This window comes from Mesorhizobium sp. LNHC252B00, from assembly GCF_000502955.1.
Taxonomy (GTDB): Bacteria; Pseudomonadota; Alphaproteobacteria; order Rhizobiales; family Rhizobiaceae; genus Mesorhizobium.
Genome location: NZ_AYWO01000004.1, coordinates 1 through 230,686, shown reverse-complemented (window position 1 = coordinate 230,686; position 230,686 = coordinate 1). Strand labels below are relative to the sequence as shown.

The 230,686-nt window shown below is 62.7% G+C and carries 196 protein-coding genes, 2 tRNA genes, 1 other RNA gene, 10 pseudogenes and 1 riboswitch (1 of these 210 cut by a window edge); of the genes and pseudogenes, 113 read left to right on the top strand and 96 right to left on the bottom strand.

Annotation, left to right across the window (positions count from 1 at the left end; genetic code table 11):
* From X744_RS161635 to X744_RS161685, 11 genes are all read right to left on the bottom strand, one after another.
* Window positions 1–919, bottom strand: the 5' portion of a protein-coding gene (locus X744_RS161635) for an acyl-CoA dehydrogenase family protein (RefSeq protein ID WP_023758191.1). 230 nt of this gene lie to the left of the window's left edge; only the first 919 of its 1,149 coding nucleotides appear in the window; it begins with the start codon at window positions 917–919; its stop codon lies beyond the left edge, outside the window.
* An 82-nt stretch (window positions 920–1,001) separates the two neighbouring features.
* Window positions 1,002–1,814 carry an enoyl-CoA hydratase family protein gene (locus tag X744_RS161640; protein ID WP_023758190.1) on the bottom strand — a complete coding sequence of 271 codons (813 nt, stop codon included), beginning with the start codon at window positions 1,812–1,814 and terminating at the stop codon, window positions 1,002–1,004.
* Window positions 1,811–2,281 carry a MarR family transcriptional regulator gene (locus X744_RS161645; RefSeq protein ID WP_023758189.1) on the bottom strand — a complete coding sequence of 157 codons (471 nt, stop codon included), beginning with the start codon at window positions 2,279–2,281 and terminating at the stop codon, window positions 1,811–1,813. Before X744_RS161645 ends, X744_RS161640 begins: the two co-directional genes overlap by 4 nt.
* The gene (locus X744_RS161650) at window positions 2,275–3,033 is read right to left on the bottom strand and encodes an SDR family NAD(P)-dependent oxidoreductase (RefSeq protein WP_023758188.1); all 759 of its coding nucleotides are present in this window, start codon (window positions 3,031–3,033) and stop codon (window positions 2,275–2,277) included. The genes X744_RS161645 and X744_RS161650 overlap by 7 nt, the downstream gene beginning before the upstream one ends.
* Before the next feature lie 199 nt (window positions 3,034–3,232).
* Window positions 3,233–5,521, bottom strand: coding sequence for a bifunctional salicylyl-CoA 5-hydroxylase/oxidoreductase (locus X744_RS161655; RefSeq protein ID WP_023758187.1), 2,289 nt, complete (start codon window positions 5,519–5,521; stop codon window positions 3,233–3,235).
* A 162-nt stretch (window positions 5,522–5,683) separates the two neighbouring features.
* Window positions 5,684–6,520 (bottom strand): ATP-binding cassette domain-containing protein, encoded by an 837-nt coding sequence (locus X744_RS161660; protein WP_023758186.1) that lies wholly within the window; start codon window positions 6,518–6,520, stop codon window positions 5,684–5,686.
* Window positions 6,513–7,391 (bottom strand): ABC transporter ATP-binding protein, encoded by an 879-nt coding sequence (locus X744_RS161665; protein WP_023758185.1) that lies wholly within the window; start codon window positions 7,389–7,391, stop codon window positions 6,513–6,515. The genes X744_RS161660 and X744_RS161665 overlap by 8 nt, the downstream gene beginning before the upstream one ends.
* The gene (locus X744_RS161670; protein WP_023758184.1) at window positions 7,388–8,236 is read right to left on the bottom strand and encodes an ABC transporter permease; all 849 of its coding nucleotides are present in this window, start codon (window positions 8,234–8,236) and stop codon (window positions 7,388–7,390) included. Before X744_RS161670 ends, X744_RS161665 begins: the two co-directional genes overlap by 4 nt.
* On the bottom strand, window positions 8,229–9,236 hold the full coding sequence (locus X744_RS161675; RefSeq protein ID WP_023758183.1) for an ABC transporter permease: 1,008 nt from the start codon (window positions 9,234–9,236) through the stop codon (window positions 8,229–8,231). The genes X744_RS161670 and X744_RS161675 overlap by 8 nt, the downstream gene beginning before the upstream one ends.
* Window positions 9,237–9,453: 217 nt before the next feature.
* Window positions 9,454–10,980 (bottom strand): ABC transporter substrate-binding protein, encoded by a 1,527-nt coding sequence (locus X744_RS161680; protein ID WP_023758182.1) that lies wholly within the window; start codon window positions 10,978–10,980, stop codon window positions 9,454–9,456.
* A gap of 113 nt (window positions 10,981–11,093) precedes the next feature.
* Complete coding sequence (locus X744_RS161685; RefSeq protein ID WP_023758181.1) at window positions 11,094–12,668, bottom strand: NAD(P)/FAD-dependent oxidoreductase; 1,575 nt, start codon at window positions 12,666–12,668, stop codon at window positions 11,094–11,096.
* A 118-nt stretch (window positions 12,669–12,786) separates the two neighbouring features.
* On the opposite strand from X744_RS161685, the gene X744_RS161690 reads away from it, so the two are divergent.
* The 5 genes from X744_RS161690 (at window position 12,787) to X744_RS161710 (ending at window position 19,707) form a co-directional block, all read left to right on the top strand.
* Entirely contained in the window at window positions 12,787–13,578 is a 792-nt protein-coding gene (locus X744_RS161690) for a cyclase family protein (RefSeq protein ID WP_023758180.1), read from the top strand.
* A 305-nt stretch (window positions 13,579–13,883) separates the two neighbouring features.
* Window positions 13,884–15,455, top strand: coding sequence for an NAD(P)/FAD-dependent oxidoreductase (locus X744_RS161695; protein ID WP_023758179.1), 1,572 nt, complete (start codon window positions 13,884–13,886; stop codon window positions 15,453–15,455).
* Window positions 15,455–15,937, top strand: a complete 483-nt coding sequence (locus tag X744_RS161700; RefSeq protein ID WP_023758178.1) for a MarR family transcriptional regulator — start codon at window positions 15,455–15,457, stop codon at window positions 15,935–15,937. Before X744_RS161695 ends, X744_RS161700 begins: the two co-directional genes overlap by 1 nt.
* A 43-nt stretch (window positions 15,938–15,980) precedes the next feature.
* Window positions 15,981–18,134, top strand: coding sequence for an indolepyruvate ferredoxin oxidoreductase subunit alpha (locus X744_RS161705; RefSeq protein ID WP_023758177.1), 2,154 nt, complete (start codon window positions 15,981–15,983; stop codon window positions 18,132–18,134).
* Window positions 18,127–19,707 carry an indolepyruvate oxidoreductase subunit beta family protein gene (locus X744_RS161710; RefSeq protein ID WP_023758176.1) on the top strand — a complete coding sequence of 527 codons (1,581 nt, stop codon included), beginning with the start codon at window positions 18,127–18,129 and terminating at the stop codon, window positions 19,705–19,707. The genes X744_RS161705 and X744_RS161710 overlap by 8 nt, the downstream gene beginning before the upstream one ends.
* Window positions 19,708–19,829: 122 nt before the next feature.
* Here X744_RS161710 and X744_RS161715 read toward each other — a convergent pair whose 3' ends face one another.
* Together X744_RS161715 and X744_RS161720 are read right to left on the bottom strand one after the other, a co-directional pair.
* Complete coding sequence (locus X744_RS161715; RefSeq protein WP_023758175.1) at window positions 19,830–20,018, bottom strand: DUF2158 domain-containing protein; 189 nt, start codon at window positions 20,016–20,018, stop codon at window positions 19,830–19,832.
* 494 nt (window positions 20,019–20,512) lie between these two features.
* A tRNA-Thr gene (locus X744_RS161720) sits at window positions 20,513–20,588 on the bottom strand.
* 312 nt (window positions 20,589–20,900) lie between these two features.
* On the opposite strand from X744_RS161720, the gene X744_RS161725 reads away from it, so the two are divergent.
* Window positions 20,901–22,055, top strand: a complete 1,155-nt coding sequence (locus X744_RS161725; protein WP_023758174.1) for a hypothetical protein — start codon at window positions 20,901–20,903, stop codon at window positions 22,053–22,055.
* A 24-nt stretch (window positions 22,056–22,079) separates the two neighbouring features.
* Here the strand turns inward: X744_RS161725 and X744_RS161730 are convergent, their stop codons facing one another.
* On the bottom strand, window positions 22,080–23,681 hold the full coding sequence (locus X744_RS161730) for a cisplatin damage response ATP-dependent DNA ligase (RefSeq protein ID WP_023758173.1): 1,602 nt from the start codon (window positions 23,679–23,681) through the stop codon (window positions 22,080–22,082).
* 4 nt (window positions 23,682–23,685) lie between these two features.
* Window positions 23,686–24,696 carry a ligase-associated DNA damage response exonuclease gene (locus X744_RS161735; protein ID WP_023758172.1) on the bottom strand — a complete coding sequence of 337 codons (1,011 nt, stop codon included), beginning with the start codon at window positions 24,694–24,696 and terminating at the stop codon, window positions 23,686–23,688.
* A gap of 105 nt (window positions 24,697–24,801) precedes the next feature.
* Between X744_RS161735 and X744_RS161740 the strand changes: the two genes are divergently transcribed.
* Window positions 24,802–25,719: a methyltransferase domain-containing protein gene (locus X744_RS161740; RefSeq protein ID WP_023758171.1), complete on the top strand. Its 918-nt coding sequence runs from the start codon at window positions 24,802–24,804 to the stop codon at window positions 25,717–25,719.
* Window positions 25,720–25,808: 89 nt separating this feature from the next.
* Window positions 25,809–26,198 carry a hypothetical protein gene (locus X744_RS161745; protein WP_245266478.1) on the top strand — a complete coding sequence of 130 codons (390 nt, stop codon included), beginning with the start codon at window positions 25,809–25,811 and terminating at the stop codon, window positions 26,196–26,198.
* Here the strand turns inward: X744_RS161745 and X744_RS161750 are convergent.
* The 9 genes and pseudogenes from X744_RS161750 to X744_RS22565 all read right to left on the bottom strand — a co-directional run bounded on the left by X744_RS161750 (window position 26,195) and on the right by X744_RS22565 (window position 36,738).
* Window positions 26,195–27,136 (bottom strand): glyoxylate/hydroxypyruvate reductase A, encoded by a 942-nt coding sequence (locus X744_RS161750; RefSeq protein WP_023758169.1) that lies wholly within the window; start codon window positions 27,134–27,136, stop codon window positions 26,195–26,197. The genes X744_RS161745 and X744_RS161750 overlap by 4 nt on opposite strands.
* 29 nt (window positions 27,137–27,165) lie before the next feature.
* Window positions 27,166–28,794, bottom strand: a complete 1,629-nt coding sequence (locus tag X744_RS161755; RefSeq protein ID WP_023758168.1) for an ABC transporter ATP-binding protein — start codon at window positions 28,792–28,794, stop codon at window positions 27,166–27,168.
* Complete coding sequence (locus X744_RS161760; protein WP_023758167.1) at window positions 28,791–29,291, bottom strand: PIN domain-containing protein; 501 nt, start codon at window positions 29,289–29,291, stop codon at window positions 28,791–28,793. Before X744_RS161760 ends, X744_RS161755 begins: the two co-directional genes overlap by 4 nt.
* Window positions 29,291–29,524, bottom strand: coding sequence for a hypothetical protein (locus tag X744_RS22545; RefSeq protein ID WP_023758166.1), 234 nt, complete (start codon window positions 29,522–29,524; stop codon window positions 29,291–29,293). Before X744_RS22545 ends, X744_RS161760 begins: the two co-directional genes overlap by 1 nt.
* A 159-nt stretch (window positions 29,525–29,683) precedes the next feature.
* Window positions 29,684–30,829 (bottom strand): ABC transporter permease, encoded by a 1,146-nt coding sequence (locus tag X744_RS161765; protein ID WP_023758164.1) that lies wholly within the window; start codon window positions 30,827–30,829, stop codon window positions 29,684–29,686.
* Window positions 30,830–31,213: 384 nt separating this feature from the next.
* A pseudogene (locus tag X744_RS1000000171670) lies at window positions 31,214–32,053 on the bottom strand (ABC transporter permease subunit); the annotation flags it as partial.
* A gap of 30 nt (window positions 32,054–32,083) precedes the next feature.
* Window positions 32,084–33,952: an extracellular solute-binding protein gene (locus X744_RS161770; protein ID WP_023758163.1), complete on the bottom strand. Its 1,869-nt coding sequence runs from the start codon at window positions 33,950–33,952 to the stop codon at window positions 32,084–32,086.
* Complete coding sequence (locus X744_RS161775; protein WP_023758162.1) at window positions 33,952–35,829, bottom strand: extracellular solute-binding protein; 1,878 nt, start codon at window positions 35,827–35,829, stop codon at window positions 33,952–33,954. Before X744_RS161775 ends, X744_RS161770 begins: the two co-directional genes overlap by 1 nt.
* 157 nt (window positions 35,830–35,986) lie before the next feature.
* Window positions 35,987–36,738: pseudogene (locus tag X744_RS22565) on the bottom strand (cytochrome c family protein).
* 191 nt (window positions 36,739–36,929) lie between these two features.
* Here X744_RS22565 and X744_RS161780 point away from each other — a divergent pair.
* Both X744_RS161780 and X744_RS161785 read left to right on the top strand, forming a co-directional pair.
* Window positions 36,930–37,676, top strand: a complete 747-nt coding sequence (locus X744_RS161780) for a 3-deoxy-manno-octulosonate cytidylyltransferase (RefSeq protein WP_023758160.1) — start codon at window positions 36,930–36,932, stop codon at window positions 37,674–37,676.
* A gap of 44 nt (window positions 37,677–37,720) precedes the next feature.
* Window positions 37,721–38,584 (top strand): prephenate dehydratase, encoded by an 864-nt coding sequence (locus X744_RS161785; protein WP_023758159.1) that lies wholly within the window; start codon window positions 37,721–37,723, stop codon window positions 38,582–38,584.
* Here the strand turns inward: X744_RS161785 and X744_RS161790 are convergent.
* The 3 genes from X744_RS161790 to X744_RS161800 are packed head-to-tail and all read right to left on the bottom strand — an operon-like array spanning window position 38,581 to window position 40,324.
* Window positions 38,581–38,886 carry a Dabb family protein gene (locus X744_RS161790; RefSeq protein WP_023758158.1) on the bottom strand — a complete coding sequence of 102 codons (306 nt, stop codon included), beginning with the start codon at window positions 38,884–38,886 and terminating at the stop codon, window positions 38,581–38,583. The genes X744_RS161785 and X744_RS161790 overlap by 4 nt on opposite strands.
* Window positions 38,887–38,923: 37 nt before the next feature.
* A complete protein-coding gene (gene nudC, locus X744_RS161795; protein ID WP_023758157.1) occupies window positions 38,924–39,868 on the bottom strand; it encodes an NAD(+) diphosphatase in 945 nt (314 codons plus the stop codon).
* Window positions 39,869–39,904: 36 nt separating this feature from the next.
* On the bottom strand, window positions 39,905–40,324 hold the full coding sequence (locus X744_RS161800) for an HIT family protein (RefSeq protein ID WP_023758156.1): 420 nt from the start codon (window positions 40,322–40,324) through the stop codon (window positions 39,905–39,907).
* 306 nt (window positions 40,325–40,630) lie between these two features.
* On the opposite strand from X744_RS161800, the gene ffs reads away from it, so the two are divergent.
* The 13 genes from ffs (at window position 40,631) to X744_RS1000000171655 (ending at window position 52,730) form a co-directional block, all read left to right on the top strand.
* Window positions 40,631–40,727, top strand: an RNA gene (ffs, locus tag X744_RS1000000171665) — signal recognition particle sRNA small type.
* A gap of 104 nt (window positions 40,728–40,831) precedes the next feature.
* Window positions 40,832–42,649: a DNA polymerase III subunit gamma/tau gene (locus X744_RS161805; protein WP_023758155.1), complete on the top strand. Its 1,818-nt coding sequence runs from the start codon at window positions 40,832–40,834 to the stop codon at window positions 42,647–42,649.
* Window positions 42,650–42,679: 30 nt separating this feature from the next.
* A complete protein-coding gene (locus tag X744_RS161810; RefSeq protein WP_023758154.1) occupies window positions 42,680–43,003 on the top strand; it encodes a YbaB/EbfC family nucleoid-associated protein in 324 nt (107 codons plus the stop codon).
* 24 nt (window positions 43,004–43,027) lie between these two features.
* Window positions 43,028–43,435 (top strand): hypothetical protein, encoded by a 408-nt coding sequence (locus X744_RS161815; protein ID WP_023758153.1) that lies wholly within the window; start codon window positions 43,028–43,030, stop codon window positions 43,433–43,435.
* A 134-nt stretch (window positions 43,436–43,569) separates the two neighbouring features.
* Window positions 43,570–44,499 (top strand): cell wall hydrolase, encoded by a 930-nt coding sequence (locus tag X744_RS161820; RefSeq protein ID WP_023758152.1) that lies wholly within the window; start codon window positions 43,570–43,572, stop codon window positions 44,497–44,499.
* A 267-nt stretch (window positions 44,500–44,766) separates the two neighbouring features.
* On the top strand, window positions 44,767–45,372 hold the full coding sequence (gene recR, locus X744_RS161825; protein ID WP_023758151.1) for a recombination mediator RecR: 606 nt from the start codon (window positions 44,767–44,769) through the stop codon (window positions 45,370–45,372).
* Window positions 45,373–45,567: 195 nt separating this feature from the next.
* On the top strand, window positions 45,568–46,845 hold the full coding sequence (locus X744_RS161830) for a lytic murein transglycosylase (protein ID WP_023758150.1): 1,278 nt from the start codon (window positions 45,568–45,570) through the stop codon (window positions 46,843–46,845).
* Between the two features lie 264 nt (window positions 46,846–47,109).
* Window positions 47,110–48,747: an ABC transporter substrate-binding protein gene (locus tag X744_RS161835; protein WP_031259794.1), complete on the top strand. Its 1,638-nt coding sequence runs from the start codon at window positions 47,110–47,112 to the stop codon at window positions 48,745–48,747.
* Between the two features lie 15 nt (window positions 48,748–48,762).
* Window positions 48,763–49,824 (top strand): ABC transporter permease, encoded by a 1,062-nt coding sequence (locus tag X744_RS161840; RefSeq protein WP_023758148.1) that lies wholly within the window; start codon window positions 48,763–48,765, stop codon window positions 49,822–49,824.
* Window positions 49,821–50,741, top strand: a complete 921-nt coding sequence (gene nikC / locus X744_RS161845; RefSeq protein ID WP_023758147.1) for a nickel transporter permease — start codon at window positions 49,821–49,823, stop codon at window positions 50,739–50,741. The genes X744_RS161840 and nikC overlap by 4 nt, the downstream gene beginning before the upstream one ends.
* Window positions 50,738–51,601, top strand: coding sequence for an ABC transporter ATP-binding protein (locus X744_RS161850; RefSeq protein ID WP_031259793.1), 864 nt, complete (start codon window positions 50,738–50,740; stop codon window positions 51,599–51,601). Before nikC ends, X744_RS161850 begins: the two co-directional genes overlap by 4 nt.
* Window positions 51,598–52,347 carry an ABC transporter ATP-binding protein gene (locus X744_RS161855; protein ID WP_023758145.1) on the top strand — a complete coding sequence of 250 codons (750 nt, stop codon included), beginning with the start codon at window positions 51,598–51,600 and terminating at the stop codon, window positions 52,345–52,347. The genes X744_RS161850 and X744_RS161855 overlap by 4 nt, the downstream gene beginning before the upstream one ends.
* A gap of 44 nt (window positions 52,348–52,391) precedes the next feature.
* Window positions 52,392–52,730: a hypothetical protein gene (locus X744_RS1000000171655; RefSeq protein WP_023758144.1), complete on the top strand. Its 339-nt coding sequence runs from the start codon at window positions 52,392–52,394 to the stop codon at window positions 52,728–52,730.
* 12 nt (window positions 52,731–52,742) lie between these two features.
* Here X744_RS1000000171655 and X744_RS161860 read toward each other — a convergent pair whose 3' ends face one another.
* Genes X744_RS161860 through X744_RS161870 form a run of 3 tightly spaced genes read right to left on the bottom strand, consistent with a single transcriptional unit; the run spans window position 52,743 to window position 57,978 of the window.
* Window positions 52,743–55,841, bottom strand: a complete 3,099-nt coding sequence (locus X744_RS161860) for an efflux RND transporter permease subunit (protein WP_023758143.1) — start codon at window positions 55,839–55,841, stop codon at window positions 52,743–52,745.
* Window positions 55,838–56,911 (bottom strand): efflux RND transporter periplasmic adaptor subunit, encoded by a 1,074-nt coding sequence (locus X744_RS161865; RefSeq protein WP_023758142.1) that lies wholly within the window; start codon window positions 56,909–56,911, stop codon window positions 55,838–55,840. Before X744_RS161865 ends, X744_RS161860 begins: the two co-directional genes overlap by 4 nt.
* Window positions 56,908–57,978 (bottom strand): efflux RND transporter periplasmic adaptor subunit, encoded by a 1,071-nt coding sequence (locus X744_RS161870; RefSeq protein ID WP_245266477.1) that lies wholly within the window; start codon window positions 57,976–57,978, stop codon window positions 56,908–56,910. Before X744_RS161870 ends, X744_RS161865 begins: the two co-directional genes overlap by 4 nt.
* A gap of 309 nt (window positions 57,979–58,287) precedes the next feature.
* On the opposite strand from X744_RS161870, the gene X744_RS161875 reads away from it, so the two are divergent.
* Window positions 58,288–59,565 carry a 4-aminobutyrate--2-oxoglutarate transaminase gene (locus X744_RS161875; protein ID WP_023758140.1) on the top strand — a complete coding sequence of 426 codons (1,278 nt, stop codon included), beginning with the start codon at window positions 58,288–58,290 and terminating at the stop codon, window positions 59,563–59,565.
* A 70-nt stretch (window positions 59,566–59,635) separates the two neighbouring features.
* On the opposite strand, the gene X744_RS1000000171650 is transcribed toward X744_RS161875, so the two are convergent.
* Together X744_RS1000000171650 and X744_RS161885 are read right to left on the bottom strand one after the other, a co-directional pair.
* Window positions 59,636–60,238 carry a sulfotransferase family protein gene (locus X744_RS1000000171650; protein ID WP_084025241.1) on the bottom strand — a complete coding sequence of 201 codons (603 nt, stop codon included), beginning with the start codon at window positions 60,236–60,238 and terminating at the stop codon, window positions 59,636–59,638.
* Window positions 60,239–60,358: 120 nt separating this feature from the next.
* On the bottom strand, window positions 60,359–61,612 hold the full coding sequence (locus tag X744_RS161885) for an FAD-dependent oxidoreductase (protein ID WP_023758138.1): 1,254 nt from the start codon (window positions 61,610–61,612) through the stop codon (window positions 60,359–60,361).
* Between the two features lie 433 nt (window positions 61,613–62,045).
* Between X744_RS161885 and X744_RS161890 the strand changes: the two genes are divergently transcribed.
* The 18 genes from X744_RS161890 to X744_RS161975 all read left to right on the top strand — a co-directional run bounded on the left by X744_RS161890 (window position 62,046) and on the right by X744_RS161975 (window position 79,204).
* On the top strand, window positions 62,046–63,335 hold the full coding sequence (locus X744_RS161890; protein WP_023758137.1) for an imelysin family protein: 1,290 nt from the start codon (window positions 62,046–62,048) through the stop codon (window positions 63,333–63,335).
* Window positions 63,336–63,446: 111 nt separating this feature from the next.
* The gene (locus X744_RS161895) at window positions 63,447–63,758 is read left to right on the top strand and encodes a hypothetical protein (RefSeq protein ID WP_023758136.1); all 312 of its coding nucleotides are present in this window, start codon (window positions 63,447–63,449) and stop codon (window positions 63,756–63,758) included.
* Window positions 63,724–64,209: a bacterioferritin gene (bfr, locus tag X744_RS161900; protein WP_023758135.1), complete on the top strand. Its 486-nt coding sequence runs from the start codon at window positions 63,724–63,726 to the stop codon at window positions 64,207–64,209. The genes X744_RS161895 and bfr overlap by 35 nt, the downstream gene beginning before the upstream one ends.
* 12 nt (window positions 64,210–64,221) lie before the next feature.
* Window positions 64,222–65,823 carry a di-heme oxidoredictase family protein gene (locus X744_RS161905; protein WP_023758134.1) on the top strand — a complete coding sequence of 534 codons (1,602 nt, stop codon included), beginning with the start codon at window positions 64,222–64,224 and terminating at the stop codon, window positions 65,821–65,823.
* Window positions 65,823–66,902 carry an imelysin family protein gene (locus X744_RS161910; protein WP_023758133.1) on the top strand — a complete coding sequence of 360 codons (1,080 nt, stop codon included), beginning with the start codon at window positions 65,823–65,825 and terminating at the stop codon, window positions 66,900–66,902. Before X744_RS161905 ends, X744_RS161910 begins: the two co-directional genes overlap by 1 nt.
* A gap of 1 nt (window position 66,903) precedes the next feature.
* Entirely contained in the window at window positions 66,904–68,010 is a 1,107-nt protein-coding gene (locus tag X744_RS161915; RefSeq protein ID WP_023758132.1) for a DUF1513 domain-containing protein, read from the top strand.
* A 106-nt stretch (window positions 68,011–68,116) separates the two neighbouring features.
* Window positions 68,117–68,794 (top strand): tRNA (adenosine(37)-N6)-threonylcarbamoyltransferase complex dimerization subunit type 1 TsaB, encoded by a 678-nt coding sequence (gene tsaB / locus X744_RS161920; RefSeq protein ID WP_023758131.1) that lies wholly within the window; start codon window positions 68,117–68,119, stop codon window positions 68,792–68,794.
* Window positions 68,794–69,288 carry a ribosomal protein S18-alanine N-acetyltransferase gene (rimI, locus tag X744_RS161925; protein WP_023758130.1) on the top strand — a complete coding sequence of 165 codons (495 nt, stop codon included), beginning with the start codon at window positions 68,794–68,796 and terminating at the stop codon, window positions 69,286–69,288. Before tsaB ends, rimI begins: the two co-directional genes overlap by 1 nt.
* 20 nt (window positions 69,289–69,308) lie before the next feature.
* A complete protein-coding gene (locus X744_RS161930) occupies window positions 69,309–70,109 on the top strand; it encodes a 1-acyl-sn-glycerol-3-phosphate acyltransferase (protein WP_023758129.1) in 801 nt (266 codons plus the stop codon).
* Window positions 70,110–70,185: 76 nt separating this feature from the next.
* On the top strand, window positions 70,186–71,595 hold the full coding sequence (miaB, locus tag X744_RS161935) for a tRNA (N6-isopentenyl adenosine(37)-C2)-methylthiotransferase MiaB (RefSeq protein ID WP_023758128.1): 1,410 nt from the start codon (window positions 70,186–70,188) through the stop codon (window positions 71,593–71,595).
* 83 nt (window positions 71,596–71,678) lie between these two features.
* Complete coding sequence (locus X744_RS161940; RefSeq protein WP_023758127.1) at window positions 71,679–72,671, top strand: PhoH family protein; 993 nt, start codon at window positions 71,679–71,681, stop codon at window positions 72,669–72,671.
* An 18-nt stretch (window positions 72,672–72,689) separates the two neighbouring features.
* Window positions 72,690–73,190 carry an rRNA maturation RNase YbeY gene (gene ybeY / locus X744_RS161945; RefSeq protein WP_023758126.1) on the top strand — a complete coding sequence of 167 codons (501 nt, stop codon included), beginning with the start codon at window positions 72,690–72,692 and terminating at the stop codon, window positions 73,188–73,190.
* Between the two features lie 28 nt (window positions 73,191–73,218).
* Window positions 73,219–74,313 (top strand): hemolysin family protein, encoded by a 1,095-nt coding sequence (locus X744_RS161950; RefSeq protein ID WP_023758125.1) that lies wholly within the window; start codon window positions 73,219–73,221, stop codon window positions 74,311–74,313.
* A gap of 16 nt (window positions 74,314–74,329) precedes the next feature.
* On the top strand, window positions 74,330–74,800 hold the full coding sequence (locus X744_RS161955) for a VOC family protein (protein ID WP_023758124.1): 471 nt from the start codon (window positions 74,330–74,332) through the stop codon (window positions 74,798–74,800).
* A 93-nt stretch (window positions 74,801–74,893) separates the two neighbouring features.
* A complete protein-coding gene (gene lnt / locus X744_RS161960) occupies window positions 74,894–76,486 on the top strand; it encodes an apolipoprotein N-acyltransferase (protein ID WP_023758123.1) in 1,593 nt (530 codons plus the stop codon).
* A 138-nt stretch (window positions 76,487–76,624) separates the two neighbouring features.
* Window positions 76,625–77,044 (top strand): helix-turn-helix transcriptional regulator, encoded by a 420-nt coding sequence (locus tag X744_RS161965; protein ID WP_023758122.1) that lies wholly within the window; start codon window positions 76,625–76,627, stop codon window positions 77,042–77,044.
* A 169-nt stretch (window positions 77,045–77,213) separates the two neighbouring features.
* A complete protein-coding gene (gene metK, locus X744_RS161970; protein ID WP_023758121.1) occupies window positions 77,214–78,479 on the top strand; it encodes a methionine adenosyltransferase in 1,266 nt (421 codons plus the stop codon).
* 23 nt (window positions 78,480–78,502) lie between these two features.
* On the top strand, window positions 78,503–79,204 hold the full coding sequence (locus X744_RS161975; protein WP_023758120.1) for a tRNA (guanosine(46)-N(7))-methyltransferase TrmB: 702 nt from the start codon (window positions 78,503–78,505) through the stop codon (window positions 79,202–79,204).
* Between the two features lie 58 nt (window positions 79,205–79,262).
* Here the strand turns inward: X744_RS161975 and X744_RS1000000171645 are convergent, their stop codons facing one another.
* Window positions 79,263–79,427: a hypothetical protein gene (locus X744_RS1000000171645; RefSeq protein WP_023758119.1), complete on the bottom strand. Its 165-nt coding sequence runs from the start codon at window positions 79,425–79,427 to the stop codon at window positions 79,263–79,265.
* Between the two features lie 356 nt (window positions 79,428–79,783).
* On the opposite strand from X744_RS1000000171645, the gene rimP reads away from it, so the two are divergent.
* The 11 genes and pseudogenes from rimP (at window position 79,784) to X744_RS01000000169370 (ending at window position 92,672) form a co-directional block, all read left to right on the top strand.
* Window positions 79,784–80,428: a ribosome maturation factor RimP gene (gene rimP / locus X744_RS161980; protein ID WP_023758118.1), complete on the top strand. Its 645-nt coding sequence runs from the start codon at window positions 79,784–79,786 to the stop codon at window positions 80,426–80,428.
* 49 nt (window positions 80,429–80,477) lie between these two features.
* A complete protein-coding gene (nusA, locus tag X744_RS161985; protein WP_023758117.1) occupies window positions 80,478–82,073 on the top strand; it encodes a transcription termination factor NusA in 1,596 nt (531 codons plus the stop codon).
* 38 nt (window positions 82,074–82,111) lie between these two features.
* On the top strand, window positions 82,112–82,762 hold the full coding sequence (locus X744_RS161990) for an RNA-binding protein (protein ID WP_023758116.1): 651 nt from the start codon (window positions 82,112–82,114) through the stop codon (window positions 82,760–82,762).
* Window positions 82,759–85,332, top strand: coding sequence for a translation initiation factor IF-2 (gene infB / locus X744_RS161995; RefSeq protein WP_023758115.1), 2,574 nt, complete (start codon window positions 82,759–82,761; stop codon window positions 85,330–85,332). The genes X744_RS161990 and infB overlap by 4 nt, the downstream gene beginning before the upstream one ends.
* Window positions 85,333–85,546: 214 nt before the next feature.
* Window positions 85,547–85,897: a hypothetical protein gene (locus X744_RS1000000173460; RefSeq protein WP_156938492.1), complete on the top strand. Its 351-nt coding sequence runs from the start codon at window positions 85,547–85,549 to the stop codon at window positions 85,895–85,897.
* Window positions 85,898–86,001: 104 nt separating this feature from the next.
* Window positions 86,002–86,427: a 30S ribosome-binding factor RbfA gene (gene rbfA, locus X744_RS162000; RefSeq protein WP_023758113.1), complete on the top strand. Its 426-nt coding sequence runs from the start codon at window positions 86,002–86,004 to the stop codon at window positions 86,425–86,427.
* Entirely contained in the window at window positions 86,427–87,440 is a 1,014-nt protein-coding gene (gene truB, locus X744_RS162005; protein WP_023758112.1) for a tRNA pseudouridine(55) synthase TruB, read from the top strand. Before rbfA ends, truB begins: the two co-directional genes overlap by 1 nt.
* Before the next feature lie 45 nt (window positions 87,441–87,485).
* On the top strand, window positions 87,486–88,580 hold the full coding sequence (gene corA, locus X744_RS162010; RefSeq protein ID WP_023758111.1) for a magnesium/cobalt transporter CorA: 1,095 nt from the start codon (window positions 87,486–87,488) through the stop codon (window positions 88,578–88,580).
* Between the two features lie 140 nt (window positions 88,581–88,720).
* On the top strand, window positions 88,721–89,032 hold the full coding sequence (gene rpsO, locus X744_RS162015) for a 30S ribosomal protein S15 (RefSeq protein WP_269470859.1): 312 nt from the start codon (window positions 88,721–88,723) through the stop codon (window positions 89,030–89,032).
* Between the two features lie 279 nt (window positions 89,033–89,311).
* Entirely contained in the window at window positions 89,312–91,459 is a 2,148-nt protein-coding gene (gene pnp / locus X744_RS162020) for a polyribonucleotide nucleotidyltransferase (RefSeq protein WP_023758110.1), read from the top strand.
* 114 nt (window positions 91,460–91,573) lie between these two features.
* Window positions 91,574–92,672 (top strand): annotated as a pseudogene (locus tag X744_RS01000000169370) (class I SAM-dependent methyltransferase).
* Between the two features lie 15 nt (window positions 92,673–92,687).
* Here the strand turns inward: X744_RS01000000169370 and X744_RS162025 are convergent.
* The 4 genes from X744_RS162025 to fabA form a co-directional block, all read right to left on the bottom strand.
* Window positions 92,688–94,232 (bottom strand): bifunctional diguanylate cyclase/phosphodiesterase, encoded by a 1,545-nt coding sequence (locus X744_RS162025; RefSeq protein WP_023758109.1) that lies wholly within the window; start codon window positions 94,230–94,232, stop codon window positions 92,688–92,690.
* Between the two features lie 206 nt (window positions 94,233–94,438).
* Window positions 94,439–95,251 carry an enoyl-ACP reductase FabI gene (fabI, locus tag X744_RS162030; protein ID WP_023758108.1) on the bottom strand — a complete coding sequence of 271 codons (813 nt, stop codon included), beginning with the start codon at window positions 95,249–95,251 and terminating at the stop codon, window positions 94,439–94,441.
* Between the two features lie 13 nt (window positions 95,252–95,264).
* The gene (gene fabB / locus X744_RS162035; protein WP_023758107.1) at window positions 95,265–96,485 is read right to left on the bottom strand and encodes a beta-ketoacyl-ACP synthase I; all 1,221 of its coding nucleotides are present in this window, start codon (window positions 96,483–96,485) and stop codon (window positions 95,265–95,267) included.
* Between the two features lie 49 nt (window positions 96,486–96,534).
* On the bottom strand, window positions 96,535–97,050 hold the full coding sequence (gene fabA / locus X744_RS162040) for a 3-hydroxyacyl-[acyl-carrier-protein] dehydratase FabA (RefSeq protein ID WP_023758106.1): 516 nt from the start codon (window positions 97,048–97,050) through the stop codon (window positions 96,535–96,537).
* 242 nt (window positions 97,051–97,292) lie between these two features.
* On the opposite strand from fabA, the gene irrA reads away from it, so the two are divergent.
* The gene (gene irrA / locus X744_RS162045; RefSeq protein WP_031259787.1) at window positions 97,293–97,739 is read left to right on the top strand and encodes an iron response transcriptional regulator IrrA; all 447 of its coding nucleotides are present in this window, start codon (window positions 97,293–97,295) and stop codon (window positions 97,737–97,739) included.
* A complete protein-coding gene (locus X744_RS162050) occupies window positions 97,736–98,110 on the top strand; it encodes a DUF4260 domain-containing protein (protein WP_023758104.1) in 375 nt (124 codons plus the stop codon). The genes irrA and X744_RS162050 overlap by 4 nt, the downstream gene beginning before the upstream one ends.
* Before the next feature lie 151 nt (window positions 98,111–98,261).
* Here the strand turns inward: X744_RS162050 and X744_RS162055 are convergent, their stop codons facing one another.
* The gene (locus X744_RS162055; protein ID WP_023758103.1) at window positions 98,262–98,822 is read right to left on the bottom strand and encodes an SH3 domain-containing protein; all 561 of its coding nucleotides are present in this window, start codon (window positions 98,820–98,822) and stop codon (window positions 98,262–98,264) included.
* Between the two features lie 159 nt (window positions 98,823–98,981).
* On the opposite strand from X744_RS162055, the gene X744_RS162060 reads away from it, so the two are divergent.
* Window positions 98,982–99,983: a D-glycerate dehydrogenase gene (locus tag X744_RS162060; protein WP_023758102.1), complete on the top strand. Its 1,002-nt coding sequence runs from the start codon at window positions 98,982–98,984 to the stop codon at window positions 99,981–99,983.
* A 31-nt stretch (window positions 99,984–100,014) separates the two neighbouring features.
* Here the strand turns inward: X744_RS162060 and X744_RS162065 are convergent, their stop codons facing one another.
* The 9 genes and pseudogenes from X744_RS162065 to X744_RS01000000169365 all read right to left on the bottom strand — a co-directional run bounded on the left by X744_RS162065 (window position 100,015) and on the right by X744_RS01000000169365 (window position 109,929).
* The gene (locus X744_RS162065; protein ID WP_023758101.1) at window positions 100,015–100,503 is read right to left on the bottom strand and encodes a GNAT family N-acetyltransferase; all 489 of its coding nucleotides are present in this window, start codon (window positions 100,501–100,503) and stop codon (window positions 100,015–100,017) included.
* A gap of 4 nt (window positions 100,504–100,507) precedes the next feature.
* A complete protein-coding gene (locus X744_RS162070) occupies window positions 100,508–101,263 on the bottom strand; it encodes a molybdopterin-synthase adenylyltransferase MoeB (RefSeq protein WP_023758100.1) in 756 nt (251 codons plus the stop codon).
* 138 nt (window positions 101,264–101,401) lie between these two features.
* A complete protein-coding gene (gene recF, locus X744_RS162075; RefSeq protein WP_023758099.1) occupies window positions 101,402–102,541 on the bottom strand; it encodes a DNA replication/repair protein RecF in 1,140 nt (379 codons plus the stop codon).
* 186 nt (window positions 102,542–102,727) lie between these two features.
* The gene (gene dnaN, locus X744_RS162080) at window positions 102,728–103,846 is read right to left on the bottom strand and encodes a DNA polymerase III subunit beta (RefSeq protein WP_023758098.1); all 1,119 of its coding nucleotides are present in this window, start codon (window positions 103,844–103,846) and stop codon (window positions 102,728–102,730) included.
* A gap of 300 nt (window positions 103,847–104,146) precedes the next feature.
* On the bottom strand, window positions 104,147–105,619 hold the full coding sequence (gene dnaA, locus X744_RS162085) for a chromosomal replication initiator protein DnaA (protein ID WP_023758097.1): 1,473 nt from the start codon (window positions 105,617–105,619) through the stop codon (window positions 104,147–104,149).
* 924 nt (window positions 105,620–106,543) lie between these two features.
* Entirely contained in the window at window positions 106,544–106,810 is a 267-nt protein-coding gene (rpsT, locus tag X744_RS162090) for a 30S ribosomal protein S20 (protein ID WP_013533694.1), read from the bottom strand.
* A 182-nt stretch (window positions 106,811–106,992) separates the two neighbouring features.
* Window positions 106,993–107,766 carry an enoyl-CoA hydratase gene (locus tag X744_RS162095; RefSeq protein WP_023758096.1) on the bottom strand — a complete coding sequence of 258 codons (774 nt, stop codon included), beginning with the start codon at window positions 107,764–107,766 and terminating at the stop codon, window positions 106,993–106,995.
* A gap of 31 nt (window positions 107,767–107,797) precedes the next feature.
* Window positions 107,798–108,688: a bifunctional DNA-formamidopyrimidine glycosylase/DNA-(apurinic or apyrimidinic site) lyase gene (gene mutM, locus X744_RS162100; protein ID WP_023758095.1), complete on the bottom strand. Its 891-nt coding sequence runs from the start codon at window positions 108,686–108,688 to the stop codon at window positions 107,798–107,800.
* A pseudogene (locus tag X744_RS01000000169365) lies at window positions 108,681–109,929 on the bottom strand (phosphopentomutase). The gene mutM and the pseudogene X744_RS01000000169365 overlap by 8 nt, the downstream one beginning before the upstream one ends.
* A 210-nt stretch (window positions 109,930–110,139) precedes the next feature.
* On the opposite strand from X744_RS01000000169365, the gene X744_RS162105 reads away from it, so the two are divergent.
* Entirely contained in the window at window positions 110,140–111,060 is a 921-nt protein-coding gene (locus X744_RS162105) for a phosphate/phosphite/phosphonate ABC transporter substrate-binding protein (RefSeq protein WP_023758094.1), read from the top strand.
* A 99-nt stretch (window positions 111,061–111,159) separates the two neighbouring features.
* Here the strand turns inward: X744_RS162105 and X744_RS162110 are convergent, their stop codons facing one another.
* From X744_RS162110 to X744_RS162120, 4 genes and pseudogenes are all read right to left on the bottom strand, one after another.
* A complete protein-coding gene (locus X744_RS162110) occupies window positions 111,160–111,777 on the bottom strand; it encodes a TadE/TadG family type IV pilus assembly protein (protein WP_023758093.1) in 618 nt (205 codons plus the stop codon).
* A gap of 46 nt (window positions 111,778–111,823) precedes the next feature.
* The gene (locus X744_RS162115; protein WP_348626150.1) at window positions 111,824–112,225 is read right to left on the bottom strand and encodes a pilus assembly protein; all 402 of its coding nucleotides are present in this window, start codon (window positions 112,223–112,225) and stop codon (window positions 111,824–111,826) included.
* A 30-nt stretch (window positions 112,226–112,255) separates the two neighbouring features.
* Window positions 112,256–112,399, bottom strand: a pseudogene (locus tag X744_RS1000000176195) (pilus assembly protein); the annotation flags it as partial.
* Window positions 112,400–112,543: 144 nt separating this feature from the next.
* Window positions 112,544–112,966, bottom strand: coding sequence for a pilus assembly protein N-terminal domain-containing protein (locus tag X744_RS162120; protein WP_023758091.1), 423 nt, complete (start codon window positions 112,964–112,966; stop codon window positions 112,544–112,546).
* Window positions 112,967–113,299: 333 nt separating this feature from the next.
* Between X744_RS162120 and X744_RS162125 the strand changes: the two genes are divergently transcribed.
* The 9 genes from X744_RS162125 (at window position 113,300) to X744_RS162165 (ending at window position 122,402) form a co-directional block, all read left to right on the top strand.
* Window positions 113,300–113,482 (top strand): Flp family type IVb pilin, encoded by a 183-nt coding sequence (locus X744_RS162125; RefSeq protein ID WP_023758090.1) that lies wholly within the window; start codon window positions 113,300–113,302, stop codon window positions 113,480–113,482.
* Window positions 113,483–113,658: 176 nt separating this feature from the next.
* Window positions 113,659–114,177 (top strand): prepilin peptidase, encoded by a 519-nt coding sequence (locus X744_RS162130; protein WP_023758089.1) that lies wholly within the window; start codon window positions 113,659–113,661, stop codon window positions 114,175–114,177.
* A gap of 211 nt (window positions 114,178–114,388) precedes the next feature.
* Window positions 114,389–115,201 carry a Flp pilus assembly protein CpaB gene (gene cpaB, locus X744_RS162135; protein WP_023758088.1) on the top strand — a complete coding sequence of 271 codons (813 nt, stop codon included), beginning with the start codon at window positions 114,389–114,391 and terminating at the stop codon, window positions 115,199–115,201.
* Window positions 115,198–116,718, top strand: coding sequence for a type II and III secretion system protein family protein (locus X744_RS162140; protein WP_023758087.1), 1,521 nt, complete (start codon window positions 115,198–115,200; stop codon window positions 116,716–116,718). The genes cpaB and X744_RS162140 overlap by 4 nt, the downstream gene beginning before the upstream one ends.
* Before the next feature lie 14 nt (window positions 116,719–116,732).
* Window positions 116,733–117,470: a CpaD family pilus assembly protein gene (locus X744_RS162145; RefSeq protein ID WP_023758086.1), complete on the top strand. Its 738-nt coding sequence runs from the start codon at window positions 116,733–116,735 to the stop codon at window positions 117,468–117,470.
* Window positions 117,471–117,508: 38 nt separating this feature from the next.
* Entirely contained in the window at window positions 117,509–118,798 is a 1,290-nt protein-coding gene (locus X744_RS162150; RefSeq protein WP_032907103.1) for a CpaE family protein, read from the top strand.
* A 29-nt stretch (window positions 118,799–118,827) separates the two neighbouring features.
* Window positions 118,828–120,330 carry a CpaF family protein gene (locus X744_RS162155; RefSeq protein ID WP_023758084.1) on the top strand — a complete coding sequence of 501 codons (1,503 nt, stop codon included), beginning with the start codon at window positions 118,828–118,830 and terminating at the stop codon, window positions 120,328–120,330.
* Window positions 120,331–120,359: 29 nt separating this feature from the next.
* Window positions 120,360–121,373 carry a type II secretion system F family protein gene (locus X744_RS162160; protein ID WP_023758083.1) on the top strand — a complete coding sequence of 338 codons (1,014 nt, stop codon included), beginning with the start codon at window positions 120,360–120,362 and terminating at the stop codon, window positions 121,371–121,373.
* Window positions 121,374–121,382: 9 nt separating this feature from the next.
* On the top strand, window positions 121,383–122,402 hold the full coding sequence (locus tag X744_RS162165; RefSeq protein ID WP_023758082.1) for a type II secretion system F family protein: 1,020 nt from the start codon (window positions 121,383–121,385) through the stop codon (window positions 122,400–122,402).
* An 89-nt stretch (window positions 122,403–122,491) separates the two neighbouring features.
* On the opposite strand, the gene X744_RS162170 is transcribed toward X744_RS162165, so the two are convergent.
* Window positions 122,492–123,313, bottom strand: a complete 822-nt coding sequence (locus X744_RS162170) for a tetratricopeptide repeat protein (RefSeq protein ID WP_023758081.1) — start codon at window positions 123,311–123,313, stop codon at window positions 122,492–122,494.
* 128 nt (window positions 123,314–123,441) lie between these two features.
* Between X744_RS162170 and X744_RS162175 the strand changes: the two genes are divergently transcribed.
* The 5 genes from X744_RS162175 to pdeM all read left to right on the top strand — a co-directional run bounded on the left by X744_RS162175 (window position 123,442) and on the right by pdeM (window position 129,436).
* Complete coding sequence (locus X744_RS162175; RefSeq protein ID WP_023758080.1) at window positions 123,442–124,806, top strand: leucyl aminopeptidase family protein; 1,365 nt, start codon at window positions 123,442–123,444, stop codon at window positions 124,804–124,806.
* A 72-nt stretch (window positions 124,807–124,878) separates the two neighbouring features.
* Window positions 124,879–125,229, top strand: a complete 351-nt coding sequence (locus tag X744_RS162180) for a MarR family winged helix-turn-helix transcriptional regulator (RefSeq protein WP_023758079.1) — start codon at window positions 124,879–124,881, stop codon at window positions 125,227–125,229.
* Window positions 125,213–126,106: an NlpC/P60 family protein gene (locus X744_RS162185; RefSeq protein WP_084025239.1), complete on the top strand. Its 894-nt coding sequence runs from the start codon at window positions 125,213–125,215 to the stop codon at window positions 126,104–126,106. Before X744_RS162180 ends, X744_RS162185 begins: the two co-directional genes overlap by 17 nt.
* Before the next feature lie 67 nt (window positions 126,107–126,173).
* Window positions 126,174–128,723, top strand: a complete 2,550-nt coding sequence (locus X744_RS162190; protein ID WP_023758077.1) for a ligase-associated DNA damage response DEXH box helicase — start codon at window positions 126,174–126,176, stop codon at window positions 128,721–128,723.
* Window positions 128,720–129,436 (top strand): ligase-associated DNA damage response endonuclease PdeM, encoded by a 717-nt coding sequence (pdeM, locus tag X744_RS162195; RefSeq protein ID WP_023758076.1) that lies wholly within the window; start codon window positions 128,720–128,722, stop codon window positions 129,434–129,436. The genes X744_RS162190 and pdeM overlap by 4 nt, the downstream gene beginning before the upstream one ends.
* A gap of 2 nt (window positions 129,437–129,438) precedes the next feature.
* Here the strand turns inward: pdeM and X744_RS162200 are convergent, their stop codons facing one another.
* Genes X744_RS162200 through X744_RS162210 form a run of 3 tightly spaced genes read right to left on the bottom strand, consistent with a single transcriptional unit; the run spans window position 129,439 to window position 134,038 of the window.
* Window positions 129,439–130,374 carry a DmsC/YnfH family molybdoenzyme membrane anchor subunit gene (locus X744_RS162200; RefSeq protein WP_023758075.1) on the bottom strand — a complete coding sequence of 312 codons (936 nt, stop codon included), beginning with the start codon at window positions 130,372–130,374 and terminating at the stop codon, window positions 129,439–129,441.
* Window positions 130,375–130,376: 2 nt separating this feature from the next.
* Window positions 130,377–131,111 carry a 4Fe-4S dicluster domain-containing protein gene (locus tag X744_RS162205; RefSeq protein ID WP_023758074.1) on the bottom strand — a complete coding sequence of 245 codons (735 nt, stop codon included), beginning with the start codon at window positions 131,109–131,111 and terminating at the stop codon, window positions 130,377–130,379.
* Window positions 131,108–134,038 (bottom strand): molybdopterin oxidoreductase family protein, encoded by a 2,931-nt coding sequence (locus X744_RS162210; protein ID WP_031259781.1) that lies wholly within the window; start codon window positions 134,036–134,038, stop codon window positions 131,108–131,110. The genes X744_RS162205 and X744_RS162210 overlap by 4 nt, the downstream gene beginning before the upstream one ends.
* A 278-nt stretch (window positions 134,039–134,316) precedes the next feature.
* Here X744_RS162210 and X744_RS162215 point away from each other — a divergent pair, with 278 nt between their 5' ends.
* Window positions 134,317–135,234 (top strand): LysR family transcriptional regulator, encoded by a 918-nt coding sequence (locus X744_RS162215; RefSeq protein WP_023758072.1) that lies wholly within the window; start codon window positions 134,317–134,319, stop codon window positions 135,232–135,234.
* Window positions 135,235–135,280: 46 nt separating this feature from the next.
* Here X744_RS162215 and X744_RS162220 read toward each other — a convergent pair whose 3' ends face one another.
* Complete coding sequence (locus X744_RS162220; protein WP_023758071.1) at window positions 135,281–136,831, bottom strand: winged helix-turn-helix domain-containing protein; 1,551 nt, start codon at window positions 136,829–136,831, stop codon at window positions 135,281–135,283.
* Between the two features lie 109 nt (window positions 136,832–136,940).
* Between X744_RS162220 and X744_RS162225 the strand changes: the two genes are divergently transcribed.
* On the top strand, window positions 136,941–137,402 hold the full coding sequence (locus tag X744_RS162225; RefSeq protein WP_023758070.1) for a cupin domain-containing protein: 462 nt from the start codon (window positions 136,941–136,943) through the stop codon (window positions 137,400–137,402).
* Between the two features lie 99 nt (window positions 137,403–137,501).
* Here X744_RS162225 and X744_RS162230 read toward each other — a convergent pair whose 3' ends face one another.
* From X744_RS162230 to X744_RS162245, 4 genes are all read right to left on the bottom strand, one after another.
* Window positions 137,502–138,758, bottom strand: a complete 1,257-nt coding sequence (locus X744_RS162230) for an Hsp70 family protein (protein ID WP_023758069.1) — start codon at window positions 138,756–138,758, stop codon at window positions 137,502–137,504.
* A gap of 271 nt (window positions 138,759–139,029) precedes the next feature.
* Complete coding sequence (locus X744_RS162235) at window positions 139,030–139,821, bottom strand: TIGR02186 family protein (protein ID WP_023758068.1); 792 nt, start codon at window positions 139,819–139,821, stop codon at window positions 139,030–139,032.
* Window positions 139,821–140,744, bottom strand: coding sequence for a sulfite exporter TauE/SafE family protein (locus tag X744_RS162240; protein ID WP_023758067.1), 924 nt, complete (start codon window positions 140,742–140,744; stop codon window positions 139,821–139,823). The genes X744_RS162235 and X744_RS162240 overlap by 1 nt, the downstream gene beginning before the upstream one ends.
* 192 nt (window positions 140,745–140,936) lie before the next feature.
* Window positions 140,937–144,953: a peptidoglycan-binding protein gene (locus X744_RS162245; RefSeq protein WP_023758066.1), complete on the bottom strand. Its 4,017-nt coding sequence runs from the start codon at window positions 144,951–144,953 to the stop codon at window positions 140,937–140,939.
* 460 nt (window positions 144,954–145,413) lie between these two features.
* On the opposite strand from X744_RS162245, the gene X744_RS162250 reads away from it, so the two are divergent.
* From X744_RS162250 to X744_RS162280, 7 genes are all read left to right on the top strand, one after another.
* Window positions 145,414–145,872, top strand: a complete 459-nt coding sequence (locus tag X744_RS162250; protein WP_023758065.1) for a MerR family DNA-binding transcriptional regulator — start codon at window positions 145,414–145,416, stop codon at window positions 145,870–145,872.
* Between the two features lie 338 nt (window positions 145,873–146,210).
* Window positions 146,211–148,001 carry an acyl-CoA dehydrogenase gene (locus X744_RS162255; protein WP_023758064.1) on the top strand — a complete coding sequence of 597 codons (1,791 nt, stop codon included), beginning with the start codon at window positions 146,211–146,213 and terminating at the stop codon, window positions 147,999–148,001.
* Window positions 148,002–148,114: 113 nt separating this feature from the next.
* Window positions 148,115–149,284 carry an acyl-CoA dehydrogenase family protein gene (locus X744_RS162260; protein ID WP_023758063.1) on the top strand — a complete coding sequence of 390 codons (1,170 nt, stop codon included), beginning with the start codon at window positions 148,115–148,117 and terminating at the stop codon, window positions 149,282–149,284.
* Between the two features lie 83 nt (window positions 149,285–149,367).
* The gene (locus tag X744_RS162265) at window positions 149,368–150,576 is read left to right on the top strand and encodes an acetyl-CoA C-acetyltransferase (RefSeq protein ID WP_023758062.1); all 1,209 of its coding nucleotides are present in this window, start codon (window positions 149,368–149,370) and stop codon (window positions 150,574–150,576) included.
* 14 nt (window positions 150,577–150,590) lie between these two features.
* Window positions 150,591–152,810 (top strand): 3-hydroxyacyl-CoA dehydrogenase NAD-binding domain-containing protein, encoded by a 2,220-nt coding sequence (locus X744_RS162270; RefSeq protein ID WP_023758061.1) that lies wholly within the window; start codon window positions 150,591–150,593, stop codon window positions 152,808–152,810.
* Between the two features lie 82 nt (window positions 152,811–152,892).
* Window positions 152,893–153,543 carry a helix-turn-helix transcriptional regulator gene (locus tag X744_RS162275; protein WP_023758060.1) on the top strand — a complete coding sequence of 217 codons (651 nt, stop codon included), beginning with the start codon at window positions 152,893–152,895 and terminating at the stop codon, window positions 153,541–153,543.
* Between the two features lie 8 nt (window positions 153,544–153,551).
* Window positions 153,552–154,403 (top strand): hypothetical protein, encoded by an 852-nt coding sequence (locus tag X744_RS162280; protein ID WP_031259779.1) that lies wholly within the window; start codon window positions 153,552–153,554, stop codon window positions 154,401–154,403.
* Here X744_RS162280 and X744_RS162285 read toward each other — a convergent pair.
* The gene (locus tag X744_RS162285; RefSeq protein WP_023758058.1) at window positions 154,369–156,015 is read right to left on the bottom strand and encodes a lysine--tRNA ligase; all 1,647 of its coding nucleotides are present in this window, start codon (window positions 156,013–156,015) and stop codon (window positions 154,369–154,371) included. The genes X744_RS162280 and X744_RS162285 overlap by 35 nt on opposite strands.
* 175 nt (window positions 156,016–156,190) lie before the next feature.
* Here X744_RS162285 and X744_RS162290 point away from each other — a divergent pair, with 175 nt between their 5' ends.
* The gene (locus tag X744_RS162290) at window positions 156,191–156,598 is read left to right on the top strand and encodes a tellurite resistance TerB family protein (protein ID WP_023758057.1); all 408 of its coding nucleotides are present in this window, start codon (window positions 156,191–156,193) and stop codon (window positions 156,596–156,598) included.
* 39 nt (window positions 156,599–156,637) lie between these two features.
* Here X744_RS162290 and X744_RS162295 read toward each other — a convergent pair whose 3' ends face one another.
* Window positions 156,638–157,486, bottom strand: a complete 849-nt coding sequence (locus X744_RS162295) for a transporter substrate-binding domain-containing protein (RefSeq protein WP_023758056.1) — start codon at window positions 157,484–157,486, stop codon at window positions 156,638–156,640.
* Between the two features lie 259 nt (window positions 157,487–157,745).
* On the opposite strand from X744_RS162295, the gene X744_RS162300 reads away from it, so the two are divergent.
* The 3 genes from X744_RS162300 (at window position 157,746) to X744_RS162310 (ending at window position 159,978) form a co-directional block, all read left to right on the top strand.
* Window positions 157,746–158,477, top strand: coding sequence for a LuxR family transcriptional regulator (locus X744_RS162300; protein WP_023758055.1), 732 nt, complete (start codon window positions 157,746–157,748; stop codon window positions 158,475–158,477).
* A 98-nt stretch (window positions 158,478–158,575) separates the two neighbouring features.
* Window positions 158,576–159,214 (top strand): acyl-homoserine-lactone synthase, encoded by a 639-nt coding sequence (locus X744_RS162305; RefSeq protein WP_023758054.1) that lies wholly within the window; start codon window positions 158,576–158,578, stop codon window positions 159,212–159,214.
* Window positions 159,215–159,228: 14 nt separating this feature from the next.
* On the top strand, window positions 159,229–159,978 hold the full coding sequence (locus X744_RS162310; protein WP_023758053.1) for an enoyl-CoA hydratase-related protein: 750 nt from the start codon (window positions 159,229–159,231) through the stop codon (window positions 159,976–159,978).
* A gap of 157 nt (window positions 159,979–160,135) precedes the next feature.
* Here the strand turns inward: X744_RS162310 and ppk2 are convergent, their stop codons facing one another.
* A complete protein-coding gene (gene ppk2 / locus X744_RS162315) occupies window positions 160,136–161,044 on the bottom strand; it encodes a polyphosphate kinase 2 (RefSeq protein WP_023758052.1) in 909 nt (302 codons plus the stop codon).
* Window positions 161,045–161,263: 219 nt separating this feature from the next.
* Between ppk2 and X744_RS162320 the strand changes: the two genes are divergently transcribed.
* The 3 genes from X744_RS162320 (at window position 161,264) to X744_RS162330 (ending at window position 164,468) form a co-directional block, all read left to right on the top strand.
* Complete coding sequence (locus X744_RS162320) at window positions 161,264–162,529, top strand: ATP-binding protein (RefSeq protein ID WP_023758051.1); 1,266 nt, start codon at window positions 161,264–161,266, stop codon at window positions 162,527–162,529.
* A gap of 111 nt (window positions 162,530–162,640) precedes the next feature.
* Complete coding sequence (gene phoU / locus X744_RS162325; protein WP_023758050.1) at window positions 162,641–163,366, top strand: phosphate signaling complex protein PhoU; 726 nt, start codon at window positions 162,641–162,643, stop codon at window positions 163,364–163,366.
* Between the two features lie 91 nt (window positions 163,367–163,457).
* Entirely contained in the window at window positions 163,458–164,468 is a 1,011-nt protein-coding gene (locus X744_RS162330) for a magnesium and cobalt transport protein CorA (RefSeq protein ID WP_023758049.1), read from the top strand.
* Between the two features lie 182 nt (window positions 164,469–164,650).
* Here the strand turns inward: X744_RS162330 and X744_RS162335 are convergent, their stop codons facing one another.
* A complete protein-coding gene (locus X744_RS162335) occupies window positions 164,651–165,169 on the bottom strand; it encodes a GcrA family cell cycle regulator (protein WP_023758048.1) in 519 nt (172 codons plus the stop codon).
* A 358-nt stretch (window positions 165,170–165,527) separates the two neighbouring features.
* On the opposite strand from X744_RS162335, the gene X744_RS162340 reads away from it, so the two are divergent.
* The 3 genes from X744_RS162340 to X744_RS162350 all read left to right on the top strand — a co-directional run bounded on the left by X744_RS162340 (window position 165,528) and on the right by X744_RS162350 (window position 168,796).
* Entirely contained in the window at window positions 165,528–166,727 is a 1,200-nt protein-coding gene (locus X744_RS162340; RefSeq protein ID WP_023758047.1) for an aspartate aminotransferase family protein, read from the top strand.
* Window positions 166,728–166,744: 17 nt separating this feature from the next.
* Window positions 166,745–167,656, top strand: coding sequence for an ornithine carbamoyltransferase (gene argF, locus X744_RS162345; RefSeq protein ID WP_031259776.1), 912 nt, complete (start codon window positions 166,745–166,747; stop codon window positions 167,654–167,656).
* A 108-nt stretch (window positions 167,657–167,764) separates the two neighbouring features.
* Window positions 167,765–168,796, top strand: coding sequence for an Hsp33 family molecular chaperone (locus X744_RS162350; RefSeq protein WP_031259774.1), 1,032 nt, complete (start codon window positions 167,765–167,767; stop codon window positions 168,794–168,796).
* A gap of 41 nt (window positions 168,797–168,837) precedes the next feature.
* On the opposite strand, the gene apaG is transcribed toward X744_RS162350, so the two are convergent.
* Entirely contained in the window at window positions 168,838–169,230 is a 393-nt protein-coding gene (gene apaG / locus X744_RS162355) for a Co2+/Mg2+ efflux protein ApaG (protein WP_023758044.1), read from the bottom strand.
* A gap of 252 nt (window positions 169,231–169,482) precedes the next feature.
* Here apaG and X744_RS162360 point away from each other — a divergent pair, with 252 nt between their 5' ends.
* Window positions 169,483–170,634: a ceramide glucosyltransferase gene (locus X744_RS162360; RefSeq protein WP_023758043.1), complete on the top strand. Its 1,152-nt coding sequence runs from the start codon at window positions 169,483–169,485 to the stop codon at window positions 170,632–170,634.
* A 14-nt stretch (window positions 170,635–170,648) separates the two neighbouring features.
* Here the strand turns inward: X744_RS162360 and X744_RS162365 are convergent, their stop codons facing one another.
* The gene (locus tag X744_RS162365) at window positions 170,649–171,836 is read right to left on the bottom strand and encodes an O-succinylhomoserine sulfhydrylase (protein WP_023758042.1); all 1,188 of its coding nucleotides are present in this window, start codon (window positions 171,834–171,836) and stop codon (window positions 170,649–170,651) included.
* A 57-nt stretch (window positions 171,837–171,893) separates the two neighbouring features.
* Window positions 171,894–171,971: riboswitch (SAM riboswitch) on the bottom strand.
* An 82-nt stretch (window positions 171,972–172,053) separates the two neighbouring features.
* Between X744_RS162365 and X744_RS162370 the strand changes: the two genes are divergently transcribed.
* Window positions 172,054–173,148, top strand: a complete 1,095-nt coding sequence (locus tag X744_RS162370) for a 2'-deoxycytidine 5'-triphosphate deaminase (protein ID WP_023758041.1) — start codon at window positions 172,054–172,056, stop codon at window positions 173,146–173,148.
* A 141-nt stretch (window positions 173,149–173,289) separates the two neighbouring features.
* On the top strand, window positions 173,290–174,021 hold the full coding sequence (locus X744_RS162375) for an ABC transporter substrate-binding protein (protein WP_050589492.1): 732 nt from the start codon (window positions 173,290–173,292) through the stop codon (window positions 174,019–174,021).
* A 158-nt stretch (window positions 174,022–174,179) separates the two neighbouring features.
* On the opposite strand, the gene araD1 is transcribed toward X744_RS162375, so the two are convergent.
* The 4 genes from araD1 to chvE all read right to left on the bottom strand — a co-directional run bounded on the left by araD1 (window position 174,180) and on the right by chvE (window position 179,391).
* Window positions 174,180–175,172, bottom strand: a complete 993-nt coding sequence (gene araD1 / locus X744_RS162380) for an AraD1 family protein (protein WP_023758039.1) — start codon at window positions 175,170–175,172, stop codon at window positions 174,180–174,182.
* Between the two features lie 203 nt (window positions 175,173–175,375).
* Window positions 175,376–176,668 carry a multiple monosaccharide ABC transporter permease gene (gene mmsB, locus X744_RS162385; protein WP_023758038.1) on the bottom strand — a complete coding sequence of 431 codons (1,293 nt, stop codon included), beginning with the start codon at window positions 176,666–176,668 and terminating at the stop codon, window positions 175,376–175,378.
* Window positions 176,665–178,197, bottom strand: coding sequence for a multiple monosaccharide ABC transporter ATP-binding protein (mmsA, locus tag X744_RS162390; RefSeq protein ID WP_023758037.1), 1,533 nt, complete (start codon window positions 178,195–178,197; stop codon window positions 176,665–176,667). Before mmsA ends, mmsB begins: the two co-directional genes overlap by 4 nt.
* A 123-nt stretch (window positions 178,198–178,320) precedes the next feature.
* Window positions 178,321–179,391: a multiple monosaccharide ABC transporter substrate-binding protein gene (gene chvE / locus X744_RS162395; RefSeq protein ID WP_023758036.1), complete on the bottom strand. Its 1,071-nt coding sequence runs from the start codon at window positions 179,389–179,391 to the stop codon at window positions 178,321–178,323.
* A 312-nt stretch (window positions 179,392–179,703) separates the two neighbouring features.
* Between chvE and X744_RS162400 the strand changes: the two genes are divergently transcribed.
* A complete protein-coding gene (locus tag X744_RS162400) occupies window positions 179,704–180,693 on the top strand; it encodes a LysR family transcriptional regulator (protein WP_023758035.1) in 990 nt (329 codons plus the stop codon).
* A gap of 7 nt (window positions 180,694–180,700) precedes the next feature.
* On the opposite strand, the gene X744_RS162405 is transcribed toward X744_RS162400, so the two are convergent.
* The 6 genes from X744_RS162405 to X744_RS162430 all read right to left on the bottom strand — a co-directional run bounded on the left by X744_RS162405 (window position 180,701) and on the right by X744_RS162430 (window position 185,685).
* Window positions 180,701–180,774 (bottom strand) — tRNA-Gly (locus tag X744_RS162405).
* A gap of 183 nt (window positions 180,775–180,957) precedes the next feature.
* Window positions 180,958–181,842, bottom strand: coding sequence for a PDZ domain-containing protein (locus X744_RS162410; protein ID WP_023758034.1), 885 nt, complete (start codon window positions 181,840–181,842; stop codon window positions 180,958–180,960).
* 194 nt (window positions 181,843–182,036) lie between these two features.
* Window positions 182,037–183,518 carry a hypothetical protein gene (locus X744_RS162415; RefSeq protein WP_023758033.1) on the bottom strand — a complete coding sequence of 494 codons (1,482 nt, stop codon included), beginning with the start codon at window positions 183,516–183,518 and terminating at the stop codon, window positions 182,037–182,039.
* A gap of 38 nt (window positions 183,519–183,556) precedes the next feature.
* Window positions 183,557–183,991: a GtrA family protein gene (locus X744_RS162420; RefSeq protein WP_245266474.1), complete on the bottom strand. Its 435-nt coding sequence runs from the start codon at window positions 183,989–183,991 to the stop codon at window positions 183,557–183,559.
* 10 nt (window positions 183,992–184,001) lie between these two features.
* On the bottom strand, window positions 184,002–184,703 hold the full coding sequence (locus X744_RS162425) for a class I SAM-dependent methyltransferase (RefSeq protein WP_023758031.1): 702 nt from the start codon (window positions 184,701–184,703) through the stop codon (window positions 184,002–184,004).
* Window positions 184,696–185,685, bottom strand: coding sequence for a glycosyltransferase family 2 protein (locus tag X744_RS162430; RefSeq protein WP_198032193.1), 990 nt, complete (start codon window positions 185,683–185,685; stop codon window positions 184,696–184,698). Before X744_RS162430 ends, X744_RS162425 begins: the two co-directional genes overlap by 8 nt.
* A gap of 276 nt (window positions 185,686–185,961) precedes the next feature.
* Between X744_RS162430 and X744_RS162435 the strand changes: the two genes are divergently transcribed.
* Entirely contained in the window at window positions 185,962–186,225 is a 264-nt protein-coding gene (locus X744_RS162435; RefSeq protein WP_023758028.1) for a DUF6460 domain-containing protein, read from the top strand.
* Here X744_RS162435 and X744_RS162440 read toward each other — a convergent pair whose 3' ends face one another.
* Complete coding sequence (locus tag X744_RS162440) at window positions 186,226–187,131, bottom strand: histone deacetylase (protein WP_023758027.1); 906 nt, start codon at window positions 187,129–187,131, stop codon at window positions 186,226–186,228. It abuts the gene before it with no gap.
* Between the two features lie 132 nt (window positions 187,132–187,263).
* Here X744_RS162440 and X744_RS162445 point away from each other — a divergent pair, with 132 nt between their 5' ends.
* Complete coding sequence (locus tag X744_RS162445; protein WP_023758026.1) at window positions 187,264–188,601, top strand: MATE family efflux transporter; 1,338 nt, start codon at window positions 187,264–187,266, stop codon at window positions 188,599–188,601.
* A gap of 540 nt (window positions 188,602–189,141) precedes the next feature.
* On the opposite strand, the gene X744_RS162450 is transcribed toward X744_RS162445, so the two are convergent.
* Both X744_RS162450 and X744_RS162455 read right to left on the bottom strand, forming a co-directional pair.
* Window positions 189,142–190,218, bottom strand: coding sequence for a quinone-dependent dihydroorotate dehydrogenase (locus X744_RS162450; protein ID WP_023758024.1), 1,077 nt, complete (start codon window positions 190,216–190,218; stop codon window positions 189,142–189,144).
* The gene (locus X744_RS162455) at window positions 190,215–190,565 is read right to left on the bottom strand and encodes a DUF952 domain-containing protein (RefSeq protein ID WP_023758023.1); all 351 of its coding nucleotides are present in this window, start codon (window positions 190,563–190,565) and stop codon (window positions 190,215–190,217) included. Before X744_RS162455 ends, X744_RS162450 begins: the two co-directional genes overlap by 4 nt.
* A gap of 107 nt (window positions 190,566–190,672) precedes the next feature.
* On the opposite strand from X744_RS162455, the gene X744_RS162460 reads away from it, so the two are divergent.
* Both X744_RS162460 and X744_RS162465 read left to right on the top strand, forming a co-directional pair.
* On the top strand, window positions 190,673–191,101 hold the full coding sequence (locus tag X744_RS162460; RefSeq protein ID WP_023758022.1) for a hypothetical protein: 429 nt from the start codon (window positions 190,673–190,675) through the stop codon (window positions 191,099–191,101).
* Between the two features lie 142 nt (window positions 191,102–191,243).
* Window positions 191,244–191,903 carry a response regulator transcription factor gene (locus tag X744_RS162465; protein WP_023758021.1) on the top strand — a complete coding sequence of 220 codons (660 nt, stop codon included), beginning with the start codon at window positions 191,244–191,246 and terminating at the stop codon, window positions 191,901–191,903.
* A gap of 115 nt (window positions 191,904–192,018) precedes the next feature.
* On the opposite strand, the gene X744_RS162470 is transcribed toward X744_RS162465, so the two are convergent.
* Window positions 192,019–195,528 (bottom strand): NahK/ErcS family hybrid sensor histidine kinase/response regulator, encoded by a 3,510-nt coding sequence (locus X744_RS162470; RefSeq protein WP_023758020.1) that lies wholly within the window; start codon window positions 195,526–195,528, stop codon window positions 192,019–192,021.
* A 339-nt stretch (window positions 195,529–195,867) separates the two neighbouring features.
* Between X744_RS162470 and mscL the strand changes: the two genes are divergently transcribed.
* Together mscL and X744_RS162480 are read left to right on the top strand one after the other, a co-directional pair.
* Entirely contained in the window at window positions 195,868–196,290 is a 423-nt protein-coding gene (gene mscL / locus X744_RS162475) for a large conductance mechanosensitive channel protein MscL (RefSeq protein ID WP_023758019.1), read from the top strand.
* 111 nt (window positions 196,291–196,401) lie between these two features.
* The gene (locus X744_RS162480) at window positions 196,402–197,568 is read left to right on the top strand and encodes a pyridoxal phosphate-dependent aminotransferase (RefSeq protein ID WP_023758018.1); all 1,167 of its coding nucleotides are present in this window, start codon (window positions 196,402–196,404) and stop codon (window positions 197,566–197,568) included.
* A gap of 48 nt (window positions 197,569–197,616) precedes the next feature.
* On the opposite strand, the gene hemA is transcribed toward X744_RS162480, so the two are convergent.
* Window positions 197,617–198,894 (bottom strand): 5-aminolevulinate synthase, encoded by a 1,278-nt coding sequence (hemA, locus tag X744_RS162485; protein ID WP_023758017.1) that lies wholly within the window; start codon window positions 198,892–198,894, stop codon window positions 197,617–197,619.
* A 267-nt stretch (window positions 198,895–199,161) separates the two neighbouring features.
* Between hemA and galE the strand changes: the two genes are divergently transcribed.
* The 4 genes and pseudogenes from galE (at window position 199,162) to X744_RS162495 (ending at window position 203,469) form a co-directional block, all read left to right on the top strand.
* Window positions 199,162–200,157: a UDP-glucose 4-epimerase GalE gene (gene galE, locus X744_RS162490; protein ID WP_023758016.1), complete on the top strand. Its 996-nt coding sequence runs from the start codon at window positions 199,162–199,164 to the stop codon at window positions 200,155–200,157.
* A 105-nt stretch (window positions 200,158–200,262) separates the two neighbouring features.
* Window positions 200,263–200,598, top strand: a pseudogene (locus tag X744_RS1000000173455) (FAD-dependent oxidoreductase); the annotation flags it as partial.
* Window positions 200,599–200,600: 2 nt separating this feature from the next.
* Window positions 200,601–201,641: pseudogene (locus X744_RS0136130) on the top strand (FAD-dependent oxidoreductase); the annotation flags it as partial.
* A 1-nt stretch (window position 201,642) separates the two neighbouring features.
* On the top strand, window positions 201,643–203,469 hold the full coding sequence (locus tag X744_RS162495) for an alanine racemase (RefSeq protein WP_023758015.1): 1,827 nt from the start codon (window positions 201,643–201,645) through the stop codon (window positions 203,467–203,469).
* On the opposite strand, the gene X744_RS162500 is transcribed toward X744_RS162495, so the two are convergent.
* The 7 genes and pseudogenes from X744_RS162500 to X744_RS162525 all read right to left on the bottom strand — a co-directional run bounded on the left by X744_RS162500 (window position 203,470) and on the right by X744_RS162525 (window position 210,877).
* Window positions 203,470–204,846, bottom strand: coding sequence for an FGGY-family carbohydrate kinase (locus X744_RS162500; protein ID WP_023758014.1), 1,377 nt, complete (start codon window positions 204,844–204,846; stop codon window positions 203,470–203,472).
* Window positions 204,843–205,160 (bottom strand): L-rhamnose mutarotase, encoded by a 318-nt coding sequence (gene rhaM, locus X744_RS162505; protein WP_023758013.1) that lies wholly within the window; start codon window positions 205,158–205,160, stop codon window positions 204,843–204,845. Before rhaM ends, X744_RS162500 begins: the two co-directional genes overlap by 4 nt.
* On the bottom strand, window positions 205,160–206,155 hold the full coding sequence (locus X744_RS162510) for an ABC transporter permease (RefSeq protein ID WP_023758012.1): 996 nt from the start codon (window positions 206,153–206,155) through the stop codon (window positions 205,160–205,162). The genes rhaM and X744_RS162510 overlap by 1 nt, the downstream gene beginning before the upstream one ends.
* Window positions 206,152–207,129: an ABC transporter permease gene (locus tag X744_RS162515; RefSeq protein ID WP_023758011.1), complete on the bottom strand. Its 978-nt coding sequence runs from the start codon at window positions 207,127–207,129 to the stop codon at window positions 206,152–206,154. Before X744_RS162515 ends, X744_RS162510 begins: the two co-directional genes overlap by 4 nt.
* A 74-nt stretch (window positions 207,130–207,203) precedes the next feature.
* A pseudogene (locus X744_RS0136120) lies at window positions 207,204–208,936 on the bottom strand (ATP-binding cassette domain-containing protein); the annotation flags it as partial.
* Window positions 208,937–209,022: 86 nt separating this feature from the next.
* A complete protein-coding gene (gene rhaS / locus X744_RS162520; RefSeq protein ID WP_023758010.1) occupies window positions 209,023–210,018 on the bottom strand; it encodes a rhamnose ABC transporter substrate-binding protein in 996 nt (331 codons plus the stop codon).
* Between the two features lie 55 nt (window positions 210,019–210,073).
* Window positions 210,074–210,877, bottom strand: coding sequence for a DeoR/GlpR family DNA-binding transcription regulator (locus X744_RS162525; protein WP_023758009.1), 804 nt, complete (start codon window positions 210,875–210,877; stop codon window positions 210,074–210,076).
* Window positions 210,878–211,062: 185 nt separating this feature from the next.
* Between X744_RS162525 and X744_RS162530 the strand changes: the two genes are divergently transcribed.
* The 3 genes from X744_RS162530 to ggt all read left to right on the top strand — a co-directional run bounded on the left by X744_RS162530 (window position 211,063) and on the right by ggt (window position 216,415).
* Window positions 211,063–213,165 (top strand): bifunctional rhamnulose-1-phosphate aldolase/short-chain dehydrogenase, encoded by a 2,103-nt coding sequence (locus X744_RS162530; RefSeq protein WP_023758008.1) that lies wholly within the window; start codon window positions 211,063–211,065, stop codon window positions 213,163–213,165.
* A gap of 90 nt (window positions 213,166–213,255) precedes the next feature.
* The gene (gene rhaI / locus X744_RS162535) at window positions 213,256–214,557 is read left to right on the top strand and encodes an L-rhamnose catabolism isomerase (protein ID WP_023758007.1); all 1,302 of its coding nucleotides are present in this window, start codon (window positions 213,256–213,258) and stop codon (window positions 214,555–214,557) included.
* A 118-nt stretch (window positions 214,558–214,675) separates the two neighbouring features.
* On the top strand, window positions 214,676–216,415 hold the full coding sequence (gene ggt / locus X744_RS162540) for a gamma-glutamyltransferase (protein ID WP_023758006.1): 1,740 nt from the start codon (window positions 214,676–214,678) through the stop codon (window positions 216,413–216,415).
* Between the two features lie 93 nt (window positions 216,416–216,508).
* Here ggt and X744_RS23340 read toward each other — a convergent pair whose 3' ends face one another.
* On the bottom strand, window positions 216,509–216,856 hold the full coding sequence (locus X744_RS23340) for a hypothetical protein (protein WP_032907080.1): 348 nt from the start codon (window positions 216,854–216,856) through the stop codon (window positions 216,509–216,511).
* Between the two features lie 479 nt (window positions 216,857–217,335).
* Between X744_RS23340 and X744_RS162545 the strand changes: the two genes are divergently transcribed.
* On the top strand, window positions 217,336–218,211 hold the full coding sequence (locus X744_RS162545; protein ID WP_023758003.1) for an ABC transporter substrate-binding protein: 876 nt from the start codon (window positions 217,336–217,338) through the stop codon (window positions 218,209–218,211).
* Window positions 218,204–220,252 (top strand): Fe(3+)-hydroxamate ABC transporter permease FhuB, encoded by a 2,049-nt coding sequence (gene fhuB, locus X744_RS162550; RefSeq protein WP_023758002.1) that lies wholly within the window; start codon window positions 218,204–218,206, stop codon window positions 220,250–220,252. The genes X744_RS162545 and fhuB overlap by 8 nt, the downstream gene beginning before the upstream one ends.
* Window positions 220,253–220,394: 142 nt before the next feature.
* Here the strand turns inward: fhuB and X744_RS162555 are convergent, their stop codons facing one another.
* Window positions 220,395–221,534, bottom strand: a complete 1,140-nt coding sequence (locus tag X744_RS162555; RefSeq protein ID WP_023758001.1) for a DUF4432 family protein — start codon at window positions 221,532–221,534, stop codon at window positions 220,395–220,397.
* 143 nt (window positions 221,535–221,677) lie between these two features.
* Complete coding sequence (locus X744_RS162560; RefSeq protein ID WP_023758000.1) at window positions 221,678–222,118, bottom strand: hypothetical protein; 441 nt, start codon at window positions 222,116–222,118, stop codon at window positions 221,678–221,680.
* 294 nt (window positions 222,119–222,412) lie between these two features.
* Between X744_RS162560 and X744_RS0136105 the strand changes: the two genes are divergently transcribed.
* Together X744_RS0136105 and X744_RS1000000174975 are read left to right on the top strand one after the other, a co-directional pair.
* The gene (locus X744_RS0136105; protein ID WP_023757999.1) at window positions 222,413–222,736 is read left to right on the top strand and encodes a DUF982 domain-containing protein; all 324 of its coding nucleotides are present in this window, start codon (window positions 222,413–222,415) and stop codon (window positions 222,734–222,736) included.
* 676 nt (window positions 222,737–223,412) lie between these two features.
* Window positions 223,413–223,606 (top strand): annotated as a pseudogene (locus X744_RS1000000174975) (nucleotidyl transferase AbiEii/AbiGii toxin family protein); the annotation flags it as partial.
* Between the two features lie 55 nt (window positions 223,607–223,661).
* On the opposite strand, the gene X744_RS162565 reads toward X744_RS1000000174975, so the two are convergent.
* The 3 genes from X744_RS162565 to X744_RS162575 form a co-directional block, all read right to left on the bottom strand.
* Window positions 223,662–224,162, bottom strand: coding sequence for a DUF6496 domain-containing protein (locus X744_RS162565; RefSeq protein ID WP_023757997.1), 501 nt, complete (start codon window positions 224,160–224,162; stop codon window positions 223,662–223,664).
* 128 nt (window positions 224,163–224,290) lie between these two features.
* Window positions 224,291–224,968: a dienelactone hydrolase family protein gene (locus tag X744_RS162570; RefSeq protein WP_023757996.1), complete on the bottom strand. Its 678-nt coding sequence runs from the start codon at window positions 224,966–224,968 to the stop codon at window positions 224,291–224,293.
* 11 nt (window positions 224,969–224,979) lie between these two features.
* Window positions 224,980–225,714, bottom strand: a complete 735-nt coding sequence (locus tag X744_RS162575) for a phosphoribosyltransferase (protein WP_023757995.1) — start codon at window positions 225,712–225,714, stop codon at window positions 224,980–224,982.
* 336 nt (window positions 225,715–226,050) lie between these two features.
* On the opposite strand from X744_RS162575, the gene X744_RS0136090 reads away from it, so the two are divergent.
* Window positions 226,051–226,341 carry a CBS domain-containing protein gene (locus tag X744_RS0136090; protein WP_032907131.1) on the top strand — a complete coding sequence of 97 codons (291 nt, stop codon included), beginning with the start codon at window positions 226,051–226,053 and terminating at the stop codon, window positions 226,339–226,341.
* Between the two features lie 198 nt (window positions 226,342–226,539).
* Complete coding sequence (locus X744_RS162580) at window positions 226,540–227,025, top strand: DUF2267 domain-containing protein (protein ID WP_023757993.1); 486 nt, start codon at window positions 226,540–226,542, stop codon at window positions 227,023–227,025.
* A gap of 181 nt (window positions 227,026–227,206) precedes the next feature.
* Here the strand turns inward: X744_RS162580 and ftsH are convergent, their stop codons facing one another.
* A complete protein-coding gene (gene ftsH / locus X744_RS162585) occupies window positions 227,207–229,123 on the bottom strand; it encodes an ATP-dependent zinc metalloprotease FtsH (protein WP_023757992.1) in 1,917 nt (638 codons plus the stop codon).
* A gap of 1,076 nt (window positions 229,124–230,199) precedes the next feature.
* Window positions 230,200–230,686, bottom strand: a pseudogene (locus tag X744_RS162590) (ornithine cyclodeaminase); the annotation flags it as partial.

The window sequence follows — 230,686 nt, the reverse complement described above, 5'->3', positions numbered from 1 at the left end:
CCTTGGTCCAGGCGGCGCGGTAGACCAGCAGGGCGGCAGCATCGACGTCGAGCGCCATGTCGGCGATATGGCCCTGCACCATTTGCAGTTCGGCCATCGGCGCGCCGAACAGTTTGCGCTCGGCGACCCTTTTGATGCTCTCGTCCAGCGCACGGCGGGCAAAGCCGAGGGCTGCCGCACCGACAGTCGAGCGGAACACGTCGAGCACCGACATGGCGATGCGGAACCCGTCGCCCGGTTTGCCGATCAGCGCCGAGGCGGGAAGGCGGACTTGATCGAACGACAGCCGCGCCAGCGGATGCGGCGCCATCACTTCCAGCCGTTCGGCGATTCCAAGTCCCTTGGCGTCGCCAGGCACGAGGAAGGCGGAGAGCCCCTTGGCGCCCGGCGCCTCGCCGGTACGGGCAAAGACGACATAGAGATCGGCGATGCCGCCATTGGAGATCCAGGTCTTTTCGCCGGACAGCACATAACTGTCGCCGTCGCGGGTCGCCGTCATTTCGGTGTTGGCAACATCCGATCCCGAGCGCGGCTCCGACAGGGCGAAGGCGGAAATCGCCTTGCCGGCACGTGTCTTCGAAAGCGATCGCTGCTGTTGCGGCGTGCCGAACAGGCTGAGCGCGCCGGTACCGAGCCCTTGCATGGCGAAGGCAAAGTCGGCGAGCCCGTCATGGCGGGCGAGCGTCTCGCGCGTAATGCACAGGGTGCGCACGTCGAGTGGTCTCGGATTGTCGGTGTCGATTGCCGTCGGCTTCAGCCAGCCGTCCCGGCCGAGGTTCGCCACCAGCTCGCGGCAGGCGGCATCGACGTCATGGTGATCGACGGGCAGGTTTTTCGCGCACCACGCCTCCAGTTGGTCGGCCAGCGCGCGATGGTGGTCTTCGAAGAACGGCCAGGAGAGGAAAGACCGGTCAGGCATGTTTGCCTCCGCAGTGCTTGGAGCCTTGCGCTCTACGGCGCCCCCCTCTGTCCTGCTAACGTCTCCACGAAAAGCACCATACTCAATCCCCTTCGAACACCGGCTTTTCCTTAGCCACGAAAGCCCTGTAGGCGCGCTCGAAGTCGCGGGTCTGCATGCAGATCGCTTGCGCCTGAGCTTCCGCTTCGATCGCCTGGTCGAGGCCCATCGACCATTCCTGGTTGAGCTGCGTCTTGGTGATGCCGTGGGCGAAGGTAGGGCCGGAGACGATGCGCGCCGCCATGTCGAGCGCGTCGGCCTCCAGCGATGCGGCATCGACCAGCCGGTTGTAAAACCCCCAGCGCTCGCCTTCATCAGCGGTCATGGTGCGGCCGGTGTAGAGCAGTTCGGCGGCGCGGCCCTGGCCGATGATGCGCGGCAGGATCGCGCAAGCGCCCATGTCGCAGCCGGCAAGTCCGACGCGGGTGAACAGGAACGCGGTCTTGGCTTCCGGCGTGGCGATGCGGATATCGGAACTCATCGCGATGATGGCGCCGGCGCCGACCGCGACACCATCGACCGCCGCAATGATCGGCTTGCCGCAATTCAGCATCGCCTTGACGAAATCGCCGGTCATGCGGGTGAAGGCGAGAAGCTGCTTCATGTCCATCTTGACCAGCGGGCCGATGATGTCGTGGACATCGCCGCCGGAGCAGAAATTGCCGCCATTGGACAGGAACACCACGGCGTCGACGTCGTCGGCATAGACGAGGTCGCGGAACGTGTCGCGCAGCTCGGCATAGCTGTCGAAGGTCAGCGGGTTCTTGCGCTCCGGCCGATCGAGCCGGACCTTGGCGATCCTGCCCTCGACCTCCCACAGGAAATGCTTTGGCTTGCGCCCGGCCATCTCGGTCATTCGCGTCCCTCCCAGTTGCTGCGGAACGAGGTCAGCATGCCGGTCAGCCGGCGCGCGTCGTCCTCGCTGACCTTGCCCAGCAGTTCGCCGATCCAGCCTTCATGCGCCGCGGCGATAGTGGCAAAGGCCTGCGTGCCTTCGTCGGTCAGCCTCACCATCGAGGTGCGGCGGTCGCCATTGCGCCTCGCACGCGCCACTAGTCCTTCCGAAACCAGCCGGTCGACGATCCCGGTGACATTGCCGTTGGACACCAGCAGGAAGCGCGACAGGTCGCTCATCAGCATGCCTTCCGGCACCCGATAAAGGGCTGCCATCACGTCGAAGCGCGGCAGCGTCGTGTTGAACTCCTTCTTCAGCCGCTCGCGCAGCTCGGCCTCGATCGTGCGCGAGGCACGCAGCAGCCTGATCCACAGACGCAAGCGGTCCTTGCCGGGTCCCGATGGCGCGGGCAGGGGGCCGGCTACCATGTTTCGCCTCCTGAGATGGAAATCGCCTGTCCGGTGATCGATTGGGCGGCGTCGCCACACAGCCACAGCACGGCGGCGGCGACCTCTTGCGGCTGGATGAAGCGGCCTTGCGGATTGGTCGAGGCTAGGCCCGACCGCGCCTGTTCGACCGAACGGCCGGTCTTATCGATGATGCGCTGGATGGATTCCTCCAGCATTTCGGTCTCGACAAAGCCGGGGCACACGGCATTGACGGTGACACCGGACTTCGCCGTCTCGGCAGCCAGCGCCCGCATCAGGCCTATGACGCCATGCTTGGCGGCGACGTAGGGCGCGACATAGGCATAGCCTTTCAGCCCTGCCGTCGAGGCGATGAAGACGATCCGTCCGGCCTTGCGCGCGGCCATCCCGGCCAGCGCCGGCTTCACCGTCAGGAAGGCGCCGGTCAGATTGACGTCGAGTGTCCGCTGCCAGTCGTCGAGTGTGGTCTTGTGCGCCGGCGTGCTGCCGCCCATGCCGGCATTGGCGACGACGATGTCGAACGGCCCGCGTGCGCCTTGCGCCCTCTCGTAAAGCGAGGCCATCGCCGCCTCATTGGTCACATCGCCGGCGATACCGAAGATGCGGCCGTTCTCGCTGGCGACTTTGGCGAGCTCCGCTTCGCGGCGGCCGCAGATGGTGACGTCGATGCCGGCACCCGCCAGCGCCAGCGCGATGGCCCGGCCAACACCGGAGCCGCCGCCGGTGACCAGCGCATGCTTACCGGCGATCATGCGCCAATCCTCGAAACTTGGCTCCAAGTACCCCCACCCCTAACCCTCCCCACAAGGGGGAGGGAGAAGGCAGCGGCAGCACCTATTGATCGCAAACCTAAGCGGTTTCCGCTGGGTCGAACGCAACATGGTCCCCCTCCCCCTTGGGGGGAGGGGCTAGGGTTGGGGGTGAAGCGCTGACGTAGCAAGCGAAAAGCACTCATACTTTCAGCCCCGCCGCTGCGTCGCGCTCGGCCAGCCGGTAGATCTGGTCGCGTCCCGGCAGATAGGGATCCGGCCATTTGACGCCGCGGTCGCCGAGCGTGACCGCGGCATGCAGCGTCCAGTAGGGATCGGCGAGATGCGGCCGTGCCAGCGCCACCAGGTCGGCGCGGCCGGCCATCAGGATCGAGTTGACATGGTCCGGCTCGTAAATGTTGCCGACCGCCATCGTCGCCATGCCGACCTCGTTGCGGATGCGGTCGGAAAACGGCGTCTGGAACATGCGGCCATAGACAGGCTTTGCCAGTGCCGATGTCTGGCCGGCCGAGACGTCGCAGATGTCGATGCCGGCCTCACGCAGCAGCCGCGCGATCTCGACCGCGTCGGCCGGCGTTACGCCTTCGATGCCGACCCAGTCATTGGCCGAAATGCGCATCGAGATCGGCTTCTCCGCCGGCCAGGCGGCACGCACCGCACGGAAGATTTCCAGGGGATAGCGCATGCGGTTTTCCAGCGAACCGCCATAGGCATCCGTGCGCCTATTGGTGACCGGCGTGATGAAAGACGACAAGAGATAACCGTGCGCGGCGTGGATCTCGAGCATGTCGAAGCCGCAACGGTCGGCCATTTCGGCGGAGGCCACGAATTCGTCGCGCACTTTGTCCATGTCGGCGCGGTCCATCGCCTTCGGCACTTGGTTCTGCGGAGACCACGCCACGGCCGATGCCGCCATGACAGGCCAGTTGCCCGAGGTCAGCGGCACGTCGGTGCCCTCCCAGCCAAGCCGGGTCGAACCCTTGGCGCCGGAATGGCCGATCTGGGCGCAGATCTTGGCTTCGGTCTCAACGTGGACGAAATCGACCAGCCGCTTCCACGCCACCTCATGTTCGGGCGCATAGAAGCCGGGGCAGCCGGGCGTGATGCGGCCTTCAGGACTGACGCAGGTCATCTCGATGTAGATGAGGCCGGCGCCGCCCTTGGCCCGTTCGGCATAATGGGTGAAATGCCAATCGGTCGGGCAGCCGTCGACAGCCTTGTATTGCGCCATCGGCGAAACGACGATGCGGTTCATGAGCCTCATGTCGCGCAGCTTGAACGGCGCGAACATCGGCGCGCGGCGCATGCCGCCGGCGCCCGCCTGGCGCTGGAACCACTCCTCCGCGCCGCCTAGCCATTCCGCATCGCGCAGCCGCAAATTCTCGTGGCTGATGCGCTGCGAACGGGTCAGCAGCGAATAGTTGAACTGCACCGGATCTAGGCCGAGATAGCGCTCGACCTCCTCGAACCATTCGAGCGAATTGCGCGCGGCCGATTGCAGCTTCAGCACCTCGGTGCGGCGGGCATCCTCATATCTGCGGAACGCAGCATCGAGGTCCGGCTCGGACTCGACATACTCGGCCAGCGCTGCCGCGCTTTCCAATGCGAGTTTAGTGCCCGAGCCGATCGAGAAATGCGCCGATGCCGCCGCATCGCCCATAAGCGCAAGGTTCTTGTAGGACCAGCGCTCGCACAGCACGCGCGGGAAATTGATCCAGGCCGAGCCCCTGATATGGTTGGCATTGGTCATCAGCGCGTGGCCACCTAGATGCTTGGCGAAGATGCGCTCGCAAACGGCGATCGATTCCTGCTGCGACATCATACCGAAGCCGAAGGCAGCCCAGGTCTGTTCGCTGCACTCGACGATGAACGTCGCGGTATCGCTGTCGAACTGGTAGGCATGCGCCCACACCCAACCATGTTCGGTTTTTTCGAAGATGAAGGTGAAGGCATCGTCGAATTTCTGGTTGGTGCCGAGCCAGACGAATTTGCATTTGCGAGTGTCGATGTCGGGCTTGAAGATGTCGACGAAAGTGTTGCGCGCCCTGGAGTTCAACCCATCGGCGGCGACGACCAGATCATGCGTTTCCATGTAGGGTCGGGGATCGGCAATTTCGGTCTCGAACAGGAGCTTGACGCCGAGTTCTCGGGCGCGTCGCTGCAACAGGATGAGCAGCCGCTTGCGGCCAATGCCGCAAAAGCCATGCCCGGTCGAAACCGTGCGCACGCCGTCATGGATGACGGCGATATCGTCCCAGTAAGCAAAGTGCTTCTTGATCCAGACGGCGCTGACCGGATCGTTTTTCGATAGATTGTCGAGCGTCTCGGCCGACAGCACGACGCCCCAGCCGAACGTGTCGTCAGCGCGGTTGCGCTCGAACACCGTCACATCGTGCGCGGCGTCCCTGAGCTTCATCGAGATGGCAAAGTAGAGGCCGGCTGGTCCACCGCCGAGAACCGCAACCTTCATGTCTGCGATCTCCTCTTCGCTTGCTGGTTTAGTATCGCGCCGGCGGCAAATTATTTCAAGCTTAAAGTTTCATATCAAAACGAATTCCAGCCGTCTGGATGTAGAAGATGGTCTGGCCGGCGGTCGCATGTCCGAGGCTCGCTTTTCGGCGTGCGTGTGCATTCATGTCGGGGCCTTGGCGGCGGCAGGGATGTCCAGCCAACCCGGGTCGATTTCCGGCAGCGGAATGGCTGCGATGAGATCGCGCGTGTAGGCCTGCCGAGGATTGTCGAACAAGGCGTCGGTGGCACTGGCTTCGACGATCACGCCTTCGCGCATGACGATCACTTGCCGGCACAGCCGCCGAATGACAGACAAATCGTGGCTGATGAAGGCGACGGTCAGGCCCATCTCGGCCGCAAGCTTCTCCAGCAGGGTCAGGATCTGCGCCTGCGTCGACACGTCGAGGCCGGAGACGATCTCGTCGGCCAGCACGAATTTCGGCGACAGCGCCAGGGCGCGGGCAATGCCGACACGCTGGCGCTGGCCGCCCGACAGTTCGTGGCGGTAGCGGCTGGCAAAGCTTTGCGGCAGGCCGACGCGCTGCAACGCCTCGGCGATGCGCGCCTTCAGATTGTCGCCGAGGCCGTTCTGCTTCAGCGGTGCTGCGATGATGCTGGCGATCGTGCGGCGCGGGTTGAGCGACGACATCGGATCCTGGAAGATCATCTGCAGGTCACGGCGCAGCGGCCTGAGTTCCGCCTCAGGCAGATGGGTGATGTCGCGGCCCTCGAAACTGATGCTGCCGGCGCTCGGTTCCAGGAGGCGCACCAGGGCGCGGCCGAGCGTCGATTTCCCCGACCCGGATTCGCCGACGATCCCAGTCACCGACCCCTTGGGCAGGTCGAAATCCAGCCTTTTCAGGATCTCGGCCAGCGGCGCGCGGCCAAACAGCGGCTTGCGCGTCATGTCGGGTAGGACCACCTTCAGCCCACGTACGGAAAACAGCGGCTCAGCCATGCGGGCGCCTCCAGGCCTGGTCGGCGGCCGCAATCTCGGCGGCAAGCCCGGCCAGCACCGCCTCGTCCACGGGCTTCAGCGAAGCGTATGGGTCGGTGTAGCGCGGCGTGGCCGCCATCAGCGCCCGTGTGTAGGGGTGCTGCGGCGCGGCGAAGAGAGCAGCCGTCTCGGCCTCTTCGACCACCTTGCCGGCATAGAGCACCGACACCTTCTGGCTGATCTTGGCGACGACGCCGAGATCGTGGGTGACGAACAGGATTGCCGTGCCATGCTCGCGCTGCAATTGCGCGATCAGCCGCAGGATCTGCTTCTGCACGGTGACGTCGAGCGCCGTCGTCGGCTCGTCGGCGACGATCAGCCTTGGTTCGGCGGCGAAGGCCGCGGCGATCAGCACGCGCTGGCGCATGCCGCCGGAAAGCTCGTGCGGATAGCTTTTCAGCACACGGTCGGGGTCGCGGATCTGCACCTCGTCCAGCAACTGGCGAATGCGCCGATCAGCCTTATCGCCACCCCAGCCGAGGATGCGCACCAGCCGGTCCGTCATCTGCGAACCGATGCGACGTGACGGGTTGAGCGCGGTCAGCGGATCTTGGGGGATCAGCGCCGTGCGGGCACCGATCAGCGTGCGCCGTGCCTTGGGCTGAAGCCGGCCGAGGTCCTCGCCCTCAAGCAGCATATCGCCTTCGACGATGCGCACGCTCGGCGGCAGCACGCCTAGCACTGCCTTGCCGATCATCGTCTTGCCGGCACCGCTCTCGCCGACCAGCGCGCGGACTTCGCCGGGCTGCACGGCAAGCGACACCGAGCGCAGCACGCGCTGGCCGTTGGGCAGCACGGCGCTTAGATTCCTGATTTCGAGACAGGCGCTCATCGCAGCACCGGGTCGAAGCGCGTCTTCAGCGCCTCGCCGAACTGGCTGAACGACAGCACGGTCAGGATCAGCGTGATCAGCGGGAACACCAGCACCCACCAGGCCTGGTGGATCGACAACCGGCCCTCGGCGATGATGCCGCCCCAGGTCGGATCGTCGGTCGAGATCGACAGATTGACGAAGGACAGGATCGCCTCGACGATGACGGCGATGCCCATTTCCAGCGACAGCAGCGCCACGATCGACGGCACCACATTGGGCAGCACTTCGCGCAGCATGATGCCGATGCGGCCATGGCCGGCGATACGGGCATTCTCGACATAATCCATGCGCGACTGGCCCATCGTCTCGGCGCGGATCACCCGGCAAAAGCGCGTCCAGTCGATGATGGCGATGGCGAGGATGACGGAGCTCAAGCCGGTGCCGAGCACGGCCACCAGAAGGATGGCAAACAGCACCGGCGGAAACGCCATCCAGACGTCGACGATGCGCGAGATGACGAGGTCGGCCCAGCCGCCGAAATAGCCGGCGACCAGACCGAGCATCGAGCCGACCAGACACGCGGCGATGGCGGCGGCGAAGGCGACGATGAAAGCGATGCGGCCTCCGAAGATCAGCCTGGACAACAGATCGCGGCCGAGGCTGTCGGTGCCCAGCCAATAGCCGGGTTCCGCACCGCTGATCCAGAACGGCGGCAGCCGTTCCAGCATCAAATCCTGCGCCAGCGGATCTTGCGGCGCCACCAGCGGCGCGAAAATCGCCGCCAGCAGCGCCAGCAGCAGCCAGCCGCCGGCAAGCCACAAGCGCGGCGACACACCACGCCTTCGAGCACGGCCCTCATCCATGGCGCAGCCTCGGGTTGAGCAGGGCGTACATCATGTCGACGGCAAGGTTGATCAGCACGAACAGCAACGCGAAGACCAGCACGATGCCCTGGATCAGCGGCAGGTCGCGGTTGATGACCGCATCGATCGCCATGTTGCCGAGGCCTTCATAGGAGAACAGCCGCTCGACGATGACCGTGCCGCCGATGAGGAAAGTGAACTGCACGCCGACCAGCGTCAGCGTCGGCAAAGCGGCGTTCTTCAGCGCCTCGCGCAGGATGACCTGCGTTTCCGAAAACCCTTTCACCCGCGCCAGCACGACATAGTCGAGGTCGAGCACTTCCTTCAGCGACTGTTTCAACAGCTGCGAGATGATTGCGGCGAGCGGCAGCGCCAAAGCCACGGCCGGCATGAGCATGTGCTTCAGGAGATCCCAGGTGAGGTCGAAGCGCAGCCGCAGGATACTCTCGAACAGATAGAACTGGGTGACGAAGGGCAGGTCGAGCTGCGGCGACACCCGGCCGGAAATGTCGAAGATCGGCACCAGCACGCCGAACAGCAGGATCAGCACCAGGCCCCACAGGAAGTCAGGAATGGAGAGCGCCGCGCCGCTGGCGATGTCGATGCCGGCTTCCACCGCGGTGCCGCGCTCGCGTGCGCCGAGGATCGCCGTCGTGCCGCCGAGTGCCACCGCCATAAGGAGCGCAACGATGGCGAGCTCCAGCGTCGCCGGCAGCCGGTTGAAGACGAGGCCGAGCACGTCTTGCCGCAGCGAAATCGAAGTGCCGAAGTCGCCCCTGACGACGCCGGACAGCCAGATGAAGAACTGCTGCACGATGGTCTTGTCGAGGCCGTAGAGCGCGCGCAGCCGGGCAATGTCTGCATCTGTCGCGCCGGGCGGCACCATCATGGCGATCGGATCGCCGGGCGCTACGCGGATCACGATGAAGACGACGACGGCCACGCCGAACAGCGTGATCAGCATCGTCAGGAGACGGATCAGGAATCTTTGCAGGAGCATTCTGGCATAGGCCTAATGCGTTTCAGTGACTGATGAACGAACAGCCCCCTCATCCGGCCGCTTCGCGGCCACCTTCTCCCCGAGGGGAGAAGAGGTCGCAGATGGCTGAGCCAGTCTCTTCTCCCCAGCGGGGAGAAGGTGGCCCGAAGGGCCGGATGAGGGGGCCTGCGCAGTTGGAAAAGACACGCCGTATCGCGGCAGCGTCTCTTCGCCGATATCAGGCCGGGGTCATCAAGGCCGGCAGCAGCGCGCCGGACACATGCTGGACCACGTTGACGCCCTTGGCATGCACGATCGGCTGCGCATACTGCATCAGCGGCAGCACATAGGCCTGCTCAGCGATGTATTTGTCGACTGCCTTCCAGCCGGCGATGCGCTTGGCCTCGTCCTTCTCGCCCCACAGCGGGTTGATCATGTCGATCAGGTCCTGGCTGTCCCATACCGAATGCGGGCTCGGGCCATACATGGCAAAGCCGGTCGAGGTGGTTGGATCGCCGATGGCGTTGCCCCAATTGTAGAAGGCGGCCGGTGCCAGCTTGTCTGCGGCGCGCAACTCGTAGTGCTTGGCGATCTCGTAGACCTCGATCGACGCCTCGATGCCGACCTTGCGCCACATGCCGACGATCGCCTGGATCATCTCATAGTCCTTGGGCTTGAAGCCCTTGGTCGTCTGGATGGTGAACTTGACCGGCTTTTCCGGTGAATAGCCGGAGGCGGCGAGCAGCTCCTTGGCCTTCGCCGGATTGTGCTCGACCTTGATCGACGCATCGTAGGCCGTGTATTCCGGCGTCTCCAGCGTGTCGATCGGCTGGCCGTAGCCGCGCAGCAGGCGGTCGACCAACAGCTTCTTGTCGATCGACATGACGGCCGCCTGGCGCACGTTCTTGTCCAGCATCGCATCGATGTCGTTGAAGAAGATCATGCCGATGTCGGAGACGTTTTTGCACGAGCCGGCCAGCCCGTCCTTGGCGATCAGGCGGTCATATTCCTCGTAGGGAATTTCAAGCGTCACCTGCGAGGAACCGGACTCGATCTCGGCGACGCGGCTCGCCGCGTCAGTGACGAACTTGATCGTCACATTCTCGAAGGCCGGCTTGCCGCCCCAATAGTTCGGGTTGGCCTTCAGCCGCAGGAAGGCGTTGCGCTCGAATTTTTCGACCATGTAGGGGCCGGTGCCGATCGGCGCCTTCTCGAAACCTTCGGCGCCCACCTTCTCGTAATAGGCCTTCGGCATGATGTAGCCGGTCAGGAACGACATCCATTTGAAATATACAGGGTCGAACTGCACCACGTCGCCGGTGATCTTGTTGCCGTCGATCTTGAAATTGTTGACGTTCTTCCACACGAACTGGATCGGGTTGCCGGTCTTTTCGTCGCCCGCGCGCTGCAGTGACCAGACGACATCCTCGGGCGTGAAGGGCGAGCCGTCATGCCATTTCACGCCTTCTCGCACCGTCATCATGATCTTGGTGCGGTCGTCGTTCCAGCCCCATTCGGTGAGCAGTCCCGGCGCGAAGGACAGGTCTGGCTTCTGCGGGATGAATTGGTCGAACACCGACTGGTAGAGCCCCTGGATCGTCGGGTTGACGGCCGAGGGGCCGGTGGTCGGATCCCAGGATGGCAGGTTGACGTTATAGGCGATGGTCAGTTCACCGGCCGCCTTGGCGATCTGCGGCAGGCCGACGGCGGCGACCCCGAGTGCCGCGGCACTGTATCCCAGCAATTCGCGTCTGTTGATTGTCATGGTCGTTCCCCTTGTTGGTTTTCTGTTTTCGTCGCGCGGCAATGTCAGTTCATTGGTTCAGTCTTCGTGGGCAGCGGCGCCTTGCCTCTCGTGGCCTCTATCGATCGGCGCTCCTACCTCCCGCCAAGCTGTTGCGCGAGCATGTAGCCCGAGGCCGCACCGGTGCCGGCACCGGGCCATGTCGCGGCACCGGTGAGATGCAGATTGCCGATCGGCGTGTTCCAGCCGGCGTAACCGCGCGCTGGGCGAAACAGGAAATTCTGCGCCAGATGATGGCTGCCGCAAACCTGGTCGCCGCCGACGAGGTTCGGGTTTTCACGCTCGAGATCGATGGGCGAGAAGGCGGCGCGGCCGAGGATCTTGTTTCGCAAGCCAGGCGCGTAGGTCTCGATCATGTCGAGGACGCGCTCGGCGTAGACCTCCTTGACCTGGTCCCAATGCGCCGGCGTGATCTTGCCGGCCGCATCGCCTGTGATTTCGGCGGGCAGCATGCGCACCTGCACCCACAGCACATGTTTGCCCTCAGGCGCCCGCGACGGATCGATCGCGGTCGGCTGGCCGACAACCAGCACCGGCTCGTCCGGCAACATGCCCGCCATCGCCTGTTGATAGGTGCGCGACATGGCGTCGAGCGACGGTGACAGATGCACATAGGCGAATTGCCGAAGCTCGGGTCCGGCGCGCCAGTCCGGCAAATTGTCCAGCGCCAGATGGATCATCATTGTACCCGGCGCATGGCGGAATTTCTGCATCGCCGTGTCGAAACCAGTGTCGCCCGAACCATTGGGCAACAGCTTGCCAGTCAGCGCCTTCGGCGCGACGCCGGCGATCACAGCCTTGGTGGCGGTGTGAGTCTCACCGGAAGCGAGCCTCACACCGGTCGCCCTGCCGGCGGAAACCGTGATCTCGGCCACTTCGGCGCCAGTCACGATCTTGCCGCCGGCTGATGTGACGATGCCCGACAATGCCCGGATGATGGTGTCGGCGCCGCCCTTGCCCAGCACCATGCCAAAGCTCTGGTTGGCCATCGATTCCAGATAGGGGAACACGGCACCGCCGGCGATGTCGGGAGCAAAGTCGAGATGCATGCCCCAGGTGGCGAGCGTTGCCCTGATATGAGGCGATTCGAAGGTCGCCTCCAGCCAGGCGCGCGGTGAGGACAGCAGCAGGCGCCCGGTATCGAGCGCCCCGGACATGCCCTTCTTGCGCCACAGGTTCCACGCGGTACCCGCCAGCGCGCGGGCGCTCATCGGCGAGCCCAGCAGCCGGAACAGATGCTCGGCCTCCGACGGAAACGCGGCAACCAGTCTGCGCCATGTTGCGGCGTCAGTGGCGGAGAAGGCGGCCATGCGCGCGGTGGTCTTTTCCAGATCGTTGCTGACGCCGAACCAGCGACCGTCCGGAAAGGCACTGGCGAAACAATCGGCGACCGGGGCGAACTCGAGCCCCTGTACTTTCAATTCATTTGCATATTTCCGGTGAAAGGCCGAGCCGGCAAACAGGCTCAGGTTCATTGCGCCGAAGTCGTGGCGGAAGCCGGGAAGGGTGAATTCGCGGGTCTGGACGGCGCCGCCGATTGTTGCACTGCGCTCGAAAATCCCGGTTTTCCAGCCTTTGAGCGCCAGATGCGCGGCGCATGCCAGAGTGTTGTGGCCGGCCCCGACAAAGATGGCGTCAAATTCGCTCACGCCCCGGTCCCATTTCCTTTATGCTTAAAGATAATTGCAGATGCATATGTTTTCGTCTAGTAGGATATTAAGGGCCGAGACGAGCCTTGATCATCACATGAAAGAGGGAACAGAGACCATGGACACCCAAAAACTCCTCGGCGAAGTCGCCGGCCAGCTTCTTTCAGGCGCCATCAAGGTGGTCGACCTGACGGCGCCGCTCGGACCCGACACGCCGCTGATCAAGCTGCCGCCGGAACTCGCCGTCGACACACCCAAGATCGAGATCCACTCGATCTCCCGCTATGACAAGAAAGGCCCGTGGTGGGCCTGGAACTGGCTGAAGCTCGGCGAGCATTCGGGCACGCATTTCGATGCGCCGCAGCACTGGATTTCCGGCAAGGACTATGCCGACGGCGCCACCGACACCATCCCGGCGCAGAATTTCGTCGGCCCGGTCAATGTCATCGACTGTTCGAAGGAAGCCGCCGCCGACCCTGATTTCCTGCTCACCGTCGACCACATCAAGGCCTGGGAAGCCAGGCATGGCGCCATCAATGCCGGCGAATGGGTGGTGATGCGCACCGACTGGTACAAGCGCAACGGCTCGGAAGCCGAGTTCCTCAACGCCAACGAGACCGGCCCGCATACGCCTGGCCCGACAGCCGAAGCCATCCAGTTCCTGATCAGCAAGAACATCAAGGGCTGGGGCTCAGAGACGATCGGCACCGATGCCGGCAAGGCAGGGGGAATGGAGCCGCCATTCCCGGCGCACACGCTGATGCACAAGGCCAACCGTTACGGCCTCGCCAGCCTTTGCAACCTCGACCAGCTGCCGCCGAAGGGCGCCATCCTGATCGCCGCACCGCTCAAGATCGAACACGGCACCGGCAGCCCGATCCGCGCGCTGGCGCTGGTTTCGAAGCAATAGGTGAGATTGGGTCTTCGGGAGAAGATCATGTGTGTAGGCGAAACCGGGTTGGTGGTGTGGCAACCGTGCAGCGCTAGCGCTCTACGGCGCCCCCCTCTGTCCTGCCGGACATCTCCCCCTCAAGGGGGGAGATTGGCAGCTTCGGCACCCCGTTCGTTCCTGCAGCGTTACAGATTGGCGAAAGCAGTTGTGACAGCCGATCTCCCCCCAAGAGGGGGAGATGTCCGGCAGGACAGAGGGGGGCGCGAAGGAACGCGACCTCGTTCGATTGAATCGCATCTCCCGGAGATGGCGAGCAAGTGTCGATGAAGGCGCCCGATCACATCATCGTCGGCAGCGGCATCAACGCGCTGGTCTGCGCGGCGATGCTTGGCGGCAAGGGTGCCAAGGTGCTCGTGCTGGAGCGCAATGACCGCATTGGCGGCTGCATGCGCACAGAGGAGATCACTGCGCCCGGCTTCATCCATGACGTGATGGCGACGACCTTCGTGCTGTTCATCACCTCGCCGGCCTTTGCGGCACTCGGCGCCGATCTTGCCCGGCACGGGCTGGAATTCTGCCATACCGGCACGCCGACCGGCGTGCTGCGGCCGGACGGCAGCCATGCCGTGCTCACCACCGATCGCGCCGCCAATGTCGCCGCCCTCAATGCGATCTCGGCAGGCGACGGCGACCGGCACGCGGAGGATGTCGGCGGAATCGAGCGCAATGCGGGCCTGCTGTTCGGCCTGCTCGGTGGCAGCCTGTGGTCCTATCCGACCGCCAAGCTGCTGGCCGGTGATGCCTGGCGGCGTGGCCCACGCGGCCTTGCCGCCTTTCTCGGCGAGGCGCTTGTGCCGGCACGGAGCTGGCTGGAAAGCACCTACAAGTCCGAAATCATCCACGCACTGTGGGCACCTTGGGTGCTGCATGCCGGGCTTGGTCCCGAAGATGCGTTCTCCGGCCAGATCGCCAAGGTCATTGCCTTCGCGCTGGAAGCGGCCGGAGCGCCGATCGTCAAGGGTGGGGCGAAGAACCTGCTGTCGGCCTTCGAGGCGCTCATTACCGAACGCGGCGGCGTCATCTCCACAGAAGCGGACGTCGCCTCAATCATCGTGACCGGGGGCCGCGCCACCGGTGTGCGGCTGGCCTCGGGCGAAACCGTCCATGCCAAGAAGAGCGTCATCTGCTCGGTCACGCCGACGCAGCTTTACGGCCGGCTGCTCGGCGCGGATGCGCCCAAAGCCGATGTCGAGGCGACGCAGAAATACCGCTACGGCAAAGGCAATTTCCAGATCCACTACGCGCTGGACAGAGCGCCGGCATGGCGCGGCGAAGGCCTGGACAAGGTCGCCCTGCTGCACCTGACGCCGGGACTGGATGGCGTGTCGAAAGCCTGCAACGAAGCGGCGCGCGGCGTGCTGCCGGAGGTGCCGACCATCTGTGTCGGCCAGCCGCACGCGCTCGACCCGTCACGCTGCCCGGAGGGCAAGGCGATCCTGTGGCTGCAACTGCCCGAGGCGCCGCGTCACATCAAGGGCGACGCCGCCGGCGAGCTGCAGGCACCCGCCGACGGGCAGTGGACCGACGCGCTGCGAGAGGCCTATGCCGATCGCGCGGAAGCCATCCTCGCCCGCCATATCGAGGGCTTCAAGGCCAGTGTCATCGCGCGCCACGCCTATTCGCCTGTCGATCTCGAGGCGATGAACATCAATCTGGTCGGCGGCGACCCCTATGGCGGCTCCTCGACCATCGACCAGTCGTTCCTGTGGCGGCCGTTCAAGACCAGCCGCAACCATCAGACCGGCATCAAGAACCTCTACCATATCGGCGCCTCGACCCATCCGGGTGCGGGCCTTGGTGGCGGCTCCGGCTTTCTCCTGGCGGGGAGGCTGTGATGGAAGAGAAGGTTGCGCAAAAGCGCCAGCGCATCTCGACCCTTGGGCAGATCGGCCTGCAGCAATTCGCGCCCTATCTGATGAACCGCATCATGGGCCGCTACAATGCCACCCTGCGCGACAATTTCCGCAAGCAGGGGCTAACCATTCCGCAGGTCCGCACGCTCGCCGTGCTGTCGGTCACGGACGGCATCACTGTCAACGACCTCTCGGTCTATACCGTCATCGAGCAGTCGACCTTGAGCCGGACGCTCGACTCGCTGGAGGGCCAGGGCCTGGTGCGGCGCGAGCAGGGCGTCACCGACAGCCGCATCCGCCACGTGTTCCTGACAGATGAGGGCCGCGCCGAGTTCACCCGCGCCTGGCCGGCCATGCATGACGCGTTCGAGGCGATGTTCGACGACGTCGACGATGCGGAATACTCTGCAATGATCGCGACGCTGCAGAAGATGCTGAAGAACATTCGCAAGCACGATATCTAGACCTATGCCGCCGGCCTCGGGCGGCAACGGAAGGATTGAAAAAATGGCCGAACGGTCTTTTGCCAAGGAAGTCGAAAAGCTTCGGCTCGGCGCCGGCGAGGAATTTGCCGGCGAAGGCATCCTCGCCATCACCAAGGCGCTGCTGCAATGCGGCGTCGGTTATGTCGGCGGCTACCAGGGTGCGCCGATCAGCCACCTGATGGACGTGCTGGCCGACGCACAGGACATTCTGGGCGAGCTCGGCGTGCATTTCGAGGCCAGCGCTTCGGAAGCCACAGCCACCGCCATGCTGGCCGCCTCGGTGCACTACCCGATCCGTGGTGCGGCGACCTTCAAGTCTACCGTCGGCACCAATGTCGCCTCCGACGCGCTCGCCAATCTCGCCTCCGGCGGAGTCACTGGCGGCGCGCTGATCATCGTCGGCGAGGATTACGGCGAGGGCTCCTCGATCATGCAGGAGCGCAGCCATGCCTTCGCTATGAAGAGCCAGGTCTGGCTGCTCGATCCGCGCCCCAATCTGCCGTCGATCGTCAAGGCGGTGGAGGACGGCTTCGAGCTGTCCGAGATTTCCAACACGCCGGTCATGCTGCAGGTCCGGATCCGCTGCTGCCATGTCCATGGCCATTTCATCGCCAAGGACAACAAGCGGCCGCCGATGACGGTCGCCGATGCGCTCGACGCACCGCGTAGAGACACCGGCCGCATCGTGCTGCCGCCCGCTTCCTTCCTGCATGAGAAGGAGAAGGTGCAGAAGCGCTGGCCGGCGGCGGTGGATTTCATCGCCAAGAATAGGATCAACGAATTCTTCGGGTCCGATCATGGTTCGGTCGGCATCGTCATGCAGGGCGGCATGTACAATTCGGTCATTCGCGCGTTGCAACGTCTCGGCCTTGCCGACACCTATGGCGACACCGATGTGCCGCTCTACGTGCTCAACGCCGTCTACCCTTTGATCGACGACGAGTTCCTGTCCTTTTGCGAAGGCAAGCAGTCGGTGCTGGTCGTCGAGGAGGGCCAGCCCAATTACATCGAACAGGCCTTCGCCGCGATGCTGCACAAGGCCGGGCGAGGCACCAGGCTGGTCGGCAAGGAGCATCTGCCGATGGCCGGCGAATACACCGGCCAGGTCATGCTCGACGGCATCGGCGCCTTCCTGCGCGCCGAGGCGCCGCATCTGCTGCCGGGCGAGGTACGCGCCCCCAACAAGGTCGGCGACGGCGTCGATACAGCCGACCTGATCAATGTCGTTCCAGGACGACCGCCCGGTTTCTGCATCGGCTGCCCGGAGCGGCCGATCTTTGCCGCGACCAAGCTGGTCGAGCAGGAACTCGGCAAGCACCACATCGCCTCCGACATCGGCTGCCATCTGTTTTCGATCATGCCGCCTTTCGAACTCGGCGCCACTACCATGGGCTATGGGCTAGGGCCGGCTTCGGCTTCGGCGTTCAATTCGCCCGACGCCAAGCGCCGCTCGATCTCCTTCGTCGGCGATGGCGGATTCTGGCACAACGGCCTGACCTCCTCGATCGGCAATGCGGTGTTCAACAAGAACGACGGCGTCATCGTCATCGTCGACAATTTTTATTCGGCCGCCACCGGTGGGCAGGACATCTTGTCGTCCCGCGCGGGCAACAAGACCAAGTCGACGAAGCATCCGATCACTGAGGCGGTGAAAGGGATGGGCGTCAAATGGCTGCGCCATGTCGACCGCACCTATGACGTGACCAAGATGCAGGACACGTTGCGTGAGGCGCTGACGACGGACGAGAAGGGGCCGAAGGTCATCGTCGCCTCGTCCGAATGCATGCTCAACCGCCAGCGCCGCGAAAAGCCGCTGGTCGACAAGGCAATCAAGGGCGGCGAGCGGGTGATAAAACCGAAGTTCGGCGTCGACGAGGACGTCTGCACCGGCGACCATGCCTGCATGCGGCTGTCGGGCTGTCCGTCGCTGTCGGTCAAGTCGCTCGACGATCCACTGCGCGACGATCCGGTGGCGCATATCGACCAGAGCTGCGTCGGCTGCGGCAATTGCGGCCAGGTCGCCGATGCGGCGGTGTTGTGCCCATCCTTCTACCGTGCCGACGTCGTGCACAATCCGAGCCGTTGGGACCGCGCCCTCGAAGCGGTGCGCCGCGCCATCATCAGCCTGTTGCAGCGCCGCCGCGAAAGCCGGCGCCTGACCTTCGCCGATGCTTGACGCTGTCCCGCCATTTCGCGCCCGGCCCGGCGCCCAGGACGGCGAGCGCGTCATCAAGCTTGCCGTGCTGGCGGTCGGTGGCCAGGGCGGCGGCGTGCTGGCCGACTGGATCACCGATGTCGCCGAGCGCAGCGGCTACGTTGCGCAATCGACTTCGGTCGCCGGCGTCGCCCAGCGCACCGGCGCCACCATCTACTATGTCGAGATGGCCCGCGACACCGGCCGGCTGCCGGTCTTCGCGCTGTCGCCCTCGCAAGGTGACGTCGACATCCTGATCGCGGCGGAACTGATGGAAGCCGGCCGCGCCATCATCCGCGGCTTCGTCACGCCCGAGCGTACCACGCTGATCGCCTCGTCGCATCGCATCGCTGCCGTGTCGGAAAAGATCGAACCGGGCGATGGCCGCGCCTCGTCCTCCAAAGTGCATGCGACGGCGGAAGCCGCCGCGAAGCGCTTCATCGCTTTCGACATGGAAAAGATCGCCGCCGACAATGGCTCGATGATCTCGGCCAGCCTGCTTGGCGCGCTGGCGGGGTCCGACGCCCTGCCGTTCTCTCGCGAGAGCTACGAACAGGCGATCGGTGCCGGTGGCCGGGGCGTCAAGGCCAGCCTCGCCGCCTTCGGTGCTGCGTTCGATCGCACGCGCGGTACGGCAGCGCCGGCGCAGAAGCAAGCTGAGCCCGCGCTTGTCGAATCTGTCCTGGGCGCCGGGCGCGTCAGCGGTCCGCAAAACCTGCTGCAAGGCTGGCAGGCCTTGGCCGCCCGTATCGATCTGATGCCCGTGGCAGTGTGCGACATGGCGCTTCGGGGCCTGAGAAAGGTCGTCGACTATCAGGACATCGCCTACGGGCGCGAGTATCTCGACCGGCTGGACAAGGCGGTCGCGCTGGACGGGCCGGATCGCGGATATGGCTTGTCCATCGCTGCCGCGAAGCATCTGGCCAATGCGCTGTGTTACGACGATATGATCCGCGTCGCCGATCTGAAGACACGCTCCACACGCAACAGGCGCGTGCGCCACGAGGTCGGCGTCAAGGACGGCTCGATCCTGCAGGTGACCGAGTATTTCCATCCGCGCATCGAGGAATTCTGCGGCACCCTGCCAGCGGGTCTGGGCAGCTACATCGAGGACCGGCCGAAGCTGGCCGACTTTCTCGACCGCCGCATCAACCATGGCCGCCGCATCCGCACCGACAGTTTCGCCGGCTTTGCAGCACTCTGGTTCATCGGCGGCCTGCGCCGCTGGCGCCGCCGCCTGCTGCGTCACAAGGTCGAGATCGCGCATCTCGATCGTTGGTACGCTCTGGCACTCGACCATGTGCCCCGGGATTACGCGCTGGCTGTCGAGATCCTTAATTGCCGCCGGCTGATCAAGGGCTACAGCGACACCCATGTCCGCGCCCAGTCGAAATTCGACCGCGTACTGTCCGCGCTCGATCTGCTCAAGGGCCGAGCGGACGCCGCCGATTGGATCCGTCGCTTGCGCGAGATGGCGCTGAAGGACGAGAAGGGCGACATGCTCGACGGTGCGTTGAAGACGGTGGCGACGCTGGGGCCGGATCCAGTCAGTTGAAATAGCTGGCAGGCGCCCATCGGGGCCGGCCGCCCTTCGGATGGCGGCGACACAGTCGAAGGGCGAGCGCATCTTCGCCAAAGGCGTCGACCACGCCTCCGGCACATTGCGTCAGCCTGGCTCTAGTCCGACTGTTCGACCGCAATCAGTTGTTCAGGCTTGAACCCGGCATGTTGCGGGGTCCACACTTCGCCCTCGCGATTGAACCAGTGGCACAGATACATGCCCGAGGCAGCGCTATCGCTCACCGTCATCCTGGGGCCCCCGGATTTCAGCCTGACGACGTCTCCAGTCTTGAAAGTATTGGGCATTTTGACCTCCCATGCTGAGGCCACGAGTTTCACACCAAACCAGGGCCTCGACAATGGCAGATGTGTTTCGCCGGCGCCGCCTTCCTTTGCGCCAGCAGCGCGATGACGGCGAGGAGGTCATGAGTACGAACAGGTGCGAAGGCGATGCATCGCGGGTGAGTTTCGGTGAAGTCGAGAGGGTCGCCGGCCGTTCTGGTCGGTAGAGGTCGCGGTGGTTCGCTCGATCTGCTCGGTCTTAACCTTTCCGTAAACATTTGACCGCTACTTGGATGGTGATGGCCTCGTGGCGGAGCGGCTACGCTGGAGACGGCAAATCTCTGAAGCCTCGGTTCGATCCCGAGGCGAGGCCTCCACCTTTCCAAGCTGCTGTCGGACCCTCAGCGGATGCCAATCCGTCCGGCAAGCATTCAGGGACACAATCACCAAAGAAATGATAGGCCGGACGCAAGGGGCTTAGCGCCAGTGGGGCGCCATCAATAGTTCTTTTGGGGGGATGGTGCCGCTTGCGTGACTCGAACACGCGACCCCCGCATTACGAATGCGGTGCTCTACCAACTGAGCTAAAGCGGCCCGGGAGGCCAAGGCCTCCAAGATGCGGGGGTTGATAGACGCAACCGGCCGCGAATTCAAGATGCGACTTGGCGATTCATGCGAGCGTGTCATGCAGTCGTCGAAAGCCGGCCGCCGCGTTGTTCGCAAATCGGTCGCTGCGTGCCTCCGGCGCGTGCAAATCGATGAAACATGCTGATTTCGTTGCCGGAACAGCGCCGCAATGGACTTTGCATACCTCTCCAAGGCAGAATGCGCCGTTCGCCCGTTGATTGATTGGCCGCCTGCGGCTAACGATCACGGCAAGGTTGGCGAACGGACAGAGGGACCCGCTTGGACGCGATCGAAAAAGCGATCCGGAACGCCTTGGAGAAAGGCAATGCCGAGGACCGCGCGTTCCGCGAAAGGGTCTATCGTGCGGCTTTTTCCGCGCTCGATCGCGCGCTAAAGGCCAATCCGGACGTGACCGTGGAACTCGCCATCAAGCGCCGTAAGGCGATCCAGGCGAAAATCACCGAGATCGAATCCGAGTTCCTGCCGGCGGTGCCGGATGTCGGCCCGCAGGGCGATGCCCCGGCGGTCGAGCTTGGTGCGGACTCCGCTCCAGCGGCCGAGGCCGGCCAACATCCATCGGCACCCGCTGTCGTCGACGGGCCTGTGCAACCCGCCTCGGATGCGCCGCGCTCTGCCTCAGATGCGCCGCGCTCGCGCGTGCTGCCCGTCGTTCCCGATATCATGCCGGACGCTGCCCTTCCCGACGCCCCGTCCATCGACATGTCGGCTCCGGGCTCGGCCGGTGCCGCCGCGGAAGTGGCGCCCGATCGCGATGAACGGCGCATAAGGGGACGTCGCCTTCCGCTGACCGCCATCTTCCTGACCGTGACGCTGCTTGCCGCTGTTGGCATCGGCCTGTTCTTCGCTGTACAGACCGGCGTCTTCAAGACACAGGCGCAACTCGATACCGCCCCGCCGCAGGCGCCGCCGACCGTCAACGACGACGATTTCACACCGCCCGGCGGACCGGCAAAGCCCGGTGCCGCGGATCAGGCACACGACTGGATCAACGTGTTTTCGCCGACCGACGCGTCGCATGTCAGCGCCCCGTCGGACGCCAAGGCCGAGGTGATGAAGGACGATACCGGGTCGTTCCTGCGCATACGCTCCGGGGCGTCCGGTTCGGCGATCAGCTTCGATGTCGGGCAAGGCGTGCTGGAGAAGCTCGCCGGCAAACATGCCGTGTTCGACATCATTGCCCGCTCCGAGGAAGGCAAGGAGACGCAAGTTTCCGTCGACTGCAATTTCGGCGAACTGGGCGATTGCGGGCGCAAGCGCTATGCGGTCGGCCAGCAGCAGAACGAATATCTGTTCGACGTGAAATTTCCCGACAAGCGTCCCGGTTCTGCGGGCACCATCGCCATCAATTCCGACTTCGACAAGCAGGGCAAGGCCGCCGACATCTACGAAATCCGTGTTTCGGTCGAGCCGTAAAGCATCAGGCGCTGAAAAGGCCGGTTAGCGGTCGAGCAGCGCCTGCAGTGTCTCGATGCGATCGGCCTCGTTGGCCGGCTTGTCCCAGCGCAATCGTGATACGCGAGGAAAGCGCATGGCGACGCCGGATTTGTGCCGGGTCGAGCGGTTGAGTCCCTCGAAGGCGACTTCCAGCACCAGGCCGTTGTCGCGGTCGGCCCGCACCGAGCGCACCGGGCCGAAACGCTCGACCGTGTTGTCGCGTACATATTTGTCGATCTGCCTCAACTCCTCGTCGGTGAAGCCGAAATAGGCCTTGCCGACCGGCACCAGCTCCTCCTCGCCTTCGGGACCGGACCAGACACCGAACGTATAATCCGAATAGAAGCTCGAGCGCTTGCCATGACCGCGCTGCGCATACATCAGCACCGCGTCCACAGTGTGCGGATCGCGCTTCCACTTGAACCAAGGGCCTTTCGGCCGGCCGGCGACATAGGCTGAGTCCCAGCGCTTCAGCATGACACCTTCGATGATTGGATGCAGCGCTACCCGCCGCAGTTCTTCCAGCGCATGCCAGTCCGAGAATTCGACGAACGGCGACAGATCGAACCGGCTTGGGTCGAGCGTCTTCACGAAGATTTCGAGGCGGCCGCGGCGCTCGCGAAACGGCAGTGCGCGCAAATCCTCGTCGCCGATCTGCAGCACATCATAGCAGCGCATGAAGGCCGGGTACTGCTGCTGCATCTTTGCGGTAACCGTCTTGCGGTTCAGCCGTTGCTGCAGATCCGAGAATGTCCCTGTCGCCTCTCGGGGATCGCCGACCAGCAGCTCGCCGTCCAGCGTCGCTGAAAAATGCATGGCGTCGGCGAGGTCGGGAAAGGCACCCGAAACATCGTCTCCGGTGCGCGAATAGAGCCGGCGGACGCCGCCTTCGGCCACCGCCTGGACACGGATGCCGTCCCATTTCCACTCGGCCGCATAATCCGCCGGATCGAGCTTTTCGAGATCGCCGTCACCCACCGGGTTCGACAGCATTACCGGGCGAAACAACGCCATCGCCGTGCTCCGGGGCTTTTCGGCCTTGCCTTCCAGCCAGGCGAACAGTGCTGTGTAGGGCGGCGACAGCCCGTGCCAAAGCTCTTCGATCTCGGTGACATCGACCTTGCCGAAACCCGCCAGCGCCTGCTTGGCCAGCCGCGCCGACACGCCGATGCGCAGGCCGCCGGTGACCAGCTTGATGATGGCAAAGCGGGCCGAGATGCCGGCGCTATCGAGCAGCCCCGCCAGCACCTTCGGTCCGTCGGAACGGCTTGCCGCCTGCAGTTTGGCGACGACCTCGCTCAGCGTCGGCTCGCGGTTCGGGATGTTTCCGGGCGTTTGCGGCCAGACCAGCGACACCGTTTCGGCAAGATCGCCGACATAGTCGTAGGAATAGCCGAACAGCACCGGATCCATGCGCTCGGTGACCAGCGTGCGCAGCATCGCCGGCTTGACCGCCGCGATGTGGAGGTCGCCGGTGATGGCCGCCAGCGCCAAACCGCGATCGGGATCCTCCACGGTGCGGAAATAGTCGGTCAGCAAGGTCAGCTTGCCGTTGCGCGACGGCGTCAGCACCAGGCGATCGAGAAGTTCGGCGAAGCGGTTCATGCCATCAATCGCCCTCGTCCTCGTACCCCACCAGGTGCAGTGGCCGCGCCGCGATGCCTTCGAGTTCGCACCAGCGTACCAGCGCCTCCTCGCGGCCATGCGTCACCCAGATTTCCTCGGCTCCGGTCTGCTTGATGGTGGCGGTCAGTTCGTCCCAGTCGGCATGGTCCGAGATGATAAGCGGCAGTTCGACGCCGCCTTGCTTGGCGCGCTGGCGGATGCGCATCCAGCCTGAGGCAAAGCACGAGATCGGATCGGGAAAGCGCCTTGCCCAGCGGTCTGCGAAGGCCGATGGCGGGCCGACGACGATGGCGCTGGCGAAATCATCCCTGCCGCCGCTTTCGACGGTTGCCGGCTCCAGCTGCCCAAGGTCGATGCCCTGGCTCTGGTAGTATTCACTGAGTTTGGCCAATGCGCCATGGATGTAGAGCGGCTTGTCGTAGCCAGCGTCGCGCAACAGCCGCATCACCCGCTGCGCTTTTCCGAGCGCATAGGCGCCGACCAGATGCGAGCGTTCGGGAAACTGTGCCGCCGATTTAAGCAGGCGAGCGATCTCCTCGGTGTCGGGTGGATGACGGAATACCGGCAGGCCGAAGGTCGCTTCGGTGATGAACACATCGCACCGGATCGGCTCGAATGGCGCGCAGGTGGCGTCCTTCTGCCGCTTGTAATCGCCGGAGGCGACGATGCGCGTGCCCTGATGCTCAACTGATATCTGCGCCGAGCCCAGCACATGGCCCGCTGGATGGAAGCTGACGCTGACGCCGTCGAGGTCGATCGTCTCGCCGAGCCGGGCTGCTTGCGTCGTTCCCGCAAAATCTTCGCCATAGCGCAGCCCCATGATGTCGAGCGTCTGCTGCGTCGCCAGCACCGAGCGGTGGCCGGAACGCGCGTGGTCGGAATGGCCATGCGTGACCAACGCCCGGTTGACCGGCCGCACCGGGTCGATGAAGAAATCGCCTGGCGGGCAATAAAGGCCCTCGGGCCGGGGATGAAGCAAGTCGCTGGCGCGCATGGTCGCAAGATAGGATATAATTCCGCCGCGGGAAGCCTGTTGTAAGTGACTGCTGACTCTCGCATACAGCACCGCTGGCTCGATCCGCCGACAGGACCAACCGTCATGAAACCGCTTCAGGCCTCGTCCGGCGACTTGAACGCCGATCGCCGTGCCGAATATGCCGAGATGCTCCATGCGGATGGCGCTCACGCGGCAGCGGCGGAATTGCTGCTCGGCGCGCTGGAAATGACACCGCAATGGGCGATGGGCTGGTTTCGCCTCGGCGAAATGCAGCAGGCGGCGGGCGCGCCGGATCTGGCAGCACGGGCCTGGACGATGTCGCTGCAACTCGATCCATCGGATCGACAAGGCGCTGCCCTGAACCTGCAATTGATCGGCAAGGCGCCGGCGGTCGACGCGCTGCCCAGCGCCTTCGTCGAGACTTTGTTCGACCACTATGCCGACAGCTTCGATGAATCGCTGGTCGACAAACTGGGCTACCGGCTGCCTGAGGTGCTCGACCAGGCCATTCGCACGGCGAGGCCGGGCCGCTTCCCACTGGCGCTCGATCTCGGCTGCGGCACCGGCTTGATGGGGCAGAGGCTGCGGCCGATCGTCGATCGGCTCGAGGGTTACGACATTTCGGGCAGGATGCTGAGAAAGGCGCGGACGAAGGGCGTCTACGATGTCCTGGGCAAGGCCGATCTGCGGGATTTTGTCCATGCCGGCCCGACGGCCGATCTGGTGACTGTCGCCGATGTCTTCATCTATGTCGGTGCGCTCGACGGCGTGGTGAGGACGATTGCCGGCTTGCTGGCCAAGGATGGCCTGTTTGCGTTTTCCGTCGAGGAACTGGCCGGAAATGGCGATTTTGCCTTGCAGCCGTCGCGCCGCTACGCACATGCGGAACACTATGTGCGTGACGTCCTGGCTGCCAACGGATTTTCGGTCCTGTCGCTGGAAACGACCGTGATCAGGCAAGACCGGCGCGAACCCGTCAACGGGCTGGTCGTTGTGGCGGGCAAGTTGCCGGCCGCTTGAGGGTACTGTCTCGCCGGCCTCACGAATATCCGTGCTGCGAAAAAAGTCCGATTTGCATGCGCGACTGATATTTGCGATCTGGACGGATCATGCGCGATATCAGGAGGAGCATCTCGATGCGCTGGAACATGATGATCTTGGCATCTTGCGTGCTGACCGCCGGCTGCGTTGGCGGCACCTCGATGTCGGAACGCCAGGACGCCAACATCCAGTCGTCCCTGCAGTATGACAGCGTGCCGTGCGATCAGTTGCTGGCGCAGCGCAACGGGTTGGCGCAGCAATACAAACTTCCGACGACGGCCAAGCCGACATTCTCCAATCCGGCGATGGGCTTCGGCCCGTTCACGCCGGACATGCGCTCCAAGGTCAAGCGCGATACCGACCAGGCGAGCGGCGAGATCGATGCCATGAACCGGTCGATCAATCGCCGCCAGTGCGGCCAACCGGACAAGCAGAAGAAATTGGCGTTGCCTGGCTAATACCCCGCCTTGCGGTCCACCAGATTGTCGAGCTTTTCGCCGCGCTCGAAGGCGTCCATCTGGCGCAGCATGATCGGCGCCAGATGGACGGGGTCGGAAGTCGCTGCCGCGTGCGGCGTGACGAACACTTTTGGATGTCCCCACATCGGACTGGTCTTCGGCAGCGGCTCGACTTCGAACACGTCAAGGCTCGCCTCCTTCAGCGTGCCGTCATCCAGCGCCCGCAAAATGTCGGCGTCCTTTTGCAGGCGGCCGCGTCCGGCATTGATCAGCACCGAGCCGCCGAGGCCGTTGCGCTTCCGCAATTCCTTCAGCACGCCATAGTTGATGATGCCCTTGGTGTCCGGCGTCAGCGGCAAAAGTACGACAAGGATGTCAGTCGCCTTGAGGAAGGGGATCAATCCGGCCTCGCCGGAATAGGTCGCCACGCCTTCCATAGCCTTGTCGCTGCGCGACCAGCCATTCACGGCAAAGCCGAGCGATAGCAGCACCGAGGCCGCCGCGCGGCCGAGGCTGCCGAGGCCCATGATGCCGACGGAAATGTCGCCGGCCGGCCTTTGCTGCGGCTCGTGCCAGATCTTCTTCGACTGCTGCGACCGGTAAAGCAGGCCTTGGCGGTGATGGTCGAGAACCCGCCAGACGACGTATTCGGTCATGTACTGGGTGAGGTTGCCGGCCACGACCTTGACGATCGGAACATCGGGCAGCCCGGGGTCGGCGAAGATGTGATCGACACCCGCTCCGATCGAGAAGATGGCGCGCAGATTGGGCAGCGAGGCCAGCAGGTTCGGCTTCTGCTTCCACACCACCGCATAGGTGATCGAAGGATCGCTGGCGCCGTCCGGTTCCAGCACCACCTCGCGTTCGGCCGACAGGAGTTCGCGCCAGCGCTGCGGATTGAAGCCGGTGACGGCAAGCAGGATGCGGCCTTTTTCCATTCCGATCTTTTAGTCCCTCTGCACGCAAATTACTCGCTGACGATGCCGACCGGCGCCGTTTCTATCTTGAAGGCGGCCGAGATCAGTGCCTGAGTATAGTCGGTTTGCGGATTTTCAAAAATCTGCTGGGAAGGGCCGGCTTCGACGATCCTGCCATTGCGCATGACGATGACGTCGTTGGCGAGCGCGCGGATGACTTTCAAATCGTGGCTGATGAAGAGATAGGCCAGGTCGTGCTTGGCCTGCAGGCTGCGCAACAGGTCGACGACCTGCGCCTGCACGCTCATGTCGAGCGCCGATGTCGGTTCGTCCAGCATGACGAAGCGCGGGTTGAGCACCATGGCGCGCGCGATGGCGACGCGCTGGCGCTGGCCGCCGGAGAATTCGTGCGGGTAGCGGTTGCGTGTCGCCGGATCGAGGCCGACCTCCTTCAGCACCGCCGCCACCTTGTCGTCGCGCTGGTCCGGCGACAGCTTCGGCTCGTGGATCTTCAGGCCTTCCTCGATGATCTCGGCGATCGACATGCGCGGGCTGAGCGAGCCGAATGGATCCTGGAAGACGATCTGCAACTCGCGCCTGAGCGGCCGCATGGCGTTGAAGGTGAGCTGGTTGATGTCGCGCCCGTTGAACCGGATGGTTCCGGTCGAGGAGATCATGCGCGCCAGCGCCAGGCCGAGCGTCGTCTTGCCGGACCCCGATTCGCCGACCACGCCGAGCGTCTGGCCGGCCCGCACGGTGACATCGATGCCGTCGACCGCCTTCACATTGTCGACGGTGCGGCGGAAGAAGCCCTGCTTGATCGGGAACCAGACCTTTATGTCCTTGCCCATCATCACCGGTTTGGCGGCGGCATTGGCCGCCGGCGGCTTGCCCTTCGGCTCAGCCGCCAGCAGATGTTTTGTATAGGCATGCTGCGGATTGACGAAAATCTCCCTGGTCGGACCGGTCTCGACGATCTTGCCCTTGGTCATCACGCAGACCCGGTCGGCAATCTTGCGCACGATGCCGAGATCGTGGGTGATGAACAGCATCGACATGCCTTTGCGGCTCTTCAAGCCGGCCAGCAGCTCGAGGATCTGCGCCTGCACGGTGACGTCGAGCGCCGTCGTCGGCTCGTCGGCGATCAGCAATTCGGGTTCGTTGGCCAGCGCCATGGCGATCATGACGCGCTGACGCTGACCGCCGGACAGCTGGTGCGGATAGGCATCGAGGCGTTTTTGCGGATCGCGGATGCCGACCTCGTTGAGCAAGGCCAGCGTGCGCGCCTTGGCAGGGCGGTCAGCCATACCCTGATGCAGCTTCAGGATCTCGACGATCTGCTGCTCGATCGTGTGCAGCGGATTGAGCGAGGTCATCGGCTCCTGGAAGATCATGGTGATCTTGTTGCCGCGCACCTGCCGCAACTGCTTCTCGCTCATCGCAAGCAGGTCGGCGCCCTGGAACAGGATCTTGCCCGAGGGGTGGCTGGCACTGGGATAGGGCAACAGCTTCAGCACCGACAGCGCTGACACCGATTTGCCGGAGCCGGATTCGCCGACCAGTGCCACCGTCTCGCCCTTGGCGATGTCGAACGAGATGTGGTCGACCGCCGTCGACTGGCCGTCGCCCTGGCCAAAGGCGACGCTGAGGTCTTGTACGCTGAGCAGGGAAGCAGTCATGTATCAACTTCCGCCATAACTTTATCGAGGGCAGAAATCTCCGGTCGTATGATCGAAATTTGCGCTGTCAATTGGGGAGGGACAAGCCGATTTGGCGCGATCGAATACGCGTCCTTCAATCTGGTATCGGCAGTCAGAAATTGCGTGCATCCGAAATGCATCGCCGTCGAAAGATGAATGGCATCCGGTAGCCTGAGAGAAATGAATTGCGAGCGAAGCTGCGCCGCGTGCCAGAGAACCTCGCGAGTTACCGTCCCAATCGAGACAAAAGCGTTGCCAATCGAAACATTGTCGTAGAGCTCGACAAGCGGCTCGTTGCTCTTTTTCAGAGGATCAACCATCAACTCTGCCAGCACGAGTTCGCTTGTCGCGAGGAAAGGCTGCTTTCTGCCCTCGTTCACTGAAATGAGCTGAAGCAGCTTTTTTGCCAGAGCATCGTTATTTTCGAAAGCGTAGATGAAAATGTTCGTGTCGACGTAAAGCCGGAAGGCGGCCATCAATCCTCCCACTCATCGCGGAGGGCACGAACACGCGCAACAGCCTCGTCGAGACTTGTCCCCACCGCGTTGGCCTGCGCATTCCGCATAAGCTCAAGCAATTGTTTACGGCCGAGAGGCTGTTTGGCTTCCTCTTCTATCGTCACCTTAACCGAGGCGCTCAAAGCTATACCCTCTCGCAGTTCATCCGGGAGTTTGGATGCAGGGTAATGCTCAAGGATGATCTTATTCATACCTCTGTCCTTCCGTGGGCTTCGATATGAGGAACTGCAGCTTGTGGTCCGTCATTGACCCATCGCCATCAGTCATCTCGACAACAATGCACACGCTCATTTTCGTTCGAACTGCCCTCACTGGGAATATATCATGCTGATTGCCGATCCGCATCGTTGTCATCTGAACGTCTTGCGCGGATCGAAGGCATCGCGCGTCGCCTCACCGACGAAGACCAGCAGCGACAGCATCAGCGAGATGACGATGAAGCCCGAAATGCCGAGCCACGGCGCGTTGAGGTTGCGCTGCGCCTGCTTGAGCAGTTCGCCGAGCGACGCGGAGCCGGGCGGCAGGCCGAAGCCGAGATAATCGAGCGAAGTCAGCGTTGAGATCGAACCTGAGAGCAGGAAGGGCATGAAGGTCAATGTCGCCACCATTGCGTTGGGCAACAGGTGCCGGAACATGATGGTGCGGTTGGGCACGCCGAGCGCTCGCGCCGCGTTGACATATTCGAAGTTGCGGGCGCGCAGGAACTCGGCCCGCACCACGCCGACCAGCGCTACCCAGGAGAACAGGAGCATCAGGCCGAGCAGGATGAAGAAGCCCGGCGGCAGGATGGCGGCTATGATGAGCAGGAGATAGAGCACCGGGATCGCCGACCAGATTTCGATGAAACGCTGGAACAGCAGATCCGTCCAGCCGCCGAAATAGCCTTGCACGGCGCCGGCCGCGACGCCGATCAGTGCCGAGCCGGCAGTCAGGATCAGGCCGAACAGCACCGAAATGCGAAAGCCGTAGATGACACGCGCCAGCACGTCGCGCGCCTGATCGTCGGTGCCGAGCCAGTTCCAGTTGCCGACGATGCAGGCCGGATCGGCCGGACCTTGCGGATACTGGTTGCATCGCATCTTGGCGTCGTACTCCCAGGACGGCTTGGCAGGGGCCGCTTCAGGAATGGCGTTGTTGACGGTCTGGTAGGAGTACCGCACCGGCGGCCAGATCATCCAGCCATTGGCGTTGATCTCGTCCTGTATGACAGGGTCGCGATAGTCGGTGACGGCATAGAAGCCGCCGAACTTTTCCTCGGGGTAGGCGACCAGCACCGGAAACAGGATTTCGCCCTTGTAGGAAGCGATGATCGGCTTGTCGTTGGCGATGAACTCGGCAAATAGCGACAGCACGAACAGGACGAGGAATATCCATAGCGACCAGTAGCCGCGCCGGTTGGCTTTGAAATTCTGCAGGCGGCGCTTGTTGAGCGGCGACAGCCAGGGCCGCGCGATCCGCTCCGGCGTCGCTCCCGCGGGGGCAGTAGCATCCGACATCAGACGTCTCTCCGCTCGAAATCGATGCGCGGATCGACCCAGGTGTAGATCAGGTCGGACAGCAGCCCAACGAACAGCCCGAGCAGCGAGAAGATGTAGAGATTGGCGAACACCACCGGATAGTCGCGCTCGACCACCGACCTGAAGCCGAGCAGGCCAAGGCCGTCGAGGGAAAAGATGTTCTCGATCAGCAGCGAGCCGGTGAAAAAGGCCGAGATGAAGGCGCCGGGAAAACCGGCGATGACGATCAGCATGGCGTTGCGGAAAACGTGGCCATAGAGCACCTGCCGCTCCGACAGGCCCTTGGCCCGCGCCGTCACCACATACTGCTTGCGGATTTCCTCCAGGAACGAGTTCTTGGTCAACAGCGTCGTGGTGGCGAANGCGGAAAACGTGGCCATAGAGCCCCTGCCGCTCCGACAGGCCCTTGGCCCGCGCCGTCACCACATACTGCTTGCGGATTTCCTCCAGGAACGAGTTCTTGGTCAACAGCGTCGTGGTGGCGAAGGCCGACAGCACCAGCGCCGTCAGCGGCAAGGTCATGTGCCAGAAATAATCGACGATCTTGCCCCACCAGGACAGCTGATCCCAATTGTCCGAAGTGAGGCCGCGCAGCGGAAACCAGTCCCAGAACGACCCGCCGGCAAACAGCACCATCAGCATGATGCCGAACAGGAACCCTGGGATGGCATAGCCGACGATGACGACGCCGCTGGTCCAGACGTCGAACGGAGAGCCGTCCTTGACCGCCTTGCGGATGCCGAGCGGGATAGAGATCAGGTAGGATAGAAGCGTGATCCACAGGCCGATCGAAATCGACACCGGCATTTTTTCGAGGATCAGGTCGAGCACCGAAATGTCGCGGAAATAGCTGTCCCCGAAATCGAACCTGATATAGTTCCACAACATCATGCCGAAGCGCTCGAGCGGCGGCTTGTCGAAGCCGAACTGCTTTTCCAGCTTCTTGATGAATTCCGGATCGAGGCCCTGCGCGCCGCGATATTTCGAGCTGACGTCGCCGGCAACGTCGAAATTGGCGCTGCCGCCTGCGTCGCCACCGCCACCACCGCCGAGGCGGTCGCTGCCGCCCTGGTTGGTCAACCTGGCGATGACCTGCTCGACCGGCCCGCCGGGCGCGAACTGGATGACGGCGAAGGATATCGCCATGATGCCGAACAGCGTCGGGATCATCAACAGGATGCGGCGCAGGATATAGGCGCCCATCAGGCTTTCTGTCCTCGTTGGACTGATATCTCAGGCTTTGCCAATTTTTGCCGCCTTGCCCTTGTCGAACCACCACAGCGCCTCGACCGGAAAGCCGAAATCGGGCTTCTGCTCGGGAAAGCCGAACATGTCCCAAAAGGCGCTTCGGTGATTCGCCAGGAACCAACTTGGAATCCAATCGCGCCGTGCGCGCAAGGCCCGATCGAGCGCCCGCATCGCAACGGTCAGGCTCTCCCGATCCTTGGCCGCGCCGACGGCGTCGATCAGTTTGTCGATCGCAGGATCTGCGATGCCTGGCAGATTGCGCGAGCCGGACACTTTTGCCGTGCTTGAATGAAAGAAGGTTTCGAGGTCGTCGCGAGTCGGCGTAGCGTTGAACGAGAAAGCGGCCGACAGCAGATCGAAATCGAACGTCGCCTGTCTGGCTTGGTATTGCGCCGAATCGACCAGCCGGATCGTGGCGTCGATGCCGATCGCCTTCATATTGGCGACCCAGGGCGAATAGACCTGGACGAAGGTATCGTCGTCGACCATAAACTCGGCCGAAAGCCGGCCGCCCTTGTCGTTGACAACGAAATCGCCCGACCTTTTCCAGCCGGCCGCGGCCAGAAGCTTCGCTGCCTGGCCAAGCAGCTTGCGGTCACGGCCGGAGCCGTCGGACGGGGGTTGGCTTACCGCCTCGCCAAAGACCTCCGCTGGGAGCTGTGCGCGCAACGGCTCAAGCAGAGCCAGTTCCTGTGTCGACGGCGGTCCTTCTGAGCGAAAGTCCGACTTCTCGAAACAGGACTGCGAGCGCTCATAGGAGCCGTAGAAGAAGTTGCGCCGCGTCCATTCAAAATCGAAGCAGAGAGCGATCGCCTGGCGCACGCGCGCGTCGCGAAATTGCTCGCGTCGCTGGTTGACGGCGGTTCCCTGCATCGTCGGCCGTTTCTCGGCGGGAAATTCGTGCTTGACCACCTTGCCAGCGGTCAGGGCCGGAAAGTCGTAGGCGGTCGCCCAAACGCGCGACGTGAATTCCTCGCGATAGGTGATTTCGCCTTTTTTGAACGCTTCGAAGCCGGCCATGCGGTTCTGGTAGAACTCGATGCGGATAGTGTCGAAATTGTTCATGCCGCGATTGACCGGAAGGTCGCGGCCCCAATAATCGGCCACCCGGTCGTATTCGATCCACGCGCCGGCCGAGAAGCGACCAACCTTGTAGGCGCCGGAGCCGAGCGGCGGATTCAGTTGCGAGGAATCGAACGGGTTGGCCGTGTAGAAGGCCTTCGACAGGATAGGGAACTCCACGACATTGAGCACCGTGCGGGCGGACTGCTTGCCGGAAAAATTGAGCTTGAGCGTGTGCTGATCGACGGCGACCGCCTCGTCGAGGTGGATCAAGGACAGCGAAAAGTCGGGATGGCCCTTTTCCTTGAACAGCTTGAAGGTGAAGGCGGCGTCCTCTGCCGTCAGCGGCGTGCCGTCGTGGAAGCGCGCCTGCGGCCTCAGCGAGAACTCGAAGCTGTTGCGGTCGTCGGAAACCGTCACGCCGTCGGCGAGCTGCCCATAGAGGGCGTCCGGCTCGTCCAGGGCCCTGACCATCAGCGCGTCGAAACACATCTCCATGCGCGGCGGCGCATCGCCCTTCTGGGTGAAGGAGTTCAGCGTGTTGAAGGTCAGCGTGTTCTGGTTGTAGCCCCAGTTCGGCGGCGAGAAGTTGAAGGTGCCGCCCTTCGGCGCATCGACATTCACATAGTCGAAATGGGTGAAATCCGGGCTGTATTTGAGATCACCGAAGGCGGACAAGCCGTGCAGCTTCACGCCGGTCGCAATGGTGGCGAAGGCCTTGCCCGGCAGCATGGCGGCGGCAGCGGCGGCAGTGCCCAGGACGAGAAAATCACGGCGGGGCAGGACCGCCATCAATTGCTGCCCCTGTATTTGGCGGCCAGCGCCTTTTCCTTGTCGAGGTCGATCCACCAGGAGTCGGGATCATAGCCGGAATAGGCAGGCTGCTTGTCGGGGATGCCGAATTTGTTCCAGTAGGCCACCCATATTGCCGAGCGATGATATTGCGGCACGACATAGAAATTCCACAGCAGCACGCGGTCGAGCGCATGAGTGGCGGCGACGAGATCCTCGCGGTCGGTGGCGAAGATGACGCGGTCGACCAATGCGTCGACGGTCGGATCCTTGATGCCCATCAGATTTCGCGAACCGGGTGTGTCGGCGGCCTTCGAGCTCCAGAAATCGCGCTGCTCATTGCCGGCCGAATCCGACTGGCCGAACAGGCCGGTGACGACATCGAATTCGAAGTGGTTGACGCGGTTGATGTATTGCGTCTGGTCGATGATGCGCAACGTGGCATCAACGCCGATCTTGCGCAGATTGGCGATATAGGGGCTGGCGATCACCTGGTCGGTGTCGTTCCAGCCCAGGATCTCGAATTTGAACGGAGCGCCGGTCTTGGCATTGACCATCTTGCCGCCCTTGATCACCCAGCCGGCCTTGGCGAAGAGGTCGACGGCCTGTTTGAGGTACTTTCGTTCCGCTTGCGGTGAATCGTAGACTGGCAGCTTGAACTGCTGGGTGAAGAGTTCAGGCGGCAGCTTGTCGCGGTACTTTTCCAGGATTTCCAGTTCCTTGCCTTGCGGCAAACCGCTCGACGCCAGGTCGGTGCCCTGGAAATAGCTTGAAGTACGGGTGTTGGAACCGAAGAACAGCGTTCGGTTCATCGACTCGAAATCGAACGGATAGGTCAGCGCCTCGCGCACCAGGCGATCCTGGAACAGCGGCCGCCGTTGATTGAGCACGAATGCCTGCATCGGCTGCGGCGAGTGGCTCTCGAAGACCTTCTTGATGACGTCGCCGGCCTTGATCGCCGGGAAATCATAAGCTGTCGCCCATTTGCGCGAGCTGAATTCGCGGTTGAGGTCTTCCAGCCCGCCCTTGGTGAAGGCCAACCAGGCCGCATTGTCATCGAGTATATAGGTGAAACGCCGCGTATCGAAATTCTCGCGGCCGATCTTCACCGGCAGCTTCGCCGCCCAATAGTCCGGCACGCGCTGCCAGATGACTTCCGAGCCCTGTTTGAAGCTGGCGATCTTGTAGGCGGCCGAGCCGAGCGGAATCTCCAGCGTCGGCTTGGTGATGTCACGCTTCTTGCCATTGGCATCGGTGCCTTCCCACCAATGTTTCGGCAGCACTGCAAGATCGCCGATGATCTTGGGCAGTTCGCGGTTGCCCTTCTGGTTGAAATGGAACTCGACCTCGTGGTCCGAAATCGCCACCGCATCGGTGACATTTTCGAAGTAGCGGCTGTATTGCGCACTGTTCGCCTTGAGCACCTGGAACGACCAGATCACGTCGTCGACGGTGATCGGCTGGCCGTCATGCCATTTGGCACGCGGGTCCAGCCGGTAGGTCGCCGAGGAATAGTCGGGGGGATATTTGTACGCGTCGGCGATCAGCGGGTGGCTGGTGCTGCCTTCGTCGGTCGCCTGTTCCATCAGCGTATCGTAGAGCAGGCCACCGCCGAACCCGACCAGGCCGGCGGCCGGTGATCCCTGTACGATGTAGGGATTGAAACTGTCGAAGGTGCCGAGCACCACCGAATTCAACGTGCCGCCCTTGGGCGCGTTTGGGTTGACGTAGTCGTAGTGCTGGAAGTTGTCGCCGTATTTGGACTCGCCGATCAGCGATGAGGCGGTGCGCCATTCGTCCGCTCGGCTCGTCTGCAATCCGGCCGCCAGAAGGGCTGCCGCCAGCATCGACTTGAGAAGCGTTCGGCCAACCGTCATGCACTATCCTCTTCGCAATGCCCGTTCATGGACAATCTAGACGATTTGGCGCTCGTGAAAACCGCCATGCGCGGCTTTGTCGCCGCATATGCGGTTTTCCTAACGAAAAAGCCGGGCTGAACCCGGCTTTTTCAAGGTCGTCGAGATGGATATCCGGTTATTGAGCGGGCGCCGGTGCGGGTACGGCCGGAGCCGGAGCGGCCGGCTTGGCCGGCGCGGCACCTTCAGCCGGCTTCGCCGGGGCAGCACCTTCAGCCGGCTTGGCGGGCGCGGTTGCGTCGGCGGCAGCGCCTGGCGNGGCTTCGCCGGGGCAGCACCTTCAGCCGGCTTGGAGGGCGCGGTTGCGTCGGCGGCAGCGCCTGGCGCCGGCAGCGGCTTCGGATTGTCGGACAGCGTGCGTAGATAGGCGATGACGTTGGCGCGATCCTCGTCCTTCGGCAGGCCGGCGAAGCCCATGGCGGTGCCCTTAACGAATTTCTTCGGCGAGGTGATGAAGTGGTTGATGTTGTCGTAGGTCCACTTCTCGGTGCCGCCCTTGGAAAATTCCTTCATGCCGGCCGAATAGGCAAAGCCTTCATGCTCGGCCACAGGGCGGTCGACGAGATCCCACAGATCGGGGCCGACCTTGTTGGGGCCGCCCTTTTCGCCGGAATGGCAGGCTTGGCATTTCTTGAAGACGGCAGCGCCTTGCTCGACATTGGCGGTGGCCAGCAGCTCGGCGATTGGCTTGGCTTCGGCGGCAGGCGCGGCCGGACCGCCTTCGGCAGGCTCAGCGGCCTCGATGGCGAAACCGGGCTTTTCCGGCGCCGGCGAGGCAAACAGCGCGTCCGACACAATGCCGACCGAGAAGACGACGAAAACGGTTCCGAGCAATCCGGCGAGCAGTTTGTTGACTTCGTTGGAATCCATACGCCCCTTGCTCCCTTTTCCGGCGGACCGAACCGTCCACTCCGTCCGTCGGTATCGTGATCACCCTGCCAGGGCGGTCAAATCGGGCGGAAACTAGGTCTTTTGCTGCGGCGTTGCAACACCTATAAGGGCGCTTCCAGTGAGACCTTTTGCCACTTTCCCTGTCCTCTTCGAGACGCCTTGCACCGCGCATGTCCACACTGATTCTGATCCCGGCCCGCATGGCCTCGACACGCCTGCCAGGCAAGCCGCTGGCCGACATCGCCGGCGCGCCGATGATCGTCCATGTCGCCCGCCGCGCCACGGAGTCCGGCCTCGGCCGGGTCGTGGTGGCGACCGACACGCAAAGCGTGGCCGAAGCGGTGCGTGCGCATGGTTTCGAGGCCGTGATGACGCGCATGGACCACCAATCCGGCTCCGACCGCATTCACGAGGCTCTGGTCGCGCTCGATCCCGAGCGCAAGGTCGAAACGATCGTCAATGTGCAGGGCGACCTGCCGACCATCGATCCCGGCATCATCGTCGCCTCGCTCAGGCCGTTCGATGACGGCGCGGTGGACATCGCCACCCTCGGCGTCGAGATCGTCCGCGATGAGGAAAAGACCAATCCCAACGTCGTCAAGATCGTCGGGTCGCCGCTCTCCGGCACCAGGCTGAGGGCGCTCTATTTCACGCGCGCCACGGCACCTTGGGGCGAGGGGCCGCTCTATCATCATGTCGGCCTCTATGCCTATCGTCGCGCCGCGCTAGAGCGTTTCGTCGCGTTGAAGCCGTCGCCTCTGGAGCGGCGAGAACGGCTGGAACAGCTACGGGCGCTCGAAGCCGGCATGCGCATCGATGCCGAGATCGTCCAGTCGCTGCCGCTTGGCGTCGACACGCCGGAAGATCTCGAACGCGCCAGAACCATTCTTGCAACCAGAGCCATCCTTGCAAACTGAGAAATCCCTTCGAAGCTGAGACCCCCTTGAATCGAGAATTGGCCATGCCTGAAAAGACCAACAGAATATCCTTCCAGGGCGAGCCGGGTGCCAATTCCGACACCGCTTCCCGCAACGTCTATCCATCGATGGAGCCGTTGCCGTGCCCGACCTTCGAGGACGCGTTCAACGCGGTCGAGACCGGGAAGGCCGATCTCGCCATGATTCCGATCGAGAACACAATTGCCGGGCGGGTCGCCGATATCCACCATCTGTTGCCGGAATCGAAGCTCCACATCATCGGCGAATACTTCCTGCCCATCCATTTCCAGCTGATGGTGCTGCCCGGAGTCAAACGCGACGAGATCAAGACCGTGCACAGCCACATCCACGCGCTTGGCCAGTGCCGCAAATACATCCGCAAGAACGGCTGGAAGGCGATCGTCGCCGGTGACACGGCTGGCGCCGCCAAGATGGTCTCCGAGGGCAAGGACCGCACCATGGCGGCGCTGTCGCCGACGCTGGCCGCGACGCTCTATGGGCTCGACATCCTCGAGCGAAATGTCGAGGACACCGATAGCAACGTCACCCGCTTTGTCGTCCTCACCAAGAACAAGCAATGGGCTGACCGCCCGTCACCGGACGTCAAGATGATGACGACCTTCATCTTCCGAGTCCGCAATGTGCCGGCCGCGCTCTACAAGGCGATGGGCGGTTTCGCCACCAACGGCATCAACATGACCAAGCTGGAGAGCTACCAGCTGGGGGCTTTCACCGCGACGCTGTTTTACGCCGACATAGAGGGTCATCCCGAAGATCCGCTGGTCAAGCTGGCGCTGGACGAGCTTCGCTTCTTCTCACGCGAAGTGCGAATTCTGGGCGTATATCCGGCCAGCGCGTCGCGTGAGCAGTGGAAGGTCGCTGACTAGATCACCGCGCCCAGCGGCACGTAGTCGATTTCCATGAACGTCTCGACCTCCGGCACCCAGCGGTCGCGTACGAAAGCGACGTGGTCGGGATGATCGTTGTACCTGGTATAGGCAGCCTGATCGGCGAACTCCATCGAGAAGCCGAAACGATAGTCGTTCTTGGGGCTGATCTGCCGCAATTGCTCGAAATGCGTGACGCCCCTGATCGCGGTGAGGATTTTCTTGGCGTCGACCAGGAACCTCCGTTCCTCCAGCGAATGTGGCGGATGCTTCAGCGTGAAGACGACGGTGTGACGGATCATTTGCTGCTCCTGAATGGTCTTTCGATAGTCGCTGCCATCACTCCGAGTCGACCCAGGCGCGGATGAGGTGGTGAGCAATGGCGCCTTTCGGTGGCGTGACCAAATTGCCGGGATGCTCCCTGGTCAGCATCGAACGCACCTCGTCGCGGGCAAACCAACGGCAGTCCTCCAGCTCGTTCAAATCGGCCTGGATATCGTCGTTGAGCGGCTCGCCGAAGCAGCCGATCATCAGCGAATAAGGAAACGGCCAGGGCTGGCTGGCGTGATAGACGACGCGGCCAAGCCGGATGCCAGCCTCCTCCAGCGTCTCGCGGCGCACCGCCGCTTCGATCGTCTCTCCCGGCTCGATGAAGCCGGCAAGGGCGGAGTACATGCCCGGCGCGAAATGCCGGCCGCGCCCGAGCAGGCACTTCTCCCGCGTCGCCGTCAGCATGATAGCCACCGGGTCGGTACGCGGAAAATGCTCGGTGCCGCAATTCGGGCAGTGGCGCTTGTAGCCGCCGGCCCGCATCTGCGATTGCGTGCCGCATTTGCTGCAGAAACGATGGCTTGCATGCCAGGCCAGCAGGGCCGCACCTTGCGCCATCGCGCCGGCAGCCGCCTCATCGATCAGCCCCTGCATGTAGACGGAGCGGTAGTCGATGGCCTTGATGGTTTCCGGAAGCCGTTCCGGATCGACGCCGCCGGGCACGGCCAGCACGGGTCCCTGTTCGGAAAAACCGAGCAGGACACCCTGTTCGAGAAATGGTTCGAAAGGCTCGCTCTCGGAGGCGCCAAACCAGGGGTCGAGACCACTGCCATCCCCGAGCTTCAGATAGAGCCGCCCCCCATGCATCAACAGCAGCCGTGTCGCCGGGTCGGCGAGCGCCTTGTCGACCGAATCGTCGGCGCGGTTTTCGGACTGCCGGTCGATGATGTTGCCGGCAAAGCCGACGAACTGACTCGGCTCGCGCAAGGGCGCGTCAAACAGGCGGAAGCTCATGGAAACTCTGCGTTGCGGGATGGACACGGGGAACGCTTATAGCGCCGCCTTGATCGTTTCGGCAAACCGCCGCAGGTCGGAGCCTTTATAGGGCTCGCGCAGGCCGTATCCCCACACCGGGCCCGGCCAGCCGGGATCGCCTTCCGAACGCGCAATGATATGGATGTGCAGCTGGCGCACGATGTTGCCGAGCGCGCCGGTGTTGATCTTGGTGCAGCCTGTCGCTTTCTTCAGCGCCTGCGCCACCATATTGGTCTCGAAGGTCAGCATTGCCTGGTCGAGCGGCGTCATCTCGTGGATCTCCTCCGCGCCTGGCCGCTGCGGCACCAGGAGCAGCCATGGCCAGCGGCGGTCGTTCATCACCCGCAACTCGCACAGCCCCAGCCACATCAACTGCTCGCTATCCGCCTCCAGCCGGGAGTCCAGCGTGAATCCGGCCTTCAGGCCCGTCATCATCGGCGTTTCCCTTGCTTTTCTTGGTTTCCTCAAGGGCATGAACGCTAGAGCGGCGGCAAGGGGGCTGCAAGCGAATCATTGCGCCCTCGCGATCGGCAGCTCTTCACGATAGGAATTTTTTCTTGATTCGTGACCTCAGCTATGGTACATATTTGTTCATGGTGCTGATTTGCGCCAGTGACCCGCCGCGCAGGCGGGTTTTCGTTTGATGCTCCGTCAGCCGACGCGCCGGCGAAGGCTGCAAAGGAATCCGGGATTTCTTCTGCGCACTTGCATTTCATCGAACAATTGCCGATATGGACGACGGGAGGTTGGTGGTGGACGATCCACTCGCCAACCGGGTCAGGTCCGGAAGGAAGCAGCCCTAACGAGCCCGGAACGGGTCATTGTTCCAGCCTCCCACCTCACCGGCCCTTCTCGCGACATTGACGACGCATTGCAGCGCGGGCGAGACTATGCGCAGGAATCGGCCGCTTTCGGGCGCGGCCATTTGGAGCTTATGGGCGAATGAGCGAAGCCGGAAATTCGGGACCAAAAAGCCTGGAGAATGGCAAGGCGGCCGCCTATCGCGTGCTGGCGCGCAAGTACCGTCCCTCGAACTTCTCGGAACTGGTCGGCCAGGAACCGACGGTGCGCACCCTCACCAATGCCTTTGCCACCGGCCGTATCGCCCAGGCCTGGATGCTGACCGGCGTGCGTGGCGTCGGCAAGACCACGACGGCACGCATACTCGCTCGTGCCCTGAACTACAAAACCGCTGATATCGACCAGCCGTCGGTCGACCTTGCCGAGCTCGGAGAACATTGCCAGGCGATCATGGAAGGCCGCCATGTCGACGTCATCGAGATGGACGCCGCCTCGCACACCGGCATCGACGACATCAGGGACATCATCGAGCGCGTGCGCTATGCGCCGGTCTCGGCGCGCTACAAGGTCTACATCATCGACGAAGTGCACATGCTGTCGACGCAGGCCTTCAACGGCCTGTTGAAGACGCTGGAAGAGCCGCCGCCGCACGTCAAATTCATCTTTGCCACCACCGAGATCCGCAAGGTTCCGATCACCGTCCTGTCGCGCTGCCAGCGCTTTGACTTGAGGCGCATCGACGCCGGTGCGCTGGTTGCGCATCTCGCGTCGATATCGGCCAAGGAGGGCATTTCGGTCGACGACGACGCGCTGGCGATGATCGCGCGCGCCGCCGAAGGCTCGGCCCGCGATTCGCTCTCCATCCTCGATCAGGCGATTGCCCATGGCGCCGGCTCGGTCAGCGCCGCTGCGGTTCGGGCGATGCTGGGGCTCGCCGACCGCGCCCGCATCGTCGACCTGTTCGAACATGTAATGAAGGGTGATGTAGCGGCCGCTCTTGCCGAATTCCGCGCGCAGTACGACACTGGTGCTGATCCGGCCGCCGTACTGACCGATCTTGCCGAGTTCAACCATCTCGTCACGCGGCTGCGTTTCGTGCCGACGGCCATCGAGGATGCCTCGCTATCCGAGGACGAGCGGCAGCGCGGCGCGGATTTCGCCAGGACGCTGTCGGTCAGAGTGTTGTCGAGGACATGGCAGATGCTGCTCAAGGGCATTCCCGAGGTCCAGTCCTCCAACCGGCCGGTGAGTGCCGCCGAAATGGTGCTGATCCGGCTAGCGCATGCCGCCGACCTGCCGACGCTGGACGAGGCGTTGAGATCGCTTGAGGGCGCAACGCCGGTACAAAATGGCACCCCACGCCCGAATGGTACACCCGCGGGGTCGGGCAATGGTGGCGGCGCCAGTGCTGTGGCGCAGACGCGCATGCCGGCCGGGCCGGGTGGTGCACAGACCATGCGGCTTGTGGAGAGCACGCCTGCCCCTGTTGCTTTCGTCGCTCCGCCGGAGCCGGTCGTCGAGACGCAATCGGTGCCGCTGAAATCGCTCGCCGACATCATTGCCCTGGCTGACGCGCAGCGTGACATCGCCTTCAAGGTGCAGGTCAAGAGCTATATCCGCCTGGTTCGTATCGAGCCCGGCCGTATCGACGTCGGCCTGATCAGCGACGCGCCCAAGATGCTGCTCAACGACCTGACGACGAAGTTGCGCGCCTGGACCGGCCGCAGCTGGCTGGTTTCGCTGTCGAAGGAAGAGGGTGGCCAGACGCTCTCCGAGATGGAATCGGCCAAGCGCGAGAACGCCTTCCTCGATGCCAAGAGCGATCCGACGGTGGCCGCTATCCTGGCGCGCTTTCCCGGGGCCAAGATCATCGACGTGCGCATTCCAGACGCGCCGGAAGCCGAAACGGCCGAGGCCGAAGTGCCGGTCGAGCCGCCGGCTGACGACGACGAAACCTGACCACAGAACGAATCCGCAAAGGACCAGACCATGAAAGATCTTCTCGGCCTGATGGGCAAGGCGAAGGAAATGCAGGCCAAGTTCCAGGCCATGCAGGACGAGATCGCCATTCTGGAAGCGTCGGGCCAGGCCGGCGGCGGCCTGGTCAGCGTGACGCTGACCGGAAAATTCGAAATGAAGTCGCTGAAGATCGATCCATCCTTGTTCAAGGAGGACGATGTCGAGATCCTGGAAGACCTGGTGCTCGCCGCCCACAATGACGCCAAGACCAAGGTCGAGCAGATCATGCAGGAAAAGACCAAGGCGCTGACCGCCGGTCTGCCGATCCCGCCGGGAATGAAACTGCCCTTCTAGCGTTCGGCGCGCCCCATGGTCGACATGACCGAAGAGCCCACCGAAAGATTGATCGAGCAACGTATCCGCAACAGGATCTACGAGATCCTGGAAATTCTGGCCGACTGCGACGACGGCGTCGATCTCGTCGGTATCAAGGGCTACTTCAATTTGTTCGAGGACTTTGTCCATCGCCCGTCGATCGAGGCCGGCACATCTGCGCTTTCGAAAGACGAGCGCGCGATCGTGCTGGAGATCGCCGAGTTCCTGGAGGCGGCCAGCGAGACAAATCCGGACTTCACCAAGGCCGAGTTCGTTGAAAGCGGCTGGCCGGCAAGGATCGCGCCGACGGCCAGGGACGCGCGAGCGCTGTTCCTCCGGCGCGGCCTGTTCTCGGAGAAGATCGAAGAGGCTGAACCTGGCCAGCCGGTGGCGATTGCAGCCGGGAGGTAGCCCGCATAAAGCCATGCAACCGTGCCAATTTGGCAACAGTGCCCCAGTAATAACGTTTTGGCCATCTTTTTGCCTGAAAGTGTCTCATTCTTGCCGCAGCCTGGGGGCGGGCATGGACGTGAGAGGGTTACCTGTTGATTGCCACGCGATGGAAGGCGCCGCTGTTGCTCGGCGCCGTCATTTCACCCCTGTTTTTGGCTGCATGCAGCCAAACCACTTCGCACGGTATGTCCGTGGCCAGCCTCACCGACGCCATCACGCCGAGTTTCCTGAGCTCCCGGGCCTACAGCCATACGCCCAAGGACAAGGAATGCCTGGAACGGGCGATGTTCTTTGAATCCAATCGCTCAAGCCGCGACGGCATGATCGCCGTCGGCACGGTGGTGATGAACCGGCTCCGCTCCGGCAACCACGGAAGCACCATCTGCGAGGTGGTGGGCGAGGGTGGGCAGTTCGCGCCTGGCGTCATGACGAGACCGATGAATTCGCGAGCGATGCCCGAAGTCGAGGAAGCCGCCGATGCCGTGCTCAAGGGCGAGCGCAAGGCCAAGCTGAAGAACACGATGTATTTCCACACCGCTGGGCTGCGCTTCCCTTACAAGAACATGCACTACACGATGGTTGCCGGCGGCAATGCCTTCTATGAGAAGCGCGGCCGCAATTGGCAGCCGTTGCCGGATGAGCCGCAGGTCGCAATTGCTTCGGCGGCGCCCGAGAAGCCGGCCGCAGCAGCGATAATGGTCGCTTCCACCGAGCCCGCACCTCCGGCCAGGACGGCAACCATTCGATCCGCCCCTGCCCAACAGACCTATGTGACGGCGGCGGCTGCGCCGTCCGCGAAATCCGCGCGTGTCTCGGTTCAGCCGACGGTGGTGGCGATGCAGGAACCCATGGAAGAGCCGGATGCCGCCCGTTTTGGCGGAACCCTGAACACAAGGGTCATCTCCTCGGTTCAAAACGCGCCACAGGAGGCGACGATGGTGGGGTTCCAGTCCACGCCTGAGAACACCGACGCCATCGGCGCGATGATTGCCAGCCAGGACCGGCCACTCGAGACCAATTGATCCGGCTCCATGATCCAAGATCGGAAGAGCGTCGTGTAGGGNTTGCCAGCCAGGACCGGCCACTCGAGACCAATTGATCCGGCTCCATGATCCACCTAGCCAATATGGCGGTTGATGCGGACGTGGGATGTTCCAAAGCGCTCTGAAAAATCCTGGAGCGGTTCACCGTTTCGCGGAAACGGTGAACCGCTCCAGCTTTTCGTTTTGACGCAACTCCGGACGGAAAACCGCTTCGCACTTTTCCTGGAATTGCTCTAGATCAGAGCGATGTCGAAGCGAATCGCCGGTCCCGAGATCGAACGCCTGATCCAGCTCCTGGCCAAGATGCCAGGGCTGGGACCCCGTTCGGCCAGGCGTGCGGCACTCCATCTGATCAAGAAGAAGGAGCAGCTGCTGTCGCCGCTCGCCGCCGCCATGGCCGAGGCGGCAGACAAGGTGCGCATCTGCTCGACCTGCGGCAATGTCGATACATCCGACCCTTGCATGATCTGCACCGATCCGCGCCGTGACGCCGGCACCATCATCGTCGTCGAGGACGTCTCCGACCTGTGGGCGCTGGAGCGCGCGGCGGCGATGAATGTGCGTTATCACGTGCTCGGCGGCACGCTGTCGCCGCTCGACGGCATCGGGCCCGACCAGCTCAACATGCGCTCGCTGGTCGACCGTGTCGCCGGTGGCGAGGTCAAGGAGATCATCCTCGCCGTCAACGCGACGGTCGAGGGCCAGACCACCGCGCATTACCTCACCGACCAGCTGTCCGGCTTCGACATCAAGGTGACGCGCCTGGCACATGGCGTGCCGGTCGGTGGCGAACTCGACTATCTCGACGAAGGCACGCTGGCCGCTGCACTGCGCTCGCGGACGGCGTTTTGACGAAGTTGGCGGGAGAGGGTGCGGATCATGATCGTTGCGCGTCCTTCGAGGCTGGTGCCAAGCACCCCCCTCTGTCCTACCGGACATCTCCCCCTCAAGGGGGGAGATTGGCCGCTTCATTGGCGGTGCTCTTCCTGCAACGTCGGCGATTGGCGAAAGCAAAGACAACAGCCGATCTCCCTCCTTGAGGGGGAGATGGCCGGCAGGCCAGAGGGGGGCGCCAAGGAACGCAGACTTCGCCAGTCTTGTCTCGCATTTTTCCTGGCTGCGCTTGCCTTCCTCTTCATTTCCGCTCCCGCCTCCGCTGCAACGATCAACGACCAGTTTCGCGCCTGGCTGCAGGACGACCTGTGGCCGCAGGCCAAGGCGAAAGGCATTTCCAGGCACACCTTCGATGCCGCCTTCGACGGCATCAATCCCAATCTGAAGCTGCCCGATTTGGTCAAACCGGGCGAGAAGGCGACCACGCCGCAGAAACAACACCAGGCCGAATTCGGCTCGCCCGGCGCCTATTTCGCCGAGAAGACGGTTCTTGCGGTGACGGCAGGCGGACGTGCGCGTGAAGCCACCAATGCCAGGACGCTTGCGGCCATCGAGAAGCGCTACGGCGTGCCGGGAGAAGTGCTTTTGGCGATCTGGGGCCGCGAGACCGGCTTCGGTGCGGCGAAAATGCCTTATGACGCCTTCGAGGTGCTTGGCACCAAGGCGTTCATGTCGACTAAGAAGGACTTTTTCCGCACCGAGCTCCTGGCGGCACTCGAAATCGTCGAGCGCGGGCTGGCCCCGGTCGGCGCGATGAAATCGTCCTGGGCCGGGGCGCTCGGCCAGCCGCAATTCATGCCGACCTCTTTCCTGAAGCATGCCGTCGATTTCGATGGCGACGGCCGCGTCGACATCTGGAACTCGACGCCGGATGTATTGGCTTCGATTGCCAATTATCTCGTCCATTATGGTTGGGTGAAGGGCCGCGGCTGGGGCTTCGAGGTGACTGTGCCGGATCAGGTTTCCTGCGCGCTGGAAGGCCCGGACCAGGGCAAGAAGATTGCCGAGTGGGCGGCAATGGGCATTAAGCGCGTTGGCGGCAAACCGTTTCCGACGAGCGAGCTTAAATCCGAGGGTTTCCTGCTGATGCCGGCCGGGCGCAGCGGCCCGGCCTTTATCGCCACGCCCAATTTCTACGTGCTGAAGGAATACAACACCAGCGACCTCTACGCGCTGTTCATCGGTCATGGCGCCGATCGCATAGCCCATGGCGACTCGAATTTCGCAGGCAGCTGGGGCGCGGTTGGCGGGCTCCACCGTTCCGACATCGCCGCCCTGCAGCGCGCGCTGCAAGCCAAGGGCTATGATGTCGGCAGCGTCGACGGACTGCCCGGCTTCAAGACCCGCCGTTCGATCGGCACGTGGCAGGCCAAGAACGGCCAGGCTGCAACCTGCTTCCCCGATGCGGAGTTGGTGACAGCGCTGAAGTAGCCCTGAATTAGCAGTTTTTTCTCATTTGGCAGCCTCGATTAGCCGCCAAATGCATCGACTTCCAACAGCTCCTTCTGGTCCAATGTATCGTCTTACAAAACCCCGTTGCCGAGTTGGGGGCCGCCGGATTAGGGTGTTGACCAACTGGACAAAAAACACGACGGTAGCGGGTCAGAGGCCGTCTTCCGGCCCCGAAAGAATTTTCTGCATCCCTGAGCCGGGAACTCAGGTCGCCAAACAACAAAACAGGGAACAATCACGATGATGATGGAAAAGTTTGCTCTCCGCTCCCGCATCTTGCTCGCGGGTGCGGCCATGTCCGCGCTGCTTCTGGCCGGCGCGCCTGCCGGTGCGGTCACGCCCGCCGACACGCTGGTCGAAGGTTTCGCGATCGACGACATCATCACCATGGATCCGAACGAGGCATTCGAGCTATCTACTGCCGAGGTCACCGGCAACACCTATGATCTGCTGGTCCGTCTCGACCTCAACGACACCTCCAAGGTCAAGGGCGACCTCGCCGAAAGCTGGACCGTCTCCGACGATGGCCTGACCTACACGTTCAAACTGAAGCCCGGTCTCAAATTTGCTTCTGGCAATCCGATCACGGCGGCAGACGTTGCCTATTCATTCGAGCGTGCCATCAAGCTCGACAAGAGCCCGGCCTTCATCATCGGACAGTTCGGCATCAGCGGCGACAACGTCACCGAAAAGGCCAAGGCGGTCGACGACAGCACTTTCCAGTTCACCGTCGACAAGGCCTATGCGCCGAGCTTCGTGCTGAACTGCCTGTCGGCAACGGTCGCCTCGGTCGTCGATGCCAAGCTGGTCAAGGAACATGTCGTCACCGCGGCACCCACCGCCGACTACAAATGGGACAATGATTTCGGCAATGCCTGGCTGAAGACCGGCTATGCCGGCTCCGGCGTCTTCAAGCTGCGCGAATGGCGCGCCAACGAGGCTGTCGTTCTCGAGCGCAACGACAATTACTACGGCGAAAAGGCCAAACTAGCCCGCGTCATTTATCGCAACATGAAGGAAAGCTCGGCCCAGCGCCTGGCGCTCGAAGCCGGCGACATCGACGTCGCCCGTAATCTCGAGCCGAACGACCTCGACGCCATCGCCAAGAACGCCGACCTCACCACCACCAGCGCGCCGAAGGGCACGGTCTTCTATATCAGCCTCAACCAGAAGAACGCGAAACTCGCCAAGCCCGAGGTTCGCCAAGCGTTCAAGTATCTGGTCGACTATGATGCCTTGAGCTCGACCATTCTCAAGGGCATCGGTGAGATCCACCAGACCTTCCTGCCCAAGGGCGTGCTCGGCGAACTCGACGAGAATCCGTTCAAGCTCGACGTCGCCAAGGCCAAGGAATTGCTGGCCAAGGCAGGTCTGGCTGACGGTTTCAGCGTAACCATGGACGTTCGCACCGGCCAGCCGACGACGGGCATGGCGGAATCGATCCAGCAGACCCTCGGACAGGCTGGCATCAAGCTGGAGATCATTCCCGGCGACGGCAAGCAGACGCTGACCAAATATCGCGCCCGCAATCACGACATCTATATCGGCCAGTGGGGCCAGGACTATTTCGATCCGAATTCCAATGCCCAGACCTTTGCCTCGAACCCGGACAATTCGGATGCCGGCAAGTCCCACACGCTTGCCTGGCGGAACTCCTGGGACATTCCGGACCTGACCAAGGAAACGGAAGCGGCTTTGCTCGAGAAGGACGCCGGCAAGCGCGCCGATATGTACAAGGATCTCCAGAAGAAGATCCTCGACACCAGTCCCTTCGTCGTCATCCACCAGCAGCTGGAAGTGGCTGGCCTGCGCAAGAACCTCAAGGGCTTCGCACTCGGCCCGAGCTTCGACAGCAACTTCGTCGGGCCGGTCTCGAAATAACGCCGCGGGCGCCGCATGAGCGCGGTTGAAAATGGGAGCGGGCGCGGCAGCGCCCGCGCCGTCGCCATTGCATCATCGCTCGGCCGCTTCCTGGTCATCGCGATCACGACCTATCTCGGTCTGCTCGCGGTGACCTTCTTCATCGGTCGTGTCATCCCGATCGACCCGGTGCTGGCGGTGCTCGGCGACCGGGCGCCGGCCAATGTCGTCGAGCGCACGCGCCGCGAGATGGGCCTCGACCTGCCGTTGATCGAGCAGTTCTATATCTATGTGAAAAATGCCCTGAACGGCAATTTCGGCGTCTCCGTGCTGACCACGAACCCCGTCATGACCGACATTCGCCGAGCGCTTCCGGCGACCACGGAGCTGGCGACGCTGGGAACGCTGATCGGCGCGCTATTCGGCGTGCCGCTTGGTGTGCTGGCTGCGGTCAGGCGCGGCAGTCTCATCGACCAGATCGTGCGCATCATCGGCCTGATCGGCTATTCCGTGCCGATCTTCTGGCTCGGACTGCTGGCGCTGGTGCTGTTTTACGCCAAGCTGCAATGGGTCGCTTTTCCAGCCCGACTCGACGTCGTCTACGAATACACCTTCACGCCGATCACCGGTTTCTACCTGCTGGATTCCCTGTGGCAGCGGCAGTGGGACGTCTTCCACGATGCCTTCCGCCACATCATCCTGCCGGCTTCGCTGCTCGGCTATTTCTCCCTCGCCTATATCAGCCGCATGACGCGCTCGTTCATGCTCAACGAGCTGTCGCAGGAATACATCGTCGCGGCGCGCGCCAAGGGCCTGTCTGAAACCCGCATCATTTGGGGCCACGCATTGCGCAACGCCGCCGTGCCGATGGTGACGGTGATCGCACTGTCCTATGCCGGCCTGCTTGAAGGTTCGGTGCTGACCGAGACTGTCTTTTCGTGGCCAGGCATCGGTCTCTACATCACCAATTCGCTGCAGAACGCCGACATGAATGCCGTGCTCGGCGGCACCATTGTCATCGGCTCGGTGTTCATCGCCATCAATCTGCTCTCCGACCTGCTCTACCGCGTGCTCGATCCGAGGACGAAGTCCGCATGAGCGTCGATACCATCCAGAGCCGTCGCGACTGGCTGCTCAGCGAGCGGCCGGCCTCGCGCATGCAGGCAAGACTCGGCCGCGCCTACGTGGCGTGGCGGCGCTTTTCCGCCAACCGGCTGGCGTTTCTCGGCCTGCTCATCATCATCGCCTTGCTGGTCGTTGCCGCCCTTGCCGGCGTGCTGGCGCCGTATTCGCCGACGTTTGGCGACCTGAAGAACGCGCGTCTGCTGGCGCCGAGCGCCGAGCACTGGTTCGGCACCGACGACCTCGGCCGCGATATCCTTTCGCGCATCCTCTACGGCTCGCGCTGGACGCTTTATGTGGTCATCCTGGTTGCGATCATCGCCGCACCGATCGGCCTGCTGGTCGGCACCGTCGCCGGCTATGCCGGCGGCTGGACCGATGCCATCCTGATGCGCATCACCGATATTTTCCTCGCCTTCCCCAAGCTGATCCTGGCGCTGGCTTTTGTCGCAGCCCTTGGGCCAGGCATCGAGAACGCGGTGCTGGCCATCGCCATCACCTCCTGGCCGCCTTACGCACGCATTGCGCGCGCGGAGACGCTGACGGTGCGCAATTCCGATTACATCAAGGCGGTGCAACTGATGGGTGCCTCGCCCTTCCGTATCGTGCTGCGCCACATCATGCCGCTCTGTATCTCCTCGCTGATCATCCGGGTGACGCTCGACATGGCCGGCATCATCCTGACCGCCGCCGGCCTCGGTTTCCTCGGCCTTGGCGCACAGCCGCCGCTGCCGGAATGGGGCACGATGATCGCTTCGGGGCGTCGCTTCGTGCTCGATCAATGGTGGGTAGCCGGCGCGCCAGGCTTCGCTATCCTGATCGTCAGCCTCGGCTTCAACCTGCTCGGCGACGGCCTGCGCGACGCGCTCGATCCGCGGAGCGGCGACCAATGAGCCACGATCCCAATCAGCAGCGATCAACGAGCGCGCTGCTCGACGTCGAGGATCTCCGCGTCACCTTCCCGACCCGCACCGGGCTGATCGAAGCGGTTCGCGGTGTCTCCTTTTCGCTCGGCCGCGAGCGGCTCGGCATCGTCGGCGAGTCCGGCTCGGGCAAATCGCAGACCGGCCGCGCCATCATGGGCCTGACGCCGCCGCAGGCGCGAATATCGGCCAACAAGCTGGCTTTCGACGGCATCGACCTGCTCAGCGTGTCGCCACGCGAACGCCGGTCGCTGCGGGGAAAGCGCATCGCCATGATCCTGCAGGATCCGAAATATTCGCTCGATCCGGTTATGAGTATCGGCCGCCAGATCGTCGAGACGCTGCGCACGCACGAGAAGGTCGGCAAGGCCGAGGCGCGCGACCGCGCACTGGCAATGCTGGAGGCGGTGCAGATTCGTGACCCCGCCCGCGTCTTCGACCTGCATCCGCACGAAGTGTCCGGCGGCATGGGCCAGCGCGCCATGATCGCCATGATGCTGATCGCCGGGCCGGAAATGATGATCGCCGACGAGCCGACCTCGGCGCTCGACGTCACCGTGCAGCTCGACGTGCTCGGCATTCTCGACAGGCTGGTCGGCGAACGCGGCATGGGGCTGATCTTCATCTCGCACGATTTGCGCCTGGTCTCGTCCTTCTGCGACCGCGTCATCGTCATGTATGCAGGCAAGGTGGTCGAGCAGCTCAAGGCGTCCGAGCTCGGTCGCGCCCAGCATCCCTACACGCGCGGCCTGCTCAACTGCATGCCCAAGATCGGCGCCGACCGTCATCCGCTGCCGGTGCTCGACCGCAAGCCGGAGTGGGCGGCATGACTTCTGCCATTTCCGTCGACGGGCTGGAAGTGATCTTCGACCGTTTTCGCGCGCTGAAGGGCGTCAGGCTTGACGTGCAGCCGGGCGAGTCCTTTGGCCTGGTCGGCGAATCCGGTTCCGGCAAGTCGACGCTGCTGCGGGCCATCGCCGGCCTTGCGCCGGTCGCCTCGGGCAGCATCGCCGTCAACGGCAAGACGCTCGGCGCGCGCCGCGACAAAGCCTTTTATCGCGAAGTCCAGATGGTCTTCCAGGATCCCTATGGCTCGCTGCACCCGCGCCAGACCGTCGACCGCCTGCTGCAGGAGCCGCTTGCCATCCATGGCTTTGCCGACGGCGAAAAGCGCATTCAGCGAGCACTCGACGAGGTCGGTCTCGGCAACGGCTTTCGCTTCCGCTACTCCCATCAATTGTCGGGCGGCCAGCGCCAGCGCGTGGCGATTGCCCGGGCGCTCATCCTCGAACCGTCGATCCTGCTGCTCGACGAGCCGACCTCGGCGCTAGATGCGTCGGTGCAGGCGGAAGTGCTCAACCTTCTGGAAGAAGTCCGCCGGCGGCGCAAGCTGACCTTCCTGATGGTCAGCCACGACTTGGCCATCATCACCCACATGTGCGAACGGCTGATGGTGATGCAAAGCGGCGAAGCGGTTGAGAATCTGGCGGCCAACGATCTTGTCGAGCGCCGCGTCTCGAAGGACTATACGCGCAACCTGCTGAGAGCGAGCGACGGGTTTGTGAGAACCGCCTGAATTCGTTCTTCCTGTGTACAGAACAACCGTCTTGGGGGACTACCATGGAGGAATGGAAGTTTGCTGACCCACCCAATGTCGCGGTGTTATCGGACAAGAGCATATTTAAACGTGGCGACTGGATCGCATACGTTGTGCATGAAGATGACGACGACGACAGCTACAACGATGACGGTGGCAGTTGGCAATTCCACAACAGCGAACCCGGACCTGTGGATGACGGCGATATAATGCTCGTCGGCCTGCAAGAGGTGGTTCAACTGGATGAAAGCATCCTGGCATTGGCCGATTTGCCAAAAGGTTGGTATGCTTGGCGAAGTTCCAAATCGTCGCGGTGGCAGCGCGCCAAATCACTCCCTGTACCCTCCAACGATAACGAGTGATCCAGCAGGATCTTAAGTCGACCTTTGCGCCAGTTCGGCCCCATCCAGAACGGGTGGCTCTTCCCGGCCTTTCGGCTCCTTGATCCTGAACCAGGCCACATAGAGCGCCGGCAGGAACAGCAGCGTGATCGCCGTGCCGGCAATGATGCCGCCCATCATGGCGAACGCCATCGGTGCCCAGAACACCTCCCGTGCGATCGGGATCAGCGCCAGGCTGGCAGCGGCGGCCGTCAGCGCGATCGGTCGCATGCGATGTTCGGTGGCTTCGATCACCGCCGCCCAGCGGTCCTTGCCTTCGGCGACCAGATCCTCGATCTGCACGATCAGGATGACCGAGTTGCGGATCAGGATGCCGATCAACGCCAGCACGCCGAGGATGGCGACGAAGCCGAGCGGGGCGCCGCTTGGCAACAGTGCAGCAACCACGCCGATCAACCCAAGCGGTGCGACGGCAACGACCAGGAACAGGCGCTGGAAGCTTTGCAACTGGATCATCAGGATCGTCGCCATGATGAACAGCATCAGAGGCACGACCGCCGCGATCGGCCCCTGGCTGTTGGCGCTTTCCTCGACCGAGCCGGCCGTGGCGATGGCATAGCCGACCGGCAGCTTGCCGATGAAGGCATCGACCGAGGGTTTCAGCTCGTCGACCACGGTCGCCGGCAGCGCATCGCCCACGAGTCCGGCGCCCACGGTGATCGTCGGCACGCGGCTGCGCCGCCAGACTGTCGGCTGCTCCAACTCGTAGTGGAAGTTGGCGACGGCGGCCAGCGGGATGGATTCGCCGGCACCGGTCGGCAATTGCATGTTGCGCAGCGTCTCGATCGAGCCGCGTTCGGCATCGCGCGAACGGACCACGACGTTGATCAGGTAGGTGGCGTCGCGCACCTGGGTTATAGTGACGCCGCCGACGATGCTGTTCAGCGTATTGGAGATGTCCGACGAGGTGACGCCAAGCTGGCGCGCCTTGTCCTGCAACACATCCACTTTCAGCACCCGCGACGGTTCATTCCAGTCGAAGATCGGTGCGCCAAGCTTGGGATTGGCCGAGATGACGCCTGCCAGTTGCTGGGACAGCGTCCTCACCGTCTGGATGTCGGGACCGCTGACGCGGTATTGCACCGGCCGGCCGACGGGCGGACCGAGTTCGAGTGTTTTGACGAAGGCATCGGTGCCGACGAAGTCGTCGCGCAGCATTTTTTCTATTGCCGCCTTTACCCTGTCACGCGCCTCGACGTTCTTGGTGACGATGACGGTCTGGCCGAAATAGGGATTGGCCGGCTGCACGTCATAGGCAAGCACGAAGCGTACCGCGCCCTGGCCGATATAGGAGCTCCAGTGATCGATGTCGGGATTGCCGGCAAGGGCTGCCTCCTCGAAGCGCTCCATCTGGTCCCGCGTCTCGGCGATCGATGAATTCTGCGGCAGGTTCCAATCGACGATAAGTTCCGGCCGGTCGGAGGACGGGAAGAACTGCTGCTGGACAAAACCCATGCCGACGACCGAGGCGGCGAACAACAGCACCGTCGCGATGATCGTCAGCCAGTGGCGGCGCACCGACCCGACCAGCACTCTGCGGAACAGCGAGGTGAAACGGCCGGGCTTGTCATGGTGCTTCTGCTTCATCACCGCAGGCAGGATGGTGATGCCGAGCAGCGGCGCAAACAGCACCGCCACGATCCAGGACACCAGAAGCGAAACGGCAATGACGACGAACAGCGTGTAGGTGTATTCGCCAGCCGCGCTGTTGTTGAGGCCGATTGGAATGAAGCCGGTGACCGTCACCAGCGTTCCGGTCAGCATCGGGAACGCGGTCGAGGTGTAGACATAGGTCGCCGCCTTGCGCAGATTGTCGCCTGCCTCCAGCCTCGCCACCATCATCTCCACGGCAATCATCGCGTCGTCGACCAGCAGGCCGAGTGCGATGATCAGCGCGCCCAGCGAAATGCGCTGCAGCGAGATGCCGAGATAGTCCATGAACAGGAAGGTGATGGCGAGCACCAGCGGGATCGACAGCGTCACGACGAAGCCGGCGCGCATGCCGAGGCTGATGAACGAGACGGCAAGCACGATGGCGACAGCCTCGAACAGCGCGCGGGTGAAGCCCGAGACCGCTTCCTCGACAATGACAGGCTGGTCTGCGACCAGATGCACGCCGACGCCGACAGGCAGGTCGGCGACGATCTTGTCCATCTCGACCTTCAGCGCCTTGCCGAATTCGAGCAGGTTGGCGTTGGGCTTCATGCCGATGGCGAGCCCGATCGCATCCTCACCGTTGAAACGGAACAATGCCGTCGGCGGATCGGCGTAGCCGCGGGTGATGGTGGCGACATCGCTCAGCCGGAAGAAGCGGTCGTTGACGCGCAAATTGATGGCGCGCAGGCTTTCCTCCGAGGTGAACTGGCCCGAGACGCGCACGCTGACGCGTTCGGGGCCGGTCTCGATAACGCCCGATGGTGCGATCGCGTTCTGCGCCTGCAGGCTGGCGACGATCGCCTGCTGGTTCAGGCCAAGGGCTGCGATCTGACGGGTCGAAAATTCGAGATAGATCGCCTCGTCCTGGGCGCCGATCAGGTCGACCTTGCCGGCATTGGGCACGGCGAGGATTCGGGTGCGCGCCTGCTCGACATAGTCGCGCAGCTGGCGCGATGTCAGCCCGTCCGCCGTGAAGGCGTAGATGTTGCCGTAGACATCGCCAAAACTGTCGTTGAAGAACGGACCTTGCACGCCCTGCGGAAACTGGGCGCCGATGTCGTTGATCATGTTGCGAATGCGCACCCAGGTCGGGGCCACGTCGCGTGCCTTGGTCGACGGCTTGAGATTGACGAAGATGACGGTCTTGCCGGCCGTGGTGACGGATTTGCTGTAGTCGAGGCTGTCGAGTTCCTCCAGTTTCTTCTCGATGCGGTCGGTTACTTGGCGGACTGTCTCATTGACCGAGGCGCCCGGCCAGTTGGCCTGGATCAGCATGGTCTTGATCGTGAAGGCCGGGTCTTCCTCGCGGCCGAGATTGAGATAGGCCGAGACGCCGGCGACGACGAACACCAGCATGAAATACCAGACCAGCGAACGATGGCTGAGCGCCCAGTCGGAGAGGTTGAAGCCCTTCACTTGGCGGCTCCTTCGGGGATCTTGACCGTCTCGCCCGGGGTCAGGCTGTGCACGCCTGCGGTGACGACGCGTGCGCCCGCGTTAAGTCCGCCGGCGACGACAAAGCTGCCGCCGCGTTTGGCGCCGATCTGGATATCGTGCAAGGCGACCTTCGATTGCGCATCGACGATCCACACTTGCTGCTTGCCGTCCATTTCGAGCAGTGCCGACAGCGGCAGCTCGATCGTCGGGTCGATCGGCATCACCCGTGTCGCCGTCACGGTCGAGCCGAGCCGGAACGCGGTCGGCGCATTGAGCAGCGTCAGGCGCACGCGGCGGGTGCGGGTCGAACTATCGGCCTGCGGCGCGATCTCGCGCAGCTTGGCTTCCGTGTGGATCGAGGGCAGAGACTGCAGGATCACGTCGAAGCCGGTTCCGACAGCGAGATCGCCGGTCAACTGGTCGGGAATGTCGACGACGGCTTCGCGCACATCCGAGCGCGCCACCGTCACTACGGTCTGGCCGGCCGATACGGTCTGCCCGACTTCGGCGCCGGTGGCGGTGACGACGCCATCGAAATCCGAAAACAGGCGGGCATAGCCAAGCTGCTCCTGAGATTTAGCCAGCGCAGCCCTCGCCCGCTCGACATTGGCCTGCGCGGCTTGCCGCGCCTGCTGGGCTGCCTCATAGGTGGCCTGCGAGGTGTTCCTGTCTGCCAGCAATGCGCGCTGGCGCTCCTCGCTGGCGTAAGCATTGGTGAATTCCGCCTGTGCGTTGGAGAGGCCAGCCTTGGCTGCCTGAACGGCCAATTCCAGCGCCGTCGGATCGAGCGTGGCGATCGTCGTACCCTTGGTGACGAGGTCGCCGATATCGACGTCGCGGGTGACGACACGGCCAAGCAGGCGGAAGGCCAGGTTGGCACTGAATTCCGGCTCGACGACGCCGGCGAAGCCAAGCGTCTGGCTGGTGCGCGGCTCGACCACCACCGAAAGCACCGGCCGGACGATCTCGGGCGCCTTTTCCGGCTCGGCCGAACAGGCGCCGACAACAAACAGCGCCGACAGGGCGATCATGCGCGCAGGCCGGTTCATTGCGTTGCCCCTCCGGCGATCTCGACCGTCTGGCCCGGGCTGAGCAATTGGCCACCGGCGGTGATGACGTGCTGGCCGGGCTCTAGCCCCTTGTCGACGACGATGACGCCGGAGCCATAAGCGAGAATATCGACCGGCGCGACGGTGACCTTCTTGGAAGCAGGGTCGATGAGCCAGACCGCAGGCTGACCGTTGCTGGAGGTCAGCGCCTGCCAGGGCAGGATCACGGCTTTCACCGGCTGGGCGCTGACCGTGCCGGTGACGGCGGCGCCGAGCGGCATGGCGGCAGGGGTCTCGGGAATGGCGACCTTGACCCGAACCGAGGCCGAGGCGGCGTCGACCACCGGAGAAATCTCGCGCACCTTGCCTATCGCCTTCACCGACGGATCCGACACCAGCGTGATCGACACCGGTGGTGGTGCCATCGAGCTGCCGGCAACCAGCGTTTCATGAACGTTGAAGACGGCGTCGCGGTCGCCGTCCTCGGCGATGGTGAAGACTGTTTGTGCCCCTTGCACCACCTGGCCGGCCTCGACCGCGCGTGCGGTGACGACACCCGGCGCGCCGGCCCGCAGCTCGGTGAAGGTGAAGCTCTCCCGGGCATTGTCCAACGCGCTCTGCGCCTGCTGGACGCTGCCTTGTGCAACGCTCTGCACCTGTGCTGCCTGATCATAGTCCCGGCGCGTGGTAAAACCCTGAGCAAGCAGCGTCTTTTGGCGCTCGAAAGCGGCGGATGCCTGCGTCAATTGCGCCTGTGCCGCATCGAGATCGGCCTGCGCCGAGCGCAGGTCCGATTCCTGCTCCTGTGGATCGATGCGGGCCAGCAACGTGCCCTTGTCGACATGCTGGCCGATTTCCACCAGCCGCTCGGCGACGCGGCCGCCGACCCGGAAGGCCAGGTTGTTCAGCGTACGCGCAGCGATGACCCCGGTCAGCGACGTCGTCGGAGCATAGAAGGAGATTTCGACTTCGGCGGTGCGCACCATGGTCGGCATCTTGCGTTCGGCCGCCTCCTGCTTCTGGCAACCGGCCAGCAGCAGGCTGGCCATCGTGCAGGCGATAAGCATCGGAGCACTTCGGAACGGCAAAGGATTGGATGGCGACAGTGGCAAGGCGGGAGATGTCACGTTCCGGCTCATGGCTTCCCTCGCCTGTGTGGGACGCTCCCGCCGCGGAGCCTCGCGGCGTCAGAAGATAGTCGATCCCTTGGAAAAGGGAACCTCCTTCGGACGCGTACCGGCCGACTGGTTGAGGCGGCGCCGGGCGACAGGCCCAATCGCCTGTTGACGGTGCCAACTTGAGCAAAACGTGAAATAAGGTCAGAAGACGTGTCAGCGACAGCAAACAAGAACGGGCGCCGGCCCGATGAGGACAGCATGAAGAATTCAGCCATTTCCGAACGCAAGAACCAGTCGATCTCGCGCGGCGTCGGCATGACCACGCAGATCTATGCCGACCGTGCTGAGAATTCGGAAATCTGGGATGTCGAGGGCCGTCGCTACATCGACTTCTCGTCGGGTATCGCCGTCGTCAACACCGGTCACCGCCACCCCAAGGTGATCGCGGCGGTCAAGGCGCAGCTCGACCGCTTCACCCACACCTGCCATCAGGTGGTGCCCTATGAAAGCTATGTGCGGCTGGCCGAACGGCTGAACGGCATGCTGCCCGGCAAGTTCGAGAAGAAGACGATCTTCGTCACCACTGGCGCCGAGGCAGTCGAGAACGCGATCAAGATCGCCCGCAACGCCACCGGTCGCCAGGCGGTCATCGCCTTTGCTGGCGGCTTCCACGGCCGCACCTTCATGGGCATGGCGCTGACCGGCAAGGTCGTGCCCTACAAGGTCGGCTTCGGCGCCATGCCAGGCGACGTCTATCACGCGCCGTTCCCGGTGCCGCTGCATGGCGTATCGGTCGCCGATTCGCTGGCTGCCCTCGACCGCCTGTTCAAGGCCGATGTCGACCCGGCCCGCGTCGCCGCCATCATCATCGAGCCGGTCCAGGGCGAGGGTGGCTTCTACGAGGCGCCGCGCGAGTTTCTGACGGCTCTGCGCAAGCTTTGCGACCAGCACGGCATGCTTCTGATCGCCGACGAGGTGCAGACCGGCTTTGCCCGCACCGGCAAGATGTTCGCGATGGACCACCACGAGGTGGCGGCCGACATCACCACCATGGCCAAGAGCCTGGCTGGCGGCTTCCCGCTGGCCGCGGTCACCGGCCGCGCCGAAATCATGGATGCACCCGGCCCCGGCGGGCTCGGCGGTACCTATGGCGGCAGCCCTATCGGTGTCGCCGCGGCGCACGCCGTGCTCGACGTGATCGATGAGGAAAAGCTGTGCGACCGCGCCAACACGCTGGGTGCAAGACTGAAGCAGCGGCTGCAGTCGATCCGCGACGACGTGCCCGAGATCGTCGACATAAGAGGCCTCGGCTTCATGAACGCGATCGAGTTCAACGACGTCAAGAAGGGCCTGCCGTCGGCCGAGATAGCCAATGCGATCAGGCTGAAGGCGCTCGACAAGGGCCTGATCCTGCTGACCTGCGGCGTCTACGGCAACGTCATCCGCTTCCTGGCGCCGATCACCATCCAGGACGGCGTCATGAACGAGGCGCTCGACATTCTGGAAAGCTCGATCCGCGAAGTCTGCGCCGCCTGATCGGCGAGGATATCGCCTAGGATTCAACAACCTTGCGGGAAAAGGCCGAGATAGGGTGGCAAGCTGCCGTTCAACGCCCTATGCGAGCACGAAATTCTGCGGTCGAATTGGTGCGTGGAAAAGGTTCGGAAGGCAACTGTACACCGAGAAAGGCACAAAGGGGCTCCCATCCTTCGGAGGCCTGATAAGTGAGAAGGCGTTCAGGTGGCAGCGTTGATTTCACGGAAGCGTTATGTGCTTCATAGACAGCGATTGCGTGATCTCGGTCATCAAATCGACCGCCAAAGACACTGTTTCCAACCACTGCCACACCAAAGGACTGTGGATCATTGGTAGCAGCATCCATCGTGAACCCTATCGTTTGCGCCATGCTTTCATACCAGGCTTCTGGGTCACGAACTGTCAAGATAACCTTTGCGTCAGGGTAGTGGTCACTCACTTCTCGCCAGAAATGCGCCGTTGGCCAATCGACCGCGGAAAGATAGCCGGCATATGCCGTATCCCAGGTAGGGAGTTGTCCCTGGCCGGCGGCGCGCCACAGCGCCTTCTGCTCGGGATTGGCGTGGACATCTGCCATGTGATGACACGGCCCGAACCCAAGATGCTCCAACGCGAGTTTCAGCGAATATGTGCCAGTGCGACCCATGCCTGCGCCAATGACATCTAGAGCCATGAGCACCCCCCAAAGACGACTTCAATTGGTCAAAATACCGCTGTTTCCTTTACTTCGCTATAGGTTTTGAAGGTCAGCTCCCGGGCGAACTCGGTCGTTTAGGGTGATTGGGTTTTGATCCTATCCCGCCGCGCGGACAGGCTCCTCTTCCTGGAAGGCGGCAAGCGCAGCCTTCAGCCCGTCCGGTCCCGTCGCAACGATCCCCGGCGTCGGCGAGAAGCCGGCGCCGAGCATCTTGCGGCCAAGCATGTGGTCGCCGGGACGGTTCACCGATTCGATGCCGAGCAGCCGGTCTCCAGCATAATGGTAGATCGAGAATTTGTTGTCGGGCAGATCACCCAGCACGACATGGCTGTCGCTGCCTGCAGTCAGCCCAACCATCTGCAATTTCATGTCGCCGATGTCGGACCAGAACCACGGCACCGCTGAATAGCCATCGGCATGGCCGGTGATGGTGCGTGCGGCAAGCCGCGCCTGGTCGGTGGCGTTCTGCACCGATTCCAGCCGTACGTCGCCGCCGGTGAACCAGTGCCGGTAGGAGGCGGCGTCGCCGATGGCGAGGATTTCAGGCACCGAAGTGCGCATCTGGTGATCGGCGCGGATGCCGTTGGCGATGCTGAGGCCTGCGGCCTGCGCCAGCTCGACATTCGGCACGGCGCCGATGCCGACGATGACCATGCGCGCCGGCAGCCTTTCACCGCTGGATGTGATCGCGGCTGCGACATGGCCGATTTCGCCTTCGAGTCTTGCAATCGAGGTGCCGGTGAGGATGCGCACGCCTGTCCCTTCCAGACGTTGCCGGACGTGGCTCGCCACGACCGGCGCCACGGCGCGGCCGAGCAGCCGGTCGACCGCCTCGACCACGGTCACCGTGCGGCTGGCTGCCCGCAACGTCGCGGCGATCTCCAGCCCGATGAAGCCGCCGCCGAGGATGACGACCTCGTCGCTCTGGGCGCTGAGTTCCCGGATCAGACGCGCATCGGCCAGCGAGCGCAGCGACAGCACGCCCGACAGGTCCGAACCGGGCAGCGACAAGGTGCGCGGGCGCGAGCCGGTCGCCAGGATCAGATGGTCGAAGGCAAGTGTGCCGCCGCCTGATATCTCCACGCTACGGCGTCCGGCATCGATGCGATCGATCCTGATGCCCGGCCGGAAGTCGATGGCGCTGCCGGTGTAGAAGGCCTCGCCGCGCAACGGTTGCGGTCTGGCCTCGGCATCCTTGATGAAGGTCTTCGACAGTGGAGGTTTATGGTAGGGCAACTCGTTCTCGTCGCCGACCAGGATCACCGGCCGGTCATAGCCGTCATCGCGCAGACTGGCGGCCGCTTGCACGCCCGCATGACCCGCGCCGACAATGACCACACCGTTCTTCATTGCATTCCAATCCTGCCGGCATCCTAGGATATCTCGCCATGTGGCGATTGTCTGGCGCCGCCGCAAGCGAGGCTGTGCGGGTCGCACTCGGGATGGCGGCTGTCAATCGTACAGTTCAGCGGCAAGACCGGTGCAGGCCGCACATTAAGTTGACAGTTGCAGTTTAGAATAATTCTAAACTATTGTTTCAATTGATTTTTCTTGCCGATCTCCATTGACATCCGACGATGTCGCAGCTTTATGGAAGCTCGCGCGTCAGCGCATCCCTTTAATGTCTGGGCCTTGAACCCTTTCGATTGGAGGCATTTTGGTGTCTTTCTTCCGCGAACCGCGCGATGGCGCGGCATCTCTTGCGCCCGATGGCTTGCAGATGGCCTGGTGCCAGTTGCCGCGCGCGCCGTTTACAAAAATTCCGAGAAACTGGAGAGCGATTATGACAGCACGATATGGCGGCAGGCTTGCCGCGATCGGCGCCACGGCCCTACTGACGGCGGCGGTGTTCGTGCTGCCCGCAAAGGCCGAAACCGATGCGAAGGCGGTCGTCAAGACCTATTCCGACATCGCCTTGGCCAAATATGAGGATTCGCTGACCACCGCGCAGGCGCTCGACAAGGCAGTCGACGCGCTGCTCGCCACCCCCTCGGCGGAAACTCTCAATGCAGCCCGCGACGCCTGGAGGGCATCGCGCGTTCCCTACCAGCAGACCGAGGTCTACCGTTTCGGCAACAAGATCGTCGACGACTGGGAAGGCGAGGTGAACTCCTGGCCGCTGGACGAAGGCCTGATCGACTACGTCGCCAAGAGCTACGGCTCCGAATCGGATGCGAATTCGCTCTATACGGCCAATGTGATCGCCAACAAGGAGATCGAGATCAACGGCAAGAAAGTCGACGCTTCGAGCCTTTCGCCGGAATTCCTCTCCGGCACATTGCAGGAAGCCGGCGGCGTGGAGGCAAACGTCGCCACCGGCTATCATGCCATCGAATTCCTGCTCTGGGGTCAGGATCTGCATGGCACCGGCCCGGGTGCCGGCGAGCGCCCCTATTCCGACTACGACCTCAAGAACTGCACCGGCGGCAATTGCGACCGTCGCGCCCAGTACCTGAAATCGGCGACTGACCTTCTGGTCGCCGACCTGCAGAAGATGGTCAACGACTGGAAGGAAGACGGTGCCGCGCGCAAGGCCCTCATCGACGGCGACCCGAACACCGCCATCTCGATCATCTTCACCGGCATGGGCTCGCTGTCCTACGGCGAGCTGGCCGGCGAGCGCATGAAGCTCGGCCTGCTGCTGCACGATCCGGAAGAGGAGCATGACTGCTTCTCCGACAACACCTATAACTCGCATCTCTATGATGCCATCGGCATTAGCGCCGCCTATCATGCCAGCTATACCAGGCTCGACGGCACCGTCGTTTCGGGTCCCTCGGTGGCCGATATGGTGAAAGCAGCCGATCCGGCGATCGACAAGGAACTGTCGGACAAGCTCGACGTGACGGTCGCCAAGATGGAGGCGATCAAGGCGCGGGCACTGGCTGGCGAGGCCTATGACCAGCAGATCGCCGAGGGCAATGCGCAAGGCAATGCGACCGTGCAGGCGGCAATCGACGCGTTGGTCGACCAGACCAAGTCGATCGAACGCGCCGTTGGCTCCCTGAAACTCAGCACCATCGCCTTCGAAGGGTCCGACAGTCTCGACGCACCCGACAAGGTGTTCAAGTAAGTCAAAGGGTTGGAGCCTGATCCGGAGCCGGGCAATCGGGGTCGGAACGGGCTTCGATAGGAAATCAAGCCACACGGCGCGGGAGGCGCCGTCAGCCATCCGAGCAAACCAATGCTGATCTGCCATTGCAACATCATCACCGAGAGGGAAATCGAGCAGACGATCATCGCGCTGCTGGATCAGGACCCCTGGCAACTGATCGTGTCGGCAAAGGTCTATCACGCCATGCAAAAGCGCGGGCGCTGTTGCGGCTGCTTCCCAAATGTGGTGGAAACGATCATTCGGGTCACCGAAAATTACCACGCCCGCTCCGAGGCGAGCGGCGTCGATATCGTTTCACACCTGGATCGCGTCAGAAGCCTGCGCGTCCAATACGGGAGCAGAAATCATGAAAGGCGACCCGCAGGTCATCGAGCGGCTTAACGAGGCTCTTTTTCTGGAGCTGGGGGCCGTCAATCAGTACTGGGTGCATTTCCGTCTGCTGGAGGACTGGGGATACGCCAAGCTGGCAAAGAAGGAGCGGGCGGAATCGATCGAGGAGATGCACCATGCCGACAAGCTCGTGGCCCGCATCATCTTCCTTGAAGGCCATCCGAACCTGCAGTCCGTGGCGCCGCTGCGCATCGGACAGAACGTCAAGGAAGTGCTCGAATCCGACCTTGCCGGCGAATATGACGCGCGTACCGCCTACAAGCGCTCGCGCGAGATCTGCAACGACGCTGGCGACTATGTGACGATGAAGCTGTTCGAGGAATTGCTGGCCGACGAGGAGGGTCACATCGACTTCCTCGAGACGCAGCTCGACCTGCTTGCCTCGATCGGCGAGGAAAAATACGGCCAGCTCAACGCTGCATCGGCGCACGAGGCCGATTAAGGACATGCCGGAATGCGGCGCCTGTTAGAATTCATGCGCCGCATGCGGCGGGCCGACGGCTCGCCGCTCCTTCGGAAGACGCCGGCCGGATTGGCGCGGCGGCGCTGTGTCGTCTTCGCAATCGCGCTCTCCTCGTCCGCGATGGCCGGTGAGCTTCAACCTGCCGGCATCGCCACCACGCGCACCGACCTCAGTCCGAAGGATAAGGCGCGCGTCGCCGCCATCACCAGGCCGACCGCTGATTTTTCCAGGCCTGAGCAGTTCGAGCTGATGCAAGGCGGCGCCGGCACGTCCAGGAAGGACGTCAGCCGCGATTCCTTCTCGCAATCCTCGGCCAACATCACCTTCGAGGAAGAGGGCGACTTCAAGCTCGGCAATGCCCTGTTTCGCAAGAACTGGGTGTCGTCGCCATCCTCGACGCAGGCGTCGGATGGGCTCGGCCCGCTGTTCAACGAACGCGCCTGCCAGAACTGCCATCTGAAGGACGGCCGCGGCCGTCCCCCGCAAGGCGATGCCGGCACGACTTCGATGTTCCTGCGGCTGGCGCGCGATGCCAGTACGGCCGAAGAGAAAGCAGCGCTTGTCGACCAAAAGGTGCTGAACTTCCCCGATCCGGTCTATGGCGCGCAATTGCAGGAACTGGCGGTGCCCGGCCTGCGCGGCGAGGGCCGCATGCATGTCGACTATCAGGAGCGTATGGTAGAACTGGCAGACGGTGCCGTGATTTCCTTGCGCAAACCTAGCTATTCGGTGGTCGATCCTGCCTATGGACCTCTCGATCCGCGCACCACGCTGTCGCCGCGCCTGACGCCGCCGATGATCGGCCTTGGCCTGATCGAAGAGATTGCACCAGCGGATATTCTTGCCAACGCCGATCCACTCGACCGCAACGGTGACGGCATTTCCGGCAGGCCGAACATCGTGCGGGACAGCCCAAGCGGCGAATTGACGCTTGGCCGTTTCGGCTGGAAGGCGCAGGCCGCATCGATCCGCCGGCAGGCGGCGGACGCTTTCGCCGGCGACATCGGCATCTCGACGCCGGAAGTGCCAAAACACTGGGGCGACTGCACCGCCACGCAAGCCAAATGCTTCGCCATGCCGAGCGGCGTAGAGCAGCGTCTCGGCCCGGTCGAGGCGCCGCCGCCGGTGATGGATCTGGTCACCTTCTATTCGCAGAACCTGGCCGTGCCGGCGCGCCGCGACCTCGACCAACCAGATGTGCTCACCGGCAAGAAGGTCTTCTATGAGATCGGCTGCATTGCCTGCCACACGCCGAAATTCGTCACCCGTCGCGGCACGCCCAACAAGGCGCAGGCCTTCCAGTTGATCTGGCCTTATTCCGACTTCCTGCTGCACGACATGGGACCCGATCTGGCCGACGGCCAGGCCGTGGGCGATGCGACGGGCAATGAGTGGCGCACGCCGCCGCTGTGGGGCATCGGCCTGACCGAGACGGTCAACGGCAATTCCTTCTTCCTGCATGACGGGCGCGCCCGCAGCCTGACCGAGGCGATCCTGTGGCACGGCGGCGAGGCGCAGAAGGCGCGCAGCCGCTTTGCCGCCGCCGACGCCGCCGACCGCGATGCGCTGCTCAAATTCCTGGGGTCACTGTGATGCTCAAGCGCTCTGCATTGTTACTCGTTCTTCCGCTGGCTCTGCTCGGCGCAGTCCCGGTGTCTGCGGCGGTCAAAGCCTCCGAAATCATCCAGGGGGCGATCGACGGCTTTGTCCGCCCAGCCTATGCCGGCCTGCACGAGCATGCGGAATCCCTGACGAAGGCGATGCACAAGCTCTGCGAAGCGCCCTCGCAAGAGGAGCTCGATGCCGCGCGCTCGGAATTTTCCGCCACCGTCTATGCCTGGTCGTCGGCCGAAATCATCGGCTTCGGACCGATCAAGGACAACAACCGGCTGGAACGCATGCTGTTCTGGCCGGATCGCAAAGGCATCGGCCTGAAGCAGGTGCAGGCTGTGTTGGCGAACAAGGATTCGACCGCCACCGATCCGGCACTGCTGGCCGGCAAGAGCGTCGCCATGCAGGGGCTGGGCGCGCTCGAATTCGTGCTTTATGGCGACGGCGCCGATGCACTGACGGGCAGGGACGATCCTTATCGTTGTGCCTATGGCGCGGCGATTGCCGGCAACATCGAAACCATGACCGGCGACGTCAACGATGCCTGGAACAAGCCCAACGGATTTGCTGCCCTTTGGGCCAATCCGGGGCCACAGAACCCGCTCTACCGCGACGGCAACGAAGCGGTGACCGAACTGGTCGGCGTCTTCATCAATGAACTGGAAATGGTTCGCGATGTGCGCCTGAAAGGGTTTTTCGGCGACAAGCCGGATGCGGACAAGCCGAAACAGGCGATCTACTGGCGCTCACAGAACACCGCCAATTCGCTAGCCGGCAATCTGTCCGGGATAGACACGCTGTTCCAGGCGTCGAAGCTTGGCGACGCACTGCCGGCCGATGCGCGCTGGATGGCGGAATCGATCCATATCCAGCTGATCAATGGTATCGCTACCGTGAAGTCCATCCAGGGTCCGATCGACAAGGCGCTTGCCGATCCGGCACTGCGTGACAAGCTCGACCATTTCGCGCTGATCACCTCCAGCCTGTCGACCCTGATCGGCACCAGGCTGACCGCCGAATTCGGCCTGACTGCCGGCTTCTCGTCGCTGGATGGGGACTGAATTGAAAACCCCGCTGTTAGATCGCCGCGATTTCCTGAGGGCTGCAGGCGTTGGCTTCGTAGCGGCAATGGCGCCCGCGGCCTGGGCGAAGACGCTCGCGGCGGACGCCGTCTTCGCCACCGCCTTCGTCAAGCGTGATGGCAGCTATGGCGCCGCTGTCCTATCCGAGGCCGGCAAGATCCTGCACGCGATCGACCTGCCCGATCGTGGCCATGACGTCACCTTCGATCCGGTGTCGACGCGTTCGGTGGTCTTCGCTCGCCAGCCCGGCACGTTCGCCGTTGTGTTCGATCATTCGGGCCGTGACGCGCCGTTAACCATCGCCAGCATCGCCGGTCGGCACTTCTTCGGCCATGGTGTTTTCTCGCCCGACGGGGCGCTGCTCTACGCCACCGAAAACGACTTCGACAACGCCGCCGGCGTGGTTGGCATCTACGATGCGCGGACGAAGTTCAACCGCATCGGTGAATTCCCGACCCATGGCATGGGTCCGCACGAGCTGCTGCTGCTGGGCGACGGCAGGACGATCGCTGTTGCCAATGGCGGCATCGAAACCCATCCGGATTACGGCCGCGCCGAGCTCAACATCGCCACCATGAAGCCGTCCTATGTGCTCATCGACCGCCTCACCGGCGATCTCATCGAGAAGCATGAACTCCCGGAGGCACTGCACCAGCTGTCGATCCGCCACATGGACGCAGATCGATCCGGCACCGTCTGGTTCGGCTGCCAGTACCGGGGGCCGGGCACCGATCGTCCGCTGCTGGTCGGCCGCGCGGCGCGCGGCAAAGACTTGCAGCTGCTCGACATGCCGCAGGACGTGCTGTCCGGCTTCCGCAACTATATCGGTTCGGTCGCCGCCAATCCGGCCGCCGGCACCGTCGCCGTCTCCTCGCCGGAAGGCAACTCGCTTGTGGTGATCGATTCGGCCAGCGGCCGGGTCGTCTCGGTCACCGCGCTGGTCGAAGTCTGCGGCACGGCGCTCGACGGAACCGGATTCATGGCTACCACGGGCGCCGGCGAGATCGTCGATGGCAGCGGTGTGACACGCTCCGAACCGGATTATGTCTGGGACAACCACCTGCTGCGCATCGAACAGGCTGCCTAGATATTTCCTGCGGGCCGAAGCGAAGCCGCTTAACGAATTATGCACTATCCACTTGCGGTGGCGAGCCGTGGCAGGCACACGGAACTCTCTTCGAACCGGTCGCTCCATGAAATTGCTTGCCATCGACTGTGCCGCCAACCTCTGCGCCGCCTGCGTCTACGACGAGGCGGCGAAGCAAGAGCTTGGCCGTTCGGTGCTCGACCTTGGCAAAGGCCATGCCGAGCACCTGATGGCGGTCATCGCCGAAGCGCTGAAGGCAAGTGCCACCGACTATGCCGGTCTTGGCGCCATCGCCGTCTCCGTCGGCCCCGGTTCCTTCACCGGTCTGCGCGTCGGCGTCTCGACCGCGCGTGGCCTGGCGTTGGCGCTGAAGGTTCCGGCGATCGGGGTGACGACGCTCGAGGCGCTGGCTGCTGAGGCGGCAGCGGCATTTCCCGGTCGCGCCGTACTGGCGGCGCTCGATGCGGGTCGCGAGGAAATCCATGCCGCCCTTTATGATGAAATGTCGGTTTTGACTTACGGTCCGGCTGTCGCCACATTGGCTGACGTGGCGGCGATGGCGACGGAACGTTCTTTGGTGCTTTCCGGTACAGCGGCGGCGCTGATTGCCGCGTCGGCCGGTCGCGCGTTCGATATCGGGCCTCAGACGGCTACCGCCGATATTGTCACATACGCCCGTCTGGCTGCCGCCAAGGGTCCCGGCGAAAGGCCAAAACCGCTTTATTTGCGCGGCGCCGACGCCAAGCCGCAGGCCGGGTTCATTCTTTCAAGGCAAGAAAATTGATGCGCATACCTTTTCTCCAACCACGCCGCCGGGACTATGCGCTCGAGCCGCTGAAGATCGCCGACAGCCCGGCGGTCTCCCTGTTGCATCGCGAGGACTTTGTCCGCCCGTGGACCGATGGTGAATTCGCTGCCTTGCTCGAACAGGACACCGTATTCGGCTATGCCGCGCGTGAAACCGGACAGGGCGCCAAGCCTCCGGTCGGCTTCGTGCTGGCCAGGCTGGCGGCCGGCGAAGGCGAGATCCTGACCGTCGCGGTCGCTCGATCCCACCGCCGGCAGGGGCTCGGTTGGCAGTTGATGGATGCGGTGCTGCGCGAACTTCACGCCCAGCGCGCCGAAGCGCTGTTCCTCGAGGTCGACGAGACCAATGTCGCGGCGATCGCGCTCTATCGGCGGCTGGGCTTCCGCGAGGTCGGCAAGCGACCGAACTACTACAAGTCGCCGGAACATGGACCGACCGGCGCGCTTGTTATGCGCCGCGATCTTCGCTAGCCGGAGGCCGGGGTAGGGCGATGATCAAGAAAATCAGGATTTTCCTGGCGCTGGGCCTTGTTGTCGCCGGTTCATTGGTCCTCGTGCCGCTGCAGATCCTGTCGATGAAGACCGGCTGGTGGCCGGAAACCTTCATCCTCAAGATCTGGCACAGGCTGATCATCAGGGCGCTTGGCATGCGTATCCACGTCAAGGGAACGCTATCGACCAAGCGTCCTTTGCTGGTGGTATCCAATCACATCTCGTGGACCGACATCATGGTGCTCGGCTCCATGGCCGACGTGAAGTTCATCGCGAGAGCTGATATGGAAGGCTGGCCGCTGATCGGCATGCTGTCGAAACTGCAACGCACCGTGTTCATCGAGCGCGAGCGCAAGCGGTCCTCGGGCGACCAGGCCAGCGAGATCGCCAGCCGCATGGGCAAGGGCGATGCCATGGTGCTGTTTGCCGAGGGCTCGACTGGCGACGGCAACATCGTCCTGCCGTTCAAGAGCACGCTGTTTGGCGCCGCCTCTATGGCGATTTCGGAAGGCGCGACGGAGCAGGTCTACATCCAGCCGGTGGCTATCGCCTATACGCGCCTGCATGGCGTGCCGCTCGGTCGCCGCCACCGCCCGCTAGCCGCCTGGATCGGTGATGAAGACCTAATGCCGCATCTCAAGGTGCTGCTGGCAGAGGGCGCCCTCGACGTCGAGGTGCATTTCGGCGAGCCGATCGCTTTTTCCAAGGGTTCGAACCGCAAGGAAACGTCGAAACTGATGGAAAGCCGGGTGCGCGAGATGATGCAGGCAGCGCTTGCCGATCCGCGCCCGAGCCGCTAGCCCCGGGCATGCAAACTGCAGGCGCATGCCGAGAATCGTCTGTTTTTTGTCACGGAAAGGCGTTAGAAGCCGCCTTATGGACTTGAACACGATAGAGCGCGACGACGTCGACGCCGCGGCCGAAGCGATGGCCGCGCCGGCGGCAACCGCCAGGAAGGTCTTCGTCAAGACCTATGGCTGCCAGATGAACGTCTATGATTCACAGCGCATGACCGATGCGCTGGCCGCCGACGGCTATTCCACGACCGATGCCATCGGCGAGGCTGATCTGGTGCTGCTCAACACCTGCCATATCAGGGAAAAAGCGGCGGAAAAAGTCTATTCCGAGCTCGGCCGAATCCGCGATATGAAGGCCGAACGTGCCTTGGTCGGCCGCGAGTTGCTGGTCGGCGTCGCCGGCTGCGTGGCGCAGGCCGAAGGCGCCGAGATCATTCGCCGCTCGCCGGCCGTCGATCTGGTCATCGGCCCGCAGACCTATCACCGGCTGCCCGACGTGCTGGCGCGGGTGCGCGGCGGCGAGAAGATCGTCGAGACCGACTACGCCATCGAGGACAAGTTCGAATACCTGCCGCAGCCGAAGCGCGCCGAGGTTATCAAGCGCGGCGTCACCGCTTTTCTCACCGTGCAGGAAGGCTGCGACAAATTCTGCACCTTCTGCGTCGTGCCCTACACCAGAGGCTCGGAAGTCTCGCGTCCGGTGGCGCAGATCGTCGCGGAGGCCGAGCGCCTGGCGGAAGCCGGCGTGCGCGAGGTGACGCTGCTGGGCCAGAACGTCAATGCCTGGCATGGCCGGGGCGAAAACGGCGAGGAATGGGGCCTTGGCCGCCTGCTGTTCAGGCTGGCCGAAATCCCGGGCCTGGCGCGACTGCGCTACACGACCAGCCACCCACGTGACATGGACGACGAACTCATCGCCGCTCACCGCGATCTGCCGGCATTGATGCCTTATCTGCATCTGCCGGTGCAATCAGGTTCCGATCGCATCCTCAAGGCGATGAACCGCCGGCACACGGCCAAGGATTATCTGGCGCTGCTCGACCGCATCCGCACTGCCCGGCCCGATATCGCGCTTTCCGGCGATTTCATTGTCGGCTTCCCCGGTGAGACCGAAGCGGATTTCGAGGCGACCATGGAACTGGTGCGGCAGGTGAATTACGCCTCTGCCTTCTCGTTCAAATATTCGCCGCGTCCCGGCACGCCGGGCGCTGAAATGCCCGATCATGTGCCGGAAACGGTCAAGGATGAGCGCCTGCAGCGGCTACAAGCTCTGCTTTTGAAACAGCAGCAGGACTTCGGCACAAGCCTGGTCGGCAGCACCATCGACACGCTGATCGAGAAGCCCGGCCGACAGGCCGGCCAGAAGGTCGGCCGCTCACCGTGGCTGCAGCCGGTTATTGTTGATGAAACGGCCGGCGAAATCGGTGACATTATCCAGGTGCGAATCACGAAGACGGGCTACAACAGCCTGTTCGCCGAATTGGCCTGAGGGTCTCGGCAGATGAGGAGAGACGGTTGAGCGCTGCGGAAGTGAAGAATCTACCCCACGCCACGGCATCCGGGGCTTCTGATATGGCGCATATCGTTCTGACTTTCGACAACAACAAGCTTGCCAGCGCCCTTTACGGTCAGTTCGACGAAAATCTCGCCAGACTCGAGCAGAAGCTCGGCGTCGACATCCGCTCCCGCGGCAACCAGCTGACCATCAAGGGCTCGGCGTCAGCCGCCGAGCAGGCGCGCCGCGCCCTGGACAATCTCTACGGCATTCTCCAGAAAGGCGTCGATATCGGCCAGTCCGACGTCGATGGCGCCGTCCGAATGGCAATCGCCGCCGACGATCAGCTGACGCTGCCGACGCTGGAGCGCAAGGGCAAGGTCTCCGCCGCCCAGATCGCCACCCGCAAGAAGACGATCTATGCCCGATCGCTCAACCAGGACGCCTATATGCGGGCGCTGGAGCGGTCGGAACTGGTGTTCGGCATTGGTCCGGCCGGCACCGGCAAGACCTATCTGGCGGTAGCGCATGCGGCGATGCTGCTCGAGCGCGGCATGGTCGAGCGCATCATTCTGTCGCGGCCGGCCGTCGAGGCCGGCGAGCGGCTCGGTTTCCTGCCGGGCGACATGAAGGAAAAGGTCGATCCCTATCTGCGGCCGCTCTATGACGCGCTTTACGACATGATGCCGGCCGACAAGGTCGAGCGCGCCATTGCCGCCGAAGTCATCGAGATCGCGCCGCTCGCCTTCATGCGCGGCCGCACGCTGGCGCATGCCGCCGTCATCCTCGACGAGGCGCAGAACACCACGCCGATGCAGATGAAGATGTTCCTGACCCGTCTCGGCGAGAACTCGCGCATGATCGTCACCGGCGATCCAACCCAGATCGACCTTCCCTCCAACACCAAATCGGGCCTCGTCGAAGCCTTGCGGGTGCTGGACGGCGTGGCAGGCGCGGTCACCGTGCGCTTCAACGACGGCGACGTGGTCCGCCATCCGCTGGTGGCGGAAATCGTCAGGGCCTATGACCGGGATGCCAAACTGGCGCGCGGCCTCGGTGCCGAGAATTGATTTTGACGATGCGGCTTCATGCCTGAGGATTTAATATCCGGCGACGGGAATGTTCCTGTCAACATCGATATCTCAGTCGAAGCGGGCGAATGGCCGGATGAGGCAAGCCTGAAGCGGCTGGTCGATCGCGCTGTCGCGGCTGCCTTTGCCGAGACCGGCGGGGCTGGCCGTTCCGAACTCAGCCTCGTTTTTTCCGACGACACGCATATCCGGACCCTGAACGCCGGCTGGCGAGGCAAGGACAAAGCGACCAACGTCTTGTCTTTCCCGGCTTTTCCGCTTGTGAAAGGCGCTCCTTTGCCGCCGATGCTGGGCGACATCGTGCTCGCCGCAGAGACGGTCGCGCGTGAAGCGGCACTGGAAGATAAGCCGGTTGAGAACCATATCACTCATCTCGTCATCCACGGCCTGCTGCATCTGCTGGGCTACGATCACGAGACCGATGCGGATGCCGAGGCGATGGAGGCCGTTGAACGCGCAGCGCTCGCGAGACTTGCCATTCCCGATCCCTACGCGTAACTACATCTGATCAATTGACCGGACGACGATGAACGACAAACCAGAGACTGCCGCCCGCCCCGACGCCGGCAGTGCGACTAAGGCTTCCGATACGTCGGAAGAGGGATCAAGTCCCAGTACCATTACCTCTGGTGCTGCCAGCACCGGCAGCGCTGCCAGCGAAACCTCGCCTGCCGGCCCCTCCCTGTTCGACCGCGTGCTGCGTTTGTTCCGGCAACGCAACGGAACCAGCCTGCGCGAGGAAATCGCCGGCGCCCTTGCCGAGACGACGAGCGACGCCGGGGCCTTCTCGCCCGGCGAACGCGCCATGCTCAACAACATCCTGCGCTTGCGCGAGGTGCGCGTCGAGGACGTCATGGTGCCGCGCTCCGACATTCAGGCGGTCGAGATCACGACGACGCTCGGCGATCTGCTTGGCACCTTCGAGCAGTCCGGCCATTCGCGCATGCCGGTCTATTCCGAGACGCTCGACGATCCCCGCGGAATGGTGCATATCCGTGACGTGCTGGCTCACATCACCAAGATCGCGCGCGTCAAAAAAGGCCGCACTACAAGGAAAACTCCTGCCGCCACGGTGCTTGACCTCGCCCAGGTCGACCTCGCGCGCACCATTGGCGACCTCAGTCTGATCCGTCCGGTGCTGTTCGTTCCGCCATCGATGCTTGCCTCCGACCTGATGGCCCGCATGCAGACGACGCGCACGCAGATGGCGCTGGTCATCGACGAATATGGCGGCACCGATGGCCTCGCCTCGCTGGAAGACATCGTCGAGATGGTGGTCGGCGATATCGAGGATGAGCATGACGACGATGAGCCTATGATTACCCGGAGCGGCGACGGCGTGTTCATCGTCGACGGCAAGGCCGAGATCGACGATGTCGCCAAGATGATCGGTGAGGATTTCGCCGCTGGCGAACATGGCGATTATGTCGATACCATTGGCGGCATGATCTTCAACACGCTCGGTCGCGTACCGGCGCGTGGCGAGGTGGTTCAAGCCATTCCCGGCTTCGAATTCCATGTGCTGGATGCCGATCCGCGCCGCGTCAAGCGCGTGCGCATCGTGCAGAGCCAGAAGGGCGAGCGCCGCCGGCGCGCCACGGCCCGTGCCGAACAGGCGTGAGCGTTTCGCTCGCCCGATGACCGTCGACGACCCGTTCAAGCACGCAAGCCAGGGCTCCGGCGTGTTCTACAAGGATCCTCGAGCCGCGCTGGACTGGCTGGAGGCGGCTTTCGGCTTCGAGCGCAGCATGGTGGTCAGCGATGCCGAGGCAAAGCTCGTCCATTCCGAGATGCGGTTTGGCGACAGCTACATCATCGTCGATTCCGAATGGACCGATCACGTCGCCAGCCCGGCCTCAGTCGCCGGCAAGAACACGCAGTCGGTCTATGTCAGGCTGAAGGACGGCCTGGATGCCCATTGCGAGCATGCCAGGGCCAGGGGTGCCGAGATCGTCCAGGAGCCGGCGGATCAGTTCTATGGCGAACGCCAGTATCGGGCACGCGATCCCGAGGGCCATGTCTGGACCTTCACGCAAACCCTGTGCTCTGTTTCTCGTGAAGAGGCCGAACGGCTGGGCGGCCTGCGGATCGAAGGCTGGCACCGCTAGGCTCGGTCCACCTCTGGCGATCTCCTGCCGTTTGGCCCGCGGACCGTGGCCTGTTAAATCTTGGCTATTGATTCGCGCGACTCGGAAGTATGCATGGTGCGCCTTGCCGGCCGGATAATTCTTCTTTGGGGTTGGGGGCGCGCGCTCGTGGCGTTTCTCGCTGGCGCGCTGGCGGTGCTTGGCCAGGCGCCTTACGATTTCTTCGCCGCCTGTTTCATCTCTTTTCCCGTGCTGGTCTGGCTGCTCGACGGCGCGACCGGTGATGCTTCCGGCGGCCTGGTGCGGCGCCTGCGGCCGGCCTTCGCCGTCGGCTGGTGGTTCGGCTTCGGCTATTTCCTTGCCGGCCTGTGGTGGATCGGCTCGGCTCTGCTGGTCGAGGCCGACAACTTTGCCTGGGCGCTTCCCTTCGCGGTGGTCGGCATTCCCTTCGCACTCGCCTTTTTCTACGGCTTTGCGGCCATGGTTGCGCGGCTGTTGTGGAGCAGCGACATCGGACGCATCGCCGCCCTTGCCTTCGGCTTCGGGCTGGCGGAATGGCTGCGCGACTTCCTGTTCACCGGTTTTCCCTGGAATGCCATCGGCTACGCGGCCATGCCCGTGCCGCTGTTGATGCAAAGCGTCTCGGTCACCGGCATGATCGGCATGAACGCGCTCGCGGTGTTCGTCTTCGCACTGCCGGCGCTTCTGGCGGCGCGCCGGCATCTGCGCCTCGGCGCCGGACTGTTTGTCGTGCTTGCCGCTGCCCATGTCGGCTACGGCTATGTCAGGCTTGCCGCTCCCGAAAAGCCTGCGGTGCACAGCCTGGACGTCCGCATCGTCCAGCCGGCCGTTGACCTCTCGGAAAAATGGGACGCCTCGGTGCGCGATCGCATCTTCGCAACCTTGATCGGGCTGTCGGCCAAGGCACCGGATCCGGGTCACGGCAAGCCGCAACTGATCCTGTGGCCCGAAACCTCGGTGCCGTTCCTCTTCACGGAGCGTCCGGACGCATTGACGGCGCTGGGCGACATGCTGGCACCTGGCCAGATGCTGATGGCCGGCGTCGTCCGCGAGGAAGGCGGTTCGGCCGCAAGTGCCGACAGCCGCTACTACAACTCCGTGGTGGCGATCGACGACAAAGGTGAAATCACTGATGCCGTCGACAAGGTTCACCTTGTGCCGTTCGGCGAATATCTGCCTTTCTCCGATCTGCTCGATCATTTCGGTATCGAGCAACTCGTTGCCGGGCCGATGAGTTTTGCGGCCGGCAACGAGCGGCACGCCATTGCGTTGCCTGATGGCATCCGTGCATTGCCATTTATCTGCTATGAGGTGATCTTTCCCGATCTCGTGGCAGTTGACGCTACGTCAGCACAGCTTATTGTGAACGTCACCAATGATGCGTGGTTCGGCGACACGCCGGGTCCGTATCAGCATTTCAGGCAGACCCAGATCCGTGCGGTGGAGAATGGATTGCCATTGTTGCGTGCAGCCAACAACGGCATCTCGGCCGTCGTCGATCCGCGCGGGCGCATCGTCGATGCGCTGGCGATCGATGCCCGCGGCGCCATCGACGCCCATGTGCCGATTTCCGAAGAGGCGGTCATCTCTCCTGGCCAACGACGCATTAACGGAATGCTGATCATGTTGCTGTTTGCCATTGCGGCCGCACTTTTGAGCGTAAGGCAGAGGCTACGGGTGAATTGACAGCCCACACATTAGAAACTCATACTGTAAGCGCCTGATATTTCTCGAAGTCGGTTGATCGTTCTGTTGGGGCAGTTGCCTCCGGCTTCATTTGGGCAGGAAAAAATAGAGAAGCCGAAAAAATTCGGCGAGGAAAAAATGATAGAAGATAACAAGAAGAAACCGAATCCGATCGACATCCATGTTGGCAGTCGCATTCGGCTTCGCCGCAATATGTTGGGAATGAGCCAGGAAAAGCTGGGAGAAAATCTCGGCATCACATTTCAACAAATTCAGAAGTATGAAAAGGGCACCAACCGCGTCGGCGCCAGCCGTCTGCAGGCGATCGCGTCCATCCTCGGCGTGCCTGTCGCCTTCTTTTTCGAGGATGCGCCCGGCCAGGAGGCCGTGGCAGGCCGGGGATTTGCCGAGGATGCGTCGATGGCCTTCGCCGTCGAATTCTGCGGCAGTCCCGAAGGCCTCCAGCTCAACCGGGCCTTTGTCAAGATCGCCGACGCCAAGGTGCGGCGCAGGATAATAGATCTGGTCAAGTCTCTCTCCACCGATGATGCCGACTGATCCGCAATCACGCTTGGACCGGCGGCGCCCTGCCGCCGGTGGCACAAGATAACTGCAGCGACATTCATGCCAGAACCGAAGCATCGCTTGACGAGCGGCGCATCGCCCCGCTAACACGTGGCGCGCCAAAGTCGGCAGCCTGCCGATCGTTTTTCAAGAGGGGACACCCGTGACGCGGCAGAACTACTTCTTTACCTCGGAATCCGTTGCCGAGGGCCATCCCGACAAAGTCTGTGACCGGATTTCCGACGAGATTGTCGATCTGGTCTATCGCGAAGCCAAGAAGACCGGCATGGACCCATGGAAAGTCCGAGTCGCCTGCGAGACACTTGCGACAACCAACCGCGTCGTCATCGCCGGCGAGGTGCGCGTCCCGGAGACACTGCTGAAAAAGGACAAGGCAGGCAACATCCTCACGGATGCCGCCGGCCATCCCGTCGTCAATCCGGCCAAGTTCAAGTCGGTCGCCCGCAAGGCGATCCGCGAAATCGGCTATGAGCAGGCCGGCTTCCACTGGAAGACTGCGAAGATCGAGGTCCTGCTGCACGGCCAATCGCCGGACATCGGCCAGGGTGTCGACAATGCCTCCGACCGTCAGGGCGAAGAAGGCGCCGGCGATCAGGGCATCATGTTCGGCTACGCTTGCCGCGAGACGCCGGATCTGATGCCGGCTCCGATCTATTACAGCCACAAGATCCTGGAACTGCTGGCCGCTGCCCGTCACGAAGGCAGCGGTGAAGCCGGCAAGCTCGGGCCGGACGCCAAGAGCCAGGTCACCGTCCGCTACGTCGACGGCAAGGCCGCCGAGGCGACGCAGATCGTGCTGTCCACGCAGCACCTCGATGCGAGCTGGGACTCGAAGAAGGTCCGCAAGGTCGTCGAACCCTATATCCGCGAGGCATTGGGCGAGCTGAAGATCTCCGACGACTGCATGTGGTACATCAACCCGACCGGCAAGTTCGTCATCGGCGGGCCGGACGGTGACGCCGGCCTGACCGGCCGCAAGATCATCGTCGACACCTATGGCGGTGCCGCTCCCCATGGCGGCGGCGCTTTCTCCGGCAAGGACACCACCAAGGTCGATCGTTCGGCGGCCTATGCGGCGCGCTATCTGGCCAAGAACGTCGTGGCGGCGAAACTCGCCGACCGCTGCACCATCCAGCTTTCCTACGCCATCGGCGTCGCCCAGCCGCTGTCGGTCTATGTCGACCTGCACGGCACCGGCAAGGTCGACGAGGCAAAGCTGGAGGAGGCGCTGCGCAGCGTGATGGATCTGTCGCCGTCCGGCATCCGCCGCCATCTCGATCTCAACAAGCCGATCTACGCCAAGACGTCGTCCTACGGCCATTTCGGCCGCAAGGCCGGCCGTGACGGGTCTTTCTCCTGGGAAAAGACCGATCTCGCCAAGGCGCTCAAGGACGCTGTCGGCGCCTGATAGCGACGCCGCAAAGTCCCGCCATGGACCCGAAGGACAGACCAAGCCGCGCGACCGAAGCCTTTTTCGGTCGCCGGCGCGGCAAGACCATGCGTCCGCAGCAGGCGGCCGCTCTGGAGAGCGGTTTCGGGACATACCGGCTCGATCTGACAGCAGAACCGCCGGCCGATCTGCAAGCTCTGTTCAAAGCCGATGTTTCGGCGGTTCGCCTCGAGATCGGATTCGGCGGTGGCGAACATCTTCTCCATCGCGCGGCCGAGGCGCCCTCGATCGGCTTTATCGGCGTCGAGCCGTTCGTCAACGGCATGGCCAAGTTGATGATGGCGGTGCGGGAGAAACCGCTCGCCAATCTGCGGGTTTATGACGACGATGCCACCCGGTTGCTGGACTGGTTGCCGCAAGCCTCGCTCGACGGGATCGACCTGCTCTATCCCGATCCCTGGCCGAAGAAGAAACACTGGAAGCGGCGCTTCGTCAGCCCGGTCAATCTCGATCGGTTCGCGCGCGTGCTGAAGCCGGGCTCGAAGTTCCGCTTTGCGTCCGATATCTACACATATGTCAACTGGACGTTGCTGCATTGCCGTGCGCATGGTGCGTTCGCCTGGCAGGCTTCGGAGGCGGCGGACTGGCACCGGCCCTATGATGGCTGGCCGGGCACTCGCTACGAAGCGAAGGCCATTCGTGAGGGCCGGCGGCCGGCCTATCTCACTTTTGTCAGAACATAGGCGCGCTCACGGACGCACCAGCCTCCGGCCGCCGCAAAGGCGAGTCCACTCGCCAAATCTAGAAACGACCGATCCTGTTGAAGACAGCCGGATCCATTCCGAGCTTGCGCAGGTCGTCAGCACGCGGCTTGCGGCCCATTTGCACCGCGCGCGAGGCGGCGACCGCGCTGCCAAATGTCGTGAAGAGCTCGCCAATGGCGGAAAAGATCTTGCGGCTGGTCATGTCATGCCTCTCTGTGCTGTGTCGTGCATTCCTTGTGCGATGTGCTANCGGAAAAGATCTTGCGGCTGGTCATGTCATGCCTCTCTGTGCTGTGTCGTGCATTCCTTGTGCGATGTGCTATAAATGGAAATGCAGCGGCAAGGCTCACAGGGGTTTCGCCGCAGGGAGGCCACGCGTCTGGCGCAACACTGGCGCCGCAATGGGTTTTGTGCGGCCCGCACGGCGGGCTTGAAAGACCGGCCGCGATCGTCTATATCAGCCTCAAATTCTTGGTCGGTATGACGAAGAGTGGGTCCACCCGGTCCCGCTCTTTTTTATTTCCTGCCGATAACTTCGGATAGAGCGACAGGATATCAATGACTGCAACGGCAAGCGAGGGCGACGATCGCATCATCCGCGAAAGCGGCATCGATGCGCGCATCGCGCTGATCGTCCAGCCGGTTCTGCGCGGCATCGGCTTCCGCCTCGTGCGGGTGCATCTGTCGGGCCAGAATGGGCTGACGCTGCAGATCATGGCCGAGCGCGAGGACGGCACCATGACCGTCGAGGATTGCGAAGAGGTCAGCCGGGCGGTGTCGCCGGCGCTCGACGTCGACGATCCGATCGAAAAGGCCTATCATCTGGAGGTCTCGTCGCCCGGCATCGACCGGCCGCTCGTCCGCAAATCGGATTTCGCGACTTGGACGGGTCATCTGGTCAAGATGGAGACATCGATCGTCGTCGCCGACCGCAAGCGGTTCAAGGGCAAGATCGTCGAGGCCGGCGAAGACGATGTGTTGATCGAGCGCGAAAAGGCTGCCTATGGCGAGGAGCCCACGGTGCGTGTCCCCTATGATGCGATTTCCGAAACGCGCCTGATCCTGACCGACGATCTCATTCGGGATGCCCTGTCGAAGGACAACAGGGCGCGCAAGGAAGCCAAGAAACGTCGCGGCGAACCGGACGACGATGAGTCGGGTACGGAAGCGGACGCCACGGAAGAACACGAACAGGAACTATGATTGAGCTGCTGGGCGCGAAGGTCCGGCAAACAGGCTCGGGAGAAAAACGATGGTTGTAAGCGCCAACAGACTTGAACTGCTGCAGATCGCCGACGCGGTCGCGCGCGAAAAGTCGATCGACAAGTCGATTGTCATCGCCGCCATGGCCGACGCGATCCAGAAGGCGGCACGTTCGCGTTACGGTCAGGAGACCAACATCCGCGCCGACATCAACCCGAACACCGGCGAGATGAAGCTGCAGCGGCTGATGGAAGTGGTCGAGAAGGTCGACGACTACGCCACGCAGATCGCCATTTCCTCGGCCCGCGAGCGCAATCCCGATGCCCAGCTCGGCGACTTCATCGCCGAACAGCTGCCGCCGATGGATTTCGGCCGCATCGCCGCCCAGTCGGCCAAGCAGGTCATCGTGCAGAAGGTCCGCGAGGCCGAGCGCGATCGCCAGTACGACGAGTACAAGGACCGCATCGGCGAGATCGTCAACGGCACGGTTAAGCGCGTCGAATACGGCAACGTCATCGTCGATCTCGGCCGTGGCGAGGCAATCATCCGTCGCGACGAACTGATCCCGCGCGAAAACTACAAATACGGCGACCGCGTCCGCGCTTATGTCTATGACGTGCGCCGCGAGCAGCGCGGCCCGCAGATATTCCTGTCGCGTACCCATCCGCAGTTCATGGCCAAGCTGTTCACCATGGAAGTGCCGGAAATCTATGACGGCATCATCGAGATCAAGTCGGTCGCCCGCGACCCCGGCTCGCGCGCCAAGATCGCGGTCATCTCGCGCGATAGCTCGATCGATCCGGTCGGCGCCTGCGTCGGTATGCGCGGCAGCCGCGTCCAGGCCGTCGTCGGCGAGTTGCAAGGCGAGAAGATCGACATCATTCCGTGGTCGCCATCGGCGGCGTCCTTCATCGTCAACGCGCTGCAGCCGGCGGAAGTCGCCAAGGTCGTGCTCGACGAGGACGCCGAGCGCATCGAAGTCGTGGTTCCCGACGACCAGCTGTCGCTGGCCATCGGCCGTCGCGGCCAGAACGTGCGGCTTGCTTCGCAGCTGACCGGCTGGGATATCGACATCCTGACCGAGGCCGAGGAATCCGAGCGTCGCCAGAAGGAATTCGTGGAGCGTTCGTCGCTGTTCATGGAAGCCCTCGACGTCGACGAGATGGTCGGCCAGGTGCTCGCCTCCGAAGGATTCACCAGCGTCGAGGAAGTCGCCTATGTCGATTCCGGCGAAATCGCCTCGATCGATGGCTTCGACGAGGACACCGCTTCGGAGATCCAGACCCGCGCCCGCGAATATCTGGAGAAGATCGAAGCCGAACACGACGACAAGCGCAAGGCGCTCGGCGTCTCGGACGAATTGCGCGAAATCCCCGGCATCACCACCGCCATGATGGTGACGCTCGGCGAGGACGGCGTGAAGACGATCGAGGACTTTGCCGGCTATGCCGCCGACGACCTGACCGGCTGGAAGGAACGCAAAGACGGCGAGACCAAGGTCTATCCGGGTGTGCTGGCCAATCATGGCGTGACACGCGCCGATGCCGAGCAAATGGTTCTGGCCGCCCGCCTCAAGGCTGGATGGATCACCGAAGACGAGCTTGCAGCCGAAGAAGAATCGGCTGACGAAGCCGTTGGTGCGTGAGGTGAAACCGCATCGCACCGAACCCGCCCTTGGACGAGATGAACGATCGCACCTGCATCGTCACCCGCAGGCAGGCCGAACCGGATGATCTGATCCGGTTCGTCGTCGGCCCGGATTCGGCCGTCGTTCCCGATATCAAGAGAAATTTGCCCGGCCGCGGTTGCTGGGTGAGTGCCGACCGCCTACATATCGACAAGGCTGCGGCGAAGAACCTTTTCGCTCGCGCCTTCAAGGCACAGGTGGTCGTGCCGCCCGATCTTGGCGGCATGGTCGACGGGCTGCTTTCCAGATACGCTCTGGGCATGCTCGGTCTTGCCCGCAAGGCAGGCGCGATTGCGCTGGGCGCCACCAAAGTCGAGAGCGCTGTGCGTGGCGGATTGGCGCTTTTCGTGCTCCACGCGACCGAGGCGTCCGACGACGGTGTACGCAAGATCAGTCAGGCACGACGGGCGACAGTCCATCTCGGCGGCCCTGTTATCCTTGCCTACAAACTTTTCTCCGAGGCCGAGTTGAGCTTGGCATTGGGGGGTACAAATGTGATACATGCTGCCGTTCTCGCGGGAGACGCGGGCAGGGCGGTCCAGAAGCGCATGGTTGCGCTCGACCGGTATCGGGGCGGTTCCCCGGACGATCTGGCAATGCTTGCGGCTGTTGCTGACGAAGATGATGCCGCAGAGGATATGGAATGAGCGATACGAAATCGGGTGACGACAATACGCTGAGTGTGACGCCGAAGAAGACCTTGACGCTGAAGCGCCCCGGTATGGAACAGGGCACTGTGCGCCAGAACTTCTCGCACGGCCGCACCAAGCAGGTCGTCGTCGAAACCAAGAAGCGCAAGTTCTCGATGCCCGGCGACAAGCCGGAGCCGGTTGCCGCCCCCGTCTTCACACCGAAGCCAGCGGTCGTGGCCGCACCCGTTGTCGTGCAGGAAGCGCCGAAGGCGCCGCCACCCCCGCCACCGGCCCCGGTCGAGCGCAGCGGCATGGTGCTGAACGAACTGTCGCGCAGTGAAATGGAAGCACGCCGCAGGGCGCTCGAGGGCTCGAAGGTTCGCGAGGTCGAGGACCGTCAGCGCGCCGCCGAGGAGGCCAAGCGCCGCGCCGAGGACGAAGAACGCCGCAAGCGCGAACGCGATGAATCGGCGCGCCGCCAGGCCGAGGAAGAGGCGCGGTTGCAGACCGAGGCCGAGTCCCGCCGTCGGGCCGAGGAAGAGGCGCGCCGCCGCGCGCCGCTGACCGCTGAACTGGCGACGGTCGACGACGAAGAACAGGTCAAGCCGAAGCGGACTGGTGCCGGTGTGCCGGTGCGCCGTCCGGTCACGCCCGAAGTGGCGCGCCCGGCCAAGCCGACCAAGAGCGAGGAAGACCGCCGCCGTGGCAAGCTGACGCTGAATTCAGCATTGTCCGACGAAGATGCGCGAGCCCGTTCGCTGTCGTCGATGCGTCGCCGCCAGGAAAAATTCAAGCGCGCGATGCACAATGAGCCGCGCGAGAAAGTCATGCGCGAAGTGATCCTGCCAGAGACGATTACCATCCAGGAATTGGCGCAACGCATGTCCGAGCGTGCGGTCGACCTGGTCAAGTTCTTCATGAAGCAAGGCCAGATCCTCAAGCCGGGCGACGTCATCGACGCCGACACGGCCGAACTGGTTGCCACCGAATTCGGCCATACGGTTCGCCGCGTCGCAGAATCCGACATCGAGGAAGGCCTGTTCAACATCGCCGACAATGCCGAGGACCTGGTGTCGCGTCCGCCTGTCGTGACGATCATGGGTCACGTCGATCACGGCAAGACCTCGCTGCTCGATGCCATCCGCAACGCCAACGTCGTCTCCGGCGAAGCCGGCGGCATCACCCAGCATATCGGCGCCTACCAGGTCGAGAAGAACGGTCACAAGATCACCTTCATCGACACGCCCGGCCACGCCGCTTTCACGGCGATGCGTGCTCGTGGCGCCCAGGCGACCGACATTGCCATCCTGGTGGTCGCGGCCGACGACAGCGTCATGCCGCAGACGATCGAATCGATCAGCCATGCCAAGGCGGCCGGCGTTCCGATCATCGTGGCGATCAACAAGATCGACAAGCATGATGCCGATCCGCAGAAAGTGCGCTCCGAACTGCTGCGCCACGAGGTCTTCGTCGAATCCATGGGCGGTGAAGTTCTGGACGTCGAAGTGTCGGCGACCAAGGGTACCAATCTCGACAAGCTGCTCGAGGCGATCCTGCTGCAGGCTGAAATTCTCGACCTGAAGGCCAATCCGGATCGTACCGCCGAAGGCGTCGTCATCGAAGCCCAGCTCGACAAGGGCCGTGGCCCCGTCGCCACCGTGCTGGTGCAGACCGGCACGCTGATGCCAGGCGACATCCTTGTTGCCGGCAACGAATGGGGCCGGGTGCGTGCGCTGGTCACCGATCGTGGCACGCAGATCAAGGAAGCGCCGCCGGCGATGCCGGTGGAGGTGCTTGGCCTGCAGGGTACGCCGCAGGCCGGCGATCGCTTCGCCGTGGTCAACAACGAGGCCCGTGCCCGCGAGATCACCGAATATCGCCAGCGTCTGGCGCGCGAGAAGGCGGTTGCCAAGCATGCCGGCCAGCGCGGTTCGCTCGAGCAGATGATGTCGCAGTTGCAGACGAGCGGGCTGAAGGAATTCCCGCTGGTCATCAAGGGCGACGTGCAGGGCTCGATCGAAGCGATCAACGCGGCGCTAGACAAGCTCGGCACCGACGAAGTGCGTGCGCGCATCGTCCATGCCGGCGCCGGCGCCATCACCGAAAGCGACGTCTCTCTGGCGGAGACTTCCGGTGCCGCGATCATCGGCTTCAATGTCCGCGCCAACGTCCAGGCGCGTGCCGCAGCTGTGGCAGCGGGCATCGAGATCCGCTACTACTCGATCATCTACAACCTCGTCGATGACGTGAAGGCGGCTCTGTCGGGCCTGCTGTCTCCGGAGCGTCGCGAGACCTTCATCGGCAATGCGCAGATCCTCGAAATCTTCGACATCACCAAGGTCGGCAAGATCGCCGGCTGCCGTGTCACCGAAGGCAAGGTCGAGCGCGGTGCGGGCGTTCGCCTGATCCGCGACAATGTCGTCATTCACGAGGGCACGCTGAAGACACTGAAGCGCTTCAAGGACGAAGTTTCGGAGGTCCCAGGCGGTCAGGAATGCGGCATGGCCTTCCAGAACTACGAGGACATGCGCGTCGGCGACGTCATCGAGTGCTTCCGCGTCGAGATGGTGACCCGGACGCTGTAAGCGCTGGCACATGGAGCAAGAACGGAGCCTTGAGTACCGCTTTGTTCTAACTCCTGCCGATTTTTCAGGGGTCTATTCAAGGGCGCGGAACGAAGATCGTCTCCGCGGCCTAAGAAGGTTGACCTACTGCCTTCTCGTTGGCATTCCACTTATGCTTGCCACAAATTATCTCGACAGTTCCGGCGCTTTGGTCGGAGTTATGGGAGTTGTGGGCATGATGACTATTGTCACAGGCATCATGACCAATCTCGGCCCCATTCTGGCCAGACGAGGCGAGGTTGCTCATTTCGAACCTGAGCCGACCTTGATCCGTGTACACGGCACTGGCATCTCAAAGCTTGTCACAGATTCAGAAACCCATATCGGGTGGAGGTCCGTAGACAAAATTACTCTGACCGATTTCGGCATCGGGTTCGTGATGCAAGAAGGCGGTTGGTTCATTCCGATAAGTGCGTTTGAGTCCGAGTCCAGCATGAAGGCTGGGTACGACGAGATCGTATCAGTCATGGCTTCTGGACAGGTTGGCCAAGAGACAGAGCATTCCGAGCCACGTACGTTGCATTAGTGGCAAACCCGCGATCCTGGGCTCCCGGTGGGGTAGCCAAGCGGGGTCAACAGCGTTAAGTGGACGATTTATGCGGTTCGAACCCGCGCGAAGGAAGAGTTTTCATGCCAAGATCGACAACCGCTGGCCCAACCCAGCGCATGCTGCGCGTCGGCGAGCAGGTGCGCCATGCCTTGTCCGAGACCTTGCAGCGCGGTGAGATCATCGATCCGCTGATCGAGAACACCGTGGTGTCGGTCTCGGAAGTGCGCATGTCGCCCGACCTGAAGGTCGCCACCGCCTTCGTCTCGCCGCTCGGCGCCAAGGACACAGATGCGGTGGTCGAGGCGCTGAACAAGCACGCGAAATTCATCCGCGGCCGCGTCTCTGGCGCGCTGCGGCAGATGAAATTCATGCCGGAGTTCCGCTTCAAGCTCGACACCTCCTTCGATAATTTCGCCAGGATCAACGACCTGTTGAAGTCGCCCGAGGTAGCACGCGATCTGGGTCCTGAGGACCAGGACAAAGACGACAACAAGGACACAGAATAGTGGCGCGTCGCGGCAAGAAGAAAGGCCGGCCGATCTCGGGCTGGCTGATCCTGGACAAGCCGGTCGGCATGGGCTCGACCGAAGCCGTCTCCAAGATCAAATGGCTGTTCCAGGCGGAAAAGGCCGGCCATGCCGGCACGCTTGACCCGCTCGCCTCCGGCATGCTGCCGATCGCGCTTGGCGAGGCCACCAAGACCGTGCCCTACGTGCAGGACGGCGCCAAGATCTATCGCTTTACCGTTGCCTGGGGACAGGAGCGCTCGACCGATGACCTCGAAGGTCCGGTGACGAAGGAGTCCGACCTGCGTCCATCGGAAGCCGAGGTCAAAGCGCTGCTGCCGAAATACACCGGCGTCATCATGCAGACGCCGCCGCAATTCTCGGCCATCAAGATCGCGGGCGAGCGTGCCTATGATCTGGCACGCGACGGCGCGACAATCGATATTCCGCCACGCGAGGTCGAGATCGGCCGGCTCGATATTGTCGGGCATAGCGCCGACCATACGGTTTTCGAGGTCGAGTGCGGCAAGGGCACCTACGTGCGCTCGCTGGCCCGCGACATGGGCCGCGACCTCGGCTGCTTCGGTCATATTTCCGAATTGCGCCGGGTCGAGGTCGAGCCATTCACGCCGGAGGATTTCGTCACCATCGCCGAACTGGAAGCCGCTCGTTTCGGTGTGCGGGATGAAGACAGCTCGGAGGCGACGGATGTCGCCGACACGACAGAAGCCACTGGCGCGACAGAAGTCGCTGACGTGATGGAAGCGCCGATCGACTTCGACGCCATCGACGCGCTTCTGGTCGATACGGCGGCCGCCCTCGACTGCCTGCCGCAGGTCGCCATCAGCGACGATGCAGCGACCAAGATCCGCCTTGGCAATCCCGTAATCATCCGCGGCCGCGACGCGCCGGTGGAAGCCGAGGAAGCCTGCGCCACTGCTCGCGGCAAGCTGGTCGCCATCGGTGCCATCGAGCAAGGCATGTTCAAGCCCAAGCGGGTCTTTGCCGGCTGAGGGCACTCATCTAATGTCTGCGGACATAGCGTTAGAGGGGGCTCCATGGCAAAGGCTGAGGCGGTGAAGAAGCGGGCGCCGGTGAGGACGAGGCGGCCGCCGGTTGGTGCATCGCCCGGTACGCTGATTGCCGACCCGGCAGCTCGTCGCTCGGAACTGCGGCTGACTATGATCTCGCCGCAGAAATTCAAGACCATCGAAAACGCCAGCATCGACGACCTCAACACCCATTGCGACAAATGGCCGGTCATCTGGCTCGACTGTACCGGCCTCGCCAACATCCCGCTGATCGAGGAAATCGGCCGCATTTTCAGCCTGCATCCGCTGGCGCTGGAAGACGTCGTCAACACCGGCCAGCGGCCGAAGGTCGACTTCTTCGAGGACCATGCCTTCGTCGTCGTCAGGATGATCGACGATATCACGTCGCACCGCTATGAGCAGATCGCCGTCTTCTTCGGCAACAATTTCGTCGTCACCTTTCAGGAGCGTGAAGGCGATCCTTTCGATCCCGTGCGCAAGCGCATCGAGAGTTCCGCGCCCAACCGGTTGCGCGCGCGGGGCGCCGACTACCTCGCTTACGCGCTCATCGACGCCGTCGTCGACAGCTATTTTCCGCCGGTCGAGTCGGCCGGCGAACTGGTCGACAGCATCGAGGATGAGATGCTGCATTCGACGCACAAGCATCAGATGCGACAGCTGCATGAATTGCGGCGCGATGCCAATGTGCTGAAAGGGGTGCTGTGGCCCATGCGCGACGCGCTGGCGACGCTGATCCGCAACGACGTGCCCTATGTGAAGGCCGAGACCAAAATATTCCTCAACGACACGCTCGACCATTCGCTCAGGCTGATCGAACTGGTGGAAACCCAGCGCGACATGCTGACCGGCCTGATCGAGATGCATCTGTCGCTGAGCCAGGCACGCACCAACGACGTCATCAGCTATCTCACCATCGTGTCGGTCATCTTCATGCCGCTTACCTTCCTGGTCGGCATCTGGGGCATGAATTTCGATCCAGGGTCTTCGCCCTGGAACATGCCGGAACTGAAGGCCTATTATGGCTATCCGTTATCGCTTCTGTTCATGGCGCTTGTCGCGCTCGGGCTGATTGCCTTCTTCAAATGGAAGAAATGGCTCTGACAAGGATAGAACCGGCCATTTTGGCCTGAAAAGCCGGCTTGTGAATTGGGCTGGTGTTTTCCGGGGAATTGCACTATATGCGCCGCAGCATAGCGCTATGACGCCTTGCTTGCACCGGCCCCTGCTGGACGACATCCCGGCTGAGGGCGACCCGTTTCCTCAAACAGATAAGGAAAAACACGATGTCGATTACTGCCGAGCGCAAACAGGAATTGATGGGTGAATTCGCAACCGCCAAGGGCGATACCGGGTCTCCGGAAGTCCAGGTGGCCATCCTTTCCGAGCGCATCAAGAACCTGACCGACCATTTCAAGGACCACAAGAAGGATAACCATTCCCGCCGTGGTCTGCTCGCTCTCGTCTCCCAGCGCCGCAGCCTGCTTGATTATCTCAAGCGCAAGGATGACGCGCGCTACCAGACGCTGATCGAGAAGCTCGGTCTGCGCCGTTGACGAATTGACCGGCGGGCTTTCTTCGGAGAGCCCGCCGGTCGCGCATTCTGCCAGTCGCATCGACTGGCCAGACCCGGTTTCGATCGTGCAGAGGGCACTCGAAACCGCCCATGGACGGTCATGGGGCAGGATTGCAGGACGCTCGTGCGCGCTCGCCGCGCCGAAATTAGCCGAGCCTCCCGCTGTCTTGCCCGTGGCTGCCCGAGAAAGGAAGCCAAGGGAATGGGCATCCGCGCACCGTGAAACGGCGCGGCCCTTTCCTCATATTAAGGACAAGATATGTTCAATCACCACAAAGTGGAAATCGAATGGGGCGGCCGTCCGCTCATCCTCGAAACCGGCAAGATCGCGCGCCAGGCTGATGGCGCGGTGCTCGCCACCTACGGCGAGACCAAGGTTCTCGCCACCGTCGTTTCGATGAAAGAGCCGAAGCCCGGCCTCGATTTCTTCCCGCTGACCGTCAACTACCAGGAAAAGACCTACGCCGCCGGCAAGATCCCGGGTGGCTATTTCAAGCGCGAAGGCCGTCCGAGCGAGAAGGAAACGCTGGTTTCCCGCCTCATCGACCGCCCGATCCGCCCGCTCTTCGCCTCAGGCTACAAGAACGACACCCAGATCGTCGTCACCGTCGTCCAGCACGATCTGGAAAACGATCCCGACATCCTGTCGATCGTTGCCACCTCGGCTGCCCTGACGCTCTCGGGCGTGCCGTTCATGGGCCCGATCGGCGGCGCCCGCGTCGGCTATATCAACGGCGAATATGTGCTCAACCCGCATGTCGATGAGATGCAGGAATCGAAGCTCGACCTGGTCGTCGCCGGCACCACCGACGCCGTTCTTATGGTTGAGTCCGAAGCCAAGGAACTCGGCGAAGAGCTGATGCTCGGCGCCGTCATGTTCGGCCACAAGGGCTTCCAGCCGGTCATCGACGCCATCATCAAGCTGGCCGAAGTTGCCGCCAAGGAGCCGCGCGACTTTACCGCGCCGGATTATTCCGCGCTTGAAGCCGAAATGCTCAAGATCGTCGAAGGCGAACTTCGCGATGCCTACAAGATAACCGACAAGCAGAAGCGCTACGCCGCCGTCGACGCCGTCAAGGCCAAGGTCAAGGCTGCGTTTGCCCCGGCGGAAGGCGAAGAAGCCAAGTACGCCTCCGAGCAGATCGGCACCGTGTTCAAGGAACTCCAGGCCAAGGTTGTGCGCTGGAACATCCTCGACACAGGCTCGCGCATCGACGGCCGCGATCTCAAGACGGTCCGCAAGATCGTCTCCGAAGTCGGCGTCCTGCCGCGCACCCACGGTTCGGCGCTGTTCACCCGCGGCGAGACCCAGGCTCTGGTCGTTGCCACGCTCGGCACCGGTGAGGACGAGCAGTATGTCGACTCGCTGACCGGCATGTACAAGGAGAAGTTCCTCCTTCACTACAACTTCCCTCCCTACTCCGTCGGTGAGACCGGCCGCATGGGTTCGCCGGGCCGCCGTGAAATCGGCCATGGCAAGCTCGCCTGGCGCGCCATCCGTCCGATGCTGCCGAGCGCCGACCAATTCCCCTACACGCTGCGCGTCGTCTCGGAGATCACCGAGTCGAACGGTTCGTCGTCGATGGCGACCGTCTGCGGCACCTCGCTGGCGCTGATGGATGCCGGCGTGCCGCTGGCCAAGCCCGTCGCCGGCATCGCCATGGGCCTGATCAAGGAAGGCGAGCGCTTCGCGGTTCTGTCCGACATCCTTGGCGACGAGGATCACCTCGGCGATATGGACTTCAAGGTCGCCGGCACCGCCAACGGCATCACCTCGCTGCAGATGGACATCAAGATCGAGGGCATCACCGAGGAGATCATGAAGATCGCCCTGGACCAGGCCAAGGATGGCCGCCAGCATATCCTCGGCGAGATGGGCCACGCGCTCTCCGGCGCGCGTGCGGAACTCGGTGAGTTCGCACCGCGCATCGAAGTGATGCACATCCCGACCGACAAGATCCGCGACGTCATCGGCTCGGGCGGCAAGGTCATCCGCGAGATCGTCGAAAAGACCGGCGCCAAGATCAACATCGAGGACGACGGCACGGTCAAGATCGCTTCATCCAACGCCAAGGAGATCGAGGCGGCGAAGAAGTGGATCCACACCATCGTCGCCGAGCCGGAAGTCGGCGAAATCTACGAAGGCACGGTCGTCAAGACCGCCGACTTCGGTGCTTTCGTGAACTTCTTCGGTCCGCGTGACGGCCTCGTCCACATCTCGCAGCTTGCCAACGACAGGGTCGCCAAGACCTCGGACGTGGTCAAGGAAGGCGACAAGGTCTGGGTCAAGCTGATGGGCTTCGACGAGCGCGGCAAGGTCCGCCTGTCGATGAAGGTCGTCGACCAGGCCACCGGCAAGGAACTCGCCCGCGACAAGAAGACCGAAGGCGAAGAAAACGCCGCCTGATCGGTCTTGAGTTCATGACTCGAAGCGGGCGCGGCTTATGTCGCGCCCGTTTTCTTTTTCAGCCGCTTTTTCACTTTCATATTGCAAACACAGGCTTCGTTTCGAGATCGAACAATGTCCGCCGACCCGCTGAAGACGCTTTTTCATCCCTTTGAGGCCGAGGCTGTTCCTCTGCCTGGAAAGGGTAATCGCGCCCTGTTTCTTGGCGCTGAGCCGGGTTTTAGGCTGCCCGAAGGCTTCGAGGCAGCGCTTCACCTCGTGCAAGGCTTCCGACCGCATTTTCGCGCGCTGCAGGCTTCTGGCTTCGTCGTCACCGCGCAAGCGGAAGGCGACGGCTTCGATATGGCACTCGTGCTTGCCGGCCGGCATAGGGGCCTTAACGAAGTGCGCATCGCGCAGGCGCTTGAGCGCGTGGCGCCGGGCGGGCTGGTCATCGTNCCGGCATAGGGGCCTTAACGAAGTGCGCATCGCGCAGGCGCTTGAGCGCGTGGCGCCGGGCGGGCTGGTCATCGTTGCCGGCGGCAAGGATGATGGCATAGCCAGCCTGCGCAAGCGCGTTGACGAGCTTGTGCCGCTTGAGGACCATCTACCGAAATATCACGGCATCGCCTTCTGGTTACGCCGTCCTGCCGATCTGGCTGCTGCGGAAGAATTGCGCGCCGCGAACCCCGCCTTGCTGGTTGAAGGCCGGTTCCATACCGCGCCCGGCATGTTTTCCTTCGACCGGATCGATACCGGCTCGAGATTGCTGGTCGAAAACTTGCCCAATGATCTGCGTGGCAGCGTTGCCGATTTCTGCGCCGGCTGGGGCTATGTGGCGGCCGAGATCGCCGCCCGCTCACAAGGCCTGTCGGTGCTTGATCTCTACGAGGCCGAATTCGATGCGCTCGAAGCCGCGAAGCTCAATCTGGCAGGGGTGGTCAGCCAGTCGGTCGCCAGGAATTTTTTCTGGGTCGATCTGCTGAAGGAACCGGTCGAGAAGCGCTACGACGTGATTGCCATGAACCCGCCGTTTCACCGCAGCCGTGCAGCCGAGCCCGAGATCGGCGCCGGCATGATCCGCGCTGCAGCCAAGGCCTTGAAGCCGGGTGGGCGGTTGTTCATGGTCGCCAACCGCCAGCTTCCCTACGAGCCGATCCTGTCGGCTGCCTTTTCGAGCCATGTCGAGCTCGCCCGCGACGGCATGTTCAAGGTGCTTGCCGCCCGGCGTTGATACAAGGCGTAGCATTCAATGCAGATTGGCGACGCGTCGGACCTCGTCGGTGACATGCGCGTCGCCAATCCTGATCTTGAGTGGCGCCGGCCGGCCGAACAGGTAGCCCTGCACCACCTCGCAGCCGGCCGCCCGCAGCAGCGTCGCCTGGCTTTCGGTCTCGACGCCTTCGGCAATGATGCCGACGCCGAGCGCGCGCGAAAGGCCGACGATCGTCGAGACGACCGCGCCTGAGCTGGAATCCGTATCGAGGCGGCTGACGAAGGACCGGTCGATCTTCAGCTTGCCGAATGAGAAGTCGATCAGGTAACTCAAATTGGAATAGCCGGTGCCGAAATCGTCGACGGCGACCGAGATGCCCATGTCCGCAAGCTGCTTCAGGATGGCGGCGGCGCGGTCGCGATCCTGCATCATCGCCGTCTCGGTCACTTCCAGTTCCAGCCGCGACGGTTTGATGCCGGTGCTCGTCATGGTGTCGCGCACAGTGCCGACGAAGTCCTTGGTCATGAACTGCACGGGCGAGATGTTGACGGCGACGAAGCAGTCGTCGGGCAGATGCCGGGCGTCGCTGCAAGCCTTGCGCAGCACCCATTCGCCGATCGGGCCGATCATGCCGGTTTCCTCGGCGATTGGGATGAACTCCATCGGCGGGATCATGCCGCGTTCGGGGTGCCGCCAGCGGATCAGGGCTTCATAGCCGACGATGCGCCCGGTCGGGAGGTCGAGCTGCGGCTGGTAGTGAAGATCGAAGTCACCGCGCTCGAAGGCTGTATTCAGCTCGGATTCGATCCACTGGCGATGATCGGCGACCCTGCCCATTTCGGCATGGAAGACAGACCAGTTGCCGACGCCGCTGGCGCGAGCATTCTGCAGCGCCAGATTGGAGCGCCGCAGGATGAGGACGGGATCTACGCCGTCCTTTGGCATCGCCACGATGCCCACCGACAGGCTGACCGATTGCAGGTGAGTGCTGAGTTCATAGGGCTCCATCATCTCGTCGATGAGCCTCTCGATGGTGCTTTCCAGCGATCCGGACACCTGATTGTCGGGGAGTAGAACCGCGAATTCACCGGCGCCAATGCGTCCGATCAGTGCCCGCTGCGGCACGCACGTCGTCAAGCGCTTGGTGAAGGCGCGGATCAACTCATCGCCCTGACTGTAGCCGATGGCGTCGTTGATCTGCTTGAAACGATCTATGTCGATGTCGATGAGGAACATCGGCTCGCCGGTCCGGCTTGTCGCGCACGCAGCCTCGGCAATCTTGCCGACCATTGCCGGACGCGCCAAAAGGCCCGTCAGTTTGTCGAAATGGGTTTCCGTGAAGACGAAATCCGCCGATTCATCCACGCCGGCGAAGAAGGACATCGCGGCTGCCGACGCCGCCAGTGCGCAAAGCGCGGCCATCATCGCGACCATCATGTCCGCGGAGATGCCGGCAAAGCCTTCGCCGAGACCGAGCTTCAGGCCCCAGAGTCCGAGGACGAAACTGCCGAGACCCGAGCTCGCTATGGTGAGCAATCGGAACACCGGTGTTCGCTTCGGGTTGCTGACGGCCGACATTGAAAGATCCCCAGAGTACGGGGCTTTCTAGCGAATATCTCCTTAAAATGAGTTTCCGCCAATGCATCTAATTTTATTCGACCGAAAGTATTTCTTTAGAGGGTTAAAGCGCGTCGCGTTGAAACGGATTCCGCCGGCGCATCTTAAGCTTTTGTTTCATAAATATCGTTGTCCCAAGACCGCTGCGCACGCTTGGGCGAGATGCATTAGTCTCGTCCGCCGTCGGTCTGCTTCAATTCGTCCAGCGTCGGCATGGAAACGATGTGATAGCCGGAATCGACATAGTGGATTTCGCCGGTGACGCCCGAAGACAGACCCGACAGCAGATAAAGCGCGGAGCCGCCGACCTCGTCGATGGTCACCGTGCGGCGCAGCGGCGAGTTGCGCTGCTGATAGGAGAACATGTGGCGGGCGTCGGAAATGCCGGCGCCGGCAAGCGTGCGCACGGGTCCAGCCGATATGCCATTGACCCTGATGCCGCGTGGACCGTAATCGTTGGCAAGATAGCGCACACTGGCCTCCAGCCCTGCCTTGGCCACGCCCATGACATTGTAGTTCGGCATGACGCGGACCGACCCCGCGTAGGTCAGCGTGATCATCGATCCGCCGTCCTGCATCAGGGCGGCGGCATGGCGGGCGACCTCGGTGAAGGAGTAGCAGGAGATCACCATGGTACGGACGAAATTGTCCCGGCTGGTGTCGGCGTAGAGGCCTTTCAACTCGTTCTTGTCGGAAAAGCCGATGGCGTGGACGACGAAATCCAGCCCGCCCCATTCCTTGCCCAGGGTCTCGAACGTGGCGGCGACCGAAGCGCTGTCCTCGACGTCGCACGGCACCACCAGCGAGGCACCGAGCTTGTCCGCCAGCGGCTTGACCCGGCGCCCGAAGGCATCGCCCTGATAGGTGAAGGCGAGTTCCGCTCCATGTTCGGACAATTTCCGGGCGATGCCCCAGGCGATCGAATGATCGTTGGCGACACCCATGACAAGCCCGCGCTTGCCCTTCATCAATCCGTCCATGGCCGGCAAATCCTTATGCGGAATAGCGCTGGAAAACGAGCGTTGCGTTGGTGCCACCGAAGCCGAACGAATTTGACAAGACGGTGTCGATCCTGGCGTCGTCGATGCGCTTTCGCACGATCGGCATGCCCTCGAATTCGGGGTCGAGCGTCTCGATATGGGCGCTTTCGCCGATGAAACCGCCCTGCATCATCAGGATCGAATAGATGGATTCCTGCACGCCGGCTCCGCCGAGCGAATGGCCGGTCAGCGATTTTGTCGAGGTGATGTAGGGCATCTTCTCGCCGAACACCTCGCGGATCGCGCCCATTTCCTTGGAATCGCCCACCGGCGTCGATGTGCCATGGGTGTTGATGTAGTCGACCGGCGTGGAAACCGTGGCCAGCGCCTGGCGCATGCAGCGAACCGCGCCCTCGCCTGAAGGGGCAACCATGTCATAGCCGTCCGAGGTCGCGCCGTAGCCGACGATCTCGGCGTAGATCTTGGCGCCCCGCGCCTTGGCATGCTCAAGCTCTTCCAGCACCAGCACGCCCGCGCCGCCGGCGATGACGAAGCCGTCGCGATTGGCGTCATAGGCGCGCGAAGCGGTCGATGCCTTGTCGTTAAACTTCGACGACATGGCGCCCATGGCGTCGAACAGGTCCGACATCGTCCAGTCGAGATCCTCGTGGCCGCCGGCAAAGACTATGTCCTGTTTGCCCCATTGGATCAGTTCGTAGCCATTGCCGATGCAATGCGCCGAGGTCGAACAGGCCGAAGAGATCGAATAGTTGACGCCGTGGATCTTGAACCAGGTGGCAAGCGTTGCCGATGCGGTCGACGACATTGCCTTCGGCACCGCGAACGGACCGATACGCTTGGGACTGCCGTTCTTCAGCGTGGTCTCGGCCGCCTCGAAGATGGTGCGGGTGGATGGTCCGCCCGATCCCATGACGATGCCGGTGCGCTCATTGGTGATGTCGCTCTCTTCCAGGCCCGCATCCGCGATCGCCTGATCCATGGAGACGTGGTTCCAGGCTGCACCTTGGCTTAGGAAGCGCATCGCTCGGCGGTCGATCATGGCGGAAGGATCGAGCGTCGGCGCGCCCCAGACCTGGCACCGGAAGCCATGCTCGGCGAACGAATCGGAGAAACTGATGCCGGATCTGGCATCATGCAGCGAGGCTTGCACCTCGTTGGCATTGTTGCCGATCGACGACACGATGCCGAGGCCTGTGACAACGACACGTCTCATTCGCAACTCCTTCCAGGGATGCTGGCCAAGGGCCGGCTAGGAATTCTGGTCAGCCGACCGTCGGCTGTTTCGACAGACCGACCTTCAAATCCGTTGCCGCGTATATGGGCTCGCCATCCGCCTTTAGCCAGCCATCGGCGATGCCAAGCACCAGCCGGCCACGCATCACGCGCTTGAAGTCGATGCCGTACTCAACCTTCTTCACCGAGGGCGTGACCATGCCCTTGAATTTCACTTCACCGGTCGACAGCGCCATTCCCTTGCCGGGTTCGCCGAGCCAGCCAAGATAGAAGCCCGTCAATTGCCACATGGCATCGAGGCCGAGGCACCCCGGCATGATCGGATTGCCGATGAAATGGCAGGCAAAGAACCACAGGTCCGGCTTGATGTCGAATTCCGCGCGGATGAAACCCTTCTCGAAGGCGCCGCCCGTCTCGCTGATCTCGGTGATACGATCGAACATCAGCATGGGAGGATAGGGAAGCTGGGCATTGCCCGGTCCGAACAACTCGCCGCGGGCGCAAGCCAGCAATTCGTCGTACTCGTAGCTGGATTTACCCGTCATCAACCTCATCCCCATACCGTTCGGGCTATCGGGTGCCCTGTCGTTGGCTTCCTAACACAATCTGTTTCAGGCCGGAAACCGGCGTTTGCGCTTAACCTGCTCGTCTGCCTGGGTCAATGCGCGCTATTGATCGCATTCGGACGACAGAATATATGTCCTGAAAAGGTCCGGTGTCGGCAGAAGTTCATTATTTTGCCATTCTGGACGTGTCTTGGGGCGGAACTGTGGGGTTCGACGAGAAGATGAACCTGGACGGCCGGAAGGGAAATGTCGCTGTGGACAAGCGGGTCCGTGAAGCCGGGCTGAGGCCGACGCGTCAGCGCATTGCGCTGGCCGACCTGCTTTTCGCCAAGGGCGACCGTCATTTGTCGGCCGAGGAACTGCACGAGGAAGCGGTCGCCGCCGGCGTGCCGGTATCGCTGGCCACTGTCTACAACGCCCTTCATCAGTTCACCCAGTCGGGACTGTTGCGTATCCTCGCTGTCGAGGGCGCGAAGACCTATTTCGACACCAACACCTCCGACCATCACCATTTCTATATCGAAGGCGAAAACCGCATATTCGATATCGACAGCGGTCCGGTGACGGTCGCCAACCTGCCGGAGCCACCGGAAGGGATGGAGATCGCCAATGTTGACATCGTGGTGAGGCTGCGCCCCAAGCGCCGCGAAGGATCGGCAGGAGATTGAAATCGCTTGATCTGGCAATTCGGCTGGAATGGGCCATCGTTGCGGCAGCTGCCGTCGTTTTCTACGGCTCGACTGGCATGTCGTGGTGGCTCTTCGGGGTGCTTATCCTGGTGCCGGACTTATCGATGTTCGGCTATCTGGCGGGGCCGCGCGTCGGTGCCCTTGCCTATAACGCCCTGCATATCCCGATCGTACCAGTATTCTTGCTGCTGGCCGGGCACCTGTCCGGCAATGCGACCGTGATGGCGGTCGCATTGATCTGGATCGCCCACATCGCCATCGACCGTGCGCTGGGCTACGGCCTCAAGCTGTCGACCAGCTTTCAGGACACCCATCTCGGCCGCATCGGGCGCCAAACGACCACGGTCTGATACAGGCGACCAGACTGCGTGACTACTGAACCGGTCGCATGGATTGCCGGGTTTGCCTGCCAGCAGGATCACGCTCCTGACACGGCTGCGTTGCCGTCACCGTGATTTGCCGGGCCTACATATCTGATCCCGCGTCCTCGCGATGAGGTGGTCAGTTCTTGACCCGCTCGCCGGGGTAAGCGCCCCACACAATCGACTGGGCAAGCCAGCCGGTGTGGCCATCGAACGTCATTTCGCACCACTGGCCGTCGCAGGATTTGATCGTGCCCATGACGCCAGGCTCTACCATCGCGACCACTCGAGCGTCCTTGTCGGGGCTGTTGAGAAGGTTGATCTGAGCGCCCTTGCCGCGCTGCCACGGTGCGACTATTGCCGTGCGCCGGCCGGAAAGCAGCGACTGATTGATCCAGCCTTCCGAACCATCGGCATCGCGCACGCGGCGCCATGTGTCGAATTCCTGGATGATCTCCATCGGCAGGCCGGCCTTCATATACATCCAGTCGACCGAATAGTTGGCGCCGGGGCCGACGCGCGAGTTGACGCGGCCGGATTTCAGGCTGACGAATCGCGGCAGCGGCAAACCGCTCGGCCCGACCGTGACGACGCTCTGGGCAGGTGCTGCTGCACTCTGCGCCGCGGCAAGCGGAGAATAAAGCAAAGCGCCGAGAAGTGCTCCGCTGAGGGTCAGGCGAAACGACGCGAAACCAGACACTTTCATTCCTTTCGGCGCTTGCCTGGCGGCATCGGCGCCCCTTTTTCTTTGTCTTCGGCGGCACCGCTTGTTACATGGGGTAATCGGCACCGCGACCGGCTTTCAGTTTCGCCGGTCTTGGTTAAAGAGGTCTCAACGAGATCGGGGTACGAGGAAACAATGGCAGGCAAAAAGAAGCCTCTCGTCGTCATCACGCGAAAGCTGCCCGACCCGGTCGAGACCCGCATGCGCGAACTGTTCGACGCACGGCTGAATGTCGAGGACAGGCCGATGACGCAGCCGGAACTGGTTGCGGCGGTCAAGGAGGCCGACGTGCTGGTGCCGACGGTGACCGACCAGATCGACGCGGCACTGATCGCCCAGGCCGGCGACAACCTCAAGCTGATCGCCAATTTCGGCAATGGCGTCGACAAGATCGATGTCGAGGCCGCGGCCAAGAGGGGCATCACCGTCACCAACACGCCCAATGTGCTGACCGAGGACACCGCCGACATGACTATGGCGCTGATGCTGGCGTTGCCGCGGCGGCTGGCGGAAGGCGCCAACGTGCTCACCGGCGACAAGAAATGGGCCGGCTGGTCGCCGACCTGGATGCTTGGCCGACGCATTTGGGGCAAACGGCTGGGCATCGTCGGCATGGGGCGCATTGGCACGGCGGTTGCCAGGCGGGCCAAGGCGTTCGGCCTCTCGATCCACTACCATAACCGCCATCGCGTGCTGCCTGACGTCGAAGACGGGCTGGAGGCGACCTATTGGGAAAGCCTCGACCAGATGCTGGCCCGCATGGATATCATTTCGGTCAATTGCCCTTCGACGCCGGCGACCTTCCATCTGCTTTCGGCGCGGCGGCTGGCGCTGATGCAGCCCACGGCCTATATCGTCAACACCGCGCGCGGCGACATCATCGACGAGGAAGCGTTGGTCAGGCTCATCCAGGACGGCAAGATTGCCGGAGCCGGCCTCGATGTCTATGAGCACGAACCGGCTTTGAACAGCAAGCTGCTGAAACTCGCCGCCAAGCACAAGGTCGTGTTGTTGCCGCACATGGGCTCGGCGACGCTCGAAGGCCGCATCGATATGGGCGAAAAGGTCATCATCAACATACGCGCTTTCGTCGACGGCCACCGCCCGCCGGACCGCGTGCTGCCGCTCAGAACCTGAGGAAATCGAAACGCAGAATGAAAGACCTGGCTTACACAAGAACCTTGCGCATGGTGATCGAGGTCGGCTTGATATAGCCCTCATGCGCCGTCCGCTCGGTTTCGTGAAAGCCGAGTCGGGCAAAGGCTGCATGGTTTGCGGTCAGTTCGATCCGCGTCTGAAGCTCGAGTGCCGCCTTGCCGCGGCTTAGGGCAAGGTCTTCGACCGCCTGCATCAACCGCCGCCCAATACCTTGTCCCTGGCAGTCCGGCGCGACGGCGAGCTTACCGACATAGAGTTCCGCCATCTTTTCAAGGGCAAAGATACAGCCGACGATCCTGCCGTCCTTGAGTGCCGCGAAGCCGGTCTCCCGCCGCGCCTTGTCCCGCAGAGTATCGGCGCTCAGCAGGCGGGCAGAGGAGGGTGGGTCGATCACGTCGTCCATCGAGGCGAAGGCGCGCATGATTAGTGCGAGCACGTCGTCCCAACGGTCGAAATCGGCCGAAATCTGTGTGATGGAGACAGCTTCAGTCTGTTCCACGGGTTCAGTTTCTCTTGTAGCGGATCGTGTCGAAGCGCGCCGCCAGCCCATCATAGAGCAGCAGCCTGCCGACCAGTGGCTCACCGACGCCGGTGATCAGCTTGATCGCCTCCATTGCCTGCAGCGTGCCGACGACACCGGTCAGCGCTCCAAGCACGCCGGCTTCGGCACAGGACGGCACCAGCCCAGGCGGTGGCGCCTCGGGAAACAGGTCGCGGTAGCTCGGATTGGGCTTGCCGTCCTTGCCGTCTTCGAATGGCTTCAACACCGTCACCGAGCCATCGAAGCGCCCGACGGCGGCATGAACCAACGGTTTCCCAGCGCTCGCGCAGGCATCGGCCACCGCGTAGCGGGTTTCGAAATTGTCGGAACCGTCGACGACGATGTCATAGCCGGCGACGAGGGCAGGGGCATTGTCCGCGGTCAGCCGGTATGTGTGCGTTTCGACGCTGGTGTTGGGATTGATGCGGGCGATTGCCGCCTTGGCGCTGTCGGTTTTCAGCATGCCGACACTGTCCGTTCCGTGAATGACCTGACGTTGCAGGTTGGAGAGCGAAATGGTGTCGTCATCGACCACGCCGAGCGTGCCGACGCCGGCTGCGGCAAGATATTCAAGCACCGGCGCGCCCAGCCCGCCGGCGCCGATGACCAGCACTCGCGCCTGTTTCAGCCTCTGCTGGCCAACGCCGCCGATCTCGGGCAGCACGATGTGGCGGGCATAGCGTTCGATCTCGTCGGCGGTCAGGGCGGCAGGGGTCATCGCCGGATCATATAGCGGCTGCAAAATCCTGTCAGGGGCTTAATGCATGTCGCCCAAAAGTGTGGAGCGGTTTTGGGACAACGACATGCATAATCTCATGCACGTCGCCCAAAAGTGTGGAGCGGTTTTGGGACAGAGTTAGATCGTTGGCCCAACTGTGCCGTGGTCGACAGTCAGGAATTGCGCACGCCCCTTGAGACTGGAAAAAAACGCAGCATCGGTTCCGGTCATGAACACCTGGCAGTTCAATTCTTCAAGGATGGAAAACAGCGCCGCGCGCCGCCCGCCATCGAGATGCGCGGCGATCTCGTCGAGCAGCATGATAGGTGTCATGCCCGACATTTCGCCAGTTAGCCGAGCATGTGACAGCACGATGCCGACCAGCAGCGCCTTTTGCTCGCCTGTCGAACAGAGCTCGGCCGGCATCGCCTTGGGACGGTGCCGCACCACCAGATCCGAACGGTGTGGCCCTTCGAGCGTGCGCCCGGCGGCACAGTCGCGGTCGCGGCCGTCTGCAAGCGTCCGGCGGAAGCTCTCCTCGACATCGACTGCCGGTGTGCTGGAAACCGCGGCCTCCAGGTCTCCTGAAAGGCCGATATCGGCCTGCGGAAACGGCCCCGTGTCAGGCAACCTGTCGATCATCGCGGCGAGCAGCCGCACCATCTCGGCCCGCGCCGCGGCGATCGCCACCCCGGTTTCTGCCATCTGCGTCTCGATCGCGTCGAACCAGCGGTCGTCTCGAGACCCATCTGTAAGCAGACGGTTACGACTGCGCATCGCTTTCTCGTAGTCGATCGCACGTTGCCCGTGGCCGGGGTCGATCGCCAGCACCAGCCGGTCGAGAAAGCGCCGGCGATCCGCGGCCGGCCCGGTGAACAACGCGTCCATCGCCGGCGTCAGCCACACCACGCGCAGCCATTCCAGCATGTCCTCGGCCGAACGCGCCGAAGCTCCGTTGATGCGCACCCGCCTGCCGCCTTCGCCGGGGTTGTCGCCACCGGAAATGCCTGTTCCGATCTCGACCTGGCCGTCAGGCCCGTCGAGCCGTACATGCAGGGCAAAACCGCCGTCGCCGCCCTCGCGAGCGACGTCAGCGTAAGGGGCGCGGCGCAAGCCACGCCCAGGTGTCAGAAGGGAGATCGCTTCGAGGAGATTGGTCTTGCCGGCACCGTTGTCGCCGGAAAAAACCACGGCGCCCGGCGCCAGATCGATCGTCAGCGTCGCGTAATTGCGAAAGTTAGTAAGTGTAAGCTTACTTATGTGGGTCTGTGCCGGCAACCGCTATCCGCCTGTAGAGCGTTCATCGTTTCACGGAAACGCCGAACCGCTCTATCTCTTTGTTTCGACGCAATTCCGGACGGAAAGCCGTTTCACACCTTTCCTGGAACTGCTCTGGAAATCGCCGCAACCATCATTCTCGTAGCCGGTCCCGGCTGCAGAGCCGGGCTGATGACTCGGCTCAGGCTACACTCGCATCGGCATCAGCACATAGAGTGCAGTTTCGTCGGCCATGTCGTGGATCAGCGTCGGCGAACCGGCGTCGGCCAGCATGAACTTGGCCTCCGTGCCGGTCAGTTGCGCGGCAACGTCGAGCAGATACTTGGCATTGAAGCCGATTTCGATCGGATCGGACGAATAGTCTGCGGCCAGTTCCTCGGTGGCGCTGCCTGAATCCGGATTGTTGACCGCAAGCGTCACCTGACCCTCGCTGATCGAAAGCTTCACCGCGCGGCCGCGCTCGGAAGAGATGGTCGACACGCGATCGACCGCGGCGGCAAAACTCTGGCGGTCGATGATCAGCTTCTTGTCGTTGCCGGTCGGAATGACCCGCTGATAATCGGGGAAGGTGCCGTCTATCAGCTTCGAGGTCAAAATTACGCTGCCGATGGTGAAGCGGATCTTGGTGTCCGACAGTTCAGTGGTCACCGCGACATCCGGATCGTCCACCAGCTTCTGTAGCTCGCTCACCGTCTTGCGTGGAATGATGATGCCCGGCATGCCCTCGGAACCCGCCGGCGCGTCGATCTCGGCGCGCGCCAGGCGGTGGCCGTCGGTCGCCACGGAACGAAGCTTCAGCTTGCCGCCGACCTCATGCGTGTGCAGGTAGATGCCGTTCAGGTAATAGCGTGTCTCTTCGGTCGAGATGGCGAACTGGGTCTTCTCGATCAGGCCTTTCAAGCCAACCGACTCGAGACGGAAAATATGCGAGAACGATCCGGCCGAAAGCTCCGGGAAGTCGGATTGTGGCAGGCACTGAAGGCGGAAGCTCGATCGGCCTGACGTTACCGTCATGGCATTGCCGTCCTCGTCCGTCTTCAGCATCACCTCGGCGCCATCGGCGAGCTTGCGCACGATGTCGTAGAGCAGATGTGCCGGAACCGTCGTCGCCCCGCCGCGCTCCACTTTGGCGGGCGTCGCTTCCGTCACTTCGAGGTCGAGGTCGGTCGCCTTCATTTCAAGGCTGGCGCCTTCGGCGCTGAGCAGCACGTTGGACAGGATCGGTATGGTGTTGCGCCGCTCGACCACACGGTGGACGTGGTTGAGCGACTTCAGGAGATTTGACCGTTCCAGGATAACACGCATGACGAAACAAGCTCGCTTGAATGAATGACGGGGTCACCAGTAAGCGGCACCCCGCGAAAGGTCTGAACAGGCTCAGAATCTGCGTAGACTGACAGGAAAAAATCAGCGAACGCAAGCCCGCGCGACCGGTTCGGGCCGGCTACGCGGGCTTTCTGGGGATAAAGCGTGCCAAGTCCGCGCGCCAGTGTCGCAAAACCGAAATCCGGGTCGATTCCAGGCGGCGCCACGAGCCCGTTCCGGGCGCGGGCCGCACTGGCAAGCCATTGAATTCCGGCGTTGTTCCGGTTCGCCCCTTTCCGATCAGGCCTGATCGTTGATCAACCGCCTCAACAACTCGAGTTCCTGCGCCAGCGTGTTGTCGTTGCCAGAAAGGTCCTCGATCTTGCGCACGGCATGCAGCACCGTCGTGTGATCGCGGCCGCCGAAACGCCGTCCGATCTCGGGCAGCGAGCGCGGCGTCATCACCTTCGACAGGTACATGGCGACCTGCCGCGGCTTGACGATGGTGCGCGTGCGCCGGTTGGACAGCAATTCGGTCTTCGACACATTATAGTGGCGCGCGACGATGCGCTGGATGTCCTCGATGCGGACCCGCTTCGGTTCGCCGGTGCGATAGATGTGGCCGAGGATTTCGTCGATGCGGTCGATGGTGATCTGCGGCTCGAAGGATTGACGGAACAGCAGCTGGTTGAAGGCGCCTTCCAGTTCACGTCCGCTGCCGGTCACGGTACGGGCAACGTGATTGAGGATCTCTTCCGAAATGTTCAGCGACCCGTCATCGACCCTGGCGGTGGCAAGGCGCAATTTGAGCATGCCAAGGCGCATGGCGAAATCGGGCGCCGACATTTCAAGCGCGACGCCGCCATTGAGGCGCGAGCGGACCCGCGGCTCAAGCGATTCCAGTTCCGACGGCGGCCGGTCGGCGGCAACGACGACCTGCTTGGCGCTGTCGAGCAACATGTTGATCAGGTGGCAGAACTCATGCTGGATGGACTTGCCCTGCAGGAATTGCATGTCATCGATGATGAGCAGGTCGATGTCGCGCAACTGCTCTTTGAGCGTCAGCGCGTTGTTGTCGCGGATTGCGGTGGCAAAGCGCCACATGAAATACTCGGCCGTGAGATAGACGACGCGCGACTTTGGATTCTGCTTCAGCGATTCCGCCGCGATAGCCTGCAGCAGATGTGTCTTGCCGAGACCGACGGTTGCGTGAAGGAAAAGTGGGTTGAAGCGCACCGCGCTCGATTGCGATTCCGCCACTGCCTTGGCGGCGGCGAAGGCCACCCGGTTCGACGGTCCCTCGATGAAGGAGCCGAATGTGTAGCGAGGATCAAGCGGTGACCCCAGCACATTGTGCCGGAATTCGCTCTCGACCGGTGTGCCCGGACGCGGGACCGGTGCACGCTCTGTCCGGCCGGGGCTGACGGTGCCGGCGGCGAGCGCAGTCTGCGTCTGGCGGGTCATCTTGCGTGCCGGCACCACCTCCGCCTCGGCCTGGCTACGGCCCTGGCGGGTCGCCGTGCGCACGACGATGTCGATCTTGAGGAGACCCGGATCCTCCTGCTTCCACAGCTCTGAGATGAGGTCGAGGTAATGTCCGTTGATCCATGAGCGCAGGAATGCCGTGGGCACCGAGATGCGGACAATGCCCTTGGAAGCTTCCGCGACCTTCATGCGGCCAAACCAGCTAGAATAAACTTCGGTTCCCAGACGCGCCTTCAACTGGGCTTTCACCCGGTCGAATTTCTGTTCCGCGTCATTGGGGACCGCCATGTCGCTTGCTCCGATCAAAGTTCCAGGAAATGGGAGGTCGCCCGCAAGCTCCCTTTCGATGCCGCTCTGCATGATCTTTTCCTTGTCCTTCCGTACCTGTTTTCCACCGGGGATGCGCCTCCTGCATCCGGTTCCGGCGACTGCGTCTTTGCTACGATGTCCGCTGCCGCCGCCGGCAGATGAACGTCGCCCACTATCAGCGGGAACCGGTGCCGGCCCATGGAAGCCAGTCCGCGTTGGGTATGTCAGGGCAACACAACACCGTCCGGCGAAAAGAGCGCCGGCCGCCGTCTACCTGCCATGTCTAGTTACGCCAGTCCCCTACCGTATCGAAAAAAGACAAGCCAAATCGGTCCGCGGACTTGATCCGCGTTGCAAATCCCGCCAATTTAAGCTGGCCGATTCAGGCTGGGTTTAAGGTCCAGAGCCCGTCCCTTTCGATGGATCGACATTACCGAAATCGCTGTGGATAGGGCAAGGCCACGTCTAACGGATTTTTAAGGAATCTGGTTACTGGAGGCGAGTTCGAGTGGCGTACCGCAACGGCACATTTTAACAAAGCCATTGTGATTCAAACCCTTTTCCGGCGAATATGAAAAACCGGGTGCTGAGAGAAATATTCTGAAATAATTCACTTGACAGCCACTTGTCCCCCATCGCTCCGGCTCGATGTGGACAAGCTGTGGATCACCGCCGGTAAATGTATGAAAATTAAAGACTATTTCTGGTAGCTAAGAATCTCTAAGTCGGCCGATTTCAAGCATGCTGACCAAGTGCAGGCATGCATACGCCGGCAAAGTATTCCCAATGGACAAATCCGCATAGAACGTCGTTTTCGGACATTCTTTTTAAGTGCTTGCCGGCAAACGAAAAAACCCGGCGCAAACGGCCGGGTTCGAAGAACATCAGTCTAGGCAAGTAATGTTAGGCTGACAGGACTTTGACCCGTTGAGCCAGTCGCGACACCTTGCGGGACGCCGTGTTCTTGTGGATCACGCCCTTGGTTGCGGCGCGCATCAATTCCGGCTCCGCGATCTTGAACGCAGCCTGCGCGGCGGCCTTGTCACCGGAGGCAAGCGCCTCTTCGACCTGGCGGATATAGGTACGCACGCGCGAGCGGCGGTTCTTGTTGATCGCTGCGCGGCGTACGATCTTGCGCGTTGCCTTTTTGGCCGAGGATGTATTGGCCATGATGCCTCTCTTCTGATCTGGTAGGCGCATGCGGGATGCCGCAGGGCGCAAAAAACAAACGGGCAGCCACGGGGCCGCCTCGGTTGGTGCGGCTTATAGTTCAGCTTTTCCGGCGCGTCAACGCTGCCCGGCCTTCTTTTTGGCGGCCAACAGCCAACTTCTTTCCAGCCAAAGGATTGGCGTCAGCGGTTGGTGAAATTCGGCTTCCGCTTCTCGGCGAAAGCCGCCATGCCTTCCTTCTGATCGTCCAGTGCAAACAGCGAGTGAAACAGTCGGCGCTCGAACCGCAAGCCCTCGGCAAGCGTCGTCTCGAAGGAGCGGTTGACAGCCTCCTTTGCCATCATCACCGATGGCAGCGAGAAACTGGCGATCTTGGCGGCCGCCTTCAGCGCCTCATCGACAAGATCGGCGGCGGGCACGACCCGCGACACGAGGCCCGAACGCTCCGCCTCGGCGGCATCCATCATCCGTCCCGTCAGGCACATGTCCATCGCCTTTGCCTTGCCGACGAAGCGGGTCAGCCGCTGCGATCCACCCATGCCTGGGATGACGCCGAGCGTGATTTCGGGCTGGCCGAACTTTGCCGTGTCGGCGGCAATGATGAAATCGCACATCATCGCCAACTCGCAGCCGCCACCGAGTGCATAGCCGGCGACCGCCGCGATAACAGGCTTTCGCGCCCGCGTAAGTTCCTCCCAGCCGACGAAGAAGTCTTGGGCGTAGGCGTCCGCATAAGAGATAGACTGCATCTCCTTGATGTCGGCGCCGGCGGCGAAAGCCTTTTCGGAACCGGTGATGACCATGGCGCCGATACCGGCATCGGCACTGAAGCCGTTCACGGCTGCGACCACTTCGGTCAGGATCTGCGAATTCAACGCATTGAGCGCCTGCGGCCGGTTCAGCCTGATCAGTCCGACCTTGCCATGCGTTTCGGTGATGATCGCTTCATAGGTCATGGCTGCTTCTCCTTGCTCGCGCTCGTCTAACTCACCGCTGACATGTCCGGCAATAGAACGTCGATCGGCCGCTCTGCACGATCCGTTCGATGTGGCCGCTGCAACCGGGCTTCGAACAGGCCTCTCCTTCGCGATCGTAGACCGCGAAGGAATGCTGGAAATAGCCCAGTGACCCATCGGTCTGCATATAGTCACGCAGTGAGGACCCACCCGCAGCGATCGCATCTGATATCACCGAGCGAATTGCCTGGGCGAGTTGTTCGCTTTGAGCATGGCCTTTCTTTCCCGGTTTGGCGATCGTGCCCGCCTCGCGCAGCGGCGATAGGCCGGCGCGCCACAGCGCCTCGGAGACATAGATGTTGCCGAGCCCGGCGATCAGTCGCTGGTCGAGAAGCGCTGCCTTCAGTGGTGATCGCCGCCCTTTCATCAACGAGGCAAGCAGTACGCCGTCCAATGTGTTGCCCGTTGGCTCAACGCCGAGCCCGGCCAGCATCGGGTGAACGTCCGGCGATCCTTCCGCAAACAACATGAAACCGAAGCGGCGTGGGTCGTTGAAGATCACGCGGGATCGGACGCCCGCCGGAGATACGACATGGAAGACGACGTGGTCGTGATTGGAACTCTTCGAGCGGTCATGCTGGAAGATGCCAGGCATGTCGCTGCCGTCCGTCGTCTCGATGCGGAATGAGCCCGACATGCCGAGATGGCAGATCAGCACCGGACCGCCTTCCAGGTCCATCGTCAGATATTTGGCCCGGCGGCCGAGGGCCGTGATCGTCTTGCCGGTCAGCCGCTGCGAGAACTTCTCGGGAAATGGAAAGCGCAAATCCGGTCGGCGCGCCTCGACACGGGCAATGGTGGCGCCTTCCAGGACCGGCTGCAGTCCACGCCGGACGGTTTCGACCTCCGGCAATTCAGGCATGGCCGCCAATCGCCGTATAGAAGGAAGTGCCGTAACGGCCGTGCGCCAGCCCAAGATGCTCGGCCACCGTTTCACCGATGTCGGCGAATGTCGTTCTCAGCCCGATGTCGCCGCCCTTGAAACCCGGTCCGGTGCCGATCACCGGAATGCGCTCACGCGTATGATCGGTACCGCGCCAGGTCGGATCGTTGCCGTGATCGGCCGTCAGGATGAGAAGATCGCCCTGCCGCAGCCGTGCAAAAGCCTCCGGCAGTCGCCGGTCGAACGCTTCGAGCGCGGCAGCATAGCCCGCAACATCGCGGCGATGGCCGAATTCGGTGTCGAAGTCGACGAAATTGGCGAAGATGAGATCACCGTTGCCGGCATCATCTATCGCGCCCAGCGCCTCGTTGAACATCGCCATGTTGCCCGCCGCCTTGCGCTCTTGCGAAATTCCGCGATGGGCGAAGATGTCGCCGATCTTGCCGATGGCGATGACACGGCTACCACGCGCCGTCAGCCGGTCGAGCAGCGTCGGCTCCGGCGGTGGCACGGCGTAGTCATGGCGGTTGTACGTTCGCTCGAAAGTGGCGGCGGTTTCGCCGATGAAAGGCCGCGCGATAACCCGTCCGATCCGCAGTGGGTCGACCAGCCTGCGCACCACCTTGCAGAATTCATAAAGCCGCTCGAGGCCGAAATGGACTTCATGCGCGGCGATCTGCAGCACCGAGTCGACAGACGTATAGCAGATCGGCATGCCGGTACGGATGTGCTCCTCGCCAAGCCGCTCGATGATCTGGGTGCCCGGCGCATTACAATTGCCGAGAATGCCCGGCACCTTGCCTTCGCGGATCATCGCCTCGGTCAGTTCGGCCGGAAAGGCGGGAACCGTATCCGGGAAATAGCCCCAGTCGAAGCGCACCGGCAGGCCGGCGATTTCCCAATGGCCCGACGGTGTGTCCTTGCCGCTTGAAACCTCCTGCGCGGCGCCGTGGAAGGCAGTGGCGAGCAGATCTGTCCCGCTACTGGCAAAGCCCAGTCCCGTCGCGGTTTCGGCAGCCTTGCCAAGCCCGAGCGAGGCCATGTGGGGGACAAACAGCGGTCCACTGCGAAGCCCTTCGCGATCCGCGCGGCCTTCTGCGCAGGCCTCGGTGATGTGCGCGAATGTGTTGGCGCCGGCATCGCCGTATCGATCGGCGTCNGGCGTCGGCGGCGCCACCGATGCCGAAGGAGTCCAGAACGAAGAGGAAAGCGCGCGCCATCGAGTTGTTGCCAGTTTGAACGACCAGACATAGGGTTCCGCGACTTCATTGGCAATTCGGAAACCAAACGGCAACGGCCAGGCGTGATGGTCCAGTGATGTCGCCCAAAGCTGCGCAGCGGTTGGGCAACGACAGGCATAAACAAGGAGTGCATGTCGCAACGGTGCGTCGGATGGGCATGGGTCTAGAAAAACAGACGGCGGTTTTGTCATGAGCGTTGCGCTGAAGGCGACTGCCGCTCTCATGCTGGTGCAGGCCACGCTCTGGTCCAATCCGGCACATGCCGACTGGCGCGACGATATCGGCACGTTTCGCATCGGCATCGTTGCCGAGCCAGGCGCCGGCAATACCGTTCCGGGGCTGGCTGTGTTGACTGACGCCTACACCAAGGCTCTGGGCATGAAGGTCGAGTTTGTAGTTGCCCGCGACTATGCCGCGCTGATCGAGGCGCAGGCCAATGCCCGCATCGAATACGCGATCTATTCGGCGACCGCCTATGCGACGGCCTCGCAGCGCTGCTTATGTATCGAGCCACTTGTGGCTGCGGTCGATTCCGACGGCGCGACCGGTATCCGCTCCGTTCTGCTGACCCGGGACGGCAAGCTGCCCAATCTGGCGGCGATGGAGAGCCATCGCATCGCCATTGCGCCTTCTGACAGTGTCGGCGGTTCTCTCTTGCCACTGGTGGCGTTGGCCGAAGAAGGCCGCAAGGTCGCGGAAGATGCACCGTTTCTGGTCCGCGCCGACTCGGCTGCGGCAGCCGAAACGATGCTGATCGATGGCAGGGCCGATGGTCTGTTCGGCTGGGTGACGGCCGCGGCCGACGGCCAGCCGGAAGCATCGGGCACGCAGGCAAGGCTCGAAGCGGCAGGCCTTTCAGCGGCGGAACTTCGGGTCGTATGGACGTCTGGCCTGCTAAGATATGGTCCCCACGCGGTGCGCAGCGATCTCGACCCTGAAGCCAAGCGACGGCTCACCGTGTTCCTCACCAACCTCAGGTCGACGACTCCGGACATTTACCACCTCCTGGAACCGAAACATTCCGGTGGCTTCGCTGCCGTTGCCCCAAAGGACTACGAGATGGCCGCTTCTATTGTGCGCTTCGTCTCGGGCAGAAGTCAGCAGCAGTAGCGCAATTCCAAAACGGAAAATCTGCGTAACGGCTTCTCACCTGCAATCGCGGTGGATTAAGAGCCGGAGCGGTTCTGCAAACTGCCTGGCCGTCATGGTTCAACAGTCGCTGCAAGTAACCGCCACGCTTCTGCGGGGACGCAGATAATAGGTTTCGCCCATCGTTATGTTGCTGAAAGCCGAGGTCAATCCGAGCTTTTGCTGGTCGCTCGCCGTCCAGGCGATGACCGGGATGTAGCCAAGATTGCTTTCGGCGCGGATGAGGAAGGTGTTGGCGACCTTGAGCGATGCTGGAACCGTGGTCTCCGTGGTCGCGGCGGCGCCGGGGCCGGCGACGCCTGCGACCAACTTGCGTGACCATACCACCGATGCCTTCGTCCCGTCGGCCGAGACCTGTATTGCCGTTATGGTGATGCTCGGGTTCGAGCGGTTGTAGGGTTGAAGGGTGACGGAGCCGATCTTCATGATGCCGTCGATGTCGGCCTTGAGGACGCTTGTCTGCTGGGTGACGAGATCGGCCACCATGCTGCCGATACGACTGACCTTCTTGCTGGTCTCGATGGCCTGTGACGCCTCCATTGTCAGGAAATACATGATCAGCAGAATAGGCATGATCAAGGCGAATTCGACTGCCGCGATGCCGCGGCGATCGGACCAGAATCGACTTGCTTTCCGCCAAATTCCCGTAATCCCAAGATGTGCCCCCGCACGCATCATGCCCATTGCCTTTTTTCTTCTTGCTGCTCGTGCATCCGCCTCGAACTCAGTTGTCGAACGGCTCGTTCTGCCAGGTTACCGATGCGAAATGCAGCGTCTTGTTGCCGCCCATCGACTGCGCCAACAGGTCGGTCATAATAGGCCATTTGTAAAAGACCCGAAGCATGTTCCGCGACCCCGCCGCCCCCCCCGTAACGACAAAGTCCTGCTCGGCGGTGCCGTTCGTCAGCTTGACGTCGTTGTCCTTGATCTTGAAGCCGGCCAAGGCCGCGTCTGCAAATGTCGCATATTGACGGAGATCCACCAGCAGCTGATTGGGACAATCCTGCGATACCATGATCTCCAGTTTTGTGCAGATCGTGGTCGTCAAACTGTCTTTGGTGACGTCGGCCGCCTTCAACTGGCCAGTGCGCAATTGGCGCGCGACATCATCGGTGATGTTGGCCATCACTTCCTGGCTGGCGAACGAGATGCAGCTTTCCAGAATGGCAAAGACAAGCAGCGCGAACGGGACTGAAAGGATTGCGAATTCGATTGCCGTGGCGCCGCGCCGGTCGCGAAAAAAACGGCCGAAAAACGCTGGGCGTCTCGCCTTGTGTTCGCCTGCGGAGCCGAATTCCATGCTCATGTCTGATCCTGCCGGTGTCTTTGCGGTCTCGGAAGGAGCATTAGCGCGAACCGATTGAAGTCCGGTTTGGATGATCGTTAAAGTCAGCGTTGGCTTCTTAACCAGCCGATAACCTGAACGGCATTCAGCTGCACCATCCTAATGACTGACACTCATTTCAGCTTCGGAGGACTTCTCCGCATCGCTCTTGTAGGAGCTTTCGCAATAGGGCGTGCAGGACATTGTCTGGATTTCGGCGCGCCTATAGATACGCACAGATGAGGCAGCCTGCCGCATGACGGTAACCTGCTCGTCGACGATTGGGCTGCCATCCGCATCGAGCACGACCAGATTGGTGACGCCGAAGCCTTTGCCGGTCAGCACGATCGTCGAGGCATCCTGCACGGAAGCGTCGGCGATTGCCGGGTTGCCGACCACTATTGTGTCGGCGGGGCGCGACAGTTTGACGATCTTGGCCTGGTTCATCGTGACCTCGATGCCGGCGCCGGCCATGACTGGCGCGACGAAGGTTGTGGCGGCAAGAAGCGCGGCAATCACGATTGACGATCTCGGCTGGGCCATTGAGGCGCTCCACGCAAGCAGACTGATCAACGGAACATGAACGAGATTGGTGAACCAACGGTTAAGCATACGGTGCTGCCAATGGTGTCATGGTCGGCAAGGGTCCCCCGAGGCATGGTCCGGGTCGGGCCGCAAGGCTGCCAAATCCTGGACTGGAAGGTTCGGCGGCACTTTAGCCCGAAGTTAACCACGCAATATGTTCGAACCGGGAAAGGAATCGGTAAGGCTGTTTATTAAGCCGATCGAAAGAGCTTCTCCCTAGATTGGCAGCATCCGATCGACCATCACAGAAGTTGACGGAAGTGCTGTAACACGTGGAGTAGGAGCTCTCGAATGTCTAATCTCATCGCACGTTTTGTGAAGGACGAATCCGGCGCGACCGCTATCGAATATGGTCTGATCGCCGCTCTCATCGCGCTCGCCATCATCACTGGCGCCGGCGCGCTCGGCAATTCGCTCAACGCTAAGTTCACCGCCATCGGAACCACCTTGAACACCGCGCCGAGCGGCAGCTGATCGGCCTTGTCGCCGAGCACTTGGATTGCGTTCTGGAAAAGGGCTGCCACGTGGCGGCCCTTTTTCCATGCCGCTGCCAATCAACATTAGTCGTCTTTTCGTTCCGGGCCTCATCAATCGTTAATCGAACATGCCTAGATTGAGGCCCGTGATTTCGGACAATAGGCATAGCGCCGATGCTTGAAGCCCTGATCTTCGTCGTCTTTCCGTTCTGCATGCTGTTTGCCGCGATCTCCGACATGCTGTCGATGACGATCGCCAATCGCGTGCCGGTGCTGCTCGTCGTTGTGTTCGCGCTGGTTGCGCCTCTGACGGGTATGGACTGGGCGGCCTATGGCGGACATTTCGCCGCCGGCGCCCTGGTCCTTGCAGTGACGTTTGGCTTGTTTGCGATGGGCGGGATGGGCGGCGGCGACGCCAAGCTTCTGGCAGCCACCGCGATGTGGATGGGTCTCAACGTCAATCTCGTCGAGTATCTTGTGGCCTCGACAATCATCGGCGGCCTGCTGACGCTCGCGATCATCATCTACCGGAAGTCGTTGCTTGCGACCGTTACCGGCCAGAATCCGTTTCTGCGCCATTTCGCCGACGAGGCAAAGGGCGTTCCCTACGGCGTCGCGCTAGGCCTTGGCGGGTTGCTGACCTATCCGGATTCGCCCTTGATGGTATGGGCGCTCACAAGGCTGGCGGCCTGAGCACGATTTTTTTTATTACCTGCCTGCGTTGCCGCAACCGGCTCGAAACAGGGCCGGCCCGGCCATTTTGGCCGGTCAGGGCGCGATCCGGCTAATTTATGTAAACCTTAAATTAATCACGATCGTAAGCATTACATTAACCTTGTTTTGACGATTGCCGCTGCAAAGTCCGGCTTGGCTACGTGGTTTGCCAGGGCAAGGGTTCGGACAGATGCCAGCATCGCGATTGATAATTCTGAGCGTGGCGGTGGCCGCGGCGGGTGGTGCGGGCTATGTCGCGAAAAACATGGTGGCACCGCCGCCCCAGGTCGTCGTCGAATCCGGCCCTCAGGCCCCTGCGGTGGCTCTGCAGGATGTGCTTGTGCTTTCGGGCGACGTTCCGATGGGCAGCCCGATCGAAAGCAACATCGCCTGGCAATCCTGGCCCGCCGACGGCGTCAATGCGAATTTCATCACCCGCGCCGCCGAGCCCGAGGCGTTGGAGAAGCTGAAGAGTTCCGTTGCCCGTGTGGCGATGTATGCCGGAGAGCCTCTGCGGCGTTCCAAGCTGATCGGCGAGGGGCAGAGCTTCATGTCGTCGATCCTGCCTTCCGGCATGCGGGCGGTCGCCACGGCTATCTCGGCCGACACGTCGGCCGGCGGCTTCATTCTTCCGAACGATTTCGTCGATGTCATCATGACCCGCAGGGCCGATGCCAGCGCCGCTGGCGCCGGTTTCAACACCGAGACCATCCTCAAGAACATCCGCGTCCTGGCCATCGACCAGACCATTCAGGAGGATGAGGAAGGCAAGAAAACCAGGGTGGGCCAGACGGCCACGCTGGAACTGACGCCCAAGCAGGCAGAGATCATCACTGTCGCCCAACAAATGGCCGATCGCTTGACCCTGGCACTGCGGGCAGTCGCGGACACGCAGGAAAAGAATCTGGGTGAGGCCGACTATCTCGTTTCCGGCAATGGCCGCAGGGGAACGGTGAGGCTGATCAAGTCGGGCGAAGTTTCCGAGGTAGGGGCAAGGAAATGAGGCTAAGTGGTAAACTGCCGGCAATTGTAGCCGCGGCATTCGGCCTGCTGCTCGCCGGAACGAATGTGCAAGGCAGCGTTGTCGAGGCAAAGAACGCTCAGGTCACGGCATCGACGGCCACCCAGCGCGTCAAGCTCGGTCTCAACAAGTCGGTGGTCATCGATTTGCCGAGCGATGCCTATGACATTCTCGTCGCCAACCCGGCGGTGGCCGATGCGGTGACCCGCACCGCAAGGCGCATCTACTTGTTCGGCAAAGCAGTCGGCGAGACGAACATCTTTGTCTTTGGCCCGAATGGCGAGCAGATCGTCAGTCTGGATCTGGCCGTCGAACGCGACGTTGCCGGCCTTGAGGATTATATCAGGCGCTTCCTCCCAACGTCGGCCATCAAGGTGGAACTGCTCAATGACAACGTCGTCCTGACCGGAACGGTCGATACGCCGCTGGACGCAAAACGCGCGGTCGACCTGGCGACGATCTTCGTTTCGGGCGGTGAAGCGACGACGGGCCAATATTCGCAGACGGCGGCCGGCGGTTCGGCCCAGAGCGGTGTCGACATCAACAATCCGGACCAGGAGCGCCGCACCAGCAAGATCGTGAACCTGCTCCAGATCATCGGCGACGATCAGGTCACGCTGAAGGTGACGGTGGCCGAAGTCAGCCGTTCGGTGATGAAGCAGCTCGGCGTCAACATGGTCGGCAGCGGTGGCAGCAACGGCATCAGCTACGGCGCGATCAGCGATAATTTCATGGGTCTCGGCAAGCAGCTGTCGAACTCGGGCTTTCAGATCGGCGCGTCGGGGCTGCAGGCTTATGTCAACGCCATGGAGCAGTCCGGGGTCATGAAGACCTTGGCGGAGCCGACCCTGACCGCGGTTTCCGGCGAGAAGGCGACCTTCAAGGTCGGTGGTGAATACAACATGGTGTCAAACGTCGACCAGAAGGTATCCACCGACAACCAGACTGGGTTGAAGACCTACACTGTCGAAAAGATCGAGTACGGCATCGGCCTGGAATTCCAGCCGGTGGTGTTGTCTCCCGGCCGCATAAGCCTGAAAGTCCGAACCTCCGTTTCCGAACCAACAACCGAGGGATCCGTATCGTTGTCCGAAGGCGTGACGAGCGCCGGCATGAACGCCCTTTCGCTTCGCAAGCGTCTCGCCGACACCACGGTGGAACTGCCATCTGGTGGCTCCATGATGATCGCCGGCCTGGTTCGCGACGATGTCAGGCAAGCCGTCAACGGCTTGCCCGGGTTGACAAAAATCCCGGTGCTCGGCGCGCTCTTCCGCAGCAGGGATTTCGTGCGCAACGAGACCGAACTCGTCATCATCATCACGCCCTATCTGGTGAAACCGGTCGCACGCAACGACCTTGCCAAGCCAGACGACAATTTCAACGCCGCCAGCGACGGCGCCGCCATGTTCCTCGGCCGCGTCAATCGCGTCTACGGCACCATGCAGACCGACAAGCCCAACGGCCGCTACCACGGCGTCGTCGGCTTCATCTACAAGTAAGCGGGGAAGCGGACATGTCTCAGTCAGCATTGAAGGCAAGCACCATCGCCACAAGGATGCGCTTTGGCAGTTCGCAGGTCAGCCGGCGAGCCGTTCCGGTCGTGGCGGTTGCAATGGCGGCGCTGCTCGCCGGCTGCGCCCATCGCGACAGCATCACGGTCGGCGCCATCCCGGATGACTATCGCACGAACCATCCAATCGTGATCGCGGAGAAGAACCAGAAGATCGACCTGCCTGTCGGGGCCGGTGACCGCGGCATGACCGGCTCGCAGCGCGATACGCTTCTTGGCTTTCTCGACGGCTATGACAAGAGCGCCGCCCCGACGCTGACGATCCAGGTTCCGAGCGGCTCGGCCAACGAGGTTGCCGCGACGGCGGCCGGCCGTGATTTCGCCAGGCTCGCAGTCGCCAGTGGCATCAAGCGCAATCGCATCGTCGTGGTCTCCTATCAGGCCGGCTCGAGCGAGACATCCGCCCCGGTTCGCATCTCCTATATCTCGGTGAGAGCCCAGACCGACAAATGCGGACGCTGGCCCGACGACCTCGTCGATACGTCGGAAAACAAGCACTATGCCGATTTCGGCTGCTCCTATCAGAATAATCTCGCCGCCCAGATGGCCAATCCGGCCGATCTGCTCGGCCCGCGCAAGCCCTCCACAATCGATGCTGAAAATCGCGGCGCGGTGATCGATGCCTATCGTGCAAGAGGCATTTCGGACGAGTTCCTCGGTAATTCGGAAGTGACGTACTGAGCCGCCAGTCTCGGATTGAACAGGCCACGGAAAAGAGCATGACGATGAGCAACCTTGCCTACGATGCCCCGGTGGATGGCAGCGATACCTCGCAGCAGGATATTGCCGCGATGCAGGCATTGCGGCCGATCCCGCGCATCTCGATCCAGGCATTCTGCGAGACCGAGGGCGTTGCCAATCCGGTCGAGCGCGCCGGCGAGGACCGCCGCATGACGAAGGCGCATCTCAAGGTCCATATGGGCGGCGTCCCCACCGCAATAGAATTCTACCAATCGGCGCCGACGCCCAACCTGATCCTGCTGGAATCGCGCAGCGAACCGAAGCAATTGCTGGAGCAACTCGCCCAGCTTTCGGAATATTGCGATCCGACCTCGAAGGTGGTGGTGATCGGTCATTACAATGATGTCGGCCTCTACCGCGAACTCATCCGCAACGGCATTTCCGAATATGTGATCGCGCCGGTGTCGATGGCCGACATCGTCAGCGTGATATCGTCGATCTTCATCGATCCGGAAGCCGAGCCGCTCGGCCGCTCGATCGCCTTTGTTGGCGCCAAGGGTGGTGTCGGCTCCTCGACGATTGCCCATAATATCGCCTGGGCGATGTCGACCCTGTTCAAATCCGAAGTGGTCGTTGCCGATCTCGATCTGGCTTTCGGCACGGCCAACATCAACTTCGACCAGGATCCGGCGCAAGGCATCGCCGAGGCGGTGTTTTCGCCGGAGCGTATCGATGAAGTCTATCTTGACCGGCTGCTGACTCAATGCGCCGAGCATTTGTCGCTGCTGGCAGCGCCTTCGACACTCGATCGAGTCTATGATTTCGATCCCGAGGCCTTCACGCAGCTCGTTGACACCGCTCAGCGCAGCGTGCCGCTTTTGGTTCTCGATGTTCCCCATGTCTGGACGGGCTGGACCAAGAACACCCTGATCAAGGCCGATGAGATCGTCATCACGGCGACGCCGGAACTGGCCAATCTGCGCAACACCAAGAACCTCGTCGACATGCTGAAGCGGCTTCGTCCCAACGATCCGCCGCCGAAGCTGATCATCAACCAGGCCGGCGTCCCGAAGCGCCCGGAGATTTCGCCGTCCGATTTCGCCGAGCCGCTCGGCCTGTCGGCAATGTCGGTCATTGCTTTTGATCCGTTGCTGTTCGGCAATGCCGCCAACAACGGACGCATGCTCGGCGAAATGGATGCCAAGAACCCGGTTGTCGCAATGATCAACGAAATGGCGCATGTGCTGACCGGGCGCAGCGAAATCAAGGCCAAGAAGAAGGCCGGGCTCGGCAATTTGCTCGGCAAGCTTTCGCGCAACAAGAAGTGACGCTTCTGCAGTGGAATCGGTAGTCGATCATGTTTGGTAAAAGAGGTAGCGACGACGGCAACCGGTTCACGCCGGAATTTCGCCCGCCAGCACCAGCGCCTGTTGCGCCGCCGGCTGCAAGTTCCACGGACACGGCGGTTCTGGCCAGGCCTGCGGCTGCGCCAAGCTCACCTGTCGCGCCGCCGGCGCGCCGTGCGGTCGAGGCGCCGCCATTGGCGCCTGAGCCGAAGCGGGCACAGCGCGAAAAGAGCGAGACTTATTACGACACCAAGAGCCAGGTCTTCTCCGCGCTTATCGACACCATCGACCTGTCGCAGCTTTCCAAGCTTGATCCTGAAAGCGCGCGCGAGGAAATCCGCGATATCGTCAACGACATCATCGCGATCAAGAATTTCGCGATGACGATCGCCGAGCAGGAGGAACTGCTCGAGGACATCTGCAACGATGTGCTCGGCTATGGGCCGCTCGAGCCGCTGCTCGCCCGCGACGACATCGCCGACATCATGGTCAATGGCTCCAGGAACGTCTACATCGAAGTCAACGGCAAGGTCGAGCAGACCGGCATTCGCTTCCGTGACAACCAGCAACTCCTCAACATCTGCCAGCGCATTGTCAGCCAGGTTGGCCGTCGTGTCGACGAGTCCAGCCCGATCTGCGACGCCCGGCTTCCCGACGGCTCACGCGTCAACGTCATCGCGCCGCCGCTCTCCATCGACGGTGCCACGCTCACCATCCGCAAATTCAAGAAAGACAAGCTGACGCTCGATCAGCTGGTCAAATTCGGCGCGATCTCGCCGCAGGGCGCCGAAGTTCTCAAGATCATCAGTCGTGTTCGCTGCAACATCGTCATCTCGGGCGGTACCGGCTCGGGCAAGACGACGCTGCTAAACTGCCTGACCAACTATATCGACCGCGAGGAGCGCGTTATCACCTGCGAGGACTCGGCCGAGCTGCAATTGCAGCAGCCGCACGTCGTGCGCCTTGAAACCCGCCCGCCCAATCTGGAGGGCGAGGGTGAAGTGACGATGCGCGACCTGGTCAAGAACTGCCTGCGCATGCGGCCCGAGCGCATCATCGTCGGCGAAGTGCGCGGACCCGAAGTGTTCGACCTTCTGCAGGCGATGAATACCGGCCATGACGGCTCGATGGGAACGATCCACTCGAACAGCCCGCGCGAATGCCTGAACCGTATCGAATCCATGATCGCCATGGGCGGCTATTCACTGCCGCAGAAGACAGTGCGCGAAATCGTCGTCGGCTCCATCGATGTGATCATCCAGGCGGCACGCCTGCGCGACGGATCGCGCCGCATCACCCACATCACCGAGGTGATCGGGATGGAGGGCGACGTCATCATTACTCAGGATATCGTCCTCTACAACATCAAGGGCGAGGACGCCAATGGCAGGCTGCTGGGAGAACATGTATCGACCGGCATCGGTCGTCCGCACTTCTGGGACCGTGCCCGCTACTATGGCGAGGAGCAGCGCCTCGCCATTGCGCTCGAGGCGATGGAGAAACGCGCTGACTGACGCATCTTGGGGCGTAAGGGTTCGAGCCAATGTTTGGATTTGACGGCACAGTACTGGCGTTTGTCGTACTCGCCGGCTTCAGCGCCGGCGCCGTCGCCTATGCATTTCTGTTCACTCGGATCAGCAACGAGAAACAGGTCGGCAAGCGGCTCGAAACGATCAGGACCGCCGAGACGGATCGCTCGGTCGTCAAGGCCTCGCGCGATCGCGCGGCGGAAGCCACCAAGCGGCGCAAGTCGGTTCAGGATTCACTCAACGAGCTCGACGCAAAGCAGAGAACCAAGGACAGCGCCGTCAAGAAACCGCCGCTGAAGGTCCAACTCCGCCAGGCCGGCCTGAAGACCACGGTAGAGCGCTTCTATGTATATTCCGCCGTATGCGGCCTCGTTTTGACCATGGCCGCCTTTGTGGCCGGAGCGCCGAAGCTCGCCTTGCCTGGCGTGCTGCTGGCCGGGGCGCTCGGCCTGCCGCGCTGGTTCGTCTCGTTTCGTCGCGCGCGTCGGGTCAAGGCATTCCTCAACGAATTTCCAAACGCGCTCGACATCATCGTGCGCGCGGTCAAATCCGGCCTGCCGCTGAACGATGCCGTGCGCCTGATCGCCAACGAATCGCCCGAGCCTGTAAAGGCCGAGTTTCGTCGCATCGTCGATTCACAGCAGATGGGCCTCTCGATCCCCGACGCAACCTTGCGCATGCCCGAAACCATGCCTTGCACGGAGGCGGGTTTCTTCGGCATCGTCATCCAGATTCAGTCGCAGGCCGGTGGCAATCTCTCCGAGGCGCTGGGCAATCTTTCGCGCGTGCTTCGCGATCGCAAGAAGATGAAGGCCAAGGTGCAGGCGCTGTCGATGGAAGCAAAGGCGTCCGCCGCGATCATCGGTGCGCTGCCCTTCATCGTCGCCTTTCTCGTCTACCTGTCGAGCCCGGCCTACCTGATGCCGCTTTTCACCACCAGCGTCGGAAATCTGATCCTTGGTTGCGCTGGGGTCTGGATGTCGATCGGCATCCTGGTGATGCGCAAGATGATGAACTTCGAAGTCTAGGATGCTGGCATGACCGAGCAAGTTGTCAAAACCCTGACGGATCCAAGCTTCCTGATCGCGCTACTGGTCGGAATAGCGGTGTTTGCGACCGTCTTCACTTTGCTGCCGGCGTTTGGCGGAAACCAGCTCAAGTCACGCATGAAAACCGTTGCGCTGGAACGCGACGAATTGCGTGCCAAACAGCGCGCCCGGCTTGCCGTCGAGGCGGATCGCCGTCGCAAGGGCCTGCGCGAGGAACAGTCTGTTGGCATGCGCAACATTGTCGACCGGCTGGATCTGAGGCGCGCGCTCGCCGACGAGGGCACGTTGCAGAAACTTAAAGTGGCCGGGTTTCGGGGCCAGAATCCGCTGACGCGGTTTCTTTTCTTCCGTCTGGTACTTCCTTTTGTCGGCTTTGCGCTGGCCACAATCTACATCTTCGTGCTCGGGGCGTTGCCCGACAAGCCATTGGTCATCCGGCTGTTCGTCTGTATCCTCGTTGCGTATGGCGGCTTCTACGCACCGGTCGTCTATGTCAACAACCGTGCCACCAAGCGCAAGCAGTCAATCCAGATGGCATGGCCGGATGGGCTCGATCTGATGCTGATCTGCGTCGAATCGGGCATGTCGGTGGAAGCAGCGCTGCGCAAGGTCGCCGATGAGATCGGCGCGCAATCGGTGCCGCTGGCGGAAGAATTCATCCTCACCAATGCCGAGCTTTCCTATCTGCCGGAGCGCAAGCAGGCCTACGAGAACCTGGCAAGTCGCACCGGACTGGATTCGGTCAAGTCGGTGTCGCAGGCACTCGTCCAGGCCGAGCGTTACGGCACGCCGGTGGCGCATGCGCTACGCGTGCTTGCCGCCGAAAGTCGCGACATGCGCATGAATGCGGCCGAGAAGAAGGCCGCCGCCTTGCCGCCAAAGCTCACCGTGCCGATGATCCTGTTTTTCCTGCCTGTGCTTTTCGCCATCATTCTGGGCCCCGCCGGCATTCAGGTCAGTCAGCGCGGCATCTTCGGAGATCATCCGGCGCCGGCAGCATCTCAGTAGCAGCGCGGCAAATCCCTGTACGACATGTGAAAAAGCCGCGCTGGATGCAGCGCGGCCTTTTTCATTCAACTTCCTTGCGGATTGTTGTTTCAGTTAGTCGCGGACTTTGACTTGTCCTGATCCTTGAGCTGGCTCCAGGCATTCTGCTGTGCCAGCATCTGCCTGAGATAGGCGACGTTGGCCTGCGCCTGCTCAGGCGAGAGTTCCTGTGAGGCGATCTTCTCGGCCTCGTCGAAACGGCCTTGCAGCCCGACGACCAGCGCCAGGTTCTGGCGGACCCGGCTGTCCGCATTGGGCTGCTGCGCGGCCGAGCGCATATAGGTTTCGGCGGTGCGCAGGTCCCCTTCCAGCACATAGGACATGCCAAGGTTGGAGAGCACCGAAGGCTCGTTCGGCTTGAGTTCGAGCGCCTTGCGGTAAAGCTGGCGCGCATTATCCTTCTGGCCGGTCTGGTCGAGAATGGCCGCTTCGGCCGACACCAGCCTCCAGTCGGGATATTCCGGTGTCTGAGCGCGGCGTACGGCGTCAAGCGCCGCCTCGAACTGGCCGTTGGCCGCCAGCGCCTTGCCATAGGCGGCAAGCACGTCACGATCCTTCGGCAGAGCGATCGCCAGCTTGCGCATCACGGCGAGCGACTGGTCGGCGTCACCATCCATCTGCAGTGCCGCCGCATAATTGGTCGCTATCCGCTTGTCGTTGGGGTTCCTGGCGTAGGATTGGCCAAGGGCGCCGGTGGCATTGTGCAGTTCTCCGGCCGACATGAGTTCCAACGGTTTGCCTCCGGTGCGCCCGATCGAGCCGGTGGAGAGCTTGTCGGTTCCGCAACCGGCGACGCCCGCCGCGAGCGCCAGCGCAAAGGCCGTGGTGATGAGCCGCTTTCCCCTGGCGTTGATCGTGCTGTTGGTCGGCATGGCTACCTAAGCCTCCATTCATGCGCGGCCATTGCGTGGCCGTCTTCCCTCTCGCAGAAATATTCTGTTAACCCTAACGGACAGTTAAGAACGCCGACTCGGGGCGCCCGCCGCACGGAGACCATCGAATGCCTGTCGAACTCGTCGAGAAGAAGCTGCCGGGCACATTGCCGGTCCATCTGGTCGCCAGCGACGGTCTGGACGCAGCCGGTCTTGCGCCAGCGGCTGTCGCCTGGGCAAGAGCCAATGGCTTTTCCGGCGAGGCAGGCAGGACGCTGGTCGTGCCTGGCGAAAAAGGAGCGCTCGGCGGCGCCCTCTTCGGTATCGGCGATGGCGAAGGCGCGCTCGCGCTCGGCGCATTGTCGAAAGCCTTGCCGGAAGGCGACTGGCATTTCGCCTCGACGCCGGCCGAGCCGGAACTTGCGGCAACCGCGCTGGTGCTCGGCGGCTATGTCTTCACCCGCTATGGCAAGAAGCCTGGCAAGGCGCTGCGCTTCGGCCTGCCGGCCGGCGTCGATACCGGGCGGGTTCGCCGTATTGTCGATGGCGTTTTCCTGGCCCGCGATCTGGTCAACACGCCGACCAGCGATATGGGCCCGGAAGACCTGGAGAAGGCGGTGCGGACCCTTGCCGACAGGCACAAGGCCGGAGTCTCGGTGGTCAAGGGCGACGATCTTCTCGATCAGAACTTCCCGATGATCCACGCCGTCGGCCGCGCGTCGACCGCCGCGCCGCGCCTGATCGACATGCGTTGGGGGCAGCAAGGCGCGCCGAAGGTGACGCTGGTCGGCAAGGGTGTCTGTTTCGATACTGGCGGTCTCGACATCAAGCCGTCGTCCGGCATGCTTTTGATGAAGAAGGACATGGGCGGTGCCGCCAACGTGCTTGGCCTGGCCTCGATGATCATGGCTGCCGGGCTGAATGTGCGGCTGCGCGTGCTCATTCCGGCGGTCGAGAATTCGATTGCCGGCAACGCCTTCCGGCCCGGCGACGTGCTGACGAGCCGCAAGGGCATGTCAGTCGAGATCGGCAACACGGACGCCGAGGGGCGGCTGGTGCTCGCCGATGCGCTGGCGCTGGCCGACGAGGAGGAGCCGCAGCTTCTGGTCGACATGGCGACACTGACCGGGGCTGCCCGTGTCGCGCTCGGTCCCGACCTGCCACCATTCTATACCGGCGACGAAACGCTCGCATTCGACCTCGCGGCGGCTTCTGTTGCGGTCGAGGATCCGCTGTGGCGGATGCCATTATGGCGGCCTTACGATTCAAAACTGTCGTCGAAGATCGCCGACATCAACAATGTCACCACGGACGGTTTTGCCGGCTCGATCACGGCGGCACTATTCCTGAAGCGCTTTGTCGAAAAGACTGTGGCCTGGGCGCATTTCGACATCTTCGCCTGGAACCCTGCTGACCGCCCGCATGGTCCTGCTGGCGGCGAGGCACAAGGCATCCGCGCGCTTGAGCGGATCATCTCGAAGCGCTTTGGCTGATAGAGTTAGGCAGAGCGGGCAAATTACGGAAACTGAAACGGAACCGAAACAATTTGCCGTCATGCTGGCGCGATGTCGATTGCGATGCGCCCGAGCCAGGCCTTGCGACTGTGGCAGCAAGTGATGCTGTCGCAAGTGCGCAACGATGCACCCGATCTGACCATGCGCCAGACCGCGATCCTGTTCACAATCTATCTCGACCCGCCGCCACATACCGTGCGTGGGCTAGCTGCCCGCCTCAACGTCACCAAGCCGGTGATTACGCGCGCGCTTGACACGATGGGCGCATTGAAACTGGTATCGCGCCATCGCGACGAACTCGACAAGCGAAATGTGCTGATCAGACGCACGGTCGAGGGCGCTCTCTTTGTCGAGCGCTTCGGCGATGATATCATCGCCAAGGCCCATGAGTTACCCATCTAATTTCAGAGTTGCCGATTTGACTGCCAGGGATGCCCGCCTTCACGCTTTCCGTTCCGACCTTGCCGATGCTCGGCTGAAGGGCGAAGTCGCCGCAGACCGCTTCGTTGCCGGTCGGCCGGCGCGGATCACTGCAGCCGTGGCCGATATCCGCAAGGCGCCGCGGCCGGATGCCGGTGTCAACACGCAAGCCCTGTTCGGTGACGATGTCCTCGTCTTCGAGGTCGCTGAGGGCTGGGCATGGGTCCAGGCGGAACGTGACGGCTATGTCGGCTATGTCGCCGATACCATGCTGGGCGGGCGGGCACATGCGCCCACGCACATCGTCTCGGCACCACGCACTTTTCTCTATCCTGGACCCGATCTGCGGTTTCCGATCTCAGGACGATTGTCGATGGGATCGACGGTAGCGGTGACGGGCGCCGCCGAGACGCGCGGCACCCACTATGCCGTCCTGCCCTCCGGCGAGGCGGTCATCGCAGGTCATCTGCGGCCTCTCGGTGAAGTGGCCACCGATTATGCTTCGGTGGCTGAGATGTTTCTCGGCACACCCTATCTCTGGGGCGGCACTTCCGGCTTCGGCATCGATTGTTCGGGCCTGGTGCAACTGGCGATGCGCATGGCCGGCAGGAACGTGCTGCGCGATACCGACATGCAGGCGGCGACGCTCGGCGAGCCGCTGGAACCGGGACCTGATTTCTCAGGGTTGCGGCGCGGCGACCTGGCGTTTTGGAAGGGCCATGTCGCCGTTATGACCGATGCCGACACCATGATCCACGCCAACGGCCACACCATGCTGGTGTCGCGTGAGGGACTGCGCGACGCCGTCGCCCGCATCGGCTACCTCTATGGCGGCCCGACGGGGTTTCGGCGGCCGTAGGAACGAACGATCCCCTTTTGTTCCGATTCTTCTTGGCGATTGACTGCCGTCGCGCTAACTCTGGCACGTGACAGAGCAGCCGCGCCTTGCCGAACAGAATGCCACCGTAGTCCTGCCAGAACCATTCATCCGATGGTTTGGCGAGAAAGGCTGGTCGCCGCGCGCCCATCAGATCGAACTCCTGGCGATGGTCCAGGCCGGGCAGTCGGTCCTGCTGATCGCCCCGACCGGCGCCGGCAAGACGCTGGCCGGGTTCCTGCCCTCGCTGACTGAACTTGCGAACCGGCCAAGGCGAAAGCCGGGCCAGGCGCATCGCGGCATCCACACGCTCTATATCTCGCCACTGAAGGCGCTTGCCGTCGATATCGAGCGCAACCTCGGCAAGCCGGTGGAGGAGATCGGGCTGCCCGTCACCATCGAGACGCGCACCGGCGACACCCCCGGGCACAAGCGCCAGCGCCAGAAACTGGTGCCGCCCGATATTCTGCTGACCACGCCCGAGCAACTGGCGCTGCTGATCGCAGCAGGCGATGCAAGGCGCTTCTTTGAGGACCTGCGCTACGTCGTGCTCGACGAATTGCATTCACTGGTGACGTCGAAACGCGGACATCTGCTGGCGCTCGGGCTGGCGCGGTTGCGCAGCTTTGTCCCTGGCCTGCAGACGATCGGGCTGTCGGCGACGGTGGCCGAGCCGGACGAGTTGCGGCGCTGGCTGGTCAGCCAGAATCCACCCAAAGAGTCGACAAGCCCGGGGATGGCCGAATTGATCGTCGTCACGGGCGGTGCGAAGCCGGAGATCTCCATCCTCGATTCGGAAGAGCGCGTGCCGTGGGCAGGGCATTCGGCGCGCTACGCCACGCCGGAGATTTACCGCGAGATCAAGCGCCACAAGACCACCCTGTTGTTCGTCAACACCCGCAGCCAGGCGGAGCTGCTGTTCCAGGAATTGTGGCGGGTCAATGAGGATACCTTGCCGATTGCGTTGCATCACGGCTCGCTCGACGTTGCCCAGCGCCGGCGCGTCGAGAAGGCGATGGGCGAGAATGCGCTGCGTGCCATCGTCGCCACCTCGACGCTCGATCTCGGCATCGATTGGGGCGATGTCGACCTGGTCGTGCATGTCGGCGCGCCGAAAGGGGCGAGCCGGCTGGCGCAGCGCATCGGCCGTGCCAACCACCGCATGGACGAGCCGTCCAAGGCGATCCTGATCCCGGCCAATCGTTTCGAGGTGCTGGAGTGCCGGGCCGCCCTCGATGCCAATTATCTCGGCGCGCAGGACACGCCGCCGCTGATCGATGGCGGCCTCGATGTGCTGGCCCAGCATGTGCTGGGCTGCGCCTGCGGCGCGCCATTCCGTGCCGATGATCTGTTCGAGGAAGTGCGAACAGCCGCGCCCTATGTCAGCCTCGATCGGTCGACATTCGATCGTGTCGTAGATTTCGTCGCCACCGGCGGCTATGCGCTGAAGAATTATGAGCGCTATGCCCGCATCCGGCTGAACAAGGATGGGTTGTGGCGCGTGTCCAATCCGCGCGTTGCCCAGCAATACAGGCTGAATGTCGGCACCATCATCGAGGTGCCGGCCCTCAACGTGCGTTACATCAAGGCCGGCAGCAAAGGCGCGGCTTCGCGCGGCGGCCGGGTTCTCGGCAAGATCGAGGAAGCCTTCCTCGAAACGCTGACGCACGGCGACACGTTCATGTTTGCCGGCAAGGTGCTGCGCTTCGAAGGCATTCGCGAGAATGAATGCTTCGTGTCGAACGCGCCGGGCAGCGATGCCAAGGTGCCCTATTATGGCGGCGGCAAGTTCCCGCTTTCGACCTATCTCGCCGAACAGGTCCGCATCATGCTGGACGACCCGCAGCGCTGGAAGAAGCTGCCCGAGCAGGTCGCCGACTGGCTGCGGTTCCAGGCCGACAAATCGGTGCTGCCCAAACGCAATGACCTGCTGATCGAGACCTTTCCACGAGGCAATCGCCATTATCTCGTGGCCTACCCGTTCGAGGGCAGGCTAGCGCACCAGACGCTCGGCATGCTGCTCACCCGCCGCCTCGACAGGACGGGAGCCAGGCCGCTCGGCTTTGTCGCCACCGACTATGCACTGGCGATATGGTCACTGGGCGACATGGGCACGATGTTCAAAGCTCGGAAGCCTTCGCTCAGTGCACTTTTCGACCAGGACATGCTTGGCGACGACCTCGAAGCCTGGCTGGCCGACAGCTGGCTTCTCAAGCGCACCTTCCGCAACTGCGCGCTGATTTCGGGATTGATCGAAAAACGCCATCCGGGGCAGGAAAAGAGCGGCCGCCAGGTCACCGTGTCGACCGATCTCATTTACGATGTGCTGCGCAGCCATGAGCCGGACCACATCCTGCTGCAGGCGACACGTGCGGATGCGGCGACCGGTCTGCTCGATGTCAGCAGACTTGCCGACATGCTCTCGCGCATCCAGGGTCGAATCGTGCATAAGGCGCTTGAACAGATTTCGCCGCTTGCCGTGCCGATCATGCTTGAGATCGGCAAGATGCCGGTGAACGGCGAGGCTGATGAAACGCTGCTTATGGATGCGGCGACATTGGTCGAGGAGGCAATGGGGCCGGGGATGGTCGAGGAATGAATTTTTCGCTGGCGCGCACATCGCTGATCGGCGAGGCCGACCTTGTCGGCATCGCCGGCGAGCGCGCCGTCTGCGATCCGCGCGGTGTGCTCTATTTTCCCGAGTTCAGGCTTCTGGCCGTGTCCGACCTGCATCTGGAAAAGGGTTCGTCGCTGGCAAGGCGCGGCACGCTGATTCCGCCTTACGACACCGGTGCAACCTTGCTGAGACTGCAGGCCGTGATCGCTGACTATCAGCCATCCATGGTCATCAGCCTGGGCGATAGTTTTCACGATGGCGGCGGCGCCGGACGCATGCATGCGAGCTTTCGCGAGCGGCTGGAGGCACTGATGTCAGGCCGCGACTGGTTCTGGGTTGCCGGCAATCACGATCCGGAAGCGCCCGCCGACCTGCCGGGCGAAACGGTGCGCGAACTCGCCATTGGCTCGCTGCTGTTTCGGCATGAGCCTTCGAAGGTACGCGTCGAGGGCGAAATAGCAGGACATCTACATCCATGCGCCCGCATCGTGCAGCAGGGCCGCTCGGTGCGGCGGCGCTGCTTTGCCGGCGACGGGGGCCGCATGATCATGCCGGCATTCGGCGCCTATACCGGCTCCCTTAACGTGCTCGACCGCGCCTATGCCGGGCTGTTCCGGCTGGATACTCTGATGGCCTACATGCTCGGCGTGGACCGCATTTTTGCGATATCCCGCTCAATGCTGAGGCCTGGCTGAGATTAACATCCGTAGTACAGGGTAATTGTGTGCTTCGCTTCGGCGAAGAACAGCCAGCGCTCGACCAGCATGCCGGCGAATTGTGCCATCGCGGCGATCACCGAAACCACCGCTGCGAACGGCCATGGCAAGGCAAAAGCGGCGACCAACAGCAAGACGGGCAGTGCGAAGGCCAGGAGTTGCGTGATCTCGCGCAGCCGCGCGCTGTGTTTGCGTGCGATGCGAAAACCCATTTCCTTGAGCAGGTAGTTTTCCTCGGTATGCGGCCATTCCAGCGACCGCACCGTGCCGCCGGCCAGCCCCGTCGCGGTGTTGGCGTTGGTTGCGATCTCCAGCCGGTCATTGTAGCGCCAGGTCGCCAGCTTCCAGCCCCAGCCGAGCATGGTTAGCAGCAGGCAAGCCGCCAGGAGCACCTTCGAACCAAGTGCAAATCCCTGCAACAGCGCGTTCATCAGCACACTGCCGGTCATTGCCGAAAAAATGAGGTAGCCGGGCAGGGTGAAGCGGCTGTGCCACTGGGCGATCGGTTTCAGCGACGCGTATATCATGCCGGTCGTGCAGACGGTGACCACGGCACCGCAGGTGGCCAACAACCCGGCAATGGCCACCCAGCCATTGGTCCGGCCAAAAAATATCCAGCCGATGCCGAACAGCCCCGCGGGAATGAAGGTGATGACCGACGCGACGCCTTCACGCGACAGCCACGAGCTGCGCCATTGCGAGAAGGCCCGCCAAGCCCGTTCGGGTCTGCCGAGGTGGCCGGTCGAGGACAACAGCCCGGCCGCGATCAGGCCGAGTGCCAGCCCAAGGCCGATGAAGCCCAGCCAGAGATCGGGAGGGATGATCTGGAATCCTCCGAGCACGCCCAGTAGCGCGAGCAGCCCATAGCCTGCGCCGGTGGCGGTGGTGAAGAAGACGACGGAGAAGGCTGGATGCATGATCAGTTCGAAAGCATGCGGTCGACCCAGCCAAGAAAACCGCCTTCGGCCCGCACCGGTTCGAGGGCCGGCGCGGCCACCGAAGCGGCACGCGTGGTATGGGCGCGCGGCGGCAGGTATTTGTTGGTCGGGTGATAGCCGAGTTCCGGCATCAGGTCGACACCGCCGCGCTCCGCCACCAGTTGCGAGACCGCCGACAGGGGATCGCCAAGGTCGCCGAAATGCCTGGCGCTGGTCGGGCAAGCGGCGACGCAGGCCGGCACGCGGTCTTCCTCTGCCAGATTGTCGTTATAGATGCGGTCGACGCACAGCGTGCACTTCTTCATCACCCCGACATCGGTGTCGAATTCGCGCGCCCCATAGGGGCAGGCCCAGCTACACAATTTACAGCCGATGCACTTGTCCTCGTCGATCAGCACGATGCCGTCTGAAGCCCGCTTGTAGGAGGCGCCGGTCGGGCAGACGGTGACGCAGGCCGGCGTCTCGCAATGCAGGCAGGAGCGGGGGAAGTTGACCGTGCGGCCGCCCATCTCGGTGGTGTGTTCGTAGCTGTGAACACGGTTGAACCAGACGCCGTCGACATGGCCGCCATAAGGGTCGATGTCGGTCAGCGGCGCCATGTGGCCGCCGGTGTTCCACTCCTTGCAGGCGGTGACGCAGGCCTGGCAGCCGACGCAGGTGTCGAGATCGATGACTAGCCCTAGTTTCTTGCCGCTCTGACTGGGCAGACAGGTCATTCGGCCGCCTCTCTTGCCCTGCGGAACTCAGCGCCGAAGGTCAACTTGTCGGGCGAGGGTTCGAAATGCGGGGGCTGCTGAAAACGCTCGAACTGCGGCTCGGTGAAGCCGGCTTCCTCGGCCGCGCATTTGACGATGCGCACGCGCAGGTCGAACCATGCCGCCTGGCCGGTGACCGGATCGGAGTTGGAATAGCGTTTGCCCTGAGCATCGGCGGAAGTCTGGTCGCCGATGATATGGTTGAGCAGGAAGCCACGATTGGATTCAGCCGCGTCGTCCTTCAGCCCCCAGCTGCCGCGCCGCTTGCCGACGGCGTTCCAGGTCCAGACCGTGCTTTCGTTCACCCCGTCGATCAGCTTGATCTGTCCCTTCACTCTGCCGTTGATGCTTTCGATCCACACCCAGTCGTCATCGACAAGACCTAGATCTGCTGCCGTCCGCTGATGCACGAACAGCCGGTTCTGGCTGGTGATCTGTCTCAGCCACGCATTCTGCGACCCCCACGAATGGTACATGTGCATGGGCCGCTGCGTCAGCGCGTGCAGCGGATATTTTTCGAGGTCGATGGCTGCTTCTTCGAAGGGCATGTACCAGAAGGGCAGCGGGTCCATGTAGGTCTCGATGCGCTGGCGATCGCCCTCGGGCGGCAAGGCGCGGCCATGACCGCGCGCGGCAAGACGGAAGCGCTGCATTGGCTCGCAATAGAGCTGGAAGACGATTGGCTCCGCCTTGGGGATGAAGCCCATCTGCACGGCGAAGTCGAGATAGGAGCGATTGGCCATCTTGTAGTAGCGCTGGTCGTCAGCGAAATCGTGATGCCAGAAGCCGCCATTGTCGATGTAGCGTTGCAACTGGTCCGGGTTGGCCTCGCCCCTGCCGATCGAGGTCCCATCCTTGCCGCGCCAGCCGGCGAGCGGGCCGATGCCTGATGTGCGCTCATGGTTGACGATGTAGTCGGCATAGTCGCGGTACTTGGCCGTGCCGTCCTCGTCGACAAACCCTGGCAATCCAAGCCGCGCGCCGAGTTCGATCAGCACCGACTGGAACGGCCGGACATCACGGTCCGGTTCGACGACGGGATGGCGAATAGCGTCGCCCGGGCCATCGGCGTGGCTGATCGGCCGGTCGAGCAGGCTGATGCAGTCATGCCGCTCGAGATAGGTCGTATCCGGCAGGACGAGGTCGGCGAACGGCACGGTCTCGGAATAATAGGCGTCGGAATAGATGATGAAGGGGATCCTGTATTTTCCCGCGTCATCATGGTCGGTCAGCATGGCGATGGTCTCGACGGTGTTCATCGAGGAATTCCAAGCCATGTTGGACATATACATCATCAGCGTGTCGATCGGGTAAGGGTCACCGGCCCAGGCGTTGCGGATGACGGTGTGCATCAGGCCGTGCGCGGCCAGCGGCGCATCCCAGGAATAGGCCTTGTCGATGCGAAGAGGTGCGCCGGCCTCGTCGACCAGCAGGTCGTCCGGCCCGCAGACGAAACCGAGCGGCATGCCTTCAAGCGGCGTCATCGGCTTGACGGTCTTGCCGGCCGGCTTCGGACCGGGCGGCGCAGATCGGGGGTAGGGCGGCTTGAAGCGGAAACCGCCCGGCACATCCACCGTGCCCAGCAGCACCTGAAGCAAATGGAGGGCGCGGCAGGTATGAAAACCGTTCGAATGGGCCGAGATGCCGCGCATGGCGTGCATCGAAACAGGTCGCCCCTTGATCGTCTCGTGCCGACGCCCGGCCCAGTCGGTCCAGGCGATCGGCAGTTCGATCGTCTGTTCGAAGGCGACGTGCGCGAGTTCGGCGGCGATCCTGCGGATCGTATCGGCGGCAATGCCGCAGCGCTCGGCGACCGCGTCCGGTGCATAGCTCTCATCGAGGTAGCGGTCGGCGATCAACTGGAACACCGGAACGCAGTGGCGTCCGTCGATCGTGAAGCTGCCGGTCAGCGCCGGTTTCGCGCTGGCATCGGTGGCGCTGATCGGTATCTTCGCCATCCTGTCCCAGGCCAGCGGATTGCCCTCGCCGTCACGGACGAACAGCCCGTCATCGGCCGCACCCGGCTCCTGGACGACGAGGACGTGAGCGTTGGTGTAGCGCAGCAAATAGTCGAGATCGACGCGGCCCGCCCTGAGCAATTCATGGATAAGCGCGAACACGAACAGTCCGTCGGTGCCGGGCCGGATGCCGATCCAGTCATCGGCGATCGCATTGTAGCCGGTCCGGCACGGATTGATCGAGACGACTTTGGCGCCGCGCGCCTTGAGCTTGCCGAGACCGATCTTGATCGGGTTGGAATCATGGTCCTCGGCAACGCCGAACAGCATGAAATATCGGGTGTTGTCCCAGTCCGGTTCGCCGAACTCCCAGAACGAGCCGCCGATCGTGTAAAGGCCGCCCGCCGCCATGTTGACCGAACAGAAGCCGCCATGGGCGGCGAAGTTCGGAGTGCCGAACTGGCTTGCCCACCAGCCGGTCAAGGATTGGGATTGGTCGCGGCCCGTGAAGAAGGCCAGTTTCTTGGGGTCGGTCCGGCGGATGTTCGACAGCCGCTCCGTCGCGATCGAAAACGCCTCTTCCCACTCGATTTCCCGGAACTCGCCAGAGCCGCGCGGACCGGTGCGCAGCAATGGCTTCCTCAGCCTTGCCGGGCTGTAGTGCTGCATGATACCGGAGCTGCCCTTGCCGCAGATCACGCCGCGATTGACCGGATGGTCCTTGTTGCCGTTGATGTAGCGGACCTTGCCATCCTTGATGTGCACGTCGATGCCACAGCGGCAGGCGCACATGTAGCAGGTCGTCTTGGCGATGCTGTCGGAGACATCAGGCGAGGTGTCGACGCCATCGCCTTCATCCGGTGCGCGCGTGTCGGCAAGCGGGCGTTGCGATGGTGCCGAATTCGCGCCGCGCGGCGGTCTGTGCATCATGATCCGGGGGTGCCTGTACGGCCAACGGATTTGGCACGTGTCCTCGGTCCGGGGCCGCGCATGTAGTGCTCTTCCGGATGATAGCGATCGCCCGCCAACCGTCGCCTTATGCCGCGGGTCCAATGCGCAAACAGGGATCTGAACCGCTCGATCATTCTGCTCTCTGCGATATCTCGGCGAATTTGTTCTAAACTCCCCAGAAAACTTAGAATAGAGGCATCGATCTGTCTAATTAGTTGTTCTTGTAAATTCGATCGATATTGGTTCTTAATGCGCTCATGACCCTGGACCAGTTGCGGATTTTCGTCGCCGTCGCCGAGCGCGGCCATATGACCAAGGCGGCGGAACTGCTGGGCATTTCGCAGTCGGCAGCATCGGCCGCCATCCGGGCGCTTGAAGAACAGCATGGCGTTCATCTGTTCAACCGGGTTGGCCGCAACATCGAGCTTGCCCAGACCGGACACCGGTTCCTGCCCGAAGCCAAGGCAGTGCTCGAACGGGCGGCTGCCGCGCGCAATGTACTGGAGCATGTCTCGCAGACGGTCACCGGCAGCCTCTCGATCGCCGCCAGCCAGACCATCGCCAGTTATTGGCTGCCGCGCCGGCTGGCGTCCTTCCATGAAGCCTATCCGGCCGTCAGGCTGAGCGTCAGCATCGGCAACACCAGGCAGGTCGAGGCCAATGTCCTTGATGGTGCGGCCGATCTCGGCCTAGTCGAGGGGCGCACCGAGTCCGACATTTTGCGCCGCGCCAAGGTCGACGTCGACAGGCTCATGTTGGTGGTTGCCAGCTCGCATCCGGAGATCGCCGAGATTGCGCCCGGCCACCCCGACATCAAGGGCCTGCGCTGGATCATCCGCGAGGGCGGCTCGGGCACGCGCGAAGTGTTGGAGGATCTGGCGCGTCGCGAAGGAATTTCGCTCGCCGATTTACAGATATTCCTGGTGCTGCCGAGCAATGAAGCTATTCGCCAGGCGGTCGAGGCGGGGGCCGGCGCCACCATCATTTCGGAGCTTGTCGTGGCCCGTGCAGTGGCCGAAGGCAGTCTCAGGTCCGTGCCGCTCGAATTGCCGAAGCGCGACTTCGCCATGATCACGCATCGCGATCGCCAGGCAAGCCTTGCCCAGATGGCGCTGAAGGCGCACCTCGGCGGCAAGGCGGATGCTGCGTCAATCCCGCTGAGTCCGTCGAAATGACCCAAGTTGGACCATCGCAAGCGCTGTCCGCCTCGGCGCTCGACCGTCACTCCGGCAATCCGGCGTCCCGCAGCGCGCTTCCAAGAGTTTCCGCGAGCGCTGGCGCGCAGCGCACGCCAGCAAACTGGCGGCTGTAGCGAAAGCCCGGCTGAAGCTCGCGCACGCGCGCGGCCGCCGCCCGTGCTCCGTCCAGCCGCCCGAGTTTGGCGAGCGCAGCGGCTAGTTGCACATAGGTGATGCTGTGTGCCTGATTGGCTTGAACGGACTTGTATGCCGCACGACAGGCTTCTTCGTAACGCCCGCGCAGCAAATGGCTCATAGCTTGCGCGTCAAACGCGGCCCAAGTCCACGAATCGAACGGGCTTAGCCGCATACCCTTCTCGCTCCATTCTATCGCGCGCTCTGCTTTGCCGCCCCATCCGAGAATGACGCTGCCAAGAATGTAGGTCAGCGCCGATGACGGGCTAATGGCGAGGGCTGCTTCCAATGCTGTGAATGCGGCGGCGCGATCATGCGCGTCCATGCCGATCGAAAACCCTGCCCATGTCAGAGCGAGCGCATCATCTTGCCCATGAACAATGGCCCATCGGGCATGCCGGATCGAAGCCGTACGGTTGACCTCCTGCAGCCCGGCGCGAAGGAACAAACAATGATGACACATCGCGGCATTGCCATGTGCAAGGGCATAGGCGGGCTCGAGTGCGATGGCACGCTCAAGAAGCGCCAGCGCTCTAATAACTTGCGCCGGCATACCTGTGTCAACGTCAGGCTGGGCTTGAAGCACGAGATCGTAGGCATCGAGACTCTCCGGGCGCTTCCGCCTGACGCGTTCAATTTCCGCTTTTCGCATGCTCGGGGCGATCGCGCCCACCGCTGATAGCGCGATCTCGTCCTGAAGCGCGAAAATGTCCTCGGAGCTGCGGTCGTAGCGCTCGGCCCACACATGCGCGCCGGTCGATGCATCGATCATCTGACCGGTCACGCGCACACTGCCGCCGGCCTTGCGCACGCTGCCTTCGATGACATATCGCACGCCAAGCTCGCTGCCGACCTGCTTCACGTCCACGGCGCGGCCCTTGTAGGTGAAGGTCGAATTTCGCGCGATTACGAAAAGCCAGTTTATGCGTGCCAGGCCGGTGATGATGTCGTCGACCATTCCATCAGCGAAATACTCCTGCTGTGGATCTCCGCTCAAGTTCGAAAACGGCAGGACCGCGACGGACGGTTTCTCAGGCAAGGTCAGCGCCAACGCGATGCGGGATGCAGGGACATTCGTCGCAACAGCCGGTCCTACATAGCGATAGCCGCGTCGCGGCAGTGTTTCGATCCAGCTCTCAGCATTCGCTGCGTTGGCCAATACCCGGCGCAAGGCCGCGATCTGGACCGTTAGGTTGTTATCGGCAACCGCCAACTCGCCCCAGCCGGCCTCGACCAACGCGTCCTTGGATACCGGTACGCCCGCGTTTTGGAGCAGCAAGCGCAAAAGCGAGACGGCGCGTTGCCCAAGCATGGTCGGCTCGGCACCGTGGTACAAAATGCCCGCCACCTGATCGAGACGGAACGGGCCAAACTGATAAAGGTCGCCTCCGAGTGCCATCCAACGCTTTTAGCAAATTTTTGGGAACGAATTCACGACTTCCCGGCATCGACGCCCAATGTTGCACAGGTGCTTGCCAGAAGTAAGCGCCCAGTCAAAGGAGGATCCTATGAGTGCCAATGCCGTCATTCGCATGCCCGATGAGAAGAAGGGTATCATGCTGCGTGGTCAACCTATGGTCTTCCTCGTCACCGGCGAAAATACCAAGCACACGAGCATGTTTGACTGGACGATCCCAGCGGGATTCGCCACCGGACGGCATGTTCACCGCGTCCAGGAAGAGACGTTCTACCTGCTCGAGGGCGAGTGTGCGTGGCATGTCGGCGACAAGACGATCCGTGCAACGCCCGGAACCTATCTGTTCATTCCACCGGGAGTACCGCACGACATCACGAATGTCAGTGAGGGGCCCGCGCGCGTGCTGATGACCGTCTCTCCGCCTGGCCACGAGCACTACTTCGAAGAACTTGCCAAACTCGCGGCGCAAGGTGCGCCGGACCCAAAAGCGCTCGCCGATTTGCGAAACCGCTACGACACTGACCAGCTCTCGACTTTGACAACGCGCGGGTAAGTCCCTGTCCAGGCCTTCGTCGCGTCACGCCTGCGGCGTTTATGTGCATATGGCCTAGTCCAACGCGGATCGGTAAAGCAGAACCGCTCCAAGAAAGCCTCAGCCGAACTTTCGCTGAGCATCCAGCGCCAGGCCAAGTCCGACCGAGCCGAACATGTCGCCTTCGATGACGGATGCCTGCGGCACCAGCGACAGGATCTCTCGTCTGGCGAGCGGAATCGCGGTCGATCCGCCGGTCAGGAACACCGCGGTGATATCGGATGGCCTGACCTCAGCGTCCCGGATGGTCTGCGCCACCGTTCCTGTGACCCGCTCGATATCCCTGGCGATCGTGGCTTCCAGCCCGCTGCGCGTAATCTCGGCGGCGAACTCCGCGCCCGGCAGCTTCACCGCGACCTCTGCGAACGAGCTGTCGGTGAGCTCGATCTTGGCTTTTTCGACAAGCGCCGCCAGCGCGTGTCCGTAGCGGTGCTCGACGATGTGGATGAAGCGGTCGACCAGGTCGGCGCGCTCAGCCTCGTAGCGGATCTGGCGCAGATGCGTCATCGCCTTGGCGGTGTAGACCAGATTGATGCGCTGCCATGTCGCGAGGTCGATGAAGTAGCTGGCCGGCAGATTGCGCTTGCCGTCCTTGGTCGGCGTCAAATAGCCAAGCTGCGGCATGACATGGGCGATGCTCAGCAGCCGGTCGAAATCCGTGCCGCCAATATGGATGCCCCGGCTGGCCAGGATGTCGTCCTTGCGGTCGAGCGACCGGGAGCGCTGCGGTGAAACGCGCACGACCGAGAAGTCCGAGGTGCCGCCGCCCATGTCGATGATCAGCGCCAGCTCTTCCCTCGCCACCTTCTGCTCGTAGTCGAGCGCAGCCGCAATCGGTTCGAACTGGAATGCGATGTGCTTGAAGCCCTGGGCGCGCGCGGCGTTCTCGAGTTCGCTTTGCGCCTTCGCGTCGGCCTCAGCGTCGTCATCGACGAATTGCACCGGCCGGCCAAGCACCACGGTCTCGACGGCATCGCCGGCATCTGCTTCGAGCTTCTTCTTGAGATGGCCGAGGAACAGGCCGACGATTTCCATGAACCCGATCGAGCGCGCCTTGATACGGGTCTTCTCGTGCGCAAGCGAACTGCCGAGCACACTCTTCAGCGATCGCATCAGCCGGCCTTCGATGCTGTCGGTGTAGTTGGCGATGGCGTGGCGGCCAAAACAGGTGCGGTTGTCCTCGAAGTTGAAGAACACGGCACTGGGCAGCGTGACCTGGTCGTCCTCAAGCGTGACGAGGCGCGGCTGTCCGTTCCTGACCACGCCCACGGTGGAATTGGAAGTGCCGAAGTCGATGCCGCCGAAGGCTGGTCGCATGACAAGTTCCTGTATTGGTCGTCGGCGAGCCGATAGGCCGCGAGAAATCGCGCGCTGCCCGGGGATGGGCTGCTCTGCCGAACCGAATTGTTTGTGTCTGCCAGTTGGCTGGGGAGCGCGGTCTACCGCATGCTCCCGCAAAGGGAAACCACTTTTCGGGAAAAGTTCTAAAGCGTGTCGTGTTTGAACGGATTCAGGCGACGCGCTTTAGGTTCTCGATTCGATGCATGTCGTTCTCCCAAAACCGGGGCCCACTTTTGGGCGATATGCATTAGTCTCGCCGGAAGATCAGCCTTCCGAGCCAGCCGGTCAGCATGGCTAGCGATATCGCGAAGACGCCGTAAAGGAAGGAATAATTGTGCGCGACACGGAAGATCGACTGTTCAAAGCCGGATTTGCGGATTTCGAGCTGGGCCGAGCTTTCCTTGATGAACAGCCCGCTCTTGAACAGGAAGGCGCGCGCCTTGTGGGTGCCGACCGGAACGTTCGGCGCCAGCCTGACGGTGGCGCGGAACAGGTTCTGCGACAGGAATTGCACGCCGCCGACATTCTCGCTGTAGAGGCCGGTCGCCGACTTGCGCTCCCGCAGCGCCGCGGTGAATTCCTCGATCGTCGCCGGGCTGTCGCCGGGATCGGCGGGTTGCATGTAAAGGTTGGAGGCGCCGAGCGACAGCTGCTTATAGCTGTTCGGCTCGGTGATGTCCTGCAGCGGCCGCGTCGTCGCCACCGAATAGGACACCGGCACGTTCTCGAAGGTCTCGGAGTCCAGATTGATCCAGACGCCGAGAACCCGGTCCTTGCGGCGCACGACCACCGGTTTGGGCGGCCCTTCGAGCACGACGATGACATCGTAGCGGCCCTGGCGCGCCACGAGTGGATCGGGATTTTCCAGCGAACCGAAGATGGTCAGGTCGGCGCCGGAAAAGCCGGCGGTGATCGAGACATTGTCGGTGGAGAGCCCGATCTGGATGCCTTCCGTCATCGGGACCTGTGCCTTCGCCGGCACGGCGGCCGCAAGCAGCGACAGGAAAATGGCTGTTGCGAACGCGTTCGGAGCCCTCATCAGTTGAGGCCCGCGGCAGACAGCGAATAGAGGTTGGGCGGGGTGACGAAGAGACCGATGGCCAGTCGTATCGCTACCGCCAGCACCAGCACCGCCAGCAAGGCCCTGAGCTGTTCGCCGCGCAGCCTCTGGCCGGCCTTGGCGCCATATTGCGCACCGGCCACGCCGCCCGCCATCAGCAGGAAGGCCAGCACGACGTCGACCGTCTGGTTGGTGGTGGCGTGGACCAGCGTCGTATAGGCGGAGGTAAAGATGATCTGGAACAGCGATGTGCCGATAACGACATTGGTCGGCACTTTCAGGAGATAGATCAGCGCCGGCACCATGATGAAACCGCCGCCGACGCCCATGATCGACGACAGGAAGCCGATGCCCGCGCCAAGGCCAAGCACCGGGATGACGCTGACGAACAGCTTTGAGGCCCTGAAGCGCATCTTCAACGGCAAGCGATGGATCCAGTTGTGCTGCCCGGATTTCTTCAGCACTGGTGCCGCGCCGCTGCGCGTGGCACGCAAGGCATTGACGCTTTCGACCAGCATCAGCCCGCCGACGGTGCCAAGCAGCACGACGTAGAGCAGCGAGATGAACAGGTCGAGCTGGCCGAGGCGGCGCAGGAAGGCGAAGACGTAGATGCCGGCAGTGGAGCCGATGATGCCGCCGGCCAGCAAAACCCCACCGAGCTTGAAGTCGAGCGTCCCCCGCTTCATGTGCGAAAGGACGCCGGAGACGGAGGAGGCGATGACCTGGTTGGCGCCGGTGGCGACCGCGATCGCCGGCGGTATGTTGTAGAAGATCAAGAGCGGAGTGATCAGGAAGCCCCCGCCGACCCCGAACATGCCCGAGAGGAAGCCCACCGCCGCACCCATGGCCAGCAGGACGAAGACGTTGACGGAAATTTCCGCGATCGGGAGATAGATGCCCACCCGTCAGTCTCGATCAGTTCTGCCTGTCGGTGAATGCAACCGTTGCGGGCATCTTGGACCGACAAGCCAATTCGTTCTTGCGCCGGAGGTGCTGCGAAGTCAAACCGCGCTACGCCGCCGAAACAAAAAACATCTCAATCAGTTAACAGGCAAATGTGTGGCAAGGGCGTCGTGGAAGCGACGCCTCTGCCGTTATTTGCGCGCCAGCAGCGCCTTGACCAGTTTTTCATCGACCGCGCCGGTCGCCGGCATCTTGTTATCTGTCTGGAAAGCCATGATCGCGATCTTGGTCTTCTGGCCCATCTTGCCGTCGGCGCCGCCGGCGTCATAGCCATTCTTGTTGAGAATGCGCTGGATATTCTGGACGGCCTTCATCATGTCGATGCTGGCGGTCGTCTGCGGTGCGCCGTTCTGCCAGGATTCGGGAACGTCGGCCGAATTGGCTGCCGCGTCCAGCGGCTTGGCCTTCCACAGTTCGACCGCGGCGCGGGCACGTTCGAGCTGCTCGGGCCGCAGCGCATTGGCGATCTCGTCACGCTTGGCCGCCGCATCCTTGTCGCCGGTCTTGGCGACGAGCGCGAACCATTTGTAGGACTCTTCGAGGTTCTGCTTCATGCCGACGCCCTTGGCGGCGAGGATGCCGAGGTTGAACTGGCTGTCCTTGACGCCGACGTCGGCCGCCGCCTGGAACCAGTGCGCGGCCGATTCATTGTCGGTCACGCCGTCCGCGGCCATGGCGAACAACACGGCCAGATTGTGCATGCCGCTGGCGTTGCCCTGCTCCGCGGAAAGCTGGTACCAGGTCTTCGCCTTCTTGATGTCGCGCGCGACGCCGATGCCCTTTTCGTAGAAATTGCCGATGCGATATTCGGCCGGCGCAAAGCCGAGCTCCGCTGATTTCTCGTACCATTTGGCCGCTGCCACCATATCTTCCTTGACACCGCGCGCCTCGGCATAACGCGAGCCGATCTCGAACAGCGCCTTGGCATCGCCACTGGCGGCGGCGTCGCGCAAAGCGTCCGGGCCGGCGTCAGCTGGAATGTCGATCTTGGCCGTGGTCGCCGCCGGTGAAGCGTCCGTCGGCGGAACCGCGCCCGTAGTGTCCTTGGCTGTGGCCGGCTGGGCCGCCATCGGCTGGGTGCCGGTGTCGGCATCGGTTGCATCCGTGGCGGTTGAAACAGTCGGGGCCGGGGCGGTTGTGGCCGGCGCAGCCGAAGCTGTCGTTTCGAACATCGCCGCGCTGGCATCGACGGGCGCAGGAAGCGGCTCGGCTGCTGGCGCGGCCGTCGACGGATCGGCGCCTGGCGGCGTGGTCATCGTGCTTTGCGCCGCCACGTCGTCCTTGGTTGCCGGTTCGGACGGCTCGGCTGGTCTCACGCCACGATCCGGCGCGCTTTCCACTGCCGTGGGGTGAATATCGGTCTTTGGCTGGCCAGCTGCATCGAATGAGGCGGTTTTCACCGACTGCGAGGCGACGATCGGCGCGACATCGTTGCTTGCCACCTGGGCGGGATCGGCGAAAAAGGCCTTGCCCAGTTGCAAGGCGCCCAGCGCCAGCAAAATCGCGGTTGTCCCCATCAGGATCGGCTTGCGCCGAGCCTTGAGCAGGTCGCCGATCCGCAGCGCCTTCACCGGTCCGGTCATCGTCGACTGGCGTTTCAGCGCATCGGCCTCGGCAGCCGCAGCTTGCGCCGCGCGCCGGGCCGCGGCGATGAAGTCCGATTTCGCGGCATCGGTGTCGCTGGGCTTGGCCGGCTGGCCGCGCTCGTCGCGCACGCGCTTCATGATGGCGTTGAGGTCAGGTGCGCCCGAGCCCGGCTCCAGCGGCCGATTGGCCATTCTCGGATCGAGCGGCTCGTCGAGATCGACGCTCGGTATTGGGGTGCTCGGCGCCGAGCCGGCCAGTGGCGGAATATCCGCTTCCTTCTTGCCCTTGAATGCGCGGGCCAGCCCGCCGAAGATCGATCTGAGGCCCGCTTGTTCGTTCTTTTCGGAACCCGTGTCGGAGCCCAGCGCAGCCATGGCGGCGGCAGCGGCGGCCTCGGCTGGCGTGCGGGTGCCGACACCGTGGCCGCCATGCGTGCCCAGGCCGCCATGCGTGCCCAGGCCGCTGAGAGCTTCCGGCTCATTGCGCAGGCTGGAGGCGGCGCCATCGAGATCCGCCATGTCCCCAGTCAATGGCAAGGGCTGATCGATATCCATCGACGGCGGCTCGACGGCCATCTTGGGTCGCCGTGCGCCGCGCCAGTTGCTCGGTTCGGCCGAAGCAGCGTCCAGCAATTCGCTCATCGCCTCGACCGGCTCGCTAGGTTCCAGCGAACCAAGCCGGTCGACGATCTTGAGCAACGTGTCGTGGATGGCCTCGAACGTTCGCGAATTGCGCTCGTCGGAGCGCCGCGTCAGCGTTTCAAGCGTCTTCAAATCCTGGGCAAGGCCGGAAACGGCCGTCGTGTTGGCACTCGAACCGGCCAACGATCGCACCGCGTTCTCGGCCGCTTCGCGCGCCGCGCCGAGGATGGAATCACGCGTTCCGGCCAGGGACTTCTCGATTTCGTCGAGACGTGGGCTGATGTCTTCGAATTCCGGCAGCGGCGTGCTGGGCTTGGAAAGATGGGCGGACAGGCCTGCGACCTGCGCCTCCAGGCTGCGGATCAGCGCCGGATCAATGCCGGCGACGTGCGCGGCCGACGCATCCAGCCGGCTTGAAATGTCTTCGAGCCGGCTTTCCAGGCCGCGGATCGCCGCTTCGCCCGCGGGATCGGGAACGCGCGTTTCCATGCGCTTGGCCAGTGCGGTGAAGCGGGCATCGATGGCGTCCATGATGCCGGCGCTGTCGATTTGCGGCATCCGCTGGTCAAGCCTGTCGGCAACCTCGTCAAGCCGGCGTTCGAGATCGCGAAACAGCATGTTGCCCTGTTCGATGGCGTCGCCCTGGCGGCGTTCCATCATGACCGACAGCACGTCGAAGCGTTGATCCAGGCCGTGGAAGATGTAGTCGGCGTCAGGCATGGTAGGCGCCTGGTCGATCTTGTCGGCGATGAGTGCGATCTGCTTGGCCAGGCGCTCCATAGCCTGCTCGGGCAGATTGGCTCGGCCGGCGAGTTCGTCGACCCGGCTCGACAGAGTGCTTAGCCGGTCCATGACCGCGTTGCCGGGACGATCCTGCGCCACTTCCTCTATCTGCTGGGCAAGCGAGTCGATCCGCTTCTCGATGCGCTCGAAAGCCTCGTGGTCGAATGAATTGGCTTGTGCCGCTACCGTCGAGGCAACGATGGCGCGGGAAATCTCGTCCAGCCGCTCGTCGATCAGGCCAAGCGTGTCGCTGCCGCGGTTGTCCTGCTGGCTGGCGAAATGGTCGACGGCGCCGGCAAGTGCGCGCACCTTCTCCTCCAGCGAACGCAGCGACAGCGATTCTGGCAAGTTGTTGACGGCGTTGCTGATCTGCTCCAGCCGGTCGGTCAGGACAGACAGGCCGGGGTCGTCCGAACGCTTGCGTTGGTCGGCGTCGACACGGTCTTCAAAAGCCGTCCAGCGGCGATCGAAATCGTCCCAGCGGCGGTCGACCCTCTGCACGCTCTCTTCGCGCGCCAGCGTGTCGAGCGCGGCTTTGACCTGCTCGAGTTCGAGCCGCAGCATGTTGACGCTTCTGTCGTCGCTCTTCTCGGCCAGCGTCTGGATGGCACCGGAAAGCCGCTCGAATTCAAGTCCGAGTTCGGCACTGCCCTTGGCCTGGGTACCGGGCTTGGCACCTGACTGGAAAGCCCGCTCGATGTCCTTGCGCAGTGCTTCGAATTCACGCTGCAGCCCTGATGTCATCTGGTGGCGCAATTCCTCGCGCATGCCGCGCAGTTCGCCGGCGATCTTGCCGACCATGGCAACGCCGTCTTCCTGGCCGCGCACGCGATCGATGTCGCGGGCAATGGCCTGGTAGTTCTGCCCGAAAGCGGCGGCTCCCTGCATCTGGGTCTTCGGGCGCGGCGCGGCCTGCGGATCCTCATACCAGCGCTGCTGGCTGGCAGGTCGGGCGGCGGGATAACGCGCGTCGGCGCCATATTGACGGGGATCTGGACGTGCCATCGGGTCCTCGCGCGTGCGCTCCAGCCGCTGCTCCAGCGTCTCCAGCGACTGGTTCAACTGCTCGAGCGTGGTCTGCGGCCTGCGCTGCCTGCCGGCGTTGAGTGTATCGAGATAGGACCGCTTGCTGTTCATAGGTGCGTCCGTCTTTCAGAATGGCTGGCTCGTGGCCAGTTCCCCCAAGTCTCTGTCGGAACGAAGGCGACCGGCGACAATGCCGCGGTGGAAGACGAGCTTCCCAGGTTACCACCCGCGCTCCGAAAAACCGTGAAAAATTCGATACAGGATAAACACGGGTAGCCGACGCGCCCACATTTCGCCCAACGTGGTAAACAACGCGTTAACCAAACTTAAGAAGTTGCAAGGATGTTGGATGTCGGCCTGACAGTGCGGCATAAAGTTCGGACCGCAGAACGCCCTTGCGTCACAAGGCGGCAATCGGTATAGAATTGACGTAAACGTAAAAGGCGCGTCGAGCGTGCCGTTTTGCGATTTGTTTGTTGAAACCACGACTGGAAGCAGGCCCCCGCTTTCCAGTCAGGCGACGCACGGTCCAGGAGACCGCGACGCCACCAGACGGGGAAAGCCAGTGACCATGAAGCTTATCTCGGCCGGCGAGACCGCGGCCAATACCAATATGTCTGTCGAAGCCGGCGAGGACCTTGTCCGCATCGGCGAGATGGCGAAAAAATACGGAGTGACGCTGCGCACGCTGCGTTTCTACGAAGACAAGGGCCTGCTCAACCCGCAGCGTGACGGTTCGACCCGTCTCTACACGCGCCGCGACAAGGCCCGGCTGAAGCTGATCCTGCTTGGCCGCAAGGTCGGGTTCTCGCTGCGCGACGTCAAGCAGATGATGGATCTTTACGATCCGACTGGTTCAAACACCAAGCAGCTGCGGCTGGCGCTGGACAAGTCGGAAAAGCAGCTTGCCCGTCTGCAGAAGCAACGGGCGCTGATCGATGACGCCATTAGCGAGCTGAGCGCCTCGATGTCGGCGGTGCGCCAGATGCTGGCCGAGCGTTCGGCACCACAGGCGAGCATCGCTCGCTAAAGCAATTTCGGGAGAAGTGTGAAACGGTTCTCTCGGTAAGCGCATAGCGTTTCCCCTTGGGAATTGCGCGACGCCTAAAGTCATCCGCTGACGATCAAAGCCGCGTGGCAATGCCGCGCGGCTTTTCGTTTTCTCGCCTCCCGACCCATAGGGTTTCGGCTCGTGCGCTGCCGCGCCGCTACGCTCATTGCTGCGATGGGCGGGAAATCTTTTCGCACCGAAAAATTGACGTTTACGCAAACGTCAATTTTTGCTATCCAGCTTTCAACATCGGTCCGCATGCCGCCCCTGGCCGTCATCGGGGCGTTCGGACCGGGTTCGCAGGGTGGAGAAAACGCATGCCGACATACAGGGCTCCGGTCCAGGATACGCTGTTCGTGCTCAACGAGGTGCTGGGCTACCAGCGCTATTCGAACCTTCCCGGATTTTCCGACGCCACCCCCGATGTGCTCGAGGCGATCCTCGCCGAAGGCGCCAAGCTCGCCGAAAACGTCATGCACCCGTTGAACCGTGTCGGTGACATGGAAGGCTGCGTTCGTCATGATGATGGCTCGGTGACGACGCCGAAGGGCTTCAAGGAGGCCTTCGACCAGTATCGCGAGGGTGGCTGGATGGGACTGGCCGCACCGGTCGAGTTCGGCGGCCAGGGTCTGCCCTACGCCGTACACACTGCAGTCTCCGAATACATGGTCTCGGCCAACATGTCGCTGATGATGTATCCCGGCCTGACACAAGGCGCGATCGCGGCAATCATCACCCACGGCACCGACGAGCAGAAGGCCAAGTGGCTGCCCAGGATGATCGAAGGCGTCTGGACCGGCACCATGAACCTGACCGAGCCGCACTGCGGCACCGATCTCGGCCTGCTGCGGACCAAGGCGGTGCCGAATGGCGATGGCACCTACAAGATTTCAGGTCAGAAGATCTTTATTTCGGCCGGCGAACACGACATGTCGGACAACATCGTCCATCTGGTGCTGGCCCGCATCGAGGGCGCGCCGGAAGGCGTCAAAGGCATCTCGCTGTTCATCGTGCCTAAACTCAAGCTCGATGCATCGGGCAATCCAGGCGACAGGAACACTGTCTCCTGCGGCTCGATCGAGGAGAAGATGGGCATCCACGGAAATTCGACCTGCGTCATGAACTATGACGAGGCGCAAGGCACGCTGCTCGGCGAGGCCAATGGCGGCCTGAAGGCGATGTTCACGATGATGAACGAGGCACGCCTTGGCGTTGGCCTGCAGGGACTGTCGCTGTCGGAGATCGCCTATCAGAACGCCGTTGCCTACGCCAAGGACCGCCTGCAGGGGCGCTCGCTGTCTGGGCCCAAAGCACCGGACAAAAAGGCCGACCCGATCATCGTCCATCCCGACATCCGCCGCAGCCTGATGACCATGAAGGCGTTCAACGAGGCCGGCCGCGCGCTGGCGCTGTGGACGGCGATCAAGTCGGATGTCGCCCACCGCGCCGGTGACGACAAGGATCGTCAGGCGGCCGACGACTACACCGGCCTGATGACGCCGGTGGTCAAGGGCGTGCTTACCGACAAGGGTTTCGACCATGCGGTCATGGCGCAGCAGGTGTTTGGCGGTCACGGCTACATCGAAGAGCATGGCATGAGCCAGTTCGTGCGCGATGCCCGCATCGCCATGATCTATGAAGGCGCCAACGGCATCCAGGCCCTCGACCTCGTCGGCCGCAAGCTCGGATTGAACGGCGGCCGCGCGGTGCAGGCCTTCTTCAAGGAGGTCGGCGAATTCTGCGAGGAAAACCGCGCCGACGATAAGATGGCGCCGTTCACCAAGGCACTGAAGAAGGGCCTCAACGACCTGCAGGCCGCCACCATGTGGCTGGTGCAGAACGGCATGGCCAAGCCCGACAATGCGGGCGCCGCCTCGACCGACTATATGCATCTCTTCGGCCTTGTGGCGCTGGGCTACATGTGGGCGCAGATGGCCAAGGCGGCACTTGGCAAGACGGACGCCAATGGCGCTCAGTCGTTCTACGACAACAAGGTCGTGACGGGGCGCTTCTTCATGGAGCGGATCATGCCGGAGACATCAGCGCATCTCGCCCGCATTTCGAGCGGCGCCGACACGTTGATGGCACTGCCGGCGGAAGCGTTCTAAAAGATGGTTCCCCTCCCTTGAGGGGAGGGTGGCCCGAAGGGCCTGGTGGGGCCTGCGTGAAGCGCGCCGACCTCAATTCTGAAGATGCGCTCTGGGAGGAGTATCGTACCAGCATGACCAACCCAGCCGAAATCCTTGGCCTTCCCAAGCCCGCCTGGGCAGCGGACGAGGTCGGCATGCTCTACGACATGGCGCACCGCTTCATGTCGGAAGAGATCGCGCCGCGCTACGACGAGTTCGAGAAAAATGAGATGGTGGATCGCGAAAGCTGGCTGAAGGCCGGTGCGGCCGGCCTGCTTTGCGCCTCGATGCCGGAGGAATATGGCGGCTCGGGCGGTACCTTCGCGCATGAGAGTGCCATCATCGAGGCTATCGGCCATGTCGGTGTCGATGGCTTCGGCATCGGCCTGCACAACTCGATCGTCGCCCCCTACATCCTCCATTACGGCTCCGAAGAGCAGAAGAAGAAATGGCTGCCGAAGCTGGCGACCGGCGAGTTGATCGGCGCCATCGCCATGACCGAGCCCGGCGCCGGCTCCGACCTGCAGGGCATCAAGACGCGAGCGCAGAAGGATGGCAACCAATACAAGATCAACGGTTCAAAGACCTTCATCACCAACGGCCAGCTTGCAAACTTCATCATAGTCGTCACCAAGACCGATCCGGAGAAGGGCGCCAAGGGCACCTCGCTGATCGTCGTCGAGACCGACGAAGTCGAGGGTTTCCAGCGTGGCCGCAACCTCGACAAGATCGGCCTGAAAGCCAACGACACCTCGGAGCTGTTCTTCAACGACATGCGCGTGCCGACTTCAAACCTGCTCGGCCACGAGGAAGGGCAGGGCTTCGTCCAACTGATGCAGCAATTGCCGCAGGAGCGGCTGCAGATCGGCACCGGCGCGATCGCCATGATCGAGCGGGCGCTGGCGCTGACCATCGACTACGTCAAGGAGCGCAAGGCGTTCGGCAAGGCGATCATCGATTTCCAGAACACCCAGTTCAAGCTGGCCGAGCTCAAGACCGAGGCCACCATCGGCCGCGTCTTCTACAATGATTGCGTCACCCGCCACATCGCTGGGGGCCTCGATCCGGTGACCGCGTCGATGGCCAAGTACTGGCTCAGCGACCTGCAGGGAAAAGTCGTCGACGAATGCCTTCAATTGCATGGCGGCTATGGCTACATGAATGAATATCCGATCGCCCGCATGTTCCGCGACGCCCGCGTCCAGCGCATCTACGGCGGCACCAACGAGATCATGAAATTGCTGATCGGACGCTCGCTCTAATGCATGTCGCCCAAAAGTGGTTCCGGTTTTGGGAGATCGACATGCATCAATCTAAAACCGTCGGATAAACCAAGGAGCAAGAGATGGCCGAAGCTTATGTCTATGACGCCGTGCGCACGCCGCGGGGCAAGGGCAAGAAGGACGGATCGCTGCACGAGGTGCCGGCGGTTCGGCTTGCCGCCAAGACGCTCGAGGCGCTGCGCGACCGCAATGGGCTGGACACCGGCACTGTCGACGACATCATCTTCGGCTGCGTCGATCCGGTCGGCGAGGCGGGCTCGGTCATTCCGCGCGCTGCCGCGTTCGAGGCCGGCTACGACACCAAGGCGCCGGGCATGCAGATCTCGCGCTTCTGTGCCTCGGGGCTAGATGCCATCAATTTCGGCGCCGCCAAGATCGCGCAGGGCGCCGACGAGATCGTCATCGCCGGCGGCGTCGAATCGATGTCGCGCGTCGGCATGGGCGCCTCCGGCGGCGCCTGGTTCATGGATCCCTCGGTCGGCCTGCCCGGCTGGTTCGTGCCGCAAGGCATCTCCGCCGACCTGATCGCCACCAAATACGGCTTCAGCAGAGACGACGTCGACGCCTATGCGGTCGAGAGCCAGAAGCGCGCCGCAAAATCCTGGGCCGACGGCCGCTTCAAGAAGTCCGTCATTCCGATCAAGGACCAAAACGGCCTGACCATCCTGGACCATGACGAGCATATGCGCCCGTCGACCGACATGCAGTCGCTGGCCTCGCTCAACCCGTCCTTCATCATGCCTGGCGAAATGGGCGGCTTCGATGCCGTCGCCGTGCAGAAGCATCCTGAGGTGGAAGAGGTCAACCATGTCCACCACGCCGGCAATTCGTCCGGCATCGTCGACGGTGCGGCGGCCGTGCTGCTCGGGTCGAAGAAGGCCGGCAAGGCGATGGGTATCAAGCCGCGCGCCCGCATCCGCACCTTCGCCAACATCGGCTCCGAACCGGTGCTGATGCTGACCGGTCCGGTCGACGTCACCGAAAAGCTGTTGAAGCGCGCCAAGATGAAGCTGTCCGACATCGACCTTTTCGAGCTCAACGAGGCCTTCGCCTCGGTGGTTTTGCGTTACATGCAGGCGTTCGACATTCCGCATGACAGGATCAACGTCAATGGCGGCGCCATTGCCATGGGCCATCCGCTCGGCGCCACCGGTGCGATGATCTTGGGCACTGTGCTGGACGAACTCGAGCGTCGTGATTTGAACACCGCCCTGGTGACACTGTGTATCGGTGCCGGCATGGGCACCGCAACGATCATCGAACGCGTCTGACGGGGAGAGAAACGATGAGCTATACAAATTTCACCCTCGACGTCGACGCCGACGGCATTGCGCTTGTCACCTGGGACATGCCGGGCCGATCGATGAATGTCTTCACCGAAGAAGCCATGCGGGAACTGAACGCCATCGTCGATCACGTGACGGGTGACGCCGCCATCAAGGGCGCGGTGATCACCTCCGGCAAGGATACCTTCTCCGGCGGCGCCGACATCACACTGCTGCAGAAGATGCTGACCACGTTCGCCGCTGAAAAGGATAAGGACGCCGAAAAGGCCACCAAGGCGCTGTTCGACAATGCCGGCATGATGACCGGCCTGTTCCGCAAGCTGGAAACTTGCGGCAAGCCATGGGTGTCGGCGATCAACGGCACCTGCATGGGCGGTGCCTTCGAGATGTCGCTGGCCTGCCACGGACGCGTTGCCGCCGACAGCGACAAGGTCAAGATGGCGCTTCCCGAGGTGAAAATCGGCATCTTCCCGGGCGCCGGCGGCACCCAGCGCGTGCCGCGCCTGACCGATCAGCAGCAGGCGCTGCAGATGCTGACCTCCGGCCAGACGCTGTCGCCGCAGAAGGCCAAGTCGATGGGTCTGATCCATGAGATCGCCGAGCCCGCCAAGCTGGTCGATACCGCCAAGGCGATGATCAGGAATGGCTTGAAGCCGGTGGCGCCGTGGGACGAGAAGGGCTTCAAACTGCCCGGTGGCCAGATCTATTCGCCCGCCGGCTTCAATCTGTGGCCGCCGGCCATCGCCATCCTGCGTCGCGAGACCTATGGCAACTATCCGGCGGCTGCCGCGATCCTCAAATGCGTCTATGAAGGCCTGCTGGTGCCGTTCGACACCGCCTTGCGTATCGAGCAGCGCTATTTCACCGAGATCATGCAGACCAGGGAAGCGGCGGCGATGATTCGCTCGCTGTTCGTCTCGCTGCAGGAACTGAACAAGGGCGCCCGCCGCCCGGCCGGCGTGCCGGAAACCAAGTTCAAGAAGATCGGCATTCTCGGCGCCGGTTTCATGGGCGCCGGCATCGCCTACGTCACCGCCAAGGCCGGCATCCCGGTTGTGCTGCTCGACCGTGACATGGAGTCGGCCGCCAAGGGCAAGGCACATTCCGACAGTCTGATCTCGGATCAACTGAAGAAGGGCCGCGCCAAGCCCGAGGAGAAGGACAAGTTGCTGTCGCTGATCACGCCGACAGCCGACTATGCAGACCTTGCTGGCTGCGACCTGGTGGTCGAGGCGGTCTTCGAGGATTCAGGTGTCAAGAAGAGCGCCACCGAACAGGCGGAGGCCGTGTTGAAGCCATCGGCGATCTTCGCGTCGAACACCTCCACCATCCCGATCTCGGCGCTGGCCAAGAATTCGGCGCGGCCAAAGAATTTCATCGGCATCCACTTCTTCTCCCCTGTCGACAAGATGATGCTGGTCGAGATCATTTTGGGCAAGAAGACAGGCGACAAGGCGCTGGCCACGGCGATCGATTTCGTCCGTGCCATCAAGAAGACGCCGATCGTCGTCAACGACACGCGCGGCTTCTATGTCAACCGCTGCGTGCTGCGCTACATGTCGGAAGCCTACAAGATGCTGATCGAAGGCGTTCCGGCGCCGATGATCGAGAATGCCGCGAAGGCCGCCGGCATGCCGGTCGGACCCCTGGCGCTGACCGACGAGACGGCCATCGACCTTGCCCAGAAGATCATGAAGCAGACCATCAGGGATCTCGGCGACAAGGCGGTCGATCCGAAGCAGATGGCGCTGATCAACACCATGGTCGACGATCACGGCCGCTTTGGCCGCAAGAACGGCAAAGGTTTTTACGATTATCCCGCCAAGCCGGCCAAGAAGAAGCTGTGGCCGGGACTCAAGGAGCTCTATCCGCAGCTTGCGCCCGAGAAGGTCGATTATGAGGAACTGCAGCAGCGGCTGCTGGTCACCATAGCGCTGGAAGCGGCCCGGGTTATGGAAGAGGGTATCGTCACCGACCCGCGCGAGGCCGATGTCGGCTCGATCCTGGCCTTCGGTTTCGCGCCCTACACCGGCGGCGCGCTGTCATATATCGACGGCATCGGCGCCAAGGCATTCGTCAAGATCACCAAGGGCTTGCAGAAGAAATACGGCGCCGAGTTCAAGGCGCCCAAGCTGCTGCTCGACATGGCCGAGAAGGGCGAAAGCTTCTACGAGCGCTTCGATCCCTATACGAAGGGCGAGACCAGAAAGGCGGCGTGAGGCAGCCTTGCACTGTGGACAAGAGGATGGCTCCGGGTTAGAAGCGAAAAAGGTATTTTTTCCTGTTTGAAGGAGAGCAAGAATGCTCTCGCATGACCGTGTCTGGGCCGCCATCGATGCTCTTGCCGAGCGCTATTCGCTTTCGGCCTCGGGTTTGGCCAAGCGCGCGGGGCTCGATTCCACTGCGTTCAACAAGTCGAAGCGTCTGTCGTCGGACGGCCGGCCGCGCTGGCCTTCGACCGAATCGCTGGCCAAGATCATCGAGGCGACGGGCGCTTCGCTCGATGAATTCACCGGCCTGATCGAAGGCCGAGCCGCGACCAGCCATGCCGCCGCCCTTGCCCGCACACGCTCCGTGCCGTTGCTCGGTTTTGCCCAGGCGGGCGCCGGCGGCTACTTCGACGATGCCGGTTTTCCGGCCGGACAGGGCTGGGATCTGGTCGAACTGCCGGCGCAATCCACCGAGAACTCCTATGCGCTGCAGGTGCAGGGCGATTCCATGCTGCCGCTCTACCGCAATGGCGATGTCCTCATCGTCGAACCGGGCGCCATCACCCGCAAGGGCGATCGCGTCGTCGTCAAGACCACCGCCGGCGAGGTCATGGCCAAGGTGCTGGAGCGCCAGACCGTCAAGTCGATTGCGCTGGTCTCGCTCAATCCCGATCATCCCGACCGCGATATTCCCATGCGCGATGTCGAATGGGTGGCGCGGATCGTATGGGCAAGCCAGTAGGTCGGCTGGTGCGTCTCCTTCATGTTGCCCTTTCGGTTCTGATGGTCCCGGTGATGGTGACCATGGTCGTTACGGGCGGCCGCACGCTGAAAGGAAGCGACAGCGTTGTCGTGCTGGACCAGCTTGATGCGGGCGCCGACACGATTTCGCAGCAAGGCGCCGAGACGGTGCCCGACGAGCCGGCCACTTCGGCCATTTCAGATCCACAGCCGCCGAAGCTTGCGCCGCATTCGAGGGCGATCGATCCCGAGCTCGTTGCACCGCCTCAGCGTGCCGCCGAGGAACCGGAACGGGTCGAGCCGCGCGAGCCGCTGAGCAAGCTGGCCCTGGCCGTGCCGCCCAAACCGAAAATGCCCGACGACTGGAACGGCACAAAGCTGTTCCAGCCGGTCGCGCCGGCCGCCGGCCGGATCGAAGCGAAGGGTTACTCGATCGCGGTTTCCGGCATCGACATCGTCAGTCAGGACGAGGTTTGCAGTGATGACGGCAAATCCTGGCCATGCGGCGTCCGGGCGCGGACGGCGTTCCGTGCCTTCCTGCGCGGCCGTGCGGTGGTTTGCAGCGTACCGCCCGACGGTGGTCGCGACCTGATCGCCGCCGAATGCCGGATCGGCAAGCAGGATGTCGGTCGATGGCTGGTCGAAAACGGCTGGGCGCGCGCCGCCAACGGTGGACCCTATGTCGAGGCCGGCGACAAGGCACGCACGGCGAAGAAGGGCATTTTCGGATCGGCTCCCGATCTGTCCGGCATGCCGGCAATGCCGGCCGCGCCAAGCCCGGCGCCTCAGGCGCCGAGTTCGATCCTGGAAGAGGTGGACGGCGTTCTCAAGCCAGCTGACCAGCCAGCGCCCGCTCAATGAGCGCCCGCGTTTCGGCAATGCCATAGAGTGCTGCGAACGATCCGAAGCGCGGACCGCGCTCCTGGCCGATCAGCACCTGGTAGATCATCTGGAAAAAGGCACCAGAGACGCCGGGGCCGCCTTCCGGGCTTTGCTTGGAATGATCCTGATAGCGTTCGATCCTGCGTGCGACGTTGAGCGATGCGTTCTGGATCGCTTCGCCATTGGCGTCATCCGGCAGCGCGCCGAGCGCCGCGTCGAGAGCTTGCAATGCCTCGCGCTCGACTTCGTCGGCCGGACGGAAGGTTTTCGTCGGCTTCACGAAGTCGTCGAAATAGCGGATCGCGTGGCCGACCAACTGGTCGAGCTCGGGATGCGTCTCCGGCGTCACGCCTTGCGTGTGGCGTAAAATGAAGCCCCACAGCACATCCTTGTTCTGCGCGTTGGAGGCGCTGACCAGGTTGAGCAGCAGCGAGAACGGCACCGGCATGTCGATGGCGGGCGGGTTGCCGTCATGCATATGCCAGACAGGGTTGCCCAGCCGCTCCTTCCAGTCCTGCCGTGGATACGCGGCAAGGAAGGTGTAGTACTCGTCCACGGCGCGCGGGATGACATCGAAATACAGTTTCTTGGCCTGCCGCGGCCGCTGGTACATGTAGAGCCCGAGGCTTTCGGTCGGCGCATAGGTCAGCCAATCGTCGATGGTCAGCCCGTTGCCCTTCGACTTCGAGATCTTCTGGCCGTTCTCGTCGAGGAACAGTTCGTAGACGAAGTGCTCCGGAGCCCGTCCGCCCAGTATGTTGCAGATGCGGTCGTACACCACCGCATTGGTCTGGTGGTCCTTGCCGAACATCTCGAAATCGACGCCAAGCGCTGCCCAGCGCATGCCGAAATCCGGCTTCCACTGCAGCTTCACGCGGCCGCCGGTGATCGAAAGCGTGGTCTCGGTGCCTTCGTCGTCAAAGGTTATGGTGCCGGCCTTGGCGTCGACATGCTTCATCTGCACGTAAAGCACGCGGCCGCTCTTCGGTGAAATCGGCAGGAACGGGCTGTAGGTCGCCTGGCGCTCAGGGCCGAGCGTCGGCAGCATCACCGCCATGATCTGGTCATAGCGTTCGGCGGCGCGCAGCAGCATCGCGTCGAAACGCCCGGACTTGTAATATTGCGTCGCGCTGGCGAACTCGTAGTCGAAGCCGAACGTGTCGAGGAAGCGGCAAAGCATCGCGTTGTTGTTGTCGGCGAAGCTCGCATAGTCGCCGCCGAACGGATTGGGAACCGACGACAGCGGCTTGTGCAGATGCGGCTCGAGTGCGGCGCGGTCCGGCACGCTGTCGGGTATCTTGCGCATGCCGTCCATATCGTCGGAAAAGCACAGCAACTTGGTCGCAACCTTGTCCTGCGTCAGGACGCGGAAGGCATGGCGCACCATCGACGTGCGCGCCACCTCGCCGAATGTGCCGATATGCGGCAGGCCGGACGGTCCGTAGCCTGTCTCAAACAGGATCGTTTGGGGAAAGTCGGCGCCTTTGTAGCGTTCGATTATCTTTTTGGCTTCCTCGAACGGCCACGCCTTGCTCTCGGTCGCGGCGGCCAGCACCTCGGGATTGAGATCGATGATGTTTGATCCCGCCATGTCACTTTATCCAAATTGTCCACCGGCCCAAGTCATTTAAGGCGGGGGCCGGAGCAGGGGTTGTTCAATCCGGTCTCTAGGCGTGCATTGCCGGAGCGTCAACGCGTGCGGCGCTTTTTCCTTGCGATGCAGATTGTGCATTCCTACGTTCGAGTCCCGGTTGAAGGAGAAAAAATTGCCGACGCCGCATGAAGCCCTGATCTACCTGATGGTCATCACCTCGGCCTCCGATCGTGACATGACCGATGTCGAACTGGCCAGGATCGGCGACGTTGTCCGCTCCTGGCCGGTATTCGAGGATTTCAATCACGACCGGCTGGTCAGTGTCGCCCAGGCCTGCCAGAAGCGCCTGCACGAAAAGGATGGGCTGGAAGGCGTTCTGGCAGAAGTCGCCGAGGCCCTGCCCGAGCGCTTGCGCGACACTGCCTATGCTGCCGCCTTCGAGGTTGCCGCCGTCGATCTTGAAATGCGCATGGAAGAGGTGCGGGTGCTGCAGCTGATCCGGCGTGAGCTCGATCTCGACACACTGACGGTGGCTGCCATCGGCCGCGCGGCCAAGGCGCGGCTGCGCACGCTGACCTGAATATCAGCTGCGCCCTAGCAAAATCTGACGGGGACCGGATTAGAAAAAACTGACCGGGAAATAGCGCAAATAAAATTCCGCGAACGTGCCTTTCATCGAAATCTCCTGCAGCGCGTAGTCGAGCGCGGCGGCCAGCGCTGGATCGTCCGCCCGGGTGGCGATGGCCATGCCCGAGCCCAGATATTCGGGCGCCAGGTAGGGGCCGCCGGCAAAGCGGCAGCAGCCCGCCGCATCCGAGCCGCCCAGCCAGAAAGCCAGGCGCATGCCGTCGCCGAAGGCTGCGTCGAGTTTGCCGGTCTTGAGGTCGGCATAGAGGTCTTCCGGCCTGTCGAAGGGGACGATCTGAACGGTGTTGAAATAGTCGCGCAGCATGCGCTCATGCGCTGAGCCGGCGACCACGCCGACACGCTTGTCGCGCAATTTGGCAAAGATAGGTTCGGCCAGCGCCTTGCTCTTCGGCATGATGAATCGCGCCGGAAACTGTAGATAGGAGCGCGAGAAGGCATAGGTCGCGCGCGATTCCGGCGTTGCGGCGATGCCGGCGATGATCGCCTCGCCTTCACCCTTCTGCAGTGCGCCTTCCAGCTCGGCCCAGGGCAAGGCCTGGATCTGGCATTTCTCGACAATGCCAAGCTCGGCGCAGATGGCGCGTGCCAGATCGATATGGAACCCGGACAGCTTTCCCGAGCCATCGAGGAAATTGAAGGGCGGGAAATCCGTGGTCGTCAGGAATCTCAGCCGGGGCAGCGCCGAAAGGTCTGGCTTGGGCAGTCGCTCCTTGGCATCCCATAGAACCGGAACTTGAGGCGCCGCGGCGCGCGCGCCAACGGCGAACGACAGCAATCCGATCATCATCGCAAGGGCGAAGGACCTCCACTGGAACGCCAAGATAAAACTCCGCCACGGTCGTGCTCGCACCGGTTTTCGTATGAAAATGGGACAGGCACAATGGTTTTTGATTTTGAACACGCCGATTTCAGGATATGAATTAGCCGGTTTGCAAATCAGCTTTGGCCGCCTTGGTGGGAAGATCAGGGTCGAAGCCACAGAATAAGCATGCGGTTGCAATCCGTGGTCGGTGGCAAAGTGTAAATCAGGCACGCATCATCGGCTGCAATGCATGAGGCAACATGGGGTTGATGTTGCGATGAGTCAGTTCGATCGCACGCTGGAATTCATAGACCAACTGCAGCACGCCGCAACGGCGGCAGCAGTCTGCGAAACGCTGCTGGGTATAGCGTCGGATTTCGGTCTCACCGCACTGATGGCGGGAACCGTCCCGCAGCCGGGCACGCCGGCCGGCCAGCAAAAGCAGCATGTGCTTCTCTGCGATTGGCCTGGCGAGTGGCTGGAGCGCTACGTCGCGCGCAACTATGTCGATCACGACCCGGTCGTCAGCCATATGAAACAGTTGCAGGCGCCCTTCCAGTGGCGCGACGCCTCGCAGAGCATTCAGATAAACAAGAGCAGCGGCGAGGTGATGGGCGATGCCGGTGCCTTCAAACTGCGCGATGGACTGGCCTTCCCGCTGATCACGCTCGACGGCCAGATCGTCATGGTGTCGCTGGGCGGCGAGGCCGTGGAATTGTCCGCTGCCGAGTTTGGCCAGGTGTCGCTGGTATCGACCTACGCGGTTGGCCGCGCCATGCAACTCCACACCATGGCGAGCAAGACCGTCGATCATATCGTGCTGACGCCGCGCGAGCGCGAATGCCTGCAATGGGCCGCCGTCGGCAAGTCCGAATGGGAGATTTCGCAAATCCTCGGCATCTCCGAACACACCTCGGAGAAACACCTTCTTAACGCCAAAAGCAAACTCGGTGCCGTCAACCGGGTCCAGGCCGTCGCGGAAGCGATAAGGCGCGGCTATATTAGCTAGGTCGGCCGTGCCGGCCTGGAAATTCTTGCCTACGCGATCACGCAATTTTCTCATCGAAGCACGGCCGTATCTTCCTCTGAACACAGGAGACGGCGGAAATGCTTTTTTCCCTTACAACCCAGGAATTGATGGAACGTCCCGAACTTTGGGAGGCCGTTCATCGGCTGCGCTACAAGATATTCGTCGAAGAGATGGGGTGGGATGATCTCAGGCGCCCCGACGGACTCGAACGCGACCAGTTCGATCATGACGAGGCCGTCCATCAGATCGTCGTCAGAGGTAACGAAGTCGCAGGCTATCAAAGGATGTTGCCAACCACGCGGCCACATCTGTTGACCGAGGTTTTGACCGACCTTTCCGAGGGAACGCCGCCATCGGGCCCAAACATCTGGGAATTGACCCGCTATGCGGTGGCTCCCGGTTTCCGCGATGGCCGCCGCGGCGTTTCAACCGTCGGCACCGAATTGATCGCCGGCTTCGTCGAGTGGGGGCTGAAGCGCGGCGTCGACAAGGTGATCATCGAGTTCGAGCCGATGTGGGTGCTGCGCGCATTGCAACTGCATTTCCTGGCAACCCCGCTGGGCTATCAGCGCACTTATGGCAACCAGCAGGTCGTAGCCACCTTGCTGACCTTCAACGCGCACACGCTCGATGTGGTGCGTTCGCGCCGCAATCATTTTGCTCCGGTGTTGACCAGGGGGTACCCCGACATGGTTGGGCAAAGGCGTGCGTCATGAGATCGGAGACAGTCATGAGCACACATCCGCAACCTGAACTTCGCAACCACACGCTGGTGGTCACCGTGTCGTCGAGTGACAGCCGGCCGGTGCTGGACAGGAGAGCCTATGAGAGCCTGGCAAAGACTTTCCATGAAGCCGCCGACAATGAGGAGGTGCGCGTCGTCGTACTGCGTGGCTTGGCAGGCTGCTTCTGTCTCGGCGGCGACTTCTCCGAATTCCTCGACGCCAGCAAACACCGGAAACTGATCGCCGCCGTCACCGATCTGTTCCGCACGCTGGCGACATTTCCAAAGCCCCTCCTTGCCTGCGTCGACGGCGATGCCGTCGGGGTCGGCTGCACCATCCTGTTTCATTGCGACATGGTGATCGCGTCTGATGAAAGCACGTTCCGGGTGCCATTCGTCGATTTTGGCCTGGTGCCGGATGCGGCGACCAGCATTCTGGCGCCGCAGAAGCTTGGCTACGCCGGTGCTTTCCGCTTCTTTTGCCTCGGCGACACGCTTCGCGCTGCAGATGCCAGGGCGCTCGGCCTCGTCGCGGAGATCGTGCCGGGCGGCAGCGTCGAGGAAGCGGCGCTCGGCCGGGCAAGGCAGCTTGTCAAGAAGCCGGTCGCCGCCCTGCTGCAGACGCGCGGCCTGCTGAAGGGGAACACGCAGCTACTATGCGACCGTATCGACCAGGAGATTTCGCTTTTCCAGCAGGCGCTGCAGGACGGCACCACGCTGCGGCGATTGCAGCGCATCGCCCGGCTTGCGGCTTAATGCATGTCGCTCAAAAGTGCCCCAGGTTTTGAGACAACGACGTGCAGGGAAACAAAGATCTAAAGCGCGGCGCATGAATCCGCTTCGACGCGATGCGCTTTAAGAGAAACGAGGGAAAAGCATCGCCGCGCGGCCTTGGCTGCGCGGCGCAAGGGCATCAGTCCTGTTTGCCCAGGAACGACGGCCCTTCGCCGATGAGCTTCTTGTCCTCCTTGCCGATCACGTCGAGATCGCGTCCGTCATAGGGCAGCGACATCAGGATGCGCCGCATGACCGCCAGCCGCGCGCGCCGCTTGTCATTGGCCCGCACGATGATCCACGGCGCGAACTCCTTGTGGGTACGCTCGAACATGGTATCGCGCACCTCGGTGTAATCGTCCCACTTGGTAATGCCGGCAACGTCGATCGGCGAAAACTTCCAGCTCTTCAGCGGGCTGTAGCGGCGATCGTGGAAGCGCTCCAGCTGCGTTTCCCGGCCGATGTTGAGCCAGAATTTGAAGAAGTGGATGCCCTCGTTGGAGATCATTCGTTCGAAATGCGGCGTCTCGTCAAGAAACTGCTCGTGCTGCTGCGGCGTGCAGAAACCCATCACCGGCTCGACGCCGGCGCGGTTGTACCAGGATCGGTCGAAGGTGACGAATTCGCCAGATGTCGGGAAATGGTCGACATAGCGCTGAAAGTACCATTGCCCCATCTCGGTCGGGGTAGGTTTGGTCAGCGCCACGTTGCGTGCCGTGCGCGGGTTGAGGTACTGGCGCACCACGAAGATCGTGCCGCCTTTGCCTGCGGCGTCGCGGCCCTCGAACAGCGCCATCACCCGTTTGCCGGTCGATTGCAGCCACGCCTGGGCCTTGACCAGTTCGATCTGCAACTTCTCGAGCGTCTCGTCATACTCCTCGCTGTTCATCTTCTTGTCGTAGGGATAGCCGCCGGCGGTCAGCTTGTTGTCTTCAACCCAGTCGGGAAGCGTGGGGTTTTCGATGTCGAACTCCCGTTCCTTGCCATCGACCCTGATCTTCAGCGGCCCCGAAGTCGGTGCAGCTGAAACTTCCTTGGCTTTTTTCATCGAGACGAACCCTTTCCAGCTTCCGGACTCATGCTATTGGGAGTGCTGCAGCGCCGCGCCCGCTTTGGACGGGCAAAGGACGCTGTAGCACTTTTGATTTGCGCATGATCCTTTCAGAAAATCGATCTCCGATTTTGGGTCATGCGCTGGACCGGTCCAGCGGAAGGTTCCGTCGCCCTACAACCGAGGGCGAAGGCATGGGGTGCGGGCGCGCGAGAAATGGCTGACCTGGACGCAGAGCAGAGAAGCATCGCGCAAACCCTAGCCACCCGGCTGTGGAACGGCCGTTGGCCGCTTGCGGCCGGTGTCGTTGCGGTTGTCGCTGTTTATGCCTTGGCCGCGATTTCAGCCTATGTCGTCCTCGCGGCACTGCTGATGCTGCTTGCTGCGGCAATGCTGCCGCCCGCCGGCACGCGCCAGTCCACCGAGAGCGGCTCCGCCATCGAGGCCACCGGCTTGCAGCGGCTCTCCGGTGAATATCTGGCGGCCGCCGTCGCCGATCCGCTGATCATCTTCGACCGGACCGCCACCATCGTCCATGCCAATGCCGCCGCCTTCGACGCCTTCGGCGGGATCGCGCCGGGCATGTCGCTGTCGTTGAAGTTCCGGGCGCCGGAAATGCAGGCTCTGCTGGACGGCGTGCTGTCGGGTGATGTCGCCTCCGATGTCGTCGATTACACGGAGAAGCTGCCGGTCGAACGGGCTTACCGGGTGAGCGCATCCTCGGTCGGTCACGCCACCGACCTGTATGTGCTGGTGTTCAAAGACCAGAGCGAAACGCGCAGGATAGACCGCATGCGCGCCGACTTCATCGCCAACGCCAGCCACGAACTGCGCACGCCGCTCGCCTCCATCGCCGGCTTCATCGAAACGCTGCGCGGACCGGCCCGCAACGACCCGGCGGCGCGCGATCAGTTCCTGCAGATCATGCAGAGCCAGACCGGTCGCATGGCGCGTCTGATCGACGATTTGTTGTCGCTGTCGCGGCTCGAAATGAAGCCCTATCTGAAGCCTGGAACCGAGGTCGATCTGCGCGAGACAGTCGACAGCGTCATCGATTCACTCGGACCGCTGGCCAAGGAAAACGGCGTTGCCATCGAGCGGGACTATGCCGATGGGCCGCTGGATGTACCCGGCGATCGCGACGAGATCTTCCAGGTTTTCGAGAACCTCCTGGAAAACGCCTGCAAATACGGGCAGTCGGGCGGGCGCGTGACGGTGTCGATCGCGCACAGCGATGCCGGCTCGGAGCCCGGCATCGACGTGACCATCAGGGATTTTGGCCCCGGCATTCCCGAGGAGCACATTCCGCGCATCACCGAACGCTTCTATCGCGTCGATGTCGAGACCAGCCGGACCCAGAAGGGCACCGGCCTCGGCCTATCGATCGTCAAGCATATCCTGACGCGCCACAACGCCAGGCTTTCGATCAAGTCCGAGGTCGGCAAGGGCGCCGCCTTCACGGTTCATTTGCCGACGCATTGATATCGCCCTAGTTTTCGAGGGGACGGTTTCTTTTTTCTGTCATCCGGCTAGCGTATCAGCGGGGATTCGAGGAAACGACTCAAAAAGCACCCCGTGGGAAGGCATATTGCCATGCAGTCCGTGCACATCGTCAGCGCCTATGACGACGAGCTGAAATATCTGTCGAAGCGCATCGCTGCGATGGGCGGCCATGCCGAGCGCATGGTCGAGCAAGCGATCGCCGCGTTGGTCAATGCCGATCCTAGCCTGGCCGAGAAGGTTATCCGCGACGATGCCGTGCTGGATGAAGGGCAACGCGAAATCGACGATAAGGCGATCATCATCATTGCCAGGCGTCAGCCGATGGCGACGGATTTGCGCGAGATCGTCGGGACCATTCGCATCTCCGCCGACCTCGAACGGGTTGGCGACCTCGCCAAGAACGTCGCCAAGCGGGTGGTCGCCGTCACCGACGGACGCCAGCCGACCAGCCTGTTCCGCGGCCTTGAGGCCCTGGCCAACCTTGCGCTGGCCCAGCTCAAGGAAGTGCTCGATGTCTACGCATCGCGGTCCGTGGAGAAAATTGGCTTCGTTCGCGACCGCGACGACCAGATCGACGCTATGTACACGTCGCTGTTTCGTGAGTTGCTCACCTACATGATGGAAGACCCGCGCAACATCACGCCCTGCACGCATCTGCTGTTCTGCGCCAAGAACATCGAGCGTATCGGTGATCACGCCACCAACATCGCCGAGACCATCTACTATACCGTCACAGGCGAGCAGTTGCCGGCTGAGCGGCCCAAGGGCGACAAGACCGACAAGATAGGCCTTTCCGAGACGCTGCCGGGGAAGTGAACGGCCGCCTCTCGAACCGGCGCACGAATTAAGCTAAGCTTTCCGGGCTTTGCCTCTATCCTCGTCCGCGGATTTGCTTCGGGAGGTCGTGATGGAAAACGTTCGGAACCTGATCCCGGAGGCTGCGTCGGCTTCCGGCATCATCGCTTGCGGCGTCTACACGGCCGGACGTCGCATTGCCGACATCCCCATCGAGGAAGCCGGCGAATGGGCAAAGAAATCCGGTCATGTCGTCTGGATTGGCCTGCTCGAGCCCGACCGCAACCTGCTGCTGCGCGTCCAGGCGCAATTTCACCTGCATGAGCTGGCGATCGAGGATGCCGAGCACCCGCACCAGCGGCCGAAGATCGAGCAATATGGCGATGCCTTGTTCATCGTCGCCCGCACCGCGCAGCTGATCGACGGTCGGGTCACCTTCGGCGAGACCCATTTGTTCGTCGGCAGCGGCTATATTGTCAGCGTCAGGCACGGCCCCTCGACGTCCTATGCCGCCGTTCGTCAGCACTGGGAAAGCTGCCCGCATTCGCTGGCCAAGGGGGAGGATTTCGTCCTCTACGCCATTCTCGATTTCATCGTCGACAATTACATGCCGGTGCTCGAGCAGATCGAGGACGAGGTCGAGGTGATCGAGGACAGGGTTTTGCTGAAGCCGATGACCGGTCCCGACATCGAGCGGCTCTATATGCTGCGCCGCGACCTTTTGCGCCTGCGCAACGCAGCGCTGCCGCTGGTCGAAGTCTGCCGTCGGTTGACCAGTGCCGAGCTGCCACAGATTCATACAGCCATGCACCCGCTGTTTCGCGACGTCACCGATCACATTCGCACCGTTCAAGAGAAGATCGACAGCCTGCGCGAGGTGCTGGCGTTCGCCTTCGAAGCCAGCCTGCTGGTCGGCCAGAGCCAGGAAACGGCGATCTCCAAGAAGCTCGCCTCCTGGGCAGCCATCCTGGCGGTGCCGACGGCATTCGCCGGCATCTACGGCATGAATTTCAGCGATATGCCGGAACTGAAGATGGAATACGGCTACCCGATGGTGCTGGCCACGATCGCGCTGATCTGCACGTTCCTCTACTGGCGATTTCGCAAGAATGGGTGGCTGTGAAAGAGGGCGAATAGAGAGCGAATTATAGCGAGTAGCGAATAGCGAGTAGCGAATAGCGAGTAGCGAGTAGGGAGTAGCAAAAGACGGCTTGCTTCCTGTCACAGAAAACCAGCCGTTTCTATTCGCTATTCGCTATTCGCTATTCGCTATTCGCTATTCGCTATTCGCTATTCGCTATTCGCTCAGCGGCTCCGCCGCCGCTCCGATGCCGGCTGGAACGCCACGCGGGCGTGGTACTTGCAGTAGGGACCGGTTTCGGCGGCCTCGTTGCCGCAGAAATGGAAGTCCTCCGAAAGCGGATCGCCGTTCGGCCATTTGCAGGTCCGCTCGGTCAACTCGACGAGTTGTAGATGCCGCGAGATCGGCAACACGACATTCTCGACCGGGCGGATGTAGTGGCGTGCCACCGGTTCGGCGTCGAACTGCGTCTGCAGGGCCGTCGCGCCGATCGACGTCGTGACGTGACGCACAGCAGTTGCTGCGCGCGATACCGATTTCTGAACGGTCGCCCCTTGCGTCGCCTTCTTTTGGCGTGCCGGCGTGGCGGTCGAACGGCCGCGGCCCGACAGTTTCAGCCGGTGCACCTTGCCGATGACCGCGTTGCGGCTGACCCCTCCAAGCTGCGCGGCAATCTGGCTTGCGCTCAGACCCTCCGACCACAATTTCCTGAGAAGTTCTACCCGCTCGTCAGTCCAGTTCATGAGACCGCGCTCCTGCTAAGCGTGCGGCAATCGGAATCCACTCCCGACCCGGCAACATTTACCGGGGCAGACACCACATATATCTGGTGATTAGGTCCGCCGCACGAAATCTAGTTATTTCTCAACTACAATTACCTTATGCGCTGACTCGGTGACAAGAGTCCCAAGTGCAACACGAATCGGTTTTTTCGGTTTTCCCCAACTTGCCCGGTCGCTTATGAGCTGGCGTCTCGTCGGAGGGCTTGCCGCGCGCCACTACGCGACGTTTTCGTTGACTTCATGGCCGAAAAACACGATAAGCCGCACAAGCCGCCGCTTTGGCGGCTTTTTTGATTTTCCGGTACCGGAGACGCATATAATGAGCGGTTCGGCGCTTTACGAGACCTTTGCTCGAGCACCCCTGGCCTTCGACCATGGGGAAGGCACTTGGCTGGTTACCGACAAGGGCGAGCGATATCTCGATTTCGCGGGCGGCATCGCCGTCAATTCGCTGGGCCACAGCCACCCGCATCTGGTCGCCGCACTCACCGCACAAGCAGCCAAGCTGTGGCATGTCTCCAACCTCTACGAGATTCCGGGGCAGAGCCGGCTGGGCGAGCGGCTGGTCGACGCCACCTTCGCCGACAAGGTGTTCTTCACCAATTCCGGCGCCGAGGCGCTCGAATGCGCGATCAAGACGGCGCGACGCTACCATTTCGTCAACGGACATCCCGAGCGCTTTCGCGTCATCACCTTCGAAGGCGCCTTCCACGGCCGCACCCTGGCGACCATCGCGGCGGGCGGTCAATACAAGTACCTCGAGGGTTTCGGGCCCAAGGTCGAAGGCTTCGACCAGGTCGGCTTCGATGACATCGACGCCGCCGAAAAGGCGATCACGCCAGAGACGGCGGCGATCCTGATCGAACCGGTGCAGGGCGAGGGCGGCATCAGGCAGGTGCCGACGCAATCGCTGAAGCGGCTGCGGCAATTGTGCGAGCAGCACGGCCTGCTCTTGATCTTCGACGAGGTCCAGTGCGGCATTGGCCGTACCGGCAAGCTGTTCGCGCATGAATGGGCCGGTGTCACCCCCGACATCATGGCGATCGCCAAGGGCATTGGCGGTGGCTTCCCGATGGGCGCCTGCCTTGCAACCGACGAAGCGGCCGTCGGCATGACCGCTGGCGTGCATGGCACCACGTTCGGCGGCAATCCACTGGCCATGGCGGTCGGCAACGCCGTGCTCGACGTGGTGCTGGAAGAGGGCTTCCTCGAGGACGTCCAACGCAAGGCGCTGCTGATGAAGCAGGGGCTCGCGTCGGTCGCCGACGAGTTTCCCGAGGTCATCGAGGACATCAGGGGTACCGGGCTGATGCTCGGCCTCAAATGCGCCATGCCCAACACCAAGGTGAACATGGCATTGCGTGACCAGCACCTGCTGGCGGTTCCGGCCGGTGACAACGTCATTCGCCTGTTGCCGCCGCTAACCGTCACCGACGCCGAGATTCACGACGCGCTCAACCGCATCCGCGCCGGCGCCAAGGGCCTGGCGGAGGCGATCGCCTCCGCCGCCGCGAAGTAATCCCGGAACCATTGCTGATGTCAGTTCGCCATTTCACCGATCTTTCCGCTGTCTCCGAAGGCGATCTGCGCCTGATGCTGGACGATGCGGTGGTGCGAAAGGCCCGCCTCAAGGCTGGCGAGCGCACCAAGCCGCTCGAAGGCAAGGTGCTGGCGATGATCTTCGACAAGCCGTCGACGCGCACGCGTGTGTCCTTCGACGTCGGTATGCGCCAGCTTGGCGGCGAGACCATCATGCTGACCGGCACCGAGATGCAGCTCGGCCGTTCCGAGACCATCGCCGACACCGCCAAGGTGCTGTCGCGCTATGTCGACGCGATCATGATCCGCACCACCTCGCATGAGCGGCTGCTGGAGCTGACCGAGAACGCAACCGTGCCGGTGATCAACGGACTGACTGACGACACCCATCCCTGCCAGCTGATGGCCGATATCATGACGTTCGAGGAGCATCGAGGTCCGGTCGCCGGCAAAACCATCGCCTGGACCGGCGACGGCAACAATGTGCTGCATTCGCTGCTCGAGGCCTCTGCGCGCTTCCGCTTCAATCTCAACGTCGCCGTCCCCGAGGGAAGCGAACCGGCACAAAAGCATATCGACTGGTCGCAGGCGCATGGCGGCAAGCTGCATTTCACCCGTTCGCCCGAGGAAGCTGTCGACCAGGCCGACTGCATCGTCACCGATTGCTGGGTGTCGATGGGCCAGGAGCATCGCGCCCGCGGCCACAACGTGTTCTCGCCCTACCAGGTCAATGCCAAGCTCATGGCCAGGGCCAAGCCGGACGCGCTGTTCATGCACTGCCTGCCGGCGCATCGCGGCGAAGAGGTGACCGACGAAGTCATCGACGGGCCGCACTCGGTGGTCTTCGACGAGGCCGAGAACCGGCTCCATGCCCAGAAGGCCGTGCTCGCCTGGTGCCTCGGCGCTTGATCTCTGGGAGCTTGATCTCTGGGAGCTTGATCTCCGGGCGCGTGATGCCTATTTGCGCCGCATCACGCAAATCAAGCGCGTTTCGACGCATGCTCCCGAGAGGGCGGCATGGCCGCGCCCTGGAGCTTTGTTATGTTGGAAACCTATCGAGTGACTGAACATCACCCCAAACTCGGCGAATTCGGCTACGCCGGCGACGATCATGTCGTGCCCTTCGAAGTCGGCCCGCTCGACGTGCGCGGCCGCACCGTCCAACTCGGGCCGATGCTCGATGCCATCCTCAGCCGCCACGATTATCCCGAGCCGGTCGCCCGGCTGCTGGCGGAGGCGTGCGTGCTGACGGTGCTGCTCGGCACCTCGCTCAAATTCGAGGGCAAGTTCATCCTGCAGACCCGCACCGACGGGCCTGTCGACATGCTGGTCGCGGATTTTTCCACGCCCTCGGCGCTGCGCGCCTATGCACGTTTCGATGCCGACCGGCTGGAGGCGCTGGTCGCGGCGGGCGAAACGTCCCAGCAGACCCTGCTCGGCACGGGCGTGCTGGCGCTGACCATCGATCAGGGCGCCCACACGCAGCGCTATCAGGGTATCGTCCAACTCGACGGCGAGACGCTGGAAGATGCGGCGCGTACCTATTTCCGTCAGTCGGAGCAGATTCCGACCGATCTCAGGCTGTCGGTGGCCAAGCTCTTGACGCCCGGCCCGGGCGGCACCCGTGAGCAGTGGCGCGCCGGTGGCATCCTGGCGCAGTTCCTGCCACAGTCGCCCGAGCGCATGCGCGTGCCGGATCTGCCGGGCGGCGATGGCGATCCGCGCGAGGAGATCCACGATCCGGCCGACAATTCCTGGCAGGAGTTGCTGGCGCTGCTCGGCACCACCGAGCCGACTGAACTGATCGATCCGACCATCGGCGCCGAGCGGCTGCTCTACAGGCTGTTCCACGAGCATGGCGTGCGCGTTTTCGGCGGCGTTCCGGTCGCCGACCTGTGCTCGTGCTCCCGGGACAAGATCCGCGGCATCCTCGAGGGTTTTTCCGCCCAGGAGATCAAGGACAGCACCGAGGACGGCGGCATCCACGTCGCCTGCGAATTCTGCTCGAAGCAATATGACTTCGACCCGGCGGAGTTTGCGGCGCAGTAGAGTGTCCCTTCCTTCTCCCGTATAGCGACGGGAGAAGGACGCTAATTCACGGTCCGACGCGTCCCCGGCAGGTCGAGTGAAAATGCGGGGATGGCGATGTCGAACGTCTCGCCCCGCTTGTTGCGCATCGTGTAGTGCCCGACCATGATGCCGGACGGTGTCGAGAGCGGGCAACCGGACGTGTACTGGTAGCTGTCGCCGGGATTGAGTTCGGGCTGGTCGCCGACGACGCCGGGGCCGCGTACCTCTTCGACCCGCCCAGTGCCATCGGTGATGTGCCAATAGCGCGACAACAGCTGGACGGAATCGTCCGACTGATTGTCGATCGTTATCTGATAGCCCCAGACATAGCGGTTCTCGGACGGATCCGAGCGATCCTCCAGATAGAACGGCCTGACCTGCACTTCGATGTTGCGCGTGACGGCGCTGTACATAAGCGGCTCCAATACAATCCGGCAACTTTCGGCGCTCCGTGGTGGCCGGTCAACGGTGCGCGTCCTATCGTCGCGGTCTGCAGGGCAGGTGCCGGCAAAGAATGTCATTTAAGTGACACGTGACAATGATCAATGATGGTGTGCGCCAATCAATGCCGCGCGACTCGGGCGCTCTGTCGAACTGTTGAGATCAGTCGTCATGCCGGCTAGATTGTTCTGGCGGGCCGGTTTTTCTGGAGTTACCGGATCTCGATGGAACTCACTCTCGTAGTCGCCACGCTTTCAATTGCTCTCATCCTCTCAAATCTCGCCAGCATCGTGCTTGCGGCTTCGCGTCTGAAACGGCGCCGCGCTATGGCGCCGCCGGCCGGCAAGCCGCGGCCGGTGTCGATCGTCGTGCCGTCGCGTGGCGTTGAGCCGTTCACCCTCGAGACGTTGGAGCGCGCCTTCTCGCTCAACTGGCCGCGTTACGAGCTGATCTTCTGTGTTGCCCATGCCGACGATCCAGTGGTCAGGCTGATAAACAGGGCGATTGCCCGGTTTCCCAAGGTGCCGGCCCGGCTGCTGGTCGGCGACGACCGTATCAGCGCCAATCCGAAGCTCAACAATTGCGTCAAGGGCTGGGAAGCGGCGCGGCACGACTGGGTTGTCCTGGCCGATTCCAACGTGCTGATGCCGAGAGACTACGTCCAGCACCTGATGGCTGCATGGCGACCCAATACCGGCCTTGTCTGCTCGACGCCAATCGGCTCGCGACCGGCCGGCTTCTGGGCTGAAGTCGAATGCGCTTTCCTCAACACGCTGCAGGCGCGCTGGCAATATGCGGGCGAGGCGCTTGGGCTTGGCTTTGCCCAAGGCAAGAGCATGCTCTGGAACAAGCCGATTCTCGATGCCAATGGCGGCATTCGCGCGCTGGCCGCCGAGATCGCCGAGGACGCCGCAGCGACCAAGCTGGTCAATGGCCTCGGCCTGCGCGTCAATCTCGTCGCCGCGCCCTTCGAGCAGCCGCTCGGCCGGCGCACATTTGGCGAGATCTGGTCGCGCCAGGCCCGTTGGGCGCGCCTGCGCCGCGTCACCTTTCCGCTGTTCTTCACGCCTGAAATCCTGACCGGCGCAGTGGTGCCGCTGGTGCTGGCGCTGATCGCGGCGGCAAGCGGAGGCATCAGCCCCTGGGCAACCGCCATTGCCGTACTGGCAGCCTTCTACCTTCCCGAGTGCGTCCTGGCCCGGTCAAAGGGCTGGTGCCTGTCGCCACGCATGGTCGCGGCGATGGCCACGCGCGACCTGATCCTGCCTGCGATGTGGGCGCGCGGCTGGCTCGGCGGTGCCGTCGAGTGGCGCGGCAACGCGATGACCATCGGCACCAAGGCGGCCAAGCTGGAAGAGACGCCATCCGGCGCCTGAAAGCCAAAGGCTTGCTATTTGGCCTTTAGCGCCTGCGCGATATCCTCAAGCAGATCTTCGGTGTCTTCCAGGCCAACCGACAGTCTGAGCGTGCCCGGCCCGATGCCGAGTTCGGCGCGCGCCTCATCGCTCAGGTTCTTGTGAGTTGTCGTCGCCGGATGGGTGATCAGGCTCTTGGCATCGCCGAGATTGTTGGAGATCAGCACGATGTCGAGCGCGTTCTGCAAGGCGAAGGCCGCCTGCTTGCCGCCTTTGACATCCAGGCAGATCAGCGTCGAGCCGCCCGACATCTGCTTCTCTACGACATCAGCCTGCGGGTGGTCGGCGCGGCCGGGATAGATGACGCGGGCGATTTCCGGCCGCTCGGCCAGGAAATCCGCGATCTTGCCGGCGCTTTCCGTCTGCTGGCGCACGCGCAGCGGCAGCGTCTCCAGGCCCTTCAGCAGCGTCCAGGCGTTGAAGGGCGACAGGCTGGGCCCGGTGTGGCGGAAATAGTCATGCAGGTTCTCGTCGATCCACTTCTTGTCCGACAGGATGACGCCGCCGAGACAGCGCCCCTGGCCGTCAATGTGCTTGGTCGCCGAATAGACGACGATGTGGGCGCCGAGTTGCAAGGGCTTCTGTTGCAAGGGCGTGGCAAAGACATTGTCGACGATCAGCCTGGCGCCGATGGAATTGGCGAGCGAGGCAACCGCGGCGATATCGATCACCTCCAGCGTCGGGTTGGTCGGGCTTTCCAGAAAGAACAGCTTGGTGTTCGGCTTGACCGCCTTTTCCCAATTGGCGATGTCGGTGCCGTCGACCAGCGTCGCCTCGATGCCGTATCTTGGCGCCAGCGTCTCGACCACCCACCGGCAGGAGCCGAACAGTGCACGGGCCGCCACGATATGGTCGCCGGCCTTGGCGCTGCACAGAAGCGCTGCCGTTACCGCAGCCATACCGGAGGCAGTAGCGCGGGCGTCCTCGGCGCCCTCGAGCGCGCACATGCGCTTTTCGAACATGTCGACGGTCGGATTGGCGTAGCGCGAATAGATGAAGCCCGGCTCCTCACCCTTGAAACGGGCTTCGGCGGCCTGCGCCGTTTCGTAGACGTAGCCCTGGGTGAGGTAAATCGCTTCCGACGTTTCGCCGAAACCGGAACGCAGCGTTCCGCTGTGCACGAGTGCCGTCTGAGGCTTCCAGTTGCGCTTGTTGGTGCTCATCGCTCTTCTTCCAGACACAAAAAAACCGGCCGCGAAAGTCGCAACCGGTCCATACGGCCTTGCGGCCCGACGGTCCTTTAGCGACTTGTTTAACGTGGCTGCAAGCCGACCGGCCAAATCACCACGGGATAACGACCCTTTAGACCCGCGCCACGCTTGCGTCAATTGCCGGCTTGATTAAGAGGTTTGTACCAGCGGCGTTGCAGCGGAGTCAGCTTTGCGGCAAACAGGCATTCTTCCCGATCAGGACATTTCGGCGCTCTTCCAGTCCGGCGCGCTGAAGTCGGCGCGTGCGCTCGATGCCGACCAGATCCAGCCGGCCAGTCTTGATCTCCGGCTCGGCGACAAGGCCTGGCGGGTGCGTGCCTCCTTCCTGCCGGGTCCCAACCACAAGGTTTCGGAAAAGCTTGACCGGCTGAAGCTGCATGAGATCAATCTGACCGAGGGCGCGGTGCTGGAGACCGGCTGCGTCTATATCGTGCCCTTGCTCGAAAGCCTGGCATTGCCAGCCAAGATTTCGGCCTCTGCCAATCCCAAGAGCTCGACCGGGCGGCTCGACATCTTTACCCGCGTCATGACTGATCGCGGCCACGAGTTCGACAAGATCGCCGCCGGCTATCAAGGCCCGCTCTTTCTGGAGGTCAGCCCGCGCACTTTCCCGATCGTCGCGCGCACCGGTTCGCGACTGTCGCAGATCCGTTTCCGCACCGGCAATGCGCTGCTGTCGGAAGCCGAACTGCACCAGTTGCATCGCGCGCAGATATTGGTCGCGACGGATCCGCCCAACATTTCCGGCGGCGGCATCGCGCTGTCGATCGACCTGAACGGCGATCAAAGCGGTCTGGTCGGCTACCGCGGCAAGCATCACACCGGTCTCGTCGATGTCGACAAGCGCGCCGCGCAGGAGGTCGTCGACTTCTGGGAGCCGATCCACAAGAGCGGCGCTGGCGAACTGGTGCTCGACCCCGATGAATTCTACATTCTTGTGAGCCAGGAAGCGGTGCATGTGCCACCGCTCTACGCCGCCGAGATGACGCCCTTCGATCCGCTGGTCGGCGAATTCCGCGTCCACTATGCTGGCTTCTTCGATCCGGGCTTCGGCCATTCGGCGTCCGGTGGCACCGGCAGCCGGGCGGTGCTCGAAGTGCGCAGCCACGAAGTGCCGTTCATCCTCGACCATGGCCAGATCGTCGGCCGGCTGGTCTACGAGCACATGCTGAAGCGGCCGCAGGCGCTCTATGGCACCGATCTCGGCTCCAACTACCAGGCGCAGGGTTTGAAGCTGTCAAAGCATTTCCGCCCCGCGCGCTGAACCCATTACCCACAGGCAAAATACTTGCCTGGGCTGGCTCGCCATGCTTGGTTGCCTTCCTGGTCGTCAAGCTGGCGGCGTTCAAGGGGAACCAAGAAAATGCAGATTTCGAAATGGATCATATCGGCAGCAGGCGCTGCCATGCTGGCGATGGCGGCTGGCTCTCTGTCGGTGCAGGCAGCTGAGAAAATCAAGATCGGCACCGAGGGCGCCTATCCGCCGTTCAACACCATCACCTCGGACGGCAAAGTCGAAGGCTTCGATATCGATATCGCCAACGCGCTCTGTGCGCAGATGAAGGTCGAGTGCGAAATCGTCACACAGGACTGGGATGGCATCATTCCGGCCCTGCAAGCGAAGAAGTTCGACGCCATCATCGCCTCGATGAGCATCACCGAGGAGCGCAAGAAGCAGGTCTCCTTCACCAACAAATACTACACGACACCGCTCGCTCTGGTGGCGCCGAAGGACAGCGACCTCACCTCGACCGAACCGGCGGCGCTTGCAGGCAAGACAGTCGGCGCCCAGGCCTCGACCACTCAGGCCGACTATGCCCAGAATACCTATGGCAAAGCGGGCGCCGAGGCCAAACTCTACCCGACCCAGGAAGAAGCGATCACCGACCTGACCAACGGCCGGCTTGACGCCGTGATCTCGGACAAGTTCGTGCTGATGGACTGGCTGAAGAAGGCAAGCGAGGGCTGCTGCAAGCTGGTCGGCGACGTCAAGGGCACGGAGACACAAGCCGGCATTGCCGTCCGCCTGGAAGACACGGCACTGCGCGACAAGCTCAATGCGGCCATCGACGCGATTGTCGCCGATGGCACCTACAAGAAGATCCAGGCTAAGTATTTCGACTTCGATATCTATTGAAGCAGAAATCTCCCCCCTTGAGGGGGAGATGGCCGGCAGGCCAGAGGGGGTCGGCTCGACCGGATGCAACCTTCTTGCGACAGATGGAGGTTGGCGCTTCACGCGAGGCACCCCCTCTGTCGCCTTTGGTGACATCCCCCCCGGGGGAGATCACCCTTTCAAAGCGCCTTCACCGCCACCTTCACCGGCTGTTCGATCTCGAGCGGATTGCGCAGCGGCAGGCCGAAATCCTTGGCCTCGATCTCGAACACGTCGCCCGCTTCAGTACTGATGCCGTCGGCGAAGGACAGCGTCGCCGTGCCGAACATGTGCACATGCACGTCGCCCGGCTGGCGGAAAGCCGCATATTTGAAGTGGTGATGTTCGAGATTGGCGATCGTGTGCGACATGTTCGCTTCGCCGGACAGGAACGGCTTTTCCCACAGCACGTCGTTGTCGCGCACGATGCGCGAGGTGCCTCTGATATCGGACGGCAGGTCGCCGATCAGGATCTCCGGGCCGAACGAAGCGTTGCGCAGCTTGGAATGGGCGAGAAAGAGATAGTTCACGCGCTCGGTGACGTGGTCGGAAAACTCGTTCGACAGCGTGAAGCCGACGCGGAAGGGCGCGCCATCATCGCCGATGACGTAGATGCCGGCCACCTCAGGCTCTTCGCCGGCGTCGTTGGCGAAGGCCGGTGACAGGAGCGCCGCGCCTGGCGCCACCGCCATCGTGCCGTTGCCCTTGTAGAACCATTCCGGCTGCACGCCGATCTGGCCTTTCGCGGGCTTGCCGCCGTCCAGCCCCATGCGAAACATCTTCATGGAATCGGTCAGCTGCTCCTCGCCGTCGGCGCTGAGCTTCTTGTGCATGGAATCGCGTGTCGCGGCCGAACCCAGATGCGTTAGCCCGGTGCCGGTCAGGTGCAGATGCGCCGGGTCTGGATGGTTGATCGGCGACAGCAGCCGGCCCTTCTTATAGGCGGCCTCGAGATCGACCGTTTCGCCAAGCCCCTTGCGCTCGATCAGCGCGACGAGGCCGACGCCGGTGCGGGCGGCCTCCATCGCCAGCGAGTACACGCTGCGGGCGCCATTGATGATCCGGGTCTTGCCGCCGTTGCGGGCAACGACACGGATGGTCTCGGCGTCATCGAGAATCTGGGAGATCAGCATGATGGATCCTCTCTCATTTGTCTTGGCCCGGTTGCCATTTGGCAAACCTTAACCTGCGCGGCTCGGATCTCGCCGCGCCACGGGTTGAACTCTTCGTCCGGATTGCGCTCGCGGGCCTGGTCCTTGAAGGACTTCTTTACGCCGGCAGGTTTACCAGCAGCGCCGCGATCGTTTGCCTCCTGCTTGCCTCGCCTAAAACCTGTTCAAGCCTTGTTCTTGTTGTAGACGTCGAAGATCACGGCGCCGAGCAGCACCAGGCCTTTGACCACCTGCTGCCAGTCGACATTGACGCCCATGATCGACATGCCGTTGTTCATCACGCCCATGATGAAACCGCCGACAACCGCGCCGATGACCTGACCGACACCGCCCATCGCCGAGGCGCCGCCGATGAACACGGCCGCAATCACGTCGAGCTCGCTGCCGAGGCCGGCCGCCGGCACAGCTTGTCCCAGCCGCGCCGCTATGATCAGGCCGCCAAGCGCAGACAGCACGCCCATATTGACGAACACCATCAGCGTGAGCCGCTCTGTCTTGATACCCGACAGCTGCGCCGCCTTGGCGTTGCCGCCCATTGCATAGATGCGGCGGCCGATGGTCATGCGCTTGGTGACGAAGACGAACAGCGAGATCAGCACGCCCATGACGAGCAGCACCACCGGCAGGCCCCTGTAGCTGGCGAACTGGTAGACCAGGAACAGTGCCAGCGCGCTGCCAACCAGCGTCTTGATGACGAACAGGGGAAAAGGCTCGGCCTCATAGCCATGGCGTTCGCGTTTGCGTCGTGTGCTCAGCCCGAAATAGGCGTAGGCCAGCACAGCGATCAGCCCTAGCACGATCGTCGTCATGTGCAGCGTCAGTCCGCTGCCTATGATGGTCTTGCCGGCCGCGTTCACCGTCGGCGGGATAAGCGTCAGTGGCCCGATGACATCCGGGATAAAGCCGGAGCTGAGCGCCTTGAAGCCGTCGGGAAGCGGTCCCACCGAGGATCCGCCGCCCAGCAGCGCCTGGCAGATGCCGCGGAAGATCAGCATGCCGGCCAGCGTGACGATAAAGCTCGGTATTCGGTGATAGGCGATCCAGTAGCCTTGCGCCGCGCCGATCGCGCCACCCACGATGAGGCAGATGATCGACACCACCAGCGGATTGCTCAATGGGCCGAGCGGCCAGATGACCATCATCATCGCTGCCAGTGCGCCGATGAAGCCGGCGACGGAGCCGACGCTGAGATCGATGTGGCCGGAGACGATCACCAGCAGCATGCCCAGCGCCATCACGATGATGAACGAGTTCTGCTGCACCAGATTGCTGAGGTTCACCGGCTTGAACAGCGTTCCGGAGGTGGTGAACTGGAAGAACACCATGATGGCGATCAGCGCCAGTATCAGGCCGTATTCGCGCAGGTTCGTCGTCAGCGCCGAGACGGCGATACGGGGGCGCTGCTGCACGTCTTCGGCAACGCTGCTCTGCGGGGCGGGGGCGCTTTCTGTACTCATGCTGCTTTTCCTTCTCCCCGAACGATGGCGCGCATTATTTTTTCTTGGCTGGCGTCCACCGCGGGCATTTCGCCGACGATGCGGCCTTCGTTCATGACGTAGATGCGGTCGGTGATGCCGAGCAGTTCTGGCATTTCCGACGAGATGACCACGATCGCCTTACCTTCGGCGGCGAGGCGGGCGATGATCGTGTAGATTTCATATTTGGCGCCGACATCGATACCGCGCGTCGGCTCGTCGAGAATCAGCACTTCCGGGTCGGCGAACAGCCATTTCGACAGGACCACCTTCTGCTGGTTGCCGCCGGAAAGATTGCCGGTCATCTGATAGACGCTGGAAGCGCGGATATTGGTCTTCCCGCGATAGTCGTTGGCGACGGAGAGCTCGCCCAGGTCATCGATCACGCCATGGCGCGACACGCCGCCGAGATTGGCCAGAGTGATGTTGTGCTTGATATGGTCGATGAGGTTGAGACCGAAGGTCTTGCGGTCCTCGGTGACGTAGGCAATGCCGTGTTCGACTGCCCTGCTCACCGAGGAAACATCGATCGGCTTGCCCTTGAGCAGAACTTCGCCAGTGATATGGCGGCCATAGGAGCGGCCGAACAAGCTCATCGCGAATTCAGTGCGGCCGGCGCCCATCAATCCGGCAATGCCGACCACTTCGCCCTTGCGCACATTGATGTCGATGCCCTTGATCACCTGCCGCTCGGCGTGGAGCGGGTGATAGACCGACCAGTTTTTCACTTCGAACACGACCTCGCCGATGTCAGGCTCGCGCGGCGGATAGCGGTCGTCGAGCGAGCGGCCGACCATCGAGGTGATGATGCGGTCTTCCGAGATGTCCTTCTTGGCCAGCGTCTCGATGGTACGCCCGTCGCGGATGACGGTGACCTTGTCGGCGACCCGGTTCACCTCGTTGAGCTTGTGCGAGATCAGGATCGAGGTCATGCCTTGCCGTTTGAATTCGAGCAGAAGGTCAAGCAGCGCCTGGCTATCCTTTTCGCTGAGCGATGCCGTCGGCTCGTCGAGGATCAGCAGCTTGACTTCCTTGCTCAGCGCCTTGGCGATCTCGACCAGCTGCTGCTTGCCGACACCGATATTGGTGATCAGCGTCTTGGGGTCCTCCTTGAGGCCCACTTTCTTCAACAGGGCGCTGGTGCGCGCCTCGTTGGCATTCCAGTCGATGACGCCGTATCTGGCGTGCTCGTTGCCGAGGAAAATGTTTTCGGCGATCGACAGCATCGGCACCAGGGCAAGCTCCTGGTGGATGATGACGATGCCCTTGTGTTCACTGTCGTGGATGCCTTTGAAGTGGCATTCCTGGGCGTTGAAGATGATCTGGCCGTCATAGGTGCCTGTGGGATAGACGCCCGACAGCACCTTCATCAGCGTCGACTTGCCGGCGCCGTTCTCGCCGACCACGGCGTGGATTTCGCCTTCCTCGACGCTGAGGTTGACATTCGACAACGCCTTCACGCCGGGGAACGTCTTGGTGATGTCGCGCATCTCCAAAATCGTCGAGACCATGGGGACTACCGCTCCTTGAGAGGTCGGCAAACACTGCCGGCGAGGTCGGTGAACAATACCGGGCTCGCTGGTTAACGAAAAGGGGCCCTGCGTTGCGCAGGACCCCTGACTTTGTAACCGGGGTTACTTCAGTTCGTCGGCCTTGATGTAGCCGGAGTCGACGACCAGTGCCTGGTAGTTCGACTTGTCGACGTCATGTGGCGTCAAGAGGATCGAGGGGACGACCTTGACGTCGTTGTTGTAGGTCTTTTCATCAAGCCCGTCCGGCTTGCCGCCCGAGAGCACCTTGTCGACGAGCTGGACGGTCGCCTTGGCCAGTTCACGGGTGTCCTTGAACACGGTCGAGTACTGCTCGCCCGAGATGATCAGCTTGACCGAGGCGGTCTCGGCATCCTGGCCGGTCACAACAGGCCAGGGCTGTGCGTCCGTGCCGTAGCCGACAGCGCGCAGCGAGGCGGTGATGCCGCGCGACAGGCCGTCATAGGGCGACAGAACGCCATCGACGCGGCTGCCGTCCGAATAGTTGGCCGACAGCAGATTGTCCATGCGCGCCTGGGCGGTGGCGGCGAGCCAGCGCAGCGTGCCGACCTTGTCCATGCCGGTCTGGCCGGACTTGATCTTGACCGAACCGTCGTCGATCAGCGGCTGCAGGACGGATATCGCACCGTTGTAGAAGAAGAAGGCATTGTTATCGTCCGGCGAGCCGCCGAACAGTTCGACGTTCCACGGCTTGGTATTCGGGAAACGCTCCTTGAGGCCCTTGACCAGCGAATTCGCCTGGATGACGCCGACGCCAAAATTGTCGAAGGTGGTGTAGTAGTCGACATTGCCGGTCTTCTTGATCAGGCGGTCGTAGGCAACGACGACGACGCCCGCATCAGCGGCCTTTTGCAGCGCATCCGACAGGGTGGTGCCGTCGATCGAGGCGATGATCAGCGCCTTCGGCCCCTTGGTGATCTCGTTTTCCAACTGGCTGAGCTGGTTGGGAATGTCGTCCTGTGCGTACTGCAGGTCGACAGTGTAGCCGAGAGCCTCGAGCTGGGACTTGACGGCGTCGCCGTCATTGATCCAGCGCTGCGAGGTCTTGGTCGGCATCAGCACGCCGACGAGACCCTTGTCGGCTGCATGCGCCGAGTAGGTCATGGCAGCGATGCCAAGGGCCGCGACTGCGGCCAGTGTCTTGATGATTTTCACTATAACTCTCCCTGGTTGATGGACGCGGCACCCCGGGGGTCGCGGGCCGCGCAATCGTGCAGAAGTGCCAAAGCACTGCTGCCGTCATTTGGATCTCCGGTATCCTCCCATGGCCCCGAGGCGCTGATTTCAATCGATACGATTTTTCTCGTCATCGACCGTCACGTCTCGGAACGCGCGAAGGGTGTGATCCTTTGCCATAACTGTCAAATGCGATCTTTGATGGTTGCTATATCACATTTGGTATGCACTAAGAGGCGAGATCGACCGGCGCGTTCTCCGGCGACGGTAAGGGCAAGTAGGGGAAACGCAATGCCTGCGCTGCGGAATTCTGGTTCAGGTTCAAACCGTTACAAAGAAAAACCGGGCGATGGCGAAACCCTTCTGCGCAGCGGTCTCAGTCTACGTCACATGCGAATGATCGTCGCGCTCGACGACCATGGCCGGGTCAGCGCGGCGGCCCAGGTGATGAACATTTCGCAGCCGGCGGCCTCGCGCATGATCGGCGAGATGGAGGCGGTGCTGGAGGTCAAGCTGTGCGAGAGACTGCCGCGCGGCATAACCTTGACGCCCTACGGCAAAGCTTTGGCCAGGCGCGCGCGGTCGATCCTGCAGGAGATGCGCGAGGTCGATCGTGAGATTTCCGAGCTCAAGGCAGGCAAGGGAGGGGCGGTGTTCCTGGGTGCCGTAACGGCGCCGGCGATCGAGCTGGCGGTGCCGGCAATCCGCGAAATCCGCCGCATCTATCCGCGCATCGAGATCACCATGCAGGTCGAAACCTCCAACGTGCTGGCGCGCGAGCTGATCGCCACGCGCCATGATTTCATCATCGCGCGCATCCCCGATGATCTCAACCCGCGGCTGTTCGAGTCGCGCGTCATCGGCGTCGAGAAGGCCTGCCTGATCGTGCGCCGCGGCCATCCGCTCACCAAGGGCGAGCCGGTGCGGCTGGAAGACACCGCCGCCTATGATTGGGTTTTCCAGTCGGGCGGCTCGCCCTTGCGCCAGGCGATGGAGAGCAATTTCCTCAACCGCAACATCGCCTTGCCGGATCGCATCCTCAACACCAGCTCACTGCTCTTGACCCTGGTCATGGTTGCGCAGTCCGATGCCATTGCGCCGGTATCGATCCAGGTGGCGAAGTTCATCCAGAATCCCGACGGGCTGGCCGGCGCCATCGATGTCGTCCAAACCGAATTCGACATTGAGGTCAGGCCCTACAGTCTGATCACTGTGAGGAACCGCGCGCTGTCGCCAGCCGCCAAGATGCTGCACGATTTCATTCTGAGAGAGGTGGGATGACAGCAGCTGGAGCGGGTAGCGGGAATCGAACCCGCGCGTTCAGCTTGGGAAGCTGACAAGCTACCATTACATCATACCCGCGCGCGTTCTGGTTATCATGACGGCACAGGCTCGGGCAACCGCAAAGCCGCCCGAACCCAAGCCAGTCGCGTCAGACTGGGTGCCAGCATCGGCAAGGTGACAAATTAACCCGAAGCGATTGCCGTGCGCTCGAACCCAACATCTGAATATCTCTGCCGATCCGGTAGCCGGCAGGCTGGCGGATTACTCGTCGTCACCGCTATCGTCGCCACCGCCGTCATCCCCACCGCCGTCATCCCCGCCGCCGGAATCATCGTCGCCGGAACTGTCGTCGGCGGCATCGCCATCGTCGCCGCCGTCGGAATTGTCTTCCGCGGCGGGAGCATCGGTGTCGTCGGTTCCGGAAGCCTCTGCCTGATCGCTCGGCTCCGTCGCCGAATCGCTCGCGCCGTCAGCTGTTGCGTCCGCTTTGCTGTCCGAGCTCTCGTCGGTAGCCTCGCTGTTGGCCTCGGAGGTGAATTCCTCGGAAGAGGCGGTCGCCTCCACCGTCGTCTCGGATGATTCGTAGGTGGCAGTCATCTCCTGGCTATATTCGCTGTAGAACTCCGAATAGCTGAAGGCAGTTGCGACAGACCAGCTTGTCCACGTCGCGACAGTGACGACATCGACGGCGGTTTCGTAGCTGCTAAGCGTGATCGTGCCATTGGAGTTGTAGGACTTGCCATCGCGATAGCAGTCGAATCGGAAGTCGGATTTGCCTGCTTTGGCCCAATGGTAGACCACCGTATCGACATCGATCGGCTTGTAGATCTTGTGGCCGTGGACCTTGGCAATCACGTCGCCAGGCTTGATGCCTTGCTTTTCGCCGGTGCCACCAGGCTTCACCGACAGCACAAGGACGCCGTGGGCGTGTGGCTTGAGTTTGAACTCCTTGCGTACAGTGCCATTGATCGGCAGCAGGACCGCTTCGATCGCCCTGGAAATATAAGGCTTGGGCAGCTTGACATCGCCGTTGAGCGCGTATGCGTTTGTCGAATAGGAAATCGGAATTGCTGCCAGATGCAGCGCCCAGGCCAGACTGAAAACGGCCTTGGAAAATTTTCCGGCCCGTCGCTTTAACATGAACATAATTGACGTCATCCCCTGTGGGATGCCAGCCCTCCAGCATCACCAGCCGGCAGCGTTAGCATGAATTAGCTAGGCATGAAGTTAACGTCGACGACTTTCCGGGACTATTTCTCTGATTTTTCTGACGATCAGTGCATGCCGCATGCCAAGGTTCGAATGCTGGCGAAGCCGGTTCGCGCCGGCACGCGGCACGATCAGGCGCCGGGCAGGTAAATCACCGCGTAATCATCCGCATAGGCCCGGTTCCAGCCAAGCTGGTCGAAGAAGGGGATGCGGCTGTCGCCGGTCGACAGCAATGCCCAGCCTATTGCGTATTTCTTCAGCCGGGCTTCGAGGAGCGGCTTGCCGTCGCTGTGTCCCGTCTCGTCATCGGTTTTTGTGAAACCGCCCAGAAACAGCTGGTCCGTCCGCCCGTCGATATAGGTCTTGATCCCGTGGAAAATCAGCGTGCCGCCGAAATTGTAGGAATTCAGCACGTTGCCGGACAGATGATGACTTTCGGCGAATGCCAGCGCCCCGCTGGCCGACGTCTTCGGGCTCGGCGTGACCTGGTAGGCGCTGCCGAGCACGGCGACCGCGACGATCAGCAAAACGGCTGCCGCGCCGCAGATCGCGTAGAAGCGCCTGGCAAGGAATTTTTCCAATCCGTCGCGCTTGTCCACCAGCCACGTGGTGGCCGAAAGCCGGGGAAATTGCTGTGCGACCTCGACTGCGATCACCAGGGGAATCAGCAGGAAGAACAGATACATGAAACGCACATGGGCGAGATAGACATGCAAGGTGAAGACGACGAACAACGCCTTGACCCAGCCAATCCGCAACCGTGACACCAGAAGCCCGAAAAGCGCCAGCAATATCGCAGCTTCCTGGACGGGGCTGTCCGGCTGGCTGAACGGTTTCCATTCCGTGATCAGCGACACCGCCTCGTTGCCGTAGGCCACGCCAAGCGTCGCCAGGATGGCCTGGACGCCATAGGGGTGGATCAGGCTGACCAGCGGGCAAAGCAGGCCGAAGGCGATCCATTTCGCCAGGAGGGCGGGTTTTGACATGCCCGTGCGCGCCAGCAGATCGAGACCGGCGAACGCTGCGATGACGAAGCTCAAGGTGAAGGTGGCGTGCAGGTTCGCCCACAGCACAACCAGCACAAGCGACCACCAGGGCGGCGCCCGTTCTTCCCTTGCCGCACCAAATAGCACCGCAGTCCAGATGACGATGATCGGGAAGGTGAGGACATGCGGACGCGCCGTAAAGATCGGGTTGATCAGGAACATTGCGGCGAAGGCGAGCGTAATCGCCAGGATCGGCTTCAGCCACGCGCTGAGAAACCACCCCATCAGGAAAACCGTCAGCGAAATCGAGGCGATGATCAGGGTGACCACCCCGTTCCAGCCTGCTGCCCGGTAGGCAAGGGCCAACAGGACCTGGCCCAGCCATTCCTTGGCAATCCATGGCTGGCCGGCAAAAGTGTGGGAATAGGGATCGACTGTCGGGAATGTCCGGTTTGCCAGGAAATCCAGCCCGACCTTCACTTGCCACCAACTGTCGGGATCCTGCAGGGTGGAAGCCGCCTGCGCAGCCAGTGCTCCCGCCATCGCCCAGGCTGCGAGCAGGCAGAAGATCAGCCTGTTCCGATCGTTGTATGTGGCGGCCGCCATGCTGGCCTGAGCGTCGTTCATGGTGCGCCGCCTCTAATCGTTTCCGATGACAGTTTGGTTCAAGGTGTTCGACTGGCCGGCTGCCGCCGGGGGCCATCGGCCACCCTAACCGTCCGGTCGGCGCTGTCGTCTCCGCCACCCACGAACACGAAGCGGGCCGAACCGAGGTAGAAGACAACCGAATAGACGCAAATGCCCGCGAGGTGGACCAATGGGTTTTCGAAGATGCCAGCCGAACGGGCGGCGATCACGACGGCCAGGTTGATGCTGTAGGCGACCAGAAAGACGCTTCCATAGCGCAGCGCAGTTCCGGGCCGGAAGCCATCGGCTCTGCGGAAGGTCCATTGGCGGTTGAGGAAGAAGCCGAGGACAAGGCCTGCGGCATAGCCCGAGGCGTTGGCAACGATATCGCCCAGACCCAGCGCAAGCCCGGCCAGAATGACCGCGTATCCCAGCGCCGTGTTGAACAGGCCGACGGCGCCAAATCGCAGCATCCTCGGGACGTCAAACGGCAGGCTTGACCACATGCGCAAAATATTGGGCTCCGACAGGTACCTTGGTGAGGAAACGTTCGAATGGCCTCAGCCTCGCAAGCAGTCGAGGGAAGAAAATCCGGTAGATGATCCTTGTATTGGCAAGGCCTGCCTGGGCAATACGCCTGCGCATCTCGCGGGAGGTTATCAAGACCGCGTTTTCGTCGAAGGTGCAGTTTCTCACCGCGTGCGTGGTCAGCGGGTTCCACGGATTGTGCTCGAAAACAAAGAAGCTGCCGCCATCGGCCAGCACCCTGCCGATCTCCGCGAGCAGCCCGATCTGCAGGTCCTCGGGAATGTGATGGAAGACGCAAGCCGCGAAGGCGAGGTCGAAGCTGCCGTCGGCAAAAGGAATTGTCGTGCCATTGAAATGCGTGAAGGCGGCCAGGCCGGGAAAGCGCTTGCTGGCGATGTCGAGCGATTCCCGCGAAGGATCGAGCAAGGTGATCTCCGCGTCGGGAAACGCGTTGCGCATATGGCCGAGCGAATTGCCGACACCGGCGCCGAAGTCAAGGATGCGCCGGGGTTTCACACCAGTCCGCCGCAGCGTCGCGGCAACGTCGTCGATCTTGTACTTGGCGAAGAAATCCGGCGTTTCGCCGCTCAGCCTTATGCTGGCGGCATGCTGCTCCTGATATTCCCGCGCAAACTGGTCGAACTCCGCCTCAAGCACGTGCGGCCCTCTTTGCCATCTCCTGCAGGCGATGGACGGGCAGTTCCTCGTCCTCGGCTGCCTGGCTGCGCGAAACGACCTCGTTGACGAAGTAGAGCGGCCTCCGCTTTGTCTCCATGTACATGCGCCCGAGATACTCGCCGAAGATGCCAAGCACCATGAGCTGGATGCTGCCGAGGATCAGCATGATCGCGGCAAGGCTGGTCCAGCCGGGCAGCACGTTTCCGACCGACCATTCCAACAGCGTGTAGCCGAGCACGAACAGACCCAGAAGCCCGAACATCATTCCGAGCAGCGAGGCGAACCGCAGGGGCGCGATGGAAAAGCTGGTCATCGCGTCGATCGCCAGAAGAACCATCCTTTTCAGGGGATAATGGGTGGTGCCGGCAAAGCGCCGGTGCCGCTCATAGGGGAAGGCCACCTGTTTCAGCCCGATCCAGCTCACCATGCCGCGAATGAACCTGTAGCGCTCGGGCATCGCGTTCAGATGGTCGAGCGCGCGGCGGCTCATCAGCCGGAAATCCCCGGAATTCGGCGCGATCTCGACGTCGACCATGCGGCGCAGCAAGCGATAGAACATCGAAGCGGAGGTGAGCTTGAACCAGCTTTCCCCGTCGCGGCTCAGCCTCTGGCCGTAAACGACATCGAAGCCTTCGTTCATCTTCGCCATCATCGCGCCGAGCAATTCAGGCGGATCCTGTAGGTCGGCATCGAGAATGAGAATGCGCTGGCCGCGGCAGAATTCGAGCCCCGCGCTCAACGCGATCTGGTGGCCGTAGTTCCGGGCAAGGTCGATGGCGACGACGTGATCGTCCTTTTCGGCCAGCTTGAAAATAGCATCTCGCGAGCCGTCGGTGGCGCCATCGATGACAAGGACGATCTCATACGAGGAGCCCTGTTCCAGACATGCCGCCGTCACCCGTCGATGCAGTTCGGCCACCCCGTCCAGCTCATTGTAGCATGGGACGACCACCGACAGCATGACGCCGCGTCGCGCGGTGTTTTTCTGCGTCTCCACCAAAGGCCTTGCTCCCGCTATTCGATTGGCAATAGCGGCAATTGGTTAGAAAACAGATAAGCCAGCGGGATCGGACGTGTCCATTGGCCGGCTGCCACGTCTTGGCGCTGCTTGCGGCCACGCCAATGCCTCGCTCGAGGTGTTCGCCATCCGCAAAACTGCCGGCTTGAAGCCGGCAAGCCAAGTGCGTATGTCAGGCTGACGCCCTCGAGTCTGGGTGCTTCTATCTGGAGACGGGCCTTGTCCGCACTGACACGCTTTCTCGGCGACTCGCCGCTCAAGGTGATCCTGAAACTGCTGGTCGCGTCGTTCCTCGTCGGCCTGGTCATGAATGCCTTCGGCTGGTCGCCGATGGATGTGTTCTACGGCATCCGGAAGTTCTTCATCGACCTGTGGAATCTTGGCTTCCACGCCATCGACCGCTTCTTCGGCTACATCCTGCTCGGTGCGGCGGTCGTCGTGCCGGCCTTCATCCTGCTGAGGCTTGCCAACTATCGGAAGTAGCTACCGGGCATAGTCCGACGCCACCTCGAACAGCATGGCGTGCCTCGCCGCCAGGGCGGGCACGTCCATGGAATAGCCGCCGCCGATGACGCCGCAGACGGGAATGCCCTGCGCGCGAAAATGGCGGATGACCATATCGTCGCGCCTGCGTAGCCCGTCATCCGATAGCGACAGCCTGCCAAGCCGGTCTTCGGCATGGACGTCGACGCCAGCATTGTAGAAGACGATGTCCCAATGCGCTTTGGCGGACAGTTCCGGCAGGGTGGCGGCGAGCCTTTCCATGTAAGCGGCGTCACCCGTGCCGTCGGGCAGCGCGACATCGAGGTCGGAGGCGACCTTGCGCACAGGGTAGTTGCGGTCGCCATGCATGGAAAAGGTGAACACGCGCGGATCGTCCGCGAGAATATCCGCCGTGCCGTCGCCCTGATGCACGTCGAGGTCGACCACCAGGATGTTTGTGGCGGCGCCTTCGGCGAGCAAGACCAGCGATGCGACGGCAACATCGTTGAAGGTGCAAAAGCCCGCACCTTGCGCACGCCTCGCATGATGACTGCCACCGGCGGTGTTGCAGGCGATGCCGTGGCGCAGGGCGAGCCGCGCCGCCAGCACCGTGCCGCCGGTGGCAAGCTGCGCGCGCAGCGAGACACGCGGGGTCACCGGGAAACCGATCTCGCGCTCGATCTTCTCGGGCACGGAGCAACTGATGACCTGGTCGACATAGTCGGCCGCATGAGCAAGCTTCAGCCATGACGCCGGCGCGGGTTCCGCGGAGTTGAGCGCGTCGGGCCCGGCCAGTCCGCGTGCGCGCAAGGTATCCATCAGCAGCGGGTATTTGCTCATCGGAAAGCGATGGTTGACCGCGAAGCCGGCGTCGTAGTCGGGGTGATGGACGATCTGCAAAGGCATGAACTGGATCCGGCGGGCTCGCGCCAGACCGGGTAATTCGGTTGGCCTTCGCGGGAAGAGTGATTGCGCGATGCCGGGAAAATGGGGCACACCGGCGGTTCGATCAAGCCGCAATCAGCAAAGCAGCAATCCTTGGACAAGGGTGTAATCCCAGCCGACGCCAGATACTTTGTCGTCACCAACCGTTCCGTGCTGGCCATCGCGGTGCCGATGACGCTCGCCTATCTGACGACGCCGATGCTCGGCCTGGTCGACACGGCTGTCGTCGGACAGTTCGGCGACGCCGCCTTGCTCGGCGGCCTGGCGGCCGGCGCGCTTATCTTCGACGTTGTCTTCACCACATTCAATTTCCTGCGCTCGGGCACCACTGGCCTTGTCGCCCAGGCTTTCGGCCGCGGCGATGCCCTGGAGGAACAGGCGGTGTTCTGGCGCGCCGTGCTGATCGCGGTTGTCGCCGGCATAGTGCTCGCGGCACTTGCGCCCCTGGTCGCCATTGCCGGGCAGAAATTCATGGGCGCCGAACCGCGCGTCAGCGAGGCGATGGGCGTCTACATCAGGATCAGGCTGCTCGCCGCACCGTTCTCGCTGATCAACTACGCCATCCTTGGCTATGTGCTGGGGCGCGGCGAGGGTGGGCTCGGGCTGATGTTGCAACTGGTGCTGAACGGCATCAACATCGCGCTCTGCTTCCTGCTCGGCCTGGAACTCGGCTGGGGCGTCGTCGGCGTCGCCTGGGCGACCGTGACCGGTGAGTTCCTTGCCATGCTGCTCGGCCTGGCGATCGTCATCCGCCGGTTCCGGGCGGCCCCGCCCTTGCCGCGCCATCGCCTGCTCGACATGGCTGCCTTTGTGCGCATGCTGTCGCTCAACCGCGACATCATGATCCGTTCGTTCTCGCTGCTCGCCGCCTTCGCACTGTTCACCCGCCAAGGCGCGCAGTTCGGTACGGTGACGCTGGCCGCCAACGCCGTGCTGATGAATTTCTTTCTCGTTGCCGGCTACTTTCTCGATGGCTTTGCCACCGCCGCCGAACAGCTGGCCGGTCGTGCCGTCGGCGCGCGTGCCGCCGCGCCCTTCCGCCAGGCGGTGCGGCTGACCCTGTTCTGGGGGTTTGGGCTGGCGGGTGCCGCGACCCTGGTGCTGCTGTTTGGCGGCGCCGGTCTGGTTGCTCTTGTGACGACATCGGAGGAAGTCCGTTCGATGGCCGACATCTACCTGCCGTGGGCGGCATTCACCGCGCTGAGCGGTGTGCTGGCGTTCCAGATGGATGGCGTGTTCATTGGCGCGACCTGGTCGCGCGACATGCGCAACATGATGCTGCTGTCGTTCCTCGTTTTCGCGGCCGCGCTGCTGACGCTCGCGCCTACCTTCGGCAACAATGGACTTTGGGCGGCGTTGCACGTTTTCCTGCTCGCACGCGGCTTCAGCCTGCTGACGATCCTGCGGCTCAGGGTGCGAACCGCGTTTTAGACAGTGTCCCCGGAAGGGCCTGCGCCGTCCAGAGCTCCGAACCCCAGGTCAGCAATGGCCTGGCGGCAGCCAGTTCGGCGGTGTCGGCAACTTTTGTGCCGGTAGCTTTTTGCGATAGGAATTTTTTCTTGATTTCGTGCCCTCAGCTATGGTACATATTCGTCCATGGTGCTGATTTGCGCCAGTGACCCGCCGCTCAGGCGGGTTTTTCGTTTAATGCTCCGTCAGCCTACGCGCCGGCGAAGGCTCCGAAGGAACCCGTTAACCCGAATTCGTTGCCCTGCTGCGCCGTCGGGTGAACTTGCATTTCCAGTCGACTTCCAACAGACTTGATGCACCAATTGTTCCAGGGTGAGCTTATGCGAAGCTACCTGCCATATGTCTTGGGCGCGGCGCTGGGATTGCTCTCTGCGTTCATTCTCTCCGCGGTTTCTGGCATCGGAGGAACCGCACAGTTGCTTCTCTTCGGGGTTTTGCCTGCCATCGGCGGCACCATCTGCGAGCGGGCCGTCAGTCGCAATCTACGCTCCTGAGAGCAGTTCAGAGTTGCTTGGACGCCCAGAAGTCGAGGCGGCTGTCGCGCAACTCGCAAATCGACTTCAGCCGTTCCGTCTCGGCAAATCGCACCATTCCGGCGACGATCCGGCCCGGCAGTGCCGACCCGGCGTAGATCATGCTGGTGTAGAGCTGGACGAGATCGGCGCCAGCCCGGATCTTTTCCAGTGCCGTGTCGGTGGAATCGACGCCGCCGACACCGATGATGGCAAGCTCCGGCCCGAGCAGTTTGCGCATCCTGGCCAGAACGATGGTCGAGCGATCGAACAAGGGCTTGCCCGAGAGCCCGCCGGTCTCACGCGCGGCGTTGCCGCTGCGCAGCGCCGGCCGGGAGATTGTGGTGTTGGAGACGATGACACCGTCGATCCGTTTCTCGGTGACCTCGGCGGCGATGTCCTCCAACTCCGCCTCGAGCAGATCCGGGGCGATCTTGAGGAACACCGGCGGCTGGGCTGTTGCCGCGGCGCGCGCTGCCATGACCCGCGACAAGAGCTCACCAAGCTGCTCGCGCGCCTGCATATTGCGCAGGCCCGGCGTGTTGGGCGAGGAGATGTTGACGGTGAGATAGCTGGCGTATCGCGCGAAACGGGCAACACCGCGCTCATAGTCACTGACGCGGTCGGTGCTGTCCTTGTTGGCACCGATGTTGACGCCGACGATGCCGCCACGCCCCTTGCGTGCGGCAAGGCGTTTTTCAGCCGCTGCATGGCCTTCATTGTTGAAGCCCAGCCGGTTGATCACCGCTTCGTCCGCCGTCAGCCGGAAAATGCGCGGCTTCGAATTGCCGGCCTGCGGCAGCGGCGTGATCGTGCCGACCTCGACAAAGCCGAAGCCCAGGCCAAGCAGCGCGTCGGGCACCTCGGCATTCTTGTCGTAGCCGGCGGCCATGCCAAGCGGGTTGGGGAAATCGAGGCCGCAAAGGCTGACCTTCAGCTGGGCATCACGCGTAGCCGATGCCCCAACCGGCAGACCGCATCGCAGCGCCGCGATCGACAGGCCATGCGCGGTTTCCGGATCGAAGGCGAACAGCAGCTTCTGGCCAAGCCGGTCGAGCACGCTCATTGCCCCTCCAGTGCCGGGAACTGGTGCACGCCATCGGCACCAAGCGGCAGCGGTCGCACCCAAAGCACGGCTTTCAGGTCCAGCACGCCATAGAGATGCGGAAACAGCGCGCCGCCGCGCGAGACCTCGTATTTCAAAGCAGCACCCAGGCTAGCGCCGTCGATGGCGACCAGCAGAAGGTCGGTCTGGCCGGCAAAGTGCTTTGCAGCCGTTTCCTTGACCTGCGCTGCCGTGGAGAAATGGATGAAGCCGTCGGCGACATCGATCGGCGCGCCGGTGAAGCGGCCATTTGTTTCGGCCTCGCGCCAAGGCGCTCGCGGGGTTATCTTGTAGATAATCTGAGACATGGTTGCGCTATAGTCCGAACCAGCCACGCGGGAAAGGCCACGCCAAGGGTCTTCCCCATTTCCGGCGCAAACATGCGATATTTCAGGCCTTGGCCATGGAGGACAACATGCGTCTGCAGCACATCTTGATCCCCGCCGCGCTCGTTTCGCTGGTCGCGGCTTCAGCTTATTCGGAAGAAACCGACCGCTATCGACTGGAAAAGTCTGATAACGGCTATGTCCGGATGGATACGCAGACCGGCGCCATGTCGATCTGCGAGGAACGGTCCGGCCAGCTCGTCTGCAAGATGGCGGCCGACGAACGCGCCGCTTTCCAGGACGAGGTCGACCGCTTGCAGACCTCGATGAAGGCGATGGACGAGCGCGTCACCAAGCTCGAGAATTCGCTCTCCGCCCGCCTCGAATCGAAACTGCCGAGCGAGGAGGATTTCAACAAGACGATGAGCTACATGGAACGCTTCCTGCGCGGCTTCATGGGCATCGTCAAGGATATGGACAAGGACAACGGCACCCAGCTCAATTCGCAGAAGACCTGAGCATCGCTGTAGCATTTTGATTTCAGCAGGGGAAACGCGACGCGCTGGCTTTGCCGCTTGAAAACAGCGCGCCGCCCCTCATAATCGTTCAACTGATCCCGAAAAAGGCCAAAAAATCATCGTGGGATTCGGGGAGGGACATTTGCCGGCAGGCTATTCTTTCGTCATCGCCGACGATCATCCACTGTTTCGCGGTGCGCTGCGCGAAGCGCTCGCCGGCATCGGCAATGTCGCCGCCATCCACGAGGCCGGCGATTTCGAGAGCGCCAAGGCGCTGGTCGTGGCCAACGAGGATGTCGATCTGGTGCTGCTCGACCTGTCGATGCCGGGCGCCAGCGGCCTCTCCGGCCTCATCTCGCTGCGTGGTATCCATCCGGCGGTGCCACTCGTCGTGGTGTCGGCGCACGACGATCCGGCGACCATCAGGCGGGCGCTCGATCTCGGCGCTTCCGGCTTCATCTCCAAATCGGCCAGCATGGAAGAGATTCGTAGCGCCGTACAGTCGGTGCTTGCCGGCGATATTGCAGCACCCGTCGGGGTCGATCTCGGCGTCGAGCGGGATCCCGAAATATCAGACCTGATCAAGCGGCTGCAGGCGCTGACGCCGCAGCAGACCCGCGTGCTCGGCATGCTGGCCGAGGGCCTGCTCAACAAGCAGATCGCCTACGAACTCGGCGTCTCCGAGGCCACCATCAAGGCGCATGTCTCGGCCATCCTGCAGAAGCTCGGCGTCGACAGCCGCACCCAGGCGGTGATCCTCCTGTCAAAGATCGGCAGCGACCCGCTGCAGCCGACGAGCTGATCGCCAGGGCGCCCTGTTCGATCAGAATACTATTCAATCAGAGTACTGAACCTCGGTCCGCCCGATCGGTCGCGCGTTGGAACTCGCGGAACTGATGGCCGCCCGCCTTTTGACGCTATTCGGCCGCCGATGCCAGCCGCCTGACCCTAGCCATCATCGAGCGCAGCACCGCAGGTTTCAGCGGCTTGTTGATCACCGGAATCTCAAGCCCGCCCGCGGCAGTGCGCACCTCGTTGGAACGGTCGGCGGTGACCAGCACGGCCGTCAGGTCATCGCCATGGATCGCGCGCAGTCTGGCGATGATATCGAGACCGGTTTCGCCGTCGAGATGGTAGTCGGCAAGGACGATGTCCGGGCGGGGCATCGCAGAACTCTCCAGATCCTTTGAGCCGGACACCGTATCGACATTGCAGCCCCAGCCTTCGAGCAGGAGCCGCATGCCGTCGAGGATGCGGGCGTCGTTATCGATGCACAGCACGTGCAACCCGGCCAGCGAAGCCGTCGCGCGGGCAGGAGCCCTGGTTTCGATTTCGCGTCGCGGCTCCTGCACGGCCGCCACCGGCAGGATGACGGAAAAGCGCGTGCCCTTGCCGGGATTGGAAAAGATCCGGATCTCCAGGCGCAATACCCGGGCGATGCGGTCGACGATGGAGAGGCCGAGGCCGAGGCCCTCGGCTTCGCGCGCGCCTTCGTCGAGCCGGGTGAATTCGCGAAAGACGGTGTTCAGCTTGTCGCCGGCGATGCCGATGCCGGTGTCGACCACCTGGATCTCGGCCAGTTCGCCGCGCCGCCTGACGCCGACCAGCACACGGCCGTGGCGCGTGTATTTGATGGCGTTGGAGACGAGGTTCTGGATCAGGCGGCGCAAAAGGTTACGGTCCGTGGTCACGGTCAGCGATGACGGCATGATCGTCAGCTCGAGCTTCTTTTCGGCGGCGAGCGGCCGAAAGTCGTTGCCGATCTGGCGCAGCAATCCATCGAGGTTGAAGGCGCTATCGTCCGGCTTCATCGCGCCGGCGTCGAGGCGGGAGATGTCGAGCACGGCGCCAAGGATGGTCTCGACCGATTCCAGCGAGGATTCGATGTTGACCGCCGCCTTGCCGGCAGGCCCCTTGCCGGCTTTCTCGATCAGCGATGAGCAATAGAGCCGTGCGGCGTTCAATGGCTGCAGGATGTCGTGGCCAGCGGCGGCGAGGAAGCGCGTCTTGCCGAGATTGGCCTCCTCGGCCAGCATCTGCGCCTGCGCCAGCTCCTCGTTGACCCGAGTCAACTCCTCGTTGACCCGCGTCAGCTCCATGGTGCGGGTCTTGACGCGCTGCTCCAGCGATTCATTGGCCCGCTTCAGCGCCAGATCCTGTTCGACGCGTCCGGAAATGTCGGCATAGGTCGCGACTATGCCGCCGTCCGGCATTGGGTTGGAGCGCAGCTCCAGGATGCGGCCGCTGGTCTTCAGCTCCATCTGCCAGGGGCTGACGAAACTGGTCAGCCGGTTGAGCATGGCCACGCGCTGGTCGGCAGGGATGTCGCCGCGCTCGGCAAGATGGCGCAGGATGCGGTCGAGCGAGACGCCGACCTGGCCCATCTCGTCGGGCAGGTCGAAAAGCGCCCGGTACTGCCGGTTCCAGCAGATCAGGCGGAAGTCCCGATCGAAGACTGTGATGCCTTGCTCCATCTGGTCGAGCGCAATCTGAAGCAGGTCGCGATTGTGCTGCAGCGCCTCGGTGGCGTCGTCGAGCAAGCGAAAGGCATCCTTGGATTCGCGGTCGTGGCGTCGAAACAGCAGCGACAGGATCAGCCGTGCCGAGGAGGAACCGACGGCGCTGGCCAGCAGTTGCTCGGAAAAGCGGATGACGTCCATGCTCGCCTGCTCGTTGCCGTGCAGCGAAGTGCCGTTGGTCCTTTCGAACGACTGGAAGGAGCGCTCGGTGCGCTCGACGCCGAGATAGCGCCCGATCGTATCCTTGAGGTCGTTGACGGTGATGGCGGTGCGGAAGCGGCGCAGGCTGGGCATCGGACCGGCATCGCGAGGCACGAAGATCGACGCCTGGATGCGTTCCAGCGGAACCGATGCGCGCGAGAGGGAACCCAGCACGAAGAACACCGCGTTGATCGACAGGCTCCACAATACGCCGTGGTTCAGCGGTTCGGCGACGGTGCCGAACAGGGCCTGCGGCCGTAACGCCTCGAAGCCAAACAGCCCGTGCACGATGATGCCGGTATCGGATGCGGCAAGCGATGGAAACAGCAGCGTGTAGCCCCAGGCGAGGATGCCGGCGACCATGCCCAGCGCCGCACCCCGGCCATTGGCGCCGCGCCAGATCAGCCCGCCGATCAGCGCCGGCGCGAACTGGGCGATGGCCGCGAACGACATCAGGCCGATCGACGACAGGCGCACGCTGTTGGTGCTCTCGCGATAGTAGAGGAAGGCGATGAACAGCAGGATGAAGATCGCCCCGCGCCGCACGTTGAGGATGAGCGTCGACCAATCCTCGTTCTCGGAAGTGGTCGTCCGCAACAGCCGGCGCACGAACAGCGGGATGATCAGGTCGTTGGAGATCATGATCGACAGCGCCACGCTCTCGACGATCACCATAGCGGTTGCCGCCGACAGCCCGCCGATAAAGGCCGCCATCGCCAGCACGTCATGGCCGCTGAACAAGGGCAGCGACAGCACGTAGAGATCGCTGCTGGTCCCCGTGCCGACCAGCGACAGGCCAGCAAAGGCGATCGGCAGCACGAACAGATTGATCGCTACGAGGTAGAGCGGAAACACCCATGTCGCGGTGCGCAATTCGGCCTCGCCACGGTTCTCGACGATGGTGACGTAGAACTGCCGCGGCAGCATGACGATGGCAAAGCCGCTCAGGCAAGTCAGCACCAGCCAGGTGGCCAGCGAGGTGTTGTAGCTCATCGCCTGCCGAACCTGCACATTCTGGGCAAGCTTGGCGAACATATCGCCCGGGCCGCCGAAGATCAGGAAGGTGACCATCAGGCCGATCGCCAGGAAAGCGGCAAGCTTGACCACGGTTTCCACCGCAACCGCCAGCACCAGCCCGTCCTGGTGTTCAGTGGCGTCGGCGTGGCGTGTGCCGAACAGCACCGCAAACAGCGCCAGCAGCATGGCGACGACCAGCGAGATGTCGCTGACGAAGGGATCGAAGGAGGGCGGCGATCCCGTATAGTGCTCGACCATCAGGCTGACCGAACCGGAGATCGCCTTCAACTGCAGCGCGATATAGGGCACCGCGCCGATGGTGGCGATCAGCGTGGCGATCGCAGCGACAGTAAAACTCTTGCCGTAGCGGGCGCCGAGGAAGTCGGCGATCGAGGTGATCTTCTCGGTCTTGGCCAGCCGGACGATGCGGTTGAGCAGCGGAAAGCCGAACACGAACACCAGCACCGGGCCGGTATAGATGCCGAGGAATTCGAGGCCGCGTTCGGAGGAGAGGCCGACCGAGCCGAAGAATGTCCACGACGTGCAGTAGATCGCCAGACTGAGCGCATAGATGAAGGGCCGGGCCCGGCTTGGCTCGGAAATGGCCGAGCGGCGGTCGCCCAGGCTGGCGATGGCGAACAGCAGCGTCACATAGGCGATCGCGATGATGACGATGAACAAGCCCTGCACGCCGGCAATATCCTCCTTGTGCCGAATTTCAACCCGGCTTGCCCAGACGCAATCACAGCTTGGCTTCCGAGTCCATCACGGCTTTGGATGCATGAAGGCTGTGATTTCCGATGCATGTCGACCAAGAAGCGCAGCAGTTTTGGGCAACGGCATGCGCAAGAACAAGAGGCCCAAAGCGCGGCGTGACGCGCTTTACCGGACGGCCGTCGGGGAAGGAGAAACCGGTTGCTTCCTGCTTTTTGCCGATGTTGCAACCGGAGGTTTTTGTTATGTTCGTCCTCGGGTCGATGCCTGAGGACGGGAAACGGCAGCTCGGCCGGTCATGACAAGGAGGGTCGAATGCTGAAAGAGTTCCAGGAATTCATTTCCAAGGGCAATGTGATGGACCTTGCGGTCGGCGTCATCATCGGCGCGGCCTTTGGCAAGATCGTCGATTCCCTCGTCAACGACATCATCATGCCGATCGTCGGCGCGATTTTCGGCGGCCTGGACTTCAACAACTATTTCCTGGGGCTCTCCTCGGCCGTCAACGCCACCTCGCTGGCAGACGCTAAAAAGCAAGGCGCTGTTTTCGCGTATGGCAGCTTCATAACCGTAGCGTTGAACTTCCTTATCCTCGCCTTCATCATCTTCCTGATGGTCAAGGCGGTGAACAACATGCGCAAGCGGCTTGAGCGCGAGAAGCCCGCTGCGCCGGCCGCTGCGCCGCCCGCCGATGTCGCGCTGCTCACCGAAATTCGCGACTTGCTCGCCAGGAGATAGACGGATCAGGCTCTTCTGGACCAAAACCCCGGTCGTTCGCGGCCGGGGTTTTCTGTTTTCGCATCTGCTAAGGAGCGCCGATCAACGCCCGAGATCGGAACGGACCCGCCCATGACCCTGATCGACAGCCTTCACGCCGAAGCCCGCGCCGCGCCCGAAAGCGGCATTGTCGCCGTGGTCAATTACGGCCGCTTGCGCGAGGGCATGATCCCGCTCTGGGCCGGTGAGGGCGACCTGCCGACGCCTCCGTTCATCACCGATGCCGCGTCGAAGGCGCTAGCCGGCGGCGAAACGTTCTACACCTGGCAGAAAGGCATCCCCGATCTCAGGCAGGCGCTTTCCCGCTACTACGCCAGGCATTTCGGCAAAACCTTCCCGGAGGAACAATTCATCGTCACCGGATCCGGCATGCATGCCATCCAGCTGGCGCTCGACGCGCTCGCCGGCGCCGGCGACGAGGTGGTTTATCTGTCACCGGCTTGGCCGAATTTCGACGCCGCCGCGGCGATAGCGGGAGCCATTCCTGTTGCGGTCACGCTGGACCATTCCGGCAATGGCTGGTCCTGCGACGTCGAGAAGATCGCAGCGGCGATCACGCCGCGCACAAAGGCACTGTTCATCAACACGCCGTCCAATCCCACCGGCTGGACCGCCGATCACGAGACCTTGCAGGCAATCCTCGATCTCGCGCGCGCCAAAAATATCTGGATCATCGCCGACGAGATCTATTCGCTGTTCCACTATGGCCCTGGCCGCGCGCCGTCTTTCCTCGACATCGCGACGGCGGAGGATCGCATCCTCTACGTCAACAGTTTTTCCAAGAACTGGGCGATGACCGGCTGGCGTGTCGGCTGGATCAAGACACATCCGTCCCTGCAGCAGGTGTTCGAGAACTTGATCCAGTATTCGAATTCCGGCGTTGCCCAGTTCATGCAGCGCGGCGCGGTTGCGGCCCTTGATGAAGGCGATGCCTTCGTTGCCGAACAGGTAGAGCGGGCGCGCAAGGCGCGCGATCTGGTCTGCGGCATTCTCGGCGCCGCCGGCCGTGCCCGGTTCACCGTGCCGCAAGGTGCGTTCTATCTTTTCTTCACGGTCGACGGCATCACAGATTCACGCACTGCTGCCTTCGACATCGTCGACAAAGCCAATGTCGGCCTGGCTCCCGGCACGGCTTTCGGCCCCGGCGGCGAAGCCTTCCTCAGGCTGTGCTTCCACCGCCGCCTCGACCAGATCGAGGAAGCGGCGCATCGTCTGGCGAATTGGATGAAGACTGTTTGAGCCGTTGACGCAGAAACCCGCGTCAGATGGCCGCCGGAGGAGAGTTTTTCAGCCGCCTGACTTGGGCACCAGCAGCGGAATGATCCGGTCGCTCTTGGCCACGGACGGCCGACCGGCGGAGCCGTAGGGAATGCCGAGCGCGTCCCAGGTCTCGACCAGCGCGTCCTGCAGTTCGGCGATCAGTGCATCGGAGTGGAACGGCGTCGGCGTGATGCGCAGCCGCTCCGTGCCGCGCGGCACGGTCGGGTAGTTGATCGGCTGGATGTAAAGGCCGTGAACGCCGAGCAGGCGGTCGCTGGCCATCTTGCAAAGTTCCGGATCGCCAACCAAGACTGGCACGATGTGGGTCGGCGAGTCCATCACCGGCAGGCCGGCGGCAGAGAGTATCTGCTTGGTCCTCGCGGCCTGCTGCTGCTGGGCGTCGCGCTCGGCCTGCGAGCGCTTGAGATGGCGGATCGACGCGGTCGCGGCAGCCGCGATCGCCGGCGGCAGCGCGGTGGTGAAGATGAAGCCCGGCGCATAGGAGCGTACGGCGTCGATCACTGCACTGGTGCCGGCGATGTAGCCGCCTAGCGTGCCGAATGCCTTGGCCAGCGTGCCTTCGATGATGTCGATGCGGTCGGCCAGGCCTTCGCGCTCGGTGATGCCGCCGCCGCGTGGTCCGTACATGCCGACGGCATGCACTTCGTCGATATAGGTCATGGCGTTGTAGCGCTCGGCGAGCTCGACGATCTGCTTGATTGGCGCGATGTCGCCATCCATCGAATAGACGCTTTCGAAGATAATCAGCTTGGCGCGTTCGCGGCCCGCCGCCTGCAACAGGCTTTCCAGGTGCGCGACGTCATTGTGACGGAAGATCTTCTTCTCGGCGCCCGAGCGCCGTACGCCTTCGATCATCGAGGCGTGGTTCAGTTCGTCCGAGATGATCAGGCAATTGGGCAAAAGCCGCGCGATGGTCGAGATCGAGGCTTCGTTGGAAACGAAGCCGGAGGTGAAGACGAGTGCCGCTTCCTTTTCGTGCAGGTCGGCAAGCTCCAGTTCGAGCTCTACCAGCGGGTTGCTGGTGCCGGAAATGTTGCGGGTGCCGCCGGCGCCCGAGCCCATCCTGCCGGCTGCATCCTGGAACGCGGCGATGACATCGGGATGCTGGCCCATGCCGAGATAATCGTTGGAGCACCAGACGGTGATTTCCTCGGCGCGGCCGTTGGAACGCCAGATGGCGCGCGGAAACTTGCCCGCGATTCGCTCGAGGTCGGCGAAAACGCGGTAGCGACGCTCAGCATGGAGCTGGTCGATCGCTTCCTCGAAGAACCGCTGGTAGTTCATGTCGGCTTCCCAATTTTTGCGCGGGATCATAATCATTGCCCTATTGGTCGTCCACCAGGCCTTTCTGGTCAAAATGCCACGCCCCGGACCTGTTCCTATCGACCACGGATCGTGGCCTATTCCCTTGATGTGGATCAATTTTGTTTCAGGACGATGCCACGTGCAGACAATGCTGGTTACCATGAGTTCTAATGGCCACCAGGCAGGCTTTCCAGTAGGGCGGGGGTTGAGACAGTTTCCGATAAATCTTGAGATGCGAGGTCGCGGATGACAGTTTTGGTAACAGGCGGCGCCGGCTATATCGGCAGCCATATGGTCTGGGAGCTGCTGGATGCCGGCGAGAGCGTGGTCGTTCTCGACCGTCTTTCGACCGGCTTCGAATGGGCGGTAGCGCCGGAGGCAAAGCTGGTGGTTGGCGATGTCGCCGACAGGGAATTGGTCGGCTCGATCATCAGGGAAAACAAGGTCGAAGCGATCATCCATTTCGCCGGTTCCATCGTGGTCCCGGAATCGGTCGCCGATCCGCTTGGCTATTACGAGAACAACACCTGCAAGACGCGCACGCTGATCGAAACCGCGGTGCGCGAGGGCGTGCCCAATTTCATCTTTTCCTCGACCGCGGCCGTCTATGGCGGCGCCGGACTGGAGCCGGTGCGCGAGGATGCCCGCCTGGCGCCGGAATCGCCCTATGGCCTGTCCAAGCTGATGAGCGAATGGATGCTGCGCGACGCGGCGATCGCGCACGGCCTGCGCTATACCGCGCTGCGCTATTTCAACGTCGCCGGCGCCGACCCGAAGGGCCGCACCGGGCAGTCGACGCCGGGCGCCACTCATCTGATCAAGGTCGCCTGCGAGACGGCGCTCGGCAAGCGGCCGTTCATGCAGGTGTTCGGCACCGATTATCCGACGCCGGATGGCACCTGCATGCGCGACTACATCCATGTCAGCGATCTGGCGGCGGCGCACCGCCTGGCCCTTCAGCGGCTGCGCGCCGGCGGACAAAGCCTCGTCGCCAATTGCGGCTATAGCCATGGCTACTCGGTGCTCGAGGTCATCGACAGCGTGCGGCGTGCCTTCGGCCATGATTTCGAGGTGAAGATGGGCGATCGCCGTCCCGGCGACGCCGCGGCGGTGGTTGCCAATTCGGATCTCGCCCGCGCCGAACTCGGCTGGGAGCCGCAACGCGACGACCTCGACCAGATCGTTGCCGACGCGCTCGCCTGGGAGCGCATCCTGACCGGCAAGAACTCCGCTCGGGGCTGAGCCGGGTTCTCGCAAGGGCTCGCAAGGCGGGCAGTGAAGCGCTATTGAAGGCATTCGCGGCACGGCATGGAGGCGCCGCGCCGCGAGGCGCTTTGGGGGGATGGCATGAAAATAACGGTGATCGGGGCCGGTGTCGTCGGTACGGCGGCCGCCTTCTATCTGGCCAGCGACGGCCACGAGGTCACCGTGATCGAGCGCCATGCGGCGCCGGCGCGCGGCACCAGCCAGTCGAACGCCGGCCTGGTGTCTCCGGGGGATGCTACCGCCTGGGCTTCGCCGGCGGCGTTGAAGACATTCCTGCGCGCGCTCTACAACCATGATCTCGGCATCAAGGTCCGACTGCGCTTCGATCCCTATTTCCTCGCCTGGAGCCTGCGCTTCCTGCGCCAGTGCACGAAAGAGCGCCTGCGCGCCAACAGCCGGGTCAAGTTGCGCCTGGCGNTCATGATCTCGGCATCAAGGTGCGGCTGCGCTTCGATCCCTATTTCCTCGCCTGGAGCCTGCGCTTCCTGCGCCAGTGCACGAAAGAGCGCCTGCGCGCCAACAGCCGGGTCAAGTTGCGCCTGGCGCTCTATTCGCGCGATTGCATCAACGCCATCTCGGCCGAGACTGGCATCGCCTATGACGAGCGCAAGAAGGGCATCCTCTATTTCTTCCGCTCGCAGCACAGCCTCGACACCGGCACCGACAATTATCGCTATCTGGCCGAGCATGGCCTGCCGATCGAGATCGTCGGCCGCGAGCGGCTGGTCGAGCTTGAACCCGGTCTTGCCGGCGTGAAGGAGAAGATCGCCGGCGGCGTCTATTCGCCGATCGACCAGACCGGCGATTCCCGGCAGTTCGTGGAAAAACTCGCGGCCTATTCAGCCGAAAAACTCGGCGTGAACTTTCTCTACGGAACGACGGTCGAGGGCCTCGCCATCGAGGGCGACCGGGTGAGTGCGGTGATGACTTCGGCCGGACCGGTCACCGGGGATGCCGTGGTCATCTCGATGGGACCGGAAAGTGGCCTGCTCGGCCGCCGCTACGGCATCGACCTGCCTGTCTATCCGGTGAAGGGTTATACTGCGACCATTCCGCTGGAAGACGAGAGCAAAGGGCCGACCATGGGCGGCGCCGACGAGGACCAGTTGATCGCCTATTCCAGGCTTGGCAACCGGCTGCGGCTCGCCTCGACCGCCGAATTCACCGGCTTTGACCGCAGCCATAAGCCCAGCGACTTCGCTGCCATGTTCAGGACCGGCAAGGACCTGTTTCCCGGTGCCTTCGACGAGAAGAAGGCGGAGCTGTGGGCAGGCCTGCGGCCGATGATGCCGAACTCCGTGCCGGTCATCGGCCGGGCGCGCTATAGGAATCTTTATCTCGACACCGGCCACGGCCATGTCGGCTGGACCATGGCCTGCGGTTCGGGAAAATTCCTTGCCGACCTCGTCGCCGGCCGTAAGCCGGAGATCGACCCGCAAGGGCTGGTCTACGGGGGCTAGGATGTCGGGACCGCAAGTCGCCATCGACCTTGGTCGCATCGAGCGCAATGCGCGCACTATCGTCGAGCGCTGCGCGCTCTCGGGCGTCAAGGTCTTCGGCGTCACCAAGGGCACCTGCGGCATGCCGCAGGTGGCGCGCGCCATGCTGCGCGGTGGCGTTGCCGGCATCGCAGAATCCCGCTTCGAAAACATCCGCCGGCTGCGCGACAGCGGCATCAACGCGCCGATCATGCTGCTACGCAGCCCACCGATGGCGCGTGTCGAGGAGGTGGTGCGCACCGTCGACATCAGCCTGCAGTCGGAACTCGCCACCATCCGCGAGATTTCGCGCATCGCCGAGCGCATGGGCCGCGTCCACGACATCATGCTGATGATCGATCTCGGCGATCTCCGCGAAGGCATCTGGCCGAATGATCTGATCCCGACGGTCGAGCAGATCCTGCAGTACAGAGGGGTGCGCATCGCCGGCATCGGCACCAATCTCGGCTGCTTCGGCGCCATCATGCCGACGCCGGAAAATCTCGGCCAGCTCGTCGCCCACGCCTACAAGACCGAACGCCTGTCCGGCAAAAGCCTCGACGTGATTTCCGGCGGCGCCTCGTCGTCGCTGCCATTGCTGCTCGAAGGCAGACTGCCGGCCGGCATCAACAATCTGCGTGTCGGCGAGGCGATCCTGCAAGGCGGCGTCGAGACCTTTCGCGACACGCCTTGGGCCGAACTCGAACCTGATGCCTGCCGGCTGACCAGCGATATCATCGAGGTCAAGCTCAAGCCGTCACGGCCGATCGGCCAATCCGGCTTCGATGCCTTCGGCAACCAGCCGGTCTTCCCCGACGAGGGCGACAGGCTGCGCGCCATTGCCAATATCGGCCGCGAGGATGTGCTGGTCGAGGGCCTGACGCCGATTGCCAAGGGGATAAGAGTGCTCGGCGCCTCCAGCGACCACCTGTTGCTGGATGTTGCCGATGCCGATCCGCCGCCGACCGTTGGCGACCGCGTCGCCTTCCGCATGAGCTATGGCGCCATGCTGCTGGCGATGACCTCGGAATATGTCGAGAAGGCCCCGATGCACGATGTCGAGGACTTCTCCGGCCGCAAGATGGTGCAGATCACCGCCGAGCAAGGGGCTGCCGGCATCCTGGCCCGTGAAGGCACCGGTGCGCGGCTGGAAGCGATGAATTTCGACGTGGTGGAACTGGCCGATGTCGAGCGGCCGCCATCGGGACTGATCCGGCTGACTGCCGGCGCCGACCGTCGCATCGCTCACAAGGCGCTGACCGCAACGGCGCGCGCGACGCATTCCTTCGGCCTGATCTGGATCGATTCCATTGCCGCCCTGATGCCCGAGGAAGAGGACGGCATCGACCTGCCGGAAGGCTCGGTGCTGGCGCGCACACTCGGTCTCGACCACAAGGCCGGTGCGCTGCAGCCGCAGCTGTCGCCGGAGAATGTCGTCATCGTCGGCTTGCGCCATGCCGATCCGGCCGAAGCGCGGGTGCTAAAGGATTCGCGCGTGTCGGCCTTCACCATGACCGACATCGACGCCATGGGCATGCGCGACCTCATGCACGAAGCGATCCGAATCGCCACCTCCGGCACGCAAGGCTTCCATGTCAGCTACTCGCCGACAGCAACCGAATTCGCAGGCTGGGCTGCGGGCTCCGGCGGCCTCACCGTGCGCGAAACGCATCAGGCGATGGAGGCGATCGCGCTCTCCGGCGGACTGCTGTCGATGGACGTTTCCGGACTGACCTCGGATCTGGAGCCTCGGATCGGCACCGACGTGGTCAACTTCGTCATGTCGGCTTTCGGCAAGCGGATTTTGTAGTCAGCTTTGCGCTTCGACCGCCGCGCGCCAGGCGCTGACGTAGTCGGCCCAGACCGGGTCGGTCGGCCGTTCTATTCGTTCGCCCTTGCCGTGCGCTGTTACCGGACCCGACGCCAGCAGTGCGGCGCCGATGCTGGTGCCGGTGGCAGCCTCGGATGCGACGACGGTGCGCCCCGTCGCTGCTGCCAGCATGTCGACAAAGAGCCGGTTGCGGGCAAAGGGGCCTTCGACGATGGTCGGGCCGTCGGCGCCGATCAGGTCGAGGCAGGTCGCCGTCATCAGCGCCAGATAGAATGAGATGGCGGCAAAGCGCTGGCCATTGTTCATGTCGTCGGCGTTGAGCCATGTCGCGGCCTGATGCGGGAACGGCCCCGATCCTTGCTGGGTCGATGGCAGCAGCAGCACTTTTCGCGCCAACACGGCGCTGACATCATCTTCGCTCCACTGCTCCGGCCGGTCCTTCGTCAGCACGGAAAACTCGCGACCGCCCATGAAGCGCGCCGAGGGAACGGGATTGCCGAGTGCGTTGACATTGACCAGCGTATCGCGTGCCGCATCCAGCGCAATCTGTTTGCCGCCGACCGCCATCGACACCACCCAGGTGCCGGTCGAGACGACGGAGAAGGGCGGCTTGTCGGAGAGAAGATGCGGCAGCAGCGAGGCGTTGGAATCATGCAGGCCGCAGAAGACCGGCGTTTGCGGGTCAAGGCTGGTTCGCACCGCGACACTGGGCAGGATCGGGCCGAGGCGGTCCCTGGCTGGCCTCACCGGCGCCATCAAGCCGCGCCATTCCACGCTGTCGACCAATGACGAAAAATCGGCCGTCCACGGGTTCCAAAGGTCCGTGTGGCAGCCGAGCGACGTCACCTCGTTGGCTGCGACACCGGTCAAGCGCAAGGCCCAATATTGCGGGTACATCAGCATCGCGGCGGCCTTGGCGAATTGCGTCGGGAAGCTTTTCTGCTGCCAGAAGAATTGCGCGCCCAGATTGAGGCCGAGCGGCAGGCGCGGCGTGCCGGTCTCGGCGAAAGGTGGGCGGATCGCGTCATAGTCCGCTGCCAGCCTGTCGGGGCCATCGAATTCGTAATCGAGCACCGGCAGCACCAGTTCGCCCGAGGCGTCGACCAGCGCGGCCGTCGCGCCATGTGTGGTGATCGATACGGCGTCGATGCGCTGTTCGCGGTTGAGGCCGGCAAGGCTGTCGAGGATGAATGTCCACAAGGCCTCGACATCATGATGCGGGTAGGGCGCCTGCCGCACCGGCGCATTGGCTATGCGGCGCAATGCTATCTCGCTCAGCGTCGCGAGGTCGACCAGTGCCACCTTGGCGTTGGTCTTGCCGATATCGATGACGGCGATGTGGCGTATCGTGCTCATTCCATGTGGAACACGGTTTCCAGCGGCACGGCCACCGGTTCGTTGTCCGGCCTCGTCTCCATGATGTCGGCCATGTGTGCCCACCAGCGCTGCATCTCCGGATGCCTAGGCAGGTCGTCCATGCCGTGGTCGTCTCGGCGCCACAGCACGCCGAACAGGATGTTGGTCTCATCATCGAGATGGATGGAATAATCGGAAACGCCGGCCTGCTTCAGGAGCGCGACCAGCGACGGCCAGATCTCGTCGTGGCGCTTCTTGTATTCGGCCTTCATGCCGGGTTTCAGCTTCATCTTGAACGCGTATTTCTGCGGCATCAACGTCCTCCGCGTAGCCGCCGCCAGACGATCGGCAGCGCGATGACAATGATCAGCAGCAGGCCGATGAAGATCGACATGACGATGCCGGGCACGTTGAGCAGGCCAAGCCCGAAGGTCACCAACCCCATGATGAAGGCGGCCAGCACGACGCCCAGAATACTGCCGGCGCCGCCGAGGATGCTAACGCCGCCGAGCACCACCATGGTGATGACTTCCAACTCATAGCCCTGCGCGATCGAGGGTCGCGTCGAGCCGAGGCGCGAGGTGATCAGCACCGAGGCGATGCCCGACATCAGGCCGGTCAGGCAGAACAGGATGAACTTGGTGCGGCCGACGCGCACGCCGGAAAATTGTGCTGCGACCGGGTTGTTGCCGATGGCAAAGACACGACGGCCGAAACTCGTGCGGTGCAACAGGAACCAGTAAACGACGGCTGCGATGAGGAAGAGCACCAGTTCGAACGACACCACCCACCAGACATAGCCCTGGCCGAAGAAGGCGAAGCTATCGGGATAGCCCTTGTAAGCCTGGTCGCCGAGGATGATGAAGGCGATGCCGCGAAACAGGCTCATCGTGCCGATGGTGACGACGATGGAGGGCAGTCCGAGCCTTGTCACCAGCAGGCCGTTGAAGGCGCCGCAGCCGAGCCCGACGACGATGCCGATCAGCACCAGCACCGGCATGCCGGCCCCAGCCTGCACCGCCATGCCCATCATGGTCGACGCCAGCGCGATGATCGCGGCCACCGACAGGTCGATCTCGCCCGAAATGATCAGCAGTGCCATGGCGAAGGCGATCAGACCCTTCTCGGTGAAATTGAAGGTGAGATCGGACAGCGAGTACGGGTCGAGGAAATACGGCGAGGCAAGGCTGTTGATGGCGAAGATCGCCACCGCCACCACGACCAGCAGCGCTTCCCAGGAAAAGATCGCCGAACGCAGCGGCTTGTCGAGCCGGTCGGGAATGTGGCGCGGGGCAGGGATGTCGGTCATGCCGCCTCCACCTTTCTCAGGATGATGCGGCCCTGCCGGCGTTCGCCGCGCGCGTTGAGCACGACGGCCAGAATGATGGCGCTGCCCGAGATCGCCATCTGCCAGAAGGGCGAGATGTTGATGACCGGCAGTGCGTTGGAGATGATGCCGAGGAACAGCGCGCCGAGCACTGCGCCGCCGACCGAGCCGATGCCGCCGGCGATCGAGATGCCGCCGATGACGCAGGCGGCGATGATGTTGAGTTCATAGCCGTTGGCGACCTCGACCGAGGCAATCACATAGCGGGAGATCCAGAGATATCCCGAGAGGCCGCCGATCATGCCGGAGATGCAGAAGACGATGAATTTCGTCCGGCCGACATCGATGCCGGCATAGACCGAAGCCGTCGGGTTGACGCCGATGGCATAGATCGAGCGGCCGAGCGCGGTGCGCGTCATCAGGACGAAGAATAGCACGATGACCAGGATGGCGATCCAGGACAGCACCGGAATGCCGAGGAACGCCGCCCGCTGAAAGCCGATGAAGTCCGAGCTCATCTTGTCGGCATTGACCCAGGCGCCGCCTGACTGGACGAAGGTGGCACCGCGATAGATGGTGAGCGTGCCCAATGTCACCACGATCGAAGGGATGTTCAGCCGCCAGACCAAAAGGCCGTTGATGGCGCCGAGCACCAGGCCGACGACCAGGGCGATGCCAATCAGCAGCGGGATCGGGATTGCCGGATGCGCGGCGTTCAGCATTGCCACTACCATGCCGGTGAAGCAGAGATTGGACGCCATCGACAGGTCGATCGACCGGGTCAGGATCACAACCATCTGGCCAAGCGCCAGGATCATCAGGATCGAGGTGTCGTTGAACACCTGGCGCAAATTGCCGGGATCGGCAAAGGCGGGGAAGCGCGTCGATATCAGCCCGATCAGCACGACGATGGCGGCAAGCAACCAGATTTCACGATATTTGAAAAATGCTTTCATGCGACGATCCCTGCTGCCGTCCTGACCAGCGTCTCGGCGTCCAGGCCCTTGTTGTCGAAGACAGCAGCAACGAGACCCTCGCGCATGACCACGATGCGGTCGGACATGCCAAGGATTTCCGGCAGTTCCGACGATACCATGATCACCGACAGGCCCTGCGCCACCAACTCGGCCATGAAGCCGTGCACGGCGGCCTTGGAGCCGATGTCGATGCCCTTGGTCGGCTCGTCCAGGATGATCACCTTGGGCGCCGTCGCCAGCCATTTGGCGATGACGATCTTCTGCTGGTTGCCGCCCGAAAGGCTTGACGCCAGCGCCCCGCGCGTCGGCGTCTTGATCCTGAGGCCGGCGATCTGACGGTCGGCCTCGGCCTTTTCTTTCGCGTTCGAGATCAACAGATTGCTGGAGATGCGCTTGTAGATCGGCAAANCGCCAGCCGGAAGATGAGGTCGTAGATCTCGCGTTTGGCGCCGACATCGATGCCGCGCGTCGGCTCGTCGAGCAACAGCACCCTAGGCCTGGTCGCCAGCCACTTGCCGATGACGACCTTCTGCTGGTTGCCGCCCGACAGCGTGCCGACATCCTGGCTGAGCGAGGAGGCACGCAGGTCGAGCCGCTCCGTAAAGGAGCGGGCGAGCGCGAATTCTTCCGACAGTCGCAGCAGGCCGGATCTGGAGGTGCGCTTGAGCGAAGGCAGCGAGACGTTCTGGAAGATCGGCAGGCCGATCACCACGCCCTGCTTGCCGCGCTCTTCCGGCACGTAGACGATGCCGGCTTCTATCGAATCCGCCGCCGATTTCGGCGCGATCTTGTTGCCTTCGAGCGTGATCGTGCCGCCTGAGGTGCGGGTGATGCCCGATATCGCCTGCATCACCTCGCTGCGACCAGCGCCGACAAGGCCGTAGAAACCGAGGATTTCGCCCTTGTGCAGTTCGAAACCGATATCGTTGAACTCGGTCGGATGCGACAGTCCGGAAACGGAAAGCACCGGCGCGCCGATCTCAGCCTTGCGCTGCGGAAAGATATGGTCGACGGCGCGGCCGACCATCAGGCGCACGATCTGGCTTTGGCCCGCATCCTTGATCAGGCCTTCGCCGACCATTTCGCCATCGCGGAACACCGTGTAGCGGTCGGCTATGCGGTAGATCTCGTCGAACTTGTGGCTGATGAACAGGATCGCCTTGCCTTCGCTCTTGAGGAACTCGATCAGCAAGAACAGCTCCTCGATCTCCTTCATCGAAAGGGCGGCGGTCGGCTCGTCCATGATGACGATCTGAGCGTCGATCGACATGGCCCGGGCCACGGCGACCAAATGCTTGTTGGCGATGCCGAGATCCTTCAGCCGGGCATCGGCGTGGATATGACCCGCATGCATGGTGTCGAGCACTTCGCGCGCGTTCTTGCGCATCGTGCGCCAGTCGATGGTGCCGAACCGCGTGCGCGGGGCGTGACCGAGAAAGATGTTCTCGGCAACCGTCAAATCGTCGAACAGCACGGTTTCCTGGTGGATGGCGGTGACGCCGTGTCCGAAAGCCGCGTGCGCGCTGGGCAGGGTGACGGCTTGGCCGTCGATGCTGATTGTGCCCGTGTCGGGCTGGTAGATGCCGGTCATGATCTTGACCAGGGTCGACTTGCCGGCACCGTTCTCACCGATCAGCGCGGTCACCTGGCCCGGATAGAGCGACAGGCTGACATTATGCAGCGCGCGCACGCCGGGAAAGCTCTTGGAGATACCGGACAGCGTCAGGCGTGGAGCCAAGGCCGGAGGCCGCTCGGTTGCCGCGCTGTGTTGGGCTGTCGTGTCCATAGTCGTATCAAGCCCTGAAACAAGGTTCGTTTGAAGTCGCGGCGGGATTTGAGGTCCCGCCGCGCCAGTTTGAAGAGCGTCCGGGATCAATAGATCTTGGAGAACTTCTCGATGTTCGACTTGTCGAACTGGAAGGGCGGAGCCATCGCAGCCGAGTTGGTGTCGTCGAGCGTGACCTTGCCGACGCGGCCGATCGACAGCGTGGCACCAGGCTTCGCCTCTTCCTTCTTCACCGCCAGATCATGGGCGAGGTAGACGGCCGAATAGCCGAGGTCGATCGGGTTCCACAGCGCAACCGCCTGGCTGGCGCCGTTGTCGATGAACTTCTTGAACTCGGACGGCAGCGCCAGACCGGTGACATTGACCTTGCCGATCAGGTTTGCATCGGTGACGACCTGGGCGGCGGCGACGACGCCGACGGTGGTCGGCGCAATGATCGCCTTGAGGTTCGGATAGGACTTCAACAGGCCCTTGGCCTCGTCCGTGCTCTTGGCCGAATCGTCATCGCCATAGACGGTGGCGACGAGTTTGATCTTGGGGAACTTCTCCGGCAGGATTTTCTTGGCCGCATCGATCCAGGCGTTCTGGTTGGTGGCGGTCGAGGAGGCCGACAGGATGGCGACTTCGCCGCCTTCCGGCAGGTAATCGGCGGCAAGCTTGATGATGGTCTCGCCGATCAGTCCGGTGTCGGACGGATTGAGATGCAGTTGGCGACCTTCCTTGGCGACGCCCGAATCCCAGGAGATGACGGTGATGCCGCGTTCCATCGCCTTCTTCAGCACCGGCACCAGCGCGTCGGCGTCATTGGCCGAAATGGCGATGGCGTTGACCTTCTGGGCGATCAGCGAATTGACCACTTCGATCTGCGCTTCGGCGGTCGCCTTGGTCGGGCCGGTGTAGATGATGTCGACGTCGCCAAGTTCCTTGGCCGCCTCTTCGGCGCCCTTGTTGGCGGCATCGAAGAACCCGTTGCCGAGCGACTTCACCACCAGCGCGATCTTGACGTTCTCGGCATAGGCTGCATTCACGAACATGGCGGCTGAAAAAGCCGCGGTCACCATCAATTTCTTCAAGAAGCTCATCGAATATCCTCCCTTGAGCGTTGCATTCCATCGCCGCTGCTGGCGTGAGAGTGTCTCAGGCCTGCAGCGAAGATTCTTCCTTTGCCGACTTGCGGGCGACGATCAGCGTCACGCCGGCGGTCTCTAACATCTTGGCTTCGCGATCCTCGATGCCGTCATCGGTGATGACGGTGGCGATGCGCGACAGGCCGCACAGGATCAGGCTGGAGCGTTTGCGGAATTTCGAGGAATCGACCAGCACCACCAGTTCGTCGGCCTGGTCGATCAGTTTCTGCTCCGCCTGGATCAGCAGCGGGTCGCCCTCCATCAAACCGAGCGGCCCAAGCCCTTGCGCGCCCATGAACATGAGGCGCGCATAGAAATTGCGCGTCACGTCATTGTCGAAGGGCGACAGGATGATGTTCTGCTCGCGATAAATGGTACCTCCAGACAGCATCACCGTATTCTTGGAGTGCTTGAGCAGGTGCTCTGCGATCGGGAACGAATTTGTGAAGATCGGCATGCGGCGGCCGGTCAGGAAATGCACCATCTGGAAGGTGGTGGTGCCGCCATTGATGATGATCGGCTCACCGTCCTTGCACAGCTCGACCGCTTCACGCGCGATTGCCCGCTTCTGCGAGGCGTTGATCGTTTCATTGACGGAAAAGGGCCGGCCGGCCAGCCCAATGAACTGCGGCGGCGAGATTGCTTCAGCGCCGCCACGCACACGGCGCAGGCGCTTCTGGACATGGAGTGCCGCGATGTCACGCCGGATCGTCGCCTCGGAGGACTCCGTCAGGTCGACCATCTCCTGCACCGTCACCACAGGTTTTTCCTGGACGGCGGACAGAATGATCCTGTGGCGCTCTTTTTCGTGCATGGTTCCTCCCTGCCTCGGCATCTAGGCACCCAAAACGCGCAGTGTCAATCATTTCCGATCATATAATTTCATTGTGCAGTGCAATATGATCGATCTTGATCGTTTGTGATTGACAAACGGGCTGCTTCCGTGGAAATTTGGGCAAAATTGGCCGCACCGTCTGCGTGCCTTCGGGAGGATTACATATGCTCGACAAGCGCACCGGCGCGCGGCTCGCCAATCTGTGGGACGAGGCCAAGGCTCAAGCGATGAGCGAGCCGGAACTTCTGGTCTATCGCTCGAACACGCTTGGCTCCGACAAGCGCGTCACCAATTATGGCGGCGGCAACACCTCCTCGAAGATATGGCAGAAAGACCCGCTCACCGGCGAGGATGTCGAGGTGCTTTGGGTCAAGGGCTCGGGCGGCGACAGCGCCTCGATCAAGCTTGACGGCTTTGCCACCCTCTACATGCACAAGCTGCGCGCGCTCAAAGGCCTCTATCGCGGCGTTGAGCACGAAGACGAAATGGTCGGCTTCCTCCCGCACTGCACCTTCAACCTTAATCCGCGCGCCGCCTCGATCGACACGCCGCTGCATGCTTATGTGCCGAAGCCTTTTGTCGATCACATGCATCCGGACGCCATCATCGCCATTGCCGCGGCCAAGGATTCCAAGGCGCTGACCGGGGAGATCTTCGGCGACGCCATCGGCTGGCTGCCGTGGAAGCGTCCCGGCTTCGAACTCGGCCTGTGGCTGGAGAAATTCTGCCTCGAACATCCCGCGGCCAAGGGCGTCATCCTGGAAAGCCACGGCCTGTTCACCTGGGGCGACACTCCTCGGGAATGCTATGAGACGACGATCTCGGTGATCAATCAGGCGATCGAATGGTTCGAGCGCCGCTCCGAAGGCGTCGCCATCTTCGGCGGCGAAGCGGTCAAGTCGCTCGATTCCGCTTCACGCCGCGCCATTGCCGCGAAACTGATGCCGAAAATCCGCGGCCTGATCTCGGAAAAGAGCCACAAGACAGGTCATTTCGACGATTCGCCCGCCGTTCTCGAATTCGTCAACTCCAGGAATCTGCGCCCGCTGGCGGCGCTCGGCACGTCGTGCCCTGACCACTTCCTGCGCACCAAGATCCGTCCGCTGGTCATCGAGTTCGATCCGGCAAAGCCCGATGTCGATGCCGTCATCGCGCGCCTCGCCGACGACGTCGCGGCCTATCGTGTTGGCTATCAGGCCTATTACGACAGCTGCAAGCACGCCGACTCGCCAGCCATCCGCGATCCCAACGCCGTTGTCTATCTGATGCCCGGCGTCGGCATGTTCACTTTCGCCGGCGATAAGGCGACGGCGCGCATCTCGGGCGAATTCTATGTCAACGCCATCAACGTCATGCGCGGCGCCTCGACCGTCTCATGCTATGTCGGCCTGCCTGCGCAGGAAGCCTTCGACATCGAGTACTGGCTGCTCGAGGATCTGAAGCTGCAGCGCATGCCGAAACCAAAAGCTCTTGCCGGCCAGATCGCGCTGGTCACCGGTGGCGCCGGCGGTATCGGTCGCGCGACCGCCAACCGGCTGCTGAGCGAAGGCGCCTGCGTCGTGCTGGCCGACATCGACGAGACAGCGCTCGCCAGCGCCAACGACGAATTGTCCAAAGCCTATGGCAAGGATTTCGTCCGGCCGGTGCCGATCAACGTCACCTCGGAGGAGCAGGTTATCTCCGGCTTTGCCGAGATGGCGGTCGAGTTCGGCGGCATCGACATTCTGGTGTCGAACGCTGGCCTCGCCTCCTCGGCGCCGATCGAGGAGACGACGCTGGCGCTGTGGAACAAGAATATGGATATCCTGTCGACCGGGTATTTCCTGGTCTCCAGGGAGGCGTTCCGGCTGTTTCGCGTGCAGAACATCGGCGGCAACGTCGTCTTCGTCGCCTCCAAGAACGGACTTGCCGCCTCGCCCAACGCCGCCGCCTACTGCACCGCCAAGGCCGCCGAGATTCATCTCGCTCGATGCCTCGCACTGGAGGGAGCGGAAGCCCAGATCAGGGTCAATGTCGTCAACCCGGACGCGGTGCTGCGCGGCTCGAAGATCTGGAGCGGCGAATGGAAGGAACAGCGCGCCGCGGCGTACAAGATGTCGACCGACGATCTGGAGGAGCACTATCGCTCGCGTTCGATGCTGAAGCGCTCGGTCTTCCCGGAAGACATCGCCGAAGCGATCTATTTCTTCGCCTCCGACATGTCGGCCAAGTCGACCGGCAACATCATCAATGTCGACGCGGGCAATGCGCAGAGTTTTACGCGCTAATGATCTGAAGGCGGCGCCGCCGACGCCGAAGCGCTTCCGGCAGGCGGATGACGGGCAGCGCCGGCCGAAAGCATTTTGGGAGGAATAGCAGTGTCCGAAACCATCATCTCCGCCGACGTCGTCGGCAAAGACAACGCCGCGCGCAAAGCCAACCTCGAGCGCGACTACGCCTCGCTCGGCGAGCGCCTCGACCGTCGCGGCATCGCCATCGATGCCATCCGCGACAAGGTCGAGAAATTCGCGGTGGCGATTCCGTCCTGGGGCGTCGGCACCGGCGGCACCCGCTTTGCCCGCTTTCCCGGCGCCGGCGAGCCCCGCGACATCTTCGACAAGATCGAGGACTGCGCCGTTATCAGGCAATTGACGCAGGCGACGCCGACCGTGTCGCTGCACATTCCGTGGGACAAGGCCGACCCGAACCGGCTGAAGCAGGCAGCCTCGCGCTTTGGCCTCGGCTTCGATGCCATGAACTCCAACACTTTCTCGGATGCGAAGGACCAGAAACTCTCCTACAAATTCGGCTCGCTGTCGCATGCCGACGCCGGCACGCGCCGGCAAGCGGTCGAGCACAATCTCGAATGCATCGAGATCNAGACGTGTGCTCTTCCGATCTGTTCGAAGGCGCTGACGGTATGGATCGGCGACGGCTCGAATTTTCCCGGTCAGGTGAATTTCGCCAAGGCCTTCGAGCGCTATCTAGACGCCATGAAGGAGATCTATGCTGGGCTGCCCGCTGACTGGAGGCTGTTCAGCGAGCACAAGATGTACGAGCCGGCCTTCTATTCCACCGTCGTGCAGGATTGGGGCACCAACTACATCATCGCTAGGGAACTGGGCGACAAGGCGTTCTGCCTGGTCGATCTCGGCCACCACGCCCCCAACGTCAACATCGAGATGATCGTCTCGCGGCTTATCCAGTTCAAAAAACTTGGCGGCTTCCACTTCAACGATTCGAAATATGGCGACGACGATCTCGATGCCGGCTCGATCGACCCCTACCGGCTGTTCCTTGTCTTCAACGAACTGGTCGATGCGGAGCTTTCGGGCGCCGAGGGTTTTGATCCCGCGCATATGCTTGACCAAAGCCACAATGTCACCGACCCGATCGAAAGCCTGATGCTGTCGGCGGTCGAGGTGCAGCGCGCCTATGCGCAGGCGCTGCTGGTCGACCGCAAGGCGCTCGAAGGGTACCAGGACAGCAACGATGCGTTGATGGCGACGCAGACGCTAAAACTGGCCTATCGCACCGATGTCGAGCCGATTCTCGCCATGGCTAGGCTGAAGACCGGCGGCGCCATCGACCCGGTTGCGGCCTATCGGGCGGCGGGTTACCGGGCCAAGGTCGCGGCGGAACGGCCGGCGGTCGCCGGCGGTTCGGGCGGCATTGTCTGAGGCGAACTCCCAGCCGATATTGCCCCTCACCGGTTTGCTTCGTGAGGGACCGTTTTGTGAATGGACTCGATTGATCCGAGAGGCTCTTCTAGGCGCACCCCCCGCCCGGAGAACCGCCATGCCTCTCAACCGTCGAACCCTGATCGCCGTTAGTCTCTCCGTCGCCTTTGCGCTTGCGCCACTACAGTTGACTTTTGCTGCATCGCCGGCGCCGGCCAAAGGCGAGCACGGCATGGTGGTGACGGCCCAGCATCTGGCCTCCGAAGTCGGCATCGAAGTCTTGAAGAAGGGCGGCAATGCTGTCGATGCGGCGGTTGCCGTCGGCTATGCACTCGCCGTCGTCTACCCCAATGCCGGCAATATCGGCGGCGGCGGCTTCATGACCATCCGCTTCAAGGATGGCAAATCGACCTTCCTCGATTTCCGCGAGCGGGCGCCGCTGTCGGCGACCAAGACCATGTATCTCGACAAGGACGGCAACCCGGTAAAGGGTGCCAGCCTCGACGGCTATCTCGCCGTCGGCGTGCCGGGCTCGGTGGCTGGTTTCGAGATGGCACGCGAAAAATACGGCAAATTGTCCCGCCAGGATCTGATGGCGCCGGCAATCAGCTTTGCCAAGGATGGCTTCATCCTCAATCAGGGCGACGCCGCCTCTTTTGCCGGCAGCGCCGACAGGCTGGCGAAGGACCCCGCCGCCGCCGCCATTTTCCTGAAACCCGGCGGCAAGCCCTACGGCATCGGCGAGCGGCTGATCCAGCCTGATCTTGCGGCCTCGCTCACCGCCATTTCGGAAAAAGGTCCTGATGCCTTCTATAAAGGCGCTATCGCCGACGCCATCGTCAAGGCGAGTGGCGCCAAGGGCGGCATCCTGGCCAGGCCGGATTTCGAACAATATGCCGTCCGCGAACTGAAGCCCGTGACCTGCTCCTATCGCGGCTATGAGATCACCTCCTCGCCGCCGCCAAGCTCAGGCGGCGTCATCATCTGCGAAATTCTCAACGTGCTGGAAGGGTATCCGCTGTCCTATCTCGGCCCAGGTTCGGCCGAGACGGTCCATGTCATGGTCGAGGCGATGCGCTTCGCCTATGTCGACCGCAATTCGGCCCTCGGCGATCCCGATTTCGTCGACAACCCGGTCACGAAACTGCTTGATAAGGCCTACGCCAAGGATATCCGCGACAAGATCGACCCGTTCCGGGCCGGCGTGTCGCAGGACCTGATGCCGAAGGGTTTTGGCGAGAGCAAGGAGACAACCCATTATTCGATTATCGACAGTGACGGCAACGCGGTTGCGGTCACCTACACGTTGAACGGCTCCTTCGGCGCCGGCGTCGTCGCCGATGGCACCGGCATCCTGCTCAACAACGAGATGGACGATTTCACCCAGAAGCCCGGCGTGCCCAACCTCTATGGTCTGGTCCAGGGCGAGGCCAATGCCATCCAGCCCAAGAAGACGCCGCTTTCGTCGATGAGTCCAACCGTGGTGGCCAAGGACGGCAAGCCGTTCATGGTCATAGGCAGCCCCGGCGGCTCGCGCATCATCACCATCACACTGGAAGCCATCGTCAATGTCATCGACCATGGCATGAACATCCAGGAGGCGATCGACGCGCCGCGTATCCATCACCAGTGGCTGCCGGATAAGGTCTATATCGAGCCGTTCGGTCTGTCGCCGGATACCGAGAAGCTGCTGGCCGGCATGGGTTATCACCTCGATCTCGCTGACCAGACCTGGGGCCAGGCGGCAGGCATCCTGATCGGCGGCAAAAGTCTGGCGGAAATCGAGAAGGGCGGCGGCGCGCGCTACAATGGCGCCATCGACAGCCGCGCGGCCTCTGGCGAGGCGCTTGGATACTGAGCTTGGCAAGGCTGGAGATGGGCTTGGAGCAGCGTAGCGATTCGGGTTGATCGCCCGCTGCTCAAGCGGGTTGGCGCATAGAAGCAATGGTCGTCACAAGACCAGCGTGATGGTGGAGGCAATCAGCATCACGGCGGCAATGCCGACGAACAGCGCGTAGATGCGCGGTCGGTCGAGCAGCAGCGCGTTGCCGGATATCCAGGCGGACGTGGCGCCGCCAAGCGCGAAGAGGAAGCCGTTGCGGTGCCCGAAGACCATCGATGCGGCCATCAGTCCGCCAATGATCAGCGCGCCGAATACGATGATCACGGCAACGGCGTATTTCTCGAAATCGTTGCCGCTCCCCATGCTCGGACCGATCGCGTTCAACGTCGGCAGGTCGTCCGGATCGAAGGGGTTGGTCGACCCATACTCGTCTTGACCGACAGGCTCTCGCATCATTCGTTCTCCGTATAGCGGCAACAAATCATCAAGCCTTGCCGAGCGCAACCCGATCGCACTGCCTTGATGCGTTCGACCGGTCTTTTGACGCCTTCTGGCGGCGGTTCGCAGCCGCCTTTTTGATTCGCGCCCTGGCCGTCTTCGGGTCTCTGGCTATCCGGGACCCGGCGATTGCCGTCCCTCTATCATGGAATGCAGTCGTGGAGGAAAAATGATTCGGCACGTGGATTGCGTTTCGCGGACTGCGATTTTCGCGTGATGCGCACGGGGCTCCCGCAGGCCGAATCGCCTGCGGCCGGCGGACGGGTTGCGCCTGACAATCCGTCTGGCAAAAAAGCAGGCCTGTCGGAGCGCGTAAATGTTGACTATTAAGTTCATGTTTCATAGTCAATCGGGAGTCCAAATCGAAAAGCAGGCGCGCCGCAGTGCAGAGAGACCGAGAGCTCCAGCCGAGAGCCATGCCCGATCATCCGTGTCGAATGACCCGGCGCCAGGCACTGGGGCTTTTCACGCTGCCGTTCGCGGGTATGGCGTCGGCGACGGCCGAACCCCGCAGGCCGCGCATAGTCTGCCTCGATGACGGGCTGGCCGAGACCTTGCTTATGCTGGGTGTGACGCCGGTTGCCATTGCCGACCGTCAAGTGTGGGAGACCTGGGTCGTCGAGCCGCCGCTGCCGGCCGATATCGCCGATGTCGGCACGCTGCTCGAGCCCAATCTCGAATTGCTGCAGCAGCTCAAGCCCGACATCATCCTGTCCGTGCCGTATATCGACGGCATCAAGCCGCTGCTCGAACGCGTGGCGCCGGTGACGACGATCGGGCTCTATACCGAAGCCGGGCAGCCCTATCGGCGCGCCGTCGAGGCGACGCGCCAACTCGCCAGGCTTGTCGGCAAGGAAAGCGAAGGCGAAGCGCTGATCGCGGCAACGGATGCTTATTTTTCAGAAGTTCGCCAGCAGCTGGCGCCGCTTTCGGCGCAGCCGATCTATGTCGTCAGCTTCATGGACCCGCGCAATGTGCGCGTCTACGGCAAGAAAAGTCTGTTTCAGGAGGTGTTCGACCGTATCGGGCTCAGCAACGCCTGGACGGGCGAGACCAATTATTGGGGGTTTTCGACCGTCGGCATCGAAGGTTTGGCGACAGCCAGCGACGCACGCCTGGCCTATCTCGAACCCTTGCCCGAGGGCGCCGGCGGCACGCTGACCGAAAGCCCGGTCTGGAACGCCATGCCCTTCGTGCGCAACCGCTCGATCATGCGTCTTCCCGCCGTCCTGATGTTCGGCGCGCTTCCGTCCGCGACCCGTTTTGCCCGGGTCCTGGCGTCGGCACTGAGCGCGGAAGCTGCTCATGGCTGACGGTGCTGCGACCATCGCTCAAGAGGGAAAGCCTGCGTCGGCCGGCCGAGCCTTGCCAGGGGGCCTTCTCGGCAACCAGCCGGTAGGCGCGATCCTGCTTTGCGCCATGCTGGTCGCGGCAGCGTTAGCGGCAACCGTCTCAAACCTCACGGTGCAGCTGCCATCGGCGCTCTGGCTCCAATCGCTCGCCGCCCCCGACATCGCCGACATGCGACAGGTGCTCGTCCACTACGCCTTCCTGCCCAGGCTTGCGGTCAGCCTTTTGTGCGGCGCCGCACTCGGGCTTGCCGGAACGGTCCTGCAACAGGTTCTACGCAATCCGCTCGCCTCGCCCGAAACGGTCGGCGTCTCGGCGGGCGCCTATCTGGCGCTGGCACTGGCGACGCTTCTGTCACCGTCCCTGCTTGCGTTCGGCCGCGAATGGGTGGCGCTGGCTGGCGCCTTCACGGCGCTGGCCGCCGTCTTCGCTCTGTCCTGGCACAAGGGCCTGTCGCCGCTTTCGGTCGTGCTGGCGGGGCTTGTGATCAGCCTCTATGCCGGCGCCATCGGTGCCGCGCTCATTGTGCTGCGGCATGAATGGCTGGCCAGCCTGTTCATCTGGGGCGCCGGTTCGCTCGGCCAGCAGGACTGGTCGACGACGCTGTGGCTTTTGCCACGCATCGGCACTGCTGCGCTGGCGATCTTCCTCATGGTGCGGCCGCTGACCTTGCTAGGCCTCGACGATGAAGGCGCGCGCAGCCTTGGCGTGCCGCTCGGCGCCTATCGCTTCGCCGGACTGGCAGCCGCCGTCGCGCTGATCGCCTTCGTCGTTGCCGCTGTAGGCGTCATCGGCTTCGTCGGCCTGGCCGCAGCCACCCTTGCGCGCATCGGCGGTGCACGACGGCTGGGCCAGCAGCTGGTGATGGCGCCGCTCGTCGGCGGCGCGCTGCTGTGGGCCGCCGATCAGGCCGTGCAGATCGCCACCGGACCGCAAGGCGACCTGCTGCCGACCGGCGCGATCACCGCACTTCTCGGCGCGCCGCTGCTGCTCTGGCTGCTGCCGCGGCTTGCGCTTGGGTTGGAAACCCCGGCCTTGACGGCCGCCCGCCTGCCTCGCGTAAACCGGCCCGACCTCCTGCTGGCGGCGATCGGCTTGGCTCTGCTTTTGCTGCTGGGGTTGGCTTTGCTCTATGGCCCGGGGCCGCATGGCTGGACCTTTGCTTTCGGCGACGAGCTACGGCCAATGCTATCGTGGCGGTGGCCTCGCGTGCTTGCCGCGGCGAGCGCCGGCGCCATGCTGGCGCTCGCCGGGCTGATGATGCAGCGGCTGACCGGCAATCCGATGGCCAGTCCCGAAGTGCTGGGCATCAGCGCCGGCGCCGCGCTCGGCATGATGGTGGCGCTGTTTGCGCTCTCCGATGCCGGACGCCCTGTTCAGACGGCAGCGGCAACCATCGGCGCCTTCAGCGCTCTTCTGGTGACGCTGTCGATCGGCCGCCGTGCCGCCTATGCGTCGGAGCGGTTGCTGCTTGCTGGCATTGCACTGACGGCCTTGTTCGATGCGCTGATCCTTGTGCTCACCGCCACCGGCGATCCTCGCGCAATGCTGCTGCTCAACTGGCTCACTGGTTCGACCTATGGCGTCGATATTGGCGCCGCCCTGCTGACCGGTGGCATCGCCGTCTGCCTCTTCGCGCTCGCGCCGCTCTTCATACGCTGGCTCGACATCCTGCCGCTCGGCTCCGCCGCCGTGCAAGCCCTTGGCATCAACCTGAAGAGGACGCGGCTTCTCGTGCTGCTGATGGTCGCGGCGCTCACCGCCGCCTCGACGCTGATCGTTGGCCCGCTGACCTTCATCGGCCTGATGGCGCCGCACCTTGCCCGTCGCCTTGGCCTTTCCCGTGCGCTGCCGCAGGCCATTGGCGCGGTGCTCGTCGGCGCGCTGATCATGGTCGTCGCCGACTGGATCGGTCGCACAGCCATCTTCCCACGCCAGATTCCCGCCGGCCTCGTCGCGACGCTGATCGGCGGCCCGGTGCTGATGTGGCTGCTGCGAAGGTGAGACGCACAGACGAATTCGAGCGGACGATGGCGAAGCATCTTGATGCTTTTCCCTGCGTGCACCCCAGCTTCGAGCTGCATGCCTGCGAGAACCACATGTCGATCCTGCCGGTCACCGTCAATCGCGCGGTGAGGGGCGCCAGCTACCGGCCGTTACCCTTCAACGCTGCAATGACCTGTTCTCGTTGTGTGGCCTCCTCCGCGTTCATAGCGCCAAAGCGCAGGGCGCAGCGGAATGTTTCCCCCGGCGCGACGCGAACCAGGCGACCTCTTTCCTTCGCCGCAAGATAGCCGTCGGGTTCGGCGGTCGCCGGCAGCACGAGGCCAAGCGCGTCCTGATCGGCACCGCGCGTGATCCAGCGCACGGCATAATTGAGCTCTTCGGGGCGAAAGCTGACGAAATCCGCTGTCCGGTCCGGATGGACCTGTAGGGCGTGCGCCCAGCCCTCGTCGTCTGCCTTCGCCTTCATCGTCAGCACGAGTTCGGGATCGATCGGCTCGCCCTTGGTCAATATGCGATGCCGCGAAGGGTCGGCTACGACGGCGTCGCGATAGGCAAGGTAGCTTTCGCTCGGTTCAAAAAAGGGTGGAAGCACTTGGCGCACGACAATGTCGGCGTGATCATTGGCGACGGTGTCGATCAGGCGCCCGCCATCGGCCGGCCTGAAGTTGATGTGCGCCAGGTACATCAGCTCCATGGGCGAGCGTTTCAGGTTCTCGATGGCAATGTCGACGGCCACGCTTGTGGCGTCGTGCTGCAGCCGCACGGTAGGCTTCATCAGATAGTCGTGGCTGAAGGCGACGGTCTGTCGGCAGTGCCCGGTCAACGCCATGAAGGGCCTTTCGGAATTGCTGCCGGCGATCAGTTGCACATGCCCATAGGGCGCATTTGGCAGGTCGCCGTGAAGCGGGTGGCGGTCATCCGGGCCAGGATTGCCCATCGCTGTGGCGCCGCAGTGAATGAAGAACGCGCCATAGTTCGAGAGGTAGTCCCGGGTCGCGACGGGCTCGTCGAACATCGAGCGCATGGTCAGGGAGCGGTTGAGGAACGTTGCGTCCCAAATCTGCTGTCCCTGGAAGGGCAGCACGACGATTTCGCCCTTTGCGTTGCTGATCCGAAGACCGGCAACACCGGATCGATAGCGAAAGGCGGTGGCGAGAAGTCCCCGATAGCGGGCCACGATTGTTTCCGACGGGCCGAACAGCTCGGGCACGAGATCGACGAAAACGTCATCGGAGTACTCGGGATACATTGTTTCGACCTCGATCTGTCGCAGGCGCATGCCGATAGTCGCAGGAAACCTCTGGAAATCAACGGCAGCGCGTCAGGCTCAACCAGGACGGCTGATGGCGGAGCGTCTCGGCGCCCCGGGAGAGCGCTTCGTCGGCTCTATCGCTCGCTGCGCTTTGCAACAAGCGCCGATTTCTATTTGGCTGAGGCCGGGGGCAGCTCGTACAGAGTGGCGCCGCTCTCCTGGCCACGCTCGACATAGCCGATGATATGAAACCATCTGGCGACGTCAGGTCCCTGGAGCCAGCTGCGCGAGTGGATGGGGAGGTTGCCGGCGAGCGCCTGGATGTGCCTGATATGCCGCTTGCAGAAGCGAACGGTCGCGGCACGGAAGAAATCCTCCTGCGCTGCAAACAGCGTATCGGCGGCGTCGCTGTTCTCATGCCAGGCGATGATCGCCACGGCCTTGTCGCCCTCAACGAGTGCGTGAGCACGGCCTTCTTTCAAATTCATCATCAGATTGTCGTAGGCGATCTTGCTGTCCTTGCCGGCCGCCACGTATTCATCCGACATCCGCTTGGAGAGGCCGTGAAACACATCCTCCAGATCCCCAAGCGTTGCTGCGCGTGCTCTCATTTCTCCTCCTAGCGCCCCGGCAGGCAGTTTGCCCTAAGGTTGGGGGATCACCAAGCAAATCAAATCCGCCAGCAGCCTGATGTGAGCAAAGTGATTTCGCCGTCACTACTGACGTCACCAAATCCCTTGAAACCAAGCCATTGAAAAAGGCTCTCGTGCCTCCTTGCGCACCTGGATGCGGACGGCCCGGCTGTGCACTTGACGTTGCGCAGACCATCACCATCTCGAAGGGCGTGCCGCGATGGCGCACCGATTGCTTGCTCGCAAAAGGCGTCGAAAAAGATGGAGGAAGTGATGAACGACGTTCGCTTTTCCGAACCCGTATTCCTTAAGTTCCGCACCGCATCGCGCAAGGTCGCAAGCAGCTTCGAGGCGTTGGAGTGCCTGGACCAACAGTGGCCCGAATGGGCGCGCGGACGCAACTGGCGCGCAGCCTCGCGCGCCTGTCGCGACGCGCTGGACGGCTGGCGCAGCGCGCGCGACGCGCAAAAGGCCTTGCTGAAAGCGGCAAGGAGTGCAGGGGTCATCGCTGCGGAAGCGCACTCTCGCGGCACCTCCCGCTCGGTCCGAATAAACGAAGGCCTGCGACCCGACGCGCTATTCAGTGAACGACAATGACGCCGTCGACGGCGTGCCATTCCGACGGTGCGGCAAGGCGATGGTGAGCGCACGGAGTGTAGCGTGTCCCTTCCAACTCTCGCTCCGGTTACGAGGAAATCCTTAGCTCGGGAAATTCCGGGCAAGGTCATACTCCTGGCGGATATAGTTTGCGGGCCGGCAAGAAATTTCGGCGGGAACAAAGCTTCCTCATCATCGTTCATTCGCCGCCCGGACGTACTCGTCGCTCACCCGTCCGGTCGTGTCGTCCGCTGCTCGATCTTTGGCGCAGGCGCCTGCTGTTGAAAGACGAAAAATGGAGGAAGCTATGAAACGAACCCTTGTAATCGCCGCCGCACTGATGGGCTTGTTGGGTGCTCCCGCAATTGCTGCGACTCACTATTGGGTCGCCAAGGACACGAGCACGAAGACATGCACGGTGGTCTCTTNGCTTGTTGGGTGCTCCCGCAATTGCTGCGACTCACTATTGGGTCGCCAAGGACACGAGCACGAAGACATGCACGGTGGTCTCTTCGAAGCCCGACGGAGTAAAGATGACGGCCATCGGCAAAAAAATATACTCGAGCTATTCGAGTGCAGACAAGGCTCTGAGGGTTTTGGCCGCCTGCAAGAGCTGACAAGCATGCTTTAGCCCGCCCGGGCATGCCCAGGCGGGCTTTGCGTCAACTCGAATGGCTCTCCTCTCGACGAACATCTCGTCTTCAAGCGAGCCACCTCGCTCTCGAACGCTAATATCGTCATCCTGCGGTTTTCGGAGGACGTCGGTCTCGCCCATGACATCCGGACGACCGCGCCCGAACTGGTGGGCGACGATGGCGAGGCCTTGCCGAAGACGAGGTGAAGCGCTGGTCGAGTGAGGTGCGCAAGCATTAGCCGGACTGGGTGGCTGGGACTGTTCAGCCGATCCTTGCCGACGCGTTATCCGCTATGCGTGGTGTGCCCGCGTTCTGGCGGCCTTCTGCGCTGCCTGCTTCCTTCCGCGAGCGCCTTTCGTTTCGGCGGCCTTCTTCGCGGCGGCCGAGCGCTCCTCAGCCGTCCGGCGCGAGGCCGCACGCTTGGCCTGCTGCGAGAGCGCCTCGTGCGACGCCGTGCTCTTCGGCTCGTGCTCCAGCGCCTTGGAGACGGCTTTCGAGACCTGCGGGCGGCGTTTCGGCCTGCGTTCGCCCTGGCCGGCCTCGTAGGCGTATTCGGCGCTCTTGCGCGTGCTCTCCTTCACCTTGCCCTTTTTGGGCGGGGGCAGGTCTACGCCTGCGCGTCTTGCCTCGGAAAGTCCGATGGCGATGGCCTGCTGGGTCGATCGCGCGCCGTGTTCGCCCTGGCGGATTTTGTCAATCTCCTCGTGCACGAATTCGCCGGCCTGGGTGCTCGGCGACTTGCCCTCACGTTTGTCCTTTTGGGCCTTCTCGATGGTTTTCTTATCCGGCATTGTCTTTCTCCCACATAAGGGTTGCGACAGCCATTCGGGTGGCAGTGCTCGCTGTCTCTGTCCTACATGAGGTCCTAACGCGTTGAGGACGCAAATGATCCCGGGCCGGGTGATCCAAGGCGCGGCAATCAGGATGTCGATCTCTCCGAACTCAGATGGCGCGAGAACCAACGGCTCGCGAGGTCCGCGACTTCGTCCAGGGCGCCTGGCTCTTCGAACAGATGCGTCGCGCCAGGGACGATGGCGAGTTCCTTTTCGCAGTGGAGCGCCGACAGCGCCGAGCGGTTGAGCGCGATCACCTGCGTGTCCGCGCCTCCGACGACGAGCAAGGTCGGCGCCCGGACTTGCGGCGGGGCGAGCGCTGCAAGATCGGGCCGGCCACCACGCGAAACCACGGCCGCGGCCTGGTCGGGCCGCTCGGCCGCCGCTACCAGGGCGGCACCGGCGCCCGTACTTGCGCCGAAATAGCCAAGCGGCAGGAGCGACGTGTTCGGCGAGGCGCCGAGCCAGTCCGTGACGCTGATCAGCCGGTCGGCGAGCAGCCCGATATCGAAGCGCAACTCGGCAGTGACTTGGTCGATCCGCTCCTCTTCGGCCGTCAACAGGTCGACGAGGAACGTGGCGAGGCTCGCCTCGTTCAGCCGTCCGGCCACGTAGCGGTTGCGCGGGCTGTGGCGGCTGCTTCCGCTGCCATGGGCGAAAAGCACAAGGCCGCGAGCATCCGGGGGCATCGACAGATTGCCCTCAAGCGTGACGCGATCCGCGGCAACCCGCACGACCTGCTCGCTGACTGAAACCCCGTCCATACCCACCTCCGCTACGTTGATCTTTTGCCGCGCGCCGAGCCGGCGGCCGCGTGCCCAGCCGATGCCTCTTCGGATAGCGAGACCTCTTTGGAAGCGGCAGGCTTGGGCACGGATTTGGCGAGGAGCGCGCGGACCTCTTGATCGCTCGTCTGTGAGAAATCCACGTACCACCGGCCGACACCAAGGAGCGGCTCTGGCGTCGTCGCGCAAACCACCTCGTCGGCGTCTGCCCGCATCGCGTCGCAAGTGTCGGGGCTGCCGACGGGAACGGCCGCGACGATATGGGCGGCGTGGCTTTTTCGGAGCGCCTTGATCCCCGCCCGCATCGTTGAACCGGTCGCAAGCCCGTCATCCACGAGGATAATGGTTCGTCCGTTCAACCGCGGCGGGGGCCGCCCGCCCCTATAAAGGTGCTCGCGGCGCAGAAGCTCTTTTTCCTCCTTTGCGGCGACCGCGTCGATGACATCTGGCGGGATCGCGAGACCGCCGACAATTTCGTCGTTCAGGACCCGTACGCCGGAGGGCGCGATCGCCCCCATGGCCAGTTCCTCGTGGCCGGGAACGCCGAGCTTGCGCACGACGAGGACGTCGAGCGGTGCCTTGAGTGCCTGCGCGACCTCGTAGCCAACCGGCACGCCGCCTCGGGGCAGCGCCAACACGATCACGTCGTCGCGCCCGGCAAAGCGAACGAGCTCTTCGGCTAGTTGCCGCCCGGCCTCGCGGCGATCTGAAAAGACGATAGCCATGATTTTTCGATCCGCGTGCATCTGTTTTCCCAGAGTATGTCTTCCCCAACCTGCTTGAGCCTTAGGCCTCAACGGCTAGTCTGCGGCTACTCCCGTGAACAAGCCTGCGGCGCCGACACTCTTTTGGAACTCGCTCGCTGCTTGGACGTTCCAAGAATAGTTTCGATCGCGAGGTGCCATCACGCGCATTAGCGCGGATCGAGAACACTGCAGATGGCGATCTGTACGAGCCTCGTCCGAACCGGCAACCTCGCGATCCTCAGCAACGGCCGCGTTTTGGCGACTTGTTGCCTCGGCAATCAGAGAGAGGAATATCCCATGCAAGTTCAGGAGATCATGAGTCATCGGACCGAACTGGTCGGCCGCGTCGCCGAGGAGCGCTCAGCCGGCAACACCACCGTTCGCGAGGTCATGTCCGAGCATGTCTATTGGTGCTTCGACGATGCCGACATCAGTGATGCGGCGAAGATCATGGCCAAGCATCAGGTGCGGCGCCTTCCGGTGATCAACCACGATAAGCGCCTCGTCGGCGTCATTGCCCTGGCCGACCTCGGTCGCACCGACGAGGAAGCCGCCAAGATCGCCCTCGAAGGCGTTTCCGAGGCGACGGACGATCCCCGCCGCTAGGCGACTGTCCGGCTGCTCCTTTTCGAGTTCGCCGGTCCTGCTCTTGTCGTCGAGACGAAAGACCAGCTCGAATCCGGTCAAGACGGAGCCGCCGACGACGCTGAATGCCGACCGGGGAACGCGCACCGGGAACAACAGGCAGGCACGGCTGTTTGGTCACATCAGCCGTAATCGGATTTGATTGGAAGGAGGATTTCGATGAGTGCCACCGGACTCGACGTATTCGACAAGACACTGCAGACGACGAATATCTGGCTCGACGAGATCATGGACGAGATCGGGCCGGATCGGCAGATCGCCTGGCATGTTCTCGGCGCGGTACTGCACGCGCTGCGGGACCGCATGCAGCCGGATCTTGCAGCCCACCTCGGCTCGCAGCTTCCGATTCTGGTGCGCGGCGCCTTCTACGACCAATATCAGCCTTCCAAAGCTCCCGAGAAGATGCGGTCGCTCGACGAGTTTCTCGCCAAAATCGAGGCGGAGCTGGAATTGACCCGTCCGGTCGATTCCAAGGATGCATTCAGGGTCGTGTCCAAGGTGCTTGCCCATCATGTCGGAGAAGGACAGATGCACAAGGTCTGGGAATCCCTGCCAGGGGAGATCAGACACGTCGCCGAAGCTCAGCAAGCGGCGCCAACGGTGCCGACGCGGCCTTCTCGGTCGCAATCCTCCCTGGGAAAATAGCAAATGCCACTCACTCTTGTCAGACGGGCGCTCCCGACAGGGCCGGCTTGGCACCGCCTTGCAAAGCGGGGCTCGAATACCATTCGATCAGGAACGGTGATCGCTCGATCCGGCCGGGATCCCGCAGCGCCTTTGCCAGCTGGTCTACAGCTTCCGGCTCATTGCTGCTTTGAATGAATTACTATGCTCCGGGACCAGCGACTCGCGGAGGCATTGCACGCGGGGTTTCGGCCGCTCGCAGCGCCGCAGTCCCACGACGACCGTCCTCCCGAAAGGCGCGATGCCCTGGCTGAACCTTTCCGACCAGCGACGCGAGCTCGTTCTCGTCGAGCGTCTCGGTATCGAGCAGCCTGCGTGCCGCCTTTTCGAGGAGATCGCGCCGTTCGGTGAGCAGGCCCACCGTTCGTTCGAAAGCCGCCTCGACAATGCCGCGCACTTCGGTGTCGATGGCGTCGGCGGCGGCCTCCCCGTAATCGTGCTCGCGCGGCCCGCCGGCGAGCGGGTTGGGGGCCAGGAAGGAACGTGGGTCCTTTTCCAGAACCACGTGGCCGAGTCTTGCCGACATGCCGTAACGCGTCACCATGGCGCGCGCTATGTCGGTTACCTTGGCGAGATCATCAGCGGCTCCGGTGGACAGGTGGTCGAATACGATCCACTCCGCCGCCCTGCCGCCGAGCAGCACCGCCATCTTGTTGTCCAGCTCCTCGCGCGTCATGAGGAAGCGGTCTTCGGTCGGGCGCTGGATGGTGTAGCCGAGCGCGCCGACGCCACGTGGTATGATCGATACCTTGTGCACCGGATCGACGCCAGGCAGCGCCATGGCGACCAGTGCGTGGCCCATTTCGTGATAAGCGACGATCTCGCGCTCTTTCGGGTTCAACAGCCTGTTGCGCTTTTCGAGCCCGGCGACGATGCGCTCCACCGCGTTGTTGAAATCCTCCATTGTTACGGCATCCGCCTTGCGGCGCGTGGCAAGCAATGTCGCCTCGTTCACGAGATTGGCCAGGTCGGCGCCGGTAAAGCCGGGCGTCAGTGCGGCCACTTTTTCCGCATTGACATCCGTCGCCAGCTTCGACGTGGCCATATGCACCTGCAGGATCTTGATGCGACCCTGCTTGTCCGGCCTGTCGACCAGCACTTGTCGATCGAAGCGGCCAGCCCGCAGAAGTGCCGGATCGAGGATCTCGGGGCGGTTCGTCGCGGCCAGCAGCACGACGCCGATCTGTGGATCGAAACCGTCGAGTTCGACCAGAAGCTGGTTGAGCGTTTGTTCCTTTTCATCGTGGCCGCCGACCGTGGTTCCTCGGGCGCGGCCAAGTGCGTCGAGTTCGTCTATGAAGATGATCGCAGGAGCCCTGGACCGAGCCTGCTCGAAGAGGTCGCGCACGCGCGCGGCCCCGACCCCGACGAACATCTCGACGAACTCGGAGCCGGAGATCGAGAAGAACGGCACCTTGGCCTCGCCCGCGACAGCCTTGGCGAGCAGGGTCTTGCCGGTGCCTGGCGGCCCGACCAGCAACACGCCTTTGGGCATGCGTCCGCCGAGGCGGCCGTATTCGCCCGGGTTCTTCAGAAAATCCACGATCTCCTGCAACTCGGCCTTGGCCTCGTCCACTCCCGCCACGTCGTCGAACGTCACCCCGGTATTGGCTTCGACGTAGATTCTGGCCTTGCTCCTGCCGATCTGCATCAAGCCACCGACGCCGCCGTCCATGCGTCTTAGAAGCAGCATCCACAGGCCAAAGAAGACGAGCACCGGCACAACCCAGGAAAGCAGGTCGCTCAGGAAAGTGCTTTCGACCTGGCCGGTGACCGTGACACCGTGTTCCTGCAGGTCACGGGCGAGGTTAGGCTCGACCCGCGTGGTGATGAATAGCGGCTTGCCACCCTGTGGCTCCTTGAAGCGGCCTTGGATGAAACGATCGGAAACCTGCACCTCGGCGATTTTGCCGCCGTTCAGCAGGGTCTCGAACTCGCTGTACGGGATCTGCGCGACGTGCTGCGTCGTGGCATAGAAATATTGGAAGACCATCACGCCCGAGAAGGCGGCGATCCAGTACCAAATATTGAACCGCGTCTTTCTGTTGTTCATGTCCATGGCAGCCTCCAGCATGAAAACTGATATAGGTCGCTGCGCGCGCGCGGCATCGCTATCGGCCCGGTCCGCCGCAAAAAAGTAGGATGTCCTGACCCGCCGCCGACGATCCCTGGGATCGGTCATTGTCCTCGGCCGACCGGCACGCCCAGTGAACCTGCCAGGCCGTTTTCATTGCGCTCGCTCAACCGAACAGGCGCACCTCAAATTGACCAAAGCCTATCCAAAGCCAACCGCCAAACAGCCATGATCCCTGTCCAGAGGCGTCGCGGCCTTGATCTCCACATTGGAGACTGTGCCGCTCCAAACAAAGCACTGAGCCCACGGTGCGATTTTGGCGCCGCCGCCGGCCTGCCAAAACCTTGCGAATTTGGACTTCGGACAGCGGCATTCTGAGGGTATCTCCTTGTCGACCTGGCCCAACACCCTCAAAAGTACCCCTCAAAACCTACGCATGAAATGAGACTACGTGGGACGACTTGAGAAGCCCAGCACGTCGAGCGGCAGAAAACACAGCGAAATTCGCGCTGTGTGAGACTGTCTGAGACGGCTTGAGAAGAATAGATGGTGCCCAGAGGCGGAATCCAAGCAAATGAAATCGGGCTTTGCTTTCAATTCGTTGTGGTTCGCTCAGTCACGACACCGACCAACAGCAATACCAACAAAATATTTCTGTGGATTGGTTCGGTTCCCCAAACTTCGCTCTGCTCGCTACGACGCCGGCATACCGCATCTTATCTCAAAAGCCGATAGCGGTTGCTACTTCTAGGCGGTCCTCTCGATGACATTCCCATGATGCGGGGGCGAGTCGAGAGAGCGCTACATCGCGAGTCCCACTATCGAAGAGGCTTCGGGCTGGAATCAGAAATCACTTTTACGGTCTCGACCGAGCGCCATTCTATTCAGATGCTATGGGCACGACGCGGTTTTTTTTACAATATCGATCAGAATCGTATTGGCTCACGACAGCTTCTGCCCCTTGCGGTCCTGATTGATGGCGAATTTTTGGCTGGAGGTGTAGTGCAACCGAGGCGAGACGGTAAGAACTTGCCCCGGAGGCAGCTTTCGGGTGAGCTTCCTCAAGCTGCCGGCTGTGTGGCCGCTCGTAGCAGCATGCCAAAAAGGTCGCGCGGCTCGTCGGGATCGGCAAGCAGATCGAGTTCCTCGTAGAGGCCGGTCGTTTGCAGTTGGTCGCGCACATAGCGCAGGGCCGAAAAATCCTCGATGGCGAAGCCGACTGAATCGAACAGCGTGATCTGCTTGGCGTCGCGGCGGCCTTGAACCTTGGTGGTGATGACTTGCCAGAGCTCGGTCACGGGATGGTTGGGATCCAGCTGCTGGATCTCGCCCTCGATGCGTGTCTGCGGCGGAAACTCGACGAAAATCTCGGAGCGCAGCAGGATGTCCTTGTGCAGTTCGGTCTTGCCGGGGCAATCGCCGCCGACGGCGTTGATGTGGACGCCGGAGCCGATCATGTTGTCGGTGAGGATCGTGGCGCACTGTTTGTCGGCGGTGACGGTCGTGATGATCCCGGCACCTTCAACCGCTTCCTGCCCGGATGCGCAG

Excerpts from the sequence above, each read along its gene's own strand:
- X744_RS161640 (WP_023758190.1), bottom strand. The coding sequence starts at position 1,814 with ATGACCGAGATGGCCGGGCGCAAGCCAAAGCATTTCCTGTGGGAGGTC.
- X744_RS161645 (WP_023758189.1), bottom strand. The coding sequence starts at position 2,281 with ATGGTAGCCGGCCCCCTGCCCGCGCCATCGGGACCCGGCAAGGACCGC.
- X744_RS161650 (WP_023758188.1), bottom strand. The coding sequence starts at position 3,033 with ATGATCGCCGGTAAGCATGCGCTGGTCACCGGCGGCGGCTCCGGTGTT.
- X744_RS161655 (WP_023758187.1), bottom strand. The coding sequence starts at position 5,521 with ATGAAGGTTGCGGTTCTCGGCGGTGGACCAGCCGGCCTCTACTTTGCC.
- X744_RS161660 (WP_023758186.1), bottom strand. The coding sequence starts at position 6,520 with ATGGCTGAGCCGCTGTTTTCCGTACGTGGGCTGAAGGTGGTCCTACCC.
- X744_RS161665 (WP_023758185.1), bottom strand. The coding sequence starts at position 7,391 with ATGAGCGCCTGTCTCGAAATCAGGAATCTAAGCGCCGTGCTGCCCAAC.
- X744_RS161670 (WP_023758184.1), bottom strand. The coding sequence starts at position 8,236 with ATGGATGAGGGCCGTGCTCGAAGGCGTGGTGTGTCGCCGCGCTTGTGG.
- X744_RS161675 (WP_023758183.1), bottom strand. The coding sequence starts at position 9,236 with ATGCTCCTGCAAAGATTCCTGATCCGTCTCCTGACGATGCTGATCACG.
- X744_RS161680 (WP_023758182.1), bottom strand. The coding sequence starts at position 10,980 with ATGACAATCAACAGACGCGAATTGCTGGGATACAGTGCCGCGGCACTC.
- X744_RS161690 (WP_023758180.1), top strand. The coding sequence starts at position 12,787 with ATGGACACCCAAAAACTCCTCGGCGAAGTCGCCGGCCAGCTTCTTTCA.
- X744_RS161695 (WP_023758179.1), top strand. The coding sequence starts at position 13,884 with ATGAAGGCGCCCGATCACATCATCGTCGGCAGCGGCATCAACGCGCTG.
- X744_RS161700 (WP_023758178.1), top strand. The coding sequence starts at position 15,455 with ATGGAAGAGAAGGTTGCGCAAAAGCGCCAGCGCATCTCGACCCTTGGG.
- X744_RS161705 (WP_023758177.1), top strand. The coding sequence starts at position 15,981 with ATGGCCGAACGGTCTTTTGCCAAGGAAGTCGAAAAGCTTCGGCTCGGC.
- X744_RS161710 (WP_023758176.1), top strand. The coding sequence starts at position 18,127 with ATGCTTGACGCTGTCCCGCCATTTCGCGCCCGGCCCGGCGCCCAGGAC.
- X744_RS161715 (WP_023758175.1), bottom strand. The coding sequence starts at position 20,018 with ATGCCCAATACTTTCAAGACTGGAGACGTCGTCAGGCTGAAATCCGGG.
- X744_RS161730 (WP_023758173.1), bottom strand. The coding sequence starts at position 23,681 with ATGAACCGCTTCGCCGAACTTCTCGATCGCCTGGTGCTGACGCCGTCG.
- X744_RS161735 (WP_023758172.1), bottom strand. The coding sequence starts at position 24,696 with ATGCGCGCCAGCGACTTGCTTCATCCCCGGCCCGAGGGCCTTTATTGC.
- X744_RS161740 (WP_023758171.1), top strand. The coding sequence starts at position 24,802 with ATGAAACCGCTTCAGGCCTCGTCCGGCGACTTGAACGCCGATCGCCGT.
- X744_RS161745 (WP_245266478.1), top strand. The coding sequence starts at position 25,809 with ATGCGCGATATCAGGAGGAGCATCTCGATGCGCTGGAACATGATGATC.
- X744_RS161750 (WP_023758169.1), bottom strand. The coding sequence starts at position 27,136 with ATGGAAAAAGGCCGCATCCTGCTTGCCGTCACCGGCTTCAATCCGCAG.
- X744_RS161755 (WP_023758168.1), bottom strand. The coding sequence starts at position 28,794 with ATGACTGCTTCCCTGCTCAGCGTACAAGACCTCAGCGTCGCCTTTGGC.
- X744_RS161760 (WP_023758167.1), bottom strand. The coding sequence starts at position 29,291 with ATGGCCGCCTTCCGGCTTTACGTCGACACGAACATTTTCATCTACGCT.
- X744_RS22545 (WP_023758166.1), bottom strand. The coding sequence starts at position 29,524 with ATGAATAAGATCATCCTTGAGCATTACCCTGCATCCAAACTCCCGGAT.
- X744_RS161765 (WP_023758164.1), bottom strand. The coding sequence starts at position 30,829 with ATGTCGGATGCTACTGCCCCCGCGGGAGCGACGCCGGAGCGGATCGCG.
- X744_RS161770 (WP_023758163.1), bottom strand. The coding sequence starts at position 33,952 with ATGGCGGTCCTGCCCCGCCGTGATTTTCTCGTCCTGGGCACTGCCGCC.
- X744_RS161775 (WP_023758162.1), bottom strand. The coding sequence starts at position 35,829 with ATGACGGTTGGCCGAACGCTTCTCAAGTCGATGCTGGCGGCAGCCCTT.
- X744_RS161780 (WP_023758160.1), top strand. The coding sequence starts at position 36,930 with ATGTCCACACTGATTCTGATCCCGGCCCGCATGGCCTCGACACGCCTG.
- X744_RS161785 (WP_023758159.1), top strand. The coding sequence starts at position 37,721 with ATGCCTGAAAAGACCAACAGAATATCCTTCCAGGGCGAGCCGGGTGCC.
- X744_RS161790 (WP_023758158.1), bottom strand. The coding sequence starts at position 38,886 with ATGATCCGTCACACCGTCGTCTTCACGCTGAAGCATCCGCCACATTCG.
- nudC (WP_023758157.1), bottom strand. The coding sequence starts at position 39,868 with ATGAGCTTCCGCCTGTTTGACGCGCCCTTGCGCGAGCCGAGTCAGTTC.
- X744_RS161800 (WP_023758156.1), bottom strand. The coding sequence starts at position 40,324 with ATGATGACGGGCCTGAAGGCCGGATTCACGCTGGACTCCCGGCTGGAG.
- X744_RS161805 (WP_023758155.1), top strand. The coding sequence starts at position 40,832 with ATGAGCGAAGCCGGAAATTCGGGACCAAAAAGCCTGGAGAATGGCAAG.
- X744_RS161810 (WP_023758154.1), top strand. The coding sequence starts at position 42,680 with ATGAAAGATCTTCTCGGCCTGATGGGCAAGGCGAAGGAAATGCAGGCC.
- X744_RS161815 (WP_023758153.1), top strand. The coding sequence starts at position 43,028 with ATGACCGAAGAGCCCACCGAAAGATTGATCGAGCAACGTATCCGCAAC.
- recR (WP_023758151.1), top strand. The coding sequence starts at position 44,767 with ATGTCGAAGCGAATCGCCGGTCCCGAGATCGAACGCCTGATCCAGCTC.
- X744_RS161830 (WP_023758150.1), top strand. The coding sequence starts at position 45,568 with ATGGCCGGCAGGCCAGAGGGGGGCGCCAAGGAACGCAGACTTCGCCAG.
- X744_RS161835 (WP_031259794.1), top strand. The coding sequence starts at position 47,110 with ATGATGGAAAAGTTTGCTCTCCGCTCCCGCATCTTGCTCGCGGGTGCG.
- X744_RS161840 (WP_023758148.1), top strand. The coding sequence starts at position 48,763 with ATGAGCGCGGTTGAAAATGGGAGCGGGCGCGGCAGCGCCCGCGCCGTC.
- nikC (WP_023758147.1), top strand. The coding sequence starts at position 49,821 with ATGAGCGTCGATACCATCCAGAGCCGTCGCGACTGGCTGCTCAGCGAG.
- X744_RS161850 (WP_031259793.1), top strand. The coding sequence starts at position 50,738 with ATGAGCCACGATCCCAATCAGCAGCGATCAACGAGCGCGCTGCTCGAC.
- X744_RS161855 (WP_023758145.1), top strand. The coding sequence starts at position 51,598 with ATGACTTCTGCCATTTCCGTCGACGGGCTGGAAGTGATCTTCGACCGT.
- X744_RS1000000171655 (WP_023758144.1), top strand. The coding sequence starts at position 52,392 with ATGGAGGAATGGAAGTTTGCTGACCCACCCAATGTCGCGGTGTTATCG.
- X744_RS161865 (WP_023758142.1), bottom strand. The coding sequence starts at position 56,911 with ATGAACCGGCCTGCGCGCATGATCGCCCTGTCGGCGCTGTTTGTTGTC.
- X744_RS161870 (WP_245266477.1), bottom strand. The coding sequence starts at position 57,978 with ATGCTTATCGCCTGCACGATGGCCAGCCTGCTGCTGGCCGGTTGCCAG.
- X744_RS161875 (WP_023758140.1), top strand. The coding sequence starts at position 58,288 with ATGAAGAATTCAGCCATTTCCGAACGCAAGAACCAGTCGATCTCGCGC.
- X744_RS1000000171650 (WP_084025241.1), bottom strand. The coding sequence starts at position 60,238 with ATGGCTCTAGATGTCATTGGCGCAGGCATGGGTCGCACTGGCACATAT.
- X744_RS161885 (WP_023758138.1), bottom strand. The coding sequence starts at position 61,612 with ATGAAGAACGGTGTGGTCATTGTCGGCGCGGGTCATGCGGGCGTGCAA.
- X744_RS161890 (WP_023758137.1), top strand. The coding sequence starts at position 62,046 with ATGACAGCACGATATGGCGGCAGGCTTGCCGCGATCGGCGCCACGGCC.
- X744_RS161895 (WP_023758136.1), top strand. The coding sequence starts at position 63,447 with ATGCTGATCTGCCATTGCAACATCATCACCGAGAGGGAAATCGAGCAG.
- bfr (WP_023758135.1), top strand. The coding sequence starts at position 63,724 with ATGAAAGGCGACCCGCAGGTCATCGAGCGGCTTAACGAGGCTCTTTTT.
- X744_RS161905 (WP_023758134.1), top strand. The coding sequence starts at position 64,222 with ATGCGGCGCCTGTTAGAATTCATGCGCCGCATGCGGCGGGCCGACGGC.
- X744_RS161910 (WP_023758133.1), top strand. The coding sequence starts at position 65,823 with ATGCTCAAGCGCTCTGCATTGTTACTCGTTCTTCCGCTGGCTCTGCTC.
- tsaB (WP_023758131.1), top strand. The coding sequence starts at position 68,117 with ATGAAATTGCTTGCCATCGACTGTGCCGCCAACCTCTGCGCCGCCTGC.
- rimI (WP_023758130.1), top strand. The coding sequence starts at position 68,794 with ATGCGCATACCTTTTCTCCAACCACGCCGCCGGGACTATGCGCTCGAG.
- X744_RS161930 (WP_023758129.1), top strand. The coding sequence starts at position 69,309 with ATGATCAAGAAAATCAGGATTTTCCTGGCGCTGGGCCTTGTTGTCGCC.
- miaB (WP_023758128.1), top strand. The coding sequence starts at position 70,186 with ATGGACTTGAACACGATAGAGCGCGACGACGTCGACGCCGCGGCCGAA.
- X744_RS161940 (WP_023758127.1), top strand. The coding sequence starts at position 71,679 with ATGGCGCATATCGTTCTGACTTTCGACAACAACAAGCTTGCCAGCGCC.
- ybeY (WP_023758126.1), top strand. The coding sequence starts at position 72,690 with ATGCCTGAGGATTTAATATCCGGCGACGGGAATGTTCCTGTCAACATC.
- X744_RS161950 (WP_023758125.1), top strand. The coding sequence starts at position 73,219 with ATGAACGACAAACCAGAGACTGCCGCCCGCCCCGACGCCGGCAGTGCG.
- X744_RS161955 (WP_023758124.1), top strand. The coding sequence starts at position 74,330 with ATGACCGTCGACGACCCGTTCAAGCACGCAAGCCAGGGCTCCGGCGTG.
- lnt (WP_023758123.1), top strand. The coding sequence starts at position 74,894 with ATGGTGCGCCTTGCCGGCCGGATAATTCTTCTTTGGGGTTGGGGGCGC.
- X744_RS161965 (WP_023758122.1), top strand. The coding sequence starts at position 76,625 with ATGATAGAAGATAACAAGAAGAAACCGAATCCGATCGACATCCATGTT.
- X744_RS161975 (WP_023758120.1), top strand. The coding sequence starts at position 78,503 with ATGGACCCGAAGGACAGACCAAGCCGCGCGACCGAAGCCTTTTTCGGT.
- X744_RS1000000171645 (WP_023758119.1), bottom strand. The coding sequence starts at position 79,427 with ATGACCAGCCGCAAGATCTTTTCCGCCATTGGCGAGCTCTTCACGACA.
- rimP (WP_023758118.1), top strand. The coding sequence starts at position 79,784 with ATGACTGCAACGGCAAGCGAGGGCGACGATCGCATCATCCGCGAAAGC.
- nusA (WP_023758117.1), top strand. The coding sequence starts at position 80,478 with ATGGTTGTAAGCGCCAACAGACTTGAACTGCTGCAGATCGCCGACGCG.
- X744_RS161990 (WP_023758116.1), top strand. The coding sequence starts at position 82,112 with ATGAACGATCGCACCTGCATCGTCACCCGCAGGCAGGCCGAACCGGAT.
- infB (WP_023758115.1), top strand. The coding sequence starts at position 82,759 with ATGAGCGATACGAAATCGGGTGACGACAATACGCTGAGTGTGACGCCG.
- X744_RS1000000173460 (WP_156938492.1), top strand. The coding sequence starts at position 85,547 with ATGATGACTATTGTCACAGGCATCATGACCAATCTCGGCCCCATTCTG.
- rbfA (WP_023758113.1), top strand. The coding sequence starts at position 86,002 with ATGCCAAGATCGACAACCGCTGGCCCAACCCAGCGCATGCTGCGCGTC.
- corA (WP_023758111.1), top strand. The coding sequence starts at position 87,486 with ATGGCAAAGGCTGAGGCGGTGAAGAAGCGGGCGCCGGTGAGGACGAGG.
- pnp (WP_023758110.1), top strand. The coding sequence starts at position 89,312 with ATGTTCAATCACCACAAAGTGGAAATCGAATGGGGCGGCCGTCCGCTC.
- X744_RS162025 (WP_023758109.1), bottom strand. The coding sequence starts at position 94,232 with ATGTCGGCCGTCAGCAACCCGAAGCGAACACCGGTGTTCCGATTGCTC.
- fabI (WP_023758108.1), bottom strand. The coding sequence starts at position 95,251 with ATGGACGGATTGATGAAGGGCAAGCGCGGGCTTGTCATGGGTGTCGCC.
- fabB (WP_023758107.1), bottom strand. The coding sequence starts at position 96,485 with ATGAGACGTGTCGTTGTCACAGGCCTCGGCATCGTGTCGTCGATCGGC.
- fabA (WP_023758106.1), bottom strand. The coding sequence starts at position 97,050 with ATGACGGGTAAATCCAGCTACGAGTACGACGAATTGCTGGCTTGCGCC.
- irrA (WP_031259787.1), top strand. The coding sequence starts at position 97,293 with ATGAACCTGGACGGCCGGAAGGGAAATGTCGCTGTGGACAAGCGGGTC.
- X744_RS162060 (WP_023758102.1), top strand. The coding sequence starts at position 98,982 with ATGGCAGGCAAAAAGAAGCCTCTCGTCGTCATCACGCGAAAGCTGCCC.
- X744_RS162070 (WP_023758100.1), bottom strand. The coding sequence starts at position 101,263 with ATGACCCCTGCCGCCCTGACCGCCGACGAGATCGAACGCTATGCCCGC.
- dnaN (WP_023758098.1), bottom strand. The coding sequence starts at position 103,846 with ATGCGTGTTATCCTGGAACGGTCAAATCTCCTGAAGTCGCTCAACCAC.
- dnaA (WP_023758097.1), bottom strand. The coding sequence starts at position 105,619 with ATGGCGGTCCCCAATGACGCGGAACAGAAATTCGACCGGGTGAAAGCC.
- rpsT (WP_013533694.1), bottom strand. The coding sequence starts at position 106,810 with ATGGCCAATACATCCTCGGCCAAAAAGGCAACGCGCAAGATCGTACGC.
- X744_RS162095 (WP_023758096.1), bottom strand. The coding sequence starts at position 107,766 with ATGACCTATGAAGCGATCATCACCGAAACGCATGGCAAGGTCGGACTG.
- mutM (WP_023758095.1), bottom strand. The coding sequence starts at position 108,688 with ATGCCTGAATTGCCGGAGGTCGAAACCGTCCGGCGTGGACTGCAGCCG.
- X744_RS162105 (WP_023758094.1), top strand. The coding sequence starts at position 110,140 with ATGAGCGTTGCGCTGAAGGCGACTGCCGCTCTCATGCTGGTGCAGGCC.
- X744_RS162110 (WP_023758093.1), bottom strand. The coding sequence starts at position 111,777 with ATGATGCGTGCGGGGGCACATCTTGGGATTACGGGAATTTGGCGGAAA.
- X744_RS162115 (WP_348626150.1), bottom strand. The coding sequence starts at position 112,225 with ATGGCCAACATCACCGATGATGTCGCGCGCCAATTGCGCACTGGCCAG.
- X744_RS162120 (WP_023758091.1), bottom strand. The coding sequence starts at position 112,966 with ATGGCCCAGCCGAGATCGTCAATCGTGATTGCCGCGCTTCTTGCCGCC.
- X744_RS162125 (WP_023758090.1), top strand. The coding sequence starts at position 113,300 with ATGTCTAATCTCATCGCACGTTTTGTGAAGGACGAATCCGGCGCGACC.
- X744_RS162130 (WP_023758089.1), top strand. The coding sequence starts at position 113,659 with ATGCTTGAAGCCCTGATCTTCGTCGTCTTTCCGTTCTGCATGCTGTTT.
- cpaB (WP_023758088.1), top strand. The coding sequence starts at position 114,389 with ATGCCAGCATCGCGATTGATAATTCTGAGCGTGGCGGTGGCCGCGGCG.
- X744_RS162140 (WP_023758087.1), top strand. The coding sequence starts at position 115,198 with ATGAGGCTAAGTGGTAAACTGCCGGCAATTGTAGCCGCGGCATTCGGC.
- X744_RS162145 (WP_023758086.1), top strand. The coding sequence starts at position 116,733 with ATGTCTCAGTCAGCATTGAAGGCAAGCACCATCGCCACAAGGATGCGC.
- X744_RS162150 (WP_032907103.1), top strand. The coding sequence starts at position 117,509 with ATGACGATGAGCAACCTTGCCTACGATGCCCCGGTGGATGGCAGCGAT.
- X744_RS162155 (WP_023758084.1), top strand. The coding sequence starts at position 118,828 with ATGTTTGGTAAAAGAGGTAGCGACGACGGCAACCGGTTCACGCCGGAA.
- X744_RS162160 (WP_023758083.1), top strand. The coding sequence starts at position 120,360 with ATGTTTGGATTTGACGGCACAGTACTGGCGTTTGTCGTACTCGCCGGC.
- X744_RS162165 (WP_023758082.1), top strand. The coding sequence starts at position 121,383 with ATGACCGAGCAAGTTGTCAAAACCCTGACGGATCCAAGCTTCCTGATC.
- X744_RS162170 (WP_023758081.1), bottom strand. The coding sequence starts at position 123,313 with ATGCCGACCAACAGCACGATCAACGCCAGGGGAAAGCGGCTCATCACC.
- X744_RS162175 (WP_023758080.1), top strand. The coding sequence starts at position 123,442 with ATGCCTGTCGAACTCGTCGAGAAGAAGCTGCCGGGCACATTGCCGGTC.
- X744_RS162180 (WP_023758079.1), top strand. The coding sequence starts at position 124,879 with ATGTCGATTGCGATGCGCCCGAGCCAGGCCTTGCGACTGTGGCAGCAA.
- X744_RS162185 (WP_084025239.1), top strand. The coding sequence starts at position 125,213 with ATGAGTTACCCATCTAATTTCAGAGTTGCCGATTTGACTGCCAGGGAT.
- pdeM (WP_023758076.1), top strand. The coding sequence starts at position 128,720 with ATGAATTTTTCGCTGGCGCGCACATCGCTGATCGGCGAGGCCGACCTT.
- X744_RS162200 (WP_023758075.1), bottom strand. The coding sequence starts at position 130,374 with ATGCATCCAGCCTTCTCCGTCGTCTTCTTCACCACCGCCACCGGCGCA.
- X744_RS162205 (WP_023758074.1), bottom strand. The coding sequence starts at position 131,111 with ATGACCTGTCTGCCCAGTCAGAGCGGCAAGAAACTAGGGCTAGTCATC.
- X744_RS162210 (WP_031259781.1), bottom strand. The coding sequence starts at position 134,038 with ATGATGCACAGACCGCCGCGCGGCGCGAATTCGGCACCATCGCAACGC.
- X744_RS162215 (WP_023758072.1), top strand. The coding sequence starts at position 134,317 with ATGACCCTGGACCAGTTGCGGATTTTCGTCGCCGTCGCCGAGCGCGGC.
- X744_RS162220 (WP_023758071.1), bottom strand. The coding sequence starts at position 136,831 with ATGGCACTCGGAGGCGACCTTTATCAGTTTGGCCCGTTCCGTCTCGAT.
- X744_RS162225 (WP_023758070.1), top strand. The coding sequence starts at position 136,941 with ATGAGTGCCAATGCCGTCATTCGCATGCCCGATGAGAAGAAGGGTATC.
- X744_RS162230 (WP_023758069.1), bottom strand. The coding sequence starts at position 138,758 with ATGCGACCAGCCTTCGGCGGCATCGACTTCGGCACTTCCAATTCCACC.
- X744_RS162235 (WP_023758068.1), bottom strand. The coding sequence starts at position 139,821 with ATGAGGGCTCCGAACGCGTTCGCAACAGCCATTTTCCTGTCGCTGCTT.
- X744_RS162245 (WP_023758066.1), bottom strand. The coding sequence starts at position 144,953 with ATGAACAGCAAGCGGTCCTATCTCGATACACTCAACGCCGGCAGGCAG.
- X744_RS162250 (WP_023758065.1), top strand. The coding sequence starts at position 145,414 with ATGAAGCTTATCTCGGCCGGCGAGACCGCGGCCAATACCAATATGTCT.
- X744_RS162255 (WP_023758064.1), top strand. The coding sequence starts at position 146,211 with ATGCCGACATACAGGGCTCCGGTCCAGGATACGCTGTTCGTGCTCAAC.
- X744_RS162260 (WP_023758063.1), top strand. The coding sequence starts at position 148,115 with ATGACCAACCCAGCCGAAATCCTTGGCCTTCCCAAGCCCGCCTGGGCA.
- X744_RS162265 (WP_023758062.1), top strand. The coding sequence starts at position 149,368 with ATGGCCGAAGCTTATGTCTATGACGCCGTGCGCACGCCGCGGGGCAAG.
- X744_RS162270 (WP_023758061.1), top strand. The coding sequence starts at position 150,591 with ATGAGCTATACAAATTTCACCCTCGACGTCGACGCCGACGGCATTGCG.
- X744_RS162275 (WP_023758060.1), top strand. The coding sequence starts at position 152,893 with ATGCTCTCGCATGACCGTGTCTGGGCCGCCATCGATGCTCTTGCCGAG.
- X744_RS162285 (WP_023758058.1), bottom strand. The coding sequence starts at position 156,015 with ATGGCGGGATCAAACATCATCGATCTCAATCCCGAGGTGCTGGCCGCC.
- X744_RS162300 (WP_023758055.1), top strand. The coding sequence starts at position 157,746 with ATGAGTCAGTTCGATCGCACGCTGGAATTCATAGACCAACTGCAGCAC.
- X744_RS162305 (WP_023758054.1), top strand. The coding sequence starts at position 158,576 with ATGCTTTTTTCCCTTACAACCCAGGAATTGATGGAACGTCCCGAACTT.
- X744_RS162310 (WP_023758053.1), top strand. The coding sequence starts at position 159,229 with ATGAGCACACATCCGCAACCTGAACTTCGCAACCACACGCTGGTGGTC.
- ppk2 (WP_023758052.1), bottom strand. The coding sequence starts at position 161,044 with ATGAAAAAAGCCAAGGAAGTTTCAGCTGCACCGACTTCGGGGCCGCTG.
- X744_RS162320 (WP_023758051.1), top strand. The coding sequence starts at position 161,264 with ATGGCTGACCTGGACGCAGAGCAGAGAAGCATCGCGCAAACCCTAGCC.
- phoU (WP_023758050.1), top strand. The coding sequence starts at position 162,641 with ATGCAGTCCGTGCACATCGTCAGCGCCTATGACGACGAGCTGAAATAT.
- X744_RS162330 (WP_023758049.1), top strand. The coding sequence starts at position 163,458 with ATGGAAAACGTTCGGAACCTGATCCCGGAGGCTGCGTCGGCTTCCGGC.
- X744_RS162335 (WP_023758048.1), bottom strand. The coding sequence starts at position 165,169 with ATGAACTGGACTGACGAGCGGGTAGAACTTCTCAGGAAATTGTGGTCG.
- X744_RS162340 (WP_023758047.1), top strand. The coding sequence starts at position 165,528 with ATGAGCGGTTCGGCGCTTTACGAGACCTTTGCTCGAGCACCCCTGGCC.
- argF (WP_031259776.1), top strand. The coding sequence starts at position 166,745 with ATGTCAGTTCGCCATTTCACCGATCTTTCCGCTGTCTCCGAAGGCGAT.
- X744_RS162350 (WP_031259774.1), top strand. The coding sequence starts at position 167,765 with ATGGCCGCGCCCTGGAGCTTTGTTATGTTGGAAACCTATCGAGTGACT.
- apaG (WP_023758044.1), bottom strand. The coding sequence starts at position 169,230 with ATGTACAGCGCCGTCACGCGCAACATCGAAGTGCAGGTCAGGCCGTTC.
- X744_RS162360 (WP_023758043.1), top strand. The coding sequence starts at position 169,483 with ATGGAACTCACTCTCGTAGTCGCCACGCTTTCAATTGCTCTCATCCTC.
- X744_RS162365 (WP_023758042.1), bottom strand. The coding sequence starts at position 171,836 with ATGAGCACCAACAAGCGCAACTGGAAGCCTCAGACGGCACTCGTGCAC.
- X744_RS162375 (WP_050589492.1), top strand. The coding sequence starts at position 173,290 with ATGCTGGCGATGGCGGCTGGCTCTCTGTCGGTGCAGGCAGCTGAGAAA.
- araD1 (WP_023758039.1), bottom strand. The coding sequence starts at position 175,172 with ATGCTGATCTCCCAGATTCTCGATGACGCCGAGACCATCCGTGTCGTT.
- mmsB (WP_023758038.1), bottom strand. The coding sequence starts at position 176,668 with ATGAGTACAGAAAGCGCCCCCGCCCCGCAGAGCAGCGTTGCCGAAGAC.
- mmsA (WP_023758037.1), bottom strand. The coding sequence starts at position 178,197 with ATGGTCTCGACGATTTTGGAGATGCGCGACATCACCAAGACGTTCCCC.
- X744_RS162400 (WP_023758035.1), top strand. The coding sequence starts at position 179,704 with ATGCCTGCGCTGCGGAATTCTGGTTCAGGTTCAAACCGTTACAAAGAA.
- X744_RS162410 (WP_023758034.1), bottom strand. The coding sequence starts at position 181,842 with ATGTTCATGTTAAAGCGACGGGCCGGAAAATTTTCCAAGGCCGTTTTC.
- X744_RS162415 (WP_023758033.1), bottom strand. The coding sequence starts at position 183,518 with ATGAACGACGCTCAGGCCAGCATGGCGGCCGCCACATACAACGATCGG.
- X744_RS162420 (WP_245266474.1), bottom strand. The coding sequence starts at position 183,991 with ATGCTGCGATTTGGCGCCGTCGGCCTGTTCAACACGGCGCTGGGATAC.
- X744_RS162430 (WP_198032193.1), bottom strand. The coding sequence starts at position 185,685 with ATGCTGTCGGTGGTCGTCCCATGCTACAATGAGCTGGACGGGGTGGCC.
- X744_RS162440 (WP_023758027.1), bottom strand. The coding sequence starts at position 187,131 with ATGCCTTTGCAGATCGTCCATCACCCCGACTACGACGCCGGCTTCGCG.
- X744_RS162450 (WP_023758024.1), bottom strand. The coding sequence starts at position 190,218 with ATGAGCGTGCTCGACCGGCTTGGCCAGAAGCTGCTGTTCGCCTTCGAT.
- X744_RS162455 (WP_023758023.1), bottom strand. The coding sequence starts at position 190,565 with ATGTCTCAGATTATCTACAAGATAACCCCGCGAGCGCCTTGGCGCGAG.
- X744_RS162460 (WP_023758022.1), top strand. The coding sequence starts at position 190,673 with ATGCGTCTGCAGCACATCTTGATCCCCGCCGCGCTCGTTTCGCTGGTC.
- mscL (WP_023758019.1), top strand. The coding sequence starts at position 195,868 with ATGCTGAAAGAGTTCCAGGAATTCATTTCCAAGGGCAATGTGATGGAC.
- X744_RS162480 (WP_023758018.1), top strand. The coding sequence starts at position 196,402 with ATGACCCTGATCGACAGCCTTCACGCCGAAGCCCGCGCCGCGCCCGAA.
- hemA (WP_023758017.1), bottom strand. The coding sequence starts at position 198,894 with ATGAACTACCAGCGGTTCTTCGAGGAAGCGATCGACCAGCTCCATGCT.
- galE (WP_023758016.1), top strand. The coding sequence starts at position 199,162 with ATGACAGTTTTGGTAACAGGCGGCGCCGGCTATATCGGCAGCCATATG.
- X744_RS162495 (WP_023758015.1), top strand. The coding sequence starts at position 201,643 with ATGTCGGGACCGCAAGTCGCCATCGACCTTGGTCGCATCGAGCGCAAT.
- X744_RS162500 (WP_023758014.1), bottom strand. The coding sequence starts at position 204,846 with ATGAGCACGATACGCCACATCGCCGTCATCGATATCGGCAAGACCAAC.
- rhaM (WP_023758013.1), bottom strand. The coding sequence starts at position 205,160 with ATGCCGCAGAAATACGCGTTCAAGATGAAGCTGAAACCCGGCATGAAG.
- X744_RS162510 (WP_023758012.1), bottom strand. The coding sequence starts at position 206,155 with ATGACCGACATCCCTGCCCCGCGCCACATTCCCGACCGGCTCGACAAG.
- X744_RS162515 (WP_023758011.1), bottom strand. The coding sequence starts at position 207,129 with ATGAAAGCATTTTTCAAATATCGTGAAATCTGGTTGCTTGCCGCCATC.
- rhaS (WP_023758010.1), bottom strand. The coding sequence starts at position 210,018 with ATGAGCTTCTTGAAGAAATTGATGGTGACCGCGGCTTTTTCAGCCGCC.
- X744_RS162525 (WP_023758009.1), bottom strand. The coding sequence starts at position 210,877 with ATGCACGAAAAAGAGCGCCACAGGATCATTCTGTCCGCCGTCCAGGAA.
- X744_RS162530 (WP_023758008.1), top strand. The coding sequence starts at position 211,063 with ATGCTCGACAAGCGCACCGGCGCGCGGCTCGCCAATCTGTGGGACGAG.
- ggt (WP_023758006.1), top strand. The coding sequence starts at position 214,676 with ATGCCTCTCAACCGTCGAACCCTGATCGCCGTTAGTCTCTCCGTCGCC.
- X744_RS23340 (WP_032907080.1), bottom strand. The coding sequence starts at position 216,856 with ATGATGCGAGAGCCTGTCGGTCAAGACGAGTATGGGTCGACCAACCCC.
- X744_RS162545 (WP_023758003.1), top strand. The coding sequence starts at position 217,336 with ATGACCCGGCGCCAGGCACTGGGGCTTTTCACGCTGCCGTTCGCGGGT.
- fhuB (WP_023758002.1), top strand. The coding sequence starts at position 218,204 with ATGGCTGACGGTGCTGCGACCATCGCTCAAGAGGGAAAGCCTGCGTCG.
- X744_RS162555 (WP_023758001.1), bottom strand. The coding sequence starts at position 221,534 with ATGCGCCTGCGACAGATCGAGGTCGAAACAATGTATCCCGAGTACTCC.
- X744_RS162560 (WP_023758000.1), bottom strand. The coding sequence starts at position 222,118 with ATGAGAGCACGCGCAGCAACGCTTGGGGATCTGGAGGATGTGTTTCAC.
- X744_RS0136105 (WP_023757999.1), top strand. The coding sequence starts at position 222,413 with ATGAACGACGTTCGCTTTTCCGAACCCGTATTCCTTAAGTTCCGCACC.
- X744_RS162565 (WP_023757997.1), bottom strand. The coding sequence starts at position 224,162 with ATGCCGGATAAGAAAACCATCGAGAAGGCCCAAAAGGACAAACGTGAG.
- X744_RS162570 (WP_023757996.1), bottom strand. The coding sequence starts at position 224,968 with ATGGACGGGGTTTCAGTCAGCGAGCAGGTCGTGCGGGTTGCCGCGGAT.
- X744_RS162575 (WP_023757995.1), bottom strand. The coding sequence starts at position 225,714 with ATGGCTATCGTCTTTTCAGATCGCCGCGAGGCCGGGCGGCAACTAGCC.
- X744_RS0136090 (WP_032907131.1), top strand. The coding sequence starts at position 226,051 with ATGAGTCATCGGACCGAACTGGTCGGCCGCGTCGCCGAGGAGCGCTCA.
- X744_RS162580 (WP_023757993.1), top strand. The coding sequence starts at position 226,540 with ATGAGTGCCACCGGACTCGACGTATTCGACAAGACACTGCAGACGACG.
- ftsH (WP_023757992.1), bottom strand. The coding sequence starts at position 229,123 with ATGGACATGAACAACAGAAAGACGCGGTTCAATATTTGGTACTGGATC.